Below are 227,208 nucleotides of genomic sequence, written 5' to 3'. Positions count from 1 at the left end.
CGTCGAAGAAGGCGTGGTACCTGGCGGTGGCGTTGCGCTGATCCGTGCTCTGGAAGCCCTGGCCAACCTGACCGGCGACAACGCTGACCAGAACGTCGGTATTGCCGTACTGCGTCGCGCTGTTGAAGCACCACTGCGCCAGATCGCTGCCAACTCCGGCGACGAGCCAAGCGTTGTGGTCAACGAAGTCAAGAACGGCAAAGGTAACTACGGTTACAACGCTGCGACTGGCGTCTACGGCGACATGATCGAAATGGGCATCCTGGACCCTACCAAGGTGACTCGTTCCGCGCTGCAAGCTGCAGCCTCCATCGGTGGCCTGATCCTGACCACCGAAGCTGCTATCGCTGACAAGCCTAAGCCTGAAGGCTCGGCTGGCGGCGGTATGCCAGACATGGGCGGCATGGGTGGCATGGGCGGCATGATGTAAGCCAGCCTTACCCCCGTACTGAAAAAGCCCCGCCGGCAGTGATGCCGGCGGGGCTTTTTTATGCCTGGGTTTCGCCAGGCGTGAGGGTGCATCATCCTGCCAGCCTTTCTGTGGGCTCCGAGTGAAGCGATAGTGAAAAACTCGTGAAGGGAACCAATGGGTTGAAAAAACTTATAGAGTCGTGCCGCTGCCCTAGTCGTAAGCCACACTTGGCCTTAAGCTGCGCGAGCCAACACGGCCGTTACCGCGTACGGAGACACTGCCCATGCGAATTCTATTGGTTGAAGACAACCGCGATATTCTGGCCAACCTGGCCGATTACCTGGGGCTAAAGGGCTATACCGTCGACTGTGCGCAGGACGGTTTATCAGGCCTGCACTTGGCCGCCACCGAGCATTACGACTTGATCGTGCTCGACATCATGCTGCCCGGCATCGACGGCTACACCCTGTGCAAACGCCTGCGCGAAGATGCACGCCGCGACACACCGGTGATCATGCTCACCGCCCGCGATCAACTGGATGACCGGTTGCAGGGCTTCAAGTCCGGCGCCGATGACTACCTGCTCAAACCGTTTGCCCTGTCGGAACTGGCCGCGCGCATCGAAGCCGTGCTGCGCCGAGCCCAGGGTGGCGGACGCCGCGCCCTGCAGGTGGGTGACCTGAGCTACGACCTCGACACCCTGGAAGTGACCCGCGAAGGGCGCCTGCTCAAGCTCAACCCGGTTGGCTTGAAACTGCTGGCGGTGCTGATGCAGAAGAGCCCGCACGTGCTGCGTCGCGAAATTCTCGAAGAAGCCCTGTGGGGCGATGACTGCCCGGACAGCGACAGCCTGCGCAGCCACGTTCACCAATTGCGCCAAGTGATCGATAAGCCGTTCGCCAAGCCGTTGCTGCAAACGGTGCACGGCGTTGGTTATCGCTTGGCCGAGGGTCGAGATGGAGTTTAAGCAAAGCCTTGCCCAACGGATCATCATCGCCTTTGCCTTGATGAGTGCGTTGGTGGCGGGCGCCTTTGCCATGGGCATCGTTGCGACCGTGCACCTAGTGGAAGAGAAGTTGATCTCGGCGGGCCTGGGCGGCGACTTGCAACGCCTGCTGCTGATGGACACCGTCGAGGACTGGCGGCACCGGCCCGAGCCGGATCAGCTGTTTTACTTCAGTGGCGGGCCTGGCGACTTCGAGTTGCCCAAGGATTTGCGACACCTTGAGCCCGGCTTCCATGAAGTCTTCCGCGAGTCGCTGTCGTACCACGCCATGGTCGAAGTGGTCGACGGTCGGCGCTATGTGCTGCTGCAGGATCAAAGCGATTTCGAAGAGCGCGAGCGCGTGCTGTTTGCCGTGGTGCTGGTGGGCTTCGTGCTGAGCCTGGCGCTGGCGGTGTTCCTCGGTTGGGTCCTGGCGCGCAAGGTGATGGCACCGGTTGTACGCCTGGCGCGCCAGGTCCGTCATCGTGACCAACTGCTGGGCCTGGCACCGCCGCTGGCGCCGGACTACGCGGCCGACGAAGTGGGTGAGCTGGCAGTGGCCTTCGATGCCACGCTGGGGCGCTTGCGTCAGGCGCTGTCTCGCGAGCAATTGTTTACCAGTGACGTAAGCCACGAATTGCGCACGCCGTTGATGGTGCTGGCCAGCTCCTGCGAATTGCTGCTGGAAAACCCGGCCATCGATCAGCGTGGGCGCAACCAGGTCGAGCGCATTGCCCGTGCTTGTGAAGAAATGCGCGAGCTGGTGCAGACCTTCCTGATGCTGGCCCGTGCCGAACATGACGAGAGCACCATGTCGCCCCAGGTCAGCCTGGAGCAAGTGGCTGACGACCTGCTCGGTATCTGGCGCGACCCTATCGAGCGCAAGGGCCTGGAGCTGATCTACCAGCCGGGCAGCCCGCTGGATACCCGCTATAACGCCACGTTCCTGCATGCGGTGATGGGCAACCTGTTGCGCAATGCGCTGCATTACACCGAGCAGGGCTTTATTCGCCTGACGTTGGAGCCGAGCGGTTTTGTGGTGGAAGACACTGGTGTGGGCATCCCCGAGGACAAGCGCGAAGCGATGTTCGAGCCGTTTGTGCGCGGCAACGAGAAGCGGGGCGAGGGCCTGGGCCTGGGGTTGTCGCTGGTCCAGCGCATCTGCGAAAACCAGGGCTGGAGCGTGAGCCTCAGCACCATGGACCCCAATGGCTGCCGCTTTCATGTGCAATTGAGTCAGGTCAACACCTGACTTCACCCCCTGCCGCTATCCTGCCAGAGATCACCGCTATTCGGCGAAGATGGCCCCATGCCATTGCTTGTCTCTGTAAAGTCTTGAAATGTATGGGATTGGACAGGACAAGTTTTTCACAACGGGTTGACCAGTTGATCACAGCGCGATGCCTAAGGTTGTAGGCATCAGCAACTGGAGATCCGTTGATGTCTACCCCGATCAAACTCGAATTTTCCGAAAAGTACGACGACGAACACGCCCACGAATATTTGCTCAAGCATCAGGACAATCTCGCTCGCCGGCTGTCCCACAAACGCGACGAGCAATTGGCCCGTGGCGCGTTGGCGATGGCCGGTGAGCCTGGCCTGGTGCTGGACTTGCCGTGTGGCGCCGGGCGTTTCTGGCCGTTGCTGGCCGAAAAGCCCAACCGCGTGATCATCGGTGCCGATAATTCGGCGTCGATGTTAAAGGTGGCAACCGTCGCCCAGCCCGCCGATGTGGTGAAACGGGTACGGCCTTTGCAGACATCTGCCTTTGATATCGATTTGCCAGATAACGCGGTCGACAGCATTTTCTGCATGCGCTTGTTGCACCACATTGGTGATCCGGCGCACCGGCTGGCGATATTGCGGGAGTTTCAGCGTGTTACTCGAGATAGCGTGATCGTTTCATTGTGGGTCGATGGCAACTTCAAAGCCTGGAAACGCAAGCGTCTCGAAGGTCAGCGTCGCAAGAAGGGTGAGCAGGAAGGTTACCAAAATAGATTTGTGTTACCGGCTGCTACTGTTGAAGCCGAGTTCGAGGAAGCCGGTTTTCGAGTTCAGGAGTCCCTGGACTTCATTCCGCTCTATGCCATGTGGCGAGTGTACGTATTACGCAAGAGGTAACAGGATGGCAGTTGAGTGCGTAGCAGGCAGTCATGTAGCGCCCGAAGAACGTTTTGATTATTTCTGGCGCCAGCAGGGCGAGTGGGTCGAAGAGCCTAACCGTCGGCGTGGTGGTGAAAGCGGTGTGCAGCGCGTGATGGGCACCAATGGACGCTTGCTCTACGCCAAGCGCCAGACCGGGCATATCTACCGCAGCTGGCTGCACCCGTTGGGCCGCCCCACTGTGCTGCGCGAGCGGGACGCGATCAAGGGCCTGCGCCTGTTGGATGTACGCGTGCCGGAGATGGTCTTCTGCGAGGCGCGCCGCGACTCCGAGCAGCGCTGGCAGGCACTGTTGGTGACCGCCGCCCTGGATGGCTTTGACGAAATCGAAAACTGGTACGCCGCCGGTGGCCGTGAGCAGTACGGCGAGCTTGTGCACGAGCGCGTGCTCAAGGAACTGGCCGGCACCCTGGCGCGCATGCACCGCGGGCGCTGGCAACACGGTTGCCTGTATATCAAGCATATTTTCGTGCGGGTGACGGGCGAAGGTGACGCCGCCAACGTTGAAGTGGCACTGCTGGATTTCGAGAAATGCCGCCAGCGCTTGACCGCTTATCGGGCCGCCTCCCATGACATGCTGCAACTGCGTCGCCATTCGTCGTGGAACGCTACCGACTGGGCGAAACTCAGCTACTTTTACGAGACGGCGTTTGGCAGCGCTATCAAGGGTTTAACCAGATGAAGCTAGAAATAGCACGAGGTCTGTTCCTGGTCGGGGCGTTGGGCGTTGCAGCCATGGCGCTGGCGGCCTGGGAACAGCCTCGCACACAGGTGCTCAGTGCAACGCAGGGTGGCGGGCAATGCCTGTTGCCGCGCGTTGCCAAGGCGAGCACTGCGGTCAAGCCTGATCATGAACTGTTGCTGTTCATGTTTGGCATGTCTCAAGGCATGAGGCCGCAGAGTTGAAACGATTCAAACCCCCGGAAAAGGGCCTTGCGATGCGAGGCCCTTTTTTTTGCCTGCGTGTCAGGCCTTGTCCGGCTTGGCCAGTAAGGTATAGACGCACGGCAACACAAACAACGGGAACAGCGTGCCGATCGACATCCCCGTCGCAATCACCATACCGATATCGAACCGACTGACCGCGCCAGCGCCCGTGGCGAAAATCAGCGGCACCATGCCGAACACCATCGCCGCAGTGGTCATCAGCACCGGCCTTAGGCGAATTGCGGCGGCTTCTTCGACTGCCTGGCGGGGCGTCAGGCCCTTGTCCTTGCGCAGTTGGTTGGTGAACTCCACGATCAGGATCCCGTGCTTGCTGATCAAGCCGATCAGCGTGACCAAACCGACCTGGGTGTAGATGTTCAGGCTCGACCAACCCAGAAACAGCGGAATCAGCGCCCCACAGATCGACAATGGCACCGTCACCAGGATTACCAGCGGGTCACGGAAGCTTTCGAACTGCGCCGCCAGCACCAAAAAGATGATCGCCAGGGCCAGGCCAAAGGTAACCCACAACGCCGTGCCTTCCTGGATGAATTGCCGGGACGCGCCGCTGTAGTCGAATGCATAGCCGGGCGGGGTTTCTTCAATGGCAATCTGGCGCACCGTGTCGATGGCTTCGCCCATGCTGACAATAGGGAAGCCCGAGATCAGCGCCGAGTTGAGTTGCTGGAACTGGTTCAACTGCCGAGGGCGGGCGCGGTCCGTGACGGTGATCAGCGTGGAGAGTGGCAACAGCTCAGCCTTGGCGTTTTTTACGTAGTAGTTGTTCAGCCATTCGGGGTTGTCGCGGTAAGCACGTTCGACCTGGGCGATCACCTTGTAACTGCGCCCGTCCAGGGTGAACCGGTTGATTTCCGCCTCCGCCAGCAAGGTGGCCAGGGTGCCGCCGAGGTCCTGCATCGACACACCCATCTGCGCCGCCTTGGCGCGGTCGATATCCACCACCACTTCAGGTTTGTCGAACGCCAGGTCGATGTCCACGAAGGCAAACTTGCCCGACTCCATCGCGCGTTTTTTCACGCGGTTGGCCACCTCGAGCAACGACTCATAATCGTTGGCCGTGTTGATGACGAAACCGAACGGCAAGCCTTCACCCGTGCCGGGCAAAGAGGGCAGGTTGAAGCCGAACACTTGCAGGCCGGGTATCTGCTCCAGGCGCTTTTGCACCTCGGGCAGGATTTGCATCTGCGTGCGGTCGCGCTCATTCCACGGCTTGAGCAGGAAACCGCCGATGCCCGACTGCACCCCGTTGAAGCCATTGATCTGGAACGACGAGTAGTACTCCGGAAACTCTTTGAAGATCTGGATGAATTCGTCGGTGTAGGTGTTGAGGTAATCGAGGTTGGTCGGCTGCGGCGCACTGGCCATCATGAAAATGATGCCCTGGTCTTCGTCCGGTGCCAGTTGCGACTGGGTGAACTTGAGGAACAGCGGGATCAGGCACAGCACAATCAACGCAAACACGATCACCACCGGCCGCGTGTTCAGGGTGCCGTGCAGCATGCGTTGGTAGCGGCGCTTGAGGCCGTCGAAAATCCGGTCGAGACGGTGAGACAGGCCCGAAGGGTTTTCATCGTGACGCAACAACAGCGCGCACATCATCGGCGACAGCGTCAGGGCGACGATCCCGGAGATGATCACCGCCCCGGCCAGTGTCAGCGCGAACTCCTTGAACAAGGCGCCGGTAAGCCCTTCGAGAAAACCAATCGGCGCATACACCGCCGCCAGGGTGATGGTCATCGACACCACCGGCAAGGCGATCTCCCGCGCGCCTTCCAGCGCTGCGTCCAGGGGCGTCTTGCCTTCCTCGATATGCCGGTGGATGTTTTCCACCACCACGATGGCGTCGTCCACCACCAGGCCAATGGCCAGGACCATCGCCAGCAGGGTCAGCAGGTTGATCGAGTAGCCCATCAACTGCATGAAGAACAGCACGCCGATCATCGACAGCGGGATAGTGATCACCGGGATCACCACCGAACGTAGGGCGCCGAGGAACAGGAACACCACGACGATCACGATCAGCACCGCTTCAAACAGGGTCTTGACCACCTCGTTGATGGAGGCCTGGATAAACAGCGTGGCGTCGTAGGCGATTTCTGCCTTGAGGTTGGGCGGCAGCTGGGATTCCAGCTCCGGCATGATCTTGCGCACTTCCTTGATTACATCCAGCGGGTTGGCGCTGGGCGTGGCCTTGATGCCGATGTACACCGACGGGGTGCCGCCAAACGAGCTGATCGCGTTGTAGTTTTCCGCGCCCATTTCCACCCGTGCCACGTCCCGCAGCAGCACACGGCTGTCGCCGTCGGTTTTCACGGTGATCGCGCCAAAGGCCTCGGCGGACTTGAGGTCGGTGTTGGCGTTGATGCTGGTGACCACGAACTCGCCCTTTACCTCGCCGGCGGCGGACAGGAAGTTGTAGCGGCGCACGGCGTCGGTGATGTCGCTGGCACTGAGGCCGAAGCCCGCGAGCTTGACCGGGTCTAGCCAGATACGCATGGCAAACACCTGGTTGCCGAGGATCTCCGCTTCGGCCATGCCGGGCAGGGTGGCGAGCTTGGGCTGGATCACGCGCGATAAATAGTCGGTGATCTGCGGGTTGCTCAGTTCCCCGCTGGAGAAGCTGATGTACATCAGTGCCGAGGCGTCGGCGGCCTCTTTGCTCAGCACCGGGTCTTCGGCGTCCTGCGGCAGTTTGTTCTTCACCTCGTTGGCCTTGGCCAGCAACTCGGTAAACAGCCGGTCACTGTTGGCGCCGATGCGCGCGTAGATCGAGATCACCGAGAAGTTCTGGCGGCTCACCGAGGTCATGTAGTCAATGCCTTCGGCACTGGCCAGGCTTTGCTGCAGGGGCTGGGTGATATAGCCCTGGATGGTCTCTGCGTTGGCACCAGGGTAGGCGGTGGTCACTGTGATCAGGGCGTTTTCCATACTCGGGTACTGGCGCAACGGCAGCTTGCTGTAGGCCTGGAAGCCCAGCAACACGATCAGCAGGCTGACCACCATGGCCAGCACGGGTCGGCGGATGAAGACGTCGGTGAACTTCATGACTCAGTGCCCTGCCGGCAGGTTTTTGTCCGGGCTGATGGCAATGGGCGTGCCGTTGTCCAGCTTTAACTGGCCGGCGCTGACCACCTGCTCGCCGGCTTTCAAGCCTTTGTTCACCCGTACCAGGCCGCCGCGTCGTTCACCGGTTTCGACAAAGCGTCGTTCGGCGATTAGCAGGGGCTTACCATCGGCATCCTTTTCCACCTCGCCGCTCTCGGTTTTTTTCTCGGCCACGGCGTACACCGAGTTGCCGTAGAGGGTGTAGGTAATTGCGCCTTCAGGCACCACGATCTGCGGGGCGGGGTTGGGCAGTAGCACGTCCAGGCTGGTGAACATGCCGGGCAGCAGCTTGCCCTCCGGGTTGACCAGCGTGGCGCGCACCAGCACGTTGCGCGTGCTGTTCTCCACCTTGGGGTTGATCGCGCTGACGCTGCCGCGAAATTGCTCGCCAGGGTAAGCCGAGACTTCCACCTGCACCGCCTGCCCGAGGGCGACCTTGGGCACGGAGTGTTCGGGGATATAGAAATCGACGTAGAGGCTGCTGATGTCCTGCAGGGTGGCGATCACGGTGCCGCTGGCCAGGTAGTCACCCACGTCCACCTGGCGAATGCCGATGGTGCCGCTGAACGGCGCGACGATGTGCTTTTTCGCCAGCGACGCCTTGAGCTGGTTGACTGTGGCCTTGTTCTTTTGCAGTTGCGCGGAAAGGCGATCGAACTCGCCTTTGGAGATGGCCTGGCTGCCCACCAGCTGGCTGCCGCGACCGTAATCCAGCTGGGCCAGGCCCAGATCCGCCTGGGCGGTTTCCAGCAGGGCGCTTTCCACTGCGCTGTCGAGTTGCACCAACGGTTGCCCGGCCTTGACCTTCTGCCCGGACTCGAACTGCACGTCCTTGACCGTGCCGGCCACCTCCAGGCTCAGGTTCACCCCTTGCAACGCCTTGAGCGTACCCACCGAAGGCAAGCGCAGTTGCCAGGGCTGCTCGGCCGCCGTCGCGACGGCCACACTGACCGGCGGCTTGGGTTTGGAAAAAACCTGAATCTGCTGATAGATGGAAAAGGCTTTATAGCCCGCCAACAGCAGCACGATTAACAGGACGACACCCAACATGATCAGCATGCGACGGCGCAGCATATTCCGATTCCTTGGAAAAACTGGGACAGACGAAGACAGACGATTGTCGGAACATTACTCCGAGTATTGGGGGTATTCCACTCGGTATTTTTGACAGGTAAACGGACCTGTAGGCGCCCGGCTTGCTGGCGATAGCGTACTTCGCATCGCCGCAAGGCTTGAGGCCCTCATCGCCGGTAAGCCGGGCTCCTACAGGGAATCGCGTCAGATCAAGTGAAGATGGTTGTCCCAGAGCCCTGCGGGCAATTCTAACGGTTTTGCTACCAGTTGTTTCTGGCGGCAATCGTAGAAGCGGCAACGACCCTGGCCGGAGGTGACGACAAAGCCGTCCTCGACGGCCCCCACACCGGCACAGTCAGGCAGCGGCCCATCCAGGCGCAGCGCGCCGCTGTCCATGTCCCAGATAAAGAAGCGATTGCCCCGCGGCGCGGTCAACGCCACCAGGCGCAGTTCGCTGTGCACCGCCACGCTGGCGGTGTAGTGCCCCATGGCCTGCAACTGCTCATCGGCCACCGGGAAGGCTACGAACGGCTGCCCTGGACGCTTGATCGCCAACAACTCGGAGCGCTCCTGGGACGGCCCCATGAACTGCTGCCCAGTGAGGATGGTGCCATCGCTGGCGATCCCCATGTGGCGCACGCTGTTCATCTGCTGGCCGAGGGTTTCCTTGCTGATCAAGGTGCCGTCGCGGTGCATCAGCACCAGGCTCGGTTCCATGGCGTTGAGGTTCATCTCCACGCGGCTTTCGGCTTCGGTGCGAATGCCGCCGTTGGCCACCACCAGGGTTTCGCCATCGGGCATCCACGACACCTGGTGCGGGCCGATACCGTGGGTGGAGAGCTCACCGCTGTGCACCAGCCGCTCGCCTTCGAACCTGTACACGCCGAGCAGGCCACGGCCAGGTTCTGAGGTGTCGTTTTCGGTGGCGTACAGCCAATCGCCGCTCTTGTGGATGACCGCGTGGCCATAGAAGTGGCGATTGGCATGGGAGGTGATGGTTTGCAGCAGCGCGCCATCACGCAGGTCGATCAGATAACTCTCGGTACCCGGGCGACGGGCGACAAACAGCGCGATCGGCAGCGTCGGGTGGTTGATGATGTCGTGGCAGCGCTGGCCGACCTGTGTGGCAAACACCGGCTTGCCGTCCAGGCGGTAGCCGACGGCGTAGTGCTTGCCGTCCGCATCATCGCGCGCCGACAGCAGCAGCGGGCCCTTGTCCTTGCTTTTGAACAGCGTCCAGCCACCCAGAGTGAGTGCACTGAGCAGCACGCTGCCAACGGCCAAAGCCTGTCGCCTGAGCATCATCAGTCACCGTCGTTGGCATTGAAGCCCAGTTGGATGCCCAGCGCCTTGGCCAGTTCGCCTTCGTGCAGGCGGTGGACGACGTTGAGGCTGTCATAGATATCGTTGAGCTGCTGGCGCCCGGCGTCATCGTTCAACAGTTCGTTGAGGGTGCGCTGGTTGCTGGCGAACAGTTTCAGGGACGCGGCATAGGCAGCGTCGATCTTGTCAGCCAATGGCTTCTGCTCGGCCGGCAGCAGGCCACGCAGGCCTTTGTTGTCCACACCCACCCACACGGTCTGGGCTGCCGCGAGGCTGGCTTCGAGGCTTTGCAGGGACGACTGGCTGCGCCATGCATCGGCCTGGAATGGCTGCGGGATGCCCTTGGTCTGGCGGCCCATCGGCGTGCCGAGCTTTTTCTTCAGGGTGTCCAGTGCGGTCACTTGGACGCGCAGCAGGTCGGCGATGGCTTCGTGAGAATCGGCGTAGCGCTGGTTAGGAAACTTGGTCATCTGCGCGAGCATGCCGTCGGTGCTGTTCCAGCTGGCCAGGATCTCTTCGGCCAGGGCCTTCTGGCGGTCGCCGATGGCCACCAGCAGCGGGCAGTAACGGGCCTTTTGCGCGTCGTCGGCAATGTCGGTCTTGGCGTCATAGAGGATGTATTCGTAGGCCGACAGGCCTTGTACCACCACGCTGGACTTGGCCAGGGCGGCACCGTCGATCTGCGGCTGGCTGGCGACCAGTTGCTCGACCTGGCGGCCGACCAGGTTCTTTTTGTCCGGCCAGAATTGCACCTGCCACGAACGGTTGCCTTCGGCCAACGGGCCGATCAGCAAGGGTTGCAGCTCGGCCCAGGCTTTTTGGGCGTGGAGGAAGTCGGCACGGGCGGTGTCCAGGCTCTCTTTGCCCTGGCAGTAGGCAAGGGCGCTCACGGCCAGTTGACGGTCGGCTTCAACCCAACGGCTGTAGGTCGGCAGGATCACTTGCTTGGCGATGGCCGCCGAGGTCACCGCTTGCGGGTCCTGGGGCGAGCAGGCGCCAAGGGCGAGGGCGGCCAGGCTGGTGAACAACAACTTGGGACGGAACATGTCGAGCTCCCTTCTGTAATTGGGGCGAAGCTTATAAAGAATTCAGGAACGCCAGCAACGCTGCGCGCTGCTCGGCATTAAAGGACAACACATGCTGCTGCGCCGCTTGTGCTTCGCCGCCGTGCCAAAGCACGGCTTCGAGCAGGTTGCGGGCGCGGCCGTCATGCAGGAACTGGGTGTGGCCACTCACGGTTTGCGTCAGGCCAATGCCCCACAACGGCGGGGTGCGCCAGTCGCGGCCACCGGCCTTGAATTCGCTGCGGTTGTCGGCCAGGCCCGGCCCCATGTCGTGCAACAGCAGGTCGCTGTAGGGGCGGATGACTTGGTTGGCCAGTTCAGGTTCAGCGGCATTCGCGGCCGTGGTGAACGCTGGTGTGTGGCAACCCTGGCAGCCGGCTTGATAGAACAGGTTTTTGCCGGCCAGCACCTGCGGCGTGTTGACGCCCCGGCGCGCCGGCACCGCCAGGTTGCGGGTGTAGAACAGCACCAGGCGCAGGATATTGTCGCTGACTTCCTGCTCGCCGTCGGCGCCATTGCCGTTGGGGGCCTGTTTGCAGGCGACTTGGGCATCGGTGCAGTCATCAAAGGGTCTCAGGGATGTGGTGAGGCCCATATCACCAGAGAACGCGTGAACATTTTGTTGATTGAGGTTGGGTTGCCCGGCCTTCCAGCCAAAACGCCCGAGCACGGTTTTTTGCTGGGCATCGTCCCAGACCCAATTGGCGCGGCCAATGATGGCTTCCTTGTCGGCAGTCTTCGGGTCGGTGTTGCGCAGGATATCGGCGTCGCTGATGGCTTCGAGCAGGCCCAGGCCGATCATCGGCGGGGCGATGCGGGCGGAGAAGCGTGTCTCTGGATGCATGGGGCCATAACCGAGCTGGGTAATCTGCAGGTCTGGCTTGCGCAACTCGACCACGGTGCCGTCCTTGAACGTCACGTTGACCGGTGTGTAATCCATGCGCACCTTGCCTTCAGGCGCTACGCCCGGCACGGCCATGTCTTGCAGTTGCCCGCCGTAGACGGGCTCGGGTACTACGCCGACCTGTTCGATGAGCTTGGCGTAGGCCGGGGTATCCGGAATGGACAGGCGCACCAGCATTGACACTGCATTGGGGGCGTCGGGCAGCGGCGGATGGCCGCGACCGTCCTTGATATGGCAGTTCTGGCAGGCATTGGTGTTGAACAACGGGCCGAGGCCATCACGTGCCGTGGTGGTGGACGGCGCGATCACCCAGGGGCTGCGGAAGAAGCTGTTGCCGACGCTGAAATCCAGGCGCCGGGTGGGTGACAGGTTGGCCGAAGGCAGGGAAAACGCGTTCTGGTCACGCTTGTTCACCGTCGCAGCGCCGCCCGCCCGTGATTCACCCGGCTCGGCCTTGGTAAACCTGGGCGCGTCATCGCAGGCGCTCAGGCTCAAGGCCAGCACGGCTGCGGACAGGCGAAAAAGCGAACGGAACATCGAGTTTCCCGGACGAAGACGAAAAATAAGGTCGCAAAGTCTAACAGGGCGGGGCGCAATGAATAAGAGCAATTATCGTTTGGTCGAATCCGATTCATTCCCGCTAGAATGACCGCACATTTTTCTCTGGAGGTGGCCAATGCAGGCTCTCGACGCTTTGCTCAACCGTGTTTCCGTGCCGCGTCTGCTGGAACCGGCGCCGACCCAGGAGCAGCGCGACCTGCTGTTCGCCGCCGCCATGCGCGCGCCTGACCACGGCCAACTGCGCCCTTGGCGTTTCCTCACGGTTGAAGGCGCTGCCCGTGAGCAAATGGGCACGCTGCTGGCCGAAGCCGCACGCCTGCAGGACGCCGATGCCCCGCAAGCCGCCATCGACAAGGCCCAGAACGGCCCGTTGCGCGCGCCGTTGGTGGTGGTGGTGATTGCCCGGTTGCAGGAACATTTCAAGGTGCCGAAGTCCGAGCAACTGCTGGCCGCCGCCTGCGCCGCCCACGGCATCCTGCTGGCGGCGTATGCCCAGGGGATTGGCGCGGTGTGGCGCACGGGCGAATTGTCCTACTCGGCCCATGTCGCCAAAGGCCTGGGGCTGACGGCGGATGAGGAAGTGATTGGCTTCCTTTACCTGGGCACGCCGCAGAACCCGCCGCGTACCGCGGCTAAAGAGGATGTGGCGGCGTTTGTCCAGGCTTGGACTGGTCTCTAATGGTAGGAGCCGGCTTGCCGGCGATGAGGCCCTTGAGAGTTGCATCAATTTCAAGGCTGCCATCGCCGGCAAGCCGGCTCCCACAGGGTTTTGTGCAAGCTGTCAGACCCTGAACTGATCCATCAACTTCATTTGCTGGCTGGCCAATGCATTGAGTTGGCTGCTGATGGCCGCCGACTCGGTGGCCTGGCCGGTGAGGGTCTCGGTCACGGTGCGGATCGCCGAAACGTTGCGGTTGACCTCTTCGGCCACGGCGCTCTGTTGTTCGGCGGCGCTGGCGATCTGCAGGTTCATGTCGCTGATCACGGTGACCGCGTCACTGATCTTGCCCAAGGCCTGCACGGCTTGATGGATCTGCCCCGCATTGCTCTGCGCCTGATGCTGGCTCGAGTGCATGGTGGCGACCACGCCACGGGTGCCACTCTGGATCCGTTCGATCACCAAGCGGATCTCTTCCACCGAATCCTGGGTGCGCTTGGCCAGGTTGCGCACCTCGTCGGCCACCACCGCAAACCCACGGCCACTTTCCCCGGCGCGCGCCGCTTCAATGGCGGCGTTGAGGGCCAGCAGGTTGGTCTGCTCGGCAATGCTGCGGATCACTTCCAGCACTGAACCGATCTGTTCGCTGTTGACCGCCAAGGCTTCGACTTCGCCCACGGCCTTGCTGACTTCCTCGGCCAGGGAGGTGATATCGCGAGTGCTCTGCTCAATGATCGACATGCCCTCACGCGCCGACTGATCGGCACCGCGTGCCGCGCTGGCGGCATTCGAGGCGCTGTTGGCCACGTCGTGGGCAGTGGCGCTCATTTCGTTCGACGCGGTGGCCACCTGGTCGATTTCGCGGAACTGCACCTGCATGCCTTCGCTGGTCTGGCGGGCGATGGCGGAGGACTGGTCAGCTGTGCCACGGGCTTCAGTGATGCTTTGCTTGATCTGCGCGATGGTCGGTTGCAGTTTGTCGAGGAAGCGGTTGAACCAGTTCACCAACTCGCCCAGTTCATCCTTCTTGGCATAGGCCAGGCGTTGGGTGAGGTCGCCGTCACCGCTGGCGATGTCCTTGAGCATGGCCGCCACGCTGTTGATTGGGCGGGTGACACCCGTGGCAGTCAGCCAGATCAGCAGCAAGCCCAGCAAGCCGGCGGCGGCGGCCACCAGCAGCGCCTTGAGGGTGCCGGCTGCCTGAGCGTCATCGAGTACCGCTTGCAGTTTGACGTTGTCGGCGAGCATCACCGCTTTTGGCAGCTTGATCACCACGCCCCAGGATTTGGCATCGGCGATCGGCTTCACCGGGTACACCGCGCGAATGGTGCCGTCCTGCTCGCGGATCATGCGGTTGTCGCTCGCCAGCAGTTGCACGATTTCCTTGCCTTCGGCACCGAGGGTGTCGATCAGGTTCTTGCCGACCTTGGCCGGCTCGCCACTGTAGGCGGCAATCAAACCGGTGCTGGAGAGTATTTCCAGGTGCGCGGCGCCATTGAACACGTCTTTCTGTGCCGCGTCGGTGCTGGCCTGTAAGGCGTTGAGGGCGATGTCGACGCCCACCACGCCAATGACCTTCGCGTCCACGATCAGCGGCAGGGAGATGGTGGTCATCAACACGGGTTTGCCGGCCACGGTGTCTTCGTATGGGTCCAGCAGGCAAGTGTTGCGGGTGTCGCGTGGGCAGGTGTACCAGATGTTGTAGGGCGTACCGCTGAGGTTGAGGGTGGTCTTGGTCAGGTCGTCCTCGACCATGATGGTGTTCAAGCCTTCGCCGCCTGCACGGCTCCAGTAGCTGGAGAACCGCCCCTTTTCGTTGGAGACGCGAGCCTTGTCGTCGATGAATTCGCTGTCCTTGCCGTCCAGGCCATTGGGCTCGAATGACAACCACATGCCCAGCACTTTGCTGTTGCGTTCGAAGGCAGTTTTCAGGCTCTGGTTAAGTGCTTCGCGCAGTGCGCCAGGCTCCAGTCCGCGCTGGGCGGCCAAGTTGCGCAGGTCCTTGATCTGATCGGCCAGGGCGGTCACAGCCAGCAGGCTGTCTCCAAAGGTTTTCTGCAAGTGCACCGCTTGCTCGGCGGCCTTGGCCTGCAGCAGTTGTTCCACGCTGGCGGTGAGCATGCGCGAGCTGGAATCGCTGACCAGTTGATCGTTTTGGGCGGTGTCGTAGAGGTTGATGCTGACAACCAGCGCAATCACCCCCAGCAGGCAAAGGCCGGACAACAGCACGATTTTCAAGCGGATGGAGAGGGTGTTGAACATAGACTCACTCGCGAATGGACTTGTTGGAAGGCACGCAGTGCAGGCCAAGTCCATTCAGCGCTATGTCCGAAACATCGGCGTAATAAACCATTTCATGAGAGGGAGGCGATGAGTGGTAGGGAAAACCCTACAAGCAGCGTTATACGGGCGCTGCAAGCCGTTCCGGGCGTGACCAGATCCACAGATTGCCCAGGCTCATCCCGGCAATCGCCAGGTAGATCGGCCAGCCATGATCGAGCATCACCAGCATCAACAGGGCGCACAGCAGCATGCTCACGGTGGCGCTGACCTTGGCACGACGGGCGATGATCTTGCCGTTGCGCCAATTGAACAGGATCGGCCCGAACAGCCGGTGGTTTTCCAGCCAGGCACTCAGGCGCGGAGAGCTTTTGGTGGCGGCCCACGCGGCGAGCAGGATGAATTCGGTGGTGGGCAAACCCGGCACGACAATCGCCACCAGCCCGATGCCCAGGCTGACGTAGGCCAGCAGGCCGAAGAGGATCCGGGCGATTTTCGAGGTGGATTGGGTTTTGCCGGTCATAGGTAGAGATATCACAGAGAATCAATATGAAATGAGATCTAAATGTGGGAGCGGGCTTGCTGTGGTGAGTGGGGCTTGTCCCTCGACGGGCTCACCGCCGACCCAAGGGGCTGCTTCGCAGCCCAGCGCAGGGCAAGCCTGCTCACCACAGCAAGCCCGCTTCCATATTTTTATCGCATTCCAGCCAAGGGTCAGGCCAGTTCAGGGGCGCTAGCGTACGCCTGTTCCAGCAGCACGGTGAAGCGCACAAACGCGTCGATCGCGCCTTTTTCCACTGCGGCTTCTTCTTCGGCGCTGAATTCCAGGGCGTCGAGGGTACGGGTGAAGCTTTTCCAGCCTTCGGCACGACCACCGGCCGGCTCACCCAGGTGACGGGCACCGAAGGTTTCGCTCAGGCCCAGGCCGACGGCGCGCTTGATCAGGAACGCGGCGCCCAGCTTGGAGCCTTCGGAGACAAACAGCCAGCCCAGGGCTTCGGCCTTGCTCGGGTTCTTCACGGCGCCGGCGACCGGTGCCGGTACCTCGGTGTCCAGGTCGCCCAGGTCCAGCTTGGCGGCTTCGGCTCGGCAGCGCTCGGCCAGGTCCGGCACGATCTTGATCAGCTCGGGGTCGTTGTACAGGGCTACCAGTTCCGACTGGAACAGATACTGCGCCACGACGAAGCGGGCGAAGTTGGCCTGGGTTTCAAACGGGGCGTGGGCCTTGACCAGTGCGTCGAGCTTGGTATGTGGCTCGTTGGTGATCTGGTTCAGGCGCTGGGAGCGCAGGCTTGCACGTTCTGCGGTTGGGGAAGCGGTCATGAAAAAAGTCCTTGAGAAGGGAAGCGCCTTGGTGCCCGAAAGAGAGCTGTTATCAACTAGACGAACAAGAAGACGCGGCACAGTAAAAAATCCTCACCCCGACGTTGAATAAAGGCGCCGGGGTGAAGCGGGTTTCATCAGATGTCCCAGATCACGTTGATCGCAAAGTTGCGACCCGGCTGGGTCAGGCGGTCGAGGTTGGCCGGGGAGGTCACACCGGCTTCGCCGACGCCGTCGTAGCTGCGCACGTCATCCCAGTTCCAGTACTTCTTGTCGGTGAGGTTGTAGAGGCCGCCATTGACGGTCACGTCGTTGGTGACCTTGTAGAAGGCGGTCAGGTCAAGCACGCCGAAGCCTGGGGTCTTGAACGGGCCGGTAGTGCTGCCGTCAGGCGCGTGGAAGGTGGTGCTGTCGACGCGGTTCTGCTTTTTCACCAGGGTCCAGCTCAGCAGGCCGCCGTAGTTGTCCTGGTCGTAGCCCAGGCCGAATACGCCCTTGAGCGGGTTGACGCTGTTGAGCGCCTCGCCATTGTCGTCGTTGCGGCCATAGGTGTAGCCGACCGAACCCTGGGTGTACAGGCCTTGCGGTGCGCCGAAGGCATCAAGGTTCAGGCGCCCTTTGGCTTCTATCCCTTTGATGGTGGCGTGCTTGATGTTATTGGCTTCGAATTGCTGTGAGGTGCCGCCGGCGACGGAGGCGTCCTCGTCGATGAAGTCGCGGTATTTGTTGTAGAACACAGCGATATCAAACGAACCGGAATCGAAGTTGCCGCGAATCCCGGTTTCCACGCCCTTGCTGCTTTCCGGCTTGAGGTCTGGGTTGGGCTCGACGGTGTAGCCCTGCTGCAGGTTTTCAAAGCGGCCGTACAAGGCCTTGGCCGACGGTGTGCGGAAGCCTTCAGCGTATTGGCCGAACCAGGTGTAGTGATCGGTCAGTGCGTAGGTCAGGCCGAATTTTGGCGTCACGCGGTGCCAGGTTTTTTCCTTGTCGCTGTGGGCGTAGATCCGCGTCGGGTCAACCGTGTTGAGGAACTCTTCAGTCAACTTGGGCTTGAGCTGGGTGTAGTCGTAGCGCACAGCGGGCAGGAAGGTCCACTTGTCCCAGGTGATCTGGTCTTGTGCGAACAGCGAGTAGGTGTTGATGGTCGGGTCCGGGAAGTCACTGGCCTTTTTCACGCTGTCGCTGGCAATCGGGCTGGGCGCGCCGATGGCCGTGCAACCGCTGCCGACCGCCAGGCAGGTAGCGCCGCCTTCGCGGGAGCCGGTGACTTTCTGTTGTTTCAGGGTGGTGCCGTAGGTGACTCGGTGATCGGTGTCGCCCACGCTGAACGCCTTGTCCAGCTGTGCGTCGAACACCCACTGTTTTTCCTCGTAGAGGGTTTCGCGGGTGCGCAGGACGCGGCGGGACGGCTGGTAGATTTCGGCGGTGGACTGGTCGGTCTTGGCGATCTGGTAGTTGAGGCTGGTCTTGATCTGGTCGGCAATCGGCGAGTCAAGGGCGAAGCGGTTTTCGATGCCGAAACGCTCGCGTGTGATGGTGTCGTTGCCCGACCGCGCACGGTAGAAGTTGAAGCCGCGCCCACCGGTGAACGGACCACCCACGGCATTCTTGAGATTGACGTCGCGATCATCCTTGAACTTCTCGTACGTCAGGCCCAGTCGATTGTCGTCACCGTAGTTCCAGCCCAGCTTGGCCAGCACGTTGGTGGTGCGTGCGTCCTCGGGGTTGGCGCCGGTGCGCGCCAGGCCCGTGGCGTTGTTGCCATCGTAGGATTCCATCTCATGGCCATTGCGCTGGCTCAAGTGCAGCAAACCGTCGAAGTCCTGCACGCGGCCGGCGACGGTGCCGGAGGTCAGCCAGCTTTCGTCGGCGGAGCTGTAGCCGGTCTTGAGGCGCGCGCCGAAGTCCTGGCCGGGCTTGATGATGTCATCCGGGTCGAGGGTGAAATAACTGACGGCGCCGCCGATGGCGCTGCTGCCGTACAGGGCCGAGGCCGGGCCGCGCAGGATTTCCACGCGCTTGACGATTTCCGGGTCGACGTAGTTGCGGCGGGTCTTGGCGTAGGGACCGTTGAAGAAGTTGTCCGGCACTTCCACACCATCCACCTGGGTGAGGATGCGGTCGCCGTCGATGCCGCGAATGTTGTAGCCCGAATTGCTTGAGCGCCCACCCGCACCGCCGACCGAGACGTTGGGTTCATAACGCACCAGTTCACGAATGGTATTCACGTTCTGGCGGTCCAGCTCCTCGCGTTCCTGCACGGTCACGGTGCTGGGCACGCTGCTGATGTTTTGCTCGTTACGGGTAGCGCTGATGGTCACCTGTTGCAGGTTGAGGGTGCCGCCCGTTGCGCGTTTCTCCAGCACGATGTTGTTGCTGCCCAGTTTGCGGTAGCTCAGGTTGGTCCCCACCAACAGCCGGTCCAGGGCTTTTTCCGGCGACAACGGCCCGCGTACGCCAGGGGACGACACACCCTGGCCCAGCTCGGCCGGCAAGCCGACCTGCCAGCCGGTCACGGCGGTAAAGGCATTGAGTGCCGAGACCAGCGACTGCTGCTCGATACTGAAGTTGTAGTTGCCGTGGCTGCGCGGGGCGGGTTCTGCGGCGGTGGCCGTCATCACTGGCGCACCGGCCAGCAGGATGGCTGCAGTCAGCAAGGACAGGACGGGCGAAGAGGACCGGCGGTTGAAACAAGAGGACATCGAGAGCGCTCCGGGGTACGAATCTTATAGTTGCGAACTGAAACAAATAGGAATCAGTTGCATTGGCTAAGACGAGACGTACCATCGTTGGCTATCGAGTAAAAATAATTCTCATTTAGTTCAGGATCACCAGCGCCGGGTATTCCGACAGCTTGGCCGAGGTGATGTGCGCCAGTGAACGCACCACGTCCAGCGGCTGGTCGAGGCGGTAATTGCCCGTGACGGCGACGCTGGCGAGTTGATCGTTGGTGTTGACGATCCAGCCAGGGTAATAGCGGCGCAGTTCGGCAAGCACTTCGCTCATGGGGCAGTTTTCGAAGATCAGCCGGCCCTGCACCCAGGCCAGGTCCTTGTTGGCGTCCAGCTTGGCGGGTTGGCCGAAGCCCTTGGGCCCGATGCGGATACTTTCACCGGCGCGCAGGCGCACGCGGGCATCATCGAAGGTGTTGCTCAGGTCGACATCGCCGCGCTGAACTTGCACCTGCGCTTCGCCATTGAGGTAGCGCACGGCGAACGCGGTATCACGCACGCTGGCGCGCACGGGGCCGGCGTCGATTTCCAGGGGCAGGCCATGGTTGGGCAGGATTTCGAAAAACGCCTCGCCCTGGTACAGGCGGGCGATACGCTGGTGGTCCTTGATGCTGCTGGAAAACGCCGAGTTGGTGTTGAGCAACACCTTGGAGCCGTCGTCCAATTGCAGGCGCTGGCGTTCGCCCACCACGGTAAGGTGGTCGGCTTGCAGGCGTACCGGCAAATTGCTGAAGCTGAACAGGCCGATCAACAACACGGCGGCGGTGGCCAGTGGCTTCCAGTGCGGCTTGATCCGGCGCCAGGCGCTGGGTTTGCGCGGCGCCGCCAGTGCGACGGCGGCGCTGTACACCGGCGCGCCACCCCAGGCAGCCTGGGCCTTGCCGAAGGCGTGGACGTGGGCGGGGTCGCTGGCCAGCCAGGCTTCGAATTCGGCCTGCTGCCCGGGCTGCGGGCACTGCAAGGCGATCAGCCAGTCGAGGGCTTGGTCCATAGCCGTGTCTTGCAACACCTCATGAGCCAGCTCATGGGGGCGCAGTTTATTCGGGTCCGTCACGGTGTTCCTCGGGTCTTCGCCACGTTCTATTCAACTTTCCTGCAGCTTGGGTCGACGATTCTGTCGAGTGAAGCTTAAGGCCGATCCAGCCGTTCGGCCACACCTACACAGATGGCCATGATCAATTTCAGTTCCTTTTGCACGGTGCTCAAGGACACTTGGAGCTGATCGGCGATCTCCTGGTAACTGCAACCATGCAGGCGGCTGAGAATGAAAATCTGCTGTTGGCGGGCGCTCAACTGGCCAAGGCTGACGCTGAGGGCTTCAAGCATCTGCTCGGCCTGGGTGGCATCTTCGGGCGTGCTGATCGGCGCGGCGACGCTTTGCAGGACGTCCAGCGGGACATCTTCCTGCAGCATGCGGGCCTGGATCCGACGTGCACGCAGATGATCCAGCGCGAGGTTGCGCGCGGTTTGATAGACGAAGGGTTCGAGGTGATCGATCGGCCGCTCACTGAGGGCCCGGGTGACGCGCAGGTAGGTTTCCTGCAACAGGTCTTCGGCGGTGCTGTGGTTATTCACCATCCGCTGCAAGGTGCGAAGCAGAATCACCCGTTGGGTGAGAAAGACGTGGTTGAAGCGAGATTGGCTCACAGTGGTACCAGACCGATTTACAGTTAATGATAATGCTTATCATCAACTCAAATGGCAAGTGGCACTTTGAGCGGTTTTGCACAGGACAAATGTGGGAGCGGGCTTGCTCGCGAATGCATCACCTCGGTATTCAGATGAACCGAGGCGTCTGTATTCGCGAGCAAGCCCGCTCCCACACAAGCCTACTCCCACTGGATTACTCGGCGTTGCACAGCGCCAGGCAGTTATCCAGCATACGGTTGGAGAAGCCCCACTCGTTGTCGTACCAGGCCAGCACTTTGAGCAACTTGCCGCTGACCTTGGTGTGATTGGCGTCGAAGATCGACGACAGCGGGTTGTGGTTGAAGTCACTGGAAACCAGCGGCAGGGTGTTGTAGCCGAGGATCTTCGAGTGCTGGCTGGCTTCTTTGAGCAGCGCGTTGACTTCTTCGGCAGTGGCTTCTTTCTTCAGTTGTACGGTGAGGTCAACCAGCGACACGTTGATCACCGGCACACGCACGGCCATGCCGGTCAGCTTGCCCGCCAATTCCGGCAGCACCAGGCCTACGGCTTCGGCGGCGCCGGTTTTGCTCGGGATCATGTTCTGGGTGGCCGAACGCGCGCGGTACGGGTCGGTGTGGTAGACGTCGGTCAGGTTCTGGTCGTTGGTGTAGGCGTGAATCGTGGTCATCAGGCCGCTTTCGATACCCAGCTCGCGGTGCAGCACCTGGGCGACTGGCGCCAGGCAGTTGGTGGTGCACGAGGCGTTGGAGATGATCTGGTGGGACTGACGCAAAATGTCATGGTTTACGCCATAAACCACAGTGGCGTCCGCGCCCTTGGCCGGGGCCGAGATGATCACCTTGCGCGCGCCAGCGGTAATATGGGCGGCAGCCTTGTCACGGTCGGTGAACAGGCCGGTGCATTCGAACACCACGTCGATCTTGTGTGCAGCCCACGGCAGGTCGGCGGGGTTGCGAATGGCACTGACGGCAATCCGGTCGCCATTGACGGTCAGGCTTTCCTGATCGTGAGCGACCTCTGCTTCGAAAGTGCCATGCACGGTGTCGTATTTGAGCAGGTGGGCGTTGATCGAACTGTCGCCCAGATCGTTGATGGCGACGATCTGCAAATCCTGGCGGTAGCCTTGGGTATACAGTGCGCGCAGGACATTACGGCCGATACGGCCAAAACCATTGATTGCGATACGAAGAGTCATTGGAAAGTGCCTGTCGTCGATTTGTTGTAAGAATTACAAGATTATTCGCATAAAAATAGAAAACAAGCCTTTTTAGTGGCAATATTTTGTTCAATCTACAACGAGTGACCTGAATCAACTGGTCCGATGATCCAAACGACTCCCTGCCATCCCATGCGCTGCGGGCGTTTGATCAGCATAGACACTCAGGTCGCCACATCCGTTAGCCTGGAGTTCTACACATGCATCCCCGCGTCCTTGAGGTCACCGAACGGCTTATCGCCCGCAGCCGCGCCACCCGCGAGGCTTACCTTGCGCTCATTCGCGGCGCAGCCAGCGACGGTCCGATGCGCGGCAAGCTGCAATGCGCCAACTTCGCCCATGGCGTGGCCGGTTGCGGCACCGAAGACAAAAACAGCCTGCGCATGATGAATGCGGCCAACGTGGCAATTGTTTCTTCATATAACGACATGCTCTCGGCGCATCAGCCGTACGAACACTTCCCCGAGCAGATCAAGAAAGCCCTGCGCGAAGTCGGCTCGGTCGGCCAGTTCGCCGGCGGCACCCCGGCCATGTGCGATGGCGTGACCCAGGGCGAGCCTGGCATGGAACTGAGCCTGCTCAGCCGTGAAGTGATTGCCATGTCCACAGCGGTAGCGCTGTCCCACAACATGTTCGACGCCGCGCTGATGCTGGGCATCTGCGACAAGATCGTCCCCGGCCTGATGATGGGCGCGCTGCGCTACGGCCACCTGCCGATGATCTTCGTACCGGGCGGCCCAATGCCGTCGGGTATCTCCAACAAACAGAAAGCCGACGTGCGCCAGCGCTACGCAGAAGGCAAGGCCACCCGCGAAGAGCTGCTGGAATCGGAGATGAAGTCCTACCACAGCCCTGGCACCTGCACCTTCTACGGCACCGCCAACACCAACCAACTGCTGATGGAAGTCATGGGCCTGCACTTGCCGGGCGCTTCGTTCGTCAACCCCTACACACCGCTGCGTGATGCCCTGACCCGCGAAGCCGCGCACCAGGTCACGCGCCTGACCAAGGCCAACGGCAACTTCACGCCGATCGGCGAGATCGTCGACGAGAAATCCATCGTCAACTCGATCATTGCACTCAACGCCACGGGCGGGTCCACCAACCACACCCTGCACATGCCGGCCATCGCCATGTCGGCGGGCATTATCCTCACCTGGGACGACATGGCCGACCTTTCCGAGGTGGTGCCGACCCTGTCCCACGTGTATCCAAACGGCAAGGCCGACATCAACCACTTCCAGGCGGCGGGCGGCATGTCGTTCCTGATCCGCGAGCTGCTCGAAGCCGGCCTGCTTCACGAGGACGTCAACACCGTGGCTGGCAAAGGCCTGAGCCGCTACACCCAGGAACCATTCCTGGTCGACGGCGAGCTGATCTGGCGCGACGGCCCGATCGAAAGCCTCGACGAAAGCATCCTGCGTCCCGTAGCCCGTGCGTTCTCGCCGGAAGGTGGCTTGCGCGTGATGGAAGGCAACCTCGGGCGTGGCGTGATGAAAGTGTCTGCCGTGGCTCCGGAACATCAAATTGTTGAAGCGCCGGCGGTGGTGTTCCAGGACCAGCAAGACCTGGCCGACGCGTTCAAGGCCGGTCAGTTGGAAAAAGACTTCGTGGCCGTCATGCGCTTCCAGGGCCCGCGCTCCAATGGCATGCCCGAACTGCACAAGATGACGCCGTTCCTTGGCGTGTTGCAGGACCGTGGCTTCAAGGTCGCACTGGTAACAGACGGGCGTATGTCCGGCGCGTCGGGTAAGATCCCCGCCGCGATCCACGTCAACCCCGAAGCCCAGAGCGGCGGGCCGCTGGCGCGGGTGCGCGATGGCGATATCATTCGCGTGGATGGCGTGAAGGGCACCTTGGAGCTTAAGGTGGACGCCGACGAATTCGCAGCGCGCGCGCCTGCCACGGGCCTGTTGGGCAATAACGTGGGGGCCGGTCGCGAGCTGTTTGCATTTATGCGCTTGGCCGCAAGCTCCGCAGAGCAGGGCGCCAGCGCCTTTACCTCTGCCTTGGAGACGCTTAAGTGAAGCTTGCGCTGGTCGGTGATATCGGGGGCACCAACGCCCGTTTTGCGTTGTGGCGCGATCAGGAACTGCATTCGATCCGCGTGCATGCCACGGCGGATCACTCCAGCCCTGAAGACGCGATTAAGGTTTACCTCAAGGAAGAAGGCCTGGAAATCGGGGACATCGGCGCGGTATGCCTGTCGGTCGCCGGGCCGGTGAGTGGGAATGAATTTAAATTCACCAACAATCATTGGCGCCTGAGCAAGACTGACTTTTGCAAAACCCTGCAGGTGGATGAACTGCTGCTGGTCAATGACTTCTCGGCCATGGCCTTGGGCATGACCCGCCTCAAGCCCGACGAATTTCGTGTGGTCTGCGCGGGCACGCCGGAGCCGTTGCGTCCGGCGGTGGTGATCGGCCCAGGCACTGGCCTGGGGGTTGGCACGTTGCTGGACTTGGGCGCTGGCCGCTTTGCGGCGCTGCCGGGGGAGGGCGGGCATGTCGACCTGCCCCTGAGCAGCCCGCGGGAAACCCAGCTGTGGCAGCACATTTACACGGAGATCGGCCATGTCAGCGCCGAGACCGCGCTGAGTGGCGGTGGGTTGCCCCGTTTGTACCGCGCCATTTGTGCGGTCGACGGGCACACCCCGGTACTGGACACGCCCGAAGCCATTACGGCTGCCGGCCTGGCCGGCGACCCGATCGCGATGGAAGTCCTGGACCAGTTCAGCATCTGGCTGGGTCGAGTGGCGGGCAACAACGTATTGACCACCGGTGGACGCGGCGGTGTGTATATCGTGGGCGGGGTGATACCGAGGTTTGCCGACTTCTTTATCAACAGCGGCTTTGCCAAGAGCTTCAGCGACAAAGGCTGCATGAGCGACTACTTCAAGGGCATTCCGGTGTGGTTGGTGACTGCGCCGTATTCCGGGTTGACCGGGGCTGGCGTCGCGCTCGAACAGGCCTTTGCGTAGTGAGTTATGGCCCCTTCGCGAGCAAGCCCGCTCCCACATTCGATCGCATTCCACTGTTGGAATGCAGGCAAATGTGGGAGCGGGCTTGCTCGCGAAGGGGGCCTCAAGGGCAACAAATGACTTAAGCTTGGCCATAACAACAAGGAGGACCCCGTGAGCGTAATCAGTAAATCGATTCTCCTCGTCGACGATGACCAGGAAATCCGCGAATTGCTGCAGACCTACCTCAGTCGCGCCGGTTTCCAGGTGCGTGGCGTGCCGGATGGCGCGGGGTTCCGCCAGGCGATGAACGAGGCGCCGTGCGACCTGGTCATCCTCGATGTGATGTTGCCGGACGAAGACGGGTTCAGCCTTTGCCGCTGGATCCGCCAACACCCGCGCCAGGCGCAGGTGCCGATCATCATGCTCACTGCCAGTTCCGACGAGGCCGACCGCGTGATCGGCCTGGAGCTGGGTGCCGACGACTACATCGGCAAGCCCTTCAGCCCTCGCGAGTTGCAAGCACGGATCAAAGCCCTGTTGCGCCGTTGCCAGTTCGGCCAGGAGCGCAGCGTAGGTGGGGACGTGCTGGTGTTTGATGAATGGCGCCTGGATATGATCAGCCACCGGCTGTTCCATGTGGACGGCGAAGAAGTGATCCTCTCCGGCGCCGACTTTGCCCTGCTCAAATTATTTCTCGACCACCCGCAACAGATCCTCGACCGTGACACCATCGGCAACGCTACCCGTGGCCGCGACCTGATGCCGCTGGACCGTATCGTCGACATGGCCGTCAGCCGCCTGCGCCAACGCCTGCGCGATACCGAAAAGCCTCCTCGGCTGATCCGCACGGTGCGCGGCAGTGGTTACCAACTGGCAGCCAGCGTGGTTGCCGGCAATGCCCACTGAACACCTGACCGAGCACCGCCGTCGCTTTCCGGTGCCGCGCTCGTTGCTGGGGCGCATGCTGATGCTGACGCTGCTGGCCGTGTTGTTTGCCCAGGCGCTGTCCAGCGTGATCTGGGTGTCGCAGTTGCGCGCCACCCAGCTCGAAGGCCTGGTCACCAGCGCCCGTAGCCTGGCGCATTCGATGACGGCCAGCGTCAGTTATTTCCGTTCGCTGCCGGTGGCTTATCGGCCGTTGGTCCTCGATCAATTGCGCAGCATGGGCGGCACCCGGTTTGTCGTGACCCTCAATGATCGCCCGCTGGACATGCAGGTATTACCGGAAACGCCACGCAAACAGGCGGTACTGGTCGCGGTGGACGAGGTGCTGCGCCAGACCCTGGGTGCCGACGTGGACATCTCGGTGGAGTTCGTCAGCGCTGAAGACCTGCGGATCTTCAATGCCGGGCTCAAACTCGATGAGCTGCCACGCTCTTGGGCCCATTATGCGTTGACCCTGGAACCGGTGAACCCACCGGTATTGGTCACCCAGATCCAGCTTGCCCCCGGCGAATGGCTGTACATCGCCTCGCTGTTGCCCGAGCCCTACACCAGCCTTGAAGAACAAGGCCTGCCGTCCCAGCAAGTGTGGTTTATCGTGCTGACCAGCGGCTTCCTGCTGTTGTTCATCGGCCTGCTGGTGCACTGGCAAAGCCGGCCACTCAAACGCCTGGCGCGGGCGGCGCGGGACATGTCCCTGGGCGCCGATGTAGAACCGGTGGCCGAAGGCGGTGGCAGCGAAGTGGTGGAAGTGGGCCGCGCCTTTAATGCGATGCGCGAACGCATCAGCCGTTACCTGACCGAACGCAGCCAGTTGTTCAGCGCGATTTCCCACGACTTGCGCACGCCCATCACCCGTCTGCGCCTGCGTGTGGAATTGCTTGAAGACGAGAACCTGCAAGCCAAATTCGGCCGTGACCTGGATGAGCTGGAGCTACTGGTGAAGGGCGCGCTGCAGTGCGTGAAAGACACGGATATCCACGAAAACATCGAGCCGGTCGACCTGAACCACGTGCTCGACTGCCTGGTGGAGCCGTACCTGGCGCCGAACGGCAATGGTCGGGTCACCCAACACGGCCGAGCGCTGAGCGCCTATCCGGGCAAGCCGCTGGCGCTCAAGCGTTGCATTGGCAACCTGATCGACAACGCGTTGAAGTACGGTCAGAACGCCCACCTGTACATCGAGGACGATGGCGCGGAGTTCATCCTGCACGTGGATGACGAAGGCCCCGGGGTGCCGGAGCAGCGTCTTGAGCAGGTGTTCGAACCGCACTTTCGCCTGGCCGGGCAGCAACAGGGCTACGGCCTGGGATTGGGGATTGCCCGCAACATTGCCCATAGCCATGGCGGTGAAGTGAGTTTGCAGAATCTGCGCGAGGGAGGGTTGCGGGTGACCTTGCAGCTACCCCGCGGTCTGGACTGAATAAACACAAAACCCATGTGGGAGCGTCGAACCGCCGCTCCCACATTTTGATCTCCGTTGAGTCAGATGCTTTGGCGCAATCGGGCCAGGTCTCTCAGCGGCGGCGCGCCGAACAATCGGCTGTACTCGCGGCTGAACTGTGACGGGCTTTCATACCCCACGCGATACCCGGCCGCCGACGCTTCCAGTCCTTCGGCAATCATCAATCGCCGCGCTTCCTGCAGGCGCAGTTGCTTCTGGTATTGCAGCGGGCTCATGGCGGTGATCGCCTTGAAACGGTGGTGCAGGGTCGAGACGCTGAGGTTGACTTCCTTGGCCAGGTCATCGATGCGCAGCGGTTGTTCGTAGTTGCCATTGAGCCACTTGATCGCCTGGCTGACGCGGTGGCTCTGACTGTTGGCCACGGCAATTTCATACAGCCGATAACCTTGCGGGCCGCGCAACAGGCGATAAAGAATTTCGCGGTTGATCAGGGGCGCGAGCATGGCGATGTCTTTGGGTGTATCGAGCAGGCGCGCCAGGCGCAGCACCGCGTCGAGCAATTGGTTGTCGATGCGGTCGACGTACATGCCACGTGACGTCGGTCGTGACGGCACGCCCATTGGGCCTGCCTCGGCGATCAAGGCCGTCAGTTGCGCCGGGTCGATATTGATGCGCACCGACAGGTTCGGGTCCTCCGGCGTGGCCTCGATGATCCGGCCGGCCACCGGCATGGCGACCGAGAACACCAAGTAGTTGAGCGGGTCGTAGGCGAATATTTCATCCGCCAGGCGCACTTCCTTGCTGCCGCTGGCAAGAATGCACAGGGCTGGCTCGACCAGCACCGGCATGAAATCGCGCGGTGTGTTGTGGCGGTTCAGGTACAAGGTCGTGATCGCCGTGCCATAGGAACCGTCTTCCCAGGTATGGCGATGCACGATACCGGCAAGCTCCGCGCGTTGCTTTTCCATTTCGGCATCGAGGGGAATGGACTTGGTTTCGGGCGACGGCATGGGGCGACCTCTACACACTTTTTTGATGGGCTCAGCTTAGCGGTGGCGGTTAGAGAGTGTTATGTCGATTCTGCACAATCCTTGCCTGATCCTGCGACACATCGTGAATCAGGCAAGCACCGGGCCTGTCATCTCCCTGAAACAAGGCGTTTGCCCGTGGAATAAAACCGGTGGCCGAACGTCCTGTCTACGCTATTCGCAGGATTGTGCAATAAGCCGGCAGGAATCGACTAACCGCGTCCATACCCGCGCCGTTATCTTTGATCCTGTGGCAACACGCCCTCACAGTGCTTGCCGAGCATCACTTCTCAACGGGAGAGTCGAACATGTCCACCCCCATTCCCGCGAGCCATATGGCCTTTATCCGCGCCCGCACCGGGTGCAGCACCGAACTCGGTGCACGCTTGAGCAGTTTGATCGAACCGGGCCGTCAGGCTCAGGGTTGCCTGCAATTCTCGTTGCAGCATTCCCAGGTCGATCCCGATGTCTGGTTGATCTCCGGCTTCTGGAGCAGCGAGCAGGCGATGAGCGCCTACTTCAACTCTCCAGCGCTGATGATCTTCACCGAGTTGTTGAACGATATGGTCGTGCGCAGCATGGACTTCCAGACCTTCACCGATGCATCCGCCGCCAATGCCTACGGCGAGTACCTGCAACTCGCCGGCTGATCAGGTTTAGAATGGCCGACTTTCCATTGGCCAGGACCTGCAACATGGCACGTAAACAATTTGCCCACCACGAAGCCGTTTCCGCGGTAGTACCGGGTGAGGGTGGCTACAGCGCCGCCGTCGCCGTCAAGGCACTGGATGGCATGGGCGCACCGCAGTTTCACAAGATCCTTGATGGACAAAAGTTCAAGACCGCCTCCGATGCCGACGATGCGGCGACCCTGCAGCTTGAATGCTTGGTCGATGTGGATGAAGACGGTCAACTGTCTTGGGCCACTGCTGCCAACTAAAGAACGCTGCTGATTCAACTGTGGGAGCGGGCTTGCTCGCGAATGCGGCGTGTCAGTCGATACGGCTGTGACTGATCCACCGCTTTCGCGAGCAAACCCGCTCCCACAGGTTTATTGCCTTGCAGTCAGCGTGGTGTTGCACCTGGGCGATACATCTTGAACAGGGCTTCGGGGCCCAGTTGGAAGTAATCCGCCGGGCCGCCACCGCGCAGGATCGGCTCGGCGGCGGCAGTGTCGTAGACCCCATCCTTGAGCAGCCACTTGGCAATGTGCACCGCGACCACCTCGCCCAACACCAGCCAGCTAGGCACCAATGCCTTGTCGGCGCGCTGAAGCTGGATGATCTGCGTGACCTTGCACTCGAACGACACCGGGCTCTCGCCCACCCGTGGTACGCCAACAATCTTCGACGCCACCGGCGTCAGGCCGGACAGCTCGAACTCGTTGACCTCGGGGGAAACGGCGGCGCAGCTCTGGTTCATCTGCTCGGCCAGCGGGCGGGTGGCCAGGTTCCAGACAAACTCGCCGGTCTGTTCGATGTTGTTCAGGCTGTCTTTGCGCCCGACACTGGAAAACCCAATGATCGGCGGAATGTAGTTGAACGCATTGAAGAAACTGTAGGGCGCCAGGTTCAGGCGGCCTTCGCTGTCGTGGGACGAAATCCAGCCGATCGGACGCGGCCCGACAATGGCATTGAACGGGTCATGCGGCAGGCCGTGGCCGTTGGCGGGTTCGTAGAAATGGATATCGTCGGACATGGCCTGTTCTGCTCTCGGTTTCGGGACCAGCATCATACCCAATGTGGGAGCGGGCTTGCCCGCGAATACGGTGGTTCAGTCTCTACAATCGTTGACTGACACACCGCTTTCGCGGGCAAGCCCGCTCCCACATTTTGAACGGCGTTCAACGGTTAGTCGGTGGTGATACGCGAGTGCTTACGCGTGTCCTTCATGGTCACGTAGACCACCAGCGACACCGCAATACACGCCGTCACATACCAGTAGTAGCCGGTTTCCATGCCGATGCTCTTGAACCACAGCGCGATGTATTCAGCAGTACCGCCAAAGATCGAGACGGTCAGGGCGTACGGCAGGCCCACACCCAGGGCGCGGATTTCGGTCGGGAACAGTTCGGCTTTCACCACGGCGTTGATCGAGGTGTAGCCGCTGACGATGATCAGCGCCGCCATGATCAGGAAGAACGCGCCCCACCAGCTCTGGATGGTGTGCAGGGTGGTGAGGATCGGCACGGTGAACAGGGTGCCGAGGATGCCGAAGGCGATCAGGATCGGCCGACGACCGACTTTATCCGACAGCCCACCGATGATCGGTTGCAGGCACATGAACAGGAACAGCGTCGCCGCCGAGATGGTGGTGGAGTCGGAAATGCTCATGCCGACAGTGTTCACCAGGTATTTCTGCATGTAGGTGGTGTAGGTGTAGAACGCCAGCGTACCGCCCATGGTCAGGCCGACCACGGTCAACAGTTCCTTGGGATGGCGCATCAAGGTGCGCATCGCGCTTTCCTTGGCTTTTTCCTTCTTGGTGAACGACTCGGTTTCTTCCATGCCGCGACGCAGGTACAGCGCAACCACCGCGCACAGGGCACCGATGGCAAACGGGATACGCCAGCCCCAGGCATACAGCTGCTCGGTGGTGAGCAATTGTTGCAGCACGATCAATACACCCAGGGCGATGAGCTGGCCAGAGATCAGGGTTACGTATTGGAAGCTGGAGTAGAAACCACGGCGTTCCTTGGTCGCCATCTCACTGAGGTAGGTGGCGGAGGTACCGTATTCACCGCCGACCGACAGGCCCTGCAGCAAACGGGCAAATACCAGCAAGACCGGTGCGCCGATACCAATGACTTCATAGCCAGGGCTCAGGGCGATCAGCAACGAGCCGAAGCACATCAGGTAGACCGAGGCCATCAAGGCCTTTTTACGCCCGACTTTGTCAGCGTACAGGCCCATCAGCCAGCCACCGATCGGGCGCATCAGGAAGCCGACGGCAAAGATCGCGGCGGTGTTGAGCAGCTGGGCGGTGGTGTCGCCTTTCGGGAAGAAGGTTTTTGCGAAGTACAACGAGAAGGCGGCGTAGACGTACCAGTCGTACCACTCGACCATGTTGCCGACGGAACCACTGAAAATCGATTTGATACGGCTGGAGGTGGTGCGTTCTTTCGCCGGCGCTGCCGCCGACCCCAGAGGCAAGGTGTTGGAGTTATCCATTGAAGGATCCTTCATCTAGTTGTTTTTATGGAGCGTGCTTGAGCACTGCCTGGCTGGGGCTATAGCAGGAGCTGTGCCAGGTGGATGAAGGCCCGGTCTAGAAGGGTTGCGGGTTTTTTGTGAGCGGAAAGTTGCTGACATTTATCGGGTGATGAGCGGAAATCCGCTTATGGCTGCCGACGCCATCACAGGCAAGCCCACCTCTAAAATGCATTCCTGAAGGAGCCAGCTTGCCGGCGATAGCGTCCTCAAACGCACCAGCGCCAGCAAGACGGGCCCTACAGGAAGGTCTCCCGCACGAGCCCATGACGCTGCATTTTTTCATTGAAGGTGCGCCGAGGCAGTTGCAGTTCAGCCAGCACCGCCTTGATATCGCCCTTGTGCCGGGTCAACGCCGCTTTCAGGCAGTGAGCCTCGAAGGCCTCCTGCTGCGCAGCCAGGGATTGCCCGGCCTCGATGCCTTCCGGTTCCGGTTCGCCAAGCCCCAGCACCTGGCGTTCGGCGACGTTGGCCAGTTCACGCACGTTGCCTGGCCAGTCATGGCTGAGCAGGCGCCCCAGTTGTGCGCCACTCAGGGGCTCAACGCTGCGGCCCAGGCGTTCGGCAGCACTCTGAGCAAAGTGGTCGAACAGCAGGGGGATATCTTCGCGACGGTCACGCAAGGGCGGCAGGCGCAGTTGCGCGACATTCAAGCGATAGGCCAGGTCTTCGCGAAAACGCCCGGCGCGGGCCTCTTCCAGCAGGTCCGGCTTGGTGGCGGCGATGATGCGCAGGTCCACGTGGATACTTTGGTTGGAGCCCAGCCGCTCCAGTTTCTGCTCCTGCAGTACGCGCAGCAATTTCACTTGCTGGGCCAGGGGCATGCTTTCGATTTCGTCCAGGAACAGCGTGCCACCGTGGGCGTATTCCAGTTTACCGATGCGCTTGCCCTGGGCGCCGGTGAACGCGCCGCTTTCGTGGCCGAACAGCTCGGCCTCAAACAGTTGCTCGGGGATCGCTGCACAGTTGAGCGCCACAAAGGGCTTCTTCGCCCGCGGGCCGAAATCATGCAGGCAGCGGGCGACGAGCTCCTTGCCGCTGCCGGTCTCTCCACGGATCAGTACGTTGACCGGCAGGCTCGCCAGGTCCAGCACCTGGCGGCGCAAGGTGTGCAAACCCCGGGACACGCCCAGCAGCGTCGATTCCAACTGCGCCCGATGGTCAGCCTGTTGATGCAGGCGGCGGTTTTCCAGGATCAAGCCACGCTTGTCCAGGGCACGGCGCAAGCTGTTGAGCAGGGCGTCGGGGCTGAAGGGTTTTTCCAGGAAGTCGTAGGCACCGTCGCGCATGGCTTCGACGGCCATCGGCACATCGCCATGGCCGGTGAGCAGGATCACCGGTAAATCAGCATCGCGGCGCTGAACTTCGGCCAACAGCTCCAGGCCGCTGAGACCCGGCATGCGCACATCGCTCAAGATGACCCCGGGAAAATCCTTGGGCAGTTGCGCCAGGCACGCCTCGGCGCGGCTGAACAACTGCACCTCAAACCCCGACAAGCTCAACCATTGTTCGACAGCCGTACGAATGCTGGCTTCGTCATCGACCACAATCACCGCGTTCAACATAGGTCGGGCGTCTCCAGGGCGATAGGCAGGGTCAGGCTAAACACCGCGCCGTCGCCACGGTTGCCGGCGATCAGGCGTCCGCCCAATTCGTGCACGATAGCGTAGGACACCGCCAGCCCCAAGCCGAGCCCGTCGCCCACGGGCTTGGTGGTGAAGAACGGGTCGAACACGCTGTTCAAATGCTCCTCGGCAATCCCGCCGCCACTGTCGCTGACGGTGAGCTGCCACAGCTGTTGATCGGCATGCAGGCGGATTTCCAGGCGCTTGCGCGGCTTGTCGGCCATGGCGTCCAGCGCATTGCGTAGCAGGTTGATCAACACCTGCTCCAGGCGGATTGCATCACCGCGCACCCAGGCAGGGCGGGTCAGGTCGAGCACCACGCCGATGGCTTCATCACGCAAGCGCGCGTCGAGCAGGTGCAAGGATTGATCAACCACCGTGGCCAGGTCCAGGCGTTCACGCAGGCCGCTCGGGCTTTTGCGCGCGAAGGTCTTGAGGTGGCCGGTGAGTGCGGCCATGCGCGTGAGCATGTCGTCCAGTGGCGTGAGTGCCTGGTAAGCGTCGTCGACCCGACCGTGATCCAGCAGCAGGCGCAAGGTGGCCAGCTGCATACGCTGCGCCGTCAGCGGTTGATTGATCTCGTGGGCGAGGGCCGCAGACATCTGCCCCAGCGCTGCCAGCTTGGCCGATTGCACCAGGCCATCCTGGGCGGTGCGCAGCGCCTGGGTGCGCTCTTCCACCAGTTGCTCAAGCTCTTCGCGACTGCGCTGACGCAAACGGGCCAGGCGCCAGCGCTGCGTCAGGAACAGCACCAGGAACACCAGCGCCAGCCAGGATCCGGCGGCGGCCAGGCCAGCGTTGCGCTGATCTTCAAAGGCGAACTGCGGCTTGCGCAGCAGGTGCAGGGTCCAGCCTTCGGCTTTGAGTGGCAGGGATTCCCAGATGTAATTGGCGTTGCCATCGGGGCCGTTGACGCGCATCAGGTGACTGTTTTCGTCAAAACGCCGCAGGGTCTGAGTCTCCAGCGGTTGCAGTTGTTTTTTGTCGTATTGGCGAGTGGCCTTCAATTCGGCGAGGTCGCTGGCCGACAACGGCCGCAGGTTGCGATAACGCCAGCCCGGTTGATTGGCGATAAACACGATGCCACGTGCGTCGCTGACCAGCAGCAGGTCATTGCCCTGGGCCCACTCGCGCTCAAGCTCGGGGAACTCCAGCTTGACGACCATGGCGCCGAGGAACTGTTCGTGTTCATCCAGCACCGCGCTGGAGAGGAAGTAACCGGGGATGCCGGTCGTCACGCCCACTGCATAAAACCGCCCGGTGCCCTGGCTCAAGGTCTGGCTGAAGTAGGGCCGGAACGCGTAGTTATGCCCCACATAACTGCTCGGCAGGTTCCAATTGCTGGCGGCCACGGCCAGGCCAGTGCGGTCCATCAGTTCCAGGGTGGAGGATTGCGCGGCGCCGTTGATGCGTTCCAGCTTGCGGTTGAGCAGGTCCTGGGTGGTTGCGTCCAGCGGGCCCTTCAAGGCATTGATCATCTCCGAGTCCAACGCCAGCACGGCGGGCAGGGCGCGGTAGCGTTCGATCAGGGTATGCAGGGAGTTGCCATACAGCGTGAGCTGCTGATTGGCGCGGGCAGCATCGTCTACCAGGGCCTGGCGTTCGGCATGGCGAGTGGCCAGGGTTGCGGCCAGTAGCGCGCCAGCGATGATCAGCAGGGAATAGAAGGTCAGGCGCAGTGGGCGAGGGATGACGATCATACGGTGATGGGCAGGCACGGTAAGGGAGTGCACCATACCATGTGCCATAAAAAAGGCGACTGGGCCATGGCCACAGTCGCCTTTATGTTTGCAGGGGAAGCGCTTACTGCACTTCTACCGCCAGGCTTTCACTGATCTTTTTCTGCCAGATGGCAGGACCGGTAATGTGCACGGATTCGCCCTTGCTATCGACCGCAACGGTCACCGGCATGTCTTTCACGTCGAACTCGTAGATCGCTTCCATGCCCAGTTCGGCGAAGGCAACAACGCGCGATTTCTTGATGGCTTGCGCTACCAGGTAAGCGGCGCCACCGACGGCCATCAGGTATACGGCTTTGTGGTCCTTGATCGCTTCGATGGCGGTCGGGCCGCGCTCGGATTTGCCGATCATGCCCAGCAGGCCGGTTTGCTCGAGGATCTGACGGGTGAACTTGTCCATCCGCGTCGCGGTGGTCGGGCCGGCCGGGCCAACCACTTCTTCGCGCACCGGATCAACCGGGCCGACGTAGTAGATGAAGCGGCCCTTGAGGTCCACCGGCAGGCTTTCGCCCTTGTTCAGCATTTCGACCATGCGCTTGTGCGCAGCGTCGCGACCGGTGAGCATCTTACCGTTGAGCAACACGGTTTCGCCCGGCTGCCAGCTCTGCACTTCTTCCGGCGTCAGGGTATCGAGATTGACGCGACGGGCCGATGGGCCGGCTTCCCAGACGATTTCCGGGTAGGCGTCCAGCGGTGGCGCTTCCAGCGAGGCCGGGCCCGAGCCGTCGAGCACAAAGTGCGCGTGACGGGTGGCGGCGCAGTTGGGGATCATGCACACCGGCAGGGAGGCGGCGTGGGTCGGGTAGTCCATGATCTTCACGTCGAGCACGGTGGTCAGGCCACCCAGGCCCTGGGCGCCGATGCCCAGTTGGTTGACCTTCTCGAACAGCTCCAGGCGCATCTCTTCGATACGGTTCTGCGGGCCGCGCTTCTTCAGCTCGTGGATGTCGATGGACTCCATCAACACTTCCTTGGCCATGACGGCGGCTTTCTCGGCGGTGCCGCCGATGCCGATGCCGAGCATGCCCGGTGGGCACCAGCCGGCGCCCATGGTCGGAACGGTCTTGAGCACCCAGTCGACGATCGAGTCGGACGGGTTGAGCATGGCCATTTTCGACTTGTTCTCGGAACCGCCGCCCTTGGCCGCTACGTCCACTTCCACGGTGTTACCCGGGACGATGGAGTAGTGGATCACCGCCGGGGTGTTGTCCTTGGTGTTCTTGCGCGCGCCTGCCGGGTCGGCCAGGATCGAGGCACGCAGGACGTTTTCCGGCAGGTTGTAGGCGCGACGCACGCCTTCGTTGATCATGTCGTCCAGGCCCATGGTGGCGCCATCCCAACGTACGTCCATGCCCACGCGCACGAACACGGTGACGATACCGGTGTCCTGGCAGATCGGGCGATGGCCGGTGGCGCACATGCGCGAGTTGATCAGAATCTGGGCGATGGAGTCACGGGCCGCTGGCGATTCTTCGCGCAGGTAGGCTTCGTGCATGGCCTGGATGAAATCAACGGGGTGGTAATAGGAAATGAATTGCAGGGCGTCGGCAACGCTCTGAATCAGGTCGTCTTGCTTGATCACGGTCATGAGTCGCGCTCCTCTATAAGGGAACATTCAATAAAGGTGGGCTCAGTGAAGTGCATCGGTCGGCTGAGCCCACCTTTCCAAGGCGCGTCGCCAAGAAGAGCAAGTATTGTTGGCGCGACGCTAAAAAGGCGCGGCAGTATAACCCGGCGCGGTGGCCGATACACCCGACTATGGTCAAACTGTCGCAGGCATGATTCCCTGTGCACGCCCCTTGTGATGAGTCCTTATATGCCTGAACTGTACGTCGGCGAGCGCCATTGGTCGGTACCGGCCGGCAGCAACCTGCTGGATGCCTTGAACCAGGCGGGTGTGGCCGTGCCCTACAGTTGCCGTGCCGGCAGTTGCCATGCGTGCCTGGTGCGTTGCGCGGGGGAGGTCGAGGACACGCAGCCCGATGCCCTGAGCCCGGCGCAGCGCCAGGAGGGCTGGCGATTGGCGTGCCAGTGCCAGGTGAGCGGGGACCTGCGCGTCGAAACCTTTGATCCTACGCGTGATGGGTTGCCGGCCCAGGTGGTGGGTATCGATTGGTTGAGCCCGAGTGTGCTGCGCTTGCGCCTGCAACCCGAACGAGGCCTGCGCTACCGGGCTGGGCAGCATCTGGTGTTGTGGGCGGGACAAGTGGCGCGGCCCTATTCCCTGGCGAGCTTGCCCCAGGATGACCCATTCCTGGAGTTTCACCTCGATTGCCGTCTGCCTGGCGAATTCAGTGATCTTGCCCGCCAGTTGCAGCTGGGCGACCGTTTGCGGCTGGGCGAACTGCGCGGCGGCGCGCTGCAATACGATCCCGACTGGCAAAGCCGACCGCTGTGGCTGCTGGCGTCCGGCACCGGCCTTGGCCCTCTTTGGGGCGTGTTGCGTGAGGCCTTGCGCCAGGATCATCAGGGCGACATCCGCGTGATTCACCTGGCCCATGATGCCGAGAGCCATTACCTGGCCGAACCCTTGGCGGCACTGGCTGCACAGCATTCCAACCTGACGGTGGAGCTGTGGACGGCGGCGCAGGCGACCCAGGCATTGGCGCAACTGCGGCTTGTTTCGCGGCAAACTCTGGCTTTACTCTGCGGGCACCCTGTCAGTGTCGAGGCGTTTTCCAAGCGTTTGTTCCTGGCGGGGCTGCCGCGTAATCAACTGCTGGCGGATGTGTTCCTGCCCCGTGGTTGAGCGCTGAATTTTCCAGCCGCGAGATTCGCCATGACCGACGCCATCCAACAGCTGCGCGAAGGCGGGCTGCTGACCCTGCAGCTCAATCGCCCCGAGAAGAAGAACGCGCTCACTCGAGCCATGTACACGCAACTGGCCGAGGCACTGGAGCAGGCCGACGCGGACGCAGACCTGCGCTGCGTACTGATCCAGGGCAGCAGTGACTGTTTTACCGCCGGCAACGACATCGGCGATTTTCTCGAACAACCGCCCAGCGATCTCGACAGCCCCCCGTTTTACTTCATGAAAAGCCTGCTCAACTGCCGCAAGCCGGTGATTGCTGCGGTGGCGGGCGCAGCGGTGGGCATTGGTACAACCCTGTTGCTGCATTGCGACCTGGTGTACATCAGCCGCGATGCGCGGTTGCGCATGCCGTTTGTCAACCTGGGGCTGTGCCCGGAGTTTGGGTCGAGCCTGATTCTGCCGAGGTTGTTGGGGCACGCAAAGGCTGCGGAATTATTGTTGCTGGGCGAGGGCTTTACCGGCGAACAGGCGGCAGCCTGGGGGATTGCCACGGAGGCGCTGGGTAGCGGCGAGGCGGCGTTGGCCAAGGCGCGGGAGATGGCCGAGCGCTTTGAAAGCCTGGCGCCGGGTGCGGTGCAGGTGACCAAGCAGCTCATGAAGAGCGTGGATCGTGAGCAACTGCGGCAGGTGATTGAGGAGGAGGGGGCGTTGTTTACCCAGCGGTTGAGGTCGCCAGAAGCGATTGCGGCGTTGTCGGGGTTCATCACCCGGCGCTGATCAACCTGTGGGAGCAAGCCCGCTCCCACACTTGACCGAGTTCGACACGAACTCTTGAAATGCAAAAAAGCCCCGCCATTCACAGGGCGGGGCTTTTGTTTTTCAGCGTGTCACTCAGACCTGCGGGTCGCCCACGTGCAGGATCTTCATGCCATTGGTGCCACCGGTGGTGTGGTAGCTGTCGCCCTTGGTCAGGATGACCCAGTCGCCTTTCTCTACGACGCCACGCTTGACCAGCTCGTCGATCGCCTTCTGGCTGACTTCGTTCGGTGCCAGCGAAGCCGGATCGAACGGAACGGTGTACACGCCACGGAACAGCGCGGTGCGCGCCTGGGCTTCACGGTGCGGGGTGAACGCGTAGATCGGCACCGAGGAACGGATGCGCGACATGATCAACGGCGTGTAGCCACTTTCGGTCAAGGCGATGATCGCCTTCACACCGGGGAAGTGGTTCGCGGTGTACATGGCGGCCAGTGCGATGCTCTGGTCGCAGCTTTCGAACTCTTTGCCGATGCGGTGGCTGGAGGTCTTGCTGGTCGGGTGCTTTTCAGCGCCGAGGCAGATACGCGCCATGGCTTGCACGGCTTCCAGCGGGTACGGGCCGGCGGCGCTTTCGGCCGAGAGCATCACGGCGTCGGTGTAGTCGAGCACGGCGTTGGCCACGTCGGACACTTCGGCACGGGTCGGCATAGGGTTCTGGATCATCGACTCCATCATCTGGGTCGCCACGATCACCGCTTTGTTGTGGCGGCGTGCGTGCAGGATGATCTTCTTCTGGATACCGATCAGCTCGGCGTCACCGATTTCTACGCCGAGATCGCCACGGGCAACCATGACCGCATCGGAAGCCTTGATCAGGCCGTCGAGGGTTTCGTCGTCGGCCACGGCTTCGGCACGTTCGATCTTCGCCACCAGCCAGGCGGTACCGCCAGCCTCGTCGCGCAGCTTACGGGCGTATTCCATGTCGGCGGCGTCACGTGGGAAGGACACGGCGAGGTAGTCCACTTCCATTTCGGCGGCGAGCTTGATGTCGGCCTTGTCTTTTTCTGTCAGGGCTGGAGCCGTCAGGCCACCACCACGGCGGTTGATGCCTTTGTGGTCGGACAGCGGGCCGCCGATCAGCACGACGCAGTGCAGTTCGGTAGGGGTCGCGGTTTCGACGCGCATTACTACGCGGCCATCGTCCAGCAGAAGCTCGTCACCGACGCCGCAGTCCTTGACCAGGTCCGGGTAGTCGATACCCACGACTTGCTGGTTGCCTTCGGTCAGCGGGTGGCTGGTGGAGAAGGTGAAGGTGTCACCAATCTTCAGCTCGATCCGCTTGTTGGTGAATTTGGCGATACGGATTTTCGGGCCTTGCAGGTCACCCAGCAGTGCCACGAAGCGGCCGTGCTTGGCGGCCAGGTCACGCACCAACTTGGCGCGAGCCTTGTGCTCGTCCGGGGTGCCGTGGGAGAAGTTCAGACGGGCAACGTCCAAACCAGCCAGAATCAGCTGTTCGAGGACTTCCGGCGAGTTGCTGGCCGGGCCAAGGGTGGCGACGATTTTGGTACGACGGACGGACATGCACAGACTCCTGAGTTCAAGCGCTGAGGAAGGCTACTATGCTCTTTCGTTGTAGTCATTGTTCGTTTGCACTACTTATCGATGATTGACTTGTTTTCGTTGCGGCTGAATACGAACATCCTTGAAGATTTTTGGCGAGGGGTCGATACACTGCACAAGACAGGAGAACCCTCATGCGAATTTTGCTCATTGCTGCCCTGGCCGTCAGTGTTGTCGGCTGCACCCGTTGGTCGATGGACCACCATTTGAACAACGCCTACCGCGCCTACAAGGTCGGTGACTGTGAGCGTGTCACGCTGGAGTTATCCCAGGTCGACCGTGAAAGCCGCACCCGACGTTATGTGCAACCAGAGGTGTCGATGTTGCGCGGGCAATGCCTGGAGCGGCAAAAGCTGTTCGTCGACGCCGTGCAGACCTATCAATTCATCATCAATCAATACCCGTCGAGCGAGTACGCCTACCGTGCTCGCGCACGGCTCGACACCTTGCAACAACTTGGGCATTACCCCGGTGCAAGTGTCGCTCAGCCGCGTCCAGCGTCTTTGTGATGATCTTCGTCATTTCATAACTGGCCCGTTGCCAGTCTTGGGCTATCCTTTGAATGTCCGTTTGTACAAGTTTCAATGCAAACGGATGTGGGTCCAGGACTCGGCGGCTGTCTGGCGGCAGACTGTTGCCTGTTGTCGCACCGAGATCCAGGGGGAACGAGCGTTTTCTGCTGGTTCCGCATCACTGACACGGCCTTATTCATGGCCACTGGATGGCGATCACACCATGTTTACCGACCGACGGATCGAGCGGCATCAGCTACCTTGTTTTCTGCAAGTATTTAACCGGCTCACCGATAGACCCATCGGCTATTTGGGCAATGTCTCGAGAGATGGGCTGATGTTGATCAGCCAATTGCCCATGATGGTCGACGTGGACTTCGAGCTGCGTCTGAAGATCCCCGCCGCTGACGGCACCTTTAATCCCATTGACCTTACGGCGATCTGCCTGTGGAGTCATGAGGATGTCAACCCGCAGCACTACGACTCCGGGTTCAGTGTGCTCCAGGCGCCTGAGGCCTATGGGCAACTCATCGACGTACTGTTGCATTACTTCAGTTTTGATCCTTTGCAGGCTTCGGCCTAGGCACGGCGCGCTGTCGACCCGACCCAGGGAGTTGCTGCCCAGGCCGTAATCGTGCGCCGTTTTTCAAAGCATGCCGGCTTTCTTCCAGCCCAGGTAGCGTGTCACCAGGGCTGGTCCCAGTTCAGATGGCAAGGAGTCCACGACCGACAGGCCTTGGGCGCTGAGGCGCTCATGCAGTTCGTCACGGGTATTCAAGTAGTCGATGGTGCCGCTGTACGCCAATGCTTCGGGCAGGGTTTGCACGGGGGCCTGGCGCAATTGATCGAGTACTTCCTCGCGCAAGCTGGCCACCAGCACCCTATGCTGGCGGCTGATACGCTTGACGGCGGTCAGCAGTTCTTCGTCGTCCTCATCCCGAAGGTTACTGACTACGATCACCAATGCGCGGCGCTTTTGCCGAGCCAGCAACTGGCTGGCCGCCGCCTGATAATCAGCAGCCTTTCGGGTGGTATCCAGGTCGTATACCGCGTTGAGCAGCACATTCAATTGGCTACTGCCTTTGACCGGCGCCAGGTAGCGGGGTTGGTCGCTGGCAAAGGTGCACAGCCCCACTGCATCTCCCTGGCGCAAGGCAACGTAGCTGAGCAACAGGCACGCATTGAGGGCGTGGTCGAAGTGAGACAGTTCGTCATCCTGGCTGCGCATACGCCGGCCGCAATCAAGCATGAAAACGATCTGTTGGTCGCGCTCATCCTGGTATTCACGGGCGATGGGCGTGCGTTGTCGGGCGGTGGCTTTCCAGTCGATCTGGCGCAGGCTGTCGCCGTCGCGAAATTCGCGTAGCTGATGAAACTCCAGCCCTAACCCACGCCGTTGACGTTGACGTACACCCAGTTGGCTCAGCCAGTTGTCCACGCCCAGTAGTTGTGCACCGTACAGCCGGGCGAAATCCGGGTAGACGCGGGTGGTGTCGCTCACCTCGATAGAACGGCGAGCTGACCACAGCCCCATTGGGCTGGGCAAGTGGATTTCGCAGCGGCTGAAGCTGAAGTGCCCGCGCCGCAGGGGACGCAGGCGATACCCCAGGTCACTGCGCTCACCGGGGCGCAGCTCAATGGCTTGGGGCATGCCTTCTACGGTCAACCCGTCGGGGACATGATCGAATACCCGCACAGTCAGTGGCTGCAGGAAGTCATGCTCCAAGGCCAGGCGTACTTCGCCCCAGCGGCCCAGTGCCAGGCTTCCGGGCATTTGCCGCTGCACACGGGGTGATGGGCGGCGTCGCAGGCGCATCGCATCCAGCATCGCCAACAACAACAGCGCCAGTAGCAAGCCCCACGCCACCGAGTGCAAGGTGTCGGGCACTTTGAACTGCAGCGCGGATGCCGCGCCCAGTAGGATGCCCAGTCCCAGCAATACGCCAAGCCAGTTCAACAGCAGACGGTTCGGTTTCATGGGCGAGTTATTGCCGGGGAGCCGGAATCTGATCAAGCAGTTGCTTGAGCACTTGGTCAACCTCCAGTCCGTCTATATCCAACTCTGGCGCGATACGCACCCGATGGCGCAGTACTGCCAGGGCGCACCCCTTGATATCGTCCGGAGTGACGAATTCACCACCACGCAACAAGGCGCGGGCGCGGGCGCCACGTACCAGGTCAATCGAGGCCCGCGGCCCGGCGCCAATGGCCAGCCCTGGCCAGCTGCGGGTGGCGCGTGCCAGGCGCACGGCATAGTCGAGTACTTGTTCGTCCAGGGCCAGATCACTGGCAACCTGCTGCAGTTGCAGCACATCCCCGGCCTGCAGCACCGTACGCAATGGGTGTACATCCAGCATGTCGGCCCGCGACGAGCGCGTGACTTCGCGCACCATGTCCAGTTCCTGCTGCGCATCGGGGTAATCCATGCGCACTTTGAGCATGAAGCGATCCAGTTCCGCCTCCGGCAGGGGATAGGTACCTTCCTGTTCGATGGGGTTCTGGGTCGCCAGCACCATGAACGGCAGGCCGATGGGCAGCGCCTCGCCTTCGAGGGTCACTTGCCGTTCCTGCATGGCCTCAAGCAAGGCTGCCTGGGTCTTGGCTGGAGCGCGGTTGATTTCGTCGGCCAACAACAAGTGGGTGAACACCGGCCCCTTGCGCAGCTTGAACTGTTCGGTATGCAGGTCATACACGGCGTGGCCGGTGACATCGCTGGGCATCAGGTCCGGAGTGAACTGGATCCGTGCGAAGTCACCCTCGAAGCAGCGCGCCAAGGCACGTACCAACAGGGTTTTGCCCAGCCCCGGCACACCTTCAAGCAGCACATGGCCACCGGCGATCAAGGCGGTCAGGACGTCGTCGATCACGGCGTCCTGGCCAATTACCGCTTTGCGCAGTTCAGTGCGCAGGGCCTGGGCTTGCCCACTGGCGTGTTGCAGGGATTCGCTGGTCAAGGCAGTGGCGCTTGGGAAATCACTCATAAGGCATTCCTGAGAGTTTGCAGGCACGCCACCTGACGGCTGAAATCGGCGCTGGAAAGCCGTTTTGCCGGGAGTGGGCCAAGGGCCTGGTTGATGATGTGAGGGGGCTGGCGCGTCAGGCGTTCAAGCACCCGCCGTTGTTCTGCGTTGTCGAGGTGTTCGAAGCCGGTGTGACGCCGCCGGGCCGTACGCAAGATATCGCGCTGCAGGGCTTGCAGCAGGGTGCCCTGGCCGCTGCGGCGCAGCAGGAAGTCGGCACTGGCTTTCAGGTGTTCCTGCAATTGGCGGCGGGCGTTGGGCGCGGGCGGTTGGATGGGGCCTTGACGCATACCCGCCCGCCAGAATGCCAGGGCGACAAGGGCAATGAGTGCCACCAAGGCCTGGGGGAAGTAGCGCAGTAGCAAGGTAAACAGGTCATCGACGTCGCTGTTGAACAGCATCGTCACGGCGGTGCCCTGGTTCAGGTACCACAGCAGCCAGGCATTATCGTGCTGGCCTATGTTGGGGGTTTTCCACAGGTCACTGTCTGTGATCACCGTGACGCTGCCTTCCCCGAGGTCGAGTTGCATCAGGTGGCTCGACCGTGCGCTATTGGCCGAAAACTGTGCCAGGTGCTTGGGGTCGGTAAGGTTGAAGTCTGTGTCGAAACTGAAATACGCCGATGGGGTTTCATTGTCGACGTAGAGTTTGGTCAGGTCCGGAGCTGTCTTTTTGCGCGGCGGTTTAGCGGAAGCGGCAGGCTCTTCAGGTTCGTCACTCAAGGTTTGATGGATATGCAGACGGTCGAGCAACAGGTCACCGCTTTTGCCAGTTTCCTCATCCCAAAGCGCCTCGGCCACCAGCAACATATGGCCACCGGACTTGGCCCAGGCCAGCAGTTGCTCGACTTGGCGTGGCGTCATATTACTGCGCTCACCGAGCAGCAACAGGCTGTTGCCCTTGGACGGCAAGGTGGTCAGCCGCTCCAGGCTATTGGCGTGTTCAACTGTCAGGCCTTGTTCGCGCAGGAAGTGTTCGGCCGCCAGGTAGGGGTTGGCCAAGGCTTCTGGTGAGGGGCCGCGATCCACCACTTCATCGTAGGGAATCGCCTTGCTCCACGCGTAGTAACCGCCCGCTCCAAGCAAGCACGCCAGTAGAAGCCCCACCCACAGCAATAGCCGGTTCATTGATTGCTCCCCGAGCGGAACAGGGTGCGCCAATCACTGCACAGTTTTTGCTGAGCAGAGAGGGGAGGAAGGCGGTGACCGTAGGCGAGGTTTTGCCAGTGCCGGGTCAATTCATCACTGAAAGCCAGCAGTTGTGGTTGCTGCAACTGGTGAACCCGTGCCAGGACCTGGCCTTCAGTGTCAGCATTTTTCAGCGGTAGGTTGAAGTCATGCAGCAGTCGGCTGAGCAGCCCTCGATACAACAGGCCGAGTGCTTCCCGGGGCTGCGTTGCCCACAGGTGCTCGGCGGCACTGGCAACATCGTCGGGCAGGGTATCAGTGCCCAGTTCAAGGCCGAATAGTTGCGTGGGCACGGGTTTGATGGCTTGGGTTTTGCGAGGCTCGCGCCGACTGACGAAGGTGCGCAGCCATTCGCGATATCGCCACGCAAGCATGATCAGGCCACCGATCAGAAGGCCCCACAACAGCACCTCAACCCCTTGTGCGATGTGCTTGAAGGTATTGCTGTTGAGGTTATCCAGCAGCGCTTTCAGCCAGGCGGGAAGCTTGGCGTCGCCGTGGGCCTTGTCTTTGACGGCAGGCTTTTCTTCGCCGAAGCGATAGCGGGTAACGGTCTCCGGGTTTTTGAAAGGTGGTTTTTCCAGCAGTGATTTAATCGACTGATTCGCGCCCTGGGTGCTCAGGGGCTTTGGGGGCGGGGACGCATCAGCCATGACGGGTGGGCTGAACGGCAGCAATGTCAGTCCGATCACCAGTAATAACATCGGCGCCACACCGCTCAGGCGCTCACGAAGGCGGCGAAAGACCAGTTCCAGGTCCCAGGCCTCCAGCACGGTTCGGCGATTAAGGTAGAGGCTGAATCCGCAGGCGACATAGATAGGCTCCCAAAACACCAGGATCAAGGCATAGAACGCGTTGCCCAGGTGTTCCAGCCACAAGCCTTCCGAGCTGGTTGCCAGTACCAGGCGTTGCCAGTCCCAATCCATCTCGACGTTCTGCGGAATAAATAGATAGAACAGCGCCATGCAACCGAACCACAGCCCTATCTCCAGGTGCACGCCGACGGTAGTCAACCAACGCGCGGCGCCGGCATTGCGTTGCTGCAACACGCCCAGACGTTTCTGGCGTGCCGGGCCATCCAGGCCTTCGAGCTGGCTCACCGGCATCACAAAGCTGCGGCTCAGGCTGAGTCGCCGCCACGTCAGGCTGGCCACCAGCTGGCCCTTGAGCAGACGCGGCCATTGGCGCACGGCCTGTTTGATGCTGGGTGTTTCGCCAAACAAGGCTTTGGACAGGATGTACAGCGGCAAGCGGTCAAACGCGGGCTTGAGCCACCAGAACAGAAACATCGCCGTGGACGGAGACTTCCACAGCAGTGCAGTGAGCAACGCGAACACTGGCAGGGTCACCAGCGCCCAACTGCTCATCAACAGCACGCGGTTTTGCCGGGCCATCAACACGCCAAGATCCATGGCTTCCCAGGCAGTACGTGGGCGGATGACCACGCTGGCATCACTGAGGCGCATGGTGGGTCCGTCCTGCAAGGCTCAGGTAAGCAGCCACTAGCATCCATAAGATTGCGCCGACCAGGTATTTGACCCAGGGAGCGATCAGGGTGGTCGATGACCAGTAGGCTTCGATAAAGGCTGCGATCAGCAAGAAGATCATCACACCGCACAACAGCTGCACGCTCTTGCGGGCTGCCCGCCGCAATGATTCTCCACGGGTCAACTGACCGGGAGCGATCAGTGCCCAGCCCAGCTGCAAGCCAGCGGCACCGGCGAGGGCGATCGCCGTCAGTTCGAATGCACCGTGGCCGATGACGAATGACCAGAAGGTTTGCCCATAGCCGATTTCGGTCAGGTGCCCGGAGACGGCCCCGATGACCAGGCCATTGAAAATCAGGAAGAACACACTGCCCAGCCCGAACAACAACCCGGCGGCAAATGTCTGGAACGCGATACCGATGTTATGCATGACGTAATAGCCGAACATCATCCAGTCTTCGCTCGAGGCACGCTCGGCGGCGCGGCCCAGGCGGCTTGCATCGGGGTCATACATGCCCTGCATCTCGGCCACTTGTTGCGGGCTGACGATGCTGTAGATCAGGTCGGGAAACAGGTACACCAGCAGCGCGATACCTACCAGGCTGCCAAAGAACAGCAGGCTGGCTATCAGTACGAAACGCCACTGTTCCCGCACCAGGCGAGGAAAATCGGCGAGTACGAAACCCATCACAGTTGCCGCCAATTGGCTGCGATGACGGTAAAGCTGTTGATGGCCGCGCAGGGCCAGTTGTTGCAAGGGGTCTACCAGGTAGCTGCTATAGCCGCGCTCCTGTGCCAAGGCCAGGTGCTGGCACAGGCGCCGGTACTGATGGGGAAAGTCAGCCACGTCACTGGCCTTGGCCTTGCCCTGTTCCAACTGTTGCAGGCACTCGGCAAAGGCGTGCCATTGGGGCTGGTGACGGGTTTCAAAGAGGCTCTGTTTCATGTCGGCCCCAACAGGCCACGGGCCACGCCATTGAGTTGTTCCGCGGCTCGGGCCGGGGATACCTGCAACGGAGTGGCGAGAATCGAGGCCAACTCGTGAACGCGCTCCGTGGACAGCTCACCCTGGCGCTCCGCGAAGCCAAGGATGGCCCGTTGCTCGCTCAGGTCCAGGGCAAAGGGTAGGCGCAAGGCCGCAGCCTGAGGAATCTGGGGGCGCACCAGTGGCTGTTCCCGATAGATCACCAGTGTACCGGCGGCCAGGTCGCCGAGGCGTTTGAAATGAGGATGCTGCAGGCAACTGATAGCGCCGAGAAAATAGCCGAACGGTAACATGTCGACAAACCGCAGCAGGTTGCGGATCAGTGACGCGGACCAGCCAATCGGGGTGCCGTCATCTTGTACGACACGCAACCCCATGACCTGTTTACCTGGCGAGCAACCCTGGTTGAGCACCTCGAACAGCACCATGTACCACCAACTGATCAGGAACAGCAGCAGCGAGCCCAGGCCGATCCCGACGTTGCCCAGCAAGGCCAATGGCACCAGCAGAACGCCCATGACCACCCCACGCAGGCACAGGTCAAAGGTAAAGGCCAACACGCGTGGCACCAGGCCGGCCGGGCGCAAGGGCAGGTCGATGCCCTCCGGGGTCTCGATCTGGTAGCGGGTGTCCAATGGGGTTGACGGCATCGCGATCCTTGGCAGTGCTGAATGGCTGGAAGACACGGATGCTAGCAGTGTCGGTGATGGAAGCAACCATTCAACGTTTTACTGTATGTTTGTACAGTGTATTTGCTGCTGGTCGCGGATACCGTTCAGCGCCTAGACTTTGTCGATCTTCAGTACAGGATCAGCCCGTGACCTCGATTTTCTGGTACGACTATGAAACCACCGGCATCAACCCGCGCAGCGATCGGCCCCTCCAGGTAGCCGGCATACGCACGGACCACGAGCTCAATGAGATCGGCGCGCCGGTCAATCTTTATTGTCTGCCCAGCGACGATATCCTGCCTCACCCGGTGGCCTGCGCGATTACCGGTATCACCCCGGCGACACTCGCGGAAAAAGGCCTGGCCGAGGCTGATTTCATGACCCGTGTGCACACTGAACTCGCCGCGCCGGGCACTTGTGGCGCCGGTTACAACACTTTGCGTTTCGATGATGAGATGACACGCTACAGTCTGTATCGCAATTTTTTCGATCCTTATGCGCGTGAGTGGCAGGGTGGTAACAGTCGCTGGGATTTGATCGATGTGGTTCGAACCGCCTATGCGCTGCGCCCGGAAGGCATTGAATGGCCGCAGCAGGATGGGCGCGTCACGCTCAAGTTGGAGCGCCTGACCGAAGCCAACGGTATCGACCATGGGCAGGCGCACGACGCACTGTCCGACGTGCGCGCCACCATCGCTCTGGCCCGACTGGTGCGTGAGAAACAACCCAAGCTGTATGACTGGCTGTTTCAGTTGCGCAGTAAACAGCGGGTGATGGACCAGGTGCGCTTGCTGCAACCGATGGTGCATATCTCCGGGCGGTTTTCCGCCGAGCGTCATTACCTGGGGGTTGTGTTGCCGCTGGCGTGGCACCCGCGCAATCGCAACGCCTTGATCGTCTGCGACCTGGGGCTCGATCCGCAAGGGCTGCTGGACCTTGATGCGGATGCCTTGCGCCAGCGTCTTTACACACGCCGTGACGAATTGGTCGAGGGCGAACTGCCGGTACCGCTCAAATTGGTGCATATCAATCGCTGTCCCGTGGTTGCTCCCTTGAATGTGCTGCGGGCAGAAGACCGTGAACGTCTGCACTTGGACATGAATGTTTATCAGGAACGGGCACTGCGACTAACTGACGCACAGGAACTTTGGCGCGATAAGTTAGCGGCCATTTACGCCGAAGAAGATTTCGCGGCGACTGCAGACCCGGAGCAACAGCTGTACGACGGTTTTATCGGAGACCGTGATCGGCGTTTATGCGAACAAGTCCGGGCGGCTGAGCCCGAGCAATTAGCACGCCAGCAGTGGCCATTTGATGACCATCGTTTGCCCGAATTATTGTTTCGCTACCGCGCGCGTAACTTCCCCGATACGTTGAACGACGAGGAGCGACAACGCTGGACACTTTTTTGTCAGCAGCGTTTGTCGAACCCGGAGTGGGGCGCGCCGAATACCCTTGAGGCATTTAAGCAAGCCCGGCAGGAGTTTATTGTTAGTGCAACGCCGTTTCAGCAAGGGGTGCTGGAGCAGTGGCAGGAATATGCGGACTCTCTGGCCGCGCGAATGTATCTTTAGTCGTTTTTCACAGAATAGGCAGGCAATAAAAAAACGCCAGCAGGCTGGCGTTTTTTAATGTGTCGCTTATCAGGCGCGAGCCTGGCGAGGCTTAGCCCAGCAGGGTAGCCCAGCCTTCAACCACGTCACCGCCCCACTTGGCTTTCCACTCTTTCAGCGTTTTGTGGTTGCCACCTTTGGTTTCAATCACTTCGCCGTTGTGTGGGTTTTTGTATTGTTTAACCTTGCGAGCACGCTTGGTGCCGGTAGTTTTCACAGCGCCGCGTGGTGCTTTAACTTTCGACTCTGGATCCAGCAGCGCGATGATGTCACGCAGGGATTTGGAGTATTCACCCATCAGGGTGCGCAATTTGCCTTCGAATTCCAGCTCGGTTTGCAGTTTGTCGTCTTGGGACAGGTTCTTCAAACGGGCTTGCAGCTCTTTGATAGCTTCTTCGGTGGCACGGTATTCGTTGATCAGAGACATGTGGACTACCTTATGTAGAGCGCTGATTGACAGGGATAGTGGCCCAATAATAGTCAGGCGGTTTCCCCAAGTAAACATTTAAGGTCGAATTTATGTGAATTACTTTGAATGTTTGTAGCCTGGCTATGCATTCGAGTTAATTACTAGGGCGTAGACCTAAAGATAATCTCCTTGAAATGCATGGAACAGCCTTAGGCTAACCCAATGGATTCCATATAAAGGTGGTAAAACCTTAGGCTATTAAGGGGTAAGGCTGTGGCCGGTGATCAGAATAAGCATCAAGGAATACTGCAGTTTTGCTGCGCAATCGCTAGAATGGCGGCCTTTGCGAAGTTCTGGAGTTTCCCCCTAATGCGCACTTTTCGGCTGGTGATTGCTTGCCCGGACCGGGTTGGTATCGTTGCCAAAGTCAGTAACTTTCTGGCGTCCCACAACGGTTGGATCACCGAGGCGAGTCATCACTCGGACAATTTGAGCGGTTGGTTCTTCATGCGTCATGAGATCCGTGCCGATACGCTGCCCTTTGGCCTCGAAGCCTTCCGCGAAGCCTTTGCGCCGATCGCCGAAGAGTTTTCGATGAGCTGGCACATCACCGACACCGAGCAGAAAAAACGCGTGGTGTTGATGGCCAGCCGCGAGTCCCACTGCCTGGCGGATTTGCTGCACCGCTGGCACAGCGACGAACTGGACTGTGAGATTGCTTGCGTGATCTCCAACCACGATGACCTGCGCAGCATGGTCGAGTGGCATGGCATCCCGTATTACCACGTGCCGGTCAACCCGCAGGACAAGGAGCCGGCTTTCGCCGAGGTCTCCCGCCTGGTCAAGCAGCATGAAGCCGACGTTGTAGTGCTTGCACGCTACATGCAAATCCTGCCGCCGGAGTTGTGCCGTGAATACGCTGGCAAAGTGATCAATATTCACCACAGCTTCTTGCCTTCATTCGTAGGTGCCAAGCCGTACCACCAGGCTTCCCTACGTGGTGTGAAATTGATCGGCGCGACTTGCCACTACGTCACTGAAGAGCTGGACGCCGGCCCGATCATCGAGCAGGACGTGGTGCGTGTCAGTCACAGCGACAGCATCGAAGACATGGTGCGTTTCGGTCGCGACGTCGAGAAGATGGTGCTGGCCCGTGGCCTGCGTTACCACCTGGAAGACCGCGTGCTGGTGCACGGCAACAAGACGGTGGTGTTCTAACCGACGCGTTGTGATTGAACAAAGAAGGGCCTGGGCGTTAAATCGTTCCAGGCCCTTTTTTTGCGCCCCGTTGAGGATTGAGCAATGAGCGATCCGTTGGACAAAGCCACGTCAAAAGCCCCGGCAACATTAGGGGAGGGCTGCTTGAGTCGATTTGACCCGGATGACCTGGACAGTGAAGACGGCACCGATTTCCCCGGTGCCGCCGAGTTGTGGGAACGTGAGCAGGGCCGATCCCAGCCCGAGACCGAGTGATTGCCCGCCAGGATCAGATCCGGAAACTGCCCACCAGTTGCTTCAGTCGCGCGGCTTGCTGCTCCAGGTCGGCACAGGCGCGTAGCGTGGAATGCAGGTTTTCCACGCCTTCTTGATTGAGGGTGTTGATCTCGGTGATGTCCATGTTGATCGACTCCACCACCGAGGTTTGTTCCTCCGTAGCAGTGGCGACGGACTGGTTCATACCATCAATCTCGCCGATGCGTTGGGTCACGCTGTTCAGGCGTTCGCCGGCCAGGTTGGCGATGTCTACGCTGTCGAGGCTGTGGCGCTGGCTTTCACTCATGGTGCTGACCGAGTCCCGGGCGCCGACTTGCAGCTCTTCGATCATCTTCTGCACTTGTTGCGCCGACTCCTGAGTGCGATGCGCCAGGTTGCGCACTTCATCCGCGACCACTGCAAACCCGCGTCCGGCCTCACCCGCACGGGCCGCTTCAATGGCGGCGTTCAGTGCGAGCAGGTTGGTTTGCTGGGAAATACTGGTGATCACCTCGAGAATCTGCCCGATGTTCACCGTCTTGCTGTTGAGCGCTTCGATATTGCTGCTGGAAGCACTGATCATCGCTGACAGCTGGTTCATCGCCTTGATGTTGCGCTCCACCACTTGCTGGCCGTCTTCGGCCAGGTGGCGTGCGTCGCTGGCCTGGTGGGAGGCTTGCGCGGCATTGCGCGCGATTTCCTGGGCGGCGGCGCCCAGCTCATTGATGGCGGCGGCAACGCTGTTGGTACGGTTGGCCTGCTCGTCGGAGTTGACCATCGACGAGTTGGACGCACTGACCACACGCAGTGCCACTTCGTTGACCTGTTCGGTGGCCGAGGACACTTCGCGGATCGACGTATGAATCCGCTCCACGAAGCGGTTGAAGGCGTTACCCAGCGTGCCGAATTCATCATGATTCTGGATTGTAAGGCGGCGCGTCAGGTCGCCCTCGCCGTCGGCGATGTCCTGCATGGCGCGGGTCATCACATGCAGCGGTTGGAGCAGGATGCGGATCAGCATGCCGAGCAGGGCGATGATGATGACCACGGCAATGATCGTGGCGACAACCGCTGAGGTGCGGAATTCGCTGAGCATGGCGAAGGACTTGTCTTTATCTACTGTAATACCGAGGTACCAATTCACCGAGGGCAGACCCTTGATCGGTGTGAAGGTCACGATGTTGTCCTTCCCGTTGGCCTCGACTTCGCTGAAATCGGTGCTGATCTTCGGGGTGTTTTTCGGATACACATCGGCCAGGGTCTTCATCACCAGGTTTTTGTCCGGGTGTACCAACACTTTGCCGTCAGCGCTGACCAGGAACGCATAGCCCATGCCACCGAAGTTCAGCGCGCCGATGTTATCCACCAGGGTTTGCAGGCTCAGGTCGCCGCCGACCACGCCGATGCTCTGGGTGCCCTGCGTGCTCGGAGTGGCAACGGAAATAATCAGCTTGCCAGTGGCGGCATCGATATAGGGTTCGGTCAGGGTTGAGCCGTTGCTGCTCTGGGCGCCGGTGTACCAAGGCCGTACACGCGGGTCGAAGCCGTCCGGCATCTTGGTATCAGGACGGATGGTGAAAGCGCCCTTACTGTCGCCGACGTAAGTTGCCATGAATGAAGACGTCAGGGATTTCTGTTCCAGCAGACGGGCAACCGCGGAAGGCTCGGGGTTGATGGCAATGTTTTGCGCGGCGTTTTCCACCAGGGCAATGCGCCCGGTGAGCCAGGTTTGTATGCTGCTGGCGGTGACATCACCCATTTCATGCAAGTAGTTGTTGAGATCGTCGCGAATGGCGTTGCGTTGCAGGTAGTCGTTATAGAGGGTAAACAGCGCGAAAGCGGCGATGACGATAAGGGAGGCTGCAAGCAGGATTTTGTGGCTGAAGCGCAGATTTTTATTCATGGCTTGTAGGGTCCGCTAAGGTCTTAATATCCGAAGCGCGTCCTTATGGGAGGCGCAAAATGGCAGTGTCAAAAAAGGTGTGATACTTCTTGTGATAGCTCTGGGGGTCCCTGTAGGAACTATCTGACCTATTTTTAGACTTTGTGGGTCTCACATGAGCCTGTATCGACCTGGCGACACTAAAGATTAACCATAGGTGACGAAATGCCTGACTCCTCGCAACTGCTTATCGGGGCCGACCTTTCCGGCCAGCCTATTGCCCAGGCCATGCGCCTGGCCAACCGTCACGGGTTGATCGCCGGCGCGACCGGCACGGGCAAGACCGTCACGTTGCAGCGCCTGGCCGAAGCGTTCAGTGAGGCTGGCGTTGCGGTGTTTGCCGCCGACATCAAGGGTGACTTGTGCGGGCTGGGAGCGGCGGCCAACCCCCAGGGCAAGGTCGCCGAGCGTATCGCTGGCATGCCCTTCCTCAATTACACGGCCAAGGCTTATCCGGTCACGCTGTGGGATATCCACGGGCAGTCCGGTCATCCATTGCGCACCACCATCAGCGAAATGGGCCCGTTGTTGCTCGGCAGCTTGCTGGAACTCACCGACAGCCAGCAGTCAGCGCTTTACGCCGCCTTCAAGGTAGCGGATCGCGAAGGCCTGTTGCTGCTGGACCTCAAGGACCTCAAGGCGCTCCTCAACCACCTGCGCTACCACCCGGAGTTGTTGGGCGAAGACGCCGCGCTGATGACCACCGGCTCCAGCCAGGCGCTGTTGCGCCGCCTGGCGGTGCTGGAGCAGCAGGGCGCCGAAGCCCTGTTTGGCGAGCCGGCCCTGCAGTTGGAAGACATCCTGCAGCCCACCTCTGACGGGCGCGGGCGCATCCACCTGCTGGACGCCAGCCGCCTGGTTCACGAGGCGCCGAAGGTGTACGCGACCTTCCTGCTGTGGTTGTTGGCAGAGCTGTTCGAGCAACTGCCCGAGCGCGGTGATGCCGACAAACCGCTGCTGGCGCTGTTTTTTGACGAGGCGCATTTGCTGTTTGCCGACACGCCCAAAGCGTTGCAGGAGCGTCTGGAACAGGTGGTGCGGCTGATCCGTTCCAAAGGCGTTGGCGTTTATTTTGTGACTCAATCTCCTGGCGACCTGCCGGATAGCGTGCTGGCCCAACTCGGCCTGCGCATCCAGCATGGCCTGCGGGCGTTCACCACCAAGGAACAGAAATCCCTGCGCGCCGTCGCGGACGGTTTCCGGCCAAACCCGGCGTTTGATGCCTTGTCGGTCTTGACCGAACTGGGCACGGGTGAGGCTTTGGTGGGCACCTTGCAGGAAAAGGGCACGCCGGAAGTGGTCCAGCGCGTGCTGGTTGCACCGCCGCAATCGCGGATCGGGCCGCTCAGCGACGCCGAACGCACAGCATTGGTGGCCAGTTCACCGCTGCAGGGGCGTTATGACAAGCCGATTGACCGTGAATCCGCTTATGAAGTGCTGATGTCTCGCAAGGAACTGGGGCCGACCGAGGAAGCCAAACCTGCCAGCGACGAGCCGAGTTTCACCGACAAGGCCGGGGCGTTTCTGGGCACCACGGCGGGCAAGGCGCTGAAGTCTGCGATGCAGCAGGCTGCCAATCAGATGGGGCGGCAATTGGTGCGCGGCTTGTTGGGGTCGCTGTTGGGCGGCAGCAAGCGCAAATAGCGAGTCAGGGCTTGGGCTTGGCGTGGGCGGCCAGCCGTTCAAGCGCCGCGCGCAAGCCTGGGTTGCTGATCCCGTCGGCCGTTGCCTGGATGGTTTCGGCCGCATTCGCCGAGAGGTCGTGGGTATGCTCCGGCACGCCAGGCAGGGTGGTGGGCGGTTGCACTTTGAACTGGATGCGCGTCAAACCGGCAAATTCATCGAAGACCATCAATTGACGCTGCAGGCGTTTTTGTTGGTAGCGCAAACGCGTGGCCCAATGGCCATCCGTGACAATCAGTAGCAGGTTCCCTTCACGCCAGGACGCCACGCGACAGTGTTCGCGTGCGGCCGGTTGCAACTGGCTTTCGAGCAGGCGTTGCAGGAGGCCCAGGCGTTGCGCATGGCCAAAGATGGCTTTCAGCGGCTTGGCATCGCGAAGCAACACGCCGGGCGCGCGGGCTGTCAGGGGGCGAAATGCCATTATTGAGACACCTTAAGTAACAGAGCCGCCATCTTAGCAGAAAGCACCTGTACGCCCCCAGGCCATGCCTCCACCGGGCTTTTGGTGTGAAATCAATAGGTAACTTCTGCGTTCCATGGGTTGAAGTTCCGGCAAAAGCCCTTATTTTAAACAAGCCCTCTCACAGCCCCATGCCAGCATCGGGGAACAACGCCACTTTCCTCACCCACGAATCCGGGTAGAATGCGCGTTCGCATGCGGCCGTGAGGGCTGCTCGGGCCACTGACGGTGCGCCCTCCATCCCTATGTGTGGAAGAACCTGCCGATATGTTTGCGCCTTTGTTAAAGAAACTTTTTGGAAGCAAGAATGAGCGCGAAGTCAAACGCATGCTCAAGACGGTGCAGCTGGTCAATGCCTTCGAAGAGCAGATGGTTGCCCTTTCGGACGAGCAATTGCGCGCCAAGACCCAAGAGTTCAAGGCCCGCATAGCCAAAGGTGAAACCCTCGACAAGCTGCTGCCCGAAGCCTTTGCGGTCGCCCGTGAAGCCGGTAAGCGTGTCATGGGCATGCGCCACTTCGACGTCCAGTTGATCGGCGGCATGACCTTGCACGAAGGCATGATTGCCGAAATGCGCACCGGTGAAGGCAAGACCCTGGTGGCAACCCTCGGTGTTTACCTCAACGCACTGTCCGGCAAGGGCGTGCACGTTGTGACGGTGAACGACTACCTGGCTCGCCGGGACGCCAACTGGATGCGCCCGCTGTATGAATTCCTCGGCCTGACCGTCGGCGTGGTAACGCCGTTCCAGCCGCCGGAAGAGAAGCGCGCGGCCTACGCTGCCGACATCACCTACGGCACCAACAACGAATTCGGTTTCGACTACCTGCGCGACAACATGGCGTTCAGCATGGAAGAAAAATTCCAGCGCGAACTCAACTTTGCCGTGATCGACGAAGTCGACTCCATCCTCATCGACGAAGCCCGTACCCCGCTCATCATCTCCGGCCAGGCCGAAGACAGCTCGCGCCTGTACACCGAGATCAACAAATTGATCCCGCGCCTGGAGCAGCACATCGAGGAAGTGGAAGGTGTGGTGACCAAAGAAGGTCACTTCAGCATCGACGAGAAGACCCGCCAGGTCGAACTCAACGAAGCCGGTCACCAGTTCGTCGAAGAAATGCTGACCCAGATCGGCGAGTTGGCCGAGGGTGAAAGCCTGTACTCGGCACACAACCTGGGCCTGTTGACCCACGTGTATGCCGGCCTGCGTGCCCACAAGCTGTTCCATCGCAACGTCGAATACATCGTGCAGGACGGTCAGGTCGTACTGGTCGACGAGCACACCGGCCGTACCATGCCGGGTCGCCGCCTGTCCGAAGGCCTGCACCAGGCCATCGAAGCCAAGGAACACCTCAACATCCAGGCTGAAAGCCAGACGTTGGCGTCCACTACCTTCCAGAACTACTTCCGTCTGTACAACAAACTGTCCGGGATGACCGGTACGGCCGACACCGAAGCGTTCGAGTTCCACCAGATCTACAACCTGGCCGTGATGGTCATTCCGCCGAACAAGCCGTTGGCGCGTAAAGACTTCAACGACCTGGTGTTCCTGACGGCCGAAGAGAAATACGCGGCAATCATCAACGACATCAAGGACGGCATGGCCCAGGGTCGTCCGATCCTGGTGGGTACTGCCACCATCGAGACTTCCGAGCACGTGTCCAACCTGCTCAACAAGGAAGGCATCGAGCACAAGGTCCTCAACGCCAAGTTCCACGAAAAAGAAGCCGAGATCATCGCCCAGGCCGGTCGCCCAGGCGCACTGACCATCGCCACCAACATGGCCGGTCGTGGTACCGACATCCTGTTGGGCGGTAACTGGGAAGTGGAAGTCGCGGCACTGGAAAACCCGAGCCCTGAGCAGATCGCCCAGATCAAGGCCGATTGGCAGAAGCGTCACCAGGCCGTGCTGGAATCCGGTGGCCTGCAGGTGATCGCTTCCGAGCGTCACGAATCGCGCCGTATCGACAACCAGCTGCGTGGTCGTGCCGGCCGTCAGGGTGACGCCGGTTCCAGCCGCTTCTACCTGTCCCTGGAAGACAGCCTGATGCGCATCTTCGCCTCGGACCGCGTGAAGAACTTCATGAAGGCCCTGGGCATGCAGTCCGGTGAAGCGATCGAGCACCGCATGGTGACCAACGCCATCGAGAAAGCCCAGCGCAAGGTGGAAGGCCGCAACTTCGATATTCGTAAGCAACTGCTCGAGTTCGATGACGTCAACAACGAACAGCGTAAAGTGATCTATCACATGCGTAACACGTTGCTGGCCGCCGACAACATTGGCGAGACCATCGCAGATTTCCGTCAGGACGTACTCAACGCCACCGTCAGCGCACATATCCCGCCACAGTCCCTGCCAGAGCAGTGGGATGTTGCCGGCCTGGAAGCCGCGTTGAAGAGTGACTTCGGTGTCGACTTGCCGGTTCAGCAATGGCTGGACGAAGACGATCACCTGTACGAAGAAACCCTGCGCGAAAAACTGATGGCCGAACTGCTCGCCGCGTACAACGAGAAAGAAGAGCAGGCGAGTGCCGAGGCTCTGCGCACGTTCGAGAAGCAGATCGTTCTGCGCGTGCTGGACGACCTGTGGAAAGATCACCTGTCGACCATGGATCACCTGCGTCACGGTATCCACCTACGTGGCTACGCCCAGAAGAACCCGAAGCAGGAGTACAAGCGCGAGTCGTTCACGCTGTTCTCCGAGCTGCTGGATTCGATCAAGCGCGACTCTATTCGCGTGCTGTCCCACGTTCAGGTGCGTCGTGAAGACCCGATCGAGGAAGAAGCTCGCCTGCGCCAGGAAGCCGAGGCACTGGCTGCGCGCATGCAGTTCCAGCACGACGAAGCGCCGGGCCTGGAAGCCCCTGAGGTATTGGGCGAAGAGGTCGATGTGGCCCTGGCTCAAACCCCGGTACGCAATGATCAGAAGCTGGGCCGTAACGAGCTGTGCTGGTGCGGTTCGGGCAAGAAGTTCAAACACTGCCACGGCGAAATCAACTAAGATTTTTGCCTGACGCTGCAACACCCTGCGCCGCGACCGGCCTCTGCCGTCGCGGCGTTTTGCCATTAATTTCACCGTCGATCACGACGGCACAGACATCACCTATTTTTAAGGAGCGCATTCATGGCTGTTGGTCTTGGTCCTTTGCCCACATTGCACCCGGTTGCCGGTTTTGAACTCGGTATCGCTTCGGCCGGCATCAAGCGCCCAGGGCGCAAGGATGTGGTGGTGATGCGCTGTGCCGAAGGCTCGACCGTCGCCGGAGTGTTCACCCTCAACGCGTTCTGCGCGGCGCCGGTGATCCTGGCCAAGCAGCGCGTGGCCGGCACGATCCGTTACCTGCTGACCAACACCGGCAATGCCAACGCCGGCACCGGCGAGCCCGGCCTGGTGGCGGCCGCGCGCACCTGCGCCAAGCTGGCCCAGTTGACTGGCGTGGATGCCAGCCAAGTGCTGCCATACTCCACCGGCGTCATCGGTGAGCCGCTGCCCGTAGAAAAAATCGAAGGCGCGCTGCAAGCCGCGCTGGACGACCTGTCTGTGGATAACTGGGCGGCAGCCGCCACCGGCATCATGACCACCGACACCCTGCCAAAAGGCGCGAGCCGTCAGTTCGTGCACGACGGCGTGACCGTCACCGTGACCGGTATCAGCAAAGGTGCGGGCATGATTCGCCCGAACATGGCGACCATGCTCGGTTACATTGCCACCGACGCCAAAGTCTCCCGCGATGTGCTGCACAGCCTGATCCTGGACGGCGCCAACAAGTCGTTCAACCGCATCACCATCGATGGCGACACCTCGACCAACGACTGCTGCATGCTGATCGCCACCGGCCAGGCCAACCTGCCGGAGATCACCGAGGCCAGCGGCCCGCTGTTCGCGGCGTTGAAGCAGGCCGTGTTCGACGTGTGCATGGAAGTCGCCCAGGCCATCGTGCGTGACGGCGAGGGTGCGACCAAGTTCGTGACCGTGGAAGTCAACGGCGGCGGCAATCATCAGGAATGCCTTGATGTGGGCTACACCGTGGCTCACTCGCCACTGATCAAGACCGCATTGTTCGCTTCGGACCCGAACTGGGGCCGTATCCTGGCGGCCGTCGGCCGTGCCGGCGTGCCGGACCTGGACGTGAGCAAGATCGACGTGTTCCTCGGTGATGTGTGCATCGCCAGCCGTGGCGCGCGTGCCGAGACCTACACCGAAGCCCAGGGCTCGGCGGTGATGCAGCAGGAAGAAATCACCATCCGCATCGAGCTGGGTCGCGGCGAGTGCAGCGAAACCATCTGGACCACCGACCTGTCCCACGAATACGTGAAGATCAACGCGGAATACCGCACCTGATAGCCAAGAGGAAAAGCGCGGTGAAACGAGTGCATGTAGCAGCCGCGGTGATCCGCGGTGTCGACGGCAGGATCCTGTTGGCGCGCCGCGCCGATACCCAGCACCAGGGCGGCCTCTGGGAGTTTCCCGGTGGCAAGGTGGAGGCCGATGAGTCGGTCGCCGGCGCACTGTCCCGCGAATTGCAGGAAGAGTTGGGCATCCAGGTCACTGCCGCGCGTCCGCTGATCAAGGTGCAGCATGACTACCCGGACAAGCAGGTGTTGCTGGATGTCTGGGAAGTGTCGGCGTTTACCGGCGAGCCGCATGGTGCCGAGGGGCAGCCATTGGAGTGGGTTGCCCCGCGTGATTTACTCAACTATGAGTTCCCGGCGGCCAACGCACCGATTGTTGCCGCTGCGCGCTTGCCTGCTGAATACCTGATCACCCCTGGCGAGCTGGAAACCCCGGTGTTACTGCGCGGTATCCAGAAAGCCATCGCTGGCGGCATCAAGCTGGTGCAACTGCGCGCGCCCAACGGCTACGACCCCAAATACCGCGACCTCGCGGTGGATGCGGTGGGCCTGTGCGCGGGCAAGGCGCAGTTGATGCTTAAGGGGCCGTTTGAATGGTTGGGGGATTTTCCTGCAGCCGGCTGGCACATGACGGCGGCGCAACTGCGTAAATACGCCAGCAAGGGCCGACCACTGCCCAAGGACCGCTGGCTGGCGGCGTCGTGTCACAACGCGGAAGAGCTGGCCTTGGCGGAAATGATGGACGTGGATTTTGTCACGCTGTCGCCGGTGCAGCCGACCCAGACTCACCCCGATGCCCAGCCGTTGGGTTGGGAGCAGGCGGCGGAGTTGATCCGTGGGTTCAGCAAGCCGGTGTTTCTGTTGGGCGGGGTAGGGCCTGCCGAGCGGGAGCAGGCTTGGGACGCCGGGGCTCAGGGTGTGGCAGGGATTCGGGCGTTCTGGCCTGAAGTTTGATGCCGTTCTGACGGGCCCCATCGCAGGCAAGCCAGCTCCCACATTTGATTTGTGAATACATACAAGTGTGGGAGCTGGCTTGCCTGCGATGGGCCAAATCAGTCACCACACAATTATCAATGTGGCTTAGCGGCCGCCTGCCACAAAATCTCCGCAATCCCCTGGCGCTTGGCAATTATCCTGGCCGCCACAAACAGCAAATCCGACAGCCGATTGATATACGCCAAACCCACACCCTCCAGCGGCTCAATCGCATTCAACTGCTGACACCGCCGCTCCGCACTGCGCGCCACGCTGCGGCACACGTGGGCCTGGGCGATCAATGCTGAACCACCGGGCAGGATGAAGTTCTCCAGCGGCCCGACCTCTTCATTCCAGCGATCAATCGCCGCTTCCAGCCGATCCACCTCGGCCGCATTCAACGCCTTGTACTCCGGCATTGCCAACTCGCCGCCCAGATCGAACAACCGATGCTGGCAGGGGGTCAGCACCTCAATCACTTCCTGCAAGCCGGGATGCTGTCCGCCGAGTGCTTCGAGATAGGCCAACAGCAAGCCGAGCTGGCTGTTCAGCGTATCGACTTCGCCAATCGCCTCCACCCGTGGATGATCCTTGGGCACACGGCGGCCATCACCGAGGCCGGTTTCGCCCTTGTCGCCGGTGCGGGTGTAGATCTTCGATAGGCGAAAGCCCATGGTCATTGCTCCAGTTGGGTGAGGTCGTAAGGCGGCAGTTGGCTGCCGGCCAGTGGCAGGCGCAAGGTGAAACACGTGCCTTGGCCAAGGGTGGAGTGCACTTCCATCTGGCCCTTGTGGTTGTTGGTGATGATGAAATACGACACCGACAGCCCGAGCCCGGTGCCCTGGCCGATTTCCTTGGTGGTGAAAAACGGCTCGAAGGTGCGTTTGCGCACGTTCTCGCTCATGCCGATGCCATTGTCCTCCACCTGTATTTCTGCCCACGGCGGGTTGAGGCGCGTGCGCAGGATGATGCGCCCCGGCTCGCTGTCATCTTCACGCAGGTGAATGGCCTGGGCGGCGTTTTTCAGCAGGTTGAGCAGGACCTGTTCCAGTTCGTTGGCGGTGCCGGGTACCGGGCCCAACTGCGGGTCGAACTGGCGGATGATCGCTTGGCCCTTGAAGTCAAAGCCGATGGTGAGGTCGAAGTCGTTACCGGCGATTTCCACCGCTTGGTCGATCAGCGCCGGTAAGTCGCACGGTGCCATCTGCCGGTTGCTGCGGCGACTGAAGCTGAGCATATGGGTGACGATCTTCGCCGCCCGCGCCCCGGCTTGCTGAATGCCATCGAGCAGTTGCGGCACTTCGCGGCTTTGCAGGTAGTGGTCGACCGTTTCCAGCTCGATGCCGGCCTGCTCGGCGTGCTCCAGGTTCTTGGGCAGGTCGGGAGACAGGCGGCGGCGGATGTTCTGCACGTTATGCAGGATCGCGCCCAGCGGGTTGTTGATCTCGTGGGCCATGCCGGCGGCCAGGCCACCTACCGACAGCATTTTCTCGGACTGCACCATCATCTCTTCCAGGGACAGTCGCTGGGTGATGTCATCGATACGAATCACCACGCCACGCCCGGCGCCACCCATCAGTGGGTAGAAGGTCAGGGCGTAATGCTTGGGTTCGTCGTCCTTGAACCAGGTGACCCGCTCGATGCGCTCCACGGTGTGTTGTTCGACCGCTGCCCTGATCTGCGGCAAGTAGGGTTTGAGCGGCTGGAAGGCCAAGTAGATCGGCTGGTTCAGCGCTTCATCCAAGCGGGTACCGGAAAGCGCGCTGGCCTCCTGGTTCCACTGCGTCACGTAGAGCTGTTCATCCAGGGCGATCAGTGCCGAGGGCATCGAGTCGATGATGCTGTTCAGGTAATTCTGGAAGCCGGTGAGTTTTTTCTCGATCTTGCTGCGAACCTGGACTTCCAGTTCCAGCTTGCGGTTGGTGTGGCGCGTTTCTTCGGCCAGGCCTTGGGCTTGGTCGTAGGCCGCCTGGGAGTCGTCCCGTGCGCGCTTGAGTTGCTGTTCGCGGGCTTCGATCCGCGACAGCATGGTGTTGAAGGCTTCGGCCAGGCTGCCGATTTCATCGTGGTTGCCACGGCCAGCGCGTAGGGCGTAGTTCTCTTCGCGGGTGACCTGGCGCGACAACTCTTCGAGTTCGTGGATCGGCCGGGTGATCAGGCGTTTGATCTGGCGGGCGATGATCAACCACAGCAGCACGCTGAAAATCAGGATGCCCAGGCTGGCCGTCAGCGTGCCCGTGTAGAACGCCACCGGTAGCTCACTGCTGGCCACCAGCAGCAGGTGCCCGGACGCTTGGCCAGCACGGGGCAGGGTGATGATCTGGTTGCTGCGAAACTCGGTGACCCGCCACGCTTCGATATGCCGGTAGTTGTCGGGCAGGTGCAGGCGGTCGCCGTGTTGCATCTGCGCCAGGCGGTTGCCTTCACCGTCGTACAGGGCGGCGGCGCGCAAGGGGGAATAGCTGGTCAGCTCGTTGAGCAGGGCGTCCGCCTTGGCGGGTGATTCGAGGGCTTCGGCGGCGAGCGCGGGGTTGGACACCAGGCGACCAATCGCCTGCAAGGCTTGGGGGGCCATGCTTTCCTGGGAGATCCAGTAGGCGGCGCTGATAAAGGTCAGGTTGGCCACCAGCAATACGGTGGTCAACAGCACCAGCAGGGCGGCCAGCAGTTTCTGCCCGACCGGTAGGTTTTCAAGACGCTGGCGCAGCGGCATCAGGGTTTTCCCAGGTGATAGACAGGCGGGCAGAGTAGCGCGTGGCTCAGTCGCGGGGCAATCCGCGTGCAAGTAACTGCTCGACCAGGCGCACCTGCAACTGCTGCAAATGCGGCAGGTTCAGTTGGTGACGGGCGGCCGCCTGGCAAGCATAGCCCAATAGATAGCTGATTTCGGTGCGACGGCCGGCGGCCACGTCCTGGTACATGGAAGAGTAATTGGCGGCGGTGGCCTGGATCACCCGTTCCACTTCGTGTTGCAGGTCCAGCGCGGCAGCAGGCTGGCCGCAGCATTCCAGCAGTTCAGCCAGCTCTGCGCACAGGGTGGCGACTTCGCAGTGATGGGCCTGCAATTCGCCGTTACGACATTGATACAGCACGGTCAGCGGGTTGATGGCGCAATTGAGGGCCAGCTTGCGCCATAGCCGCGTAAGGATATCGGTACTCCAATCGTGGGGGATGCCAGCGGCGTGCAGGTCATCCAGCCACAGGGGCGGGTTAGGGTGGCTCGCGTCGCCCAGCCAGGTGTAGCCATGGCCGGCAAACACGACACGCCAGTCGCCATCGCGAAAGGCGCCTTCCGTGCTGGAGGCAAAGATGCAGCGCGCCTGGGGCAACTGCGCGGCGACCGCATCCTGGCTGCCAAGGCCGTTCTGCAGCAGGATCAGCTCGGCATCTGGAGCTAGCCGCTGTTGCAACTGTGCGACGGCGCCTTGGGCGTCGTAGGCTTTACACGCCACCAGCAGGCGATGAATCGGCCCAGGGCTGTCAGGCGTTTCGCCTGTCACGGGGTAAGTCTGCTCAATGCCTTGTTCCACCAGGGTCAGTCCCTTGCCCGCCTGATAACTGGCCAGGCGCGCCTCATCACGCAGGATCAACCTGACGGGCACGCCTGCGCGCGCCAGGCGGGTGGCCCAGAGTGTGCCTAGGCTGCCGGCGCCGAGAATATGCCAGGTGGTCGACATCTGTTTGTGCTCCATGGGGTCGCTCACAGTGAATGCGGCGAAAGAACCGCTATAATGCCCCGGCATTTTAGCTTGGGCGCGCTCCATCTCTACTGAGCCCGCCCCTTATATTGGAGAAATGACATGCCTTCGTTCGACGTGGTATCCGAACTGGACAAACACGAAGTCACCAACGCCGTCGAGAACGCCGTCAAGGAACTGGACCGTCGCTATGACTTGAAAGGCAAGGGCAGCTTCGAATTCAAGGAAAAAGAGCTGACCGTCAACCTGACCGCTGAAGCCGATTTCCAGCTGGAAGCGATGATCGAGATCCTCAAGCTGTCGCTGGTCAAGCGCAAGATCGACGCGCAGTGCCTTGAAATCAAGGATGCCTACGCCTCCGGCAAGCTGATGAAGCAAGAAGCCATCCTCAAGGAAGGCATCGATAAGGAGCTGGCGAAGAAAATCGTCGCCCACATCAAGGACGCCAAGCTGAAAGTCCAGGCCGCGATCCAGGGTGAACAGGTTCGTGTCACTGGCAAGAAACGTGACGACCTGCAAGAGGCCATTGCGGCCCTGCGCGCCAAGACCTTCGACATGCCGCTGCAGTTCAACAACTTCCGCGACTGATGGCACATTGGGGAACCTGTCGGCGTTTTTGACGTCCCACGCCCCAGAACCTGCGCCTACTATTGAGCCCTACGGGGCTCAATTGCATTTATGGCCACTCATTACGCCGAACATCCGGTAACCAGGAGAATGTAGATGGATTTGAACGCTGAAATGGATCACCTGATCAAGACCTCGGAATCTTGGCTGCCGATGATCATGGAATACGGCAGCCGGTTCTTGCTGGCTTTGGTCACCTTGGTCATCGGTTGGTGGCTGATTAACGTGTTGACCCATCGCGTGGGGCGCCTGCTGGCCCTGCGCAATGCTGACATGGCCCTGCAACATTTCATTACCCGACTTGCGAACGTCGCGCTCAAAATCATGCTGGTGGTCAACGTGGCCTCGATGATCGGCGTGGCAACCACCTCGTTCATTGCGGCGATCGGTGCCGCTACCCTGGCCATCGGCATGGCATTGCAAGGCAGCCTGGCGAACTTCGCCGGTGGCGTGCTGATTCTGTTGTTCCGCCCGTTCCGCATTGGTGACTGGATCGAAGCCCAAGGCACTTCGGGTACCGTCGATAGCATCCAGATCTTCCACACCGTACTGCGTACCGGCGACAACAAGACCGTGATCGTGCCGAACGGCATCCTGTCCAATGGCCTTATCACCAACACCAACCGTCAGCCGACCCGCAAGGTGGTGTTCGATGTGGGTGTGGACTATGAAGCCGACTTGCAAAAAGCCCGTGACGTGTTGCTGGAACTGGCGAAAGACCCTCGGGTATTGGCAGACCCTGCTGCTGTCGCAGTGGTGTCGACCTTAGGTGACAGTTCGATCACCGTGTCCCTGCGTTGCTGGACCAAGACGGCCGATTACTGGGACGTGGTGTTCATGTTGAACGAACTTGCACGGGACCGCTTGAAAGCGGCGGGGATTGATATTCCGTTTCCACAGCGGGTTATTCGTGTGATGCAGGAAACAGTTGCCAAGTAACTGGGGTCATTCTTGAACTTGGCCGTTAGGTCAGGTTCAAGGTGCAAGCGCTAATCTCGTTAGTTAGCTTGCTAGTTATTCCAGTGCTGAAATATTACAGCCAAAAAAAAGCCGCTCCCTTGCTAAATAAGGGAGCGGCTTTTTGTTTAAGGCCTAGGCCTTAAGTCATCGTTGTAATTAAAGCGTCAATTACAAGATGTTCAGCGGGTATTGGGCGATCAGACGCAGTTCGTCGATGGACGAAGAACCGTAGTACACGCCATCAGACGAACGATAGGTCGCTTGACGTACACGCAGGCTCAGGTCTTTGGCCGGGCCGCTCTGGATCACGTATTTGGCTTCGATGTCGCGTTCCCACTCTTTGCCGTTCGAGGTGGTGGCGGTGTTCGCGCCGCTACCGGTTACGTAACGAGTCATGAAGCTCAGGCCAGGAATGCCGAAGGTAGCCATGTTGATGTCGTAACGCGCCTGGTAGGACTTCTCGCCTTCGGCGTTGAAGTCGGAACGGGCGATGGAGTTGGCCAGGAACACAGTGCCGCCGCCGTCTACGCCGTAGCCGTAGTCGCCGTCGCCAGTGACTTTCTGGGCTGCCAGGGTGAAGGTGTGTGCACCGATGGTGTACGCACCCTGCAAGCTGAACGCGCGGTTGTCGAGCTTGGTGCGTTCTTCGAACGGCAGGGCGCTGTCCTTGGAAGCACGTTGCAGGCCTTCACCGTCGCTTTTCGTGTCGTAGATGTTGAAGTCCAAGGCGAACGACTGGTCGTCGCTCAGCGCGTGGGTCCAGTTCAGGTTGCTGTACCACTTGCGGAAGTAGTCTTCGGTTTTAGCGTAGTACAGGCTACCGGTGAACTCTGGGGTGAAGGAGTAGACTGCGCCGGCAAAGTCGGTTTTGGTCAGGCCCAGGCTGTCATGGTAGGTCTGGTTCTGCGCGATGCTGGAAGTGAAGTGACCACCTTCCAGCTTCAGGCCCTTGATTTCGTTGCTGGTGATCGAGATACCTTGTGGCAGCTCTGGCAGCAAGCGGCTGTCGTCAGACGCGAAGACAGGGGCTGTGGTGTACTGGTCACCGATTTTCAGGACAGTATCGGAGATACGGAATTTAACCGCGCCGCCGCCTTTGGAGTAGTCGTCTTGCGAGCGACCATCGGAACCGGTTGGGAACAGACCAGTGCCAGCACGGCCTTTGCCGCTGTCGAGCTTGACGCCCAGCAGGCCAATCACGTCAACACCGACACCGATGGTGCCTTGGGTGAAGCCCGAGGAGTACAGGGCGTTGAAGCCCAGGCCGGATTCTTCGGCACGGCTCTGAGAGTCCGGGCCCGACGGGTTGTTGCGGAAGTCGCGGCTGAAGTACAGGGCGCGAGTATTAATGCTGAAAGTGCTGTCTTCAACAAAGCCTTTGGAATCGCTTTGGGCGGACGCCATTGCGAACTGCGTAGTGCCTGCTGAAACAGCCAGGGCGATCATGCTCCACTTCATCACGCGCATCGTGATTTGCTCCTTTGGTTTTAGGAAGAGTACTGCCGTCCCACCTGTATTTTTGTCTGGGCGGCTCTTTCTTTTTGTGTCGGCGCAAAGTTATATCACGCTGACAATATTGGCGATACTTGCCCAACTTTCCTTTCAGCTTCTTTACGAGCTTGTCGTAGATTGCTATATCCATGTCGCAAATTCACAGCCCCACTGTAACGAGGCTGACAACTTCAATACTGTTTCTAAACCGTTAAAAGAACGCAAAAAAACGTTACTTTCGAAGTTTGAAATCATCCTTGGCGCGCATTGAACCGCTGCTGTTTTTCATCGCGAAACACCCGCTTCCCTACCGGTGCCGTTGCCGACGATAAAGGGATGAATGCAGCAAGCGTGCCCAAAGTGAAATTCGAATGTCATTTTTTCGTGAAAAACGTCGTGGCTTCGTGAAAACCGCATAAGCACGGGGTTTTTACGCCGATTGGTTTGGGCTTGACGCACGCTTCCTTTCCTTGGTGTGGGGTGCATAAATCCTGAACCTGGGTAAAACGTTACCGGTTCACCCCGCCCAGTGGGTAATCGGCGGATCTCTTTGAGGCATAAATGGGTCATTTTGGTGCAGGCCCCCCGATGACGCTCGACTGCAGTGATGGCTTAATGCCTTGACTTGCGAAGCCTCTGTGTCGCGGGTTTCGTCGTAATCGTTTGCTCAGTGTTTATCTATTTACGGCTGGATTGGTCATTGAGCGTAGTCGAATTATTCGTTTGTCTCGAAATGGTGCGCTTTTTTTCATCGCACTTGGCCCGGCGCGCAGGGGCTGGCGTGAAGCGTGCGCGATTCGCAGGTATGCTGGTGGCCTTGAACCTGACCTGCCGAACGGAGTGCCTGCGGTGTTCGCTTTAGATCAACGCCTTCAACAAGACACGCTGACCCTGGGGGACTTCCCCCTGTGCCGACTGCTGCTGTCCAATGACTCGAACTACCCCTGGTTCATCCTGGTGCCGCGTATCAACGGTATCAGCGAAGTGTTTCAACTGGATGTCGCCGATCAGCAACAGTTGTGGCAAGAGACGACGGCCCTGGCGCAAGTGCTGAATGACGGGCTGGCGGCGGACAAGATGAACATCGGCGCGCTGGGCAATGTGGTCAGCCAGTTGCACGTCCATGTGATCGTGCGCAAGCGCGATGATGCCGCCTGGCCGGCGCCGGTATGGGGCAAGCATCCGGCGCAGCCTTACACCGATGCGCAAGTGGCAGCCATTCGCGCCCGTCTGCGCGAGCTGTTGCCTGCTGACTTTGTCTTTACCCAGGGTTGAATCATGGATCTGCAAGACCGCGTCACTGACCTGGAGAGCCGCCTGGCCTTCCAGGACGACACCATCGAAACCCTCAACGATATCCTCGTCACCCAGCAGCGGGCCGTCGAGCGCCTGCAATTGCAGATGACCGCACTGCTAAAGCGCCAGGAAGAAATGGGCGGCCAATTCGAAACGTCCGAAGAAGAAGCGCCGCCGCCTCACTATTGATAGCGGCTAATGGCTGCGCATAAAAAAACCGCGAACCAGCCAGGCTGGATCGCGGTTTTTTTTGCTGCGAGCGCGGGTATCAGCGACGCGGCAGTGCAGCAATCACGTCTTCGGCCTGCAGGCCTTTGTCGCGATTCATGACGGAGAACTCCACGCGCTGGCCTTCCACCAGTACGCGATGGCCTTCGCCGCGGATGGCCCGGAAATGGACGAAGATATCGTCGCCCGAATCACGGGAAATAAAGCCGAAGCCTTTGGACGTGTTGAACCACTTGACGGTACCGGTATCCCGATTGGTCATGTCGTAGGTTTGCGACGAGGCCGCAGGGGACGAACGGTAGAAGCTGATGGCCAGGTGAAGAACGATGGCGACCACAGCAATCACCAGGCTGAGCAGGATGGCCGGGTGGCCGCCGACTTCAGGCATGGGTGCCAGGAGGGTGAGGGTTTGTACGACAACGGTCAGTACCAACAGCGCGCTGACCAGGTTTTGCAGTTGATGACGTGTGCCTTTGTTCCAGTAAGGGATCACCGGTGCCAGCGTCAGGTTAAGAAGGCCGAACAAGGCCAGGTACAGAGCGTCGTGTTGTTCCAGGTAGGGAGGGCTTCCCTGTTGCAAGCTCGGTATAAAGGACAGCAGCAAAGCTGCAACGCCCGTTAGCAGGTGGACGATTTTCAACATTTTGATTAACTCACGTTAAGACGGATCACAAGGAAGAGCTGACTGGCACGGTTCGCTTCTGAACAATGGGAGGCGTTGGGCACGTGCGCGGGGTATCAGCCTATGCCGCTGCCGCAGAAAGTAACGGCGACGACACGCCGCCTATTTAACAGCAAAGGCTGTGCCTACTCAAATCAAGCATTTCAGGGTGTTGCAAGGGACATGGCATTTCTGCGTCAAACGCTTGTCCTAGACACGTGCAGGTGTTTCAAGCGGGGTTGCAGGGATATTTCCTACTCTGGCCAAAGGCTTGGGACCCACCGTTTGACCGGCCACGCCGGGGCGAATTGCCGCGCCGGGCTGCGCATCGCTGCCACTCTTGCTAGAGTGGTCCTGCACCGGATCAATGAATGCTTGTCAATTGAAGGGGATAAACATGGCAATCGATATCGGTATCAGTGAAGAAGATCGTAAATCCATCGTCGACGGGCTTTCACGGCTGCTTTCCGATACCTATGTTTTGTATCTGAAGACCCACAATTTCCATTGGAACGTCACGGGCCCCATGTTCCGCACGCTGCACTTGATGTTTGAAGAGCAGTACAACGAGCTGGCGCTGGCCGTGGACTCCATTGCCGAGCGTATCCGTGCCCTGGGTTTCCCGGCGCCGGGTGCCTACTCCATCTACGCCCGACTTTCGTCCATCAAGGAAGAGGAAGGCGTGCCCAGCGCAGAAGAGATGATCAAGCAGTTGGTCGCCGGCCAGGAGGCGGTCACTCGTACCGCGCGCGGCATCTTCCCACTGCTCGACAAGGTCAGCGACGAGCCGACCGCCGACCTGCTGACCCAGCGCATGCAGGTTCACGAGAAAACCGCGTGGATGCTGCGCTCGCTGCTCGAAAATCAGTAAACGCCGACCCTGAGTGGCGCCGTCCTGGCGCCGCTCGCTTGTTTCCGCGCATTTCCTGGCGTTGTCCTACGTCTATCGACGCCGCGTCTTCTGGCTGCCTGCCTCTGCCTGCTGTTTTATAGGGCGACTGCCCAATGGGACAACCCATGGGCTGCTGTTTGGCAATGGAGTGTCAGGTGTATGTCACGCGGAGTGGGTAATGGAGTGATGGAAACCGGTGGTTTCCATAAGATAAAGATCGACCCCTTTGCAAAAGGGTTCGATATGGGACTGGCCAAGCCATTGTCCCGGTCAGTGAGGCTCAACGGGTTTTCCACTTGCCTGCGGCTGGAGCAGATCTATTGGAATATCCTCACGGAGATAGCCAGGATCAATGCCTGTTCAGTCAGTGCGTTGCTGTCTTACGTCGATCGGGAAGTGCACCTGCGTTACGGCGGTGTGAAGAACTTCAGTGGGTTGGTCAGGGTGGTGTGCGTGGTTCATGCCTTGAAAGGGTGTATTGAACCGACCTGTTTACCGGGGCAGTCCCTGGTATAGCCACCGGGCTTCGGGGCCGGCCTTCCTTCGTGGCGGGCAGGGCTCCGGGCAGAAAGCCGGCTGCGCTGCCTCGATTTACCAGATATAATCCCGCGCTTTGCTACGCATGCCGCCCACCCGTAGGCCAGGCGTGGCGCAGTAACGATCTGATCGCCGAGACATCTCCATGCCCATGTACGACTATCAATGTGCTTCCTGTGGTCATCAGTTGGAAGCCATTCAGAAGATCAGCGCAGCGCCGCTGGTCGATTGCCCAGCCTGCCAGGCGCCGGAGCTCAAGAAGATGTTGTCCATGCCAGGCTTCCGCCTGAGCGGCAGCGGCTGGTACGAGACCGACTTCAAGACCGGCTCGAAGAAGAACCTGGCGGGCGGCGACAAAGCAGACTGAGTTGAACTCTACGCGCAGGCTCCTGCATTATCCGTCCCCTGCTTTAATGTACGGTGACGAGGCAGGCCTCCACCGAATTTCGAATTACGAGAAGTGAAACCACTACCATGATGCGCAGCCACTATTGCGGCCAACTGAACGAGACCCTGGAAGGTCAGGAAATCACCCTTTGCGGATGGGTTCACCGTCGCCGCGACCACGGCGGGGTGATCTTCCTCGATATCCGTGATCGTGATGGTCTGGCCCAGGTGGTGTTCGACCCGGATCGCGCCGAGAGCTTCGCCGCCGCCGACCGCGTGCGCAGCGAATACGTCGTGAAGATCACCGGCAAGGTTCGCCTGCGTCCGGCCGGTGCCGTGAACAAGAACATGGCGTCCGGCGGCATTGAAGTGCTGGGCTATGAACTGGAAGTGCTGAACGAATCGGAAACCCCGCCGTTTCCGCTCAACGAATACTCCGACGTCGGCGAAGAAACCCGCCTGCGTTATCGCTTCCTGGACCTGCGTCGTCCGGAGATGGCCGAGAAGCTGCGCCTGCGTTCGCGCATGACCACCAGTATCCGCCGCTTCCTCGACGAAAACGGCTTCCTGGACGTCGAGACCCCGATCCTGACCCGCGCCACCCCGGAAGGCGCGCGTGACTACCTGGTGCCTAGCCGTACCCACGCCGGTTCGTTCTTCGCCCTGCCGCAATCGCCACAACTGTTCAAGCAGTTGCTGATGGTGGCTGGCTTCGACCGCTACTACCAGATCGCCAAGTGCTTCCGTGACGAAGACCTGCGCGCCGACCGCCAGCCGGAATTCACCCAGATCGACATCGAGACCAGCTTCCTCGATGAAAAAGAGATCATGGGCCTGACCGAGCAGATGATCCGCAACCTGTTCAAGGAAGTGCTGGGCCTGGAATTCGGCGACTTCCCGCACATGACCTTCGAAGAAGCCATGCGCCGCTACGGTTCCGACAAGCCAGACCTGCGTAACCCGCTGGAACTGGTGGACGTGGCCGACCAGCTCAAGGAAGTCGACTTCAAGGTGTTCAGCGGCCCGGCCAACGACCCGAAATGCCGCATTGCCGCCCTGCGCGTGCCTGGCGGCGCAAGCATGCCGCGCAAGCAGATCGACGACTACACCAAGTTCGTCGGCATCTACGGTGCCAAGGGCCTGGCGTATATCAAGGTCAACGAGCGCGCCAACGGTATTGACGGCCTGCAATCGCCGATCGTGAAGAACATTCCGCTGGACAACCTGAACGCGATCCTCGACCGCGTCGGTGCAGTCGACGGCGATATCGTGTTCTTCGGCGCCGACAAGGCCAAGATCGTCAGCGAAGCCCTGGGCGCGCTGCGCATCAAGCTGGGTCACGACCTGAACCTGCTGACCTGCGAATGGGCCCCGATGTGGGTCGTTGACTTCCCGATGTTCGAAGAGAACGACGACGGCAGCTTCAGCGCCTTGCACCACCCGTTCACTGCACCGAAGTGTTCGCCGGCCGAGCTGGAAGCCAACCCGGCAGGCGCCCTGTCCCGCGCTTACGACATGGTACTCAACGGCACCGAGCTGGGTGGCGGTTCGATCCGTATCCACCGCAAAGAGATGCAGCAAGCGGTTTTCCGTCTGTTGGGCATCAACGAAGCGGAACAGGAAGAGAAATTCGGCTTCCTGCTCGACGCCCTGAAATACGGTGCGCCGCCGCACGGTGGCCTGGCATTCGGCCTGGACCGCCTGGTGATGCTGATGACCGGCGCCCAGTCGATCCGTGAAGTGATCGCCTTCCCGAAAACCCAGAGTGCTGCGGACGTCATGACCCAGGCTCCAGGTGTGGTGGATGCCAAGGCATTGCGCGAGTTGCACATCCGCCTGCGCGAGACGCCGAAGGCTGAGTAAGGCTGCTGCGTGAAAGCGCACTGAGGTTTACGCAGTCTAAAAAGGCGCATCTTCGGATGCGCCTTTGCGTTACAAGGGCTGTGATTTAAAGAGAGAAGTCCTGCCCAGCGGGATTGACAAGGTTTCTACAGAATTTCGGAGTTGTGTTATGGCTGGCCATTCCAAGTGGGCGAACATCAAGCACCGCAAAGAGCGTCAGGATGCCAAGAAAGGCAAGATTTTCACCAAGTGGATCCGCGAGCTGACCGTCGCTGCCCGCCAGGGCGGTGGCGACCCGGGCTCTAACCCGCGCCTGCGCCTTGCGCTGGACAAGGCCCTTGGCGCCAACATGAGCCGTGACATCATCGACCGCGCCGTGGCCCGTGGTGCCGGCGCCGCCGATACCGACGACATGGTCGAGCTGAGCTACGAAGGCTACGGCCCGGGCGGCGTTGCAGTGATGGTCGAGTGCATGACCGACAACCGCAACCGCACCGCGGCAGCCGTGCGCCATGCCTTCAGCAAGTGCGGCGGCAACCTGGGTACCGATGGTTCGGTGGCCTACCTGTTCGAGCGCAAGGGGCAGATCTCCTTCGCGCCGGGCACTGATGAAGACGCGCTGATGGAAGCGGCGATGGAGGCAGATGCCGACGACGTGGTGACCAACGAAGATGGCTCCATCGATGTGTTCACTTCGTTTGCCAGTTTCTACGCCGTGCGCAACGCGCTGGAAGCCGCCGGCTTCAAGGGCACCGACGCAGAAATCGTGATGCTGCCGACCACCAGTGCCGAACTGGACCTGGACGGAGCGCAGAAAGTGTTGAAGATGCTGGACATGCTCGAAGACCTGGATGATGTGCAGAACGTGTATTCCAACGCCGACATCCCTGAGTCTGTAGCCGAACAGCTAGGCTGAAGGGCGATGTAGTTTTAAATGTGGGAGGGGGCTTGCCCCCGATAGCGGTGGTTCAGTCGATTGCGAGATAACTGACACACTGTCATCGGGGGCAAGCCCCCTCCCACATTGAACCTCCCGGTATCAAAAAATGTGTTTACCCAACCCGCAGGCGTTATGACTTTAATCCTAGGTATCGACCCCGGTTCGCGCATCACCGGTTTTGGCGTGGTGCAACAGACCCCGCGCGGCTGTGTCTATGTCGCGTCGGGCTGCATCCGCACCGGTGCGGGCGAGTTGGCCGAGCGCCTGCAGATCGTCTATCGCGGCGTGCGTGAAGTGATCCAGACCTACGGGCCGGTCACCATGGGCATCGAAAAAGTGTTCATGGCCAAGAACGCCGACTCAGCCCTCAAGCTCGGCCAGGCCCGTGGCGCCGCCATCGTTGCCGGCGCCGAGGAAGGCATGGAAATCGCCGAATACACCGCCACCCAGGTCAAACAGGCCGTGGTCGGCACCGGCGCGGCGAACAAAGAGCAGGTGCAGATGATGGTCATGCACATGCTCAAGCTCACGTCAAAACCGCAGATCGACGCCTCCGACGCCCTGGCTATCGCCATTTGCCATGCGCACACTCGCTCAAGCTTGCTGCCTCATGGCCTGGGCACGGCACGCAGTCGTGGCGGGCGCCTGCGTCTCTGATAGCATCAGCGCAATCGTTTTCCGGTCGGGCCGTGCTCTGACCCCAAGCTTTAAGGATCTGAACCGTGATTGGACGCTTGCGCGGCACCCTGGCTGAGAAACAGCCGCCGCACCTGATTCTGGATGTAAATGGGTTGGGGTATGAGCTGGAAGTGCCCATGACCACCCTGTATCGCTTGCCGTCGGTCGGTGAGCCGATAACGCTGCACACACATTTGGTGGTGCGCGAAGACGCGCAACTACTCTATGGTTTCATTGGCAAGCGCGACCGCGACTTCTTCCGCGAGCTGATCCGCCTCAATGGGGTCGGGCCGAAACTGGCCCTGGCCCTGATGTCGAGCCTGGAAGTGGATGAGCTGGTGCGTGCCGTCTCGGCCCAGGATACCTCGGCGCTGACCAAGGTGCCGGGCGTCGGCAAGAAGACCGCCGAGCGCCTGTTGGTGGAGCTCAAGGACCGCTTCAAGGCCTGGGAAGTCGTACCGAGCATGTTTGCCCTGGTGCCGAACCAGCCGGACATGCCGGCCGGCCAGGTCGCCAGTGCCGAAAGCGATGCGGTCAGCGCGCTGATTTCCCTGGGCTACAAGCCGCAGGAAGCCAGCAAGGCCGTATCGGCCATCAAGGACAAGAACCTGAGCAGTGAAGACATGATCCGCCGCGCCCTGAAGGGAATGATTTAAGTGATTGAAGCTGATCGTCTGATTGCAGCCACCGGCCCACGCGACCGTGAAGAGGTCCAGGACCGCGCCATCCGCCCCCTGAGCCTCGCCGAATACATCGGCCAGCCCACCGTGCGCGAGCAGATGGAGTTGTTCATCCAGGCTGCGCGCGGGCGCAGTGAGTCTTTGGATCACACACTGATCTTCGGCCCGCCGGGCCTGGGCAAGACCACCCTGGCCAACATCATTGCCCAGGAAATGGGCGTGTCGATCAAGTCCACCTCCGGCCCGGTGCTGGAGCGTCCGGGGGATCTGGCGGCGTTGCTGACCAACCTCGAGCCCCATGACGTGCTGTTTATCGACGAGATCCACAGGCTCTCGCCGATCGTCGAGGAAGTGCTGTACCCGGCCATGGAAGACTTCCAGCTCGACATCATGATCGGCGAAGGCCCGGCGGCCCGCTCGATCAAGCTCGATCTGCCGCCATTCACGCTGGTCGGCGCCACGACCCGTGCAGGCATGCTGACCAACCCGCTGCGAGACCGTTTCGGCATTGTTCAACGTCTAGAGTTCTATAGCACGGCCGACCTGGCGACCATTGTCAGCCGTTCGGCAAGCATCCTCGGCTTGCCCCTGGACCCGGAAGGCGCGTTTGAAATTGCCCGTCGGGCCCGTGGCACGCCACGGATTGCCAACCGCTTGCTGCGCCGTGTGCGCGATTTTGCCGAAGTGCGGGCCAAGGGGCATATCACCAAGGCCGTGGCCGACCTGGCATTGAACCTGCTGGACGTGGACGAGCACGGCTTCGATCACCAGGATCGACGTCTACTCTTGACCATGATCGAGAAGTTCGACGGTGGCCCGGTGGGTGTCGATAGCCTGGCGGCGGCCATCAGTGAGGAGCGCCACACCATTGAGGATGTGCTGGAGCCGTACCTGATCCAGCAGGGCTACATCATGCGCACGCCACGGGGGCGGGTGGTGACGCGCCACGCCTATCTGCACTTCGGGTTAAACATTCCGTCACGATTGGGCGAGATGCCCGTGGTAGACGAATTCCTCGATGCAGTGGACGATTAAAAGCTTCACGCAAGTCGATTTATTCGATGTTTGTGCTGTCCTAGTGGCTGGTGTCGTCATTCAGTCACTGGAAATGTTTCAGCGTATGAAAAAACAGTTGCGAGCCGGATTGGCAACCTGAGGAGTAAGCACTAGAGTATGCGCGCGCAAAACGGGGATCAGTCGTTCGCACATCGCTGTCGCGTTTATTACGAGGACACCGATGCCGGCGGCATCGTGTATTACGTCAACTACCTCAAGTTCATGGAGCGGGCTCGAACCGAGCGGCTACGGGAGCTGGGCTTTGCCCAATCCGAGCTGGCAGGGGAGGACCTGTTATTCGTCGTGCATTCCAGCGAGGCGCGGTATCACGCGCCGGCGCGATTGGACGACGAATTGTTGGTAAGCGCTGAAGTAATCGAATTGAACCGTGTCAGCCTGCGTTTCAAGCAGCAGGTCAGGCGGGCAACGGATGCAACGCTGCTCTGTGAGGGGCAGTTCCTGGTGGCCTGTGTGCGCACCAATAGTTTGAAACCCCGGGCCATTCCCGAAGCTCTACGTGCGGCCTTTGCCGATGTAAGCGGCGCGGGTAAACAATCAAAGCAGGAGATTTAGCGTGGAACCTACCGTCGTCGACCATTCCTCCATGTGGAGCCTGGTCAGCAATGCCAGTGTTGTGGTTCAACTGGTCATGCTGACCCTGGTAGCCGCATCGGTTACCTCTTGGGTCATGATTTTTCAGCGCAGCAACCTGCTGCGTGCCGGTCGACGTGCCTTGGAGAGCTTTGAAGAGCGCTTCTGGTCAGGTATCGACCTGTCCAAGCTGTACCGCCAGGCCGGCAGCAATCCGGACCCGGATTCGGGCGTCGAGCAGATCTTCCGCGCCGGTTTCAAGGAATTCTCCCGTCTGCGCCAGCAGCCAGGCGTTGACCCGGAAGCGGTCATGGAAGGCGTGGCCCGTGCCATGCGCGTGGCCATTTCCCGCGAAGAAGAAAAGCTTGAGCAAAGCTTGCCGTTCCTCGCCACCGTTGGTTCCGTGAGCCCGTACATCGGTCTGTTCGGTACTGTGTGGGGGATCATGAACTCCTTCCGTGGCCTGGCCCAGGCGCAGCAAGCGACCCTGGCCACCGTAGCCCCGGGTATCGCCGAAGCCCTGATCGCCACCGCGATTGGCCTGTTCGCTGCTATCCCCGCAGTAATTGCCTACAACCGTTTTGCCGCCCGCGGCGAAAACCTGATTGGCCGTTACTACACCTTCGCCGATGAATTCCAGGCGATCCTGCACCGTAAAGTGCACACCAGCGAAGAATAAGCAGGTACCTCCCGATGGCTTTAATCACTCGAGCTCGAACCAAGCGTAAGCCGGTCGCCGAGATGAACGTAGTGCCTTACATCGACGTGATGCTGGTGCTGCTGGTTATCTTCATGGTGACCGCGCCGATGCTCAACCAGGGTGTGAAGGTTGATCTGCCCAAGGTTTCCAGCGAAGCCTTGCCCCAGGACAACAACACCCAGGTGCTGACCATTTCGATCAAGTCCGACAAGACCTATTACTGGAACCTTGGCAGCGAAGTCGACACTCAGAAGCAGCAGGACAAGGCCCTGACCTTGCCGGCGATGACCGACGCGGTGACCAAGATCATTCGTTCCGGCAACGAAGGCGGCAAGCACACCCAGGTGTTCATCCGCGGTGACAAGGCGGTCGACTACGGCTCCGTCATGGGTGCCATGGGCGGGCTGCAGAAGGCCGGCGTGGGTAACGTTGGCTTGATTACCGAGGCGCCCTGATGCAGCAACAGCGAGAGCCGTCCGCCTCGGAAAGCTACTTCTGGCCTAGCGTCTGGGCAATTGCCCTGCACGTCCTGGTGTTTGGCATGCTGTTCGTCAGCTTTGCCATGACCCCGGACCTGCCGCCAGCCAAGCCGATCGTGCAGGCGACCCTGTATCAGCTGAAATCGAAAAGTCAGGCCACCACCCAGACCAATCAGAAGATTGCGGGTGAGGCCCAGAAGTCGGCTGCGCGCCAGACTGAAGTCGAGCAGATGGAACAGAAGAAGGTCGAGCAGGAAGCGGTGAAGGCTGCTGCGGAACAAAAGAAAGAAGAGGCGGCTCAAAAGGCCGAGGAATCGAAAAAGGCTGACGAAGCCAAGAAGGCTGACGAGGCGAAAAAGGCTGATGAAGCCAAGAAAGCCGAGAAAGCTGCCGAAGCGAAAAAGGCCGAAGAGAAACAATTGGCTGATATAGCCAAGAAGAAGTCTGAAGAAGAAGCCAAAAAAGCGGCTGAAGAAGAGGCCAAGAAAAAGGCTGCTGAAGACGCCAAGAAGAAAATAGTCGAAGACGCGAAGAAAAAAGCCGCCGAAGACGCCAAGAAAAAAGCTGAAGCAGACGAGGCGAAGAAAAAAGTCGCCGACGACGCGAAGAAGAAAGCTGCCGCCGACGCCCAGAAGAAAAAGGCCCAGGAAGCAGCGCGCAAATCCGCCGAAGAGAAAAAGGCCCAGGCCTTGGCAGATTTGCTCTCCGACACGCCGCAGCGTCAGCAAGCCTTGGCCGATGAGCGTGGTGATGAAGTCGCGGGCAGTTTCGACGACCTGATTCGAGCGCGGGCAGCAGAAGGCTGGACACGTCCACCTTCGGCGCGCAAAGGCATGACAGTAGTGCTGCAGATCGGCATGTTGCCGGACGGTACGGTGACTTCGGTCAGCGTGTCCAAGTCCAGTGGTGACGGTTCGTTCGACAGTTCGGCGGTTGCCGCGGTCAAGAACATTGGCCGGTTGACCGAGATGCAGGGAATGAAACCAAGCGACTTCGCTCCCTATCGTTCATTCAAGATGACATTCACACCTGAGGATCTAGCCTTGTGAGAAACCTTCTTCGAGGAATGCTTGTCGTTATTTGCTGTATGGCAGGGATAGCGGCGGCGGATGAAAAGAACATCCTGGTTACCAGCGGTAGCGATCGGGCCACCCCGATCGCCGTAGTACCGTTCGGTTGGCAGGGCGGCAGCGTGCTGCCGGACGACATGGCCCAGATCGTCAGCGACGACCTGCGCAACTCCGGTTACTACGCACCGATTCCGAAAGGCAATATGATCAGCCAGCCAAACCAGGCCAGCGAAGTCGTGTTCCGTGACTGGAAAGCCGTTGGTGCGCAGTACCTGATGGTCGGCAACATCACGCCGGCCGGCGGTCGCCTGCAAATCACCTACACCTTGTTCAACGTGGCAACCGAGCAGCAGGTCTTGACCGGCAGCGTCTCGGGCACTGCTGAGCAGATCCGCGACATGGCCCACTACATCTCGGACCAGTCGTTTGAAAAGCTCACCGGTATCAAGGGTGCGTTCTCGACGCGTCTGCTTTACGTAACGGCTGAGCGTTTCTCTGTAGACAACACTCGTTACACTTTGCAGCGCTCGGACTACGACGGTGCACGGGCTGTGACCTTGCTCCAATCCCGTGAGCCAATCCTGTCGCCGCGCTTCGCGCCGGACGGCAAGCGTATTGCCTACGTGTCCTTCGAGCAGAAGCGTCCGCGTATCTTCGTCCAGCACATCGATACTGGCCGTCGTGAGCAGATCACCAACTTCGAAGGCCTCAATGGCGCACCGGCCTGGTCGCCGGATGGTTCGCGCCTGGCGTTCGTGCTCTCGAAGGATGGCAACCCGGACATCTACGTGATGAACATGGCTTCGCGCCAGATCACTCGCGCAACCAGCGGCCCGGGTATCAATACCGAACCGTTCTGGGGCAAGGACGGTTCGACCATCTACTTCACCTCTGACCGCGGCGGCAAGCCACAGGTCTACAAGGCGAACGTGAATGGTGGTGGGGCAGAGCGTGTTACTTTTATCGGTAACTACAACGCCAACCCTAAGCTTTCGGCCGATGAAAAGACGTTGGTGATGATTCACCGTCAGGATGGTTTCACTAATTTCCGGGTTGCGGCCCAGGATTTGCAGCGCGGAACCGTAAAAATCCTCACAGATACCAACCTTGATGAGTCAGCCACTGTTGCGCCCAACGGCACCATGGTAATCTACGCCACCCGCCAGCAGGGCCGGGGAGTCTTGATGCTCGTGTCCATAAATGGACGCGTAAGGCTCCCACTTCCTACCGCACAAGGCGAAGTCAGAGAACCATCCTGGTCCCCTTACCTGAACTGACGCGGCGCTACAAAAAGAAGTACTTAACACACTGGGGTTCATTAGGAGTTTCACGATGGAAATGCTGAAGTTTGGTAAGTTTGCTGCTCTGGCTCTGGCTCTGTCCGTAGCCGTTGGTTGCTCGTCTAAAGGCGGCGACAATGCCGGTGAAGGCGCAGCTGTTGATCCAAACGCTGGTTACGGCGCTAACACTGGTGCGGTTGACGGCTCCCTGAGCGAAGAAGCTGCTCTGCGCGCTATCACCACTTTCTACTTCGAATACGACAGTTCGGACCTGAAACCAGAAGCCATGCGCGCTCTGGACGTTCACGCGAAGGACCTGAAAGCTAACGGCGCTCGCGTTGTTCTGGAAGGTAACACCGACGAACGTGGTACTCGTGAGTACAACATGGCACTGGGCGAGCGTCGTGCGAAAGCCGTTCAGCGCTACCTGGTACTGCAAGGTGTTGCTCCAGGCCAACTGGAACTGGTTTCCTACGGTAAAGAGCGTCCAGTTGCTACTGGCCACGACGAGCAGTCCTGGGCTCAAAACCGTCGCGTCGAACTGCGTAAGTAATTCGTCATGCGAACGTGCCGTCGTGCTCTAACTGTATTGGCTCTCAGCCTCGCACCGCTTGCGGTGTGGGCTGCGGTTCCTGTGGAAGATAGCAACTCTGGCTATAACAATAGCGGGAGCAGTTATCCGCCAGCGGGTTATGGCACGAACGGCGCCTATGCGGGGGGAGCGGCTACGTCCGCTCCCTCGGCACAGGGCGAACTGTTCAACCAGCTGCAACGCATGCAGGATCAATTGGCGCAGCAACAAGGCACCATTGAAGTACTGCAGAACCAAGTGAACCAACTGAAGCAAGAAGGCCTGGAACGTTACCAGGATCTTGATCGACGCATTGGAGCCGGCGTTCAACCTGCCGCAACTCCTGATAATTCTTCTGCCGGTGGCGCGCCAAGCGCTGCTGCCGGTGGTGCAGCAGCAGGGGCGGCTGCCAGCCAAGCCCCTGCCGCGAGCAGCGAACCGGGTGATCCGGCGAAGGAAAAGCTGTATTACGATGCAGCCTTCGACCTGATCAAAGCCAAGGATTTCGATAAGGCCAGCCAGGCATTTACCGCTTTCCTGCGTAAATACCCGAACAGCCAGTACGCGGGCAACGCCCAATACTGGTTGGGTGAAGTCAACCTGGCCAAGGGTGATCTACAGGGCGCGGGCCAGGCATTTGCCAAGGTCAGCCAGCTGTACCCCAAGCACGCCAAGGTGCCGGATTCGCTGTATAAACTCGCTGACGTAGAACGCCGCCTGGGTCATACCGACAAGGTCAAAGGCATTCTGCAGCAGGTGGTGGCCCAGTATCCTGGGACTTCCGCTGCCCAGTTGGCCCAGCGGGACCTGCAACGCTTGTAGGCAATGCAGCCCGTTTAGAAGAAACCCGCGCCTGGCGCGGGTTTTTTCGTTAGAATCCACGCCCTTTTATGAAACACGCTTTTTGGGGTCTACGCGTTGGCGGGGTCCCTCAAAGTGCCTGACGGAGGCGGACAGCCTGTTTAGCTGTTACGCCCGTGGCGACTATGCAAGACACATTACGTATTACCGAAGTTTTTTACTCGTTGCAGGGTGAAACGCGGACGGCTGGCCTGCCCACAGTATTTGTGCGCCTGACCGGTTGCCCTTTGCGTTGCCAATACTGTGACAGCGCCTACGCCTTCAGTGGCGGCACGGTGCGCACTCTTGATGACATCCTGGAGCAGGTTGCCGGCTACAAGCCGCGCTACGTCTGCGTGACCGGCGGTGAGCCGCTCGCCCAGCCCAATGCCATCCCATTGCTCAAACAACTGTGTGACGCCGGCTATGAGGTTTCCCTGGAGACCAGTGGCGCCCTGGACATCTCAGCGGTCGATCCCCGTGTAAGCCGTGTGGTCGACCTCAAGACCCCAGGCTCCAAGGAAGCGCACCGTAATCGCTACGAGAACATCGAGCTGCTGACGGCCAATGACCAGGTCAAGTTTGTTATCTGTTCGCGCGATGACTACGACTGGGCGAATTCCAAGTTGATTCAATACGGGTTGGACCGTCGCGCAGGTGAAGTACTGTTTTCACCCAGCCATCATGACCTGAATGCCCGTGACCTCGCCGATTGGGTGGTCGCGGACAACCTACCGGTGCGCCTGCAATTGCAGCTGCATAAATACCTTTGGAACGACGAGCCAGGACGCTGATATGACTGAGCACACCATGGATCAAAAACGCGCGGTAATCCTGCTGTCTGGCGGTCTCGACTCCGCCACGGTGGTTGCCATGGCGCAGGCGCAAGGCTATAGCTGCTACACCATGAGCTTCGACTACGGCCAGCGTCATCGCGCCGAACTGAACGCGGCTGCCCGCGTCGCCCGTGACATGGGGGTGGTCGAACACAAGGTGATCGGCCTGAACCTCAATGGTATTGGCGGCTCTGCCCTGACCGACAGCAGCATCGACGTGCCAGAAACCCCCGGCGAAGGCATCCCGGTGACTTACGTGCCAGCGCGTAACACGGTGTTCCTGTCCCTCGCCCTTGGCTGGGCAGAAGTGCTCAACGCCCGCGATATCTTTATCGGCGTCAACGCGGTGGATTATTCCGGCTACCCGGACTGCCGCCCAGAGTTCGTCGAGTCGTTCGAGCGCATGGCCAACCTGGCGACCAAGGCCGGTGTAGAAGGGCAGGGCTTCCGTATCCTGGCGCCGCTGCAAAACCTCAGCAAGGCCGACATCGTCAAGGCGGGCGTAGGACTTGGCGTCGATTATTCGCTGACTGTTTCCTGCTATCAGGCAGACGATGACGGCCGTGCTTGTGGGAAATGCGACAGCTGCCGACTGCGTGCAGAAGGCTTTCAAGCCGCCGAAATTACTGACCCAACGCGTTATTTCTGATTTATTTCAAATAAGGTGTTGAATAATCCTTAGAAATCAGTATTATACGCGCCACCACACAGCGGGTCGTTAGCTCAGTTGGTAGAGCAGTTGGCTTTTAACCAATTGGTCGTAGGTTCGAATCCCACACGACCCACCATTTTTGGCGGTTTAGAAAATCCGGAAGGCCCACGCAAGTGAGGATTTCCGGGTTTTTTTTTGCCTGCCTGAAAACACATCGAGCCCCAGGTGAATGAAAAGCCTGGGGCTTTCTTGTATCTGTGCCAGGGTGAAGCGTTCGCCAAAACCAATGGGTCACAATCGGGTTTAAAGGTCATTACGTGAAACGAAAAAACAGCCAAAGTCTTTGAAATACATATAATTGTCCGACAATTCCACACATGAAAAACTCTTCATAAACCCCCCGCTCGAACGTTGGTAGCTTCCTCGTCGCTGCCCCACAATTCGAGTCCTAATAATGAATAACAAAACTCTTAAAGGCGCCTTGGCGCTCGCCGTTTCCCTTGCCTCAACCCAACTGCTTGCCGGTGGTTTCGCGCTCAATGAACAAAGCATCAGTTCAATGGGCACGGGCTACGCGGGTCGCTCCTCCTCGGCCGAAGACGCCAGTACAGTGTTCGGCAACCCCGCCGGCATGTCGCGCCTGAAGCAGAATGAAGTCAGCCTCGGCGCGACTTACCTCGACGCCAAAACCAACATCAAGGACGCCAGTTCCTCGCAGTTCGGTGCCAACAACCCAGGCACTAACAAGGGCGACATGGTGCCCGGCATTGCCGTGCCGATGGGCTACCTGGTCACGTCCATCGATGAGCACTGGGCGTTCGGCCTGGGCATCTACGCGCCGTTCGGCTTGGTGACCGACTATGAGCACAGCTTCCAGGGCAATGGCTTTGGCAACAAGAGCAAGGTGTCGGTCATCACCGTGCAGCCCACCGTCAGCTACGCGTTCAACGACAAGATTTCGGTAGGCTTTGGCCCGACCTTTAACCGCATCAGCGGCGAGCTGGATTCCAATGTGCCACTGGGTGGTGGCGCTGGCGAAAGCGTGAAAGTCAAAGGTGATGACAACGCCACCGGGTTCAACGCCGGTATTCTCGTGCAACCCCTCGACAGCACGCGCATTGGCGTGACCTACCACTCGCAGGTGGTGTACCACCTCAGCGGCAAGACCCATGCGTCCGGCTTGATTTCCGATGCATTCGACGGCGGGCCGCAGAAGTATGACGCCAGCCTGGACGTGACCACGCCTTCGTCCGTGGATTTCTCGGTCACCCATCAATTGAATGACGATTGGACCCTCTACCTTGGCAGCACCTACACGCGTTGGAGCCAGTTGAAGAAGATCACCATCAACAACGACGGTGTCTCCGACCTCACCGCTCAATTCGGCGGCTTGGGCTCGATCACCGAGCAACAGCACTGGCATGACACATGGTCCCACGCCATCGGCGCGGCGTACCGGGTCAACAAAGAGCTGGTGCTGCGCACCGGTTTCTCGGTGGACCAGACGCCGACCAACAACACCGACCGCTCCGTGCGGATTCCTACGGGTGACCGCACGGTGTTCAGCCTGGGCGCCGGCTGGACGCCCGTCGACAACCTGACCTTCGACGTGGCGTATTCCTACCTCAAGGAAGAACCGATCAAGGTGCGGCAGAACCTTTCCCAGGTTGGCCTGACCTACGATGCCAAATATGAAAACAGCGCCAATGGCTTTGGTGGGTCGGTGACTTACCGCTTCTGATCTCTGCGAAACAGCAAAGAGCCTGTGGTAAAAAAGGGAGACTCCAACCCTGGCGTTTCCCTTTTTTTTGCCCGACAGATACGCCGGCGAATTCCAGATTTGGCTTTTGAAACCCTTGGATATTCTGTAGCCTTGCGCAGCTTCATCCCTAACCGTGCTTGATGAACACAATCACTTCGTCCGGCGGCGCCCGAAGGGCTCCAGAGCCGGTGGTACACTCGACTTTCGCGCAACTGCGCCTGCAGGTCTTGCGAACATGACGCAAATTTCCGAACGCCTTCTGGTACAAGCCCACCTCGACGCCAAGCAGCCCAAGGCTCTCAGTGCTGACGAAGAGGCGAGCCTGCGTACCGCCATCGCCGCCGAGCTCAAGGCTCAGGACGCGGTGCTGGTTGCCCACTTCTATTGTGACCCGGTAATCCAGGCCCTGGCCGAAGAAACCGGTGGCTGTGTCTCCGATTCCCTGGAAATGGCCCGCTTCGGCGCCGCCCACCCAGCCAAGACCGTGCTGGTCGCAGGCGTGCGTTTCATGGGCGAGACCGCCAAGATCCTCACCCCCGAAAAACGCATCCTAATGCCGACCCTGGAAGCCACGTGCTCCCTGGACCTGGGTTGCCCGGTCGATGAGTTTTCGGCGTTCTGCGACCAGCATCCCGAGCGCACCGTGGTGGTCTACGCCAACACGTCCGCGGCGGTCAAGGCACGGGCGGATTGGGTGGTCACCTCCAGCTGCGCGCTGGAAATCGTCGAAAGCCTGATGGACAACGGTGAGACGATCATCTGGGGCCCGGACAAGCACTTGGGCACCTACATCCAGCGCCAGACCGGTGCCGATATGCTGCTTTGGGACGGTGCCTGCATCGTCCACGAAGAGTTCAAGTCCAAGCAGTTGGAAGACATGAAGGCGCTGTACCCGGATGCGGCCATCCTGGTGCACCCTGAGTCGCCGACGGCGGTCATCGAACTGGCGGACGCCGTGGGTTCGACCAGCCAGCTGATTGCCGCTGCCCAGCGCCTGCCGAACAAGACCTTCATCGTCGCCACCGACCGTGGCATCTTCTACAAGATGCAGCAGCTGTGCCCGGACAAGGTCTTCGTCGAGGCGCCTACTGCCGGCAACGGCGCCGCGTGCCGCAGTTGCGCACATTGCCCGTGGATGGCGATGAACACCCTGGAGCGCACGCTGCAGTGCCTGCGTGAGGGCAGCAACGAAATCTTCGTCGAGCCTTCCGTGATCCCCCACGCGGTGCGCCCGCTCAAGCGCATGCTGGATTTCACCCAGGCTGCCCGCCTCAAGCTCGCCGGCAACGCCTGACTCAAGGCGGGCTCAGTAAAAAATGTGGGAGGGGGCTTGCTCCCGATAACGGAGTGTCAGTCAGCTCATCTGCAACTGATACCCTGCTATCGGGAGCAAGCCCCCTCCCACATGTTGATTTCCTCTCGTCAGGGCGTTATTTCTTCTGCTTCGGAATCCGCACCAACTGCGTATCCGAATAGATGTCATGCCAGCTGCGTTTGCGCTTATCCACCAGCGACCAGATAAACCCCAGCCCCACGCACAACCACGACGCAATCGACACCACAAAGCGCAACAGCGCCTGCCACAGGCTGATGCGCGAGCCGTCAGCGTTCTGTACGCGCACGCCCCACACCTGCATGCCCAGGGTCTGCCCGGAATGGGTCCAGAACTTGGCAAAGAAGCCGAACAGCACGAACAATAGAATCGTCGACAACAACGGGTCGCCGTCCAGCGCGCCGGATTCGGTGAGGGTGCGCATCTTCGCCTCGCCGACAAACGCGATCCAGATCAGCTTGTAGATAAACGCCGTGACGATCAGCAGGGCAGTGCACAACAGGAAGTCATAGAACATCGCTGCCAGGCGACGGCCCAGGCCAACGGCGGGGAACTCGCCTTGGGGGCTCAGCAGGGGTTTTGACATGGCAGGGCTCTCTGGTTAAAAAAGCCATTTTACGAGCATACGCATATAAAAAAGCCCCTGATGTCACCATCAGGGGCTTTTTGTCGCAGCAAGGATCAGCCTTCTGCTTGTACTTCGTCAGCCTGCATGCCTTTCTGGCCTTGCACGGCTTTGAAAGTGACCTTTTGGCCTTCTTTCAGGCTCTTGAAGCCGTTGCCCTGAATAGCGCGGAAATGCACGAACAGATCCGGACCGCTTTCTGGAGTGATAAAACCAAACCCTTTTTCGTCGTTAAACCACTTGACGGTACCGCTCTGACGATCAGACATTTTCTTCTTTCCTTTGACGCTAAAAATTAATGACAGCCCCTTTCGCATGAAAGAGTACTGGGCTGGGTTGCAGGAAAGTAAGAGACGTCGAACGGGTTGTAGCGCAACTACTTCAGCTACTGCCCAGGTCCAGGTTCCAAGCGACCCATGCAAACACAGTGGATAAACTCTACGCCAACTAATAGAGAAAAAACAAGCCCTGCCAAAAGCCCAGCGTTTGCTGGGGCATATGACACTTGGGTGACTGTTGTGGATCCCGACTTATTCGATAGAGTTGATCACTTGTTATAGGTTGAACCTTATAAGAAAGACTATCGGCAGTGCACTGTTTTATGGCGGTTGCGTTACAGATTAGTGCACGTTAACGCAACCGCGTTACTTATAGAAACATCCAATCAGCCGCGGAAGTAACGTTGCGGTACAAATGGCATTTTACTTACACGAAGTGGCACCTTTTTCCCACGCACCAGCGCAGACACTTCAGTGTCCAGTGCGATAAATGCACTGTCCAGGTAACCCATTGCCAGCGGGCCACCCAATGTCGGGCCGAAACCACCGCTGCACACACTGCCGATCACGGTGCCGTCTGCGTCGACGATCTCTGCGCCTTCACGCACCGGCGTGCGCTCCTGTGGCAACAGGCCTACGCGTTTGCGGCTCACACCGGCTTGCTGCTGGGTGAAGATCTTGTCTGCACCTGGGAAGCCGCCAGCGCGCGCACCCTCGGCACGGCGGGCCTTGGAGATTGCCCACAGCAGGCTGGCTTCGATCGGTGTGGTGTCGGTGTTCATGTCGTGGCCGTACAGGCACAGGCCGGCTTCCAGGCGCAGCGAATCGCGGGCGCCCAAGCCGATGGCCTGCACTTCGGTCTCGGCCAGCAGGCTGCGGGCCAGGCTTTCGGCGTTGGCGGCGGGCACGGAGATTTCAAAGCCGTCCTCACCGGTGTAGCCCGAACGGCTGACGTAGCAGTCCACGCCCAGCAAGCGCAGGGAAGCGAACTGCATAAAGGTCATCTTGGTGACTTCCGGCGCCAGTCGCGCCAGCACCTTGACCGCCGCCGGACCCTGCAGGGCCAGCAGGGCGCGCTCTTCGAACAACGGCTCGATGGTGCATTGGTCGCCGATATGCTGACGCAGGTGCGCCAGGTCCTGGTCCTTGCAAGCGGCGTTGACCACCAGGAACAGCTCGTCGTTGCCCAGGTTCGCCACCATCAGGTCGTCGAGAATGCCGCCCTGGTCATTGGTGAACATCGCATAGCGCTGCATGCCGACCGGCAGGTCGATGATGTCGACCGGTACCAAGGTCTCCAGGGCCTTGGCGGCGTTCGCGCCCGTCAGGCGGATCTGGCCCATGTGGGAAACGTCGAACAGCCCGGCCTGATCACGGGTATGCAGGTGTTCTTTCATCACGCCCAGTGGGTATTGCACCGGCATGTCGTAGCCGGCGAAGGGCACCATGCGCGCGCCCAATTCGATGTGCAGGGCATGCAGAGGGGTTTTCAACAGGGTTTCGGTGGACATATTCAGCTCCTGAAAAACGTGCCGGCGCGACTTTGGGCGTCAGCACTCGATAATGTTGACCGCCAAACCGCCACGGGCGGTTTCCTTGTATTTGCTTTTCATGTCGGCGCCGGTCTGGCGCATGGTGCGGATGACCTTGTCCAGCGAGACGAAGTGTTGCCCGTCGCCACGCAGCGCCATGCGCACCGCATTGATCGCCTTGACCGAGCCCATGGCGTTGCGCTCGATGCAGGGCACCTGCACCAGGCCGCCAATCGGGTCGCAGGTGAGGCCGAGGTTGTGTTCCATGCCGATTTCGGCGGCGTTTTCCACCTGGGAAACGCTGCCGCCCAAGACTTCGCACAGCGCGCCGGCGGCCATGGAGCAGGCCACGCCGACTTCACCCTGGCAGCCGACTTCGGCACCGGAGATCGACGCGTTTTCCTTGTACAAAATGCCGATGGCGGCGGCGGTGAGCAGGAAGCGCACCACGCCGTCTTCATTCGCGCCCGGGATAAAGCGCATGTAGTAATGCAGCACCGCCGGCACGATCCCGGCGGCCCCGTTGGTCGGCGCCGTGACCACGCGCCCGCCGTTGGCGTTTTCCTCGTTGACCGCCAGGGCGTAGAGGTTGACCCAATCCAGCACCGACAGCGGATCGCGCAGCGCCGATTCCGGGTGCTTGCACAACTGGCGATGCAAGGCCGCGGCACGACGCTTGACCTTCAGGCCGCCAGGCAGGATCCCTTCGTTGCGACAGCCTGCGTCCACGCAGTCCTGCATCACCTGCCAGATCTTCAGCAGGCCGGCACGGGTTTCCGCTTCCGGGCGCCAGGCACTTTCATTGGTCAGCATCACTTGGCTGATGGACAACCCATAGGTGGTGCAATGGCCCAGCAGGTCCTTGGCGTGCTTGAAGGGGAAGGTCAATGGCGTGGCGTCTTCGACAATCCGGTCTGCGCCGGCGGCGTCTTCATCCACCACAAAACCGCCGCCCACCGAGTAGTACTCGCGGCTGCGGATCTGGATATTGGCGGCGTCGAAGGCACGGAAAATCATGCCGTTGGGATGATAGGCGAGGGGTTTGCGAATCATCGCCAGGTGTTCTTTCTCGTTGAACGCGATGCTGTGTTCGCCGAGCAGATTCAGGCGGCCGTCCTTGCGCATCTGCGCCAGGCGCGTTGCCACGGTTTCGGTATTCACGGTGTCCGGGTGTTCGCCTTCCAGCCCAAGCAGCACGGCCTTGTCGCTGCCGTGGCCTTTGCCGGTGGCGCCGAGCGAGCCATAGAGTTCCACCTTGATGCTGGTGGTGGTGCCCAGCAGGTTGTCGCGCTTGAGGCCCTCGACGAATCGGGCGGCGGCGCGCATCGGGCCGACGGTGTGGGAACTGGAGGGGCCGATGCCAATCTTGAACAGGTCGAACACGCTTAAAGACATGAGTTGTTCTCCGGTTTCTTATTATTTATCGAGTGCACTCGGTCCAATTGTGGGAGCGGGCTTGCTCGCGAATGCGGTGGTTCAGTCACCAGATGCATCAACTGACACTCCGCATTCGCGAGCAAGCCCGCTCCCACATTTTTGACCGTATTCACCCAGTCAGATCAGGCGTAACTCTCGATCGACGGGCATGCGCACACGAGGTTGCGATCGCCAAACACGTTGTCGACCCGGCCAACCGGCGGCCAGTACTTGCCTTCGATCAGCGAAGCAACCGGGTATACCGCCTGTTCACGGCTGTACGGGTGCGACCACTCACCGACCACTTCAGCGGCGGTGTGCGGCGCGTTTTTGAGCGGGTTGTCGTCCTTGTCCAGGGTGCCGTTTTCCACCGCGCGGATTTCTTCACGGATGGCGATCATGGCGTCACAGAAACGATCCAGTTCTTCCCGGGATTCGCTTTCGGTCGGCTCAATCATCAAGGTGCCGGCCACCGGGAACGACATGGTCGGCGCGTGGAAGCCGAAGTCGATCAGGCGCTTGGCCACGTCATCCACGCTGATGCCGCTGCTGTCCTTCAGTGGGCGCAGGTCGAGGATGCATTCGTGCGCCACCAGGCCGTTGCTGCCGGTGTAGAGCACTGGGTAGTGTTCTTCCAGGCGACGGGAAATGTAGTTGGCATTCAGGATCGCCAGTTGCGAAGCGCGCTTGAGGCCTGCGCCGCCCATCATGCTGATGTACATCCAGGTGATCGGCAGAATGCTCGCGCTGCCGAACGGGGCTGCACATACCGCGCCTTCCTTGCGTTCCATGGCGGCGTGGCCAGGCAGGAACGGCGCGAGGTGCGACTTGACGCCAATCGGGCCAACGCCCGGGCCGCCACCGCCGTGAGGGATGCAGAAGGTCTTGTGCAGGTTCAGGTGGGACACGTCGCCGCCGAACTTGCCCGGTGCGCACAGGCCGACCATTGCGTTCATGTTGGCGCCGTCGATGTACACCTGGCCGCCGTTGTCGTGGATGATGCCGCAGATTTCGCGGATGCCTTCCTCGAACACACCGTGGGTGGACGGGTAGGTGATCATCAATGCCGCGAGGTGGTCGCGGTGCTCGATGGCCTTGGCGCGCAGGTCTTCAATGTCCACGTTGCCACGGGCGTCACAGGCAGTCACGACGACGCGCATGCCCGCCATGTTGGCGGTGGCCGGGTTGGTGCCGTGGGCCGACGAGGGGATCAGGCAGATGTCGCGGCGCTCATCGCCACGGCTCTGGTGATAGGCGCGGATGGCCAGCAAACCAGCGTATTCACCTTGGGAGCCGGCGTTCGGTTGCAGCGAGATCGCGTCGTAACCGGTGGCCGCGCAGAGCATGGCTTCGAGGTCCGAGGTCAGTTGCAGGTAGCCGGCGCTTTGCTCGGCCGGGGCGAACGGGTGCAGGGCGCCGAATTCGGCCCAGGTCACGGGGATCATTTCGCTGGCGGCGTTGAGCTTCATGGTGCACGAGCCCAGCGGGATCATGGTGCGGTCCAGCGCCAGGTCCTTGTCGGCCAGCTTGCGCAGGTAGCGCATCAGCTCGGTTTCGGAGTGATAGCGGTTGAACACCGGGTGGCTGAGGACTGGCGACTGGCGCAGCAGCGCGGCCGGCAGGGTGCTGTCCACGTTGGCAGCGAAGTCCGGCAGGGCCTTGCCGTCGGCGAAGATCGCCCACAGGGTTTCAATGTCGGCCTGGGTGGTGGTTTCGTCCACCGACACACCCAGACGCTCGGCGTCTACCACACGCAGGTTGATGCGCTGGGCGCGGGCCTTGTCGTGCAGGGCGGCGGTGTTGGCGCCGGTGTTGAGGGTAATCGTGTCGAAGAAGTGTTGCTGCTCGACCTTCAAGCCCAGGGTGGTCAGGCCCTTGGCCAGGATCGCGGTCAGCTGGTGTACCCGTTGGGCGATCTGGGTCAGGCCTTTGGGACCGTGGTACACGGCGTACATGCTGGCAATGTTGGCCAGCAGTACCTGGGCGGTGCAGATGTTGCTGGTGGCTTTCTCGCGGCGGATATGTTGCTCGCGGGTCTGCATGGCCAGGCGCAGGGCCGGCTTGCCAAAACGGTCGACGGACACACCGACCAGACGGCCCGGCATGTCGCGCTTGAACGCATCCTTGGTGGAGAAATACGCCGCGTGCGGGCCACCAAAGCCCAGCGGCACGCCAAAGCGTTGCGCGCTGCCGATGGCCACGTCGGCGCCGAATTCACCTGGCGGGGTCAGCAGGGTCAGCGCCAGCAGGTCGGCAGCCACGGCTACCAGGGCGTTGGCGGCGTGGAAACGCTCGGCCAGCTCGCGGTAGTCGAATACATCACCGTTGCTGGCCGGGTATTGCAGCAGGGCGCCGAAGAACGCGCTGACGTCGGTCAGTTCGCGCTCATCGCCCACCACCACGTCGATGCCCAAGGGCTCGGCACGGGTACGCAATACATCGAGGGTCTGCGGGTGGCTGTGGACCGAAGCGAAGAAGGCGTTGCTGCCCTTGTTCTTGCTCAGGCGCTTGCAGAAAGTCATGGCTTCGGCGGCGGCGGTGGCTTCGTCCAGCAGGGAGGCGTTGGCGATCGGCAGGCCGGTGAGGTCGCTGATCAGGGTCTGGAAGTTCAGCAGCGCTTCGAGGCGGCCTTGGGAGATTTCTGGCTGGTACGGGGTGTAGGCGGTGTACCAGGCCGGGTTTTCCAGCAGGTTGCGCAGGATCGGCGACGGCGTGTGGCAGTTGTAGTAGCCCTGGCCGATGTAGGTCTTGAACAGTTGGTTTTTGCCGGCGATGGCCTTGATCTTGGCCAGGGCCTCGGCCTCGCTCAGGCCGTCTTCCAGGCCGAGCACGCTGGTGCCCTTGATGCTTTCCGGGATCACGCTGGCGCTCAAGGCCTCCAGGGAGTCGAAGCCCAGGCTGGCGAGCATGTGCTGCTCGTCTTGCTGGCGCGGGCCGATGTGGCGGGCGATGAATTCGTTGGCGGTAGTCAGATTAACGGTCATGGCGCGCTCCTCAAGCTTCAGCGTTGGCTTTGATCAGGCGGTCGTACGCATCCTGATCCAACAGCTTAGCCACTGCACTGGCATCAGCGGGTTTAAAGCGGAAGAACCAACCTTCGCCCATCGGGTCTTCGTTGACCAGTTCCGGGCTGCCGTCGAGTTTGTCGTTCACTTCGAGCACTTCACCGTCCAAGGGCATGTACACGCCGCTGGCGGCCTTGACCGATTCCACGGTGGACGCTTCAGCGCCCTTGTCGTAGGCCTGCAACTCCGGCAGTTGCACGAAAACCACATCACCCAGCGCGTTCTGCGCGAAAGCGGTGATACCCACGGTGACGCTGCCATCGGCTTCGGCGCGCAGCCATTCGTGATCTTCAGTGAAACGCAACTCGCTCATGGAAACTCCTCGGGGCCAGATTCGTCTGGTGGACGGGATTGGAATAATGGGGAGTTGCTTAGCAATATCGCGGCCAAGGTTGTTAAGTCGTTATAAATCAACGATTTAAATAAAACGGTTATGACGATATGCCAGTTCGCTGTAGCGATTTCGCTACACTCGGGCGCCTGAAAAAAAGCCTATGTGGATCAAAGCCTTGCATGGCGCGCAAAAAACAGGGTTGTAGCGATATCGTTCCACTGTAGCGCTTTCAGTACACTGGATGTCGTTCCTGGACCAAAACTTAACGCTCGAATTGCAATTCCTGTGGGAGCTGGCTTGCCTGCGATAGCGGTGGGCCTGGCCCACCGCTATCGCAGGCAAGCCAGCTCCCACATTTTGATCGGTACTCGGCTTCAGGGCTTATTTGGAATGCCGTATTTGCGCAGGCGATGGGCGATGGCCGTGTGCGAGGTCTGCAAGCGGCTAGCCAGTTGGCGGGTGGAGGGGTAGTGGGCGTAGAGCTTTTCCAGCAGGCTGCGTTCGAAATCTTCCATGGCCTGTTCCAGGCTGTCGACTTCGCCGTCGCCCTGGCGCGCCATCGAGGTGCCGGCAATGTCCAGGTCGCCGATGTCCACCAGGCTGCTTTCGCAAATGGCGGCGGCGCGGAAGATCACGTTCTGCAGTTGACGCACGTTGCCCGGCCAGCGGTTGCCCAGCAGCGCAGGGTAAGTGCCGGGTGCCAGGCGGCACACCGGGCGCTGGATCTGGGCGCAGGCCTGCTGCATGAAGTAACGCGCCAGTAAGAGGATGTCCTGGCCGCGTTCGCGCAGCGGCGGCACTTCGACATTCAGCACGTTGAGGCGGTAGAACAGGTCCTCGCGGAAGGTGCCCTCGCTGACCATTTTTTCCAGGTCGCGGTGGGTGGCGCTGAGGATGCGCACATTGACCTTCACTTCACGGTCGCCGCCGACGCGCCGGAAGCTGCCGTCATTGAGAAAACGCAGCAGCTTGGCCTGCAGGTACGGCGACATCTCGCCGATTTCATCGAGGAACACCGTGCCCTGGTTGGCCAGCTCCATCAGCCCCGGCTTGCCACCGCGTTGCGCGCCGGTAAAGGCGCCCGGTGCGTAGCCGAACAGCTCGCTCTCGGCGAGGTTCTCCGGCAGCGCCGCGCAGTTTAAGGCCAGGAACGGCGCACTGTGGCGCGCACTGATGGCGTGGCAGGCACGGGCGACCAGTTCCTTGCCGGTGCCGGTTTCGCCCTGGATCAGCAAGGGGGCATCCAACGCCGCCACACGTTGCGCACGGGCCTTGAGGGTGCGGATCACCGGGGACTCGCCCAGCAGCGCGTCAAAGCCTTCGGCATGGTCATGGTGCAGCGCCGACAGTTGTTCGCCGATGCGGTTGGGTTGGTAAAGGGTGAGCAGGGCGCCGGCGTCGGTGATCGGCGTGGCGTCCAGCAGCAGGGTCTGGCCGTTGACGCTGATCTCGCGCAGCGGCAAGCGAAAGCCGTGTTCCAGCAGGGTGTCCAGCAGCGCCGGGTCATTGAACAGCTCGCTGATGCTTTCCCCGGCCGGTTCACGACCGTACAGCGTGATCAGCGCCGGGTTGGCCAGCAGGATCTTGCCCGCACTGTCCAGCGCCAGTACCGGGTCGGTCATGGCGGCCAGCAGGGCGTCGAGTTGCAGATGGCGGCGTTGGCCGGGGAGGATGTCCACCACCGTGACCGCCTGCACGCCGTGCACGCTGAACAACGCACCGCGCAGTTCTTCCAATACGTCGGCGCTCAGGGTCGGGGCGTCGATGTAGACATTGGGCGGCACCATCTCCACCGCATCCAGGTTGAGATTGCGCCCACCGAGCAGGGCCAGGACTTCCTGGGTAATGCCGACGCGGTCGATGAAGCTGACGTGGATACGCATGGGACGGTTGTTGGTTCTGGCGTACTGAGGGTGGCCAGTATGCCTGACAGGTGATGGAGATCAAAAATGTGGGAGCGGGCTTGCTCGCGAATACGGTGGGTCAGTGAAAAAATTGCTGACTGACACACTGCATACGCGAGCAAGCCCGCTCCCACATTTGATTGTTGGTGCCTGGGAAATCGGGTTATTCGAGGTGTTCGGGCTTGACCGGATCGCCTGCCTTCACATCCAACTGATGCCGCACATCCTCGAACATCAGGTCGTACTGCTTGTGCATCGAGCCGTTCAACACAGCAATTTTCGGCATGCCGTATTTCTGCGCGATGTTCATCGCATGCCGGGCAAAGTCGAACGCCTGGTCCTTGGGCAGGAAAAACTCCTCCTTCAGGTCCTTGCCCTGCACCGAGCCATGCAGCTTGAACAGCATCCCCTTGCCTTCCTTGGGATCCTGGCTGACTTCGTAGTCGATGCACAGGTTGTAGCTGTAGTCATCCTTGTTCAGCGCGTGACGTTCAACGTGCAGGTGACCCGGTTCAAAGGTGGCCATAGGCGTATCTCCTCTACTTCACAGATAGGTGATGCCAGGTGTTGCCGTGCTGATGCGTGTGCCGGCGCTGCCCTGGACGATGGCTTCGATGTCCGAGAGTGAACCGATGACGGCGGTTTTGCCAGTCTGGCGGGCGAACTCGCAGGCGGCCTGGACCTTGGGACCCATGGAACCGGCGGCGAAGCCGAGTCTTTCGATGTCGTCGGGGTGGGCCTGGCCGATGGCTTTCTGGGTGGGTTTACCGTAGTCGATAAACGCCGCGTTGACGTCGGTGGCGATCACCAGCAAATCGGCTTTCAATTGTGATGCCAGCAGCGACGAACACAGGTCTTTGTCGATCACCGCTTCAATGCCGCGCAGCTTGCCGTCCTCGCCGTACATCGTCGGAATGCCGCCGCCGCCGGCACAAATCACGATACTGCCTTTGTCCAGCAGCCACGTGATCGGGCGAATTTCAAAGATGCGTTTGGGCCGTGGGCTGGCGACCACGCGGCGGTACTTGTCGCCATCCGGGGCAATCGCCCAGCCTTTTTCGGCGGCGAGTTTTTCGGCTTCGGCTTTGGAGTACACCGGGCCGATGGGCTTGGTCGGGTTCTGGAAGGCCGGGTCCTTGGCGTCCACTTCGACTTGGGTGAGCAGGGTGGCGAACGGCACTTCGAAGTCCAGCAGGTTGCCCAGTTCCTGTTCGATGATGTAGCCGATCATGCCTTCGGTCTCGGCGCCGAGCACGTCCAGCGGGTACGGCGACACCTGGGTGTAGGCCGCCGCCTGCAACGACAGCAGGCCGACTTGCGGACCATTACCGTGAGCGATCACCAGCTCGTTGCCGGCATGGATCTTGGCGATCTGTTCGGTGGCGATACGGATATTGGCGCGTTGGTTGTCCGCCGTCATGGGTTCACCACGGCGGAGCAGGGCGTTGCCGCCCAGGGCTACGACGATGCGCATACAGAATGTCCTTCTGAAAGTTCTGATGAAGGAACGCGGTTAATGTGGGAGCTGGCTTGCCTGCGATAGCATCACTGCAGCCTTCTTGAAAGACCGAGGTGCCTGCATCGCGGGCAAGCCCGGCTCCCACATTTGTCCTCATTGCCAACTAGAGGTTTAGATATCTGCGAGTGCCGACACCAGAATCGCCTTGATGGTATGCATGCGGTTCTCCGCCTGCTCAAACGCAATGTTGGCCGGCGACTCGAAGACGTCCTCGGTCACTTCCACGCCGTTTGCCAGGTTCGGATAACGCGCGGCGATGTCCTTGCCCACCTTGGTTTCGCTGTTGTGAAACGCCGGCAGGCAGTGCATGAACTTCACGCGCGGGTTGCCCGAGGCTTTCATCATCTTGGCGTTGACTTGGTACGGCAGCAGTTGCTCGATGCGCTCGTCCCACGCTTCCACCGGCTCGCCCATGGACACCCAGATATCGGTGTGGATGAAGTCCACGCCTTTCACCGCTTCCTTCGGGTCTTCGGTGATGGTGATACGCGCGCCGCTTTCTTCGGCAAATGCCTGGCATTGCTTGATGAAATCTTCGTGCGGCCATAGGGCTTTCGGCGCGCCGATGCGCACGTCCATGCCCAGCTTGGCGCCGATCATCAGCAGCGAGTTGCCCATGTTGTAGCGCGCGTCACCCAGGTAGGCGTAGCTGATGTCATGCAGCGGTTTGTCGCTGTGCTCGCGCATGGTCAGGGTGTCGGCGATCATTTGGGTCGGGTGGAATTCGGCGGTGAGGCCGTTGAACACCGGCACGCCGGCGAACTTGGCCAGCTCTTCGACGATCTCCTGCTCGAAGCCACGGTACTCGATGGCGTCGAACATCCGGCCCAATACGCGGGCGGTGTCTTTCATGCTTTCCTTGTGGCCGATCTGCGACGACACCGGGTCGATGTAGGTGACGTGGGCACCCTGGTCATGGGCCGCGACTTCGAACGCGCAGCGGGTGCGAGTCGAGGTTTTTTCGAAGATCAGTGCGATGTTCTTGCCCTTCAGGTGCGGACGCTCGGTGCCGGTGTACTTGGCGCGCTTGAGGTCGCGGGACAGGTCCAGCAGGTAGTGCAGCTCGCGGGTGGTGTGGTGCATCAGCGACAGCAGGCTGCGGTTGCGCATGTTGAAAGCCATGATGGATCTCCTTCTGTTTAGGTTATCCCCCTGGCCGACGCTTTATGGGCGACGGCCAAGGCCTGGAAATTAATAGTCGATAGGGTCGCGGATGATCGGGCAGGTCATGCAGTGGCCGCCGCCACGGCCCCGGCCGAGTTCGCCGGCGCTGATGGTGATGACTTCCACCCCGGCCTTGCGCAGCAGGGTGTTGGTGTAGGTGTTGCGGTCGTAACCGATCACCACGCCAGGCTCCACCGCCACCACGTTGTTGCCGTCGTCCCACTGCTCGCGCTCGGCGGCGAAGCTGTTGCCGCCGGTCTCGACCACACGCAGCGCCTTGAGGTTGAGGGCCGCGGCGACGGTTTCGAGAAAGTTGGTTTTCTCGCGCTGGATGTCGATGCCGTGTGGCTTGCTCTCATCCGGACGCAGGGTGAACGGTACGATTTGGTTGACCACTTCGGGGAAGATGGTGACCAGGTCGCGGTCGCAGAAGCTGAATACGGTGTCCAGGTGCATCGCCGCGCGTGACTTAGGCAGGCCGGCAACGATCACGCGTTCCACGGCTTTATTCTTGAACAGGTTGCGCGCCAGTTGGCCGATGGCCTGGTGCGACGAGCGCTCACCCATGCCGATCAACACCACACCGTTACCGATTGGCATGACGTCGCCGCCTTCCAGTGTGGAAGCGCCGTGTTCCTGATCCGGGTCGCCGTACCAGATCTGGAAGTCGGCGTTGGTGAACTCGGGGTGGAATTTGTAGATGGCCGAGGCCAGCAGGGTTTCCTGGCGTCGCGCCGGCCAGTACATCGGGTTGAGCGTCACGCCGCCGTAGATCCAGCAGGTGGTGTCGCGGGTGAACTGGGTGTTGGGCAGCGGCGGCAGGATGAAACTGGCGTGGCCGAGGAAGTCGCGGAACATCTCGATGGTCTTGCCACCGAAGCTGCTCGGCAGGTCATCGGCCGACACGCCACCGATCAGGAATTCGCTGATTTTGCGCGGCTCCAGGCTGCGCAACCACGAGCTCACTTCATCGACCAGGCCCAGGCCCACGGTGTTGGAGGTGATCTTGCGTTCCAGGATCCAGTCCAGCGCTTCGGGGATGGCAACGATGTCGGTCAGCAGGTTGTGCATTTCCAGCACATCAATGTCCCGCTCGCGCATCTTGGTCACAAAGTCGAAATGGTCGCGCTTGGCCTGGGCCACCCACAGCACGTCATCGAACAGCAGTTCATCGCAGTTGTTGGGGGTCAGCCGCTGGTGGGCCAAGCCTGGGGAGCACACCATGACTTTGCGCAGTTTGCCGGCTTCGGAATGTACGCCGTACTTCACTTTTTCCGTGGTCATTACAGATCCTCCAGTGAACAAAAGATTCAGGTGTTACAGGGTCAGGAAGCCGTCGTAGAGCCCATAGGCCGCCACCAGGGCGCCAATGACCACTGCGGCGAAAATCAGCTTCTCGACGTGGGTGAAAATCGGTTTGCCCAACTCATGCTTGGCCTTGGCGAACAGGATTACGCCGGGGGCATACAGCAGGGCGGACAACAGCAGGTATTTGACGCCGCCGGCGTAGAGCAGCCAGACCGCGTAGATCAGCGCGATAGCGCCGATGAACAGGTCTTTCTTGCGCTCGCGCAGGGCGTTTTCGTAGGTCTCGCCGCGCACGGCCAGCAGTAATGCGTAAGCCGCCGACCACAGGTAGGGCACCAGGATCATCGAGGTGGCGAGGTAGATCAGCGACAGGTAGGTGCTGGCGGAAAACAGCGTGATCACCAGGAATATCTGCACCATGGCGTTGGTCAGCCACAGGGCGTTGGCCGGCACATGGTTGGCGTTCTCCTTGCGCAGGAACTCCGGCATGGTGTGGTCCTTGGCGGCGGCGAACATGATCTCCGCACACAGCAGCACCCACGACAGCAGCGCCCCCAGCAGCGAGATGATCAAGCCGACGCTGATCAGCACCGCACCCCAGTGGCCCACCACATGTTCCAGCACGGCGGCCATCGATGGGTTTTGCAGCTTGGCCAGTTCCGGTTGGGTCATGATGCCCAGGGACAGCACGTTCACCAGCATCAGGAACAACAGCACGGTGATAAAGCCGATTACCGTGGCCTTGCCCACGTCGGAGCGTTTTTCTGCGCGGGAGGAGAAGATGCTCGCGCCTTCGATGCCGATGAACACCCACACGGTGACCAGCATCATGTTGCGCACCTGGTTCATCACGCTGCCCAGGTCGGGGTTTTTCACGCCCCAGATGTCAGCGGTGAAGATGTCCAGCTTGAACGCGAACAGGGCGATCAACACAAACAGCACCAGCGGCACCACTTTGGCGACGGTGGTCACCAGGTTGATGAATGCCGCTTCCTTGATGCCGCGCAGCACCAGGAAATGCACGGCCCACAGCAGCACCGACGCACCGATCACCGCAGCAGGGGTATTGCCTTCGCCAAAGATCGGGAAAAAGTAACCGAGGGTGCTGAACAGCAACACGAAATAACCGACGTTGCCCAACCAGGCGCTGATCCAGTAGCCCCAGGCTGAAGAGAAGCCCATGTAGTCACCGAAGCCGGCCTTGGCGTAGGCATACACGCCGCCGTCGAGGTCGGGCTTGCGGTTGGCGAGGGTCTGGAACACAAACGCGAGGGTCAACATGCCAATGGCGGTAATCACCCAACCAATCAGCACGGCGCCGACATCGGCACTGGCGGCCATATTTTGCGGCAGTGAGAAGATCCCGCCGCCAATCATTGAGCCGACGACAAGTGCAACCAGTGCGCCCAGTCGTAGTTTTCCGGGAGATTCAGACATCGCATAACTCCAATGCAGGAGAAGAGAGACCACAGAATAAATCCGTGCGCTAATCAAACAGCTGACTCAGATCACTTCATTGGCACATTCCATTGTGAATTAATGACATAGGGTGCAAAGCCGTGGGCAATAGTTTTCCGCGCAAAGGGGCTTTCCAGAGCGATCCCTGCGGTATTGGTTATTCATTTAGTGCTACGTGTGGACATTTTAAGCTAGTCCGTTTTCCCGAATGTGCAAACTTTTCATACAGGCGACAATAAGTAGCCAATACACGACAAAGTAGTCGCCGTATTTAAATTCTAAATAAGCCTCAACCCTATAAACTGTCATGCCCTTGGGTTATTAGCGCCGTGTTTTATTGCGGTCTCTAATAAACGCTACACTCGCTGGGTTAATTAGTTGAGTGCACAGTTGTCAGCTAAAACGATTTATTCATTCAGGAGTGTTCATGTCCCAACCCGCCCAGAAACTTCGGCTCAGTGCCCTGATCGCCCTGGTAGTGGGGTCGATGATCGGCGGGGGGATTTTCTCGTTGCCGCAGAATATGGCCGCACGCGCCGAGGTGGGCGCCGTGCTGATCGGCTGGGCGATCACCGCCGTGGGTATGTTGACCCTGGCCTTCGTGTTCCAGACCCTGGCCAACCGCAAGCCTGAATTGGACTCGGGCGTGTACGCCTATGCCAAGGCAGGCTTCGGCGACTACATGGGCTTCTCGTCGGCCTGGGGTTACTGGATCAGCGCCTGGATGGGCAACGTGGGTTACTTCGTGTTGCTGTTCAGCACCCTCGGTTATTTTTTTCCGATATTCGGTCAGGGCAACACGCCGGTGGCCATCGGCTGCGCGTCCTTGCTGCTGTGGGCCGTGCATTTTCTGGTGTTGCGTGGGATCAAGGAGGCCGCGTTTATCAATCAGATCACCACCGTGGCCAAGATCGTGCCGCTGCTGATGTTTATCGTAATTGCCAGCGTGGCATTCAAGGCCGAAATCTTCACCCGTGATATCTGGGGCGCGGGCAACCCGACTATCGGCAGCGTGGTGGACCAGGTGCGCAACATGATGCTCGTCACCGTGTTTGTGTTTATCGGCATCGAGGGCGCCAGCGTGTACTCGGCGCGCGCCGAGAAACGCTCGGACGTGGGCCGCGCCACGGTCATCGGTTTTTTGGGCGTGCTGGCACTGCTGGTGCTGGTGAACGTGTTGTCCCTGGGGATCATGAGCCAGCCGGAACTCGCGCACTTGCAGAACCCGTCCCTGGCAGGTGTGCTTGAACACATCGTCGGCCCCTGGGGCGCGATGGCGATCAGCATCGGCCTGGCGGTCTCGCTGCTCGGCGCCTTGCTGTCCTGGGCGTTGCTCTGCGCGGAAATCCTCTACGCCACGGCCCAGGACAAGACCATGCCGGCGTTTTTGAAAAAGGAAAACGCCAACCAGGTGCCGGTTAACGCGTTATGGCTGACCAATGTAATGATCCAGGTCTTCCTGGTGATCACTCTGTTTTCCCACAGCACCTACACCACCCTGATATACCTCGCCTCCTCGATGATCCTGGTGCCGTACCTGTGGTCGGCGGCCTATGCGGTGTTGTTGAGCGGGCGCGGCGAAACCTACCAGGGCGCCCACGGCCAGCGCATGAAGGACTTGCTGGTGGGCCTGATTGCCCTCGGCTATGCGGTGTGGCTGCTCTACGCTGGCGGCTTGAAGTACCTGCTGCTGTCGGCGCTGCTGTATGCACCTGGCGTGATCCTGTTTGCCTTGGCCAAGCGCGAGCAGGACCAGCCCTTGTTTACCCACATGGAAAAAGGCATTTTCAGCTGCGTGATCGCCGGCGCGGGGCTGGCGGCGTATGGGTTGTACAGCGGGGTGTTGTCGTTGTGAGACTGGCGTATCAGCCGCCCTACGACTGGGCGGCAATGGTGGGGTTTCTGTCGGCGCGGGCGATCGGCGGGATGGAGACGGTCGAGGCGGGGGTGTACCGGCGCAGTATCAGTCTCCGCGGGCAGCACGGCTGGATCAGCGTGGCAATGGGGGATGGCGATTGGCTAGACGTGGAGGTGGGTTTTCCAGACCCGGCGGCATTGCCTGAGATCGAACGGCGCCTGCGCACGATGTTCGATCTGGATGCCCAGCCCCAGTCGATCAACCCGCAACTGGCGACGGACCCATTGATGGCGCAACTGGTCGCAGCGCGTCCGGGCTTGCGTGTGCCGGGCACCTGGGATGGCCTGGAGCTGGCGATTCGCGCGGTGCTCGGCCAGCAAATCACCGTGGTGGCCGCGATTCGTCTGGCGGGTAAGTTGGTGGCGCAATACGGTCAGCCGTTGGCAACGCCGCATGCCGGTATCACCCATGTGTTCCCCTCCGCCGAGGTGTTGGCAGCGGCGGACCTGGCGACGCTGGGCATGCCCAAGGCGCGTGGGCGGACCTTGTCGGGGGTGGCCCAGGCGTTGCTGGATGATCCCCGATTGTTCGAACCCCAGGCCAGCCTAAAGGCCGGTGTGGCGCGGTTGGTGGCGTTGCCCGGCATTGGCGACTGGACCGCGCAGTACATCGCCATGCGTCAGATGCGCGAGGTGGATGCGTTTGCGTCGGGGGATATCGGTTTGATCAATGCACTGGCGGCGTTGGAAGGTGGGCCGGTTTCGGCGCGGCAGTTGTTGGCGCGGGCTGAGGCTTGGCGCCCGCTCCGGGCGTATGCGGCGCAGCATTTGTGGACGTCGTTGCAGCGGGCGGATTGATAGTGCCTGTACTGGCCTCTTCGCGAGCAAGCCCGCTCCCACATTCGACCGCATTCCATGGAGGTACTCGGTCAAAATGTGGGAGCGGGCTTGCTCGCGAATGCGGACTCAAGGTCACCACTGAGGCCGGTGTGAACCCAATTCCCCAGCCGGCAAATCCCACTGCAACGGCGTGCCGCTGATAGCGACCGGTGGCAACAATCGATGTGCCTGGCCCCAGGCTGTCTGCTCCGCCAACAGGCCTTGATCTGCTGGCTCTTCGGCGCGCAACGCTGGCTGCTCCGGCACTTGTCCCGCCTCTACCAGCAACTTCGCCGTGCGCGCCAGCGACAACCGTGCCGAACCGCCGCGCCCCGACTTCAAGCGTTCGCTCAAGGCCTGAATCGCACTGGCCGCCATCAAATACCCGGTCGCGTGATCCAGCGCCTGCAACGGCAGGGGCACCGGTTTGTCCGTCTGTTTCCAGGCCATGCCAGCGGCGGCGATTCCGCTGCTCATCTGCACCAAACTGTCGAAACCCCGGCGATTACGCCATGGGCCGCTCCAGCCGTAGGCGTTGAGGCTCACATCGATCAGGCCGGGGGCAATGGCTTGCAGGGCGCTGGCGGTGTAGCCCAATTGCTCCAGGGCGTCGGCGCGGTAGCCGTGGAACAGGATGTCGGCTTCCTTGAGCAGGCCTTCGAAAACCTGCCGGCCTTCCGGGCTTTTCAAATCCAGGCGGGCGCAGCGTTTGCCCAGGGTCATTTCTGGCACTACGCCCGGTTCGTTCCAGTTGGGGGAGTCGATGCGCAGCACGTCGGCGCCCAGGCCCGCGAGAAAGCGACTGGCCACGGGACCGGCCAGCACGCGGGTCAGGTCCAGTACCTTGATGCCCGCCAGCGGCCGCGCCACCGAGCCGAGCCAGGGTTTAACGGAGGTGGTTTCATTGGTCTGACGCTGCACCAGCGCCTCGGCATTCACTGCCAGCCCTTGGGGATGCGACTGCCATGCCTGCCACGAACGCATCTGCGCCGCGCAACCACCCTCGTCGACAATCGCTTGCTCCAACTCGGCAGCTTTCCATTTGGCCACATTGGCGGCCATCTCGCTGCGGTCGGCGGCTTTGCCCAGCACCCGCTCGGCAGCGGCGCGGTGATGGGGCGCGTTGGTGTGCAGGCGAATCCAGCCATCGGCGCTGGCGTAGTCGCCTGCCACCGGGTCCCACAGCGGTGGAACGTCCCAGCCTACCGGACGAATCGAGGAGGAGAACCAGAAGGACGCGAGCCGCCGGTCCACGCTGACGCCAGGCAGGCGCCCGGTCTGTTGCTGGATCAACTGGGCCACGGCCTGGCCGGCGGCACCGATGCTGGCGGCGGCCAGGTCGGTGACAGCGAAGGTCGAGGGCAGGGCGCCGGCTTCGGTATAGGTCAGTGGCGTGTGCGGTAGATCGAGTGCGGCTTGGATGGGGGTCAGCAGGTCAGTCATCAAAGGCCCTCCGTAAGAGAAGGGCCACTATAGAAGATCCTCAGGCCGGTGTGGCAACCCCAGGTTCCAACGGCAGGTCGATGCTGGCGACAAAGCCGCCGTCGGAATGGTTGGCGAGGATCAGGCTGCCGCCATGGCGTTCGGCGGCGCGACGCGCAATCGCCAGCCCTAGCCCATGGCCTTGTGCGGTCTGGCCGGGCGCGCGGTAGAAGGGTTCGCCCAACTGGCTCAAGTGCTCGGCGTCAACGCCTGGGCCGTGGTCGCGCACGCTGATGAGAATGCGCTCGCCCTGGCGCTGGGCCTGTAGCTCAATTGCCCGACCCTGTGGGTTGAAACGCTGGGCGTTGCGCAGCAGGTTATCCACAGCGCGCTCGATCATGGTCGGCCAGCCCTTGAGGTGCAGGTCGCCTTCGGCGCTCAGTTGCACCACCTGGTCCGGCGCGCTGAGTTGGGCGTCCTTTTGCAAGGTTTTGAGCAGTGGGTAGAGGTCGATCTCTTCGGCGCTGGCATTGTCGGCATCGACGCGGGCCAGTACCAGGATCTCGCTGATCAACGCCTCCAGGCGATCGCACTCACGGGTCAGGCGCGGCCAGAGTTTTTCCCGTTCTTCGGGGCTGGCGCGTTCGGCCAGGGCCAGGGCGATCCGCAGGCGTGCCAGGGGCGAGCGCAGTTCGTGGGAGACATCGCGCAGCAACTGGCGCTGGCTGCCGATCAGGCTTTGCAGGCGGGCGCCCATGCGGTTGAAGTCGGTAGCCAGCACGCCGAATTCATCGCGGCGGTTGGCCAGGCGCGCCAGGCTGTTTTGCTGATAGGTGGCCTGACCAAGGTCATGCACCGCACCACGCAAACGGCTGAGGGGTCGGGTGATGGACAGTGTCACCAGCAGGCTGAACAGGGTCAGCACCACCAGCGCAATCGCCAACGCGCTCAACGGCCACAAAAGGCTGCTGCGGTGCCAGGCGTCGAGTTCCGGGTGCGGGATGCGGTAGATCAGCAGGTAGGTGTCGCCGGTCTTTTCGCTGGTGTACTCGGCGGTCAGGCGACGCCAGGGCAGATGGCCGTCCTGGCTGTCGTTCTGGCGCGCCTCGAAGGCGGCGGCGCGGCGCGGGAAGGTGCCGCGAACCACCGGATCGCCGCTTTCATTCAGCACTTGCACGTCGATGTGGTACTGGCGTTTGCGCTGTTGCAGCAAGTCCTGGGCAGCATCCTCACCCTGGGCTTCGTAGAGTTGGGTCCACTCTTCGGCCAGGTTATTAAGGCCGGGGTGGCGGCTGAGAATCCAGGCATCTTGATTGAGCATGTGCCCAAGCAGAATCGACAACCCGGCAACCAAGGCGATGGCCAGCCAGAAGCTGGCCAGGATGCGCCAGAACAATGAACGCACAGGAAACCCTCAAACAGGAAAAGCCCAGCGGCGCGAGCCACTGGGCTGGGAGTGTTAACGCGTGGGCATTATTGCGCTTTTTGCGGCTGTTGCGCTTTCCAGGCCTGGAATTCCTTCCATTCGGCGCGGCGCTGTTCTTGCTTCTTGACGATCTCGTCGAATTTCTTCTGTTGATCGGGTTTCAGCACGGCGCGGATGTCCGCCTGGGTTTTCTGCTTGCCGGCGGCGATTTCGTCCTGCATGGCTTTCTGGTCAGCGGCTGGCAGTTTGTCCAGGTACTTTTTGACCAAGTCCTTGCGAGCATGCCATTGGTCGCCCATCAGTTTGCCGATCTGCTCACGCTGTTCCTTGCTCAGGTCCAGTTGGCTGAACGGGCCACCTTTGCCACGCGGACCGTGTTCACCGCCGTGGCCCGGGCCACCCATCATGTGGCCTTCGGGGCCGCCCATCGGGCCTGGGCCTTCAGGCATTGCCGCCATGGCAACGGTTGGCAGGGCAGCGGCGAACATCAAAGCGATAAGGGTCTTGCGCATGGTGATTCTCCTGTCTCTATTCCGGTGAGTCCGGATGTGAGTAGATTACGGAGATCAAGGTCAGCCGCCGTCAGGAGAGGGTAAAGGTTTGGTAAGGGGGAGGGCGGCAGCGTCAAGTGGCGAGCGGCAAGCTGCAAGTGAAGAGCTTTTGACTTGCCGCTTGGAGCTGAAAACTTATAGCTGCCTCAAAGGCTGTAGTAGTAGCCCCGGCTGCGCAGCGCCACGATCCGTGGCCGGCCATCCGGGTGCGGGCCGATCTTTTTGCGCAGGTTGCTCACATGCATGTCCAGGCTGCGATCGTAAAGGGTCAGCTTGCGGCCCAGGGCAATCTGCGCCAGTTCCTGTTTGTCCAGCGGTTCGCCGGGCTGGCGCAGCAAGGCTTCGAGCAGGCGGCTTTCAGAGACGGTGAGGGCGAACTCCTGCTCGTCGATGCTGACCACGCCGCGCACCGGGCTGAAGCACAGGTCGCCCAGTTCCAACTGGGTAGACACGGCGGCCGGGTGGCTGCGGCGCAGCACGGCGCGCAGGCGGGCGGTGAGTTCGCGTGGGTCGCAGGGCTTGGCCAGGTAGTCGTCGGCGCCCAGTTCCAGGCCGAGGATGCGGTCCAGCGGTTCGCCACGGGCCGAGAGCATCAGCACCGGCAGTTCCGGGTGCTCATTGCGCAATTGCTTGAGCAACTCAAGGCCACTGCCGTCGGGCAGCATCACGTCGAGCACCACCGCGGCTGGGGCGCTGTCAGCCAAGGCTTTGCGGGCGCTCAAGCCGTCATGGCAGGCGCGCACCTGGAAACCTTCCTGGCTCAACCAGCTGGTCAGTAGCTCGCAGAGCTCCTGGTCATCATCTATCAGTAACAGCTCGCTCATGACTCACTCAATTTAGCCATTGTCGACGGCGACGGTGCCCACCGCTGGCGAAGATCCCGCACAGCAGGGCGATCAGTGCGACGGCCCCGCCGGTGACGAACCACTGTTGTTGCTCGGTCAGCCATCGGGTCAAGGCACCGCCTTGTGTCTCTTTGAGTTGCTGTGCCAGGCGTTGGTTCTCTTGGCGAAGGCGACTCAATTGGGCGCTTTCGCGGGCAGCATCCGCACTTTGCAGTTGCTTGCTCAGTTCTTCACGCTGGCGTTCGCTTTCTTTCAAACGTTGCTGCAACTCGGTGATCTGGGCGCCGGCACTCAAGGACAGGGGCGTGGAACTGCCGGTGTTCGAGGTTTCTTCAGCGTGGGCCGTAGCCCCGATCATTACCACTGCCAACAGACACAACTGACGTAAGCGCATCGGAACTCCTGATTCCACACGAATATTCAGAACGTTGTCGGCAGGTTACCGAGAATAATGAGCAATTAGCAGTACGCCGAACCGATTAGGTTCGGCGCGGCCGGAATCAAGGCAGGACTTGCTTGAACGGCTTGATCACGACGTCGGCGTAAACGCCCGCCGCAACATAAGGATCAGCCTTGGCCCAGGCCTGGGCGTCGGCCAGGGAGGCGAACTCGGCAACGATCAGGCTACCGGTGAAACCGGCATCGCCCGGATCATTGCTGTCCACGGCCGGGTGCGGGCCGGCCAGCACGATGCGGCCTTCGGCTTGCAACTGCTTGAGGCGCTCGACATGGGCCGGGCGCACGCTCAGGCGTTTTTCCAGCGAGTTGGCAACGTCGGTGGCAATGATGGCGTAGAGCATGTCAGTCCTCGGTTTTAGGCGTGGTAGGGGCGGCGTCATGCAGGTGGCGCGACAGGTAGATACCTTGGCCGACCAGGAATAACACGGTCATGGCCAGGCTGCCGAACACTTTGAAGTCGACCCAGTAGTCCTGGAAGGTAAAGGCCACGAACAGGTTGGCCGCGCCGCAGAACAGGAAGAACACGATCCAGGCTACGTTCAAGCGTGTCCACACCGGGTCCGGCAGGGTCAGCGCATGGCCCATGATCCGCTTGATCAGCAGGCGGTCACCGATGAAGTGGCTGCCGATAAAGACCAGGGCGAACAGCCAGTTCACTACTGGCGCTTTCCATTTGAGGAAGGTTTCGCTATGGAAGGCCAGGGTCAGGCCGCCGAATACCAGGCAGGCGACCAGGGTCAGCCATTGGCTTTTTTCCAGCTTGCGCTGGGAGATGAAGATGGCGCCGTAGACGACGATGGAGCTGATGATCAGTACGGCGGTGGCGCTGTAGATGCCTCCGAACGACAGCTCGTGACCGGCGATTTCGATGACCCTGGGGTCGAGTTTGGTAACGATGAAAAACAGCAACAGCGGGATGAAGTCGATGAATTGTTTCACAGTAAGAGCCAGAAGCTGGATGTGGCGGCATAATAACAAACATCCTTGGTAGCGAAAGCGCCAGCTGACTTGAGGTTACACATCCCCGTGAATGTTGATTTGCACTGCCACAGCACGGCCTCCGACGGCGCCTTGGCGCCTGCGGTACTGGTTGCGCGTGCGTTTGAAAAAGGCGTGCGAGTCTTGTCGTTGACCGACCACGACACCCTCGAAGGTCTCGACGAGGCCCGGGTCGCGGCCCACAGTCTAGGCATGCACCTGGTCAACGGCGTGGAATTGTCCTGCACCTGGGGCGGCGCCACCATTCATGTGCTCGGCTATGGTTTCGATCAGCAAGCCGCGCCTTTGGTCGCGGCCATCGCCCAATTGCACGATGGCCGCTGGCTGCGGTCCGAAGAAATAAGCCGCAAGCTCAGCCTTAAAGGCATGCCTGGCGCCCTCGAAGGCGCTCGCGCCATCCAGCAGGAACTGGGCGACAGTGGTAATGCGCCGGCTCGGCCGCACTTTGCCGACTGGATGGTGCGCGAAGGTTTCGTCAAAGACCGCGCCGAGGCTTTCCGCAAATGGCTGGGCGCCGGCAAGTTGGGGGATGTGAAGCAACACTGGCCGACCCTGGAAGACACCGTCGAGACCTTGCGAGCCTCCGGCGCCTGGGTGAGCCTGGCCCACCCCTGGCATTATGATTTCACCCGCAGCAAGCGCCGCAAGCTGATTGCCGACTATATTGGAGCGGGCGGCCACGCAATTGAAGTGGTCAACGGGCATCAACCCGCCGAACAGGTCGGCAGCCTGGCGATTCTTGCTCGCGAATTTGGTCTGCTGGTCAGCGCCGGCAGTGATTTTCATGGCCCAGGCGGCTGGTCCGAGATCGGCGAATACCGCGCGGTCCCGGAAGATTTGCCGCTCTTGTGGGGGCGATTCAAGCATGACCCCATTATTGCCACCGTCTGAACAGGTAGAGCACGTGAGTCAATTCTTCCAGATTCATCCGGAAAACCCCCAGGCGCGCCTGATCAAACAGGCCGTCGAGATCATTCGCGCCGGCGGCGTGGTCATCTACCCAACGGATTCGTCCTACGCCATTGGTTGCCAGATTGGTGACAAGGGCGCGGTCGAGCGTGTGCGACGCCTGCGCCAGTTGGACGACAAGCACAACTTTGCGCTGATCTGCAGCGACCTGTCCCAACTCGGGCTGTTCGCCAAGGTCGACACCGGCACCTTCCGCCTGCTCAAGGCCCACACGCCAGGGCCCTACACCTTTATTCTCAACGCCACCCGCGAAGTGCCGCGCCTGCTGCTGCACCCCAAGAAGCGCACCATCGGCCTGCGAGTCCCGGAGCATCCTATTGCTCTGGCGCTGCTCGAAGAGCTGGGTGAGCCGTTGATGAGCGTGTCGCTGATCATGCCGGGTGAGGATGAGCCTCTGTATGACCCCTACGAAATGCGCCGCCTGCTGGAAAAGCACGTCGACCTGATCATCGACGGTGGCTACGGCGGCAACAAAGCCTCCACCGTGATCAACCTGGCCGACGGCGAACCCGAAGTGATCCGCGTGGGTTGCGGCGACCCGGCGCCGTTCATGGTCGAGGCCTGAATGTCGGCCGTGGAAACCGTCGACAGCCAAGCGGGCGCCCAGCAGGAACTGCCGTTTGCCATGGTGTATGGCCAGGCGGTCATGGAAATGCCCTTGGACCTGTACATCCCGCCGGACGCCCTCGAAGTCTTCCTTGAAGCCTTCGAAGGCCCGCTGGACTTGCTGCTCTACCTGATTCGCAAGCAGAACATCAACATCCTCGACATCCCGGTGGCGGAAATCACCCGCCAGTACATGGGCTATGTCGAGCTGATGCAGTCGGTGCGCCTGGAACTGGCCGCCGAGTACCTGGTGATGGCCGCCATGCTCGCCGAGATCAAGTCGCGCATGCTGCTGCCGCGCTCGGAGACAGTGGAAGCCGAAGAAGACGACCCGCGCGCCGAACTGATCCGCCGCCTGCAAGAGTACGAACGCTTCAAGGCCGCCGCCGAAGGCATCGACGGCTTGAGCCGCGTGGGCCGCGATGTGGTGGTGCCCAAGCTCGACGCCCCCGAGGCCCGTGCGCGCAAACTGTTGCCGGACGTGAGCCTGGAAGAATTGCTGATGTCCATGGCCGAGGTGCTGCGCCGGGGCGATATGTTTGAAAGCCACCAGGTCAGCCGTGAAGCACTGTCCACCCGCGAGCGCATGAGCGACGTGCTGGAACGCCTCAAGGGCGGTGGGTTCGTGCCGTTCGTCGAGCTGTTCACCGCCGAAGAAGGGCGCCTGGGGGTGGTGGTGACCTTTATGGCAGTCCTTGAGCTGGTCAAGGAATCGTTGGTCGAGCTGGTCCAGAATGAGCCTTTTGCGGCTATCCACGTGCGGGCGCGAGCCGAATAAAGAGCTGAATCGATGAATCTGACTGAACCCCGCGAACTGGCGCCGCTGCTCGAAGCCTTCCTACTGGCCTCGGGTAAACCGCAATCCCTGGAGCGCCTGTTCGAACTCTTTGAGGAGGCCGAGCGGCCCGAGCCGCCGGTGTTCAAGAAGGCGCTGGAGATCCTGCGCAAATCCTGCGAGGGCCGCGCCTTTGAACTGCGCGAAGTGGCGTCGGGTTATCGCCTGCAGATCCGTGAGAAATTTTCCCCGTGGGTTGGCCGCTTGTGGGAAGAGCGCCCGCAGCGGTATTCGCGGGCGATGCTGGAGACCATGGCGCTGATCGCCTATCGCCAGCCGATCACCCGGGGCGAGATCGAAGACGTACGGGGCGTGGCGGTCAACAGCCACATCGTCAAGACCCTGCTGGAGCGCGAGTGGATCCGTATCGTCGGCTACCGCGACGTGCCCGGCAAACCGGCGATGTTCGCCACCACCAAGGTGTTCCTCGACCACTTCAACCTGAAGAACCTCGACGACCTGCCGCCGCTGGCCGAACTGCGCGAGATGGAGGCCGAGCCGGTGCTCGACTTCGACGACGCCCCGGTGCCCGCGAGCCTGCAGGAATTGGCCGACGCCAGCGCCGAGCCGGAAGAGCCGAAGGACGAGACCAGTTTTCATACGTTGTTGCTGGAATTGGACGACATGGAGCAGGGCATCAAGACTGACTTCGACGACCTGCTGCGTGACGGCGTCGCCGAACCTGAAACTCAACCGAACGTTGAGGCTGAGCCTGAAGTCGAAGCAGAACCTGAGCCAGAGGAAGACATCCTTGGCGTTGCTGAGGCCCGCGAAAAACTCCTCGCCGCCGTCGCCGCTCTCGAACAACCGCCTTTGAGCGACGAAGAAGACGAAGCCCGGGCCCTGGCCGAAGCCATCGAAGCCGAGCGCCGCCAGTTCGAAGACTGACGCAATACACCTGTGGGAGCGGGCTTGCTCGCGAATGCGGTGAGTCAGCTTGCAGATGCATTGACTGAGCCACTGCATTCGCGAGCAAGCCCGCTCCCACATTTGATCTCCATTGTCTGGGAGAAACCATGAGCTCTACCAAAGACCCGTGCATCAGCATCTGCAAATTCAGCGATGACATCTGCGTCGGCTGTGGCCGCAGCAAGCGTGAGATCCGCGCCTGGAAGAAACTCGACAAAGCCGACAAGCGCAGCGTCCTGGCCGAAGCCGAGCTGCGATTGCTGGCCCTGGGCGCCACCGGTCGGCGGAAAAGCAAATGACTTGGCGCTTATCGACTAGTCTGTGATGCGCAACGCGCGTCATGCGCGTATGATTCGCGACCCTTTGCCGAGCTATTCGGCCAAAGCCCCGCTTTCAACACTCTTCAGGCCACGCCTGAATCGACCCACCGGGAGGTGCTTAAGATGAACGACAAAGACCAGAACGACAGCCAGGAAATCGGCCCAGCAGGCGAAAAACTGCAAAAGGTGCTGGCGCGTATCGGCGTGGGCTCGCGCCGCGACGTCGAAGCCTGGATCACCCAGAAGCGTATCAAGGTCAACGGCGTCGAGGCCACCCTCGGCCAGCGCGTCGACCTGCACGACGCAATCACCATCGATGGCAAGGTCATCAAGCGTGAAGAGGCCGCCGAATCGGTGCGCCGCGTGATCATGTACAACAAGCCCGATGGCGAGATCTGCACCCGTGACGACCCGGAAGGCCGTCCGACCGTGTTCGACAAGATGCCTAAGCCGAAGGAAGGCCGCTGGATCAACATCGGCCGGCTCGACATCAACACCACCGGCCTGCTGATGTTCACCACCGACGGTGAGCTGGCCAACCGCCTGATGCACCCGTCCTACGAGATGGACCGCGAGTACGCCGTGCGTGTACGTGGTGAAGTCGATGATGAGATGATCGAGCGCCTGAAGGCTGGCGTGGTGCTGGAAGACGGCCCGGCCAAGTTCACCGACATCAAGCAAGCGCCTGGTGGTGAAGGTTTCAACCACTGGTACCACTGCGTGGTAATGGAAGGCCGTAACCGTGAAGTACGTCGCCTGTGGGAATCCCAGGGCCTGGTGGTCAGCCGCCTGAAGCGCGTGCGTTTCGGTCCGGTGTTCCTCAACTCCGACCTGCCGATGGGCCGCTGGCGCGAAATGAGCCAGTACGAAGTCGACATTCTCAGCGCCGAAGTCGGCCTGACGCCCGTCGCTATGCCGCAGATGAACGCCAAGAGCAAAGACAAGCTTGAGCGTATGCAGCGTAAATCGTCGCGCCCTGTGGCTCGCACCGAACGGGTTGCCCGCACCCTGCGCCCTGCGCTGAATGCACCGGCGACCGGCGGTCGTATTTCCCGTGAACCGCAGATTGAAGGTGAGCGTCGCCCAACCGCGCCGTCGCGCCAGGAAGGCGAGCGCGCGCCACGTGCGCCGCGTCCTGCTCCGTCGGGTGGTCGCAGCAATCGGGGTGAAGCCGATCGCCCAGCGGACAACGCCAGCACCAAGCGTCCAGCCAAGCCAGCAGCGAACAAACGCCCTGGCCCGAAATTGGTCGCGGACGAGCCGTCGGGCAAGCGCCGTGGCGCCCCGGCCGGTTCGGGTCAGCGTCCGGGTTTTGGTCGCAAGAAGCCGCAGTGATGCGCTAAACGCTGCACAAAAACGCCAACCCTCGGGTTGGCGTTTTTTTTGCCTTGGCACACGTGTCGGGATCTCGTTTGCTGAGTGATCAGTGCCCTGTATTGGGTAACCCGCTACCACCGGCTTTCAAGAAGGGCGCACTAGATTGTGGGCTCCTTTCACGTGTGGCCCGAGGTTACAGACATGGACATCCGCATCAATCACCGCTTTATGACCCGCGAACAGAAAGATACGTTGGTCGAGGCCATCCTGGTGTTGAAAAACGACGTCGACAGCGTACTGCGTCCTGGACGTCAAAACCGCTATGACGATTATGTGCAAGTGCACCACAGCGCTATGGGCGGTCCCGGGGCTTTCATGCCAATGCCGCATCGCTCTCCACTATTTTTCCCTTGGCACCGCGTATTTTTGCGCCAATTTGAGCAGGACTTGCAACGCGCCGTTGGCGACATGACGCTTACCCTACCGTTTTGGGACTGGTCGATGGATGGCCCAAGCAATCCGTTCACGCCTAGCTTTTTGGGCGGTAACGGTGACAGCGCTCAAAATCAGCGCGTTACTTCAGGTCCATTCGCCTTTAAGGGCGAGCGTTTTAAGATTCGCCTGTGGGATATGGAATTGGGTGATGCGGGGCTGCGCCGCGAGTTGGGCACAGAACCTGGCGCGCACTTGCCAGACTCCGACCAGGTGCTGATGGCCTTGTCCAAGACCCCGTATGGACCAGGTCCGGACACTTGGTCAAATTTTTGTGAAGGCGTGCTGCATGATCCCGTGCACCGGTGGGTGGGCGGGAACATGTCCATGCCAACTTCGCCCAACGATCCGGTATTTTTCCTGCACCATTGTTATCTTGACCTGCTGTGGGAGCGCTGGAAACGCCAGCACCCTACGTCTAAACCGTATCTGCCGGTATCGGGTGTGCCCGATTTAGACCTACGGGCTACGCTGGTTTTCCACGCGCAGTCCGATATTGCGCCTTGGCCAGGTAATTGGACTGTGGAACAGGTGATCAATTCTGAAGATCTGGACTACACCTATGGTCTATTTACCTCGAAAACCATACTTCCCTGTGCGCCAGCACCGGTCTGCCAGACCCCCCTGCCAGATGCCTGATCCTATTTGAGATCAGCCTGCGCACGCAAACGAGCGGGCCAGCGATAGCGGTGCCGTAGCCGGCTGGGGCATCGCTATCTGCAGCAGCCCAAGCGTTGGACCTGCATCATTTTCACGCCACTGATCAGAACGCAAAAGTCCCATCAAACACCGGCTTGTCGTCGAGCGCCAACACCCCGCTGGCAAAGATCAAATCCAGGTGATGGCTGCCTTTCTGCCCGCCCCCCAGGCCCAGGTGCAACCCACAGTGGCGCTCCTCAAACCCGGCATTGCGCGCATACAGGTCCTTCACGCCTTCATTGGTGCCAATCCCCAGTTCTTCCACACGCCGGTTCGACGGGTTGGCGTTCAGGTACTTATTGAAGTCGTCCGCCAGCCCCGGCACGTCGCTGGCCACGCTGCAGACGGTCGAGTTCTCGATCCACAGTTCCAGCGGTGACGCCAGCACGCCATATTTACGCGCGAACGGGATGGTGCTGAGAAAGGTGCCGACAAACCTCACCTGGCCATTGATGGCTTCGCTGTGGGTGGCGATCTCGCCTGGGGCCAGGTCGTGGTTGCCGATGCCGTTGATGTTGGTCCACTTCTTGATGCTGCTCATCGGCGCTTCCAGGCGTGAGCCATGCTTGTCGGTAAAGCTCAACACCTGGGCCTGGGACATGCGCCGGATCAGCGTGGCATTGAGGTCGGCAATGCGCTGGGGTTCGACGCTGAAGGTGTCGTAGAAGTAGTCACCGTAATCTTTGAACAGCAGGGATTTTTTCCAGTGCTCAGCCATCACGCCTTGCAGGGCGCGGATAAAGTCCGGGCCTTCGGCGCGTGGGTTGGGCAAGGTCGAGAAATCGTAGAGAAACAGGTACAGGTCACAGGCCTCGATGGCCTCGGCCAGGGTGTCGCTGGCAGCCAGGTCCAGGCGCTGTAGCTGGAAGTTGAAACGGGCGGCGCTGCTGTGGGTGATCGCCTGCGCGATGGCGTCGTAGCGCTCGGTATGGCCCAGCAGCACGGTGGGGCGGCTCAGACCGTTGAGGGCCGGGTGGTGCGCGAGGTAGTAGAGAAAGTGTTCGACGGCGCGGGCCTTGTCCATGACGTACTTCCTTCTGTGCCTTGGGAAAGGGGGCAGGTGCCGTGCACGGCACCTGCCGAATGCCTGCCGGTTATTAGAATGGCCACATCGCGGTGCCGAATGGCACAACGGCATCGGCTTGCATCATTTCAACGGCGGCCTCATGGGTCGGCGCTTCAAACCAATCGTCGAGTTGCAGTTCGGTTTCCAGGTCGTTTTCCAGTGCTTGCATGGTGTATCTCCTAGAGGACGTTGTTTGAGAACGGCTTGCCAACGGGCTTCGCTGGCAAGTGGGAAGAACCTAGGAGAGAGTGTTTGAAAATGCAAAATTTTTATTGACACGGTTTCATTTGGATATTTTGTTCTGTTTTTTGGCGTTGGCCGTTTCTTGAATAAATTCAGGGAGCTGGCGCGACTAATCTTTCGGAAATTTCCTACCGCCAATTTTTATCGAGATCACGGCTGTAACGTTAATTTTCCGTGCTGTAACGATTAATTTACGAGTAAATGGCGACTTTATTGGTCGATCAGGCCCTGTAAGGATTACCTGACAGATCGTCGCACACGTCTTTCTAGGGCGCCCCCAAGCTGTCGAGCGGTGTACAATCCGCCGCGTTTTACTGTGACCCCCTTGCGTAACCACGCAAAAGGCCAAGACCTCGGGGTTTACCCACCCTGATCACTCCGCCTGGCCACGAGCCGGACGGGTTCGATTTCGTCACAGATAAAAACAAACAGGTGACGCATGACCGTAAGAAAGACGCTGTACTCCTGGTGCCTGCGCTGGGGTTTGAGCAGCGCTGCTTGAGTCGGTAATTCAAGGCAGCAACCTGCAGTCAACATCCTCAAACCTTGCGTGAGACCCTTTTCATGAGTGGACCCCATTCCTCTTCAGGCGAGCTGAAACGCGGCCTGAAAAATCGGCATATCCAGTTGATCGCCCTCGGTGGCGCCATCGGCACCGGCCTGTTCCTCGGCTCCGCCGGGGTGCTCAAGTCCGCCGGCCCGTCAATGATCCTGGGCTATGCCATCTGCGGCTTCATTGCCTTCATGATCATGCGCCAGCTCGGCGAAATGATCGTCGAAGAGCCGGTCGCCGGTTCCTTCAGCCACTTTGCCCACAAGTACTGGGGCGGTTTCGCCGGCTTCCTGTCGGGCTGGAACTGCTGGATCCTGTACATCCTGGTGGGCATGTCGGAGCTGACCGCTGTCGGCAAATACGTGCACTACTGGTGGCCGGAGATCCCGACCTGGGTCTCGGCAGCGGCGTTCTTCGTGCTGATCAACCTGATCAACCTGGCCAACGTCAAAGTTTTCGGTGAGGCCGAGTTCTGGTTTGCCATCATCAAGGTGGTGGCCATCGTCGGCATGATTGCCCTGGGCAGCTACCTGCTGGTCAGCGGCAGCGGCGGGCCGCAGGCGTCGGTGAGCAACCTGTGGGACCACGGTGGTTTCTTCCCCCACGGCGTCGGCGGATTGGTGATGGCCATGGCGATCATCATGTTCTCCTTCGGCGGCCTGGAGATGCTCGGCTTCACCGCAGCCGAAGCCGACCAGCCACGCACCGTGATCCCGAAAGCGATCAACCAGGTGATCTACCGCATCCTGATCTTCTACATCGGCGCGCTCGTCGTGCTGCTGTCGTTGACGCCGTGGGACAGCCTGCTGGCAACCCTCAACGCTTCCGGCGACGCCTACAGCGGCAGCCCGTTTGTGCAGGTGTTCTCGATGCTCGGCAGCAACACCGCCGCGCACATCCTCAACTTTGTGGTGCTGACGGCGGCGCTGTCGGTGTACAACAGCGGTACCTACTGCAACAGCCGCATGCTGCTGGGCATGGCCGAGCAGGGCGATGCGCCCAAGGCCCTGGCGAAGATCGACAAGCGTGGCGTGCCCGTGCGTTCCATCCTCGCCTCGGCGGCCATCACCCTGGTTGCCGTGCTGATGAACTACCTGATCCCGCAACACGCGCTGGAACTGCTGATGTCCCTGGTCGTGGCCACGCTGGTGATCAACTGGGCGATGATCAGCTTCTCTCACTTCAAGTTCCGCCAGCACATGAACCGCACGGGCCAGGTGCCGTTGTTCAAGGCGCTGTGGTACCCGTACGGCAACTACGTGTGCCTGGCGTTCGTGGTGTTTATCCTGGTGATCATGCTGATGATCCCGGGAATCCAGGTGTCGGTGTATGCGATCCCGGTGTGGGTGGCGTTCATGTGGGTGTGTTACGGCATCAAGAACAAGCGCGGTGCGCAGCGAGCCTTGGAGGTGGCTGCTCCAGCAGGGAAGTGAGGCGTGCCTGAGATAAACCAAACCCGGCCTTGCGCCGGGTTTGTTGTTTCAGGAATGGGCGCGCGCATTCGCGTATCCTTGGTTGCCCCTACAGAGGATCCCGCTGCCCATGCTGGTGATTTCCAACAACGTCCACCTGCCCGATGCCGAGATCGAGCTCACCGCCATTCGCGCCCAGGGTGCGGGTGGGCAGAACGTCAATAAGGTGTCGAGTGCGGTGCACCTGCGCTTTGATATCCCGGCGTCGTCGCTGCCCGAGTTTTATAAGGAGCGGTTGCTGGCGCTGCGTGACAGTCGTATCACCAGCGAGGGCGTGCTGGTGCTCAAGGCCCAGCAATATCGGACCCAGGAGCAGAACCGCGCGGATGCGCTGGAGCGACTGGTGGAGTTGATCCTCAGCGCCACCAAGGTGGAGAAGAAGCGCCGCCCGACCAAGCCGACCCTGGGCTCGAAAAAGCGTCGCCTCGAATCCAAGACCAAACGCGGCAGTATCAAGGCCGGGCGCGGCAAGGTCGACTTCTAGTCGCCGCGTGCTTCGCGGGCCTTGGGGGCCTGGCGGTACAGGTACAGGCTCAGCAGCAACCCACCGAGTGCGGCGAGGGCGGCGAACAGGAAGATCGAGGCAAAGCCGAAGCCTGCCGCCACGGCCCCGGCGAGTGGGCCGGTGATGCCCAGCGAAAGGTCGATGAACAGCGAGTAGGCCCCCACCGCCGAGCCGCGGCTGGAGGCTGGCACCAGGTTGACGGCTTCGACGCCCAGGGCCGGAAACACCAGGGAAAAGCCGAACCCGCTCAACGCCGCACCGGCCAGGGCCAAGTTTGCGTCCGGTGCCAGCCACAGCAACAGCAGGCCGAGGATCTCCACCGACAGGCAGGCAATCGCCACGCGAAACCCGCCGATACGGTTGATCAGATTACCGAACAGCAGCCGCGCACCGATAAAACTGGCGCCGAACAGGCTTAGGGCCCACACCGCGTTGTCCCAATGCTGGGTGGTGTAATACAGGGTTATGAACGTGGCGATGGTGCCAAAGCCAATGGACCCCAGCGCCAGTGCGCAACCGTGGGGCAGTACCCGGCCCAGCACATTCATGAAGGGCAGGCGTACACCGGCAACAATCGGCGCGGCGACCTTGTTCCACGCCAGCAGCAGGCCGACGACCGCCAGCAGGATGATGCTGACGCCCATGCTCCACAGCCCGAAATTTCTCACCAGCAATACGCCCAACGGCGCGCCGACGGCCAGCGCGCCATAGCTGGCGATGCCGTTCCAGGAGATGACCTTGGCGGTATTCGCCGCACCGACCCGGCCAATGCCCCAACCGATGGCGCCCGAGCCCACCAGGCTTTCGGCGCTGCCCAGCACCAGGCGGCCGATCAGCAGGCTACCCAAGCTCAACGCGGGCAGGCTCGAGAACCACGCCGCGAGCAGCATGAACACACCGCTCAGGCCGCACCCGACCAAACCGATCAGCACGGCGCGCTTACTGCCCAGGTTATCGATGATTTTGCCCGCATAGGGGCGGCTCAGCAGGGTGGCCAGGTATTGCACGCTGATCACCAGGCCGGCAATGACCGCGCCGTAGCCCAGCTCACTGTGGACATAGCCCGGCAACACGGCCAGGGGAATGCCGATATTCAGGTAGCCGATGAAGGTGAACAACACGATGGAAACAACTTGCAGCGTGACCGCCATGGGGCGCTGGGTATCTGGCATGGGGAGAGGTCCACTGTCGCAGCAGGTAAAGATAGGCTGCTAATGATACCGGCGCTTTGGCCGGGCCGTGCGGCTAAAACTAAAAAAACGGTCGATCAACAGCGCATCAGGGCTGTGTGGGGGCGAGCAATCGGGTGGTCACCAGGGCGGCCAAGGCATTTTCCTGGGTGCCGAAGCGCTTGAGCAGAGCGGCTTGTTTGTCTGGGCCAAGGCGGTTCCACACCTCGACCATCTGCAGGGCAGCGTCGAGTACGGCAGCGTCCGGGTTGTCGGGGAGGGTATCGGTCATGGTGGGCGTCTCGATGGATTCAGGCAGTGTGGAAAGCGCTCAAAGTTGCGCTTTCCACACGGTCTGGTACGGCGTCAGTCCTGGCTTTCGCTGTCGACTGGTTTGGCTTCTTTGGCCTCAGGCTGTTTGTCGCTGGCCTGCTGCGGTGTTGGCTGCTCTGTAGGGTGCAGGCTTGGGAAGGGGAGATTAGGTATCTCGTGCATCGTCGTCGCTCCTCGCAAGGTCTGTTTTTTCAATCGCAGGTGATTCCGCGCTCTCAAAAAGCCTTGGCAGGATACAGCACTGCAAATGACAAAAAGATTTTTATGTCGGCAGATGGATGAACTTTCATCGTTTAAACGGTCGTTTGGCTAGAAGGGTACCTTGCCCAGGATCATGTCGCGGTACATCACGAAATCCCCCAACAGGCTGTAGAACGGGTGTTGAAAGGTCGCTGGGCGGTTCTTTTCGAAGAAGAAGTGGCCGATCCAGGCAAAGCTGTAACCGGCAATCGGCAAGGCGATCAACAGGAGAAGCGAACCTCTGCCGATGGCATAGGCCAAAATGCCGATCACCAGCGTGGTGCCGATAAAATGCAGGCGCCGGCAAGTGCTGTTGGCGTGCTCGGCCAGGTAATAGGGGTAGAACTCAGCAAAGCTATTGAATCGCTTGACGTTTTCCACGGTGAACGGCCCTTTGATTGTTATGCCGCCCAACAGATGTTCGGCGGGGAGCTTATTTGAGTCTAGAGTGATCAGTGGTAACAGCCAGTGACAATAGATGCCACTTTAGTATCCTTGGCTTCCTGGCTGCCGTTTGAGCCTGCTTTTTTAAGAAGACGCCATGAGCGAACGAACAACTTCTGCAAGCTGGGCGATGGGGATAGTCAAGGCATTGGAAATGGACGGCCTGGATTGCCGCGCCTTGTTCAAGCAACTCGGCCTCGACTACGCCGCCCTGAATGACCCTGATGCGCGGTTCCCGCAAGACTCCATGACCCGGCTATGGCAACGGGCGGTGGAGGTGTCGGGCAACCCGGCGATCGGCCTGAACATGGGCAAAGTGGTGCGCCCGGCGTCGTTCCATGTGGCCGGCTACGCGCTGATGTCCAGCAATACCCTCGCCGAGGGCTTTATGCGCCTGGTGCGCTACCAGCGGATCATCGCCGAAAGTGCCGACCTGAGTTTCCGATTGGTCCCTGAAGGTTATGCGCTGATTCTGACGGTGCACGGTGATCATCTGCCCCCCACCCGCCAAAGTGCCGAAGCCTCGCTGGCCAGCGCCCTGGCCCTGTGTGGCTGGCTGACCGGCCGTACCCTGCAGCCGCGCAAGGTGGTGTTGCAAGGTGAGCAACCGGCGGACCTGGCGCCCTATAAACAAGCCTTCCATGCGCCGCTGGAATTCAACGCGCCCTATGACGCGCTGATTTTCGAACAGGCGGACATGGACGCGCCATTGCCCACGGCCAATGAGGCCATGGCCCTGCTGCATGATCGGTTTGCCGGTGAATACCTGGCGCGTTTCTCGGAAAGCCGCGTGACCCACAAGGCGCGCCAAGTGTTGTGTCGCCTGCTGCCCCAGGGCGAGCCCAAGCGTGAGGTGGTGGCCCAGACGTTGCACCTGTCCCAGCGCACCTTGCAACGGCGTCTGCAGGAAGAGGGCACTAGCTTCCAGACCTTGCTCGACGACACCCGCCGTGAACTGGCCGAGCAGTACCTGGCGCAGCCGAGCATGACGCTGCTGGAGATCGCCTACCTGCTGGGCTTTGCCGACCCGAGTAACTTCTTTCGCGCGTTTCGTCGTTGGTTCGATGCCACGCCCGGCGAATACCGGGCGCGGTTGCTGGAAGCGCCGGCTGTCAGTGACGCCAAAACGCCGGAATGCACAGCACAAAGACTGTGATGATCTCCAGTCGGCCCAGCAGCATGCCGAGCGACAGAATCCATTTGGCCGCATCCGGCAGGCTGGCGAAGTTGCCCGCCGGGCCGATGGTTTCCCCCAATCCGGGGCCGACACCGGACACGGTGCTGGCGGCGCCGGTCAAGGCGGTCATCCAGTCCAGGCCCAGCAGCGACAGGGCCAGGGCGATGGCGCAAATGGTGATGGCGAAGAAAAACGAAAACGTCAGGATCGAACGCACGATTTCTTCATCGAGACGGTGACCGTTGTACTTCTGCTTGATCACCGCGCGCGGGTGGATCAGCTGGTTCAAGTTGGCCTTGAGCAGGATATAGGCGACCTGGAACCGGAAGATCTTGATGCCGCCCGCCGTAGAACCCGAACAGCCACCGATAAAGCCCAGGTAGAAGAACAGCATCAGTGAGAAGTTGCCCCACAGGCTGTAGTCGCCCAATGCGAAACCTGTGGTGGTCACCACCGATGTGACGTTCAGCGCCACATGGCGCAGGGCGTCCAGCCAGTGCAGGTTGGTGGTCCACCAGTACCAGGTGCCGAGTACCAGCCAGGTCACCAGCAACAGACCGAGCAGGCCTTGCACCTGCTGATCCTTGATCAGCGCCCGACGATTGCCGCGCAACGTGGCCACATACAGGGTGAACGGCAGGCTGCCGAGAATCATCACCACCACCGCCACCCAGTGCACGGCGGGCTGTTTCCAGTGCGCCAGGGATTCATCCGAAGTAGAGAACCCGCCGGTGGAGATCGCCGACATCGCGTGGTTGATCGCATCAAACAGGCCCATGCCGGCCCACCAGAACGCCAGGCTGCCGAGGATGGTAATCCCCACGTAGGCCGCCACGATCAGCCGCGCCACCATGTGGGAGCGGGGCATGACCTTTTCCGAGCGGTCGGAGGACTCGGTCTGGAACAGGCGCATGCCACCGATACGCAGCAGTGGCAGGATCGCCACCGCCATGCCGATAAAGCCAATGCCCCCCAGCCAGTGCAGCAGCGAACGCCACATCAGGATGCCCGGCGACATGGTGTCCAGGCCACTCAACACCGTGGAACCGGTGGCGGTGATGCCGGACATGCTTTCGAAGAACGAGTCGGTGTAGCTGATGTGCTGGGTCAGCAGGAATGGCAGCGCGGCGAAGATGCACACCACCACCCAGCTTGTCACGGTCAGCAGGTACATGTCCCGCGGGCGCAGGTGCACATGCTCGGGACGGCCGGGAATCACCAGGGCCAGGCCCGCGAGGAAGGTGATCATGCTGGCCCACAGGAACGAGGGCAGGTCGCTGGTGCGTTCGAAGATCACCAGGGTTGCCATAGGCACGACCATGGCGATCGCGAGAGTGATCAGGAAGATGCCGATGATGAAACCGATGATACGTAAGGTCGGCAACGCCATGAAGTGAGCTCGGGTGTTGAGGGTGGCGCCATTCTACCTGCGGTGCAGGTCTTGTAAACCGGGGCGTCCGCGGCGGCACGGTTCAAATGTGGGAGCAGGCTTGCCTGCAAAGGCGGCCTGACAGCCGACCACTCTCTAACTGCTGCCCCGCGATCCAAATGTGGGAGCAGGCTTGCCTGCGAAGGCGGCCTGACAACCGACCACTCTCCAACTGTTGCCCCGCGATCCAAATGTGGGAGCTGGCTTGCCTGCGAAAGCGGCCTGACAGCCGACCAGGATATTGGATCAGACCAGGTACATATCCGTTATTTAGGTAACGGCTGCTAATGGTTCCGCCCTTACGGCGGCTCACTTTTGAAAAGCGCAAAAGTAAGCAAAACGCTCTTGCCCCAACACTCGGCACCTCGCCTAGGCTCGGTGTGCCCGTAATCCGCCAGGTATTTGGGGGGCCGCCGCCACGCGCCATCCATGGCGCGGGGCGGCTAAACCGGCATCCCTGCCGGTTTACCCCCCAAATCCCTGTCGAATTCCGGCCAGCGTGTTTGACGGGGCGCCTAAGATCAAAAGCAAAGCGCGGCGGCCTTAAAGCCGACCGGGTTTTTGCTGTCGATCCCGTTCCCATGTGGCTGGCTTGCCAGCTCCCACAGGGGAGCGGTGTGGCCAGATACGCGGTATAAAAAAAGGCGACCCGAAGGCCGCCTTTTTCAACACCGTACTGATCAGAACTCGTGATCAGCGTTATCCGGGTTCAGGTCGCTGATGCCCAGCTTGCCTGCGGCCGCTTCGATCGAACCGGTCTGCTTGACGAGTGCGGCGATGGCGTCGCGTACGATCTGGTTGCCCGCATCGTTGCCGGCAGCGATCAGTTGGTCGTAGTGCTCACCCTTGTTGGCGTGGTCAACCATGACTTGGATCTTCGCTTCAGTCGCTGCCAGGTCCTCTTTCAATGCGGTATCGGCAGCCGGGTCGGCCTTGGCCACCAGGGACGACAGGCTGGCGCCGGTCAGCTTGGTGCCATCGACGCGGGTGTACTCGCCCAGGTAGACGTTGCGGATGCCCTTGGCGTCGTAGAAGTGCGAGTAGTGGGTGTTGTCGCTGAAGCAGTCTTGTTCGTCTTCCGGCGAGTTGGCTTCCAGGGAAACCTTCATGCGTTCACCGGCCAGCTCGCCCAGGGACAGGCTGCCCATGCCGAACAGCATTTTGCGCAGGCCGTCGGTGGCAGGTTCTGCCTCGAGGGTGGCGCGGTAGTTGTCTTCGACGTTGGGTTTCCAGTTGCCGACCATTTCTTCCAGGTCGCTGACCAACAGTTGGGTCACGGCGCTCAGGTACGCACGGCGACGCTCGTTGTGGCCGCCCGTGGCGCCGTCGCCGGTCAGGTAGTCCGACGCAGGACGGTTGCCGGCGCCCGGGCCGGTGCCGTTCAGGTCCTGGCCCCACAGCAGGAATTCGATGGCGTGGTAACCGGTGGCGACGTTGGCCTCGGAACCGCCCAGCTCATTGAGGCTGGCGAGTTTTTCCGGGGTGATGTCCTTGACGTCGACCTTGTCTTCGCCGACCTGGATCTCGGTGTTGGCGATGATGTTGGCGGTGGCGCCTGGGTTACCCAGGGCGTGTTCGTAGGACTTGTCGACGTAGTCGATCAGGCCTTCGTCCAGCGGCCATGCGTTCACCTGGCCTTCCCAGTCGTCGATGATGGTGTTGCCGAAGCGGAACACTTCGCTCTGCAGGTACGGGACGCGGGCAGCGATCCAGGCAGTGCGCGCGGCTTTCAGGGTTTCGTCGTTCGGCTTGGCGAGGAACGCGTCGATCGCGGTTTGCAGGGTTTTCGCGGTGGACTCGGCATCGCTGTAGACCGCAAACACCATGTCCGCGTAATGCGCGACCACGGCCTTGGCGGCCGCTTCGTCGACCTGGCCGGCAGGGGTGGCAGCCGCTGGAGCGGTAGTGCTGGCGGCCGGGGTCGGCGCCTGGGGTGCTGCGGCCTTGTCTTTACCTTCGCCGCAACCGGCGAGAGAAATGGCAATGGCCAGCAGACTGGCGGTGGCCAGGGGCATACGAATCATGGCGAACATCCTGCTTCGGTTGTTGATAGGGCGCGCGGGGGAGCGCAAAAACTGCGACATAATGCGAAAGATTTGCATTTTGTGTAAAGGGTTATACGCGGGAAATATTCAGTATCGGTTTGCGGTGTCAGAGAATCGCTGCGTTATTCCGCTCGGACTGCTTCAAAAACGCCGCCAGCTCCCGTGCCGGCAAGGGTTTGCTGTAGTGATAGCCCTGACCTTCATGGCAGCCTTCGGAGATGATGTAGGCCTCCTGTTCAGCGGTTTCCACACCTTCGGCGATCACCTGCATGCCCAGGCTTTTGCCCAGTTGGATGATCGCGCGCACGATGGTGGCATCGTCGTCATCGTCCAGCAGGTCCTGGACGAAACTCTTGTCGATCTTGATCTTGTCCAGGGGCAGGCTTTTCAGGTAACTGAGGGACGAGTAGCCGGTGCCGAAGTCATCGATGGCAATCAACGCACCGGAACGGCGCAGGCTCAGCAAGTGCTGGGCGGCGGTGCTGATGTCTTCCATCAGGCCGGTCTCGGTGACTTCCAGTTCCAGGCTGCGCGGCGGCAGGCGGTAGATCTGCATCAGGTTGTTGACCACCCGTGGCAACTCGGTGTGATGCAACTGCACGGTGGACAGGTTGACGGCCATGCGCAACTCGGTGAAGCCCAAGTCGTGCCATTCGCGCAGTTGCCGGCAAGCCTGGTCCAGCACCCATTCGCCAATCGCAATGATGGTGCCATTCTGCTCGGCCAGCGGGATAAACAGGTCCGGCGGCACCAAGCCATGTTCCGGGTGCTGCCAACGGATGAGCGCTTCCACGCCGACCACGTGGTGGTCGCGGTAGCTGATCTGCGGTTGGTACACCAGGTGGAATTGATCGCGGGCGAGGGCGTCGCGCAGGTCTTTCTCCAGCTCGCGGCGGCGGCGCATTTCGCTGTCGACGCTGGCGATATAGAACTGATAGCGGTTGCGCGACCGGGTCTTGGCCAGGGTCATGGTCTGTTCGGCTTTTTGCAGCAGCTTTTCGGTGCTGTCGCCGTCTTCCGGGAACAGGGTGATGCCGATGGTGGCGCGCAGGCGGATGCCTTCATGGTCGAGGGGGAACTCCGCCTCCAGGTCATCGAGGATACTTTGTGCCAGCTCGGCGGCCTCGTAGGGCTGCTCGATATCGGCCTGTACCAAGGCGAACTGGTCGCCGCCCAGCCGGGCCAGTGCGCCAAGGCGGCCGCTGTGGGCGCGCAGGCGGTCGGCCAGGGCCAGCAGCAGTTTGTCGCCAGCCTGGTAGGTGAACTGCTCGTTGACGCTTTTGAAGTCATCCAGCCCCACGCACAGCACGGCCACGCGTCGCTGCCGACGGCCGGCGTCGATGAGGATCTTGTCCAGTTGCTCCTGCAGTTTCTGGCGGTTCGGCAATCCGGTCAGGAAGTCATACTGGGCCATGCGCAGCAGGCTGCTTTCTGCCTCGTGGCGCAGGTGGGTATTACGTTCGATGGATTCAAGCAATTGGTTGGCGGTATTGATCCACAGCCCCAACTCGTTGCGTTCGTGACCCTTGATCTGAGGGATCTTGTGCTCGCTGGGCCTGTCGGGGTTGATCGAGGTAAGGTGCTCGATAATCCGTGACAGCGGCTTGGTCAGCAGCCAGTGATAGACCAGGTACAGCACCAGGCCCATGGCCAGGGCGCGCAGCACCCCGGAAATAAAGATGATCACTGAATTGACGATAAAACCCTGGCCGTACGTGGCGGTGTCGAGGGTGATGCTCAGGTCGCCGTAGTACTCGCTGTAAGGGCCTTTACCCACCAAGGCAGTAGTGAAGGTGCGTTCCTGGCCAAGAATCAGGTCGGTCAACCAGCGGCTGGGGGCTTGCTGCAAGGCACGGCTTTTCTCCGCCAGCATGGTCTCGTTGGGGTGGCCGATGGACGCCATGCGCACGGCGTCGTCCTGGAACAGGCCCTCAATGACTTGCATGCCCATCTCGCGGTCGAGGCTATAGACGGCCTGGGTCGAGGGGTCGCGAAACATATCGAGGATGCGCTGCGCATCGCCGGCCACAGCCTGTCGCGTCTTATAGGCATCGAAAACGATCTGCGCCACGCTCAGCGCCACGCCCACGATCAATGCCGACAGCAACACAACCCGTAGCAACTTCACCGACAAGCTGTTCTTGAGTTCCAGCTTCAAAGGGGCATTCCTTGTCTCATGCGGGTGGCCTTCAATATGCCATGAGTATTGGCAATCTGGGCATGGCAGTCAAAGGAACATTGGGGCGGGGGCAGGTTTGATGCGGACAGGGGCGGTCTAAAAGGAGCAGGCCCTGCGATAGGCAGGGCGGATTGGCATCCGCCTGCCCAAAAAACAACAGGTACTTAGGTTACATGAGGGGGCAGACGGTTATGCCGACTTAGACAGCTCATAGGAAATCTTTGTATCGATGGACTTTGCGAACTCGATTTTCTTCTGCTCGCTCTGATCGTTGCTGTCTTCTTCGGCAAATAGCTTCTTCGCGGCGGCATCCGCGAAGGGCTGGATGAGCGGGGTGATCGCTTTGGTGATCTCTCCAGCGGCCTTGGCGAGGTCGCCAACGATGGGCAGTGCTGCGAGTGCTCCAATAGTCATGGTTATTTCTCCGACAGGGGTGAGTGGCGAATTCCTCTCCCTATCTGGGTGGCAACGTCACGTGGCTCGGTTCCATCACCCACAAAAAAGCCCGGCGAATGCCGGGCTCTTTTTACTGCAAGCAGTGCTTAGGCAGTGAAGGTCTTGCCTTCGAACTGCTCAGCCACGAACTTCCAGTTGACCAGGTTCCAGAACGCTTCCACATACTTTGGACGCACGTTGCGGTAGTCGATGTAGTAGGCGTGTTCCCACACGTCGCAGGTCAGCAGCGGGGTGTCGCCGCTGGTCAGCGGGTTGCCGGCGCCGATGGTGCTGGCCAGGGCCAGGGAGCCGTCAGCCTTTTTCACCAGCCAGCCCCAACCGGAACCGAAGGTGCCGACGGACGTCTTGGTGAACTCTTCCTTGAACTTGTCGAACGAACCGAACGAAGCGTTGATGGCTTCAGCCAGTGCGCCGGTCGGTTGGCCGCCGGCGTTTGGCGCCAGGCAGTTCCAGTAGAAGGTGTGGTTCCAGACCTGAGCGGCGTTGTTGAAGATACCGCCCGAAGAGGATTTGACGATCTCTTCCAGGGTCTTGCCTTCGAACTCGGTGCCTGGCACCAGGTTGTTCAGGTTCACGACATAGGTGTTGTGGTGCTTGTCGTGGTGGTATTCCAAGGTTTCCTTGGAAATGTGCGGCTGCAGGGCATCGTGTGCGTAGGGCAGCGGCGGCAATTCGAAAGCCATGATGATTCTCCTAATCAGGTCAGTTGCGGTGAGCGCAAGGCCGATCACGGGCGGCCAAACAAGCGCCGGGGAGTTTGTACTCTTTGCGGCGCAGGGTCCGGATCATAGCACCGGGGGTGCGGCAAAACCACGCAACAACTGTGTGGGATAGAGGTTCCAGAGCGTTTTGGAATATTCCTCAGGCACTGATCAATTGATAGGCCACGCTGAACATCATCACTGCCACCAATAGGTCCAGCAGGCGCCACGTGGCGGGGCGTGCCAGCCAGGGTGCCAGCCACGCCGCACCGAGTGCCAGGGTGGAGAACCACAGCAATGAAGCGCTGGCCGCACCGGCCACATAGGCGCCCGGCTCGGTCTGCTGGGTACCGAGGGAGCCAATCAGCAGCACGGTGTCCAGATAAACGTGGGGGTTGAGCAATGTGACGGCCAACGCGCTCAGCAAGACCGCGCGCAGCGAGCGCACCTTTAGATGGTCTGCCTGGTCCAGGCTCTGTTTCGAACAGGCCCGGCGCAGCGCACAAGCGCCGTACCAGATCAGGAACGCCGCACCGCCCCAGCGCGCAACCGCCAGCAGTATCGGGCTTTGCGCCAGCACCGTCGCCAGGCCAAACACCCCGGCGGCCACCAGCAGGGCATCACACACCACGCACAGCGCCGCCACGGGTAAATGATGTTCACGGCGCAGGCTTTGCGCGAGGACAAAGGCATTCTGGGTGCCGATGGCCATGATCAAGCCCAGGGCGACCAGCAGCCCGTTCACATAACTCTGCCACATAGGGGTTACTCCGCGTTCGCTGCCAGTTGTTGCAACACCTGCATGGCCCGCTCGGCATCGGCACGGCCGACGAACAGGTGATCGTGGTAGTAGCCGGCAATCACGTTGCAACTGATGCCGGCCTTGCCCAGCGCGCTGGCGAAGGCGGCGGTCAGGCCCACGGCTTCCAGGGCCGAGTGCACATTCAAAGTGATCCACGCGGCGACGTAGTCAAAGGCCAGCCCGGCCTGTTGCGCCTGCTGGCGTTCGACGATCAAGGTCAGGCCTTCCTGCTCGCGGAAGCTGCCGATCACCTCGCACCCGGCCGGGATCTGGTGATCGGGCAGGGTGCAGAACACGTAGTCACCTTCATTAAGGTGGGGGCTCATGCTGCGCAGCAGGGTTGCCAGGGCGGTTTCGCCAGCCATTGGGAGGTTCCTTTAATAAAGAGAGAAGCGATGCTGGCTATTCTCAGGGTGCAGGCTGTATAAGAAAAACCAATATTGCTGATCGCTCATTAGAGAAACTGATGTTCGACTATAAATTGCTCTCGGCCCTGGCGGCGGTGGTGGAACAGGCGGGCTTCGAGCGCGCCGCTCAAGTGCTGGGGTTGTCGCAGTCGGCGATCTCCCAGCGCATCAAGCTGTTGGAAGCGCGCATCGGCCAACCGGTATTGGTGCGGGCCACGCCGCCGACGCCCACCGATATTGGCCGTCGTCTGCTCAACCATGTGCAGCAGGTGCGCTTGCTGGAACGTGACCTGCAAAGCCAGGTGCCCGCGCTGGACGAGGAGGGCATGCCCGAACGCCTGCGCATCGCGTTGAACGCCGACAGCCTCGCCACCTGGTGGGCCGAGGCCGTCAGCGACTTTTGCGCCGAGCAGCATCTGCTGCTGGATCTGGTCGTCGAGGACCAGACCGTGGGCCTCAAACGCATGCGTGCCGGCGAGGTAGCCGCCTGTATCTGCGCCAGCGAGCGCCCGGTGGCGGGCGCGCGCAGCCTGTTGCTGGGTGCCATGCGCTATCGCGCGCTGGCCAGCCCGGCCTTTACCGCCCGGCACTTTCCGGACGGCGTGCGCGCCGATCAACTGGCGCGCACGCCGGCTTTGGTGTTCGGCCCGGACGATTTCCTGCAACACCGCTACCTGGCTTCACTCGGGGTGGACGGCGGTTTCGAGCACCATTTATGCCCATCGTCCGAAGGCTTTATCCGCCTGACCGAAGCCGGCCTTGGCTGGGGGCTAGTGCCGGAATTGCAGGTACGCGACCAACTGGAAAAGGGCATATTGGTCGAGTTATTGCCAGATAAGCCCATCGATGTACCGTTGTACTGGCATCATTGGCGCAGTGGCGGGCAACTGCTGGGCTTGTTGACCGACCACCTGGCCCAGGCGTGTGGCCAATGGTTGGTGCCGTTGGAGTGATGGCGTGCGTCAAGGCAACAGCGATGAAAAACGAAAGAACACGGGGTAATACATGAAGATTCTGGTCACCGGCGCAAGCGGCTTCATTGGTGGACGCTTTGCGCGTTTCGCCTTGGAGCAGGGCCTGGACGTGCGGGTCAACGGGCGACGTGCCGAAGGTGTGGAGCATCTGGTCAGGCGCGGCGCCGAGTTTATCCAGGGTGATTTGAATGACGCTGACCTGGTGCGCGACCTGTGCCGCGATGTCGAGGCCGTGGTGCATTGCGCCGGCGCCGTCGGGCTATGGGGCAAGTACCAGGACTTTCATCAAGGCAACGTGCTGGTGACCGAGAACGTTGTGGAAGCCTGCCTCAAGGAGCGTGTCGGCCGGTTGGTGCACCTGTCTTCGCCGTCGATCTATTTTGATGGCCGCGACCACCTGGGCCTGACCGAAGAACAAGTACCCAAGCGATTCAAGCATCCCTATGCCGCCACCAAGTACCTGGCCGAGCAGAAGGTGTTTGGTGCCCAGGAGTTCGGCCTCGAAGTGCTGGCCCTGCGCCCGCGCTTCGTGACTGGCGCCGGCGACATGAGCATCTTCCCGCGCCTGCTGAAAATGCAACGCAAGAACCGCCTGGCCATTGTTGGCGACGGCCTGAACAAAGTCGATTTCACCAGCGTGCACAACCTCAACGAAGCGCTGCTCAGCAGCCTGCTCGCCACGGGCTCGGCGCTGGGCAAGGCCTACAACATCAGCAACGGTACGCCTGTGCCGGTGTGGGACGTGGTCAACTACGTGATGCGCCAGATGGAGCTGCCGCAGGTGACGCGGTATCGGTCCTACGGTTTGTCCTACAGCGTGGCGGCGGTCAACGAAGCCTTTTGCGCGATGTGGCCCGGCCGCCCGGAACCGGCGTTGTCGCGCCTGGGCATGCAGGTGATGAACAAAGATTTCACCCTCGACATCAGCCGTGCCAGGCATTATCTGGACTACGAGCCTAAAGTCAGCCTGTGGACCGCCCTCGACGAGTTCTGCAGTTGGTGGAAAGCCCAGGATCCGGGGTTCAAGTAAGCACACAAGAGGCAACACTTCGGTAACCGAATTTGGCATTCCAGGTCGATCAGTGCGCCGGGAACGCGGTTTATACTCCCGTCGCTCGCCCCTTCACCGATTCAGGGTTGATTCATGCGTAATGATGCTAAAGACGACTTCGACAACGTTCCCAGCCTGCGGGCGGATGTCGGGGATGACGATGATTTCGAACCTTCTCCCGCCACCTCGGTGCGTTCGCGCACAACCAAGGTGGTCAAGGTCAAGAGCGCCAGCACCGGCCCATTGTGGGCCTTGATCGGCGCGCTGCTGATCGCCTTTGCGGGCCTGGCCTGGTGGAGCTTCCAGCAGATTTCCCTGATGGGCCAGCAGTTGGTTGCCACCCAGGAAAGCTTTGCGCGCATCAGCGAAGAAGCGGCGGGGCGCCTGCAGGATATTTCCGGCAAGGTGGTGGCCAGTGAAGCCAGCGTCAACAATGGCAGCGAAGCGTTGAAGTTGCAGATCAAGCAACTCGAAAGCCAATTGCTGGAGCAGGGCAAGCAGCAAATCGGCGTGGCCGGCCAGGCCACCGAGCTGGACAAGCGCCTGGCCCAGATGACCGCCAGTACCACTGAGCTGTCCAGCGCCAACAGCAAATTGCAAGGCCAGGTCCAGGCGTTGACCGATGCCGTGGCGACCCTCAAGGCGGCGCAAGGTGATGCCGGCAAGCGCGATACCGAGATCAAGGAACTGACCGCTGACGTGGCCGCCTTGAAGAAACAGGGCAACCCGAGCGCGGCCATTGCCCGTATCGAGCAGGACCTTTTGGTACTCAAGAGCGCCCAGGACAACCAGCCGGCCAACAGTGATGCGCCTACCAACAAAGAGTTCGACGTGTTCCGCATCCAGACCACGCGCAACATCACCACGTTGCAGAGCCAGGTGCAGACCCTCAACCAACAGCTCAACGCGCCGGCGAAGATCACCCCTCTCGGCCAATAAGCGCGCTGACAGAAATGTCACCATCTGGTGACATTTCCCATCCCCTTCGTTACTTGCCCCCACCTCGCCCTTGTTTAGACTCCGGTCATCCCATAAAAAATAATAAGGGCCACCCATGACCACGCAACCACTGCCTGCCAGCAGTTGGCTGAACGCGCCTGCCCATCACGCCTGGCTCGCCGCCGAAGGCCAGCGCCTGCTGGCATTTGCCAAGGCTTCTCGACTGCCCGATGGCTTTGGCAACCTGGACGATAAAGGCCAGTTGCCCGCCGACGCCCACGCCGAAACCATGAACACCGCCCGCATGACCCACAGCTTCGCCATGGCGCACGCCTTGGGCTTGCCGGGGTATGCCGACATGGTGGCGCACGGTGTGGCCGCCCTGAGTGGCCCATTGCGTGACAGTGAGCACGGTGGCTGGTTCGCCGCACCCCACGCCCTCGATGGCAACCGTGGCAAAGCTGCCTACCTGCACGCCTTCGTTGCCTTGGCCGCCAGCTCTGCGGTGGTAGCCGGCGCTTCTGGTGCGCAAAACCTGCTCAATGACGCCATCCATATCATCGACCAGTTTTTCTGGAGCGAAGAGGAGGGCGTGATGCTCGAGTCCTTTGCCCAGGACTGGAGCGGCGTCGAGGCTTATCGCGGCGCCAACAGCAACATGCATGCCACCGAAGCCTTTCTTGCCCTGGCCGATGTAACGGGTGACACCCGCTGGCTGGACCGCGCGCTGCGTATCGTCGAGCGTGTGATCCACACCCATGCCGCCGGCAACCAGTTCATGGTGATCGAGCATTTCGACGTTCATTGGCAACCCTTGCTCGGCTACAACGAAGACAACCCCGCCGACGGCTTTCGCCCGTACGGCATCACTCCCGGCCACGGCTTCGAATGGGCGCGACTGCTGCTGCACCTGGAAGCTGCGCGCCTGCAAGCCGGGCTGGCGACGCCCGAGTGGCTGGTGGGCGACGCCAAGGGCTTGTTCGCCAGCGCTTGTGAATACGCCTGGTCCGTGGATGGTGCCCCCGGCATCGTCTACACCCTGGACTGGAACCACCGCCCGGTCGTGCGCGAGCGCCTGCACTGGACCCATGCCGAAGCCAGCGCCGCTGCCCAGGCCTTGCTCAAGCGCACCGGCGAGTTGCACTACGAGACCTGGTACCGGCGGTTCTGGGAGTTTTGCGAAACCCACTTTATCGACCGCACCCACGGCAGTTGGCACCACGAACTCAGCCCGCACAATCAACCGAGCAGCAACATCTGGGGCGGCAAGCCGGACCTGTACCATGCCTGGCAAGCGGTGGTGCTGCCTGCACTGCCCTTGGCACCCAGCATGTGCAGTGCCATCGGGGTTGGGCGTTATGTCACCAGCTGGTGACATTTGTGCATCCCTTTGTTACCTGCGCCTCAAAAATCCATGTTTAAACTCCGTGCAGCGCAAGCCTTAGACTTGCATGCATAACAACAAGAAAAGGTACTCAGATGAACGCGATTAATCGCCTCGCCGTTGCTATTTCCATTGCCTCGTTGTTTCCCCTCAGTGCATTTGCCGCCGACTCGAAAGGGACGGTTGAAGTTGTGCATTGGTGGACCTCGGGTGGTGAGAAGGCGGCTGTAGATGTCCTGAAGGCCCAAGTTGAGAAAGACGGCTTCACCTGGAAAGACGGTGCCGTCGCAGGTGGCGGTGGCGCCACGGCCATGACCGTGCTGAAAAGCCGCGCGGTCGCAGGTAACCCGCCAGGCGTTGCCCAGATCAAAGGCCCCGACATCCAGGAATGGGCGTCCACTGGCCTGCTCGACACCGACGTGCTCAAAGACGTCGCCAAAGAAGAAAAGTGGGACTCCCTGCTCGACAAGAAAGTCTCCGATACCGTGAAGTACGACGGTGACTACGTCGCCGTACCGGTCAACATCCACCGCGTGAACTGGCTGTGGATCAACCCGGAAGTCTTCAAGAAAGCCGGTATCACCAAGAACCCGACCACCCTCGAAGAATTCTACGCAGCCGGCGACAAGCTGAAAGCCGCAGGCTTCATTCCGCTCGCCCACGGTGGCCAGCCTTGGCAGGACAGCACTGTGTTTGAAGCGGTGGTGTTGTCGGTGATGGGTGCCGACGGCTACAAGAAAGCCCTGGTCGACCTGGATAACGGCGCACTGACCGGTCCGGAAATGGTCAAGGCTCTGACCGAGCTGAAGAAAGTCGCGACCTACATGGACGTCGACGGCAAAGGCCAGGACTGGAACCTCGAAGCAGGCAAGGTCATCAATGGCAAGGCCGGCATGCAGATCATGGGTGACTGGGCCAAGTCCGAATGGACCGCTGCCAAGAAAGTCGCCGGCAAAGACTACGAGTGTGTAGCTTTCCCGGGCACCGACAAAGCCTTCACCTACAACATCGACTCCCTGGCGGTGTTCAAGCAGAAAGACAAAGGCACTGCTGCGGGTCAGCAGGACATCGCCAAAGTCGTGCTGGGTGAAAACTTCCAGAAAGTGTTCAGCATCAACAAGGGTTCGATCCCTGTTCGCAACGACATGCTGAACAAAATGGATTCCTACGGCTTCGACTCCTGCGCCCAGACCGCTGCCAAGGACTTCCTGGCAGACGCCAAGACCGGCGGCCTGCAGCCAAGCATGGCGCACAACATGGCCACTACCCTGGCAGTGCAAGGTGCGTTCTTTGATGTCGTGACCAACTACATCAACGACCCGAAAGCCGACCCGGCCGACACCGCCAAGAAACTTGGCGCTGCGATCAAATCGGCCAAGTAACGTCTGGTAACGGCTTTTTGTAGGAGCCGGGCTTGTGTGGGAGCGGGCTTGCTCGCGAAGGCATCACCGCGGTGTAACGGTTACACCGCGCCGCCCGCTTCGCGAGCAAGCCCGCTCCCACACAAAGCCAGCGTCACAAGGTTTATTGGCTGGTCCTTTTTCCCTGTATTGGATTTTCCCATGAGTTCTGTTGCTGTGTTCAGCAAAGCCTCGCCGTTCGATGCACTGCAGCGCTGGCTACCCAAACTGGTGCTGGCGCCCAGCATGTTCATCGTGTTGGTGGGCTTCTACGGCTACATCCTGTGGACGTTTGTACTCTCGTTCACCAATTCCACGTTCCTGCCAAGCTACAAATGGGCGGGCCTTGCGCAATACGCGCGGTTGTTCGACAACGACCGCTGGTGGGTAGCGAGCAAGAACCTGGCCGTGTTTGGCGGGATGTTCATCGGCATCACGCTAGTGATTGGCGTGACCCTGGCGATCTTCCTCGACCAGAAGATCCGCCGCGAAGGCTTTATCCGCACCATTTACCTGTACCCGATGGCGCTCTCGATGATCGTCACCGGTACCGCCTGGAAATGGCTGCTCAACCCGGGCATGGGCCTGGATAAACTCCTGCGTGATTGGGGCTGGGAAGGCTTCCGTCTCGACTGGCTGATCGACCCGGACCGCGTGGTCTACTGCCTGGTGATCGCCGCTGTCTGGCAAGCCTCCGGCTTCATCATGGCGATGTTTCTCGCGGGCCTGCGCGGTGTCGATCAATCGATCGTGCGTGCCGCGCAGATCGACGGTGCGAGCCTGCCGCGCATTTACTGGAGCGTGGTGCTGCCAAGCCTGCGTCCGGTGTTCTTCAGTGCGGTGATGATCCTGGCGCACATTGCGATCAAGAGCTTCGACCTGGTGGCGGCGATGACGGCTGGCGGCCCCGGCTACTCGTCCGACCTGCCGGCGATGTTCATGTACTCGTTCACCTTCAGCCGTGGCCAGATGGGCATGGGTTCGGCCAGTGCCATCCTGATGCTCGGTGCGATCCTCGCGATCATCGTGCCTTACCTCTACTCCGAGCTGAGGACCAAACGTAATGACTAGTCTCGCCTCCAAATCACCTATCAGCCTGAGTCGCATCGCGATCTACGCGGTGCTGATCCTTGCCGTGCTGCTGTACCTGGTGCCGCTGGTGGTGATGCTGCTGACCAGCTTCAAGACCCCGGAAGACATCAGCACCGGCAACCTGCTGAGCTGGCCGACCGTGGTCTCCGGCATCGGCTGGGTCAAGGCCTGGGCCACCGTCGATGGCTACTTCTGGAACTCGATCAAGATCACCGTTCCCGCCGTACTGATCTCCACCGCCATCGGTGCATTGAACGGTTATGTGCTGTCGTTCTGGCGCTTCAAAGGCTCGCAGCTGTTTTTCGGCCTGCTGTTGTTTGGCTGCTTCCTGCCGTTCCAGACCGTGCTGCTGCCGGCGTCTTTCACCCTTGGCAAGATGGGCCTGGCCAGCACCACCACCGGCCTGGTGTTTGTGCACGTGGTCTACGGGCTGGCGTTTACCACGCTGTTCTTCCGTAACTACTACGTGAGCATTCCGGATGCGCTGATCAAGGCCGCGCGTTTGGACGGTGCGGGATTCTTCACCATCTTCCGTCAGATCATTCTGCCGATGTCGACCCCGATCATCATGGTCTGCCTGATCTGGCAGTTCACCCAGATCTGGAACGACTTCCTGTTCGGTGTGGTGTTCTCCAGTGGCGACTCCCAGCCCATCACGGTGGCGCTGAACAACCTGGTCAACACCAGCACCGGGGCCAAGGAATATAACGTGGATATGGCGGCGGCGATGATCGCCGGGCTGCCGACCCTGCTGGTCTATGTGATCGCAGGCAAGTATTTCGTGCGCGGCCTCACGGCCGGCGCGGTCAAGGGGTAATCATGGCTACGCTTGAACTTCGCAATGTAAACAAGACCTATGGCGCCGGCCTGCCCGACACCTTGAAGAACATCGAACTGTCGATCAAGGAAGGCGAATTCCTGATCCTGGTCGGCCCTTCGGGGTGCGGTAAATCCACGCTGATGAACTGCATCGCCGGGCTTGAGACCATCACTGGCGGCGCGATCATGATCGGCGACCAGGACGTGAGTGGCATGAGCCCCAAGGACCGTGACATCGCCATGGTGTTCCAGTCCTACGCGTTGTACCCGACCATGAGCGTGCGCGAGAACATCGAGTTCGGCCTCAAGATCCGCAAGATGCCCCAGGCGGATATCGACGCCGAAGTGGCACGCGTGGCCAAGCTGCTGCAGATCGAACACCTGCTCAACCGCAAGCCGGGCCAGCTCTCCGGCGGCCAGCAACAGCGCGTGGCCATGGGCCGTGCCCTGGCGCGTCGGCCGAAGATCTACCTGTTCGACGAACCGCTGTCCAACCTCGACGCCAAGCTGCGCGTCGAGATGCGCACCGAAATGAAACTGATGCACCAGCGCCTCAAGACCACCACGGTCTACGTGACCCACGACCAGATCGAAGCGATGACCCTGGGCGACAAGGTAGCGGTGATGAAGGACGGCATCATCCAGCAGTTCGGCACCCCAAAAGAGATCTACAACAACCCGGCCAACCAGTTCGTGGCGAGCTTCATTGGTTCGCCACCGATGAACTTCGTGCCCTTGCGCCTGCAACGCAAGGACGGTCGCCTGGTGGCCCTGCTCGACAGCGGCCAAGCCCGTTGCGAGCTGGCGCTGAACACCACAGACGCCGGCCTGGAAGACCGCGACGTGATCCTCGGCTTGCGTCCGGAGCAAATCATGCTGGCGGTGGGCGAGGCCAACAGTGCCTCAAGCATTCGTGCCGAAGTCCAGGTGACCGAGCCGACTGGCCCGGACACCCTGGTGTTTGTGCAGCTCAATGACACCAAGGTCTGCTGCCGCCTGGCACCCGACGTGGCTCCGCAGGTGGGCGAGACCCTGACCCTGCAATTCGATCCTTCCAAGGTACTGCTGTTCGACGCCAACACGGGCGAGCGACTGGGCACTGTGCAGTCACAGCCTGTCCCTGTGGGAGCCGGGCTTGCCCGCGATGGCATCACTGCGTTGTAACTGAAGGACCGAGTTGCCTGCATCGCGGGCAAGCCCGGCTCCCACAGAAGCAGATAAGTTGTTGTTTTAGATAAAAAAAGTAAACCGCGTTAGATAAAAACAGTTTAATAACAATAAAGACGAGGATGTAGGGATGAAAAAGCAACACAACAACACTCGGCTGATCTGCCAACTGTCAGCTGCAGCAGCCCTGGTATTGTCCGCCAATGCGATGGCAGACGATGCATTCAGCTCCAGTTCCAAGTGGATGACGGGCGATTGGGGTGGTGAGCGTACCAAGCTGATCGAGCAAGGTATCGACATCAAGGCTGACTACGTTGGGGAGATGGGCTACAACGCCCATGGCGGCTACAACGACGACAAGACCGGTCGCTACTCTGACCAGTTCGGTCTCGGTGTGGCACTGGACCTGCAAAAGCTGTGGGGCTGGGATAACACCCAGGCCAAGATCCAGTTGACCAACCGTAATGGCCAAAACATCTCCAACGACCGTATCGGCGACCCGCGTGCCGGTACCTTGAGCTCGTCTCAAGAGGTCTACGGTCGTGGCCATATGGTGCGTCTGACCCAGTTCTGGATTCAGCACCAGATGTTCGACAACAAGCTGGACGTGAAACTCGGTTACTTCGGCGAAGGCGAAGACTTCAACACCTTCCCATGCGACTTCCAGAACCTGTCGTTCTGCGGCTCGCAAGTGGGTAACTACGTCAACACCTGGTACAACTGGCCCGTTAGCCAGGCCGCGATCCGCGTGAAGTACAACATCACGCCAGAGCTGTACGCGCAGATCGGTGCGTACAACCAGAACCCATCGCAACTGGAGCACGGCAACGGCTTCAAACTCAGCGGCAGCGGCACCAAGGGCACCGTGATTCCGGTGGAATTGGTCTGGTCGCCGAAGGTCAACAGCCTGCCGGGCGAATACCGTGTGGGTTACTACAAGAGCGCGGCTGATGCCTCTGACGTCCGTGAAGACATCAACGGCAACGATGCGGCTACCACTGGCGCGGCTTACCGTACCCGCAGCAGCAAGAAAGGCTACTGGTTCGTTGCCCAACAGCAACTCACCACGCATAACGGCGACGCTTCCCGCGGCCTGAACATCGCAGCCAACGCCACCTTCCACGACAAGGAAACCAACCTGGTCGACAACTACCAGTCGATCATGCTGGTGTACAAAGGCCCATTCGACGCGCGTCCAAAAGACGACATCGGTATTGGCGTGGCTCGCCTGCACGTGAATGATGACGTGAAGAAAAACTCTGAACTGCTCAACGCCGCCAATGGCGTGAGCGACTATGACAACCCGCTGTACACGCCGATTCGCGAGACCGAGTACAACGTCGAACTCAACTACGGCATCAAGGTGACCAACTGGCTGACCGTGCGTCCTAACCTGCAATACGTCGTCCAGCCTGGCGGCGTGGACAAAGTCGACAACGCGTTGGTAGCCGGCCTGAAAATCCAGTCTACGTTCTAACGCTGTTGCGATAAGCTCCTCCTCTCTGTGCGCATTTTGCGGGTAGCCATGGCTACCCGCTTTTTTTGTGTGGGAGCTGGCTTGACTGCGATGGCATCACTTTGGTTTATCTGAAGCACCGAGTTGCCTGCATCGCAGGCAAGCCAGCGCCTACAAAGAATTTCAGGACCGGGCACATGCATGAGCAACCGCTGCAACGCTTTTTCAAATCCCTGCGCGAGCGACCGGTGTTCGCCTGGGAGCGCTTTCAGATGCGCGATGTGTTGGTGATCGACCATCCGCTGTGCCAGGCGGTGTTCAGTCGCCAGGGCGCGCAATTGCTGCACTTTCAGCCTACCGGTCAAAAGCCTTGGTTGTGGTGTGCGGCCAAGTGGCCGCAAGTCGGCGCCATCCGAGGTGGCGTGCCGGTGTGCTGGCCGTGGTATGGCCGTCACCCGAGCGAAAACGCCTGGCCGTCCCATGGCTGGGCGCGGCTGATTGACTGGAAACTGCTCGACAGCAGCACCGACGACGACGGCGTCCGCCTGCACTGGCAATTGCAACTGTGTGACTGGCAGGTCGACCTGCACGCGCACCTGGGCGAAACCCTGGAACTGCGCCTGAGCACCGAGCATCAGGATGAGCTGCCGTGCCAGTTGAGCCACGCTTTGCATGCTTACTGGCGTATTGGTCACGTCGATGAGATAGCGCTGTCTGGACTTGACGGTGCCCAGGGTTACGACCAGCTCAATCGCCAGGTTTGCCAGCAGGAAGGCGAGCTACGCGTGGAGGGCGGGTGCCAGCGGGTGTTCCAGCACGAGGGTGAATTACAGCTCAAGGACCACGCCTGGCAGCGTGAACTGTGCATCGACACCGGCGACAGCGCCGACACAGTGGTGTGGCACCCAGGCAGCCGGCCGCTGTTGGGCGTGAGCTTCAACGAGGCGTCGGGGTTTGTGTGTGTGGAGTCGGCGATGGCGGGGGCGAGCCTGGCGCCGGGGGAGAGGGCGCATCTCAGTCTGCAGGCAAGAGCGGGGGTTTAGCGTGGCATTGCGGTTGTTGTGGGCGGGCTTGTTGTGGTGAGCGGGCTTGCCCCGCGCTGGGCTGCGAAGCAGCCCCATTACAGGCGCTGTGTATGTACCTGATGTACCGAGGTGCCCGTTTTTCAGGGCGGCTTCGCCACCCAGCGCGGGGCAAGCCCGCTCACCACATACAAACTCCCTCTCACCGGCAGCGGTGTTGCAGGCTTAGTTGAACTCATCCCCCACCGGATACCGGCTGTCATTCAAGCTCTCTTTGATCTTGCGCAGATGCGGCTGGAAATCCACCCCGCGCCGCAGGGTCATGCCGGTTGCCAGCACATCCAGCACCGTCAGTTGGATGATCCGCGAGGTCATCGGCATGTAGATATCGGTGTCTTCCGGCAGCGGAATATTCAGGCTCACGGTACTGGCCTTGGCCAGCGGCGAGTTCTCGGCAGTCACGCCCAGCACTGAAGCGCCGTTCTCCCGCGCGATACGCGCCACTTCCACCAATTCACGGGTACGCCCGGTGTAGGAAATAATCACGAACAGTTCACCGGTGTGCGCCACCGAGGCGATCATGCGTTGCATCAGCACGTCCGCGTGCGCGGTCACCGCCAGGTTGAAGCGGAAGAATTTGTGCAGCGCATCCATGGCCACCGGGGCCGAAGCACCGAGGCCGAAGAAGTGGATCTGCCGCGCCTGGATCAACAGGTCCACGGCCTTGCTGATCAAGTTCGGGTCCAGGGCCTGGCAGGCGCTGTCGAGGGACGCGATGGCACTGCCAAAGATCTTCTGGGTGTAGGCCTCAGGGTTATCATCGGCCTCCACGGCGCGGCTGACATACGCCGCGCCACTGGCCAGGCTTTGCGCCAGCTGCAATTTCAGTTCAGGGTAACCGCTGACACCGAACGAACGGCAAAAACGGTTGACCGTCGGTTCACTGACCGAGGCGGCCTGGGCCAGGGCGGCGATAGAGAAGCGGGTCGCCTGCTGCGGGTTGAGCAGGATGACCTCGGCGACTTTTTTCTCGGCCTTGTTCAATTCTTCGAGGCGGTTCCGGATCTGTTCCAGAAGATTTCGCACGCGGTCCATTCAGTCTTTCCTTCGGGCGACGATGCAAATAAAAGGTGGCAACCAATCGATGAGTGGTCTTTTGCGGTGGCCTATCCTACTGAGGGTAGCTGAACACCACCACTCGGAATGCGTATTTCGGGAAAATGTTGTGGTTATTACTACATTTTTCCTTGAGTGATGCCTTGAAAAAAGGTATTTGTAGCTTAACTTGATAAAAGAACAAACATCATGCCTTCGATAACCGTAGAACCCTGCACCTTTGCCCTGTTTGGCGCCTTGGGTGATCTGGCGCTGCGCAAGTTATTTCCTGCCCTCTATCAACTCGATGGCGCCGCGCTCCTGCACGACGACACGCGCATCCTGGCCCTGGCCCGTGAAGCCGGTTCCGAGCAACAGCACCTGGCGCACATTGAAAAAGAATTGCGTAAATACGTCGGCAAGGAACTGGACGAAACCATCGCCCAGCGTTTCCTGGCGCGGCTGACCTATGTTCACGTCGACTTCATGAAAGCCGATGACTACGTGGCCCTGGCGGAAATCGCCGGCACCGAACAACGCTTGATCGCCTACTTCGCCACCCCGGCGGCGGTGTACGGCGCGATTTGCGAGAACCTGTCCAAGGTCGGCCTGGCGGAAAATACCCGCGTGGTGCTGGAAAAGCCCATCGGTTCGGACCTGGAGTCCTCGCGCAAGGTCAACGACGCCGTGGCGCAGTTCTTCCCGGAGAACCGCACCTACCGCATCGACCACTACCTGGGCAAAGAGACCGTCCAGAACCTGATCGCCCTGCGTTTCGCCAACAGCCTGTTCGAAACCCAGTGGAACCAGAACTACATCTCCCACGTGGAAATCACCGTGGCCGAGCAGGTCGGTATCGAAGGCCGTTGGGGCTATTTCGACAAGGCTGGCCAGCTGCGCGACATGATCCAGAACCACTTGCTGCAGCTGCTGTGCCTGATCGCCATGGACCCGCCGGCCGACCTGTCCGCCGACAGCATCCGCGACGAGAAGGTCAAGGTGCTCAAGGCCCTCGCGCCGATCAGCCCGGACGGCCTGACCACCCAGGTGGTGCGCGGCCAGTACATCGCTGGCTACAGCGCCGGCAAGCCTGTGCCGGGGTACCTGGAGGAAGAGAATTCCAACACCCAGAGCGACACCGAGACCTTCGTCGCCCTGCGTGCCGATATCCGTAACTGGCGTTGGGCCGGGGTGCCGTTCTACCTGCGCACCGGCAAGCGCATGCCGCAGAAGCTGTCGCAGATCGTCATTCACTTCAAGGAACCGTCCCACTACATCTTCGCTCCCGAGCAGCGCCTGCAGATCAGCAACAAACTGATCATCCGCCTGCAGCCGGACGAAGGTATTTCCTTGCGCGTGATGACCAAGGAGCAGGGCCTTGACAAGGGCATGCAACTGCGCAGCGGTCCGCTGCAACTGAATTTTTCCGACACCTATCGCAGCGCCCGGATCCCGGATGCCTACGAGCGCTTGTTGTTGGAAGTAATGCGCGGCAATCAGAACCTGTTTGTTCGCAAAGATGAAATCGAAGCCGCGTGGAAGTGGTGTGACCAGTTGATCGCCGGATGGAAAAAATCCGGTGATGCGCCCAAGCCGTACGCGGCGGGTTCCTGGGGGCCGATGAGCTCGATTGCACTGATCACGCGGGATGGGAGGTCGTGGTATGGCGATATCTGAATTGAAACTGCCCCAGGGCGTCACTCCCCATGAGTACCGCACCCCGGTGCTATTGGCGGAAGGGCTGGCCAATGACGTGGCCGAGCAGTTGCGCACGGCCATCAGTGCCCGTGGCGAAGCGACCCTGGTGGTGTCCGGTGGCCGTAGCCCAGTGGCGTTTTTCCAGCACCTGGCCAAGCAGGGCCTGGATTGGTCCAAGGTCACCATCACCCTGGCCGACGAGCGTTGGGTGCCGGTGGAACACGCCGACAGCAATGCAGGCCTGTTGAAGCAGCACCTGCTGCAAGGCCCGGCGGCCAAGGCCAGGTTCTTGAGCCTGTACAGCGCTGCCGCCAACCTCGAAGACGCTGCCGAGCAGGCTGACCGCCTGCTGGCCGAATTGCCAGCCATTGATGTGCTGGTCCTGGGCATGGGGGATGACGGCCACACTGCATCGCTGTTTCCCAACAGTCCGAACCTGAGCCAGGCCCTGCAGGCCGACGGTACCCGCCGTTGCTGGCCGATGCTGGCGCCGACCGTGCCCCACCAGCGCCTGACCATGAGTCGCGCATTGCTGGCCACGGCGAACTACACCGTGCTGTCGATTTCCGGCAGTTCGAAATTGACCACCTTGAGCGCCGTGCTGGCCAGTGACGATGTTGCTGCCATGCCGATCCGCGCGTTTTTGCAACCTACTTTAGAGATTTACTGGTGCCCATGAGCCAAGGATCAGCCGCTATGAAAAGCCCTCAACCGACCGTGTCCATGGCGGATAAAGTTGCCCTGATCGACAGTCTCTGCGCCAAGGCGCGGATCCTGCCGGTGATCACCATCGCCCGCGAACAGGACATCCTGCCGCTGGCCGATGCCCTGGCAGCCGGTGGTTTGACCGCATTGGAAGTGACCCTGCGTTCCGAGTTCGGCCTCAAGGCCATTCAGGTACTGCGCGAGCAACGGCCTGAACTGTGCACCGGTGCCGGCACCGTGCTCGACCGCCACATGCTTGAAGCGGCCGAAGTGGCCGGCTCGCAATTTATCGTCACCCCTGGCATTACCCGCGACCTGCTGGAAGCCTCGGTGCACAGCCCCATCCCACTGCTGCCAGGCATCAGCAATGCCTCGGGCATCATGGAAGGCTATGGCCTGGGCTACCGTCGCTTCAAGCTGTTCCCGGCCGAAGTCAGCGGTGGCGTGGCTGCAATCAAGGCCCTCGGCGGCCCGTTCGGCGAGGTGAAGTTCTGCCCGACCGGCGGCGTGGGCCCGGCCAACATCAAAAACTACATGGCGTTGAAAAACGTGATGTGCGTAGGCGGTAGCTGGATGCTCGACCCGGAATGGGTCAAGAACGGTGACTGGGCCCGCATCCAGGAAGTCACTGCGCAGGCGCTGGCACTGCTGGATTGATCTACTTTTACTGAATCGTTGTTGCTGTGCTTAACGGCATTTTTGCGGTGCACTTGGTCGGTGTACCGCTTTTTTTTGCCCGCTGAAAAGTGCACTACAACCTGTAGGAGCCCGGCTTGCCGGCGATGGCGCCATCGAGGTAGGTGCAAGTCTTGCGGGCCTCATCGCCGGCAAGCCGGGCTCCTACAAGGTATGGGTGTTCAGTTCGGTAATGGCTTTAACCAAGGCATTGATATCCGTTGCTGACGTCACCAACCCCGGCGTCACCCGGATACAGGTACCAAACGACGCTCCTACACGCGTCGTGGTGAACAAGTTGTAGTCTTTGAGCAAACGCTCCGTCATCACCTGCTGATCGCGCCCTATAAACTTGAACGCCGTAATTCCGCAATAAAGGCGCGGATCGTCCGGCGTCAGCACTTCGATCCCAGGCAGGGCCCGTACCTGGCTGACCCACAAGTCCCGCAAGTAATTCACTCGCGCGCCCTTGGCCGCCGCGCCGCCCAGTTGCAGATGTTCTTCAAGCACTAGCGGCAAGGTCATCAGTGCCGGAAAGTTCGGCGTGCTGTAGGGCGTACGTGCGCGAACGTCGGTGGCGGGGTAGTGGAACTCTCCCATGTCCGGATCAATGTCTGCCAGACGTTCCGGGGCGATGTACAGAAAGCCCAACGTCAGCGGGGCGCCAATCCATTTATGCAGGTTGAAACCGGCAAACTGGATCCCCAATTCGGCCAGGTTGAATTCGATCTGGCCCAGGGCATGGGCGCCGTCGAGGATTATGTCGATGCCCTGCTCGCGCGCAGCCTGGGCAATCGCGGCCACCGGCATGACCAGCCCGGTGCGGTGGGTGACGTGGGTCAGTGCCATCAGTTTCAAGCGTGGGTACTGCACGAATGCATCGCGATACGTCTGCACCAGGCTGTCGAAACTCGCCGGGTGCGTGTGGGACAGTTCGATGACTTCCACGCCGCGATAGCCCGCCAGCCAGCGCATGGCGCCTTTAACGGTGTCGTACTCCAGGTCGCTGATCAGCACCTGATCGCCCGGTTGCAGGCGGTTGTAGTTGCGGATCAGCGATTGCAGGGCTTCGGTGGCATTGCGGGTGAAGGCCACTGCGGCGGGGTCGGCGTCGATCAGCCCGGCCAGTTGGCAGCGGATCGCGTCGTTTTCGCCACGCTCGAATTGCTGGCGCACATGCAACGAATTGCTACGGTTGATAAACGCAACGTGTTCCAGGTACTGCGCCTGTACTGCTTGGCTCATGCGACCGAAGTAACCGTTTTCCAGGTTGATCGGGCCGGGCTCCAGCGCGTAACGCTGGGCGACGGTGTACCAGTGAAGCTCGTTGTCTGCATTCCGTGGCATGGGCTGGGCTCTTAATGACGAGGGGCGGGTTTGCCGTGTTTTGCGCGTAGCGGTTCTAACAATTCAGACAAGCCGTTGCTGTCGATTTCCTGCATCAGGGCCAGCAGACCACCGAGCTCGCCATGGGGGAAACCTTCGCGGGCAAACCAGTTCAGGTAGGGGCCGGGCAGGTCGGCGATGATCCTTCCCTTGTATTTGCCGAAGGGCATTTCGCGGGTGATCAGCAATTCGAGTTTTTCGGGATTCATGAAGGCTCAGGTGCTTGTATCGAGAGCTTGGAAAATACAGGCATTCTGCATGAAGGCCAAATGACAGATCATGCAAATAACGTACATACAGATGGTTCAATTTATCGTAAGTTATTGAAATATAAGATTAATTATATTTTTGAAAACCTGGCACGGGCGCTGCAAACACTAAGACAACCTTCTAACCCGTACAAGGAATTGAAAAATGACTGACATCAATAAAGAATCGATCTCCGTACTGAACGACCTGATCGAGACCAGCATCGACGGCCAAAAGGGTTTCAAGGAGTGCGCTGAAGACATCAAGCATCCAGAACTCAAAGCCCTGTTTGCCAAGCGTTCCGCTGACTGCGCCACCGCCGCCGCTGAACTGAAAACTGCCGTACGTGCCTTGGGCGGTGATCCGGAACATTCCGGCAGCGTTGCTGGTGCCCTGCACCGTGGTTGGGTCGACGTGAAGTCGATGCTCACCGGCAAGGATGAAGAGGCTGTGCTGAACGAAGCCGAGCGCGGTGAAGACCATGCCCTGAAGGCTTACAAGGAAGCGATCGAGAAGATCAATAAACACAACCTGCAGGGCATTCGTGACCTGGTTGAACGTCAGTTCAGTGGCGTTCAACGCAACCACGACCAGGTGAAAGCCCTGCGTAACCAGGCTCGCGCTCAGTCTTGAGTCGTAGCTGAATAGAAAAAGCCCCGCAGATGCGGGGCTTTTTTATGCGCGACGATCAACCAATGCTGATCGGCGGCAGCTCGGTCAAGGTTACGACCTGCTGCTTACGTGGCGCGAGGATCTCTGCTTCGCCGTCCACAACCAGCTCATCGCGCTGGTTGAACACACGGGTGGCGATGCGCACGCGGAATTTCGGCAGCTTTTCGAGGATTTCCAGGCGCACGGTCAGGGTGTCGCCAATCTTGACCGGCTTCTGGAAGCTCATCTGCTGGCCGATATAGATCGTGCCCGGCCCAGGGAGCTCGCAGGCCACTGCCGCACTGATCAGGGCGCCGCTGAACATGCCATGGGCGATACGCTCCTTGAACATGGTCGCCTTGGCGTACTCGGCATCCAGGTGCACCGGGTTGTGGTCACCGGACATCGCGGCGAACAGCTGGATATCGCGCTCTTCCACCAGCTTGCTGTAGCTGGCGGTCTGGCCGACTTCGAGGGCTTCGTACGGGGTGTTGGTTACCTGGGTCATCTAAAGGTGCATCCTGTGGCTAAACGGTCATTATCGGCCGATTTTAACTGGCTGATTTTAAAAGAAAAGTTATTCGCAGCGGGCCGGCCGGCGCAAGGTCAGGGCCTGATCCAGCCACGCCAGCACATCCCCTGTGATCTCGTCACGGTTGGTCTCGTTGAACACTTCGTGGCGCGCCTGCGGGTAAATCGTCAATTGCACGTGCTGGCATCCGGCTTCACGCAGCGCGTGGGCCAAGCTTTTGAGACGCTTGCCCTCACTGACCGGATCACATTCACCGCCCATGACCAGGATCGGCAGGCCTGGGTCGATCTGCGCGAGATTGGACGCTTTGCTGATTTGCTGCAAGCCGCCGAGCATGTCGATCCACAGTTGGTTGGTGCAACGGAACCCGCACAGCGGGTCGTTGATGTACTTGTCGACTTCCACTGGATCGCGGCTGAGCCAGTCAAAAGCAGTGCGATTGGGTTTAAACGCTTTGTTGAACGATCCAAACGACAAGAATTCGATCAGCGCACTGCGGCCACGCAAGCCCTGGCGCAGGCGCTCGGCCCGGGCGATCACTCGTGCGGCGCGGTAAAGGGCCGCCGGCTGGAAATTCGAACCGCTGAGCATCGCGCCATTGAGGCTGGCGCTGTGGTGCAGCAAGTACGCCTGGGCGATATAGCTGCCCATGCTATGGCCCAGCAGAATGATCGGCAGCCCCGGCTGTTGCTGGCCGATATGCTGGTTGAGGCTCGCCAGGTCGCCCACCACCTTATTCCAACCGTCCTTCTCGGCGTACAGGCCCAGGGTGCCTTCGTCGGCGGTACGGCCGTGGCCACGCTGGTCCGGGGCGTACAGGCCGTAGCCGGCGCCGCACAAGGCTTCGGCCAGGCGTGCATAACGCCCGCTGTGCTCGGCCATGCCATGGGACAGCATCACCAGGGCCTTGGGCGGGCCGTCGGGCATCCATTGATTGACGTACAGGCGGCTGCGGTCATTCGCGGTCAGCCAGAAGGTGCTGTGGTTCATGGCGCTTCCTTTGCTCAGGGTCGTTGCAGTGTATAGCTCATCCCACGGGAAGCGCCTGATCAGCGCAAGGCCTTGTAGGAAGATTCACGCAATTAATGACGCTCTTTCCCGTATTTGCCTGTTTGGCCATAGCTGCTAACGTCCCCAAAGCTCCGCTTTTTATCGGTGTAGAGGTTTTACACCTGCAGCGGCCGGACACACTCAGGTAAGAGGACAAGAATAATGCAACCTGATTTCTGGAATGACAAACGCGCGGCGGGCGTTCCCAATGACATCGACCTCTCTGCCTACAAGTCGGTGATCGAAGTCTTCGAACGTTCCTGCAAGGCCTTTGCCGACCGTCCGGCATTCAGCAACATGGGCATCACCCTCACCTATGCCGAGCTGGAGCGCCAAAGCGCGGCCTTCGCCGGCTACCTGCAACAGCACACCGACCTCAAGCCCGGCGACCGCATCGCCGTGCAGATGCCCAACGTGCTGCATTACCCGATTGCCGTGTTCGGTGCCTTGCGCGCCGGGTTGATCGTGGTCAACACCAACCCGCTGTACACCCCGCGCGAAATGCGCCACCAGTTCAAGGACGCCGGCGTGCGTGCGCTGGTCTACCTCAACCTGTTTGGTTCGCGGGTGCAGGAGGTGTGCAGCGACACCGAGATCGACTACCTGATCGAAGCCAAGATGGGTGACTTCATGCCTGCCGCCAAAGGCTGGCTGGTCAACACCCTGGTCGACAAAGTCAAAAAGATGGTCCCGGCCTACAGCCTGCCGCGCGCCGTGTCGTTCAAGCGTGCCTTGCACATGGGCGCGGGCCTGGGCGTCACGCGTCACCCGGTGACCTTGGACGATATTGCCGTGCTGCAATACACCGGCGGCACCACCGGCTTGGCCAAGGGTGCGATGCTCACCCACGGCAACCTGGTGGCGAACATGCAGCAGGTGCGTGCATGCATGTCCCAGACCGGCGATGACGGCCACCCGCTGATCAAGGAAGGGCAGGAGGTGATGATCGCGCCACTGCCGCTGTACCACATCTATGCCTTCACCGCGAATTGCATGTGCATGATGGTGTCCGGCAACCACAACGTGCTGATCACCAACCCACGGGACATCGGCGGCTTTATCAAGGAGCTGAAAAAGTGGCGCTTCACCGGGCTGCTGGGGCTCAACACGCTGTTCGTGGCGTTGATGGACCATCCTGACTTCAAGTCCCTCGACTTCTCCCACCTCAAGCTCACCAACTCCGGCGGCACTGCACTGATCAAGGCCACTGCCGAGCGCTGGCAGCAGATCACCGGTTGCGCCATCGGCGAAGGCTACGGCCTCACGGAAACCTCGCCAGTGGCCAGCACCAACCCCTACGGCAATAAATCCCGCCTGGGCACCGTGGGCATTCCCGTACCGGCGACGGCGATGAAGGTGATTGATGACCATGGCGCCGAGCTGCCGTTGGGCGAGCGCGGCGAGCTGTGTATCAAGGGCCCGCAGGTGATGAAGGGCTACTGGCAGCAACCGGCCGCCACGGCCGAAGCGCTGGACGCCGAGGGCTGGCTCAAGACAGGCGACATCGCCGTGATCGATGACGATGGTTTTGTGCGCATTGTCGACCGTAAGAAAGACCTGATCATTGTTTCGGGCTTCAACGTGTACCCCAACGAGATCGAAGACGTGGTGATGGCGCACCCGGCCGTGGCCAATTGCGCGGTGATCGGCGTGCCGGATGATCGCACCGGGGAGGCGGTGAAGCTGTTCGTGGTGGCGCGTGCGCAAGGGGTGAGCCTTGAGGAGCTGAAGGCGTACTGCAAGACCAACTTCACCGGGTACAAGGTGCCCAAACATATCGTGTTGCGCGAGTCGTTGCCGATGACGCCCGTGGGCAAGATCTTGCGCCGGGAGCTGCGCGACATCGCCTGACCGTGAATTGAAATGCAATCAAAAATGTGGGAGCGGGCTTGCTCGCGAATGCGGTGTATCAGCCAGCCTATCTGTTGACTGACACTCTGCATTCGCGAGCAAGCCCGCTCCCACATTTGTCTTGTGTTGGCCTGAATACCCCATTCCAGAGCCTTTCCAGGGCATATTTCAGCAATGTTTAAAGCGTGACCAATTATTGTAGGACAGTCGTGATTATGACCGCAGGGCCCTCCTTTGGCTCTAGGCGGCCCTTGGCAAAGCTGCTACTCTCGGCGCGCTTTGTGACGTCTCGGCCTGCTTGAAAGCGCCAGATTCACCTAAAAAAACATACACCAATAATAATCGCATCAAATGCGATGATGAATTCGCGTCGCTGACGTCGCTGAGGAGTGGGCTTCCATGAACGAAGACTTTTGGAAGGATAAGTACCCCGCCGGGATTGCTGCAGAAATCAATCCAGACGAGTATCCAAATATTCAGGCGGTACTGAAGCAGTCCTGCCAGCGCTTCGCCAACAAACCGGCTTTCAGCAACCTGGGCAAGACCATCACCTACGGTGAGCTGTACGAATTGTCCGGCGCCTTCGCCGCCTACCTGCAACAACATACCGACCTGCAGCCTGGCGATCGCATCGCCGTGCAACTGCCCAACGTCCTCCAGTACCCGGTCGCTGTGTTCGGTGCCATCCGTGCCGGCCTGATCGTGGTCAATACCAACCCGCTGTACACCGCGCGGGAAATGGAACACCAATTCAACGACTCCGGCGCCAAGGCGCTGGTGTGCCTGGCCAACATGGCGCACCTGGCGGAAAAGGTCGTGCCCAAGACCGCCGTCAAGCACGTGATCGTCACCGAAGTCGCCGACCTGTTGCCGCCGCTCAAGCGTCTGCTGATCAACAGCGTCATCAAGTACGTGAAGAAAATGGTCCCGGCGTATCACTTGCCCAAGGCGATCAAGTTCAACGACGTGCTGGCCAAGGGGCATGGTCAACCGGTCAGCGACGCGAGCCCGGCCAGCAATGATGTGGCGGTGCTGCAATACACCGGCGGCACCACTGGCGTGGCGAAGGGCGCCATGCTCACCCACCGCAACCTGGTCGCCAACATGTTGCAGTGCAAGGCGCTGATGGGCTCCAACCTCAATGAAGGTTGCGAGATCCTGATCACCCCGCTGCCGCTGTACCACATTTATGCGTTCACCTTTCATTGCATGGCGATGATGCTGATCGGCAACCACAACATCCTGATCAGCAACCCGCGCGACCTGCCGGCGATGGTCAAGGAACTGTCGAAGTGGAAGTTCAGTGGATTTGTCGGCTTGAACACGCTGTTCGTGGCGCTGTGCAACAACGAGGCATTCCGCAAGCTGGACTTCTCCGCGCTGAAAGTCACCCTGTCCGGCGGCATGGCCCTGCAACTGGCCGCCGCTGAGCGGTGGAAGGCCGTGACCGGTTGCGGCATCTGCGAAGGCTACGGCATGACCGAGACCAGCCCGGTGGCCACTGTGAACCCGATCCAGCATATCCAGATCGGTACCATCGGCATCCCGGTACCGTCCACCGTGTGCAAAGTCATTGCCGACGACGGCACTGAACTTGCCCTGGGTGAAACCGGCGAGCTGTGCGTCAAGGGCCCGCAGGTGATGAAAGGCTATTGGCAGCGCCAGGACGCCACCGACGAAATGCTCGACAGCGAAGGCTGGCTCAAGACCGGTGACATCGCGATCATCCAGCCCGACGGCTACATGCGCATTGTCGACCGCAAGAAAGACATGATCCTGGTCTCGGGCTTCAACGTGTACCCCAACGAGCTGGAAGACGTGCTGGCAGGCCTGCCGGGCGTGCTGCAGTGCGCGGCCATCGGTGTGCCGGACGAGAAGTCCGGGGAACACATCAAGCTGTTTATCGTGGTCAAGCCGGGCGCGACCCTGACCAAGGACCAGGTGATGGAGCACATGCGCGCCAACGTCACCGCCTACAAAGTGCCCAAGGCCGTGGAGTTCCGTGATGCATTGCCGACCACCAACGTGGGCAAGATCCTGCGCCGTGAGTTGCGCGACGAAGAGTTGAAGAAGCTCGGTCTTAAAAAGTAACGCTATACCAATGTGGGAGGGGGCTTGCCCCCGATGGCGGTGTATCAGTCAGCAATCTGTAGCTGACACACCGTCATCGGGGCCAAGCCCCCTCGCACATTTTGAACCGCGTTTTTTATAGGGCGAACTGCGCGAATCCCACGCCAGCACCCGCCGGACGCACATCCTTCAAGAACGAATCCTTGTCCGCACTCAGCTCCAGCGTAATCTCCGGCTTGCGCTTGCCCGCATTGCGCACCACCAGGCCTTCGAGCTTCTCGCGCAGGAACACGGTTGGCACCTTCAAATGCAGCAACTGGTCAGTCTCGGCGTTGTGCATCAACAGGTGGATCCACTCGTACTGGCCCACGGCAATCCGGCCCACCGGCAGGTCGAACCACCAGATGTTGCGTTTGCGGTCCAGGTCGGTGAAGTGGCAGTTGTTGACGCCGAGTACGGCACCGCCCAGTTCGGTGTTTCGGCGGGCGATGGCCTGTGCTTTATTGAGTTTCATAACCTTCCTACGGGATCTGTTATTCAGCGTGTGAGCCTGAATGTGCCGGGCATTCTCAGGGGTTGGCGGCAAAACATAAAGCCAAACCTGCGGCCGGCGATGAAATGCGTGGGCAAAAATAATTGAAACTCTGCTGAACGGCCTCGGGTCAATCTTTAGGTAATGACCCAAAACCCTTGATTGTTCTTTCGGAGAAATACCATGAGCAGCACATCTGACAAGGTTAAAGGCGTGGCAAACGAGGCGGTCGGTAATATCAAGCAAGGTGTCGGTAAAGTCACCGGCAACGACAAACTGCGCGCTGAAGGTGTGGTCCAGGAAAAGAAAGGCGAAGTGCAGAAAGCAGTTGGCGACACCAAGGACGCGGTAAAAAAAGCGACCAAGTAAGACTGCCAGTGCGCAACCAAGCGGCCATCCACGGATGGCCGTTTTTGTGTCACCTGATGCGGTTAAAGTTTCGAAATTGTTTCAAGGTCGCCAAATAGGCTACCTTGATGTAGAAAACGGCCCCTGAGTCGCCCACGAACTCAACCTTTTTGCGGCGAAAGGAGACGCTATGATTTTCCCGGTTCTCGATGGTCTCAAGCTGCACAAAGTGCTGGTGCGCACCGTCAAGGAATTCGTCGATGACGAAATGCCTACCTATGCTTCGGCACTGGCCTACCAGATGCTGTTCTCGCTGTTCCCCTTCCTGCTGTTCCTGATTGCCCTGATCGGTTTCCTGCACCTGCCGGACTTCTTCACGTGGCTGCGCATGCAATCGGAACTGGTGTTGCCGCCCCAGGCCCTGGAGCAGGTCAACCCGGTGATCGACCAGTTGCAGCAATCCAAGGGTGGCCTGCTGTCGGTGGGTATCGTGATCGCGCTGTGGACAGCCTCGGCCGGTGTGCGCTTGATGATGAGCGCGATGAACGCGGCCTACGACGTGGTTGAAGGGCGTCCCATCTGGAAGCGCTTCCCACTGTCGATTTTCTACACCGTTGGCATCGCCGGCATGCTGCTGGCCGCCGCCGCGCTGATGGTGCTCGGGCCGCAGGTGATGGAATGGCTGGCCGGGCAGATCGGCATGCAGGAATTCGTGGTCACCTTGTGGACCATCTTGCGCTGGCCGTTGATCGTAATTTTGCTGATGTTCGCCGTGGCCCTCATGTACTACGTGATGCCGGACGTCGAGCAGAAATTCCGCTTTATCACCCCTGGCTCGGTGCTGGCGGTGGTGGTGTGGATCGTTGCCTCCCTGGGCTTTGGCTACTACGTCAAAACCTTTGCCGACTACAACGCCATGTATGGCAGTATCGGCGCGATCATCGTGCTGCTCTTGTATTTCTATATTTCCGCTGCCGTGCTGTTGCTTGGGGCGGAGATGAACGCGGTGATCGAACACATGTCCGCCGAGGGCAAGGACCCGGGCGAAAAAGAGTTCGAAGAGCCTGGCCATACCGATGAAAAACAGCATGTCTCAGGCCTTGGCCGGGACCACTCCAAGCCCACTACTGATGAAGTCTGATCGATGATCCGTGAAATCCTGAAAATGGGCGACGAGCGCCTGCTGCGTATCGCGCCTCCGGTCCCGCCGGAAATGTTCGACAGCCCCGAACTGTGGCAATTGATCGATGACATGTTCCAGACCATGGAACACGTGGGCGGAGTCGGTCTGGCCGCGCCGCAAATCGGTGTCGACCTGCAATTGGTGATCTTCGGTTTCGAAGCCAGCGAACGCTACCCGGACGCGCCGCCCGTGCCGCAGACGATCCTGATCAACCCGCTGATCACTCCGCTGAGCCCGGTGCTGGAAGAGGGCTACGAAGGCTGCCTGTCCGTACCCGGCCTGCGTGGCGCGGTGGACCGTTACCAGCAGATTCGCTACGAAGGCTTTGATCCCAAGGGTGAGCCCATCGTGCGCTTTGCCGATGGTTTCCATGCGCGGGTGGTGCAGCATGAATGCGATCACCTGATCGGCCGGTTGTACCCGTCGCGGATCACCGACTTCAGCAAGTTCGGCTTTATCGAAGTGATGTTCCCGGACTTGGATCCCACTGCCGACGATTGATCCTGCATCTGAATGTGAGGCTGCTCGTTGTGGTGATCGGGCTTGCCCCGCGCTGGGCTGCGAAGCGGCCCTATCCAAGCCACCGCGGCGCGTCAGGCGCACTGCGGTGAAAGGTTTGGGTCTGCTTCGCAGCCCAGCGCGGGACAAGCCCGCTCACCACAGGAAAGCGATACTTCAATAATTGTTATCGGGTCGGTTTAACGAACCGCAACGTCATCCGGTCCGACTCCCCGATCGCCACATACTTCGCCTTATCCTGCTCGCCCAATCTCAGCGTCGGCGGCAACGTCCACACGCCAGCCGGATAGTCCTTGGTGTCCTTCGGGTTGGCGTTCACCTCGCTCTGTCCCGCCAGCTTGAACCCGGCATCGGACGCCAGCTTCACCACCTGCGCGGTGGTCAGGTAACCGCTGTCCTTGATCGCCTGCAGATCCGCGCCATCCTTGGCCCGGTGATCTTCCACGCCCAGCACGCCGCCCGGTTTCAGTACCTTGTAGAACGCGCTGAACGTGGCCGGCGCAGTACCTGCCTCAACCCAGTTATGCACATTGCGGAACGTCAGCACTGCATCCGCCGACGCGGGTTTGCCGAACACCGGGGCCTTGGGGTCGAACTCGACGACTTCAGCCTTACCGTACCGAGCCGGATCAGCCACGAATTTCTTTTTCAGGTTCTCTTCGGACGTGCGCGCATAGGCGCTGCTGCTCGCCGCCTGCACCGCGGCGATGTAGTGCCCATGATCCTTGAGCAGCGGCGCCAGCACTTCGCTATACCAGCCGCCACCGGGGGTGATCTCGATCACCGTCTGCTTGGCGCCCAGGCCAAAGAATTCCAGCGTCTGTTGCGGATGGCGATAACCGTCGCGGGCGCTGTTGGCAGGGTCGCGCCAACTACCGGCGAGTACGCTCTGGTACTGCTCGGCGGTGATGGCTGCGTCGGCTGCCTGGCTCAAGACCGGGACGAGCAGGGCGGTGAGGGAGAGAGCTGCAAGCGTCGTTTTCATGATCATCCTGTAAAGGGCCACTGTGCCGCTGAGGCTAGCATGGGCCCTGCAGGCGCTGATCACACATTATCTGCGGTCGACCTCACCAAACGATCTAAGCCCATCGCGATCATGGGTTTGTTGCGCTTGTAGCGTACCAAGCGTTCGCTGAGGGATTGCGGCAGCACGGTGTCCTGAGTGAAGCCCATGCGTTCATACAACCCTTCCAGGTCCGGGTGACACAACAACCACAGGGTGCCGTCGGCATCGGCCACCGCCGCCTCGATCACCCGCGCCGCCAACCCCTGGCCGCGATAGGCGGGGTCAACGAACAGCCCGGTCAGGAACTGCCCGCCAACCACCGGCGTCAGGCACAACCCGGCGACGATCTCAGCGTCGCGCGCCACCCACAAACGCCCGCCCTTGAGCGCCTTCATCGGGGAATTGTGGCTGCGGTAAAACTTGTTCAGCAGCGGCCACAGCGGCTCTGCCAAGGGTTCGATGTGCAATTCGGGCATGGTGTTCAGGCAAGCGTTATCAAGGACCGGGGATTATAAGCGCCTTCTGCCGGGCAATAGGTGGTATACCCAGTGCTACATCCCCTGTAAGTGGAGCATGCATCATGGCCAAAGGTATGGATTCAAAGAAAGCCGCGAAGAAAAAACCGGCAAAGACCGCGGATGAAAAACGCGCCGACAAGAAAGCCAAGAAAACCGAGACAGGCCTGTTCGGTCACTGAGTTACAAGCTTAGAACCAAACGATCTGCAAGATTTTCGCGCCTCATTGCACAGAGCAGGAAACACCTGCTCTGAGCTGCCGATGGCCAACTACCTTGATCCGACCCAACGCCGGGAAATCGAAGCCCTGGCCACCACCTTCACCGCCAGAACCGAATGGCCGACCTGGCTGTTGTTGATCGGCGTGTACACCGGCTGGTTCGCCGTGATCCTCGCCAGCCACTGGCTGGGCCCGTGGTTGAGCAGCCTGTTGCTGATCCCGCTCGTGACGCTGTGGCTGTCGGTGCAACATGAGCTGCTGCATGGCCATCCCACCCGTTCGCCGCTGCTGAATAAAATCCTCGGCTACGCCCCCTTCGCCGTGTGGTACCCCTACACGCTGTACCGCGACAGCCACCTGCTGCACCACAACGACGAAGACTTGACGCTGCCGGGCATCGACCCGGAAAGCCGCTACCTCAACCAGCAGCAATGGGACACCAGCTCGCTGTTCGAGCGTGGCGTGCATTGGCTGACCAAGACCGTGCTCGGCCGCTTCCTGCTGGCGGCGCCCTTGGCCATTGGCCGTTTGGCCCGCCATGAGTTGCAACGCCTGCCCCAGGTGTGGCCGATGTGGCTGGTCCACGGCGCCGTCACTGTGTTGATGCTGGGTTTCATCGCCCACTACAGTGCGCTGTCGGTGTGGCATTACCTGCTGCTGGTCAGCGTGCCGGCCTTGTCCCTGGCCTCGATCCGTTCCTACTATGAACACCGCCCGCACCCGCAGCCGGAGCAACGCACCGTGCTCAACGAAGCGTCCTGGCCGTGGACCTGGCTGTTCCTCAACAACAATCTGCACCTGGTGCACCACGACCTGCCGAAACTGCCCTGGTACTTGCTGCCGACGGTCTACCGCGCCCGACGTGAGCAATGGGTGGCGCGCAGCGGTGGCTTCCTGGTGCAAGGCTACGGCCAGTTGATCAGCCGCCACGGTCTCAAGGCCATCGACAGCCCCCGGCACCCTTTTGCGTGAGAGATGACCATGAGTGACCACTACGCCGAGCTGCTGATGTATGTCGCGCCCGAGCCGATCCAGCAGGCCAACCAGCAATGGCTGACGCGCATCCTTGAACACCTTGGGCTGCGCCGCCTCAACGCCGATCACCTCGACCTGCACGCCCTGTGGCGCGCACCTGAGTTACTGCTGACTCAAACCTGCGGCTATCCGCTGATAACCCAATTGCGCGGCCAGGTCCGCGTGATCGGTCGCCCGCGCTATGAGCTGCCCCACAGCAGCGATGGAGAACATTGCAGCGTGCTGCTGACCCGCGACGACAACCCGCATCAAACCCTGGCGGACTTCTACAACAGCCGAGGGGTGATCAACGGCCACGACTCCAACAGCGGCATGAACCTGCTGCGCGAGCGCCTGGCCCCTTTGCAGCGCGACGGGCGTTTCTTCGCCAGCGTCGGCATCAGCGGCGCCCACCGCGAGAGCCTGCGCTGGCTGCGCGAAAATCGCGCCGACCTTGCCGCCATCGACAGCGTCACCTACGCCTACCTGGCCCGTTTCGCGCCGCAGGAAGTGGCGGGGCTGCGCATCGTCAGCCTTAGCGCACCGAGCCCGACCTTGCCCTATATCGGCCCATTGGGCTTGAGCGATGAACAGGTCATTCAACTCCGCCAAGCCATGAATCAGGCGTTGCAGGACTTGCCGCAAGTCGCCGAGACGCTGGGCCTGCAGGCCGTGCTACCCGCCAGCGAAGACGACTACGAAGTGCTCCTGGACTACCAACGACAGGCCATCAACGCCGGCTTCCCGATACTTCAATAAGGTTATATAAAAATACCTTTTAAATATTATTAAAGAATAAGCAGCCTTGCTAGGATCGCTCCACCGGAACACCGGACATAACGCGCAACCTACTCAGATGGAGCCACTATGTCCGGCGCCGACACTTCTCACAGCGATTACGTGGGCGGATTGTTCCGCAGTCATTACGACTGGCTGTGCAGCCGTTTGCACCGCCATCTCGATTCCCGCGCGCACGCCGAAGACATCGCTGCCGATACCTTTGTCCAGCTCCTGAGTGCGCCGGGTGTCGTGCCCATCCGCCAGCCCCGTGCGCTGCTCACCACGATTGCCCAGCGCCTGATGTATCAACTGTGGCGCCGCCGTGATCTGGAGCGCGCCTACCTTGATGCGCTCGACAACGACGAGACCAGCAGCGCACCGTCGCCGGAAGAACTGGCGCAAATGCTGGAGGCGCTGCAAGCCATCGACCAGCTGCTCGACGGTTTGCCAGCCAAGGTCAAGGCGACCTTTTTGCTGTCCCAGCTCAATGGCCTGACCTACCCGCAAATCGCTGCCGAGCTGGGGATTTCCCAGCGTTCGGTCAGCGACTACATGACCCGCGCCTTCAACCGTTGCCTGCGGCTGTGCCTGGAATGAACGACGAACTGATCGACAGCGCCACGCGCTGGTACGTGCTGTTGCGTTCCGGCCAGGCCACGGCGGGCGACTGGCAGCAGTATGAACAGTGGCGCGCCGCCGACCCACGGCATGACGCCCTGTGCCGACAGTTGGAAACCCGCCTGGGTGTGTTCCAGGTACCCCAGGCGCAAGGCGTGAGTGGCCAGGTGTTGCAGCAGGCGCTGGAGGCGCCGTCCAGTCGACGCCAGGTGTTGCAGGTCGCGTTGGCCGGTGCCGGTGTGGCCGTCGGCGCAGCCTTGCTGGCCAAACCGCTGGGCTTGCCATTGACGGAACTCACGGCAGATATCCGCACTGGCACCGGGGAGCGCCGCACGGTGACGCTGGACGATGGCAGCGAGTTGTTGCTCAACGCGCAAAGCGCGGCCGATATTCAGTTCGACCCGCAACGGCGCCTGGTGCGCCTGCGCGAAGGCGAGTTACTGGCCAAGGTCGCCAGCGACCGCATCCGGCCATTCCTGATCCAGACCGAGCAGGCCCGCCTGCGCGCCTACGGCAACCGTTTCCTGGTGCGCGAGCGGGAAGGGCAGGGCCAGGTCGTCGCCCTCAACGGCGCGGTGGACATCGATGGCCAGAACGGCGAGCGCCTGCAACTCGCCGCCGGCCATGAGGTGCATTACGACCGTGCCGGGTTCGGCCCGGTACAGGCCAGTGCCTCCGGTGCCACGGCCTGGGTCGATGGCTTCCTGCAAGTGCGCGACCGGCCGCTGGCTGAAGTCATCGACGCGCTGCGGCCCTACCACAACGGCGTGCTGCGCCTGGACCCGTCCGTGGCCGGCCTGCGCGTCAGCGGCCTCTACCGCCTGGACAACCCCCGGCAAATCCTCGACACCCTGGCGCGCACCTTGCCGATCCACATCACCCGTCGCACCGGTTTGTGGGTGACTGTCAGTGCGGCATAGCCGATTCACTCGGTCCCTGTGGGAGCTGGCTTGCCTGCGATGCGGGCGGCTCGGTCTGTCAGTCCAACCGAGCCGACGTCATCGCAGGCAAGCCAGCTCCCACATAAAGCGAGGAGGCTATGCCTATGTGGGTTCTAAGGACATAACCAAACGATCTGCAAGTTTTCCCCCCGCTGGCCCACATCACTCCCGTAAGCGCTGCGGGGAGCAGCGTTCTCGTGTTTCCTTGGGGGGAGCCAAAGTGAATCAGTTCAACCGTGTGCCGCTTCGAACCTTTGCCCTGGTGCCGTTGGCCAGTCTATTTTTCTCGTTTGCCGCCGGTGCCGAAGAAGCACGCCAGGTCTATCACATCGCCCCTGGGCCGCTGGATGAAGTGCTGCTCAACATCAGTCGGCAAAGTGGCCAGGTGATCTCGTTCACCCCGCAACTGGGTAACTATTCCTCGGCCAGCGTGGACGGTTCGCTGTCGGCGCAACAGGCAGTGGACGCCGCGCTCAAGGGCACCGGCCTGCAGGTCCAGGTCAGTCCGGACGGTGCGTTAATCATCAAGGAAGGCGCGAGCAAAAACGCGACCAGCAACGTCAAGGCACAAACCAGCGCAGCGCAAGCGCCGACCCTGGACCGCGTGGTCGCCATCGGCACCCGGCGCAGTGACGCCACGGCCCTGACCAGTGCGGCCCCGGTAGACGTCATCAACGCTGAAGAACTCAAGCAAACCGGCGCCACCAGCCTCAACCAGGCGCTGTTCCAACTGCTGCCGTCGTTCAACTTTCCGCAGAACCAGAGCGCCACCCGTGGCCAAAACCCCAAGGGCGCGTCCCTGCGTGGCCTGGCGCCGGACCAGACGTTGGTGCTGATCAACGGCAAGCGCCGCCATGCCTCGGCGGTGGTGAACATCTCCGGTGGCGTGCCGTTCATTGGCGCGCAGCCGGTGGACCTGGACATGATCCCCATCAGCAGCATCGACCACGTCGAAGTGCTGCGCGACGGTGCCTCGGCGCAATACGGCTCGGATGCGGTGGCGGGCGTGGTCAACATCGTGCTCAAGGAGCGTGACAGCGGCGGACAGGTCAACACTCAACTGGGCAAATATGCCCAGGGCGACGGCTTCAGCAAAACCACCGACGGCTGGTACGGCCTGGGTTTGCCGGGGGATGGCTTTCTCACCCTGAGCTTCAACACCCTCAACAACAAACCCACCGACATTGGCGATAAATACGTCGCCGACGGCCAGTTGCAAGACCCACGTTGGGGCGGTGCAGGGCGCGATAAATTCAACCTGGCGGCCAACGCCGAAATCGGCCTGAGCGACCAGTGGCGCCTCTACAGTTTCGCCACCTTCGGCCAGGACAAGTCGGTGAACAACACGCCACCGCTGTTGGCGAATAACCCGAACAACGTGCAGGGCATCTACCCCAACGGCACCATTCCCAAATATCGCTACCGCTATGAGGATGGCGCGCTCACCGTCGGCACCCGCTATGAAGACGACACCCTCGGGCGCTTCGACCTCAGTGCCACCTACGGTCGCGACAAGCACGATGAGCTGGCCTTCAACACGGTCAACCCGAGCTACGGCCTGAACAGCCCGACCAAATTCGACGTGGCCACCCTGATCAACGACCAGACCAACATCGGCCTGGATTACGCCAAGGATTTGGACGTCAACTGGTCAAGCCATCCGCTGACCGTCTCGGCGGGCATTGCCTACCGGCATGAGCAGTATCGGCTGGAGGAGGGCGACTACGAGTCCTACTCCTTTGGTGGCATCAATGGTGTACAGGTCGGCGCGGTGCAAGCCTCCGGTCTCACGCCAGACGACGCCGGCACCTACAAGCGTGATGTCGGTGGCGTTTACGTCGGTCTTGAGCACCAGCTCACTGACAAATTCCAGGTCGGCCTGGCCGGGCGTACCGAGCACTATTCGGACTTTGGATCGGCCACCACCGGCAAGCTGTCGGCGCGCTATGACTTCACGCCGCAGGTGGGCTTGCGCGCCACGGTGAACAATTCCTTCCGTGCGCCGACCCTGGGCCAGATCGGCACGTCGTGGACCACCACCACCAACGTCGACATCAACGGCAACCCGGTGCTGACGCGCATGCTGCCCGCCGACAACCCGGCCGCCCGCGCCCTGGGCGCCGAGCCGCTCAAACCGGAAAAATCCACCAACTACTCCCTGGGCCTGGTGCTGCGCCCGATTGAAAACGCCTCGCTGACCATCGACGCCTACCAGATCTCGATCCGTGATCGCCTGCTCTACAGCGGCGGCATTTCCGGGCCGCGCGCCGAGCAGATCCTGCAGCAAGCCGGGTTTGGCCAGTACACCTGGGCGCAGTTCATGACCAACGCTGCCAACACCCGCACCCGTGGCGTCGACATCGTCGGCAAGTACAACCTGGACCTGGCGCAGTACGGCGCGTTGAGCCTGTCGGCCGGCTACACCAAGGCACGCACCACGATCGAGAAGGTCCACGAAAACCCCAACGGCTTCGACATTCTCACCCGCGAAGCCCGTGGTTTCCTCGAGCACGGCTACCCCGAAGACAAGCTGGTACTGGGCGCCACCCACCGCATTGGTGCCTGGACCATTGCCCTCAGCGAAACCCGCTATGGCGAATACCGCAAATACGCCGCCAGCGAAGCCAACGCGCAGTACGACCAGACCTTCGCGGCGCAATGGAACACCGACCTGGACGTGAACTACGCGTTCACCAAGCAACTGCGGTTGTCGGTCGGCGCCAACAACCTGTTCGACAGCAAACCCGATGACTTCAACACCCGCCTGCGCCAGACCCCAGGCCAGCAATACAGCTACCTGTCGCCGTCAGCGCCGGAGGGGGCGTTTTACTACACGCGGCTCAGTTATGACTTTTAACCGATCTTGAATACCGCAGAGATCGAATGTGGGAGCGGGCTTGCCCGCGAATGCGGTGGGTCAGCCAGCTCATGCATCGCTGACCCACCGCATTCGCGAGCAAGCCCGCTCCCACACTGAATCTTCTGTGTTCTAGAAAATGATTCACCACGAGGTTCTGCATGAAAAGACTTAAAACACTGCTCGGTGGCTCACTGCTGGCACTGGCCGTTTTAGCGCAACCCACAACCGCCGCCGAAACCGTCAAGCCCATCCACTTCGGTGACATCACCTGGGAAAGCGGCAGCTTGATCACCGAGGTACTGCGCCTGATTGTCGAGAAAGGCTACGGCCTGCCCACCGACACCTTGCCCGGCAGCACCGTGAGCCTGGAAGCCGCCCTGGCCAAGGACGATATCCAGGTGATCGGTGAAGAGTGGGCTGGGCGCAGTCCGGCATGGGTCAAGGCGGAAAACGAAGGCAAAGTATTTGGCCTGGGCGACACGGTCAAAGGCGCCACCGAAGGCTGGTGGGTGCCGGAGTTCGTGATCAAGGGCGATGCCGCGCGCGGTATCAAACCCCTGGCGCCGGACTTGAAGTCGGTGGCCGACCTGCCGCGCTACAAGGACGTGTTCCGCGACCCCGAAGACCCGAGCCGTGGACGCTTCCTCAACAGCCCAACGGGCTGGACGTCGGAGATCGTCAACAGCCAGAAGCTAAAGGCGTACAAACTCACCGACAGCTTCGTCAACTTCCGCACCGGCTCCGGCGCGGCGTTGGATGCCGAAGTGGCGTCGTCGATCCGTCGTGGCAAGCCGGTGCTGTTCTACTATTGGTCGCCGACGCCGCTGCTGGGCCGGTTCAAGCTGGTCAAGCTGGAAGAACCGCCCTTCAACGCCGAAGCCTGGAAGACCCTGTCGGACGCGAAAAACCCCAACCCCATCGGCACCCGCTCGATGCCGGCGCGGCTGGCGATTGGTGTGTCGGCACCGTTCAAGGCGCAGTACCCGCAACTGGTCAGCGTGTTTGAAAAGGTCGACCTGCCGATTGATCTGCTCAATGGCATCCTCGGCGAAATGAGCGAGAAACGTACACCGCCGCGCCAGGTCGCTGAAGCGTTCCTCAAGGACCACCCAGACGTCTGGGAGCAATGGGTGCCGGTCGATGTGGCGGCCAAGGTCAAGGGAGCGCTCTGATGCTTAAAATCTTCGCTGCTGCGGTACTTTCGCTGGTCGCCGGTCAGGTGCTGGCGGCCGAACCTGCCACGTTACGCATCGGTTACCAGAAAAGCTCGGTGAGCATGGTATTGGCCCGTGAGCACAAACTCTTCGAGGAAGCGTTGCCCGGCACCCAGGTGCAGTGGATCGAATTCCTCGGCGGCCCGCCGCTGATCGAAGCGCTGAACGGCGGCAGCCTGGACATCGGCAATATCGGTGATATCCCGCCGATCTTCGCCCAGGCCGCTGGCATCGACTTGCAGTATTTCGCCGTAGAACCCAACGAGGGCAAGACCGAAGCGGTGTTGGTGCCAAAAGCCAGCCGCGTACAGAGCGTGGCGGAACTCAAGGGCAAGCGCGTGGCGCTGCTCAAGGGCTCCAGCGCCCACAACCTGTTCCTTAAAAGCCTGCTGCGCGCCGGTTTGCAATGGAAAGACGTGAATGTGGTGTACCTGTCGCCATCCGACGGGCGTGCCGCTTTTGAGCAAGGCAAAGTCGACGCGTGGGTGGTGTGGGACCCGTACTACTCCGCGGCCGTGGTCGACGGTTCCGCCCGCGTGCTGGGCGATGGCCAGGGCCTCAATCCGGCGGGCAGTTTCTTCGTGGTCAGCAGCCCGTTTGCCAAGCAGTATCCGCAGTCCATTGGCGCGATCATCCAGACATTGGCCAAGGCGCAGCGTCTGTCCCTGGACCAACCTGACGAGAGCATCGCGCTGATGGCCAAGACCCTGGGCCTGCCACCGGCGGTGGTCAAAAGCTACTTCGAACACCGTTCCTCCACGCCGATTCGTCCGCTGCAAGCCGCCGACATCGCCACCCAGCAACACACCGCCGACCTGTTCTTTGCCAACGGCCTGATCCCGAAAAAGGTCGATGTACAGCAAGCTGTCTTCAAGGCGCCATGACCATGCAACCGATCTACATCGATTTTCTCAACGACCTCGATATCGACGAACTGGGGCTTACCAATGACGAAATCCTCAGCGCCATCGAAGCGAGCCTGGCGATCCAGGGGCGTGGCGAGGCGGTGATCGAGCCGCGTACCCACCTGATTCCCGGCGGCGGGATCAACGGTCACTTCAACGTATTGCGCGGTGTGTTGGGTGGCGATATCGGTTACGCCGGGGTCAAGGTGGTGGGGGATTTTGTCGACAACTACCGCAAGGGCCTGCCCTCGGAACTGGCGATCCTCAACCTGCTGGACCCGGCCACCGGCATTCCCAAGGCCATCCTCGACGCCTCGGCGATCACTGATATGCGCACCGGCGCCATCACTGCCATCGGCGCCAAATACCTGGCCCGGCCCGACAGCAAAGTGCTGGCGCACATCGGCGCGCGTGGCACGGCGTACTGGAACGTGCGCCTGCTCGACCACCTGTTCGACTTCGACGAAATCCGCGTGCACTCACGTCGCAGTGAAAGCCGCGAAGCCTTCGCCGAACGCTTGCGCCAGGACCTGGGCAAACCGGTGATCGTCACCGAGGATTGGGAGTCCGCCGTGCGTGGCGCCGACATCGTGGTCGAAGCCTCGCGCCTGGATCAGCCCGAGCCCTTGCTGCGCACTGAGTGGATCAAGCCCGGTGCCTTTGTGGTGCCCTACGGCACCATGAGCGCGGTAGAACTGTCGCTCACCGACATCATGAGCAAGCGGGTGGTGGACGATTGGGGCCAGTGCAAGGGCGGCCTGTTCGGTTCGCTGCGCGCGCATGTCGACGCCGGCAAACTCAGCGCCGAGACCCTGCACGCCGAGTTGGGCCAGATCGTTGCCGGCTTGAAAAGCGGCCGTGAAACCCCCGAGGAAACCATCCTGTTCTGGCACCGCGGCCTGAGCCTCAGTGATATCGCGTTGGGCCATGCGCTGCTGGAAAAAGCCGGGCGCCTGGGGATTGGCCAGCGGCTGCGCTGGGCATGATTCACTTCGATCCCGAAGGTTTGAGCCTCGCCGATTTGCTGGCGATTGCCCGCCAGGACGTACCGGCGGATTTCTCTGCGCAGGCCCGTCAGCGTATTGAAGAAGGCCACCAGTTGTTGGTGAAGCTGGCGGTTGAAGGCACGCCAATTTATGGGGTAAATACCGGCCTCGGTGCAGCGGTGGATACGGCGGTGGCGCCCGTGCAGGCGAGTATTCCGTTGGGTCGTGCGGTGGGGGTCGGGCGCCTTGCCAATCGCCAGGAGCTGCGCGCGATCACGGCTGCGCGGCTGGCCGGATTGGCTCAGGGGCGTTCGGGTATTTCTCCGGGGGCGGCGGATGCACTGCTAGCGTTGCTCAATTCCGGCGTCGAGCCCGATGTACCGTTGCTCGGCTCGTTGGGCGAGAGCGACCTGGCGCCACTGGCGCACCTGAGTCTCGCGTTGTCAGTGCCGCTGACCGGCAAAGATGGCTTGGCGCTGGTCTCTGCGAATGCCGCCAGTGTTGGGCTGGGCGCGTTGCTGGTGGCTGAGGCGCAGCGGGCCTTGGAGGTTTTGCTGGCGGCGCTGGCGTTGTCGTGCGAAGGCTACCGGGCCAACCTCAGTCCGTTCCAGCCATGGGCTTCACGCCTGCGGCCGGCACCTGGGCAAACCGAACAGTCGGCGGCATTGTTGCAGTTGCTGGCGGGCGGCGAGCTGGCCGACAGCCCGCGTCGCCTGCAAGACCCCTTGAGCTTTCGCTGTGCCACGGTGGTCCAGGGTGCGGCGCAGCAGGCGCTGCACGCCCTGCATGAATTGGTTGAATTGGAACTGCGCAGCGGTGCGGATAACCCGGCGTTGATCAGCGAAGCGTCGCTTGTATTGGCCACGGCGAATTTCGACAGCACCCACTTGGCGCTGGCCACTGAAGGGTTGGGCCTGGCGCTTACCCGTGTCGCCGCGTGCAGCGCTGAACGCATTGCCAAGCTACTGTCGCCGGCTTCCAGCGATCTGCCGCGCTTCCTGATCACTCAACCCGGTCATGTCGGCATGGCCGCCTTGCAGCGCACCAGTTCGGCGTTGGTCGCGGAAATCGGGCACCTGGCCAATCCGCTGCCGGCGGTCAGCGTGCCGGTGGCGGACCGTGTTGAAGACTATGCGGGCCAGGCCATGGCGGTGGTCGACAAGACTCGTCGCTTGACCGAGCGGGTGCTGTGGCTGGCCAGTATTGAACTGATCGTCGCCGCGCAGGCGGTGGATTTAAGGGGGGCGCTGCGGCTGGGGCAAGGTGTGCGGCTGGTCCATCAAGCCGTGCGCAGCCAGGTGGCTCATCTTGATGAAGACCGCTCAGGCTCGGTGGATGTACTGGCACTGGCCACCTTCCTCGAATCCACCCCATTCCCTCTGTAGGAGCCGGCTTGCCGGCGATAGGGCCCGTGAGGACGCCATTGCCGGCAAGCCGGCTCCTACAGGGGCTGCGTTTGCCTTATGGATTCTCGGCGGCCAATGCCGCAATCACCGCCTGCCGCTCACCCACCCGCTGCTGAAACGCCGCCAGCGCCGGCCACTTATCCAAATCAATCGCGTGAAACGCCGCCCAGCGCAGCACCACAAACAGGTAGGCATCTGCCACCGAGTACTGCGCACCCAACAGGTAATCCTGGCGCTCCAGCGTCTGCACCAGCACCGTGAAACGCTTGAACAGCGTGGCCTGGAATGCCGCTTTCACCTCGCCCTGGATCGCGCCGTTGAAGAACACCGCCAAGCCGCCATGAATCTCGGTGGCAACGAAGTTCAGCCACTCCTGCAGGCGCACGCGTTCCCAGCTGCCATTAGCCGGTGCCAGGCCTGCGGCGGGTTTCAGGTCGGCCAGGTATTGCAGGATCGCGCTGGCTTCGGTCAGCACCTGGCCGTTGTCCAGTTTCAGCGCCGCGACGTAGCCCTTGGGGTTGATCTGCAGGAAGTCTTCGCCGTCGGCGGTGGTCTTGGCTTGGTTATCCACCAAGACCAGGTCGAACGGCAGCGCCAATTCGCGCAGCACGATATGCGGTGCGAGAGAACAGGCGTGGGGGAAGAAATACAGTTTCATCTGGGGCAGCTCCGTTGAATTTGCGCCAGTCTCGCGGGCGTGGCACCGTGCGTAAAATTAAACGTTCAGACCCCTGCCATAAGGACAGCTACTGCCATGATGAACCTGATGCACTGGCGCTTGCTGGTGGCCGTGGCCGATCACGGCAGTATCACCGCCGCCGCCGAGCGCGTGGGCATGACCCAATCCGCCGCCAGCCAGGCGATGGCCGGTATGGAAGCGACCCTGGGCGCGCAGCTGTTTACCCGCGAACCGCGCAAGACCTTGCCCACCGCCCTGGGCTTGAGTGTGATCGAGCAGGCGCGAGTCATGCTTGGGGCGTTGCAGGCGATTCGTAGCACCGTGGACGAAGCCAGGCCCATGTTGCGTGGGACGATTCGCATCGCCAGTTTCCCCATGGTGCTGGCGACATTTCTGACACCCGCATTGCAGCGTTTTGCGCAGCTCTATCCCGGTATCGACGTCACCACCTTGGATGTCACTGACAACGAAGTGCTCACCCTGCTCAACACCGGCCTTATCGACTTGGGCGTGGTGCTCAACCCCACGCCCGAGCGCAATGCGACGGTGTTGGGCCGTGACTTGTGGATGGCCGTGCTGCCAGTGGAGCACGCGCTGGCGCAACGCCCCGCCGATGCCACGGTGTCGCTTGAGGAATTGCTTGAGCAGCCTTTCGTGCTGGCTACCGGTGGCTGTACCGCTAATGCCCGCAGCCTGGGCGCCGCCGCCGGGCTGACCCTGCGCGATGTACGCGTTGAGGTGCGTGAATGGAACAGTGCCTTCAGCCTGGTGCGTGAGGGCGTCGGCGTCACACTGGTGCCGGAAATGGCCTTGCCGTCCCAGCGCAAGGGCCTGCGCGTGATGGCGTTGGATGTGCCGCTGCACCGCGAATTTGCCTTGGTCGGCTCGCCGGATCGCCCGCTGTCAGCCGCGGCCCTCGCATTGTTAAAAATGCTGGCTGACTAGTGGCCTTGCATAGCGCCAAGCCCTGTCTATGCTCACCCGGAACCGTTGATGACGCTTGGCATATAAAGCGATTCGGATGGTTATTTCCCCATGAAGGTGTGCCAGCAATAGCCAACAAAAGAATGGAATGCGCCTTACGGGCGCCGGGAATCAAGGGTGATCTGACAATGTTCAACCGCCATCACAAATCCGACCTGCAACAAATCGAACGTTTTTCCTGCGCACTCACCGAATCCAACGCCAAACTCGCCGCTATCAGCCGTTCCATGGCCATGATCGAGTTCGACCCCAGTGGCGTGATCCTCGACGCCAACGACAACTTCTGCAAAACCATGGGCTATAGCGTCGAGGAAATACGCGGTAAACATCACCGCCTCTTTTGCGACGAGCCCTACACCCACACCGATGCCTACGCCAAGCTATGGCGCGACCTGGCGCGGGGCGAGGCCCTCAGTGGCACCTTCATGCGCCTGAACAAGCACGGCCAGGAAGTCTGGCTGGAAGCCAGCTACATGCCGGTGCTGGACAAGGACAATTACGTTCAGAGCGTAATCAAAGTCGCGTCGGACATTACTGCGCGAGTCCATCACGAGCATGAAAACCAGAGCCTGATCGATGCCATTGGCCGCTCCATGGCGGTGATCGAGTTCACCCCGCAGGGCCAGATCATCAACGCCAACGAAAACTTCCTGAAGACCGTGCAGTATTCCTTGGATGAAATCGTCGGCCAGCACCACAGCATGTTCTGCCACCGCAATGAAGTGGAATCGCCGGCCTACAAGGCGTTCTGGGCGTCGCTCAATCGTGGCGAATACCACTCGCACCGCTTCGAGCGCAAAAACAAATACGGCAAGACCCTGTTCCTGGAAGCCTCCTACAACCCGATCTTCGACACCAATGGCCGCCTGTACAAAGTGGTGAAGTTCGCCAGCGACATCACCGACCAGGTCACCACCCTGCGTAACGCCGCCGACTCGGCCCATGCCACCTCTGTACAAAACGACGCCTGCGCCCGCAAGGGGTCGGAGGTGGTGCAGCAAACCGTGCAGATCATCGAAGAAATTTCCCACGATTTGAACCAGGCCGCCGTGAGTATCGACGCAGTCAGCAAGCAATCGGACATCATTGGCGCCATCGTGCAGACCATCCGTAGCATTGCCGAGCAGACCAACATGCTCGCGCTCAACGCCGCGATTGAAGCGGCGCGGGCCGGCGAACACGGGCGCGGCTTTGCAGTGGTGGCTGACGAGGTGCGCAGCCTGGCCGCACGGACGAGCCAGGCGACGGTGGAAATTGTCGATGTGGTGCGCAAAAACCACGACCTGTCGCTGAGCGCGGTGTCGAGCATGCAGTCGAGCCTAAGCCGCACGGGGCTGGGGGTGGAATTGGCGAATGAAGCGGGGCAGGTGATCCTGGAAATTCAGGAGGGGTCACGGCATGTGGTGGATGCGATCGGTCAGTTCAACTCGACGTTACAACTGCAATAACCCAAACCCTGTAGGAACCGGCTTGCCGGCGATGGCGATCTTGAGAACGCTATCGCCGGCAAGCCGGCTCCTACAGTGACTTGGGGGGCTGTTAGATTGCGGCCAGGGTTTCTTTGACTGTCTGGGCCTGCGGGTCAGCAGTTTTGGCGGCTACCTGCTGTTCTTGCTGTTGCTTCAAGCGCTCGGCCACTTGCTTGGAGAAGGCATCCTGCTTTTCCTTCGACATGTTCTGCAAATCCGCCTCGGTCAAACCCTGCTCCTTGAGCAGTTGGTCACGGACGCGCTCGGCCGGGGATTTGCTCATATAGTCGGTGAACTCCGAGCGTGCACCGGAAGCGGCGCTGGTCGCCGGCACATCGCTGGTCGACGCGCTGGTCTGCAGCTGCACGCGGGTCTTGGCAAAGGCTTCGTCGATGCGGTCGGCGGCCTTGTCCAGTTCCTTCTGCGCGGCGGGCACGGTCACGCTTTGCTGCGCGGCTTGCAGGGCACCGCTGTACAGCGCGCTGGCGGCGGCGTTGGCGGGATCCATGTCGGGTCGCTTGATCTGTTGAACAGTCGAAACGGCTTGGGTGTTGTTGTTAACCAGCATGATCGGTCACCTGGGGAAATGTTCGGTGCCACAGGTGGAGCAAATAGTGTGCCGGCCAGTTGATCCAGCATTTACGTGGGCACGCGCGGTTAAAGCGGCAAAAACTGACCTCACTAAGGCCAACTCTTGCCGCTGGTGTTATCAGGTTTTGCCTGCGCCGTCCCAACGAATGGAAAATGATCCATCGAATGAGTGGTCTGTGCCATCCACAGCGGCTGTGAAACGGAATTTTCCCTCCGCATGCGCATTAGGATCATCCCATTTAGTCAGGAAGAGCTCGCCGCTTTTCGCATCGAACCGTGTTCGGTGGTGACCGCTTTGGCGAAAATACGCGACGTATATCGTTCTGCTAGGTAGCTCATGTAGGCCAGTTCGTATGTTGACGGGGAAATTGATTTGGATACCTATAAAGTTGTCGCTGTCTGTCTGCTGTATACCATACAACGTCAAATCATCAGGTGATTGGCGATAGTTGACATCTTTGGTGTTGATATCACCTTCGAAACTTGAAGATACCAACCACCCCACTGACGCCCGTTCCTGGCGGTGGTCCGCCTTTCTCTCTTTCATGTCTAGCTCCTTGCTATTCACAAAATGGCGGCCCTGGGTGGACGCGCCTACACCTTAGTAGAGCGAGACCAGTAGGGGATGTCTACTGTCAGAAATAACAGGTAAGCGCCTGAGTGAAAGGGGCAAGGCACAGGAGATGACACGCTATCTACCTTTTGGTCAGCCATCTCTTGCGGCTGGAAGGTCAGGTCAGGATGAAGCCCTTCTCTGTGATTTGTCACAGTATCTCTGCAGGTGGATAGTGCCAGCTTTTAGAGATGGTCAACGTTCACCGTCAGTGAGCGATATTCTCCAACGCCAGGTTTCGCGTACGCGGCCCGAACCAACTGATGGTGATCATCACGATCAGCATGCTGCTGGCAATGAACGCCAACACGCCCGGCGTGCCCAGGTGTTCGAGGATAAAGCCGATCAGCAGGCTGCTGAACACCGTGGACAAGCGGCTGAACGAGTAGCAGAAGCCCACCGCCCGCGCCCGGATGTTGGTGGGGAACAGTTCGCTCTGGTACGAGTGATAGCTGAAGCTCAGCCAGGCATTGCAGAAGGTGATCATCACGCCGCAAAACACCAGCCCCACCGCCGTGGTTTGCAGGGCGAACAGGCTGCCGAAGATCATCGCGCCCAGGGCCGAACCGACGATCTGCCATTTGTTTTCAAAGCGGTTGGCCACCTTCACGAACAGCAGCGGCCCCAAGGGGTAGGCGAGGGTGATGATAAAGGCGTAGAGCAAACTGTGGGTCACGCTCACGCCTTGGCCTGACAGCAACGCGGGCAACCAGTTGCCGAAGCCGAAGAAGCCGATGGCCTGGAACACATGGAACACGATGAGCATCAACGCGCGGCGGCGGTACGGCGGTTGCCAGATATCGGCAAAGCGGCCGCTGCCCTGCACGCTGACGGCTTCGGGCTCGGGCTCATCCAGCGGTTTGCCGTGATCTTTCTGGCAGCGCGCCTCCAGGTTGTCCATGATCGTGCCGGCTTCCTCAAAGCGGCCTTTCTGCGCCAGCCAGCGCGGGGATTCCGGCAGGCGCTTGCGCAGTTGCCAGATAAACAGTGCAAATACCGCACTGCTCAGCACTACCCAGCGCCAGCCTGACACGCCGAACGGCGCCTGGGGCACCAGCCACCACGACATCAATGCCACCGCCGGCACCGACAAAAACTGGATAAAAAATGCGAAGGCAAACGCCGAACTGCGCATGCGCTTGGGCACCAGTTCCGAGAGGTAGGCGTCGATGGTTACCAGTTCGATACCCAGCCCGATGCCCACCAAAAAGCGCATGCAAATGATGCCCAGCGCCGAGGTCTGGATGCCCATTAACACGGTGGCGACGGTGTACCAGATCAACGCAAAGGTGAAGATCGCCCGCCGTCCGAAGCGGTCGGCGATGGGGCTGAGCAGGCTGGCGCCGAGGAACAGTCCCAGGAAGGTCGCCGAGGCAAAGGCGGCCTGGTCCGAGAAGCCAAACACGCCCTGGCTGCCGGTGTGGAAAATCCCGTCGCTGATCAGGCCGGGGCTGATGTAGGCGGTTTGGAACAGGTCATACAGCTCGAAAAAACCGCCAATCGACAGCAGCGCCACCAGACGCCACACAGTGGCGACGGCTGGCAGGCGGTCGATGCGCGCGCTGATGTGGGCGGCGCGGAGGGGGTCGATGCCGTCGGTGGCGCGGGCGTTGAGTGTGGACATGGGCATATTCCAGGGGCAGTGACCTGGAATCTTAGCGTGCTAACGGAAATCTGCGCGTGTGAAGTTGCGCCCGTTGACACGCCGATTCGCTGATTTATTGCGCGCCGGCGTTATGTTTCAGGGTTTTATGGCGCGCGCTCAGAAGGTGATGGGTATGTCGAACGTCTGGAATGCGTCGTCCACCGGTTGGTAGCCCAGCACCCGCGTGGTTTCGCTGAGGTCCAGGCGTTTGAAGCGGTTGTTGGAAATGCCATGGGCGATCAGGTGCTTGACGCCCTCGGCTTCTACCGAGCGTTGCAGCAACTGCACCGCATCACGCGGGCTGAGCCAGGCGCTGAGGTCGCGGGTGTTGTTGAGGTCGTGGGTTTCGCGGAATTCGAAGGCGCCGATACGCAGGGCAATGGTCGACAACAGCGTTTTTGCCGCGTAGTAGCCGCACAGCGCCTCGCCGTAGCATTTGCTCACGCCATACAGGTTGGCGGGCATCACGGGCATGCCAGGCGTGATTTGGCGGTCCACCGGGTACCCTTCGATAGTTTGCGCGCTGCTGGCGAACACCAGGCGTTTCACGCCAGCGGCCACGGCAGCTTCGAACAGGTAGGTGGTGGCGAGGATGTTGTTGGGCAGCAGTTCTTCGAATGACGCGCTGGCGTGGGGGATGCCCGACAGGTGCACGATCACGTCGATGCCTTCGAGCAATGCCGCCAGGCTGGATCGATCGCTGAGGTCGGCGTGGACGAAGCGGTGCTCGCCCAGGTCGAAGTCCGGCGTGACGCGGTCGGTGAGGGTGAAGCGGTAGCGGTCTTGCGAGGCCTCGAAAAACGTCTTGCCGATTCTGCCGCAGGCGCCGGTGAGCAGTACGTTGAGTCCTTTCACGTGTAGTCCTTGTGGTTAGTGATGGCCGTCGAGGGCGAAGGTCTTGAACCCGGCGTGTTGGCCGAGGCGTTGATAGTACGCCGCAATGGCGGGGTAGGGCGGGCGCTCCATGGGCGTCATCTGCCAGCGGTGCACCGAGAGGCCGATAAGGATATCGGCGAGGGTGAATTCGTCGCCGGCCACGTAGGCCCCTGTCTTTGCCAGCTGTTGTTCGAGAATGCCCATGCTGTCATTCCAGCGCTGCACGGCGGCGGCAATCTGCGTTGCGTCCAGGCCGTCCGGGTTGTTGCGCACAAGGGCGGTGAAGGCGTCGCCCCAGGCGCGGTTGAGTTCGATGGCTTGCCAGTCAATCCATTGCTCGACCCGGGCACGGGGTGCCGGCTCGGCGGGCAGCAGGTCATGACGCTGGTACAGGTTTACGAGGTAGCGACAAATGGTGTTGGACTCCCACAGCACGCCGTGGTCGTCAATCAGCACGGGGATCTGGGCGTTGGGGTTCAAGGCCAGGAATTCGGCGGACTGGGTGGGCTTGAAGCCGATGCCCCAGTCTTCGCGCTGGTAGTCGATGCCCAGTGCCTGGCAGGTCCAGAGTACTTTGCGCACGTTGATAGAGGACGTGCGGCCCAAGATTTTCAGTGAGTGTCCCATGGTGCTTCCCTGGCGGTGGAGAGCAGCCAATCTAGCAGGGGCAGGCGGCTACGGCGATATTTCCAAGTGGGCACTGTAAAAACTGTGGGAGCGGGCTTGCTCGCGAATGCGGTAGACCAGCCAGCTTATTTGGTGCTGACAGACCTCATTCGCGAGCAAGCCCGCTCCCACATTTTGACCGAGTAGGGCCTTAACAGCGTGGCGTGTGCTGGTCCATCGCCTTGCCCACCAACAGCACGCTCAGCTCACTGAGTTGGTGAATGGCCAGCGCGACATCGCGTTGCTTGCCGGTGAGGTCGTCGGACAGGTCGAGCAACAGGGTGCTGACGGAACACACGGTTTCGTAGCTATTGATCAGCAGGGTTTCGATCGGGATATCGGGGATGACGGTGAACAGCGTGCTTGGCGGATTTTCGATTTGTTTGATCAAAGCAGTGCTCCTGGTTTAGGAGGTCCAAAAGTGGGCTACTAAACCCGATCACCGAGACATTCAGCGACCGGCAAACCTTAGAGCCCCCCACCCAGGCGCACAAGCCGGCGGATTCTGACGTAAGCGTAGGCAAACGGGCAAGGCGCTTACCGCAATGTCAGTCGCGTCCTACAGGCGTCCTACGTGCTCTCCCGCACCTGCAACTCAAACCCATATCCACCACCGGATTTACGGTTTGCGAGAGTTTTATGCCCATTGTGTCAATAGGGGGGGTATGAACAAACTTATGGTTTAGCAGCTAACTTTACCTTCAGCTGATTCGACGATACTGAAACTGTTCTTGGTTCGCGAGATCCTGAGGTTGCTGGGCGAGGGCTAACGCCTCTCTGAAGAGGGTCCGGCTCTAACTTTCTAATATAGAGCCGGAAAGCAGTGAGTTGTAAAAGGGAGTGAATTAGGGGGAGGGATTTATAAGCCCTTGTACGTTGAAATCGCCTTCACACTCATATTCTGTACCGCTGATACTTATGATAAAACTAAATTTGCCAGTTACATGTTTAGGCTTGTCGAGGTAGGTGTGTGTTGTTTTTCCGCGCCGAGCAGAGTGCGACCAGTTGCCTATATTGTGGTAACCCCATGGTGTTTCAACAGGGTCGCCAAAGTTGCCCGTGAATGTTCCTTCCATATCACGAAATAATATACTTACTCCTGTGCATTCACCACTGTCAAGTATTTTGTTCCCTTTGACAAAGAGATATCCGCTGTCTTTATACATTCTCACTTGGTCGGCGATAAATGGACCGTTTGGCGATTTTGTTATGTTGAAACTCCCAACTGAAAAGGGGTCGTCTTTTTTGTCTGTATAAAAAATCATGAGTGAAGCTCCTTTGTTTGTTTAAAGTGCTCACAGTTTTATAGTTTAACTAATACTATCGTCCTCCTTATTAGGCGTCGTAAGTGAGGCATTGTCTACTGTCATAGTTGACAGTATTTTTATTGTGGGGTAATGGCTAGGCTAAAAGCTTTTTTGAAGCGTTAAACAGAAGAATTTGCACCTCAGAGGGCACGCCTTTCCAGGTGCAATCTTTGTGTCAGTGGCGCGGGATGTGTTGTCCACGGCCTTGCCTATCAGAGCACGTTCAACTCTTCAAAATTATGGTCGGCTAGAAGCTCACGTGCTCTCCCGCACCTGCAACTCAAACCCCATATCCACCACCGGCTTGGCGATCTTGTTGCCCGCCATGATCGTCAACAAATGCTCCGCGGCACGCCGGCCAATCGCTTCGCGCGGGGTGCTGATGCTGCTCAGGCGCGGCACCATGAACGACGACGCCGGCAAGTCGTTGAAGCCCAGCACCGCCACACGCTCCGGCACTTTGATGCCATGGCGCAGGGCTTCTAGCAGCGCGCCCTGGGCCAAGTCGTCGTTGCCGAAGAAGATCGCGTCCACGTCCGGATGCGCCGCCAGCAGCTGCAAGAACAACTCGCCACCCAGGCCCACGGAGGAGGGGCGCGGTGTCAGCAGTTCCAGCGCCGGGTCATACATACCGGCCTGTTGCAGTGCGCGGCGGAAACCTTCACCCCGCAGCAGCGTGCGTTGGTCCAACTGCGCGCCAATGTACGCCAGGCGCTTGCGCCCACGGGACAGCAGGTGCGCCGCCGCCGTCTCGCCCGCCGCCAATTGCGAGAACCCTACGCAGTTCACGCCGGCGTTCGGGTCCAAATCCATCATGTACACGCAAGGCACATGGCTGGCCTCGACCATCCGTCGGGCGCTTTCGGTGCGATCAAACCCGGTCAGCAACAACCCCCGTGGCTGGTAGGCCATGTAGTTGCGCAGCAGGTTTTCTTCTTCGTCACGGGAATAGTGGGAGTTGCCGATCAGCACTTCGAAGCCCTTGGGCCGCAGCACCTGGTGGATGGCTTCGAGGGTTTCGATAAACAGCAGGTTGGACAGCGACGGTACCAACACCACGACCGAATGGCTCTGGGCCGAGGCCAGGGCGCGGGCGGCGGGGTTGACCACGTAGTTCAGTTCGGCGGCGGCCTGCTGCACTTTTTCCACCAGTTCGGTGGCGACGGTGCTGATACCGCGCAGGGCCCGGGAGGCGGTAATCGGGCTGACGCCCGCCAGGCGGGCGACTTCGTTGAGGGTCGGGCGACCCGTGGTGCGCAATTTTTTATCGTTCTTGGAGGTCATCAGGCAGCTTGCCAAACAAAAATCGAGGCACTAAGGTAGCGCTGTCTCCAGAGGGCTGCAAATTCTTGAATAACGGGTTGCCTGATCCGGTCTGAATTTGAGTAAGCCGCTTGGAGAGGATGCACGCGTCACTCCCAAAAAAAGACAAGACGGCGCGGGAAAAGCCTGTTTTTGCACTAGCCTTACAGCGTGCAAAGGTAGCGCTATCTGCGTCCTGAGGTGTTTCATGAGTCAACCTGTTACCGCCCTGGTCATCATGGGTGTTTCCGGCTGTGGCAAGTCCAGCGTCAGCGAGGCCCTGTGCCGCCTGAACGGTGCGACTGCCATCGAAGGCGACAGCTTTCACCCCGCCGCCAACATCGAAAAGATGAGCGCTGGACACCCCCTCAACGACGACGACCGCGCCGGCTGGCTCGACATCCTGTGCGATGAACTGCGCCGTTCGCTCAAAGCGGGCGAGCACCCCGTACTTACCTGTTCAGCCCTCAAGAAAAAATACCGCGACCACCTGCGCGAAGCTGCGCCGGGCCTGGGTTTCGTGTTTCTGGAGCTGACCCGCGCCGTGGCTGCCGACCGGGTGTCCCATCGCCCCGGCCATTTCATGCCGGCAAGTCTCATAGACAGCCAGTTCGCCACCCTTGAATCGCCCAAGGGCGAGCCGCTGACCCTGGCCCTCAATGCCAGTGAAGACAGCGTCGAGGAACTGGCCGAGCAGACCAACGCCTGGTGGCTGCAACACGGTTTTGAACCATCCAAATAATTTTTTGCCGGAAAAGATAGCGCTATCCCCGGCAGGAAATTCAACACCCGCTTTAATAACAACAACAAACAGGAGAGACCCCCCATGTTTGGCATGTCCCACGAGTCCTACCTACTGCTTGACGCAGTCGTTACCATCATCGGGTTGATCGTTCTGATCACCAAGTTCAAGGTGCACCCGTTCATTGCGCTGATCATCGCGGCCGGCTTCCTCGGCCTGACTTCGGGCATGCCCGTGGACAAGATTATCAAGGCGTTCCAGGACGGTTTCGGCGGGGTGCTCGGCTTTGTCGGCATTATCCTTGCGCTGGGCACGATGCTCGGCAAGATGATGGCCGAATCCGGCGGTGCCGACCAGATCGCCCAGACCCTGATCCGCGCCTTTGGCAAAGAGAAGGTCCAGTGGGCCATGATGTTCGCCGCGTTCCTGGTGGGCATCCCGCTGTTCTTCGAGATCGGCTTTGTGCTGTTGATCCCGCTGGTGTTCATCGTCGCGCGCCGTACGGGTGTGTCGCTGATCAAGATCGGCATCCCGCTGCTGGCCGGCCTGTCGGCGGTACACGGCCTGGTGCCACCGCACCCCGGCCCGTTGCTGGCCATCGGCGTGTTTGGCGCCGATATCGGCAAGACCATCCTGTACGGCCTGATCGTTGCTTTGCCGACCGCCATCATCGCCGGCCCGATCTTCGGTACGTTCATCGCCAAGTACATCCCGGGCAACCCGTCCCAGGAACTGGTCGATCAACTGGCCCGCGAACCTGAGAACAAAGACCTGCCGAGCTTTGGCATCACCCTGGTCACCGTGCTGCTGCCGGTGTTCCTGATGCTGCTGAAAACCTTCGCCGACATCGCGTTTGCCGAAGGCAATGTGGTGCGCAACTGGATGGACATGATCGGTCACCCGATCACCGCGCTGTTGCTGGCGTTGCTGCTGTCGCTGTACACCTTTGGCCATCGCCAGGGCATCCATTCCAAGCAGATCCTCAAGCTGCTCGACGCCAGCCTGGCGCCGACCGCTGCAATCATCCTGATCATCGGTGCCGGTGGTGGCTTCAAGCAGATGCTGGTGACCAGCGGCGTGGGTGATGTGATCGGCCACATGGCGGTGAATGCACAGATCAACCCGATCCTGCTGGCGTGGCTGGTGGCGGCGGTGATTCGTGTGGCAACCGGTTCGGCCACTGTGGCCACCATTACTGGCGCGGGTATCGTGGTGCCGGTGGTGGGGATGATTCCGGGGGTTAACCGTGAGCTGTTGGTGTTGGCGACGGGGGCGGGTTCGTTGATCCTGTCTCACGTCAACGATGCCGGGTTCTGGCTGGTGAAGCAGTACTTCAACATGACCGTGGCCGAGACGTTCAAGACCTGGACGGCGATGGAAACCATCCTGTCTATCGTGGCCCTGATCTTCATTATGTTGTTGTCGTTGGTGGTCTAAGCCGCACCACCGTTACCCATGTGGTAACCCGATCAAATGTGGGAGCTGGCTTGCCTGCGATGCAGACACCTCGGTGTAGCAGATACACCGAGGTGATGCTATCGCAGGCAAGCCAGCTCCCACATTTTTGATCACCTTTCTACAGGTGGATTGCGTCAGGCTTTGGTGACCAGCCCATCCGCCCGGAACATCCCGCGAATCCCGCGCACCGCCTGGCGAATCCGGTCCTGGTTCTCGATCAGCGCAAAGCGCACGTGATCATCGCCATACTCGCCAAAGCCGATGCCCGGCGACACACACACCTTCGCCTCCAGCAGCAACTTCTTGGCAAACTCCAGCGAACCCAGGGCGGCATACTGCTCGGGAATCTTCGCCCAGACGTACATCGACGCCTTCGGATTTTCCACCATCCAGCCCAGTTCATGCAGGCCCTTGACCAGCACATTGCGGCGTTGGCGGTACTGCTCGGCGATGTCTTTCACGCATTGCTGGTCGCCTTCGAGTGCCGCAATGGCTGCCACCTGCAGCGGGGTGAAGGTGCCGTAGTCGTGGTAACTCTTGATCCGCGCCAGGGCGTTGACCAGTTCCGGGTTGCCGACCATGAAGCCGATGCGCCAGCCGGCCATGTTGTAGCTCTTGGACAGGGTGAAAAACTCCACCGCGATGTCCTTGGCACCGGGCACCTGCATGATCGACGGGGCCTTCCAGCCGTCGTAGACGATGTCGGCATAGGCCAGGTCATGCACCACCAGCACGTCGTACTGCTTGGCCAGCGCAATCACGCGCTCGAAGAAGTCCAGTTCCACGCACTGCGCGGTCGGGTTGGACGGGAAACCGAGGATCATCATCTTCGGCTTGGGGATCGAGCCGCGAATCGCGCGTTCCAGTTCGGCGAAGAAATCCACGCCCGGAATCAGCGGCACCGAGCGCACCTGGGCGCCGGCAATCACGGCACCGTAGATATGAATCGGGTAGCTGGGGTTGGGCACCAGTACGGTGTCGCCCTGGTCCAGGGTGGCCAGCATCAAGTGCGCCAGGCCTTCCTTGGAACCGATGGTGACGATGGCTTCCGACTCGGGGTCGATGTCCACTTCATAGCGGTCCTTGTACCAGCGCGAAATAGCCCGGCGCAGACGCGGAATGCCTTTGGAGGTGGAGTAGCCGTGGGTGTCTTCGCGCTGGGCGACGGTGACCATTTTCTCCACGATGTGGGGAGGCGTGGCGCCGTCTGGGTTACCCATGCTCAAGTCGATGATGTCTTCGCCGCGCCGACGCGCAGCCATCTTCAGCTCGGCAGTGATATTGAAAACATACGGGGGGAGTCGATCTATGCGCGCAAAGCGGCGCGGCGAACCTTGGTCGGCCATTGTTGCCTCGAGAGTACGTAAGCGCCCGGAACCGTCCGAGCGACGTCGGCCACTGCGGTGGCCTGCGGGGCAGACAATACGGTCGATGATGGCCAGTTGTCCAGATGCGCAGGAAAATTTTCTACATGGAGTACAGCGTGGATATGCCCCTATACTCGATGCGGGTTTGTTCCCTCATAAGAAGGAGACTGTTCGTATGGATCAGCAGACAAAACAACCGTTAGAGCCACGCATGGAAGCCGGTAAAGCCCTGGTGATCGCCGGGGTGCAAGGGCGTTATTCGAAGGCCACCGTGGGCGATATCCCCAAGCTGTGGGAGTTGTTCGACACCTGCATCAAGGACATCAAAAAGCGCGTGGGGGGTGTGACCTATGGTGTTTGCCATAACCCCAAGCATGGCGAATTCGACTACATGGCCGGGGTCGAAGTCCCCACCAAAGGCGACGTACCAAGCAACTTCGAGTCCATCGAGATTCCGCCGCTCAACTATGCCGTGTTCGCGCATTACGGGCCGGTGCAGGCACTGGAGCAAACGTACGAGCGCATCATGTTCGAATGGCTGCCGCATTCAGGCTACAAGGTGATGGGCGCGGATTTCGAGCGCTACAGCGCCGACTTTGACGCGCGCAAAGGCACCGGTACGGTAGAGATCTGGCTGCCCGTGGGCGAACGAGGCTGACCACGACCGCGTAGGAGCCGGCAAGCCGGCTCCTGCAGTGGTATCAATACAGCGTGCTTCTGACTCGCTCGGGCATCTCCCGGTCATAGGCTTCGGCGTCAAACTGCCCATCGTTGAGCCGCTTGTGAAACGCCCCCGCCGACGGCAATGCCGAGCGGTCCAGATGCTTCTCGGGGTTCCAGCAGTCCGAGCGCACAAACGCCTTGGAGCAGTGGAAATATGCGGCCTCCACCTGCACCAGAATCACCGAGCGCGCCGGTTTGCCGTTCACTGCAAAACTCTCCAGCAGCTGCGGCTCGATGGAAATCTGCGCCCGGCCGTTCACACGCAAGGTCTCGCCGACCCCCGGGATGATGAACAGCAACGCAATGCGCGGGTCCTGCACCAGGTTGCGCAGGGTATCCAGGCGATTGTTCCCCGGCCGGTCCGGGATCGCCAAGGTGCGCTCATCCACAATCCGCACAAACCCCGGCACATCACCGCGCGGCGAACCGTCGATACCCTCCGGCCCGGACGAACTCACCACCACCAACGGCGAGGCCCGCACCATGGCCTGGTAGTCCTCGTTGAGAAACGGAATTTCCTTGCGCACGGCGCGCTCGTGGGGAAGGCCGTAGAGGGTTTCGAGTTGTTCGAGGGTTGTCAGCATGCTTACCACCTCCTTATCGTTCAAAATACTAACGCCAGCCGGCGTTCATACCCAATACGCCCCTTATACGCCTCCCCGCTGTCCACCCACCCAGCTCTCAGATACAACCCCGTCGCCGCCACATTGTCGGCGTCCACCGACAATTCCAGGCCCTTGATCTGCGGCCACGCTTCCAGTGCTGCCGCCGGTAGGGCTTGCAAGCAGGCCTTGCCGAATCCGCGCCCTTGTTGATGCCTATCCACCTGCAACGCGTGCAAGGTCGCGCTGTGTTCATCGGCCCAGTGGGGCAGGCAGGGTGGGCGTTTGAGCAGCAGGAAGGCCACGGGCAGGTCGTCGGCGAGCAGGGCGAAGCCTTTGATGGCGCCGGGGTTGGGGTTGACCAGCAGGCTGTTCAGCGCACAGTAGATATCACCGGAGTACGCCAGTTGCTCGGGATGCACTTGCAGGGTGTCGAGTTGCTGTTTCTGCACAAGGCTCAGCGTCTCATAGGGGACGAGGTGGGTTTCCATCGGTGGCGCATCCGAAATCCTACAAAGAGGCGTGGATTCTAGCGGGTTTGCCGGGGGCGAAATTATTTTTCAGTGGCTTGTCGATTTGCCGCTGGCTTGTTCGATTAAGGGTGTATTCCGCGCTTTTCCACCCGAAGGAGTCTCACCATGAGCACCGCCATCAGCACCCTGATCGAGCAATGGAAACACGCCGTCACCGCAAAGGACGTCGACAAAATTGTCAGCTTCTACGCCGACGATATCGTCGCGTTCGACGCCGTTAGCGCCCTGCAATTCAAGGGCAAGGCCGCCTACCAGGCGCATTGGAAGGCGTGCATGGAGTTCTGCCCTGGCCCCGGCGTGTTTGACTTTCATGAGCTGCAGATCGTCGCCGCAGACGACAGCGCCTTTGCCCACTGGCTTGCCCACTGCGGTGGCACCGGTCCGGATGGCGTGCTCAAGACCTGCTGGATGCGTGTGACGGCCGGCTACCAGCGCATCAATGGCCAGTGGAAGGTGGTGCATGAGCATTGGTCTGCGCCGTTCGACATGGCAACCGGCGCCGGTCTGTTTGACCTGAAACCTTGACCACCGCGATCTATAGTCAGTAGTCCGAAAACGGAGAACGCCATGAAATACCTGTGCCTGGTCTACAGCGACGAAGCGTTGCTGCACAGCCTGCCCGACAGCCCCAAGGACCCGGAATGCCATGCTTACGCCGAAGCCGTTCACGGCAGTGGGCGCATGCTGGCCGCCGAAGCGCTGGAGTCGGTCGCCACCGCCACCACCGTGCGCATGCGCAATGGCAAGCTGTCGATCACCGACGGGCCGTTTGCCGAAACCAAGGAGCAGCTCGCCGGCTTCTACCTGATCGAGGCGCGGGATTTGAACGAAGCGATCCAGGTGGCCGGCGGTATTCCGGCTGCCCGGGTTGGCAGTGTGGAAGTGCGCCCCGTGCGCGAATTGAATCTCTGAACAACAACCATAAGACTCAAGAGGTTTACCCCATGTCTACGCAACCTGCCGAGTTTGAACTGACCATCAGCCGCGTCATCGATGCACCGCGCAGCCGCGTGTTCCGTGCCTGGACCGAGCCCAGCTTGCTCCAGCAATGGTGGGGGCCCCACGGCATGACCACCCCCGAGTGCGAAATGAACCTGTGGGTCGGTGGCCTGTTCCGCACCCTGATGCGCGCGCCCGACGGCGCCGAATACCCGACCCAAGGCGTGTTCCTGGAAATCGTCGCGCCACGGCGGCTGGTGTTCACGGACGCCTTCGCGCCGGGCTGGATTCCGTCGGGCAAGCCGTTCATGACCGCCGAAGTGACCCTGCAGGAAGTCGAAGGCAACAAGACCCTCTACACCGCCCGCGCCATGCACTGGAGCGCCGAAGACAAACAGGCGCACGAAGCCATGGGCTTTCACGATGGCTGGGGCCAGAGCCTGGACCGCCTGGTGACGCTGGTGACCCAGGGCATGGGCGATTGACCCTCGCGATCGATGCTCTCTACCGCAGCGAATCGCGCCGGGTACTGGCGACGCTGATTCGCTTGCTGGGCGACTTCGAATTGGCCGAGGAGGCCCTGCACGAGGCCTTTCTGGTCGCGGTGCAACGGTGGCCGCTGGACGGTGTGCCGGACAATCCACGGGCGTGGCTGGTGTCCACCGGGCGCTTCAAGGCCATCGACCGGCTGCGCCGCCAGGCCCGTTTTACCCCGCTGTTGCAGGAGCAGGCCGACGCACTGGAGGCGGCTGACTGGAGTGACGAAGACGTGGAAGACGACCGCCTGCGCCTGATCTTCACCTGCTGCCACCCGGCGCTGGCGGCGGATGCCCAGGCCGCGCTGACCTTGCGTGAGATCTGCGACCTCACCACCGAGGAAATCGCCCGGGCATTCCTGGCCACGCCCACCACCATTGCCCAGCGCATCGTGCGGGCCAAGGGCAAGATCCGCGAGGCGAAAATCCCTTATCAGGTGCCATCCCGTGATGAATTGCCCGAGCGACTGGACAGCGTGTTACGGGTGATTTACCTGGTGTTCAACGAAGGGTATTCGGCGTCCATGGGCGCTGACCTGACCCGTGAAGAGTTGACGCGCGAAGCCATTCGACTGGGGCGTTTGCTCATGGAGTTGCTGCCCGAGCCGGAAGTGATGGGGCTGCTGGCGCTGATGCTGTTGCATGAATCCCGCCGCTCGGCGCGCACCTCGGCCAACGGAGAGTTGGTGCTGCTGAATGAGCAGGACCGCTCGCTGTGGGACGCAGCCCTGATTGCCGAAGGCTGCGCGTTGGCAGAGCAGGCGCTGGGCACTCGGCGCTTTGGCCCGTATGGCTTGCAGGCGGCCATCGCGGCAGTGCATGCCGAAGCCACGCGTGCAGATGAAACGGACTGGCCGCAAATCGTCGGGCTCTACGATGTGTTGCTCAGGGCCGTGCCCTCACCGGTGATCGAACTGAACCGCGCCGTGGCGCTGGCCATGCGGGACGGTCCGTTGGCAGGGTTGCAGCAGGTGGAGGGGATTCTGGCGCGGGGCGAGTTGCTGGAGTACCACTTGGCGCATTCGGCGCAGGGCGAGTTTTGTCGGCAATTGGGGCGCGTCGAGGAGGCGCGCGCAGCCTACGAAAAAGCCCTGTCACTGACCCAGCAAGCCCCGGAAAAACACTTCCTCGAAAAGCGCCTGGCCGAGCTGCAATCCCGTCAACACTGATGATCCACATGTAGGCGCTGGCAAGCCAGCTCCCACATTGAACCGCGTTGTTTGCAATATCCGGGTTACGGCTGCTGACGCGTCGCCGCCAACACGATCTCGCGAATGCACACATGCTGCGGTTGCTGGTAGGCATAGGCAATCGCCGAGGCCACGTCATCGGCGCTGAGCACGGTGCCGCCCATGTCCTGTTTCCAGGCTTGGTAGCCGCTCTTGATCGCCTCGTCGGTGGTGTGGCTGAGCAGTTCGGTTTCCACTGCACCCGGGGCGATGGTGATCACGCGCACGTTGCTTGGCGACAATTCTTCGCGCAGGTTTTCCGAAATCCCATGCACGGCGAACTTGGTGCCTACATACGCCACGTGATTCGGGAAGGTCTTGCGCCCGGCCACCGAGCTGACGTTGATGATCGTGCCGCCCTTGCGCGCAACCATGCTGCCCGCCACGGCGTGAATGCCGTTGAGCAGGCCCTTCACGTTGACGTCGAGCATCTGCGCCCATTGCGCCGGGTCTTGCTCGCTGACCGCGCCCAACAGCATCACGCCGGCATTGTTGATCAGTGCGTCGGCGGGGCCGAACTGGGCTTCGGCTTCTTGCACCGCGGCGACCAGGGCGGCGCGGTCGGTGATGTCGACGCCACGGTTCAAGGTGTTTGGCAGGCCCAGATCGTTGAGGCGATCAATGCGACGCGCCAGCAACAACAGCGGGTGGCCGGCGGCTGACAATAGGCGGGCGGTGGCTTCGCCAATACCGGAACTGGCGCCGGTAATGATGACCAATGGCTTGCTCATGGGTGGACTCCTGCAATAAGAAAAATCGATAACTGGATCGTGGGCGCAGTATATTTAGCGCCGCCAGGGCTGAAAAATGCCTTATTCCTCTGTCAGCCATCGGATTCAGCTATGGATGTTCGTCACCTCAAGGCATTTCTCGCGGTCTTTGAAGAACGCAATATCACCGCCGCAGCCCAGCGCTTGTTTATCAGCCAGCCGACCCTGTCGGTGACCATCAAGCAACTGGAAGAGGAGTTGGGCGTGGCGCTGTTCCTGCGCCAGCCGCGTGGTGTGGAGGTCAGCGCCGAAGCGCGAGTGTTGTACCCCCAGGCGCGGCGCATGGTGGCGGAAGCCGAGGGGTTGAGCCGTCTGTTTCGCGGAGGCGAAAATCGCATCGCCCTGGAGCTGGGGGTGGAGGGCGATATTGCCGACAGCCAGATCGAAACCTTCCTGCGCATGGCGCACCAAGGCCTGCCCGGATTACTGCTGACCTTGCAGGAGGGCTGCCAAGGCGAAGGACGCCTGGCCGTGGAGGAAATGTGCTGCGAGGACGAATTGTTCCTGCCGCTATGGGAAGAGTCCTACGTGATGGCCTTGCCTGCCGCGCACCCGATGGCGCAGGCGGGAGCGGAACAGGCGTGGGCGCCGATTGAAGACTGGATCACCTGCCCGCAACACGATTCCCATCAACGCTTGATGGCCCTGTACGGTCGCTCGCCGCAATCAGTGGCCGGGCATGCCGGCTCGCTGACCCAGGCCTTGCACATGGTGGCGGCCGGTGTGGGCGTGGCAATGTTGCCGCAGTCATTGGCGGCGGAGCGCGCAGGCGTGGTGATTCGCGAATGGCACCTGCCGGCCCCCACGCGCCGAGTCGGATTGTGCTTCGCCGCGCAAGCACTGGCGTTACCCGCACTACGTGCCCTGCACGAATACTTCCAGACCCACCGCCCGCCGCAACGCGTCGCGGCCTGACCCTATCGAGGGTGCAACGCCGCTCCCACAGTTTGATCTTTTTTGTTTATCAGTAAGTGTTGGTTATTCGATCATCTGGCTCAACATCCAACTGCACGCCGGCCCCGGTGGGTATTGCCGCGACCACAGCGCATCCACGGCCACCGAACGTGGCCAGCCGCGGACATTGAGTTCAACCAGCCCCGCATTGCCGAAACGTTCCACCAGCCAGCGTGGCAATTCCGCCCAGCCAAAGCCGAGTTGCGCCATCTCCATCAGCATCAGAAAACTCGGCGCCGACCACACACGGCCGCAGGGACGCGTTTCGTTGGGGCTGATGATGCTTGCCAGACGCAATTCACGGTGTTGCTGCAGGGTTTGCGGGTCGATGTTTTCTGCGCGGGTCAAGGCGTGGGCGGGCGCGACGAACAGCGCGATTTCCGTGCGTTCGGCCACGGGCGAGCGCGTCAGGTCGGGCGGGTAAACCGCTTGGGCCTCGATAAAGGCAATCTGTGCGCGACCGCTTTGCACCAGGGCGATCAAGTCTTCGCATTCGGCGATCAGCCATTCCAATTCAAGGTCTGGGTAGCGCTGTTCGAAGGCCTTGAGGGCGAGCTCAAAGCGTTCCGACTGGTACGTATCGGACATGGCGATCGTGACCTTCGGCTCCAACCCCTGGGACAACTGACTCGCCGCCAACTCAAGGCGACTGCTGGCCTCCAGCACCTGTTCGGCCCGTTGCAGCAACACATGGCCGGCCGGTGTCAGTGTTGGCTTGCGGCTGCTGCGATCGAACAGCACCACATCCAGGTCAATCTCCAGGCTTGCCACCGCCGCGCTGACGGTTGACTGGCTCTTGCCCAGCTTGCGCGCCGCCGCGGAAAACGAACCCTGGGTCGCCGCCTGGACAAACGCTTGCAACACTTCGTGGGAGGCCATGACTATCGCCTTGATCGATGGTTATTAGTTATGAAGTATCGATTCAAAGGGTAATCATGGCAACCATCACCACTCACGGAGACGGGTTATGCACCCCACCAAGTCGATGACTGAACGTGTTTGCCAAGCCTTGGGTTTCGAAGGCCTGGCCTTGTTGATCTGCACGCCGCTGCTGGTCTGGATCACCGGCAGGCCGGCCCTGGAAATGGGCGCGGTGACCTTGGGCCTGAGCCTGCTGGCGCTGACCTGGAACATCATTTTCAACAGCCTGTTTGATCGCCTCAAGGTGCGCCTGCGACTCTCCGGCGGGGGCTGGACGCGGGTGCTGCACGCGCTGATGTTCGAAGGCGGGCTGATCATCGTCGCCGTGCCGTTGATCGCCGCTTGGCTGAATATCAGCCTGATGCAGGCGTTCATGCTGGATATCGGGGTGCTGCTGTTCTTCCTGCCGTACACCTATGTGTATCACTGGGGGTATGACGTACTGCGGGAAAAATTCATGCAACGCCGCGCACTGGCCCTGTAGGAGCCGGCAAGGGCGTGAGCGAGGCCACGAAGTCGAGGAACGCCCGCACTTTGGCGGCGGGCAAATGCCGCGACGGGTAGTAGGCGTACAACGGAAAGCGCTCGTCCGGCCAGTCGGGGAATAAGTCCACCAGGGCGCCGCTGTTCAGCGCCGGCGCCAGGCCGAGGTCGAGCATCTGCGCCACCGCATGGCCGTGCTCGCACACGCTGTACAAGGTGCTGGCATCGTTGACCACCAGGCGGCCGTCAGTGCGCACGGTCATCTGTTCGCCGGGCCGGTGGAATTCCCAGGCAAACGGGCGACCGGTCTGAGAGTCGCGAAAGTCCAGGCACATGTGCCCGGTTTCCAGCGCTTGCGGCGTATTCGGCCGGCCGTATTGCGCAAGGTAAGCGGGGGAGGCCAGGGTGAGCACGCGCACTTCCATCAGCTTGCGTGCGATCAACGAAGACGATTGCGGGATACCAAAGCGGATCGCCAGGTCGAAGCCGTCGGCCACCAGGTCGCCGAGTTGGTCGCGGGTGTGCAGGTCCAGTTGCAGGTGTGGGTACTGGCGCATGAAGTCGCCCAGCACCGGGCCCAAGACCAGTCGCGAAAAATAGGGGTCGATATTCACCCGCAGGCGCCCGCGCACGGTCAGTGCACTGTCGGCGGCGGCGTTGGCGGCCTCTTCAAGGCCGGCCAGCAGCGGGGCGATTTCCTGATAGAAACGTCGCCCCTCATCGGTCAATTGCACCGAGCGGGTGGTGCGGTCGAACAGGCGGATGCCCAGGCGTTTTTCCAGGCGTGAAATCGCCCGGCTGACCCCCGAGGGGGTCATGTCCAGGCTGTCGGCGGCGCGGGCGAAACTGCCGCTGTCGACCACCGCTGCCAACACGCCCATGCCACCGGCCAAGCCTGGATCAAAACTCATCGATGATTGCCCGTCAGTGATCTGAAGGCATTGATGCTAGCGCAGAATGGTTAAAGAAACATGCCGCCCGAGGCCTCGATGCGCTGCCCGGTGATCCAGTTGCTGCCATCGGCCAGCAAGGTGGAAATCGCGCCGCCAATGTCGTCTGGCAAACCGGCGCGACCCAGGGCGGTGTTGTTGGCGACCATCGTATTGAGCGCCGCATTGTCGCGCACGGCGCCGCCGCCGAAGTCGGTTTCGATGGCGCCGGGCGCGAGGATGTTCACGGTGATCCCACGGCCGCCCAACTCCTTGGCCTGATAGCGGGTCAGCACTTCCATCGCACCTTTCATCGACGCATACGCCGCATACCCCGGCAGGCTGAATCGCGCCAGACCGCTGGAAATATTGATGATACGCCCGCCATCGCTAATCAGCGGCAGCAGTTTTTGCGTGAGGAAAAACGGCGCCTTGAAGTGAATCGCCACCAGTTGGTCGAACTGCGCTTCGGTGGTCTCGGCAAAGCTGGCGTAGGCGCCGATGCCGGCGTTGTTGATCAGAAAGTTGAAGTGATCTTGTGCAAATACATCCTTGAGCAAGCGGCCGACTTCACCGACAAAGCCATCGAAGCTGCCACTCTGCCTCACATCCAGTTGCAACATGGCGGCGCGGCCACCCATTGCTTGAACCTGTTCGACCACCGCTTGGGCTTCAACCGCCGCGCTGTGGTAAGTGCCGATAATGTCAACGCCCTGCGCCGCCAGGTGCAACGCGGCGCTTTTGCCCAGGCCACGGCTGGCGCCGGTGATGAGTGCGATTTTACGGGTCATGGTGCGGTCCTCTCAGGTGATCAGTGGGGCCCAGTGTATTTATTCGCCCATAACGTGATAAACAGCGCTATACCGGAATCACTGGTCGGATAAGGCGAACAATCCCATGAACAAACTTGAGCTGCTGCGCACCTTCGTGCGCGTCACCGAACTGTCGAGTTTTACCCAGGCCGGCGAGAGCTTGGGCCTGCCGCGCTCTACCGTGTCGGAACATGTGCAAGCGCTGGAAGAGTTGCTCGGCGCGCGTTTGCTGCAACGCACCACGCGCAAGGTGCAGGCGACCCAGGATGGGCGTGTGCTGTATGAGCGCAGCAAGGACTTGCTGGCGCACATGGAAGAGTTGGAAGGGTTGTTTCGCCAGGATGAGGCGCAACTGACCGGGCGGATTCGCGTGGACATGCCCAACGTGATGGCGCGCGGCATGATTCTGCCGCACCTGCCGCTGTTCATGGAACGCCATCCGCTGATCCAGATGGAAATCAGCAGCTCGGACCGCCAGGTCGACCTGATCGCCGAAGGCTTCGACTGCGTGTTGCGCGTAGGCGCCCAGCCCGATCAAACCGTGGTGGCGCGCCGGGTGTGCAGCATGCCGATGGTCAACTGCGCGAGCCCGGCCTACCTGCAGCGCTACGGTGTGCCGCAGACCCTGGCGGACTTGGCGGATCATCAATTGGTGCATTACGTACGGCCGTTGGGCGCTCGCTCATCCGGCTTCGAATACCTGTCGGGCGGCAAAGTGCTGCGGGTGCCGATGGCCGGGCGTGTCACCGTCAACAGCACCGATGCTTATCAAGCGGCGTGCCTGGGCGGCTTTGGTATCACCCAAGTGCCGCTGCTGGGTGTGCGCGATCTACTGGCCCGGGGCGAATTGGTCAGCGTCTTGCCGGACTACTTGGCGCCACCGCTGGAGGTGTCGCTGCTCTATGCCGGCCAACGCCATTTGCCGCAACGGGTGCGGGTGTTTATGGATTGGTTGGCATGCATTTTGAGGGAGCACATTTCGTCGACTTGAGTAATGGCTATTAGCTATTGCTGACGGTATGTATAAAATCTCAGCGCGCATTGCGCGATTATTATTTTTAACACCAGGGAAGGGATAGTACGTGTCGTATGACGTAGAAAAAATGAACGGTACCGCGTCGTTGCTGTTCAAGGGCACGCTGAGTGTTGGCGTTCTGGTTGTACTTATTTATTGCGTGAGGATCGGTTTTTTTCCAGTGGGCCTGACCCTGAGCGATAGCCTGTTATTCATTTTTCTGGCGGTCGGTTTTGGCGTGTTTTATGTGTTGTGGATTGGTATGGGCTTCATTTGTGTTTATGGGTCAAGTCTGGCCTATGACGAATGTCTAAAGACCCGGTCGAGGAGCATCATAAAACAGCAAAACCGAGCATTCACGCCTGAAGAAGAGGTACAGCTCAAATACGATCTTTCCGCCTGGATAATGTTCACCGCCGCTGTGCTCATGTTTATCTCACTGGTGGCCATCGCCTGGACGCTAAGGGATGTGTTTGTCCTATTAATTCCACTGATGAGCGGCTGGATATTTTTGTATGCCACGGTCAAGTGGAAACCCATGGACCCAGGTACTGACCCTACTGAAGTCGAGCAGCGGGAAAAACTGAGGAAATGGATGGTGGTGGTGGCTGTTGCCGTGGTGCCGATCCTGGCCATGTCGTTCATCAATGTGCTGGTGAATATCAACATGAAAAAACTGGGCTTTCGGCATGAAAACGTATCTTTGATACTGGATGACAAAAACTACAAGACATTAACCGTGGCGACTCGCTCCATTGGGCTTCAGATATTGGGCTGCCCCGGTGATAGCGCAGGCAACAACATTGTGCATAACGTCGATTTGCTCTGGTACGGATTTGGAGAGCGTGCTCTGGTTCAGTTGGGGGGGCCGGGAAAATCAGTGGAGCCAGCGGCTCGGCTGGAATTGGATCGTCAAGGGGTGAGTGTGTTATCCCTCACGGATATGAAGGCGCGTCGCTCTCTGTCCTACAAGGCCTGTTTGAACTTGGAGGTTGGGTCGTTATTTGAGAGTAACGGGTCGCAGCCCAATGCCCAGGGGCAGCGCAAAATCAATGAGTTCCGCCGGCAATTGCGGCAGTTTTCAAAAGCGTCTGGCTTGTCGGTGGTCGAGGTTTCTATCGCTGGTTACGCCGACCGGCAGCCGCTGAAAGCCAAGGGCGATTCCAATCGTGAGCTGTCCCGGCGCCGCGCAGTCAATGTCAGCAACTACTTGGGCTCTCTACTGGTGCCGCTGGGGGATGACCACAAGTCCATCGCCGGCCTCGGAGTGACCCGATCACGGGCTGAATGCCCAGACGGCTTGGCTGCGACGGACTTGGCCAGTTGCTTGTCGTCCGATCGACGGGTAGAGGTCGTGGTGGAGTTTGGGCTGTCTCAATAGAGGGGCTGGCGGAGGGAGCTTCAACCGCTTAAGCATCCTCCGGCAACACCCGCTGTGTCAGAACAGTTGGGTGAACAGCCAGTACAGGCTGCCCGAAAGCAGGATGGCCGCCGGCAACGTCAGCACCCACGCCATCGCCAGGTTGCGGATCGTGCGCATCTGCAACCCGCCTCCGTTCGCGACCATAGTCCCCGCCACACCCGACGACAACACGTGGGTGGTCGACACCGGCAACCCATACATGTCCGCCGCGCCGATGGTCAGCATTGCCACCATTTCTGCCGAGGCGCCCTGGGCGTAGGTCAGGTGTGTCTTGCCGATCTTCTCGCCGACGGTCACCACGATGCGCTTCCAGCCCACCATGGTGCCCAGGCCCAACGCGATGGCCACGGCGATCTTCACCCATAGCGGAATGAAGCGCGTGGAACTGTCGATCTGCTGCTTGAACAGTTGCAGCTTGCCCTGGGTGTCGGCATCGAAGTTGCCGACCTTGCCCTTGTCCATCAGGCGAATGGTTTCGCTGGTCAGGTACATGTCGTTACGCACGTTGCCGACGGCCTCGGCGGGCACTTTGGCCAAGGAACCGTAGCCTTTGACTTCATCACCGATCTGCCCGGCCAGGGCGGCGAGGGCGGGGACCAGTTCCGGGGTAGCTTCCTTGGTGCGCACGTAGGTCGAGAGGATCGGGCGCGGGTCGCCGGTCAGTGCCTGCGGCGCGCTTTTCACCAGCGCCACTTGGGTAACTTCGGCCACGGCCGCGAACTGCAACGACTGCTCGGCCGGCATGGTGCGGTTCAGCGCGTAGGCCATCGGCAGGGTGCCTACCAGGATCAGCATGATCAGGCCCATGCCTTTTTGCCCATCGTTGGAACCGTGGGCAAAAGACACGCCGGTGCAGGTGGCAATCAGCATGCCGCGTATCCACCACGGCGGCGGGGTGTCGCCTTTTGGCGCCTTGTACAGCGCGCGGTTCTTGACGAAGGCACGCAGGGCCAGCAACAGCATCGCCGCAAACGCAAAGCCGATCAGCGGCGACAGCAACAAGGCGTAGCCGATCTTGATCGCCTGGCTCCAGTCCACACCGCTGGTGCCGTCACGCCCGTGCATCAAGGCATTTGCCACGCCCACGCCGATGATCGAGCCGATCAGGGTATGGGACGAGGACGCCGGCAAACCCAACCACCAGGTGCCGAGGTTCCACAGGATTGCCGCGATCAACAGGGCGAAGATCATCGCGAAACCGGCCGACGAGCCCACCTGCAAAATCAGCTCGACCGGCAACAGCGCAATGATCCCGAAGGCCACCGCGCCACTGGAAAGCAATACGCCGAGGAAGTTGAAAAAGCCCGACCACACCACCGCAAAATGCGGCGGCAGCGAGTTGGTGTAGATCACCGTCGCCACGGCGTTGGCGGTGTCGTGGAAGCCGTTGACGAATTCGAAACCCAGGGCGATCAACAGCGCCACACCCAGCAGCAAGAACGGTGTCCAGGTGGTGAGTTGGGCGCCCATTTCATGCATGTCGTGCATCAGGCTGTAGGCGGTGAACAGCAGGCCCATGGCGAGCACGGCGAAGAAGATGATCACTGTCACCAGGCTGGGCTTCTTGTCCAGCCTGGGTTTGGGGGCAGCAGATGAGGCGTGGGGGGAGGCAGTCAGGGAAGGGGTGGCCATGCCGGGGCATCCAGTGTGGGGAGGATGTCGTTCATAGTCATTGCAGAATGTTACAGAGATGCTGCCATACATCAGTGTTTAGGTGATTGAGTTGGCCGCTGGTCAGTAATCCTTGCGCTTTCTGAAGGCCCAGCGCCCGGCGATCAATGTGAAGGTCGCGACGAGCGCCACCAGAATCCAGAAGCCTTCCGGGTCCTGGGAAAGCGGCACACCGCCCACGTTCATGCCAAAAAAGCCGGCGATGATGTTGATGGGCAACGCCAGCACTGTCACCACGGTAAGGGTGAACAGCGTGCGGTTGCTTTGCTCGTTAAGGTTGGCGGCAATTTCTTCCTGCAACAGCTTGATGCGTTCGCCCAGGGCCATCAAGTCGTTGATGATCAGCGCAAACTCCTCGGTGGATTTGCGCAGCTCCTTCACGTCTTCCTTCTGCAGCCACTGTGGCGGCCGGTTGAGCAGGCGCAGCAGCGAGCCCGGCTCCAGCGCCAGCAGGCGTTGCAGGCGCACCAGCACCCGGCGCGCCGCACCGAGTTCGGCGCGGTTGGTAGACAGGCGCGAAGACAGCAACTGGTCTTCGATATGGTCGACGCTGATGCTGGTCTTGCGCACGATCTGGGTCAGCACCTCACCCTGGTCGCGCAGCAGGTGCACCAGCAGGGCCAGCGGCGAGCGAAAGCTTTCACCGGCTTTTACCGACGAGCGCAGTTTATCCACCGAGTGCAGCGGTTGCAGGCGCGCACTGATCAACAAGCGGCTGCGGGCGCAGACCCATAGCGTGGAAATATCCGACGAGACCATGCTGCTGAAGTTGAACACCACGTCGTTGACCACCGCCAGCAAGGCCGAGTCGACGTGCTCGATGCGCGTGGAACGCGAGCCTTCATGCAGGGCTTCGAAGAACTCTTCCGGCAGGTCCAGGTTTGCCTGCATCCAGCGCTCGCACGCCGCGTGGGCGAGGTTCAGGTGCAGCCACAAAAATTCTTCCGGGTCGTCTGGTTGCCGCAGCGCCTGGAGCGCGGTGGCTGAATCGATCTGCTCGCCCTTTTCACCGGGGCGAAAACGGAAACCGTAAAGCAAGCCAAACAGGTCGGAGTCCTGGTGGCTGTGGTCAATGCTGTGGTTCATGAGGGCTCGCAGAGAAAAGGCCTGTAGGACGTTTCACAGGTCGCGTAGCGAATCATTGCAAGGGGATTTGACAGTTTTGTGACGGTTTGCGAAATATTTCTCTGAGGTGACATTTATTTGACCGTCTGTCAGGAACCGTTCAAGAAGCCTCTAGCACGGCCGATCCAAGCCATTAAGCACCGCTGCGGATGGGCGGTGCTTTTGATGACAAGGAAGTTACGGCGTGCATGCACCCCTTCCTTGTATCGAGGCTTTTCCCCGATGAATGTTTTGCGAACCTCCTTGAGAGCACAAATCCTCTCGCTGCTCGGCGGCAGTCTGTTGGCGATGCTGTTGATCGCGCTGGCCTGTTTCAATTTCCTGTCCAACGGGGTTCAGAGTTATCGCAGTTTGATCGAGGGGCCACTGCTGACCTCACAGTTGATCGACGAGGCCAACCTGCAATTCAAGGTTCAGGTGCAGGAATGGAAAAACGTCTTGCTGCGCGGCAAACAACCCCAGGACATGGAGAAATACTGGGGCCAGTTCCAGGACCGTCAGCGCGATGTGCAAAGAATCCTCACGCGACTGGTCACCCAGACCCACAGTGACCCGGCTCTGAGCCGACGCATCGAAACCCTGCGCCAGGAACACCAGCAACTGGGTGCGGCCTACCAGAAGGGCCGCGATGCCTATGTGGCAGCGGGTGGCGACGCAACCGCCGGCGACGCGGCGGTCAAGGGCGTGGACCGCGCCGCCAGTGAGCAGATGAGTGCGCTGGTCAGTGACTTGCGCGAACAAGGCAGCCAGCAATCCAAGGCCATCAGTGCCTACGCCGAGCGCACCGTGCTGGTGGGCCTGGCGATCATGTTGCTGTCCGGTGTGTTGATCGGCTTGTTCAGCTTGTGGCTGATCAACCGCAACCTGATCCTGCCGATCCGCAGCCTGATCGACTACGTGACGCAACTGAGCCACGGCCGCTTCGCCGAGCGCGTTGCCAGCCGGCGCCAGGATGAACTCGGTCATCTGGCCGCTGCTGCGAATACCTTGCGCGACTTCCTCGCCGAAACCTTCAGCCGCTTGCAGCGCAGCGCCAGCGACCTGGTCGGCGCCAGCGGCGAGTTGAATGCCATCGCCGGGCAGATGGCGACGGGGACCAACGATCAGTTCAACCGCACCGACCAAGTGGCTACGGCCATGACCGAAATGTCGGCCACCGCCCAGGAGGTCGCGCGTCACGCCGCCAGTGCGTCCCGTGCGGCGGATGAGGCCGATCACTCGGCCCGCGAAGGCGGTGAAGTGATGAAAGTCACCATTGCCACCATCGGCCAGATGCGCAACGAGATCCTCAACACCGGCACCATCATTCGTCGTTTGGAAACCGACAGCGTGCGCATCGGCAAGGTGCTGGAAGTGATTCGCGGCATTGCCGAGCAGACCAACCTGCTGGCGCTCAATGCCGCGATTGAAGCTGCGCGCGCAGGCGAAGCCGGCCGTGGTTTTGCCGTCGTGGCCGATGAAGTGCGCAGCCTGGCGCAACGCACGGCGGCGTCGATCATCGAGATCAACGGGATTATCGAGGCGGTGCAAACCGGCGCGGTGGATGCAGCCGAAGCGATTGTGAGCGGGCAGTCGTGCAGCGATGACAGTGTGGAGAAGGTCACCCAGGCCGGCGCCATGCTGGCTCACATCACTCAGGCGGTCGAGGCGATCCGTGACATGAACCGCCAGATTGCCACGGCGGCGGAGGAGCAGACCTCGGTGGCCGAAGACATCTCGCGCAACATCACGCAGATCACCACGGTGGCGACGACCAACCTCGACAACGTCAAGCGCACCGAAGCGGCAAGCCACAACTTGCGTGGATTATCGACCGAGTTGAATGAAGTGACGGCCCGCCTGGGCGCTTGATCAGGCCGTTGGCAGGCGGAACGTAAATACAGTGCCGTGCTCGGCGCTGGTGGAGACGCTCAATTCACCGCCATGGGCGTCGGCAATCTGCTTGACGATATACAACCCCAGCCCCAGGCCGGCCTGGGGTGTGTCCTTGGCGGGGCGTGAGTAGGGCTCGAACAGGCGGGGCAAGGCCAATGCGTCGATTTGCCCGGGGTTCTTGACCGTCAGGTTGAAATGGCCTTGCTCGATCTTTGCCGTGACTTCCACCGGCCCCTCGTGACGGCCATGGTGGATGGCATTCGCGACCAGGTTGGAGAGCAACTGCGCCAGGCGGTCGCGGTCGCCACTTACGCCCTGCAGGTCGCCGATGTCCGCGTGGATCAGCCGTTGCGGGTGCACGCTTTGCACTTCCGAGACCACATGCAGCAAGGCCTCCTGCAAACCCAGGCAATCGCTGATGTTCAGCGGGATGCCGCTGCCCAGGCGGCCACGGGCAAAGTCCAGCAAGTCTTCGACCAACTGCGCGGCGCGGCGACCGCTGGCGAGGATATGGCGTACGAGGGTGTCGGTGGCAGGGTCGGGGAATTTGCGCAGCAGCCGCTCGGCACCGAAGTTGATCGCGAACAGCGGGTTGCGCAGGTCGTGGCCGAGCACGGCAATGAACTGCTCGCGCAGTTCGGCGGTGCCGCGCTCTTCCTGCAATTGCGCTTGGGTGTGAAGCGCGGCTTCCTCGGCTTCGATCTGCAGGGACAGCACCCGGGCGAATGACTCCATGGTCGACTGGATGCTGCTGCTGCTGCGCAGGTCGGCCGGGTTGGGGTCGAGGGCGCAGATAGTGCCGAAGAACCTGCCGTCGGTGCGGAACACGGGAACCGAAATGTAGCTTTCGAATTGGTAGAGGCGCGGGGTGTGGTGGTCTTGGTAGAGCGAGTCTTCGCTGGCCTTGTCGATTACCACGGACACATGGGAGCCGCGAATTTCGTGGCAGATCGTGGTGGTGAGGTCCAGTTCACCGCCCACACCGAGGCCGAAGTCCAGTTGGTCGAGCACGGCGCAGGCGGTCCAGGTGTCGTCGGTCACCCGCGCTACGGCGGCAAAGCGCAGGCCGGTCATGTCGCTGATGACCTTGAGCATCGCGGGGACGGCACTGATGCGGCCAATGGTGGCGATGTCGGCGGCTTTTTGCCCCATGCAGCACTCTCGATCCGGAAGGTGGTGAGCGTTATGCCCCGGCCAATGAGTGGGATTTTAGCGACCTTGTGGGTTGTAGGTGTAATTTCATTCGTTAAGTGGGGATTTTTCCTATGTGCGGGCACAAAAAAGCCGCGCTACCCGAAGGCGCGCGGCGTTGAATGAAGCGGTGACTCAGCTGTCGATCTTGTCTTCCAGCACAGCACCGGTCTTGGCATCGAGCTTCACTTCAAACTTCTTGCCGGCGGTGTCGGTCAGGTCAACTTCGTAGACCAGTACGCCGCTGTTGTTATGGTCCAACTCGGTGTCAGTGATGGTGGCACCCGCGTGTTTGGCCACGGCGGCAGCATTGAGTTTTTCGAAAGGCATCACTGCGCCGGACTTGAGCAGGCCTTCAATCTGGTCTGGGCGAATATCTGCCTGGGCCAGGCCGGCGGTCAGGGTCAGGGCGGTAGCGGCGAACAAAGCGGTCAGGGTTTTCATGGTGTGTGTCCTTCTCTGGTGAGCTGTTTAAGTGGGGCCAGATTAACCAGCGCAACTTAATTCACCCTTAATTAATTCAAACAGTTGCGCAGTTTGTTCAATCCGCCAGGCGCGGGGGATTTCATGCTGGAGGCTCACTTGAAGGGAGACTCGGCATGAAACGGTTAGTGAGTTGGATCTATGCGCCGGCATTTCTGTTCGGCTTTATTGGCTGCGGACTGTGGCAGCCAGACACGCTGATTTTGCTGTTCATTGCAGCGGTTGGGGTGTCGTTCCTGGTGGAGCAGTGGTTGCCTTATGAACCGCAGTGGAATCGCAACCTGGGCGATCGTCGGCGCGACACGTTGCACGCCCTGGTCAATGAAAGCCTGAATGCTGTCGGCTTGTTGATCTTGCCGGGGCTCACCGCGCTGTTGGCGATTGAAGGCCTATGGCCGCGCGGTTGGCCGCTGTGGGAGCAACTGCTGATGGCGATTGTGCTGGCCGATGCCGGTATCACCTTGATGCATTACGCCAGCCACCGCATTGCCGCACTGTGGCGCCTGCATGCGGTGCATCACAGCGTGCAGCGGCTCTACGGCTTCAACGGCTTGATGAAGCACCCCCTGCACCAGATGCTCGAGGCCACGGCAGGTCTGTTGCCGTTGATCCTGCTGGGTATTCCCTTGGACGTGGCGCAACTGCTGGCGCTGGCCATTGCCCTGCAATTGCTGTTGCAGCATTCCAACGTGGACATGCGCCTGGGGCCGTTGCGTTGGGTGTTCGCCTGGGCGCCGGTGCACCGGTTTCACCACATGAAGTACGGTCGCGCCGGGGATGTGAATTTCGGGCTGTTCTTCAACCTGTGGGACTGGCTGCTGGGCACGGCGTTTTATCGCGAGGGCTATCGGATGGGGCCGGGGGACTTGGGGATTGGCAGCCGGCCGGATTTTCCGCGGGCATATGGGGCGCAGCTGTGTGATCCGTTCAGGCCGGTTGGCCTGAGCAAGGAACCACCACTGCCGGACGATTTACGTTAACAGCTGAACATCCAGCTGGCGCAATGAGGCCGCCGCTGTCACACCAAACAACTGCTTCATGGTCCGCGAGAAATGTGCTGAATCAGCAAAGCCCGCGCCGTGGGCGGCCTCGGTCAATGTGCCGCCAGCCAGCGCCAGTTGCAGGGCGATGCGCAACCGTCGCCACAGCACCAGCCGGCGCACGGGCAAGCCGAGTTGATCGCAGAACAGCCGCTCCAGTTGGCTTAATGACAGGTGCGCGGCCTGGGCCAGGGCCTGGGCTGACACTTTGCCGGTGAGTTGTTGATCCAGTGCGGCGAGCGCACGCTCCAGGCGTGGATCATCCAGGCTGCGCCGGGGGAGTTGGCGCAAGGCCTCAAGCGACAGGTCCTGGTGCAGCAGAGGGGCGATATCAAACACGGCAGGTTCGGCATACAGCACCGTGACCTCACCTTGAGTTTCAAGAATGGCGTGAGCCTGTCGCGAAGGGATAAACAGGCGATGGGCCGAAGTGACCTGCCCCTGAAGGCTGACCGTGATCGGCGCGCCGGGGCAGACCATCAACTGGTGGGCGTAGTGCGCATGGGGCGCGGTGCGCCCCAGCTCGCCGACGATCAGGCCGTAGTCACGCCCCAACCACAGGCGGCCTGACCATTCGGCCTTCACTCAGTACTTATAGTCGTTCAGCAGGTCCTGCACGCTGGACGACGGCCAGCGCTTGTAGAACTTCAGCAGTTCGGCGGCACGGTTGGTGAAGATGCCATCGACGCCGGCCTTCATCACTTTCTCGAAGTCCACCGGCTCATCGACGGTGTAGACGTGCACCAGCAAGCCTTTGTCGTGGGTCAGCTTGTTCATTTCCGGTTTGACCAGGTCCGAATAGCTCTGGTCGCCGTGGTCTGTCAGCTCAGCCGAGGGACCGGTGCCGATGGCGCCGAGGCTCTTGGCTTCGTCGACCCACTTTTCGAACTCGGCCGCGTCTTTCGGCTCTTGCTTGGCGTAGTAGGCGGCCTTGGTGGTTTCGCCGGATTCAGCAAATGTCTGCTTGTTCTTCGGCTCGATGCTGCCTTCACCCACCCACAGCAACAGGATCTTCGGGGTGTTGGGCATTTCTTTCTGCAGCTCTTTCAGGCTCGCCACTTCGAAAGTTTGCAGCACCACGCGGCCCTTGCCCTGGCCAACGCCGGTGTTGCTCTTGCCCAGCTTGGAGCCGGCGGAGCTCAGCCAGCCTTTGTCCAGGAGCTTGTTCTTGAGGTCGGCTTCGATGCCCGGGAATTGCTTGGGCTCCTTGGTTTCGATGTACAGGCCGGGTTTGTGCTGCGGGTTGCCTTCGGCGATCTTGATGATGTCGTCCAGGCTCTGGATTTTCAGGCCGACGAAACCTGGGCGCGCGCGGTCCGGGTAGGCGGCGTTGAACCAGCTGCCGGCGTCGAGGGTTTGCAGTTCTTTCCACGTGAACTCGTTGGCCGGGGCGTCCTTGCGGTCGGGGAACTTGGTGGCCACGTCGGTGGTGCGCTGCAGGTTGTTGTCATGCAGGGCGAACAGCACGCCGTCCTTGCTGCGCTGCAGGTCCATTTCCAGGTAATCGGCACCCAGGTCGCGGGCGACCTTGTAGGCGGCGGCGGTGGACTCGGGGGCATCAAAGGACGCGCCACGGTGGGCGATCACGGCCGGGTACGGAATGCCTTCGTTTGTCGCCAATTCAGCCGGGCTGATCGGGTCTTGCGCATGTGCCTGGCCAAGGCCGAGCATCAGGGCGAGCAGCAGGGCGCTCTTGGTAAACGTGACAGGCATATGCGAAGTCCTTTCGTGGAGGTAGCTTTGAGAAGGCCTCCTTTTTAACAATTGATTGCGAAAGGCGCTATCACCAAACCGACATTAACGTGCGCACGGGCAAAATTTTCGGGTTTTTAAAGGAGGCATTGCAGTATTCTTGGCCGCAGCTGCCCCGTCAGAGGGCGGTACTTCCCGCCACGCGTGTAAACCATCTTTCCAGTCCCAGTGGGACTTTTCAGTGAGGTTTACCATGCGCATCACTTCCGAGCTTATCTGCCAGGCCGCCGACCAACTCCACGGTTTTGTTGGCCTCAACCGCAAGACGGGCCAGTACATCGTGCGTTTCAGCGAAGATTCCTTCGGCATGGACGTGGCCGATGACGGCATCATCCCCACCGCCGAATTCGTCTGGCTACCGGCCCCGGAGCAGACCATGACGCTGTCCCGCGAACGCATCCAGTTGCTGCTGGACCAGAACATCGACGACCGCATCAATATCACCGAGCCGCTGCGGGTGTATATGCGGCGCGTGGAGATCCCGCAGATCAGTGCGTTGCGCAGTCTGGTGAGCTAGCCCTGTGGCGCTCGGCTTTTTTTGGCAGGCGTACTTGTTGTGGTGAGCGGGCTTGTCGAATCGTCGCAGGGGGTTACTTGCTTTCGAATGCGTAGGCCCGTTCGACTTTGCATACCCGGGTCTGGAAGGCCGAGTACCAAGTGGCGCGCCCCTGTTCGCGCACCGCCTGGTGCTCGGCCTGCTGCTTCCAGGCCAGGATCGCCGCTTCACTCTCCCAGTACGACACGGTGATGCCCAGGCCGTCTTCCCGTGCGGACTCCACGCCGATGAACCCCGGTTGTTCACGCGCCAGTTCCAGCATGCGGCTGGCCGCCTGGCCGTAGCCTTGATCGCCTTCGGTGCGCAGTGAGCTGAAGATCACCGCGTAATAGGGCGGCGAAGGTGTGCGGGCGATCATTCGGACGTCGCCTGACAAGCTTTGAGCAGGGCCACCGCCAAGGGCGGGGTAATACCTTGCAGCGCGGCGCGTTCGGGTTGGAAGAGGGTGGCGACGAAGAACGGGTGGTCGAGCAGTTCCACCGCGCGCAGGTCGCCAGCCGAATCATGGCCGCTGGGGATCAGGTCGCCTTCGAGCAGGGCATCGAGGAACTCGGGGTTCACGCCGTAACGGCAGCGATAACCTTCCTGCACATCCAGGGGGCCATAGGCCTCGGCGATCCGGGTGTAGGGTGCCAGGCGCACGGTGTCGGTGGCCTCCACCAGGGCACAGCTCAGTGGCGCGATCACGGCGCGCTTGGCCTGCGGCGCGAGTTCGCCATGCTCGGCATCCTTCCAGCCCAGGACATTGCGCGCGTATTCCAGCACGGCATGCTGAAAACCGCCGCACGTGCCGAGGAACGGTCGGCGTTGCTCGCGGGCAAACCGGATCGCTCGCATTGCGCCGTCAGTGTCGCGGTAAGGGCTGGCGGGGACGCACCAGAAACCGTCGAAGTCATGCAGTGATTGGGGCAGGTTATCGGTGTCGAGCCACCGCACGTGCACCCCCACGCCGAGGCTCTCGGCCGCCTGTTGCAGCGCCACGGGGATGGCCTGGTGGGCGATGACATCGGGGTTGTAATCGCCGATCAGGGCGAGGTGCAGAGGCGTGGTTTTCATCGTGTACATCCCATGGCTTGTGGTGTCCTGAGGCGCACTATAGATTGGCGCTCACGCAATCAATATTGGCGTTTTAGCACATGCTCAATGCAGTCACGCACTATTCAATTGACTACCCCGACCTGTCGCTGATCCTCGCCCTGGTGCGCGGCGGCACCCTCGCACGGGCAGCAGCATTGCTGCGGGTGGATGTGTCCACGGTGTTCCGCGCCGTGCGGCGCCTGGAGGCGGCACTGGGCCAGACGCTGTTTGAAAAAAGCCGCGCCGGTTACTTGCCCACCAGCCTGGCGAGCAATTTGGCGCAGCAGGCGGAACGCGCCGAACAGGCGTTGGAAGCGGCGCGCATCGGCGTGGAGCAGGGCGGTGAAGTGATCAGCGGCACGGTGCGCCTGACCTGTACCGACTCGGTGCTGCAAGGGTTGCTGCTGCCCGCCCTGGCGCAGTTCATGCCGCAGTACCCGGCGCTGACCCTGGAACTGAGTACGTCGAATGATTTTGCCAACCTCAGCCGCCGCGACGCGGATATCGCCCTGCGCTTGACCAAGGCACCGCCGGAGCACCTTGTCGGACGGTGCCTGGGCAGCGTGTCATACCAAGTCTGCGCCAGTGTCGACTATGCCCGCCGTCACGAAGGCGGCGAGTTGGCTGAGCTGGCCTGGATCGCCCCGGATGACTTCCTGCCCGATCACCCCACGGTCGCTTGGCGCCGCGAGCATCTGCCCGGTGTGCGCCCCAGTTATCGCTGCAACAGCATGCTGTCGGTTACCGAGTTGGTCCGCGCGGGGTTGGGGGTGGCGGCGTTGCCGGATTTTCTGCAGGGTGAAGGCCTGCAACCGCTGGGCCCCGCATTGGCAGGGCACGATACCGCGTTGTGGTTGCTCACGCGTCCTGACTGCCGGGCGTTGCGCTCAGTGGTGACCCTGTTTGATGAGCTGGGCCGGCACCTGCGCTTGCCTTAGGTTTTGCGCACAAAGTGCTCATGCATTTCGCACGTCAGGCTTTCGATATGTTCGGTCAGTTGTTTGGTCATTTCCGTGAGCCGGGTGTTTTGCTCCAGCAGCTCCAGTAGCTGCTTGGTGGTCTGCGCGGCCTGGGCCTGGCGTTCGGTGTTGGCGATTGCCAGGGCTTCACGGTGCTGGGCGTCGGCATCGGACTGGGCTTTGTCGCGGGCCGCCTGGCGCGTCTGGGCCAGCAGGATCAGCGGCGCGGCGTACGCCGATTGCAGGCTGAACGCCAGGTTGAGCAGGATGAACGGGTACACGTCGAAGTGCGTGACACCGGTCATGTTCAACACCACCCACAGCACCACGATTGCGGTTTGCGCGCCCAGGAAGGTCGGTGTGCCGAAGAAGCGCGCGAAGGCTTCGGCCTTGAGGGCAAAGGTGTCATTGCCGAAGGTCGGTGCCAGGTGGGCGTGGGCGCGGTGGAAACGAAGGTGGTCGACGGGGGCGGCTGCAGGCTTTTCTGGGGTCATGGCGGGCTCGGGTCATCAACAAATAGTCAGTGAAGCACTATAGACCGAGCCCCCGGCCGCCCGCATGAAGATCGGGTCAGTTGGCCCCACGCTCATTGGCAAACACACTCACCGCTTGCACGGCCTCGCTGGTGCCTTCGCGAATCTGCAGGATCACCGTGCCGGCGCGGTTGGCCAGGTCGACGCCTTGCGCGGCACGGTCGCGGGTGCCGTCCATGCTGTGGATGGCCTGGCGGGTTTCATTCTGGATCATCGCGATCATGCTGGAGATTTCCGCCGTGGAACCACTGGTGCGCGCCGCCAGTTGCCGTACCTCATCGGCCACCACGGCAAAGCCGCGACCTTGTTCGCCTGCCCGCGCGGCCTCGATGGCGGCATTGAGGGCCAGCAGGTTGGTCTGGTCGGCGATGCCGCGAATGGTGTTGACGATGGTGGTGATCTGCTGCGAACGCTCGCCCAGCCTGGCGATCTTCTGCGAAGAGCCATCAATGTCGGCAGCGATTTCGCGCATGCCGCTGGCCGTTTGCTGGATCACCTCGGCGCCTTTCTCGGCGATGTCCCGGGTGTTCAGCGAGATGTGGTACGCCTGGGCGGCACTGGCGGCGTCGGCGGCATGTTGCTGCACCCTGGCAGTGACGTCCGAGGCAAACTTGACCACTTTGCACAGGCGCCCGCTGGCGTCGTACACCGGGTTGTAATTGGCTTCGAGCCACACCGTCTGGCCTTTTTTGTCCACCCGCTCGAACTGGCCGCTGAACAGTTCCCCCTGGTTCAAGCGCCGCCAGAAATCGCTGTAGGCCGAACTGTTGGCCAGCTCGGTGGTGCAGAACAGGCGGTGATGCTGGCCCTGGACCTGTGCCAGGGTGTAACCCATGCGCTGCAGGAAGTTCGCGTTGGCGGTGATGATGGTGCCGTCGAGGTTGAACTCGATCACCGCCATGGCCCGGCCGATGGCTTCGAGCTTGGCGTTGGCTTCGCTTTCGGCCTGCAGGCGCGGGGTGACGTCCATGGCGTACTTCACCACTTTGATCACCTGGCCGGTGCTGTCTTGCACCGGGTTGTAGCTGGCTTCGAGCCACACCGACTGGCCATCGCCGGCCACCCGTTCAAAGGTGCCGGACTGGAACAGGCCGTTGCGCAGGTTCGACCACAGCTGGCTGTACTCGGCACTGCGGGCGAACGCCGGGGTACAGAACATGCGATGGGACTGGCCTTCAATCTGTTCGGCGCGGTAGCCCATGGTCTGGAGGAAGTTGGCATTGGCCCGCAGCACGTTGCCGTGCAGGTCGAATTCGATCACCGCCATGGAGCGCTCGATGGCGTCCAGCAGGCTGGTGTGCTGGGCAAGGGTGTGTTGCAGGGACTCTATGGTTTTCTTGTGCGCGTTGAATAGCATGTTCGGGTGCTCGGACAAGCAGGCTGCTGGAGTTTCCTTGGTATGCGCCTGCCCCCGTAAGGCGTGCGCCATACGGTTGACTTGCTCATTGTCAGCTTCCTTGTGCTGACAGAGGGGGTGGAACAACGGGTTAAGAGTGATCAGCCTGACAAGAAGTTCGCCCCAAGGGCAGGACCTTTTTTGGGTAGGCGACCAGTGGTGGCATTATGCTTTCTTGTGGTGTGTCGGCAGGAAGATTCAGACGAGCTGTCGTGCCACCGTTTCAGGCGGAGTGGGCGACCTTCTCGTCGCTCACGTTGACCCGGTTACGCCCGGTGTCCTTCGCCGCATACAGGGCGCGGTCCGCTGCATCGAGCCACATGGCGGCATTGGTAAACGACGGCTGGAACCCCGCCAGGCCGATGCTCAGGCTTACGCGCAATTCAGGGATCTGCGGGTTGCGGTAATTGCTGAAGGTTTCGCGCATGCGTTCCATCACTTGGGCCGCTTGTTCCAGGGGCATTCGCGGAAGAATCACACAGAACTCATCGCCGCCGTATCGCCCGGCCAAGTCGTTTTCCCGCAGGTTGCGCCGCAGCTCCAGGCTCAATTGCCGCAGTACCGCGTCGCCGACGATATGGCCGTGGGTGTCATTGATCTGCTTGAAGTGATCGATATCGATCAAGGCGATGGTGGCGTGGCTTTGCTGTTGCTGGCACTTGTGAAACTTGAGGTGCAGCAGGTCCTTCCAGGAACCGTGATTGAGCAGGCCCGTGAGGCTGTCGATGCGGCTCAATGCACTGAGGGCGCGTTTGTGTTCCGACAGTTTGATCGCCAGTTGATAGCAGACCATGCCAATGGCCATGGGGTAGAGCGTGAGCATGGGCAGGCAGGCGTAGACCTGAACCAGGCTGACCGAAGGGTTGAACTGCAGGCCGAACAGCAGGGCGCCGATACCCGCGCCGAGCACCTGGGCGTAGGCACCGCGTATCAACAGGCGCTTGCCACCGGCGGCCACGTTGTTCATGGCAACCATCGACAGCAGGGTCACGGTGGTCAGCGGGGTGAACTGCAGGGTGGCAGCCCAGAAACCGCTGAACAGCGCGTCATACACCAGGTTGCGTTGCTCGGCGTCGTAGGGAAATTTAGAGCGGGTCGCCCATTGATACGCCAGATGCGGCCAAACGAAACCATTGACCAGCAACAACGCCCAGATCCAGCCCGGCTTGGCCAATGGATACAGCGCCGCTATTACGCTGATGCAGCACATGGCTGTGCCGATGATCCTTGGCTTGTAGATGCGCCGGGCAAAGGAAAGCCCTTTGCCTTGTCTGTTTTCCATAAATTCCAGGGTGAGCTCTTTTGTGCAATACGACAACACGCGTTCGCAGGCTTAACCGTTGATCGGATAACACCCATGAATATTGTCAGTTATTCGCGTGGGAATAATCAGTGTCCTTCCAGGCCATTTGCGCAAAACAGAGGGCGAATGCGTCAAAAACGACCTGGGATGTCGTTTGCACAACAGCGTTACAGCGGGTGCGGCGGGGTGACTTCGTAGCCAGCCAGGAACAGGTCGATGGCAGACTCGATGACACTGGCCTGGCAGGCGGCATCGAGGGTGGGCTGGCCGAGGGTGATCTGTGGCCAGAAGGCGAAGGCCTTGAGCAGGCTTTGGATCTGGTGCGCGGCAAACGCCGGGTCGCTGCAATTGAGCCGGCCGTCTTCCTGCGCGGCGCGCACCCACTGGGTAAAGCCTTCTTCACGCTTGCTCAGGCGCGTCACCATGTCTTGCGCACGTTCCGGCGAATGGATGGTGGCAGCGATGGCAACCCGGGCCAGGTCAAGGAAGTTGGCGTCCGACATCATCTTCATCTTCGCCTCCAGCAGCCCGCGCAATTGGTCACGCAGCGGGCGGTCGCTGGCGTAGCTGACGTCGAGTTGGGCGACGCTGCTGGCCCAGAGTTGATGGAGAATTTCAGCGAACAATTCTTCCTTGCTGGGGAAGTGGTTGTACACCGTGCGCTTGGATACGCCGGCGGTGGCGGCGATCTTGTCCATGCTGGTCACCTCGAAACCGTTCGCGCGAAACTCGGCGATGGCCGCGGCCACGATGGCTTCGCGTTTGCGGTCGGTGAGGCGTTGAGGGGCAGTCATGGGTGGCGCTCGGCTCTTCAGGTCAGGGAAACTTACACTCGGTAGTTTACTTGCTCCGAATTTTGTTGCAATCTTGAAACTACACTGTGCAGTGTAATTTATGAGCGAGCCGTAGGAGTCACCCGGTCATGGCCACCCTCTCATCCCGTGTCGATTCATCGCCAGCCACGCGCAAGCCTGCCGAGCAGGACCAGAAGCACTTCAGCAATGAGGCGCCTGTGCAGCACGGGGGCTTCGGCAAAACCTTGCGTATTTTCTGGAACATGCTGTTCAACAAACCGCGCACCACGCGGCCGGTAGGGCAGATCCCGGTGCAACCACTGACCCGCGAACAGCTGCTGGCAGCCCCGGATCACAGCGTGTTCCGCCTCGGGCATTCCACCGTATTGCTTAAGATGCGCGGCAAATTCTGGGTCACCGACCCGGTATTCGCCGAGCGCGCCTCGCCGTTCAGCTGGGCCGGTCCCAAGCGTTTCCACCAGCCGCCCATCAGTCTTGAAGCGCTGCCGCCGCTGGAAGCGGTGATTCTTTCCCACAACCACTACGACCATCTCGACCGCAAGGCTGTCGTGCAACTGGCCGACAAGGCCCGCTATTTTCTGGCGCCGCTGGGCGTGGGTGACCTTTTGGTCAAGTGGGGCGTAGACGCCAGCAAAGTGCGCCAGTTGGATTGGTGGCAGGGTACCGAGGTGGAGGGCATTCGATTCGTCGCCACGCCTGCACAGCATTTTTCCGGGCGCGGTCTGTTTGATGCCAACCAGACCCTGTGGTGTTCCTGGGTGATGATCGATGACGCGCGACGGATCTTCTTCAGTGGCGACACCGGCTATTTCGACGGCTTTAAACGCATCGGCGAACAATACGGCCCGTTTGACCTGACGCTGATGGAAACAGGTGCTTACAACGTCGATTGGCCCCATGTGCACATGCAACCGGAGCAAACCCTGCAAGCACATATCGATCTCAAGGGGCGCTGGCTGCTGCCGATTCACAACGGCACCTTCGACTTGGCCTTCCATGCCTGGCACGAACCCTTCGACCGCATCATGGCCCTGGCTTGGGAGCGCAATGTGTCGATCACCACGCCGCAGATGGGGCAGGTGTTCAGCTTGAATCAACCTGAGCGCGGGGTGGCCTGGTGGCTGGAAGTCGAAACCCAAGGCGCGCAAGAGCACCTCGCCGGCTGAAGGCAGGCGCGTGGGAAAAAAGGAGTTTTCAAACTGTTTCAGTGCTGCGACAGGCGCCAGGCAACGGTGCGATGATCCCCGGCAAGTCATTTGTCGGGTGCGGGTTTCATGGAGCGCAAGTGTAAGAAATATTGGCAGCTGGGCTTGCCCTGTTCGACGGGGCTACCGGTGCCTGGGCCTGCTGAGTCGTCGGGTCTGGCAACGCCAACCCACGAGCCTGCAAGCCCGGGTGGTATCGCTTTCGGCGTCGATCCCCAGGCTCATGTCAGCTTGAGAGGCGGCGTCCCGATCCCGGGGTATGACGTCCCCGGATTACCCCTCAAACTCCAGCGCGACCCGTCGCTGTCATTGATTGCGCTGAGTGGCATTGACCCCTCCGGGCCGGTAATGGTGGAAGTGCCCCTGGTACAGAACAACACCACCTTTACGGCTGACAGTGCGTTGGAGGGCAGGCGCCTGGGGTTCGCCGAGCGATGGGTGGACGCTCAGGAACATCAGTTGATTGAGCACACCCCGTCCTTCCTGAGAGCGCTGGATATCCTGCGCCGCTCCGGAGTGGTGCTGGTTCCGGTGCATGCACACCGGACCAAGACCCTGCATGCCCGCAATGAAATCGATGAGCGTGTGCACGAATTCCGCTTGGACGCCTTGATATCCGACAGTCGCAGCGCCGCATTCCATGGGGCCTGCTGGAGTGGTTACCCGGGGGTTGGCGAGCCGCTCGATGATGGCGCGACGCTGTGGTTCTACGGTGCGCGATGGGCAAAAGAAAGGTTGGCGGCCCTGATACGGGAGTATCGAAGCATCCTTCGCTTGATGGCCCCATAGGAAAGGCTACCCGCTGCGCTGAACTGTCCCACACCGTAAATGGCCCACATCCCGCTGCCGGGCAGAAGAAGAGTTTTTAGACTGGCCCACGGATCAACGTTGATCCTTCGTCATGTCTTACTCTTCGAGAGGTCTTATGTTCGGTATTGCATATGGAATGGGCTCCGTCGTCCGGCAAGTTGTACAGTCGTTTGCAGGAGACTACTCAGCGGTTGCTTCAAACCCCGTTCCCCCTGGGACCGAGTACCTCAGTGTCAAAGAGCTTGGCGAGCACATGGCCCGGCCAGGCGGGCTCAGCTCGGCCGACCTGGTCACGTACCTGCAGGCGCGCATTCGCAGCGTCGACCCGCAACTGAACGCCGTCATCGAACTCAACCCCGGGGCACTGGAGGCCGCGCGCGAGCTGGATCGCGAGCGCGCCAGCGGCAAGGTACGCGGGCCGCTGCATGGCATTCCCATTTTGCTCAAGGACACCATCGAAACTGAAGGCATGCAGACCAGTGCAGGTGCTTTCGGGCTGGTGGGTGAAGCGGCCGGCAAGAACGCCCCATTGGTCGACTACCTGATCAGGCAGGGCGCGGTGATCCTCGGTAAAACCAACATGACCGAACTGGCTGGGTTTCGTGGTGGTCCCGATGGCTGGAGCAGCCGGGGCGGACAAACCCGTAACCCGCACCATGCGGATGCCGACGTCGGAGGTTCCAGCTCCGGGTCTGCCGCCGCAGTCGCGGCAGGGTTGGCCCCCTTGGCGGTGGGGGCTGAAACCAATGGTTCGATTATTGTCCCGGCCGCGCGTAATGGGGTCGTCGGGCTCAAGCCCAGCGTTGGCCTGCTGGACCGCAACGGGTTGATTCCCGCGAGTCAGAACCAGGACACACCGGGCCCGATGGCGCGTTCGGTGTTTGATGCTGCGTTGATGCTCAATGCCATGTCGGGCAGCGATCCACAGGATCCGGCGAGCGTGGGCGCACCCCAAGGCATTGATTACACGCAGTTGTTGGTTCCAGGCGCGTTGAAAGGCAAGCGTATCGGTTATCCCGCGACGTTTTCCAAAGATGGCGAAACCCTGTCAGTCGATAACAGCGAGCAATTCAATCGGACGTTGGACGTGCTACGCGAACAAGGCGCGGTATTGGTGCCGGTCAACCTGCGGCTGGCCGATGCATCACGTTACGACGAGTTGCTGCTCTCTGATGTTAAGGATGAGCTGAACAGTTACCTCGGCAAGCGTCCGGGCCTACCGGTCAAGTCGCTGACCGAACTGATCAAGTTCAACGACGAGCGCGATGGGGCTGACGCGGATCACCAGCCCATCCTCAAGGAAATCAATGCCCAGACCCTGACGCCGGAGCAGCGTAAACCCCTTTGGGACGCGCTCATTCAGGACTTCCGCAGCACCATGGATGACCCGATCAAAGCGGAAAACCTGGACGCCATGGTGTCGGATTTCGAGACTTACAGTTATTTCGGTGTGGCAGTGGCCGGTTACCCTGGAATCACCGTCCCCTCCGGTAAGGATGAGGATGGGCTACCGACCAGTGCCTATTTTTTCGGGACCCGATGGTCCGAACCGACCTTGCTGGCCGTGGCCCATGGATACGAGCAGGCAGCCCAGGCTGATTTCAAGCCGGCACTTTGACGCCGTAACGGGCGGCGGGTGTGCGATGTGACAGCGTTGGCCCCAAGGCCGGGCGCTACGCACCATTCGGTTGAGGGGTGGGTGAGTCAAGTGATGCGGACGTTGTGCCGATCAAACGAGAGATGATCCCTTGCGCTACGGGTTCGGCTGCGGCGGTGTCAAAGCGGCGCACACTCATGCCCCACCCCGGCGCAAACCCAGGGAAAAACACCAGCCCTTCAGCCTCCAAACGAAACGCCAGGGCCAGGCGGGTTTCGTCACCCACGTCGCATTGGCTTTCAAACTGTTGAACCGCTTCAACCGTCACGCCTGCCTGAAGCGCCAGGTGTTCCCGGCTCCAGCCCAGCATCGCACGGGCCTGTGCGCTGTGCTTGGCGGTGAATTGATGCAGGACGATCTGCTGTTCTACAAAAGAGCTCATTGCCAGGGAGGACATGGGGTTTCTCCAGGGTTCGACGGGGGAGGACAAACTATACTGTGTTTTTGTACAGTTGTTTTGACCGCTCATCAACTGGATTATCAACGACCCCCTATTCCAGCCCTGGCGCCTCGCGAATGATCAGGTGATCCAGGTTCTCGATATTTGCGCTGAACACCCCGAACGTCTGCTCGGGGTTCTTCTTGCTGGGCACCTGTTGGAGTGCTGGCGTCACCCCATAGAAGAAGCAGTACAACGCCCGCTCACTGTCCACCGCCGCCTTGATCTGCTCCAGGAATGCCTTGCGCTTGCGGTAGTTGTCGATGAGTTTTTTGCTCAGGTAGACATTCACCGAGTAAGGCTTTTTGTCGAGCCACACTTTCTTTTCGAAGTCGATGCGAAAGCTGCTGGTGTAGTCCTTGATCGCCTTGATTTTGCCCCAGTAGATCAAGCCCTTGTTGTCCTGCAGGTATTCGATCTTTTTGAAGTACGTCCAGTAGGTCGCGGTGTGCTCGCCGATCTTCAACGGCATGGACTTGAGTTTGTCCTTGTCATCGATGTTGGACACAAAGCATTCCACCGGGTGGGCGAACACGCTGGTTTTGTCCGGGGTGCTGTCGTGGTTGCCGGGGAATGCAGTGGCACGGACAGAAGGTGCTTTTGCGGGGGCTTGAGGGCTATTTCCTTCGGTGCCAGCCAAGGGCGGCTTGCGTTCGTACTGTCTACGAGTCAGTACAAATTCCGAGGGGAAATTGTCCTCACGCTCGTCGTCACCTTCACCGCTCGCGGTCTTGTGGGTGCTGGCATAACGACAACCGTCAATGTGTCGGGTACTGGTTTTGTTCTTGAAGTGCGGCGTGCGCAGGTAGTTGACGTTCTTGGCGTTGAACGTGCTCAGCGCGTTGCTCGCATCAAACGCTGCACGGCACTGATCGTTGGGGCAGAGGAAGCTGTCGTGGTCGGAATCGAAATCAGTGGTTTCGTCGAAATTCAGGTCTCGTACGTCGTAGATCGACAGCTTGTCGTCGAGACTCAGGCTGTAGGCCGTGTCGAATTTCATGGGGCTCGGGTCCGTGAGAAGTTTCGCTATTAATAGCGGGATCCGGCGCAAATATCAGCAAGAACCTGCAACCCTTCGCCCGCTCAAGAAGCACAGCGTTCCACCGACCGCAGTCAGCGCCCCCAATGCATAGAACATGCTGGCCGGCGCCGCATTGATCAGCAGATAGCCGCAAATCACCGGGCTCATCGCCCCTCCAAACGCGGCCAGGTTCTGCGCGCCGTAGTAACTGCCGCGCAGTGCATCCGGCGCGATGGTATCGATAAACAGGAACTCGGAGGGGTAGATGATCATCTCGCCGAGGGTGAATACGAACATCGCCAGGCACCAGGTAAGCAGGCTGTCCGCGAGGCTGAAACCGATCAGTCCGGCAATGAACAGCAGCGTGCCGAGCACGATCCAGTAGCGCAGTTGTTCACGCTTGAGAAAGCGGCCGATCTGGTACTGCATCAGAATTACGGTGATGGCATTGCACGCCAGCACCGCAGACAGAATCTTCAGCGCCTCGGCGGGCTTGTAGGCCACCAGCAAGAATTGCGACAGATACAAGGTGTAGCGCCCATGGACAATGGTGCTCAGCAAGCTGCCGCTGGTGAACAGGATGAGCGTGCGGTCGCTGCGCAACGTGCGCAGGGTGGTGAGAAAACTCAAGGGCTTGTTGCTGTCATCCCGTTGGGTGGGCGGGATGCCGATCATCAGGAACACGCTGCCAAAGGCGATCGCACTGGCAATCAGGAACGGGGCCAGTTGCAGGTGGCCGGCGATCACCACGCCGACCATCGGGCCTGTGGCGTAGCCGACGTTGGTCAGGGTGTAGCGCAGGGAAAACACCTTGGCACGGTCACCCACCGGCAGGTTCTCGCTGATGATGGCTTTTGAGCCAATCAGGAACAGCGCCGACGCTGCTTCGGTGATGACCAGGGTCAGGGTGGTGAGGTAGAGGTTGCTGGCAAAAGTCAGCAACAGAAAACCGATGGAGCTGGAGAGCATGGCCAGGATCAGCAGCTTGCGCTTTTCCAGGCGGTCGATGATGTAGCCGCCGTACAGGCCCAGCAAGGTCGCAATAAAGACGGCAATGCCCATCAGCAGGCCGATGTCCTGCTGGTTCAGGCCCAGGCGAGTACTCAGCAACAGGGCCAGCAACGGGCTGGTCATGGCGCGGCTGACCACGATGGTCACCGAGCAGATCATCAGGCGGCGGATTACCAGGGAGTAGGTGGCCACGGTGGGGGCAAGTGTCCTTGTTATGTTCTCAAGACAACACACATCAAATGTGGGCGCTGGCTTGCCTGCGATAGCGGTGGTTCAGGCAATGATGATGCAAGCTGACCTGCCGCCATCGCAGGCAAGCCAGCTCCCACACTTGGATCGACTTACTGACCGGAGTTGATGGTGATCTTCTCGACTGCGCCTTGCTCCAAGTCCCACTTTTTCAGGATCTTGCCGTAGGTGCCGTCATCAATCATGCCCTGCAACGCTTCACTGATCGCCGTGACCAGTTCCGTGTTGCTCTTCTCAATCCCAAGCCCCGTGAATTGCTTGGCAATCGCCAGGCCCACCGGCTTGTACTTGCCCTTGTCCAGCGACATCAAGTAGGGAATGGTCTCGCTGCCCTGCATCGCGGCATCCAGGCGATTCTGCTGCAACTGCGCCCGCGCATCCGCCGAACCTTCGGTGCCGATCACCACGATCGCCGGCTTACCCGCCGCCTCGCAGTTTTCCTTGCTCCATGCGGCAATTTCCGACGGCCAGGTGGTACGGCGGCTGGTGCCGACTTTTTTACCGCACAGGTCTGTCAATTCCTTGAGGTCTTCACGCTTGGCCAGGGTGTAGAACTGCGGGCCGCTGGTGAAGTAGTCGATGAAGGTCACGGCCTTCTGGCGTTCGGCGGTGTCGGACATGCCCGACAGCACGATGTCCACGCGCTTGGTGGTCAAGCCGCTGAGCATCTGCTCGAAGCCGGTTTCCTGCCACTTGATCTTCACGCCCAGGCGCTCGGCCAGGGCGTTGCCCAGGTCAAAGTCCAGGCCGGTGATCTTGTTGGTGGCCGGGTCCTTGAAATCCATCGGCGGATAGTTCGGCACGATGGCCGCGCTGATCTCGCCCTTGTCCTTGATTGCCGCCGGCAATGCCGCGAAAACAGCGGAGGAGGCCATCAGGCCTGCAAGCAACGTTGGGATAAACAATTTTTTCATGGGGGCGTTCTCGTTTGTTTTTTAGTTAAGTGCGAACGGCAGAAATAAAGCTTTGGGTACGCGGGTTTTGTGGGCTTATTAGAATTTCTTCCGGGCTGCCGGCTTCCACAATCTGGCCGGCATCCATAAACACCATGCGGTTGGAGACTTCGCGGGCAAAGCCCAACTCATGGGTGACCACGATCATGGTCATGCCGGTGGTGGCCAGGTCGCGCATCACCGACAGCACTTCGCCTACCAGCTCCGGGTCGAGGGCTGACGTGGGTTCGTCAAACAGCATCAATTTGGGTCGCATCGCCAACGCACGGGCAATCGCTACCCGCTGTTGCTGGCCGCCGGACAATTCCACCGGGTACGCATTGCGCTTGTCCGCCAGACCGACGCGGGCCAGCAGCTCCAGCGCGTCTTCGATGGCTTCCTTGGGCGAGCGCTTGAGCACCTGGCAGGGGCCTTCGATGATGTTCTGCAACACGGTCATGTGCGGGAACAAATTGAAGCGCTGGAACACCATGCCGGTGGCCAGACGCTGGCGGGCGATCTGCGATTCATTCATCTCATGCAGCTTGTTGCCGACGACGCGGTAACCCACCAGTTCGCCGTCGACCCACAGGCCGCCCTTGTCGATTTTTTCCAGTTGATTGACGCAACGCAGCAGGGTGCTTTTACCGGACCCCGACGGGCCGATGATGCACATCACTTCGCCTTGCTCGACCTCGATATTGATGTCGCGCAGCGCGTGATACTGGTCGTAATACTTGTTCAGGTTGACGGCCTTGACGATGCTTCTCATGGGGCAAATCTCCTCAACCCAGACTTACGAACGCTTGCCGGCGCCGCGGGCAAAACGACGCTCGAGGCGGCTTTGACCAAATGAAAGAACAGTCACCACCGCCAGGTACCAGATGCCGGCCACGATCAGCAGCTCCATGACCCGCGCGTTGGCGTAGTAGATGTTTTGCGCGTTGTGCAGCAGCTCCGAGTACTGGATCACACTGGCCAGGCTGGTCATTTTCACCATGCTGATGAACTCGTTGCCTACAGGCGGAATGATCACTCGCATCGCCTGCGGGAGAATGATCCTACGCAACGCCTGCAGGCTCGGCATGCCGATGGACTTGGCGGCTTCGTACTGGCCGGTATCGACCGACAACAGGCCGGCGCGCACCACCTCGGCGGTGTAGGCGCCCTGGTTGATGCTGAGGCCGAGCAGGGCGGCCACGAATGGCGTCATCAGGTCGACGGTGTCGATGCTGAACAGGCCGGGAATCGCGATCACCGGGAAAATCAGCGCCAGGTTGAACCACAGCAGCAGCTGCAGGATCAACGGTGTACCGCGAAACAGCCAGGTGTAAGTGATGGCCACGTAGCGCAGGATCGGGTTGGCCGACATGCGCATGATGGCTGTGATCACCCCGATCACCACACCCAGTGCCATCGCCAAAATCGACATGACAATGGTGTTCACCAGACCCCAGAGGATGGCCTCAGACGTGAGGAACTGACCGATGTAGGACCATTCGATCTGGCCATTGGCGAATGCGCGCAACAGCGCGGCCAACACGATCACGATCAAGGTGGCAAAAAACATCCGCCCGTAATAACGACGCGGCACGTGTTCGTACTGCGTGATATCGAACTGGTTCTCGGACAACTTGCGCTCGGCTTCCAAGCGCTCTGCCGGGGTTTGGTTCATGGTGATTCTCCAAAAAAGCGATTACCGCTGTACTCGGTGCAACTGTTGAAACCCGATTCAATGTGGGAGCTGGCTTGCCTGCGATGGCGATCTTGTGGACGCTATCGCCGGCAAGCCGGGCTCCTACAGGTGTGGGTTAAATTCTAAAACCGGTGTAGCTGTCGGCCCATTGCTGTTGGGTCGCCAACGCCACTTTCAACCGCCCAATCTGCTCCCGAACCCGCTCCGGCGCCGTCCCACCCCACCCACTGCGCGCGGCAATCGCCGCTTCCAGTGTCAGGCAGTCGCGCACTTCGGGTGCGAGTCGTGCATCCACCTCCGCCAACATCGCCGGCGAGGCTTCCCACAACTCAATCTCATGCTTCTCACAGGCCTGTACCAGCGCGCCGGTGATTTCATGGGCTTCTTTGAACGGCACACCACGGGTCGCCAACCAATCCGCCACCTCAGTCGCCAAGGTAAAGCCCATCGGCGCCTGACGCCGCAGCTCTTCCACCTGCACCTTCATGGTCGCGACCATTCCCGCCATCGCCGGCAACACCAGCAGCAACGTATCCACACTGTCCAGCACGCTGTGCTTGTCTTCACTCAAATCGCGGTTGTACGACAGCGGCAGCGACTTGAGCGTCGACATCAACCCGGTCAGGTTGCCAATCAAGCGCCCAGCCTTGCCCCGCGCCAATTCGGCAATGTCTGGGTTCTTTTTCTGCGGCATGATCGAGCTACCCGTGGCGTAGGCATCATCCAGCACCACCCAACGAAACTGCCGTGACGACCATAGGCAAAACTCTTCGGACAGGCGCGAAATATTCACCCCGAGCATGCCCGCCACAAACAGGAACTCCGCCACATGGTCACGGCTGGCGACGGCATCAATGGAGTTTTCGCACGGCCCGGTGTAGCCCATTTCCTTGGCCGAATGCTCAGGCTGGCGCGCAATCGCAGAACCTGCCATCGCGGCAGCGCCCAAAGGCGACAAGGCCGTGCGCGCATCCCAATCCACCAGACGTTGCACATCCCTCAACATCGACTGCGCGTGAGCCAGCAAGTGGTGAGCGAACACAATCGGCTGCGCTTGCTGCAAGTGGGTAAAGCCGGGGCAGATGCTCTCGATATGCTGCTCGGCCTGCTCCACCAACGCCTGCTGCAAACCCAGCACCTCGGTGGTGATGGTGCGCGCATGGTCACGTAGGAAAAGACGTAGATCGTTGGCGGTCTGGTCATTACGCGAACGCCCGGCGCGCAACTTGCCGCCCAAGGCGCCCAGGCGCTCGGTCAATACGCGTTCGATAAAGGTGTGTACGTCCTCGTCATCCAGGGTCGGGTGCAAGCGGCCGGCGGCGAAGTCGTGGCCGATCTGGTCCAGGGCTTCGAGGGTGCGCAGGGTCTCCGACTCATCGAGCAACCCGGCGCGCTGCAACTCACGGGCATGGGCACGGGAGCCGGCCAGGTCGTAGGGCGTCAGGCGGAAATAGCGCTCGGGGCAACGCGACAACGCGGCCAATGCAGCAGACGGGCCGGTCTTGAAACGAGCGCCCCAAAGGCGGTCGGTGGGCTGGGACATGGGTATTCCTCACGCTTGTTTTTAGAAGAGTCGGAGGCAGTAAAAATAAGGTTTCAACTAGACTGAATCAGCGTCTGACGCGCTGTATTCAAGGTTGCCAAGGGCGGATGTTTATGTTCATTATCGCCGCCTGGCTATGTTCAAGGACTGGGTTGAAGCCTGTTGAATATGGCACTTGAGGTCAACGCGTATTATGGAAACTCCACTTTCCACTTCTGGAAACCTGCCGCCAAAACCCGGCACAAGACCGCCCCTGCAGTTGAGCGGGCTGGACTTCAAATTGCTGCGCGTGTTCATGGCCGTGGTCGAAGCGGGCGGCTTCAGTGCCGCGCAAAACGAGCTGAACGTGGGGCTCGCGGCCATCAGCAAACAAATCTCCGACCTCGAGATTCGCATCGGCATGCGCCTGTGCACACGGGGCAGGGAAGGGTTCGGGCTGACCGAAGAAGGCAAGTTGGTGTATCAGGCGTCCATAGAGTTATTTACCTCGGTGGACAGTTTTCGCGACAAGCTTAGTTCGGCGCAAAACGAGCTTATTGGCGATCTTAGTGTGGGCGTTATTGATAACACCGTGTCCGATGTTAATTCCCCGCTAATTGCCGCGTTGGGGAAATTACATAGCGAATCGCCAAAGATTAGATTGCGCCTACACGCCTCGCAACTGGACGAAGTTGAGCGCGGCGTGGTGGAGGGACGCTTGATCGTCGGCATCGTGCCGGTGTACCAGCGCCGCGAAGAATTCGATTATTTCCCGCTGTATGAAGAAAAGGCCCACGCCTACTGTGCCGTAGGACACCCACTCTTCGACGCGAACGACATCACGCCCGAGGTCTTGCGCCAATACGAAGTGGTGAACCATCGGTATGCGATCCACCGCGACAAGGCCAACTTCGTCAACTATGACAGCCAGTCCGCCTCGGCCTCACAAGTCGAAGCCGTCGCGATCCTGATCCTTACTGGCCGTTTCCTCGGCTTCTTGCCCGAACACTACGCCATGCCCTTGGTAAGAGAAGGGCGCCTGCGCGTACTGTGCCCGGAGCACGTTCACCTGAGCACCGCCTTCAACCTCATCCTGCGCCACAACGCCCCGCGCAGCCCGATGGTAAAAGCCTTCGCCACAGCCCTGGGCGTAAACCTCAAAGCCACGACATAAACGCCCGTTGAACACCGATTAACGGGCTGACAAAGATCAAATGTGGGAGTTGTCGAGCCCTAGCGAGGCTACGAAGGGATCACATCGGGCTACCTATCGAGCCCACCCACCCGCATCACCGCTGCAACCGAGCCCGCTTCTTCTTCGCATGAAAATGCCGAAAATGCGCATCCTGCGCCGCCGCCAATAACTCCCGATCCCCACGCGTATCGCCCCAGGCCCGCAGCCGATATTCGCCCAAATCCCCATACACCGCTTCAAGTCGCAGCACCTTGTTCTCACAGCGGCAGTTGTTCCCAGTGAGCTTACCGGTCAACACTCCATCCACCACCTCAAGCTCAGTCCCGATCAACTTGATCCCGAGCCGATTCGCAAACGGCTGCAACACCAACGCCGGTGACGCCGAACACAGCGTGACCTCCGCTCCGGAGCCCAACTCCTGCTCCACCGAAAGCACCCCCGCCGGCCGCATCAACCGCGCCCAGTTGCGCTGGCAATACTCCTCGGCCTTCTGCTGCACCCACGTCTTCTGCACCCCAGTCATAAAGGTGCGGATCAGCTGCGCCTTCAACTCATCCCGGCTGATCTGCCGCACCAAAAAGCGCAGCCCCGGCACCGCCAGCTTGACCATCCGGCCATAAAACTCACCGGTGCCAAAGGCAAACTTGAGGAAGGGCACGAAACTGTCGTGGTGGGTCAGGGTGCCGTCGAAGTCAAAGACGGAGAGTACTTTGGCGTCAGCGGGGCCGGCTTCGAGCATGTCTGGGTTCACGGGTTGGCCTCGGTCCTATCTGGTATTTTTTGAGTGTGCATCAGGTGTGACAGCGGGAGATGACTCCCGTGCCAATCTTCCGACGTTGCGGTAAAGCGCTGCAGTGAAAGCGTTCCGATCACTCGACCGGTGACAACGCTGATGACAATTGGGGCACAAGGCTACAGCATTGGTGATGCGATCCGAACCCTTCTGGGCGAGGTGGCCGGCCTGATGTGCTTCAAGAAGTGGCCATTCATCGTGCATAAAAAAGCCCTGAACGTGTCAGGGCTTTATGGGGCTGCTTGGTTCAGGAATCAATCCCAGCTCAACGCGCCGCCAGTTTGGTACTCGATTACACGGGTTTCGAAGAAGTTTTTCTCTTTCTTCAAGTCCATGATCTCGCTCATCCACGGGAACGGGTTAGTCGTCCCTGGATACTCTTCTTTCAGACCAATCTGCGACAGACGACGGTTGGCGATGAACTTGAGGTAGTCCTCCATCATCGCCGCGTTCATGCCCAGCACACCGCGTGGCATGGTATCGCGCGCGTATTCGATCTCCAGTTGAGTCCCTTGCAGGATCATTTGGGTCGCTTCTTCCTTCATCTCGGCATCCCACAGGTGTGGGTTTTCGATTTTGATCTGGTTGATCACGTCGATACCGAAGTTCAGGTGCATCGACTCGTCACGCAGGATGTACTGGAACTGCTCGGCCACGCCGGTCATTTTGTTGCGACGGCCCATGGACAGGATCTGGGTGAAGCCGCAGTAGAAGAAGATGCCTTCCAGGACGCAGTAGTAGGCGACCAGGTTGCGCAGCAGCTCTTTGTCGGTCTCGACGGTGCCGGTTTCGAACTTCGGATCGGAGATCGAACGGGTGTACTTCAGGCCCCAGGCGGCCTTTTTGGCGACCGATGGGATCTCGTGGTACATGTTGAAGATCTCGCCTTCATCCATGGCCAACGATTCGATGCAGTACTGGTAGGCGTGGGTGTGGATCGCTTCTTCGAAGGCCTGGCGCAGGATGTACTGGCGGCACTCCGGGTTGGTGATCAGGCGGTACACGGCCAGCACGAGGTTGTTGGCCACCAGGGAGTCGGCGGTGGAGAAGAAGCCGAGGTTGCGCATGACGATGCGACGTTCGTCGTCGGTCAGGCCTTCAGGGTTTTTCCACAGGGCGATGTCGGCGGTCATGTTGACCTCTTGCGGCATCCAGTGGTTGGCGCAGCCGTCGAGGTACTTTTGCCAGGCCCAGTCGTACTTGAAGGGTACGAGCTGGTTGAGGTCGGCGCGGCAGTTGATCATGCGCTTTTCGTCAACGGCGACGCGGGCGGCGGAACCTTCCAGCTCGGCGAGGCCTTCGGCGACGTCGAGTTTGTCGAGGGCGGCCTTGGCGCGCACGATGGCGGCGGAGTCACTGGCGGTGACGGCGCGGGCTTCGATGGCGGCGGCAGCGCCGGCGCCGTCGAGGCGGTCCATGTTGGCTTCGGTGGCGTGGCCGGCGTTGGCGCCTTTGGTGGCTACTTCGCCTTCTTCTTCTTTGTCGAATTCGTCCCAGCTCAGCATGACGTGTCGTCTCCTGCGTGAGGGCTCAAAGGTGCCCGTGTGAAACCGGATGGTTGGGTGTTCACACGGCCCTGAGGCCGCGGTGGATCTTAAGGAATCGTTTGTTGCAGCTAGCGCACGCATTAAACGGAATAGGGTTACGGGTGCTCTGCGTGAGGCTTGAGGTGCGGAGCGGTAGGTGCTTGCTCCAGCGGGATGCCTCAGGTCTGGCTCTTCATCCCAGTGTAAAGGGATATTGCAGGCCCGATTTACCCGCGCATTATAGGGAAAAAATCGGCTTTGTGTTGCGGCGGATGCTCACGGATCGCAGACAAAAAGCCTACTTTTCAGGCCAAGACGCGGGTTTGCTGGGGTTGGTCGGAGGGACGAGCGGCAGGATTTTTTTCGAGGGGGCGCAGCGAGGGGCGGAGGGGGCCGGTTCTTTGCCGCAAGAACGATTTCTTGCGGCGAATAAGATCAGGTTCAGATCGAACGCATCAAGTTATTACCCGTTAGAGCAACCGTTGCCCATCACATGATAATTAAGAATATGCCGCTGACCTTGCGAATCTTCATATTCCATCTTCACCGGTACAACTTCGCATACTTCCGGGATGTTGCTCATGGACAATACTTTGGCGACGTCCAAGTGGGTGCTGTAAGTGTAATCCTCAACGATCGGGGTGTTCCGGCCAGCTACGTCAGTCGGGGCTTCGTCGGCCAGGGCGGCGGTTGCGCACAAGCTGCTGAGGGCCATAACTACTAAAGCTTTCATTTCTCTATTTACCTTATTCAGGGCGAGTGGGGTCACGGGGCCCTTGTGAGGCCGCGTGTGTAACTTAAGAGTTGGGAAGTTCGGATTAACGTTGCCTTCGTGGGGGCTGTTGCGTTGTTAATCACTGTGTCGTGTTGACGGAAGTGATTTTAGGCTGCCAGGTTATATTCATATACCCGTACTTTTGATAAACACTATTGGCGGTTTTTGTAACAATCCTGTGGTAAAGCTTTTTTCACAAAGGCGCAAAGCACCACGGCCCGCGGGCTAGAGCCGTGCAGGGGCATATCAGGGCAATTTGTAGGGGCTTGTTACTACCATCGTCGAATGGTTCTATAGGTCAGCCCCGGCTACAACAGGGCCATACAACAACAACTATGTCACCGAGGTAAGAAAGATGAGTGCGGCTTCCCTGTACCCCGTTCGCCCCGAAGTAGCAGCCAACACGCTGACCGACGAGGCGACCTACAAGGCCATGTACCAGCAGTCGGTGGTCAACCCCGATGGCTTCTGGCGCGAGCAAGCCAAGCGCCTCGACTGGATCAAGCCTTTCACCACGGTGAAGCAGACCTCGTTCGACGATCACCATGTCGACATCAAGTGGTTCGCCGATGGCACCCTGAACGTTTCCTACAACTGCCTGGACCGTCACCTCGCCGAGCGCGGCGACCAGATCGCGATCATCTGGGAGGGCGATGACCCTGCCGAGAGCCGCAACATCACTTACCGCGAGCTGCATGAAGAAGTCTGCAAGTTCGCCAACGCCCTGCGCGGCCAGGATGTGCACCGCGGCGACGTGGTGACTATCTATATGCCGATGATCCCCGAAGCCGTGGTCGCCATGCTGGCCTGTACCCGTATCGGTGCGATCCACTCCGTGGTGTTTGGCGGTTTCTCGCCGGAAGCCCTGGCTGGTCGTATCATCGACTGTAAGTCGAAGGTGGTGATCACTGCCGATGAAGGCATTCGCGCCGGTAAGAAAATTCCGTTGAAGGCCAACGTCGACGACGCCCTGACCAACCCGGAAACCAGCAGCATCCAGAAGGTCATC

General features: G+C 60.6%; 220 protein-coding genes, 1 tRNA gene and 4 pseudogenes (2 of these 225 only partly in view). 111 read left to right on the top strand and 114 right to left on the bottom strand.

Annotated elements, in window-relative coordinates:
* The 6 genes from groL to KHP07_RS14875 form a co-directional block, all read left to right on the top strand.
* Positions 1-430, top strand: partial view of a chaperonin GroEL gene (groL, locus tag KHP07_RS14900; RefSeq protein WP_078050058.1) — the final stretch only. 1,217 nt of this gene lie to the left of the window's left edge; 430 of the gene's 1,647 nt are visible here — the last part of the coding sequence; the start codon falls outside the window, past its left edge; it ends in the stop codon at positions 428-430.
* A 265-nt stretch (positions 431-695) separates the two neighbouring features.
* A complete protein-coding gene (colR, locus tag KHP07_RS14895; RefSeq protein WP_003175870.1) occupies positions 696-1,379 on the top strand; it encodes a two-component system response regulator ColR in 684 nt (227 codons plus the stop codon).
* A complete protein-coding gene (locus KHP07_RS14890) occupies positions 1,369-2,649 on the top strand; it encodes a sensor histidine kinase (RefSeq protein WP_214497422.1) in 1,281 nt (426 codons plus the stop codon). The genes colR and KHP07_RS14890 overlap by 11 nt, the downstream gene beginning before the upstream one ends.
* A 188-nt stretch (positions 2,650-2,837) precedes the next feature.
* A complete protein-coding gene (locus KHP07_RS14885; RefSeq protein ID WP_078050056.1) occupies positions 2,838-3,518 on the top strand; it encodes a class I SAM-dependent methyltransferase in 681 nt (226 codons plus the stop codon).
* A 4-nt stretch (positions 3,519-3,522) separates the two neighbouring features.
* Entirely contained in the window at positions 3,523-4,242 is a 720-nt protein-coding gene (locus KHP07_RS14880) for a lipopolysaccharide kinase InaA family protein (RefSeq protein ID WP_078050055.1), read from the top strand.
* Entirely contained in the window at positions 4,239-4,466 is a 228-nt protein-coding gene (locus KHP07_RS14875; RefSeq protein WP_078050054.1) for a hypothetical protein, read from the top strand. The genes KHP07_RS14880 and KHP07_RS14875 overlap by 4 nt, the downstream gene beginning before the upstream one ends.
* A gap of 60 nt (positions 4,467-4,526) precedes the next feature.
* Here the strand turns inward: KHP07_RS14875 and KHP07_RS14870 are convergent, their stop codons facing one another.
* The 5 genes from KHP07_RS14870 to KHP07_RS14850 all read right to left on the bottom strand — a co-directional run bounded on the left by KHP07_RS14870 (position 4,527) and on the right by KHP07_RS14850 (position 12,515).
* Entirely contained in the window at positions 4,527-7,553 is a 3,027-nt protein-coding gene (locus KHP07_RS14870) for a multidrug efflux RND transporter permease subunit (protein ID WP_214497421.1), read from the bottom strand.
* Between the two features lie 3 nt (positions 7,554-7,556).
* Positions 7,557-8,687, bottom strand: coding sequence for an efflux RND transporter periplasmic adaptor subunit (locus KHP07_RS14865; RefSeq protein ID WP_214497420.1), 1,131 nt, complete (start codon positions 8,685-8,687; stop codon positions 7,557-7,559).
* A gap of 204 nt (positions 8,688-8,891) precedes the next feature.
* Positions 8,892-9,989: a DUF1513 domain-containing protein gene (locus KHP07_RS14860; protein ID WP_214497478.1), complete on the bottom strand. Its 1,098-nt coding sequence runs from the start codon at positions 9,987-9,989 to the stop codon at positions 8,892-8,894.
* Positions 9,990-9,991: 2 nt separating this feature from the next.
* Entirely contained in the window at positions 9,992-11,056 is a 1,065-nt protein-coding gene (locus KHP07_RS14855) for an imelysin family protein (protein ID WP_078050050.1), read from the bottom strand.
* A 31-nt stretch (positions 11,057-11,087) separates the two neighbouring features.
* Positions 11,088-12,515 carry a di-heme oxidoreductase family protein gene (locus KHP07_RS14850; protein ID WP_214497419.1) on the bottom strand — a complete coding sequence of 476 codons (1,428 nt, stop codon included), beginning with the start codon at positions 12,513-12,515 and terminating at the stop codon, positions 11,088-11,090.
* A 139-nt stretch (positions 12,516-12,654) separates the two neighbouring features.
* Here KHP07_RS14850 and KHP07_RS14845 point away from each other — a divergent pair, with 139 nt between their 5' ends.
* A complete protein-coding gene (locus KHP07_RS14845; RefSeq protein ID WP_214497418.1) occupies positions 12,655-13,218 on the top strand; it encodes an NAD(P)H nitroreductase in 564 nt (187 codons plus the stop codon).
* Positions 13,219-13,320: 102 nt separating this feature from the next.
* Here the strand turns inward: KHP07_RS14845 and KHP07_RS29925 are convergent, their stop codons facing one another.
* The 8 genes and pseudogenes from KHP07_RS29925 to gap form a co-directional block, all read right to left on the bottom strand.
* Positions 13,321-14,076: a methyl-accepting chemotaxis protein gene (locus tag KHP07_RS29925; RefSeq protein WP_410896887.1), complete on the bottom strand. Its 756-nt coding sequence runs from the start codon at positions 14,074-14,076 to the stop codon at positions 13,321-13,323.
* Positions 14,077-14,178: 102 nt separating this feature from the next.
* Positions 14,179-15,318: pseudogene (locus tag KHP07_RS29920) on the bottom strand (methyl-accepting chemotaxis protein); the annotation flags it as partial.
* 280 nt (positions 15,319-15,598) lie between these two features.
* Positions 15,599-16,000, bottom strand: coding sequence for a YbaN family protein (locus tag KHP07_RS14835; protein ID WP_099494261.1), 402 nt, complete (start codon positions 15,998-16,000; stop codon positions 15,599-15,601).
* 191 nt (positions 16,001-16,191) lie between these two features.
* Positions 16,192-16,800, bottom strand: coding sequence for a biliverdin-producing heme oxygenase (locus KHP07_RS14830; RefSeq protein ID WP_078050046.1), 609 nt, complete (start codon positions 16,798-16,800; stop codon positions 16,192-16,194).
* 137 nt (positions 16,801-16,937) lie between these two features.
* On the bottom strand, positions 16,938-19,502 hold the full coding sequence (locus tag KHP07_RS14825; protein ID WP_100492207.1) for a TonB-dependent receptor: 2,565 nt from the start codon (positions 19,500-19,502) through the stop codon (positions 16,938-16,940).
* 115 nt (positions 19,503-19,617) lie between these two features.
* A complete protein-coding gene (locus KHP07_RS14820) occupies positions 19,618-20,586 on the bottom strand; it encodes a FecR family protein (RefSeq protein WP_214497416.1) in 969 nt (322 codons plus the stop codon).
* Between the two features lie 74 nt (positions 20,587-20,660).
* The gene (locus KHP07_RS14815; RefSeq protein ID WP_099494264.1) at positions 20,661-21,179 is read right to left on the bottom strand and encodes an RNA polymerase sigma factor; all 519 of its coding nucleotides are present in this window, start codon (positions 21,177-21,179) and stop codon (positions 20,661-20,663) included.
* A 196-nt stretch (positions 21,180-21,375) separates the two neighbouring features.
* Complete coding sequence (gene gap, locus KHP07_RS14810) at positions 21,376-22,377, bottom strand: type I glyceraldehyde-3-phosphate dehydrogenase (RefSeq protein ID WP_015885658.1); 1,002 nt, start codon at positions 22,375-22,377, stop codon at positions 21,376-21,378.
* A 221-nt stretch (positions 22,378-22,598) separates the two neighbouring features.
* Between gap and edd the strand changes: the two genes are divergently transcribed.
* The 4 genes from edd to KHP07_RS14790 all read left to right on the top strand — a co-directional run bounded on the left by edd (position 22,599) and on the right by KHP07_RS14790 (position 27,725).
* Positions 22,599-24,425 (top strand): phosphogluconate dehydratase, encoded by a 1,827-nt coding sequence (edd, locus tag KHP07_RS14805; RefSeq protein WP_099494265.1) that lies wholly within the window; start codon positions 22,599-22,601, stop codon positions 24,423-24,425.
* A complete protein-coding gene (locus KHP07_RS14800; RefSeq protein WP_078050040.1) occupies positions 24,422-25,378 on the top strand; it encodes a glucokinase in 957 nt (318 codons plus the stop codon). Before edd ends, KHP07_RS14800 begins: the two co-directional genes overlap by 4 nt.
* A 153-nt stretch (positions 25,379-25,531) precedes the next feature.
* Entirely contained in the window at positions 25,532-26,266 is a 735-nt protein-coding gene (locus tag KHP07_RS14795; RefSeq protein WP_025854798.1) for a response regulator, read from the top strand.
* A 31-nt stretch (positions 26,267-26,297) separates the two neighbouring features.
* Entirely contained in the window at positions 26,298-27,725 is a 1,428-nt protein-coding gene (locus KHP07_RS14790; RefSeq protein ID WP_214497477.1) for an ATP-binding protein, read from the top strand.
* A gap of 62 nt (positions 27,726-27,787) precedes the next feature.
* Here KHP07_RS14790 and KHP07_RS14785 read toward each other — a convergent pair whose 3' ends face one another.
* A complete protein-coding gene (locus KHP07_RS14785; protein ID WP_078050038.1) occupies positions 27,788-28,717 on the bottom strand; it encodes an AraC family transcriptional regulator in 930 nt (309 codons plus the stop codon).
* A gap of 326 nt (positions 28,718-29,043) precedes the next feature.
* Between KHP07_RS14785 and KHP07_RS14780 the strand changes: the two genes are divergently transcribed.
* Together KHP07_RS14780 and KHP07_RS14775 are read left to right on the top strand one after the other, a co-directional pair.
* Positions 29,044-29,385 (top strand): antibiotic biosynthesis monooxygenase family protein, encoded by a 342-nt coding sequence (locus KHP07_RS14780; RefSeq protein WP_065925866.1) that lies wholly within the window; start codon positions 29,044-29,046, stop codon positions 29,383-29,385.
* Positions 29,386-29,396: 11 nt separating this feature from the next.
* The gene (locus tag KHP07_RS14775; RefSeq protein WP_078050037.1) at positions 29,397-29,675 is read left to right on the top strand and encodes a hypothetical protein; all 279 of its coding nucleotides are present in this window, start codon (positions 29,397-29,399) and stop codon (positions 29,673-29,675) included.
* A 125-nt stretch (positions 29,676-29,800) separates the two neighbouring features.
* Here the strand turns inward: KHP07_RS14775 and KHP07_RS14770 are convergent, their stop codons facing one another.
* The 5 genes from KHP07_RS14770 to KHP07_RS14750 all read right to left on the bottom strand — a co-directional run bounded on the left by KHP07_RS14770 (position 29,801) and on the right by KHP07_RS14750 (position 36,896).
* Positions 29,801-30,433, bottom strand: coding sequence for a flavin reductase family protein (locus tag KHP07_RS14770; protein WP_078050036.1), 633 nt, complete (start codon positions 30,431-30,433; stop codon positions 29,801-29,803).
* Positions 30,434-30,585: 152 nt separating this feature from the next.
* The gene (locus KHP07_RS14765) at positions 30,586-31,905 is read right to left on the bottom strand and encodes an MFS transporter (RefSeq protein ID WP_099494267.1); all 1,320 of its coding nucleotides are present in this window, start codon (positions 31,903-31,905) and stop codon (positions 30,586-30,588) included.
* 278 nt (positions 31,906-32,183) lie between these two features.
* The gene (gene mifR / locus KHP07_RS14760; protein ID WP_100492209.1) at positions 32,184-33,509 is read right to left on the bottom strand and encodes a two-component system response regulator MifR; all 1,326 of its coding nucleotides are present in this window, start codon (positions 33,507-33,509) and stop codon (positions 32,184-32,186) included.
* A complete protein-coding gene (locus KHP07_RS14755; protein ID WP_214497476.1) occupies positions 33,503-35,269 on the bottom strand; it encodes a sensor histidine kinase in 1,767 nt (588 codons plus the stop codon). Before KHP07_RS14755 ends, mifR begins: the two co-directional genes overlap by 7 nt.
* Positions 35,270-35,372: 103 nt before the next feature.
* The gene (locus tag KHP07_RS14750) at positions 35,373-36,896 is read right to left on the bottom strand and encodes a fumarate hydratase (protein WP_214497415.1); all 1,524 of its coding nucleotides are present in this window, start codon (positions 36,894-36,896) and stop codon (positions 35,373-35,375) included.
* A gap of 228 nt (positions 36,897-37,124) precedes the next feature.
* On the opposite strand from KHP07_RS14750, the gene KHP07_RS14745 reads away from it, so the two are divergent.
* Together KHP07_RS14745 and KHP07_RS14740 are read left to right on the top strand one after the other, a co-directional pair.
* Entirely contained in the window at positions 37,125-38,057 is a 933-nt protein-coding gene (locus KHP07_RS14745; RefSeq protein ID WP_214497414.1) for an iron-sulfur-binding ferredoxin reductase, read from the top strand.
* A gap of 30 nt (positions 38,058-38,087) precedes the next feature.
* Positions 38,088-38,837 carry an enoyl-CoA hydratase-related protein gene (locus tag KHP07_RS14740; RefSeq protein ID WP_214497413.1) on the top strand — a complete coding sequence of 250 codons (750 nt, stop codon included), beginning with the start codon at positions 38,088-38,090 and terminating at the stop codon, positions 38,835-38,837.
* Positions 38,838-38,951: 114 nt separating this feature from the next.
* Here KHP07_RS14740 and pyk read toward each other — a convergent pair whose 3' ends face one another.
* Positions 38,952-40,403: a pyruvate kinase gene (gene pyk / locus KHP07_RS14735; protein WP_078050031.1), complete on the bottom strand. Its 1,452-nt coding sequence runs from the start codon at positions 40,401-40,403 to the stop codon at positions 38,952-38,954.
* 173 nt (positions 40,404-40,576) lie between these two features.
* Here pyk and KHP07_RS14730 point away from each other — a divergent pair, with 173 nt between their 5' ends.
* Both KHP07_RS14730 and KHP07_RS14725 read left to right on the top strand, forming a co-directional pair.
* A complete protein-coding gene (locus KHP07_RS14730; protein ID WP_025854787.1) occupies positions 40,577-40,951 on the top strand; it encodes a tol-pal system YbgF family protein in 375 nt (124 codons plus the stop codon).
* A gap of 226 nt (positions 40,952-41,177) precedes the next feature.
* Complete coding sequence (locus KHP07_RS14725) at positions 41,178-41,537, top strand: PilZ domain-containing protein (RefSeq protein WP_078050030.1); 360 nt, start codon at positions 41,178-41,180, stop codon at positions 41,535-41,537.
* Between the two features lie 63 nt (positions 41,538-41,600).
* On the opposite strand, the gene KHP07_RS14720 is transcribed toward KHP07_RS14725, so the two are convergent.
* Genes KHP07_RS14720 through KHP07_RS14695 form a run of 6 tightly spaced genes read right to left on the bottom strand, consistent with a single transcriptional unit; the run spans position 41,601 to position 48,283 of the window.
* Complete coding sequence (locus tag KHP07_RS14720; protein WP_078050029.1) at positions 41,601-42,932, bottom strand: DUF58 domain-containing protein; 1,332 nt, start codon at positions 42,930-42,932, stop codon at positions 41,601-41,603.
* A 7-nt stretch (positions 42,933-42,939) separates the two neighbouring features.
* Positions 42,940-43,935, bottom strand: a complete 996-nt coding sequence (locus KHP07_RS14715; protein ID WP_214497412.1) for an AAA family ATPase — start codon at positions 43,933-43,935, stop codon at positions 42,940-42,942.
* Positions 43,932-45,101 (bottom strand): DUF4350 domain-containing protein, encoded by a 1,170-nt coding sequence (locus KHP07_RS14710; protein ID WP_214497411.1) that lies wholly within the window; start codon positions 45,099-45,101, stop codon positions 43,932-43,934. The genes KHP07_RS14715 and KHP07_RS14710 overlap by 4 nt, the downstream gene beginning before the upstream one ends.
* The gene (locus KHP07_RS14705; protein ID WP_099494273.1) at positions 45,098-46,627 is read right to left on the bottom strand and encodes a DUF4129 domain-containing protein; all 1,530 of its coding nucleotides are present in this window, start codon (positions 46,625-46,627) and stop codon (positions 45,098-45,100) included. Before KHP07_RS14705 ends, KHP07_RS14710 begins: the two co-directional genes overlap by 4 nt.
* Entirely contained in the window at positions 46,614-47,594 is a 981-nt protein-coding gene (locus KHP07_RS14700; protein WP_078050025.1) for a stage II sporulation protein M, read from the bottom strand. The genes KHP07_RS14705 and KHP07_RS14700 overlap by 14 nt, the downstream gene beginning before the upstream one ends.
* Entirely contained in the window at positions 47,591-48,283 is a 693-nt protein-coding gene (locus KHP07_RS14695) for an RDD family protein (protein ID WP_100492218.1), read from the bottom strand. The genes KHP07_RS14700 and KHP07_RS14695 overlap by 4 nt, the downstream gene beginning before the upstream one ends.
* 167 nt (positions 48,284-48,450) lie before the next feature.
* Here KHP07_RS14695 and sbcB point away from each other — a divergent pair, with 167 nt between their 5' ends.
* Positions 48,451-49,878 carry an exodeoxyribonuclease I gene (gene sbcB, locus KHP07_RS14690; RefSeq protein WP_214497410.1) on the top strand — a complete coding sequence of 476 codons (1,428 nt, stop codon included), beginning with the start codon at positions 48,451-48,453 and terminating at the stop codon, positions 49,876-49,878.
* A gap of 91 nt (positions 49,879-49,969) precedes the next feature.
* Here sbcB and mvaT read toward each other — a convergent pair whose 3' ends face one another.
* A complete protein-coding gene (gene mvaT, locus KHP07_RS14685) occupies positions 49,970-50,344 on the bottom strand; it encodes a histone-like nucleoid-structuring protein MvaT (protein ID WP_005790963.1) in 375 nt (124 codons plus the stop codon).
* A gap of 351 nt (positions 50,345-50,695) precedes the next feature.
* Here mvaT and purU point away from each other — a divergent pair, with 351 nt between their 5' ends.
* Together purU and KHP07_RS14675 are read left to right on the top strand one after the other, a co-directional pair.
* Positions 50,696-51,544, top strand: a complete 849-nt coding sequence (purU, locus tag KHP07_RS14680; protein ID WP_078050022.1) for a formyltetrahydrofolate deformylase — start codon at positions 50,696-50,698, stop codon at positions 51,542-51,544.
* Between the two features lie 84 nt (positions 51,545-51,628).
* Entirely contained in the window at positions 51,629-51,799 is a 171-nt protein-coding gene (locus KHP07_RS14675; RefSeq protein WP_214497409.1) for a hypothetical protein, read from the top strand.
* A gap of 13 nt (positions 51,800-51,812) precedes the next feature.
* On the opposite strand, the gene KHP07_RS29915 is transcribed toward KHP07_RS14675, so the two are convergent.
* Positions 51,813-52,577 carry a methyl-accepting chemotaxis protein gene (locus KHP07_RS29915; RefSeq protein WP_438811854.1) on the bottom strand — a complete coding sequence of 255 codons (765 nt, stop codon included), beginning with the start codon at positions 52,575-52,577 and terminating at the stop codon, positions 51,813-51,815.
* A gap of 93 nt (positions 52,578-52,670) precedes the next feature.
* A pseudogene (locus KHP07_RS29910) lies at positions 52,671-53,702 on the bottom strand (HAMP domain-containing protein); the annotation flags it as partial.
* A 204-nt stretch (positions 53,703-53,906) separates the two neighbouring features.
* Here KHP07_RS29910 and KHP07_RS14665 point away from each other — a divergent pair.
* Complete coding sequence (locus KHP07_RS14665; protein WP_078050020.1) at positions 53,907-55,385, top strand: helicase HerA-like domain-containing protein; 1,479 nt, start codon at positions 53,907-53,909, stop codon at positions 55,383-55,385.
* A gap of 4 nt (positions 55,386-55,389) precedes the next feature.
* Here KHP07_RS14665 and KHP07_RS14660 read toward each other — a convergent pair whose 3' ends face one another.
* The gene (locus KHP07_RS14660) at positions 55,390-55,845 is read right to left on the bottom strand and encodes a DUF721 domain-containing protein (protein WP_078050019.1); all 456 of its coding nucleotides are present in this window, start codon (positions 55,843-55,845) and stop codon (positions 55,390-55,392) included.
* Between the two features lie 306 nt (positions 55,846-56,151).
* On the opposite strand from KHP07_RS14660, the gene secA reads away from it, so the two are divergent.
* The 3 genes from secA to KHP07_RS14645 all read left to right on the top strand — a co-directional run bounded on the left by secA (position 56,152) and on the right by KHP07_RS14645 (position 61,193).
* Positions 56,152-58,887, top strand: a complete 2,736-nt coding sequence (gene secA, locus KHP07_RS14655) for a preprotein translocase subunit SecA (RefSeq protein WP_078050018.1) — start codon at positions 56,152-56,154, stop codon at positions 58,885-58,887.
* A 123-nt stretch (positions 58,888-59,010) separates the two neighbouring features.
* Entirely contained in the window at positions 59,011-60,228 is a 1,218-nt protein-coding gene (gene argJ, locus KHP07_RS14650) for a bifunctional glutamate N-acetyltransferase/amino-acid acetyltransferase ArgJ (protein WP_078050017.1), read from the top strand.
* A gap of 20 nt (positions 60,229-60,248) precedes the next feature.
* Positions 60,249-61,193 carry a Nudix family hydrolase gene (locus tag KHP07_RS14645; RefSeq protein WP_099494278.1) on the top strand — a complete coding sequence of 315 codons (945 nt, stop codon included), beginning with the start codon at positions 60,249-60,251 and terminating at the stop codon, positions 61,191-61,193.
* Between the two features lie 116 nt (positions 61,194-61,309).
* Here KHP07_RS14645 and KHP07_RS14640 read toward each other — a convergent pair whose 3' ends face one another.
* Genes KHP07_RS14640 through KHP07_RS14630 form a run of 3 tightly spaced genes read right to left on the bottom strand, consistent with a single transcriptional unit; the run spans position 61,310 to position 64,891 of the window.
* On the bottom strand, positions 61,310-61,888 hold the full coding sequence (locus KHP07_RS14640; RefSeq protein WP_099494279.1) for a cob(I)yrinic acid a,c-diamide adenosyltransferase: 579 nt from the start codon (positions 61,886-61,888) through the stop codon (positions 61,310-61,312).
* 2 nt (positions 61,889-61,890) lie between these two features.
* Positions 61,891-63,927 carry a sensor histidine kinase gene (locus tag KHP07_RS14635; protein ID WP_214497407.1) on the bottom strand — a complete coding sequence of 679 codons (2,037 nt, stop codon included), beginning with the start codon at positions 63,925-63,927 and terminating at the stop codon, positions 61,891-61,893.
* A 46-nt stretch (positions 63,928-63,973) separates the two neighbouring features.
* Positions 63,974-64,891: a putative 2-dehydropantoate 2-reductase gene (locus KHP07_RS14630; RefSeq protein WP_214497406.1), complete on the bottom strand. Its 918-nt coding sequence runs from the start codon at positions 64,889-64,891 to the stop codon at positions 63,974-63,976.
* Positions 64,892-65,014: 123 nt separating this feature from the next.
* Between KHP07_RS14630 and KHP07_RS14625 the strand changes: the two genes are divergently transcribed.
* Positions 65,015-65,500: a YajQ family cyclic di-GMP-binding protein gene (locus KHP07_RS14625; RefSeq protein WP_010208088.1), complete on the top strand. Its 486-nt coding sequence runs from the start codon at positions 65,015-65,017 to the stop codon at positions 65,498-65,500.
* A 135-nt stretch (positions 65,501-65,635) separates the two neighbouring features.
* Positions 65,636-66,478, top strand: a complete 843-nt coding sequence (locus tag KHP07_RS14620) for a mechanosensitive ion channel family protein (RefSeq protein ID WP_214497405.1) — start codon at positions 65,636-65,638, stop codon at positions 66,476-66,478.
* Positions 66,479-66,667: 189 nt separating this feature from the next.
* Here the strand turns inward: KHP07_RS14620 and KHP07_RS14615 are convergent, their stop codons facing one another.
* The gene (locus KHP07_RS14615; protein ID WP_214497404.1) at positions 66,668-67,966 is read right to left on the bottom strand and encodes an OprD family porin; all 1,299 of its coding nucleotides are present in this window, start codon (positions 67,964-67,966) and stop codon (positions 66,668-66,670) included.
* Between the two features lie 873 nt (positions 67,967-68,839).
* On the opposite strand from KHP07_RS14615, the gene KHP07_RS14610 reads away from it, so the two are divergent.
* Positions 68,840-69,265 carry an HIT domain-containing protein gene (locus KHP07_RS14610; protein ID WP_078050993.1) on the top strand — a complete coding sequence of 142 codons (426 nt, stop codon included), beginning with the start codon at positions 68,840-68,842 and terminating at the stop codon, positions 69,263-69,265.
* Positions 69,266-69,268: 3 nt separating this feature from the next.
* The gene (locus KHP07_RS14605) at positions 69,269-69,475 is read left to right on the top strand and encodes a SlyX family protein (protein ID WP_015885618.1); all 207 of its coding nucleotides are present in this window, start codon (positions 69,269-69,271) and stop codon (positions 69,473-69,475) included.
* A gap of 79 nt (positions 69,476-69,554) precedes the next feature.
* Here the strand turns inward: KHP07_RS14605 and KHP07_RS29705 are convergent, their stop codons facing one another.
* Positions 69,555-70,157 (bottom strand): cold-shock protein, encoded by a 603-nt coding sequence (locus KHP07_RS29705; protein ID WP_025854767.1) that lies wholly within the window; start codon positions 70,155-70,157, stop codon positions 69,555-69,557.
* A gap of 415 nt (positions 70,158-70,572) precedes the next feature.
* On the opposite strand from KHP07_RS29705, the gene KHP07_RS14595 reads away from it, so the two are divergent.
* The 20 genes from KHP07_RS14595 to nadA all read left to right on the top strand — a co-directional run bounded on the left by KHP07_RS14595 (position 70,573) and on the right by nadA (position 87,262).
* Positions 70,573-71,046 (top strand): Dps family protein, encoded by a 474-nt coding sequence (locus KHP07_RS14595; protein ID WP_003193874.1) that lies wholly within the window; start codon positions 70,573-70,575, stop codon positions 71,044-71,046.
* A gap of 180 nt (positions 71,047-71,226) precedes the next feature.
* Positions 71,227-71,583 carry a ribbon-helix-helix domain-containing protein gene (locus tag KHP07_RS14590; RefSeq protein ID WP_078050010.1) on the top strand — a complete coding sequence of 119 codons (357 nt, stop codon included), beginning with the start codon at positions 71,227-71,229 and terminating at the stop codon, positions 71,581-71,583.
* Between the two features lie 166 nt (positions 71,584-71,749).
* On the top strand, positions 71,750-71,971 hold the full coding sequence (locus tag KHP07_RS14585) for an FmdB family zinc ribbon protein (protein ID WP_010208103.1): 222 nt from the start codon (positions 71,750-71,752) through the stop codon (positions 71,969-71,971).
* Between the two features lie 107 nt (positions 71,972-72,078).
* Positions 72,079-73,854: an aspartate--tRNA ligase gene (gene aspS, locus KHP07_RS14580; RefSeq protein WP_078050009.1), complete on the top strand. Its 1,776-nt coding sequence runs from the start codon at positions 72,079-72,081 to the stop codon at positions 73,852-73,854.
* A gap of 148 nt (positions 73,855-74,002) precedes the next feature.
* Entirely contained in the window at positions 74,003-74,749 is a 747-nt protein-coding gene (locus tag KHP07_RS14575) for a YebC/PmpR family DNA-binding transcriptional regulator (RefSeq protein WP_058423270.1), read from the top strand.
* Between the two features lie 156 nt (positions 74,750-74,905).
* The gene (gene ruvC, locus KHP07_RS14570) at positions 74,906-75,430 is read left to right on the top strand and encodes a crossover junction endodeoxyribonuclease RuvC (RefSeq protein ID WP_016975450.1); all 525 of its coding nucleotides are present in this window, start codon (positions 74,906-74,908) and stop codon (positions 75,428-75,430) included.
* Positions 75,431-75,495: 65 nt separating this feature from the next.
* Positions 75,496-76,107, top strand: coding sequence for a Holliday junction branch migration protein RuvA (gene ruvA / locus KHP07_RS14565; RefSeq protein WP_003175802.1), 612 nt, complete (start codon positions 75,496-75,498; stop codon positions 76,105-76,107).
* On the top strand, positions 76,108-77,166 hold the full coding sequence (ruvB, locus tag KHP07_RS14560; RefSeq protein ID WP_003193867.1) for a Holliday junction branch migration DNA helicase RuvB: 1,059 nt from the start codon (positions 76,108-76,110) through the stop codon (positions 77,164-77,166).
* Positions 77,167-77,304: 138 nt separating this feature from the next.
* Positions 77,305-77,760, top strand: coding sequence for a tol-pal system-associated acyl-CoA thioesterase (gene ybgC / locus KHP07_RS14555; RefSeq protein ID WP_025854760.1), 456 nt, complete (start codon positions 77,305-77,307; stop codon positions 77,758-77,760).
* Between the two features lies 1 nt (position 77,761).
* Positions 77,762-78,457: a protein TolQ gene (gene tolQ / locus KHP07_RS14550; RefSeq protein ID WP_010208111.1), complete on the top strand. Its 696-nt coding sequence runs from the start codon at positions 77,762-77,764 to the stop codon at positions 78,455-78,457.
* Positions 78,458-78,480: 23 nt separating this feature from the next.
* A complete protein-coding gene (gene tolR, locus KHP07_RS14545) occupies positions 78,481-78,933 on the top strand; it encodes a protein TolR (RefSeq protein ID WP_161634127.1) in 453 nt (150 codons plus the stop codon).
* On the top strand, positions 78,933-80,006 hold the full coding sequence (gene tolA / locus KHP07_RS14540; protein ID WP_016975448.1) for a cell envelope integrity protein TolA: 1,074 nt from the start codon (positions 78,933-78,935) through the stop codon (positions 80,004-80,006). The genes tolR and tolA overlap by 1 nt, the downstream gene beginning before the upstream one ends.
* Before the next feature lie 17 nt (positions 80,007-80,023).
* Entirely contained in the window at positions 80,024-81,304 is a 1,281-nt protein-coding gene (gene tolB / locus KHP07_RS14535) for a Tol-Pal system beta propeller repeat protein TolB (RefSeq protein ID WP_033898484.1), read from the top strand.
* 55 nt (positions 81,305-81,359) lie between these two features.
* Positions 81,360-81,860, top strand: a complete 501-nt coding sequence (pal, locus tag KHP07_RS14530) for a peptidoglycan-associated lipoprotein Pal (RefSeq protein WP_003209827.1) — start codon at positions 81,360-81,362, stop codon at positions 81,858-81,860.
* Positions 81,861-81,866: 6 nt separating this feature from the next.
* Entirely contained in the window at positions 81,867-82,700 is an 834-nt protein-coding gene (ybgF, locus tag KHP07_RS14525; protein ID WP_016975447.1) for a tol-pal system protein YbgF, read from the top strand.
* A 164-nt stretch (positions 82,701-82,864) separates the two neighbouring features.
* Positions 82,865-83,512 (top strand): 7-carboxy-7-deazaguanine synthase QueE, encoded by a 648-nt coding sequence (gene queE, locus KHP07_RS14520; protein WP_025854757.1) that lies wholly within the window; start codon positions 82,865-82,867, stop codon positions 83,510-83,512.
* 16 nt (positions 83,513-83,528) lie between these two features.
* Positions 83,529-84,203 (top strand): 7-cyano-7-deazaguanine synthase QueC, encoded by a 675-nt coding sequence (gene queC / locus KHP07_RS14515; protein WP_099494368.1) that lies wholly within the window; start codon positions 83,529-83,531, stop codon positions 84,201-84,203.
* A gap of 63 nt (positions 84,204-84,266) precedes the next feature.
* Positions 84,267-84,342 (top strand) — tRNA-Lys (locus KHP07_RS14510).
* A 318-nt stretch (positions 84,343-84,660) separates the two neighbouring features.
* Complete coding sequence (locus tag KHP07_RS14505) at positions 84,661-85,947, top strand: OmpP1/FadL family transporter (RefSeq protein WP_214497403.1); 1,287 nt, start codon at positions 84,661-84,663, stop codon at positions 85,945-85,947.
* 256 nt (positions 85,948-86,203) lie between these two features.
* Positions 86,204-87,262 carry a quinolinate synthase NadA gene (gene nadA, locus KHP07_RS14500; protein WP_100492226.1) on the top strand — a complete coding sequence of 353 codons (1,059 nt, stop codon included), beginning with the start codon at positions 86,204-86,206 and terminating at the stop codon, positions 87,260-87,262.
* Positions 87,263-87,398: 136 nt separating this feature from the next.
* On the opposite strand, the gene KHP07_RS14495 is transcribed toward nadA, so the two are convergent.
* The 12 genes from KHP07_RS14495 to arcD (KHP07_RS14440) all read right to left on the bottom strand — a co-directional run bounded on the left by KHP07_RS14495 (position 87,399) and on the right by arcD (KHP07_RS14440) (position 101,883).
* The gene (locus tag KHP07_RS14495) at positions 87,399-87,887 is read right to left on the bottom strand and encodes an RDD family protein (protein ID WP_010208122.1); all 489 of its coding nucleotides are present in this window, start codon (positions 87,885-87,887) and stop codon (positions 87,399-87,401) included.
* A gap of 95 nt (positions 87,888-87,982) precedes the next feature.
* Positions 87,983-88,195: a cold-shock protein gene (locus tag KHP07_RS14490; RefSeq protein WP_034109143.1), complete on the bottom strand. Its 213-nt coding sequence runs from the start codon at positions 88,193-88,195 to the stop codon at positions 87,983-87,985.
* Positions 88,196-88,590: 395 nt separating this feature from the next.
* A complete protein-coding gene (gcvT, locus tag KHP07_RS14485; RefSeq protein WP_078050005.1) occupies positions 88,591-89,715 on the bottom strand; it encodes a glycine cleavage system aminomethyltransferase GcvT in 1,125 nt (374 codons plus the stop codon).
* Positions 89,716-89,754: 39 nt separating this feature from the next.
* On the bottom strand, positions 89,755-91,131 hold the full coding sequence (locus tag KHP07_RS14480; protein ID WP_099494287.1) for an L-serine ammonia-lyase: 1,377 nt from the start codon (positions 91,129-91,131) through the stop codon (positions 89,755-89,757).
* 164 nt (positions 91,132-91,295) lie between these two features.
* Positions 91,296-94,136, bottom strand: a complete 2,841-nt coding sequence (gene gcvP, locus KHP07_RS14475; protein ID WP_214497402.1) for an aminomethyl-transferring glycine dehydrogenase — start codon at positions 94,134-94,136, stop codon at positions 91,296-91,298.
* Between the two features lie 10 nt (positions 94,137-94,146).
* Positions 94,147-94,530, bottom strand: a complete 384-nt coding sequence (gcvH, locus tag KHP07_RS14470) for a glycine cleavage system protein GcvH (protein WP_015885597.1) — start codon at positions 94,528-94,530, stop codon at positions 94,147-94,149.
* A gap of 395 nt (positions 94,531-94,925) precedes the next feature.
* The gene (gene gcsR / locus KHP07_RS14465; protein ID WP_078050002.1) at positions 94,926-96,434 is read right to left on the bottom strand and encodes a transcriptional regulator GcsR; all 1,509 of its coding nucleotides are present in this window, start codon (positions 96,432-96,434) and stop codon (positions 94,926-94,928) included.
* A gap of 184 nt (positions 96,435-96,618) precedes the next feature.
* Positions 96,619-96,981 carry a DUF5064 family protein gene (locus KHP07_RS14460; protein ID WP_078050001.1) on the bottom strand — a complete coding sequence of 121 codons (363 nt, stop codon included), beginning with the start codon at positions 96,979-96,981 and terminating at the stop codon, positions 96,619-96,621.
* Positions 96,982-96,999: 18 nt separating this feature from the next.
* A complete protein-coding gene (gene arcC / locus KHP07_RS14455; protein WP_078050000.1) occupies positions 97,000-97,929 on the bottom strand; it encodes a carbamate kinase in 930 nt (309 codons plus the stop codon).
* 156 nt (positions 97,930-98,085) lie between these two features.
* Positions 98,086-99,096, bottom strand: a complete 1,011-nt coding sequence (locus tag KHP07_RS14450; protein ID WP_016973242.1) for an ornithine carbamoyltransferase — start codon at positions 99,094-99,096, stop codon at positions 98,086-98,088.
* 69 nt (positions 99,097-99,165) lie between these two features.
* Positions 99,166-100,422: an arginine deiminase gene (gene arcA / locus KHP07_RS14445; protein WP_099494289.1), complete on the bottom strand. Its 1,257-nt coding sequence runs from the start codon at positions 100,420-100,422 to the stop codon at positions 99,166-99,168.
* A gap of 33 nt (positions 100,423-100,455) precedes the next feature.
* The gene (gene arcD / locus KHP07_RS14440) at positions 100,456-101,883 is read right to left on the bottom strand and encodes an arginine-ornithine antiporter (protein WP_078049998.1); all 1,428 of its coding nucleotides are present in this window, start codon (positions 101,881-101,883) and stop codon (positions 100,456-100,458) included.
* A 448-nt stretch (positions 101,884-102,331) separates the two neighbouring features.
* Here arcD (KHP07_RS14440) and arcD (KHP07_RS14435) point away from each other — a divergent pair, with 448 nt between their 5' ends.
* Positions 102,332-103,759, top strand: a complete 1,428-nt coding sequence (gene arcD / locus KHP07_RS14435) for an arginine-ornithine antiporter (RefSeq protein ID WP_078049997.1) — start codon at positions 102,332-102,334, stop codon at positions 103,757-103,759.
* On the top strand, positions 103,756-104,619 hold the full coding sequence (locus KHP07_RS14430; protein WP_214497401.1) for a DNA-3-methyladenine glycosylase family protein: 864 nt from the start codon (positions 103,756-103,758) through the stop codon (positions 104,617-104,619). Before arcD (KHP07_RS14435) ends, KHP07_RS14430 begins: the two co-directional genes overlap by 4 nt.
* Positions 104,620-104,733: 114 nt before the next feature.
* Here KHP07_RS14430 and KHP07_RS14425 read toward each other — a convergent pair whose 3' ends face one another.
* The 7 genes from KHP07_RS14425 to KHP07_RS14395 form a co-directional block, all read right to left on the bottom strand.
* The gene (locus tag KHP07_RS14425) at positions 104,734-106,083 is read right to left on the bottom strand and encodes a CoA transferase (protein ID WP_214497400.1); all 1,350 of its coding nucleotides are present in this window, start codon (positions 106,081-106,083) and stop codon (positions 104,734-104,736) included.
* 40 nt (positions 106,084-106,123) lie between these two features.
* Positions 106,124-107,467 (bottom strand): sensor histidine kinase, encoded by a 1,344-nt coding sequence (locus KHP07_RS14420; protein WP_099494294.1) that lies wholly within the window; start codon positions 107,465-107,467, stop codon positions 106,124-106,126.
* Positions 107,468-107,535: 68 nt separating this feature from the next.
* Positions 107,536-108,000, bottom strand: a complete 465-nt coding sequence (locus KHP07_RS14415; RefSeq protein WP_034109057.1) for an LTXXQ domain protein — start codon at positions 107,998-108,000, stop codon at positions 107,536-107,538.
* Between the two features lie 185 nt (positions 108,001-108,185).
* Positions 108,186-108,863 carry a response regulator transcription factor gene (locus KHP07_RS14410; RefSeq protein ID WP_078049993.1) on the bottom strand — a complete coding sequence of 226 codons (678 nt, stop codon included), beginning with the start codon at positions 108,861-108,863 and terminating at the stop codon, positions 108,186-108,188.
* A gap of 7 nt (positions 108,864-108,870) precedes the next feature.
* On the bottom strand, positions 108,871-109,278 hold the full coding sequence (locus tag KHP07_RS14405) for an SH3 domain-containing protein (protein WP_099494295.1): 408 nt from the start codon (positions 109,276-109,278) through the stop codon (positions 108,871-108,873).
* Between the two features lie 106 nt (positions 109,279-109,384).
* Complete coding sequence (locus KHP07_RS14400) at positions 109,385-109,684, bottom strand: YciI family protein (protein WP_015885584.1); 300 nt, start codon at positions 109,682-109,684, stop codon at positions 109,385-109,387.
* A gap of 1 nt (position 109,685) precedes the next feature.
* A complete protein-coding gene (locus KHP07_RS14395) occupies positions 109,686-110,282 on the bottom strand; it encodes a septation protein A (protein WP_078049991.1) in 597 nt (198 codons plus the stop codon).
* 87 nt (positions 110,283-110,369) lie between these two features.
* Between KHP07_RS14395 and KHP07_RS14390 the strand changes: the two genes are divergently transcribed.
* The 7 genes from KHP07_RS14390 (at position 110,370) to KHP07_RS14360 (ending at position 116,429) form a co-directional block, all read left to right on the top strand.
* Positions 110,370-111,233, top strand: a complete 864-nt coding sequence (locus KHP07_RS14390) for a PHP domain-containing protein (protein ID WP_078049990.1) — start codon at positions 110,370-110,372, stop codon at positions 111,231-111,233.
* A 13-nt stretch (positions 111,234-111,246) separates the two neighbouring features.
* Entirely contained in the window at positions 111,247-111,876 is a 630-nt protein-coding gene (locus KHP07_RS14385) for an L-threonylcarbamoyladenylate synthase (protein WP_016975422.1), read from the top strand.
* On the top strand, positions 111,877-112,695 hold the full coding sequence (locus KHP07_RS14380; RefSeq protein ID WP_038442795.1) for a segregation and condensation protein A: 819 nt from the start codon (positions 111,877-111,879) through the stop codon (positions 112,693-112,695).
* A 12-nt stretch (positions 112,696-112,707) separates the two neighbouring features.
* Positions 112,708-113,640: an SMC-Scp complex subunit ScpB gene (gene scpB, locus KHP07_RS14375; protein WP_099494296.1), complete on the top strand. Its 933-nt coding sequence runs from the start codon at positions 112,708-112,710 to the stop codon at positions 113,638-113,640.
* A 128-nt stretch (positions 113,641-113,768) separates the two neighbouring features.
* Positions 113,769-113,960 (top strand): DUF1289 domain-containing protein, encoded by a 192-nt coding sequence (locus KHP07_RS14370; RefSeq protein ID WP_028617718.1) that lies wholly within the window; start codon positions 113,769-113,771, stop codon positions 113,958-113,960.
* Positions 113,961-114,104: 144 nt separating this feature from the next.
* Positions 114,105-115,316 carry a 23S rRNA pseudouridine(2605) synthase RluB gene (rluB, locus tag KHP07_RS14365; RefSeq protein WP_025858414.1) on the top strand — a complete coding sequence of 404 codons (1,212 nt, stop codon included), beginning with the start codon at positions 114,105-114,107 and terminating at the stop codon, positions 115,314-115,316.
* Between the two features lie 183 nt (positions 115,317-115,499).
* Positions 115,500-116,429: a tyrosinase family protein gene (locus KHP07_RS14360; protein WP_214497399.1), complete on the top strand. Its 930-nt coding sequence runs from the start codon at positions 115,500-115,502 to the stop codon at positions 116,427-116,429.
* A gap of 124 nt (positions 116,430-116,553) precedes the next feature.
* Here the strand turns inward: KHP07_RS14360 and KHP07_RS14355 are convergent, their stop codons facing one another.
* Both KHP07_RS14355 and KHP07_RS14350 read right to left on the bottom strand, forming a co-directional pair.
* The gene (locus KHP07_RS14355) at positions 116,554-117,513 is read right to left on the bottom strand and encodes a CgnE/CgnB domain-containing protein (RefSeq protein ID WP_214497398.1); all 960 of its coding nucleotides are present in this window, start codon (positions 117,511-117,513) and stop codon (positions 116,554-116,556) included.
* Positions 117,514-117,586: 73 nt separating this feature from the next.
* Positions 117,587-117,724 (bottom strand): hypothetical protein, encoded by a 138-nt coding sequence (locus tag KHP07_RS14350; RefSeq protein WP_003175756.1) that lies wholly within the window; start codon positions 117,722-117,724, stop codon positions 117,587-117,589.
* A gap of 638 nt (positions 117,725-118,362) precedes the next feature.
* On the opposite strand from KHP07_RS14350, the gene KHP07_RS14345 reads away from it, so the two are divergent.
* Entirely contained in the window at positions 118,363-119,784 is a 1,422-nt protein-coding gene (locus KHP07_RS14345) for an amino acid permease (protein ID WP_214497397.1), read from the top strand.
* A 109-nt stretch (positions 119,785-119,893) separates the two neighbouring features.
* A complete protein-coding gene (arfB, locus tag KHP07_RS14340) occupies positions 119,894-120,307 on the top strand; it encodes an alternative ribosome rescue aminoacyl-tRNA hydrolase ArfB (RefSeq protein WP_016975416.1) in 414 nt (137 codons plus the stop codon).
* On the opposite strand, the gene KHP07_RS14335 is transcribed toward arfB, so the two are convergent.
* From KHP07_RS14335 to KHP07_RS14325, 4 genes are all read right to left on the bottom strand, one after another.
* A complete protein-coding gene (locus tag KHP07_RS14335; RefSeq protein WP_078049985.1) occupies positions 120,304-121,500 on the bottom strand; it encodes an MFS transporter in 1,197 nt (398 codons plus the stop codon). The two genes, arfB and KHP07_RS14335, sit on opposite strands and share 4 nt — an antisense overlap.
* A gap of 106 nt (positions 121,501-121,606) precedes the next feature.
* Entirely contained in the window at positions 121,607-121,789 is a 183-nt protein-coding gene (locus tag KHP07_RS14330; RefSeq protein WP_078049984.1) for a hypothetical protein, read from the bottom strand.
* A 74-nt stretch (positions 121,790-121,863) separates the two neighbouring features.
* The gene (locus KHP07_RS29700; RefSeq protein WP_256581662.1) at positions 121,864-121,992 is read right to left on the bottom strand and encodes a hypothetical protein; all 129 of its coding nucleotides are present in this window, start codon (positions 121,990-121,992) and stop codon (positions 121,864-121,866) included.
* Positions 121,993-122,139: 147 nt separating this feature from the next.
* On the bottom strand, positions 122,140-122,451 hold the full coding sequence (locus tag KHP07_RS14325; protein ID WP_038851615.1) for an Mpo1-like protein: 312 nt from the start codon (positions 122,449-122,451) through the stop codon (positions 122,140-122,142).
* Between the two features lie 160 nt (positions 122,452-122,611).
* Here KHP07_RS14325 and KHP07_RS14320 point away from each other — a divergent pair, with 160 nt between their 5' ends.
* Entirely contained in the window at positions 122,612-123,670 is a 1,059-nt protein-coding gene (locus KHP07_RS14320; RefSeq protein WP_078049983.1) for an AraC family transcriptional regulator, read from the top strand.
* Here KHP07_RS14320 and KHP07_RS14315 read toward each other — a convergent pair.
* From KHP07_RS14315 to KHP07_RS14285, 7 genes are all read right to left on the bottom strand, one after another.
* Positions 123,627-125,081 carry a TrkH family potassium uptake protein gene (locus KHP07_RS14315; RefSeq protein WP_078049982.1) on the bottom strand — a complete coding sequence of 485 codons (1,455 nt, stop codon included), beginning with the start codon at positions 125,079-125,081 and terminating at the stop codon, positions 123,627-123,629. The two genes, KHP07_RS14320 and KHP07_RS14315, sit on opposite strands and share 44 nt — an antisense overlap.
* A 719-nt stretch (positions 125,082-125,800) precedes the next feature.
* A complete protein-coding gene (locus KHP07_RS14310; RefSeq protein ID WP_214497396.1) occupies positions 125,801-127,144 on the bottom strand; it encodes an imelysin family protein in 1,344 nt (447 codons plus the stop codon).
* A gap of 127 nt (positions 127,145-127,271) precedes the next feature.
* Entirely contained in the window at positions 127,272-129,323 is a 2,052-nt protein-coding gene (locus KHP07_RS14305) for a putative bifunctional diguanylate cyclase/phosphodiesterase (protein ID WP_078049980.1), read from the bottom strand.
* 210 nt (positions 129,324-129,533) lie between these two features.
* Positions 129,534-129,758: a hypothetical protein gene (locus tag KHP07_RS14300; RefSeq protein ID WP_078049979.1), complete on the bottom strand. Its 225-nt coding sequence runs from the start codon at positions 129,756-129,758 to the stop codon at positions 129,534-129,536.
* Positions 129,759-129,886: 128 nt separating this feature from the next.
* Complete coding sequence (locus KHP07_RS14295; RefSeq protein ID WP_078049978.1) at positions 129,887-130,483, bottom strand: superoxide dismutase; 597 nt, start codon at positions 130,481-130,483, stop codon at positions 129,887-129,889.
* Positions 130,484-130,661: 178 nt separating this feature from the next.
* On the bottom strand, positions 130,662-131,261 hold the full coding sequence (locus KHP07_RS14290) for a LysE/ArgO family amino acid transporter (protein ID WP_214497395.1): 600 nt from the start codon (positions 131,259-131,261) through the stop codon (positions 130,662-130,664).
* A gap of 5 nt (positions 131,262-131,266) precedes the next feature.
* Complete coding sequence (locus tag KHP07_RS14285) at positions 131,267-131,668, bottom strand: ACT domain-containing protein (protein ID WP_078049976.1); 402 nt, start codon at positions 131,666-131,668, stop codon at positions 131,267-131,269.
* Between the two features lie 101 nt (positions 131,669-131,769).
* Between KHP07_RS14285 and KHP07_RS14280 the strand changes: the two genes are divergently transcribed.
* The 10 genes from KHP07_RS14280 (at position 131,770) to KHP07_RS14235 (ending at position 143,035) form a co-directional block, all read left to right on the top strand.
* A complete protein-coding gene (locus tag KHP07_RS14280) occupies positions 131,770-132,663 on the top strand; it encodes a LysR family transcriptional regulator ArgP (protein WP_214497394.1) in 894 nt (297 codons plus the stop codon).
* Between the two features lie 52 nt (positions 132,664-132,715).
* Entirely contained in the window at positions 132,716-133,714 is a 999-nt protein-coding gene (locus tag KHP07_RS14275) for an NAD-dependent epimerase/dehydratase family protein (protein ID WP_099494303.1), read from the top strand.
* 114 nt (positions 133,715-133,828) lie between these two features.
* On the top strand, positions 133,829-134,674 hold the full coding sequence (locus KHP07_RS14270) for an ATPase (protein WP_214497393.1): 846 nt from the start codon (positions 133,829-133,831) through the stop codon (positions 134,672-134,674).
* A 115-nt stretch (positions 134,675-134,789) separates the two neighbouring features.
* Positions 134,790-136,049 carry a D-mannose isomerase gene (locus KHP07_RS14265; protein ID WP_214497392.1) on the top strand — a complete coding sequence of 420 codons (1,260 nt, stop codon included), beginning with the start codon at positions 134,790-134,792 and terminating at the stop codon, positions 136,047-136,049.
* A gap of 104 nt (positions 136,050-136,153) precedes the next feature.
* On the top strand, positions 136,154-137,440 hold the full coding sequence (locus tag KHP07_RS14260) for an ABC transporter substrate-binding protein (RefSeq protein WP_078049971.1): 1,287 nt from the start codon (positions 136,154-136,156) through the stop codon (positions 137,438-137,440).
* 180 nt (positions 137,441-137,620) lie between these two features.
* Positions 137,621-138,529: a carbohydrate ABC transporter permease gene (locus KHP07_RS14255; RefSeq protein ID WP_028617701.1), complete on the top strand. Its 909-nt coding sequence runs from the start codon at positions 137,621-137,623 to the stop codon at positions 138,527-138,529.
* Complete coding sequence (locus tag KHP07_RS14250; RefSeq protein ID WP_078049970.1) at positions 138,522-139,367, top strand: carbohydrate ABC transporter permease; 846 nt, start codon at positions 138,522-138,524, stop codon at positions 139,365-139,367. Before KHP07_RS14255 ends, KHP07_RS14250 begins: the two co-directional genes overlap by 8 nt.
* Positions 139,368-139,369: 2 nt before the next feature.
* The gene (locus tag KHP07_RS14245) at positions 139,370-140,533 is read left to right on the top strand and encodes an ABC transporter ATP-binding protein (protein WP_078049969.1); all 1,164 of its coding nucleotides are present in this window, start codon (positions 139,370-139,372) and stop codon (positions 140,531-140,533) included.
* A 133-nt stretch (positions 140,534-140,666) separates the two neighbouring features.
* The gene (locus tag KHP07_RS14240; RefSeq protein WP_078049968.1) at positions 140,667-142,013 is read left to right on the top strand and encodes a carbohydrate porin; all 1,347 of its coding nucleotides are present in this window, start codon (positions 140,667-140,669) and stop codon (positions 142,011-142,013) included.
* Between the two features lie 176 nt (positions 142,014-142,189).
* Entirely contained in the window at positions 142,190-143,035 is an 846-nt protein-coding gene (locus KHP07_RS14235; protein WP_071489446.1) for a D-hexose-6-phosphate mutarotase, read from the top strand.
* 204 nt (positions 143,036-143,239) lie between these two features.
* Here KHP07_RS14235 and KHP07_RS14230 read toward each other — a convergent pair whose 3' ends face one another.
* Complete coding sequence (locus KHP07_RS14230; RefSeq protein ID WP_174555598.1) at positions 143,240-144,100, bottom strand: MurR/RpiR family transcriptional regulator; 861 nt, start codon at positions 144,098-144,100, stop codon at positions 143,240-143,242.
* A 219-nt stretch (positions 144,101-144,319) separates the two neighbouring features.
* Here KHP07_RS14230 and zwf point away from each other — a divergent pair, with 219 nt between their 5' ends.
* Genes zwf through KHP07_RS14215 form a run of 3 tightly spaced genes read left to right on the top strand, consistent with a single transcriptional unit; the run spans position 144,320 to position 147,169 of the window.
* A complete protein-coding gene (gene zwf, locus KHP07_RS14225; RefSeq protein ID WP_025858439.1) occupies positions 144,320-145,786 on the top strand; it encodes a glucose-6-phosphate dehydrogenase in 1,467 nt (488 codons plus the stop codon).
* On the top strand, positions 145,773-146,486 hold the full coding sequence (gene pgl / locus KHP07_RS14220; RefSeq protein WP_214497391.1) for a 6-phosphogluconolactonase: 714 nt from the start codon (positions 145,773-145,775) through the stop codon (positions 146,484-146,486). The genes zwf and pgl overlap by 14 nt, the downstream gene beginning before the upstream one ends.
* Before the next feature lie 17 nt (positions 146,487-146,503).
* The gene (locus KHP07_RS14215; protein WP_026013852.1) at positions 146,504-147,169 is read left to right on the top strand and encodes a bifunctional 4-hydroxy-2-oxoglutarate aldolase/2-dehydro-3-deoxy-phosphogluconate aldolase; all 666 of its coding nucleotides are present in this window, start codon (positions 146,504-146,506) and stop codon (positions 147,167-147,169) included.
* Between the two features lie 183 nt (positions 147,170-147,352).
* Here KHP07_RS14215 and KHP07_RS14210 read toward each other — a convergent pair whose 3' ends face one another.
* Both KHP07_RS14210 and KHP07_RS14205 read right to left on the bottom strand, forming a co-directional pair.
* A complete protein-coding gene (locus KHP07_RS14210) occupies positions 147,353-148,534 on the bottom strand; it encodes an aminotransferase class V-fold PLP-dependent enzyme (RefSeq protein WP_214497390.1) in 1,182 nt (393 codons plus the stop codon).
* Between the two features lie 11 nt (positions 148,535-148,545).
* Positions 148,546-148,782 carry a DUF3820 family protein gene (locus KHP07_RS14205; protein ID WP_010208204.1) on the bottom strand — a complete coding sequence of 79 codons (237 nt, stop codon included), beginning with the start codon at positions 148,780-148,782 and terminating at the stop codon, positions 148,546-148,548.
* Between the two features lie 205 nt (positions 148,783-148,987).
* Here KHP07_RS14205 and KHP07_RS14200 point away from each other — a divergent pair, with 205 nt between their 5' ends.
* Positions 148,988-149,455 carry a ferritin-like domain-containing protein gene (locus KHP07_RS14200; RefSeq protein WP_214497389.1) on the top strand — a complete coding sequence of 156 codons (468 nt, stop codon included), beginning with the start codon at positions 148,988-148,990 and terminating at the stop codon, positions 149,453-149,455.
* A 55-nt stretch (positions 149,456-149,510) separates the two neighbouring features.
* Here the strand turns inward: KHP07_RS14200 and KHP07_RS14195 are convergent, their stop codons facing one another.
* A complete protein-coding gene (locus KHP07_RS14195; protein ID WP_010208208.1) occupies positions 149,511-149,981 on the bottom strand; it encodes a MaoC family dehydratase in 471 nt (156 codons plus the stop codon).
* A 69-nt stretch (positions 149,982-150,050) separates the two neighbouring features.
* On the bottom strand, positions 150,051-150,995 hold the full coding sequence (locus KHP07_RS14190; protein WP_214497388.1) for an alpha/beta hydrolase: 945 nt from the start codon (positions 150,993-150,995) through the stop codon (positions 150,051-150,053).
* A 222-nt stretch (positions 150,996-151,217) separates the two neighbouring features.
* On the opposite strand from KHP07_RS14190, the gene fadD2 reads away from it, so the two are divergent.
* Positions 151,218-152,906, top strand: coding sequence for a long-chain-fatty-acid--CoA ligase (fadD2, locus tag KHP07_RS14185; RefSeq protein ID WP_214497387.1), 1,689 nt, complete (start codon positions 151,218-151,220; stop codon positions 152,904-152,906).
* Between the two features lie 399 nt (positions 152,907-153,305).
* Positions 153,306-154,997: a long-chain fatty acid--CoA ligase gene (fadD1, locus tag KHP07_RS14180; RefSeq protein WP_214497386.1), complete on the top strand. Its 1,692-nt coding sequence runs from the start codon at positions 153,306-153,308 to the stop codon at positions 154,995-154,997.
* 115 nt (positions 154,998-155,112) lie between these two features.
* Here the strand turns inward: fadD1 and KHP07_RS14175 are convergent, their stop codons facing one another.
* Positions 155,113-155,490: a hypothetical protein gene (locus KHP07_RS14175; RefSeq protein WP_078049960.1), complete on the bottom strand. Its 378-nt coding sequence runs from the start codon at positions 155,488-155,490 to the stop codon at positions 155,113-155,115.
* Positions 155,491-155,691: 201 nt separating this feature from the next.
* Between KHP07_RS14175 and KHP07_RS14170 the strand changes: the two genes are divergently transcribed.
* The 3 genes from KHP07_RS14170 (at position 155,692) to def (ending at position 157,540) form a co-directional block, all read left to right on the top strand.
* Positions 155,692-155,877, top strand: coding sequence for a CsbD family protein (locus KHP07_RS14170; RefSeq protein WP_028617689.1), 186 nt, complete (start codon positions 155,692-155,694; stop codon positions 155,875-155,877).
* A 169-nt stretch (positions 155,878-156,046) separates the two neighbouring features.
* Positions 156,047-156,997 (top strand): YihY/virulence factor BrkB family protein, encoded by a 951-nt coding sequence (locus tag KHP07_RS14165; protein WP_034108996.1) that lies wholly within the window; start codon positions 156,047-156,049, stop codon positions 156,995-156,997.
* A 3-nt stretch (positions 156,998-157,000) separates the two neighbouring features.
* Positions 157,001-157,540 (top strand): peptide deformylase, encoded by a 540-nt coding sequence (def, locus tag KHP07_RS14160; RefSeq protein WP_028617688.1) that lies wholly within the window; start codon positions 157,001-157,003, stop codon positions 157,538-157,540.
* A gap of 184 nt (positions 157,541-157,724) precedes the next feature.
* On the opposite strand, the gene KHP07_RS14155 is transcribed toward def, so the two are convergent.
* Both KHP07_RS14155 and KHP07_RS14150 read right to left on the bottom strand, forming a co-directional pair.
* Positions 157,725-158,543 carry a class I SAM-dependent methyltransferase gene (locus KHP07_RS14155; RefSeq protein WP_214497385.1) on the bottom strand — a complete coding sequence of 273 codons (819 nt, stop codon included), beginning with the start codon at positions 158,541-158,543 and terminating at the stop codon, positions 157,725-157,727.
* Positions 158,544-158,602: 59 nt separating this feature from the next.
* Positions 158,603-159,040 (bottom strand): GNAT family N-acetyltransferase, encoded by a 438-nt coding sequence (locus KHP07_RS14150; RefSeq protein WP_214497384.1) that lies wholly within the window; start codon positions 159,038-159,040, stop codon positions 158,603-158,605.
* A 302-nt stretch (positions 159,041-159,342) separates the two neighbouring features.
* On the opposite strand from KHP07_RS14150, the gene KHP07_RS14145 reads away from it, so the two are divergent.
* The 9 genes from KHP07_RS14145 to KHP07_RS14105 all read left to right on the top strand — a co-directional run bounded on the left by KHP07_RS14145 (position 159,343) and on the right by KHP07_RS14105 (position 170,003).
* Positions 159,343-160,272 carry a fatty acid desaturase gene (locus tag KHP07_RS14145; RefSeq protein WP_078049957.1) on the top strand — a complete coding sequence of 310 codons (930 nt, stop codon included), beginning with the start codon at positions 159,343-159,345 and terminating at the stop codon, positions 160,270-160,272.
* Positions 160,273-160,281: 9 nt separating this feature from the next.
* Positions 160,282-161,073 carry a phosphate/phosphite/phosphonate ABC transporter substrate-binding protein gene (locus tag KHP07_RS14140; protein ID WP_214497383.1) on the top strand — a complete coding sequence of 264 codons (792 nt, stop codon included), beginning with the start codon at positions 160,282-160,284 and terminating at the stop codon, positions 161,071-161,073.
* Positions 161,074-161,181: 108 nt separating this feature from the next.
* The gene (locus tag KHP07_RS14135; protein WP_078049955.1) at positions 161,182-161,691 is read left to right on the top strand and encodes a sigma-70 family RNA polymerase sigma factor; all 510 of its coding nucleotides are present in this window, start codon (positions 161,182-161,184) and stop codon (positions 161,689-161,691) included.
* Entirely contained in the window at positions 161,688-162,632 is a 945-nt protein-coding gene (locus KHP07_RS14130) for a FecR domain-containing protein (RefSeq protein WP_214497382.1), read from the top strand. Before KHP07_RS14135 ends, KHP07_RS14130 begins: the two co-directional genes overlap by 4 nt.
* A 241-nt stretch (positions 162,633-162,873) precedes the next feature.
* The gene (locus KHP07_RS14125; protein ID WP_214497381.1) at positions 162,874-165,510 is read left to right on the top strand and encodes a TonB-dependent receptor domain-containing protein; all 2,637 of its coding nucleotides are present in this window, start codon (positions 162,874-162,876) and stop codon (positions 165,508-165,510) included.
* Between the two features lie 161 nt (positions 165,511-165,671).
* Positions 165,672-166,685 (top strand): ABC transporter substrate-binding protein, encoded by a 1,014-nt coding sequence (locus KHP07_RS14120; protein WP_214497380.1) that lies wholly within the window; start codon positions 165,672-165,674, stop codon positions 166,683-166,685.
* Positions 166,685-167,611 carry an aliphatic sulfonate ABC transporter substrate-binding protein gene (locus KHP07_RS14115; protein ID WP_078049951.1) on the top strand — a complete coding sequence of 309 codons (927 nt, stop codon included), beginning with the start codon at positions 166,685-166,687 and terminating at the stop codon, positions 167,609-167,611. Before KHP07_RS14120 ends, KHP07_RS14115 begins: the two co-directional genes overlap by 1 nt.
* 2 nt (positions 167,612-167,613) lie before the next feature.
* Entirely contained in the window at positions 167,614-168,618 is a 1,005-nt protein-coding gene (locus KHP07_RS14110; RefSeq protein WP_214497379.1) for an ornithine cyclodeaminase family protein, read from the top strand.
* On the top strand, positions 168,615-170,003 hold the full coding sequence (locus KHP07_RS14105) for an aromatic amino acid lyase (RefSeq protein ID WP_214497378.1): 1,389 nt from the start codon (positions 168,615-168,617) through the stop codon (positions 170,001-170,003). The genes KHP07_RS14110 and KHP07_RS14105 overlap by 4 nt, the downstream gene beginning before the upstream one ends.
* Positions 170,004-170,079: 76 nt before the next feature.
* Here KHP07_RS14105 and gstA read toward each other — a convergent pair whose 3' ends face one another.
* On the bottom strand, positions 170,080-170,682 hold the full coding sequence (gstA, locus tag KHP07_RS14100) for a glutathione transferase GstA (protein ID WP_214497377.1): 603 nt from the start codon (positions 170,680-170,682) through the stop codon (positions 170,080-170,082).
* Between the two features lie 96 nt (positions 170,683-170,778).
* Between gstA and KHP07_RS14095 the strand changes: the two genes are divergently transcribed.
* The 3 genes and pseudogenes from KHP07_RS14095 to KHP07_RS29900 all read left to right on the top strand — a co-directional run bounded on the left by KHP07_RS14095 (position 170,779) and on the right by KHP07_RS29900 (position 173,135).
* Positions 170,779-171,648: a LysR family transcriptional regulator gene (locus KHP07_RS14095; RefSeq protein WP_078049947.1), complete on the top strand. Its 870-nt coding sequence runs from the start codon at positions 170,779-170,781 to the stop codon at positions 171,646-171,648.
* A gap of 122 nt (positions 171,649-171,770) precedes the next feature.
* Positions 171,771-172,592: pseudogene (locus tag KHP07_RS29905) on the top strand (PAS domain-containing protein); the annotation flags it as partial.
* Complete coding sequence (locus KHP07_RS29900) at positions 172,566-173,135, top strand: methyl-accepting chemotaxis protein (RefSeq protein ID WP_371858026.1); 570 nt, start codon at positions 172,566-172,568, stop codon at positions 173,133-173,135. The pseudogene KHP07_RS29905 and the gene KHP07_RS29900, both read left to right, overlap by 27 nt.
* Before the next feature lie 91 nt (positions 173,136-173,226).
* On the opposite strand, the gene KHP07_RS14085 is transcribed toward KHP07_RS29900, so the two are convergent.
* The 8 genes from KHP07_RS14085 to gntR form a co-directional block, all read right to left on the bottom strand.
* Positions 173,227-173,724, bottom strand: coding sequence for a hypothetical protein (locus KHP07_RS14085; RefSeq protein ID WP_214497375.1), 498 nt, complete (start codon positions 173,722-173,724; stop codon positions 173,227-173,229).
* Positions 173,725-173,865: 141 nt separating this feature from the next.
* Positions 173,866-174,294 (bottom strand): hypothetical protein, encoded by a 429-nt coding sequence (locus KHP07_RS14080; protein ID WP_214497374.1) that lies wholly within the window; start codon positions 174,292-174,294, stop codon positions 173,866-173,868.
* Between the two features lie 274 nt (positions 174,295-174,568).
* Positions 174,569-175,984, bottom strand: coding sequence for an MFS transporter (locus KHP07_RS14075; RefSeq protein ID WP_214497373.1), 1,416 nt, complete (start codon positions 175,982-175,984; stop codon positions 174,569-174,571).
* A 138-nt stretch (positions 175,985-176,122) separates the two neighbouring features.
* Positions 176,123-176,860 (bottom strand): NAD-dependent epimerase/dehydratase family protein, encoded by a 738-nt coding sequence (locus tag KHP07_RS14070; RefSeq protein WP_214497372.1) that lies wholly within the window; start codon positions 176,858-176,860, stop codon positions 176,123-176,125.
* 15 nt (positions 176,861-176,875) lie between these two features.
* Positions 176,876-177,508, bottom strand: a complete 633-nt coding sequence (locus tag KHP07_RS14065) for a glutathione S-transferase family protein (RefSeq protein WP_214497371.1) — start codon at positions 177,506-177,508, stop codon at positions 176,876-176,878.
* A gap of 190 nt (positions 177,509-177,698) precedes the next feature.
* A complete protein-coding gene (locus KHP07_RS14060; RefSeq protein ID WP_099494327.1) occupies positions 177,699-177,938 on the bottom strand; it encodes a DUF6124 family protein in 240 nt (79 codons plus the stop codon).
* 454 nt (positions 177,939-178,392) lie between these two features.
* The gene (locus tag KHP07_RS14055) at positions 178,393-178,812 is read right to left on the bottom strand and encodes a hypothetical protein (protein ID WP_214497370.1); all 420 of its coding nucleotides are present in this window, start codon (positions 178,810-178,812) and stop codon (positions 178,393-178,395) included.
* Positions 178,813-179,109: 297 nt separating this feature from the next.
* On the bottom strand, positions 179,110-180,141 hold the full coding sequence (gene gntR, locus KHP07_RS14050; RefSeq protein WP_177409545.1) for an HTH-type transcriptional regulator GntR: 1,032 nt from the start codon (positions 180,139-180,141) through the stop codon (positions 179,110-179,112).
* Positions 180,142-180,364: 223 nt separating this feature from the next.
* Between gntR and KHP07_RS14045 the strand changes: the two genes are divergently transcribed.
* Both KHP07_RS14045 and KHP07_RS14040 read left to right on the top strand, forming a co-directional pair.
* Positions 180,365-180,898: a gluconokinase gene (locus tag KHP07_RS14045; protein ID WP_034108975.1), complete on the top strand. Its 534-nt coding sequence runs from the start codon at positions 180,365-180,367 to the stop codon at positions 180,896-180,898.
* An 84-nt stretch (positions 180,899-180,982) separates the two neighbouring features.
* Complete coding sequence (locus KHP07_RS14040) at positions 180,983-182,335, top strand: GntP family permease (protein ID WP_069078116.1); 1,353 nt, start codon at positions 180,983-180,985, stop codon at positions 182,333-182,335.
* Between the two features lie 155 nt (positions 182,336-182,490).
* On the opposite strand, the gene alaC is transcribed toward KHP07_RS14040, so the two are convergent.
* Positions 182,491-183,702: an alanine transaminase gene (alaC, locus tag KHP07_RS14035; RefSeq protein ID WP_078049940.1), complete on the bottom strand. Its 1,212-nt coding sequence runs from the start codon at positions 183,700-183,702 to the stop codon at positions 182,491-182,493.
* A 196-nt stretch (positions 183,703-183,898) separates the two neighbouring features.
* On the opposite strand from alaC, the gene KHP07_RS14030 reads away from it, so the two are divergent.
* The gene (locus tag KHP07_RS14030; RefSeq protein ID WP_100492250.1) at positions 183,899-184,381 is read left to right on the top strand and encodes a GyrI-like domain-containing protein; all 483 of its coding nucleotides are present in this window, start codon (positions 183,899-183,901) and stop codon (positions 184,379-184,381) included.
* Positions 184,382-184,424: 43 nt separating this feature from the next.
* Here the strand turns inward: KHP07_RS14030 and KHP07_RS14025 are convergent, their stop codons facing one another.
* Together KHP07_RS14025 and KHP07_RS14020 are read right to left on the bottom strand one after the other, a co-directional pair.
* The gene (locus KHP07_RS14025; protein WP_099494331.1) at positions 184,425-185,030 is read right to left on the bottom strand and encodes a pyridoxamine 5'-phosphate oxidase family protein; all 606 of its coding nucleotides are present in this window, start codon (positions 185,028-185,030) and stop codon (positions 184,425-184,427) included.
* A gap of 20 nt (positions 185,031-185,050) precedes the next feature.
* Positions 185,051-185,539: a GNAT family N-acetyltransferase gene (locus KHP07_RS14020; RefSeq protein ID WP_214497369.1), complete on the bottom strand. Its 489-nt coding sequence runs from the start codon at positions 185,537-185,539 to the stop codon at positions 185,051-185,053.
* A gap of 147 nt (positions 185,540-185,686) precedes the next feature.
* Here KHP07_RS14020 and KHP07_RS14015 point away from each other — a divergent pair, with 147 nt between their 5' ends.
* Genes KHP07_RS14015 through KHP07_RS14000 form a run of 4 tightly spaced genes read left to right on the top strand, consistent with a single transcriptional unit; the run spans position 185,687 to position 188,225 of the window.
* Positions 185,687-186,106, top strand: coding sequence for a YybH family protein (locus KHP07_RS14015; RefSeq protein WP_099494333.1), 420 nt, complete (start codon positions 185,687-185,689; stop codon positions 186,104-186,106).
* Between the two features lie 42 nt (positions 186,107-186,148).
* A complete protein-coding gene (locus KHP07_RS14010; RefSeq protein WP_078049935.1) occupies positions 186,149-186,493 on the top strand; it encodes a YciI family protein in 345 nt (114 codons plus the stop codon).
* A gap of 32 nt (positions 186,494-186,525) precedes the next feature.
* On the top strand, positions 186,526-187,005 hold the full coding sequence (locus KHP07_RS14005) for an SRPBCC family protein (protein ID WP_214497368.1): 480 nt from the start codon (positions 186,526-186,528) through the stop codon (positions 187,003-187,005).
* Complete coding sequence (locus KHP07_RS14000; protein WP_214497367.1) at positions 187,002-188,225, top strand: RNA polymerase sigma factor; 1,224 nt, start codon at positions 187,002-187,004, stop codon at positions 188,223-188,225. Before KHP07_RS14005 ends, KHP07_RS14000 begins: the two co-directional genes overlap by 4 nt.
* Positions 188,226-188,290: 65 nt before the next feature.
* Here the strand turns inward: KHP07_RS14000 and KHP07_RS13995 are convergent, their stop codons facing one another.
* The gene (locus KHP07_RS13995; RefSeq protein WP_214497366.1) at positions 188,291-189,016 is read right to left on the bottom strand and encodes an SDR family oxidoreductase; all 726 of its coding nucleotides are present in this window, start codon (positions 189,014-189,016) and stop codon (positions 188,291-188,293) included.
* A gap of 111 nt (positions 189,017-189,127) precedes the next feature.
* Here KHP07_RS13995 and KHP07_RS13990 point away from each other — a divergent pair, with 111 nt between their 5' ends.
* Positions 189,128-189,970, top strand: a complete 843-nt coding sequence (locus tag KHP07_RS13990; RefSeq protein ID WP_214497365.1) for a LysR family transcriptional regulator — start codon at positions 189,128-189,130, stop codon at positions 189,968-189,970.
* 63 nt (positions 189,971-190,033) lie between these two features.
* On the opposite strand, the gene KHP07_RS13985 is transcribed toward KHP07_RS13990, so the two are convergent.
* A complete protein-coding gene (locus KHP07_RS13985; protein WP_214497364.1) occupies positions 190,034-190,888 on the bottom strand; it encodes a LysR family transcriptional regulator in 855 nt (284 codons plus the stop codon).
* Between the two features lie 88 nt (positions 190,889-190,976).
* Between KHP07_RS13985 and KHP07_RS13980 the strand changes: the two genes are divergently transcribed.
* On the top strand, positions 190,977-191,414 hold the full coding sequence (locus KHP07_RS13980; protein ID WP_078049929.1) for a multidrug/biocide efflux PACE transporter: 438 nt from the start codon (positions 190,977-190,979) through the stop codon (positions 191,412-191,414).
* Here KHP07_RS13980 and KHP07_RS13975 read toward each other — a convergent pair.
* On the bottom strand, positions 191,386-192,324 hold the full coding sequence (locus tag KHP07_RS13975) for a LysR family transcriptional regulator (protein WP_100492257.1): 939 nt from the start codon (positions 192,322-192,324) through the stop codon (positions 191,386-191,388). The two genes, KHP07_RS13980 and KHP07_RS13975, sit on opposite strands and share 29 nt — an antisense overlap.
* Positions 192,325-192,374: 50 nt before the next feature.
* A complete protein-coding gene (locus tag KHP07_RS13970; RefSeq protein WP_214497363.1) occupies positions 192,375-193,133 on the bottom strand; it encodes an SDR family NAD(P)-dependent oxidoreductase in 759 nt (252 codons plus the stop codon).
* A gap of 106 nt (positions 193,134-193,239) precedes the next feature.
* Here KHP07_RS13970 and KHP07_RS13965 point away from each other — a divergent pair, with 106 nt between their 5' ends.
* Positions 193,240-194,145 (top strand): LysR family transcriptional regulator, encoded by a 906-nt coding sequence (locus KHP07_RS13965; RefSeq protein WP_214497362.1) that lies wholly within the window; start codon positions 193,240-193,242, stop codon positions 194,143-194,145.
* 91 nt (positions 194,146-194,236) lie between these two features.
* Positions 194,237-195,550, top strand: coding sequence for an OmpA family protein (locus KHP07_RS13960; RefSeq protein ID WP_214497361.1), 1,314 nt, complete (start codon positions 194,237-194,239; stop codon positions 195,548-195,550).
* 57 nt (positions 195,551-195,607) lie between these two features.
* Here KHP07_RS13960 and KHP07_RS13955 read toward each other — a convergent pair whose 3' ends face one another.
* Both KHP07_RS13955 and KHP07_RS13950 read right to left on the bottom strand, forming a co-directional pair.
* On the bottom strand, positions 195,608-197,224 hold the full coding sequence (locus tag KHP07_RS13955) for an inorganic phosphate transporter (RefSeq protein ID WP_214497360.1): 1,617 nt from the start codon (positions 197,222-197,224) through the stop codon (positions 195,608-195,610).
* Between the two features lie 102 nt (positions 197,225-197,326).
* Positions 197,327-198,349 carry a transporter gene (locus KHP07_RS13950; RefSeq protein WP_078049920.1) on the bottom strand — a complete coding sequence of 341 codons (1,023 nt, stop codon included), beginning with the start codon at positions 198,347-198,349 and terminating at the stop codon, positions 197,327-197,329.
* A gap of 261 nt (positions 198,350-198,610) precedes the next feature.
* On the opposite strand from KHP07_RS13950, the gene KHP07_RS13945 reads away from it, so the two are divergent.
* Complete coding sequence (locus KHP07_RS13945; protein ID WP_214497359.1) at positions 198,611-200,239, top strand: methyl-accepting chemotaxis protein; 1,629 nt, start codon at positions 198,611-198,613, stop codon at positions 200,237-200,239.
* Here the strand turns inward: KHP07_RS13945 and KHP07_RS13940 are convergent, their stop codons facing one another.
* Entirely contained in the window at positions 200,240-201,415 is a 1,176-nt protein-coding gene (locus tag KHP07_RS13940) for a sensor histidine kinase (protein ID WP_214497358.1), read from the bottom strand.
* 174 nt (positions 201,416-201,589) lie between these two features.
* Positions 201,590-201,898, bottom strand: coding sequence for a PepSY domain-containing protein (locus tag KHP07_RS13935; protein WP_214497357.1), 309 nt, complete (start codon positions 201,896-201,898; stop codon positions 201,590-201,592).
* A gap of 155 nt (positions 201,899-202,053) precedes the next feature.
* On the opposite strand from KHP07_RS13935, the gene KHP07_RS13930 reads away from it, so the two are divergent.
* On the top strand, positions 202,054-202,917 hold the full coding sequence (locus tag KHP07_RS13930) for a sterol desaturase family protein (RefSeq protein ID WP_214497356.1): 864 nt from the start codon (positions 202,054-202,056) through the stop codon (positions 202,915-202,917).
* On the opposite strand, the gene KHP07_RS13925 is transcribed toward KHP07_RS13930, so the two are convergent.
* Positions 202,909-203,562, bottom strand: coding sequence for a helix-turn-helix domain-containing protein (locus KHP07_RS13925; protein WP_214497355.1), 654 nt, complete (start codon positions 203,560-203,562; stop codon positions 202,909-202,911). The genes KHP07_RS13930 and KHP07_RS13925 overlap by 9 nt on opposite strands.
* A complete protein-coding gene (locus KHP07_RS13920; RefSeq protein ID WP_078049915.1) occupies positions 203,563-204,690 on the bottom strand; it encodes a glycerophosphodiester phosphodiesterase family protein in 1,128 nt (375 codons plus the stop codon).
* 232 nt (positions 204,691-204,922) lie between these two features.
* Here KHP07_RS13920 and KHP07_RS13915 point away from each other — a divergent pair, with 232 nt between their 5' ends.
* Complete coding sequence (locus KHP07_RS13915) at positions 204,923-205,246, top strand: DUF2025 family protein (protein ID WP_032891062.1); 324 nt, start codon at positions 204,923-204,925, stop codon at positions 205,244-205,246.
* A 73-nt stretch (positions 205,247-205,319) separates the two neighbouring features.
* Here the strand turns inward: KHP07_RS13915 and KHP07_RS13910 are convergent, their stop codons facing one another.
* Positions 205,320-205,643 (bottom strand): antibiotic biosynthesis monooxygenase family protein, encoded by a 324-nt coding sequence (locus KHP07_RS13910; protein ID WP_099494350.1) that lies wholly within the window; start codon positions 205,641-205,643, stop codon positions 205,320-205,322.
* Positions 205,640-206,341, bottom strand: coding sequence for a CTP synthase C-terminal region-related (seleno)protein (locus KHP07_RS13905; RefSeq protein WP_214497354.1), 702 nt, complete (start codon positions 206,339-206,341; stop codon positions 205,640-205,642). The genes KHP07_RS13910 and KHP07_RS13905 overlap by 4 nt, the downstream gene beginning before the upstream one ends.
* Positions 206,342-206,421: 80 nt before the next feature.
* Here KHP07_RS13905 and KHP07_RS13900 point away from each other — a divergent pair, with 80 nt between their 5' ends.
* The gene (locus KHP07_RS13900) at positions 206,422-207,300 is read left to right on the top strand and encodes a LysR family transcriptional regulator (RefSeq protein WP_214497353.1); all 879 of its coding nucleotides are present in this window, start codon (positions 206,422-206,424) and stop codon (positions 207,298-207,300) included.
* On the opposite strand, the gene KHP07_RS13895 is transcribed toward KHP07_RS13900, so the two are convergent.
* The 4 genes from KHP07_RS13895 to KHP07_RS13880 form a co-directional block, all read right to left on the bottom strand.
* A complete protein-coding gene (locus tag KHP07_RS13895; protein WP_078049911.1) occupies positions 207,297-207,815 on the bottom strand; it encodes a DUF1003 domain-containing protein in 519 nt (172 codons plus the stop codon). The two genes, KHP07_RS13900 and KHP07_RS13895, sit on opposite strands and share 4 nt — an antisense overlap.
* 76 nt (positions 207,816-207,891) lie before the next feature.
* A complete protein-coding gene (locus tag KHP07_RS13890; RefSeq protein WP_214497352.1) occupies positions 207,892-209,211 on the bottom strand; it encodes a methyl-accepting chemotaxis protein in 1,320 nt (439 codons plus the stop codon).
* Between the two features lie 262 nt (positions 209,212-209,473).
* Complete coding sequence (locus KHP07_RS13885) at positions 209,474-210,532, bottom strand: diguanylate cyclase (protein WP_078049909.1); 1,059 nt, start codon at positions 210,530-210,532, stop codon at positions 209,474-209,476.
* A gap of 188 nt (positions 210,533-210,720) precedes the next feature.
* Positions 210,721-211,347: a TetR/AcrR family transcriptional regulator gene (locus KHP07_RS13880; protein ID WP_078049908.1), complete on the bottom strand. Its 627-nt coding sequence runs from the start codon at positions 211,345-211,347 to the stop codon at positions 210,721-210,723.
* A gap of 128 nt (positions 211,348-211,475) precedes the next feature.
* Between KHP07_RS13880 and KHP07_RS13875 the strand changes: the two genes are divergently transcribed.
* The 3 genes from KHP07_RS13875 to KHP07_RS13865 all read left to right on the top strand — a co-directional run bounded on the left by KHP07_RS13875 (position 211,476) and on the right by KHP07_RS13865 (position 215,001).
* Entirely contained in the window at positions 211,476-212,534 is a 1,059-nt protein-coding gene (locus KHP07_RS13875; protein WP_214497351.1) for an MBL fold metallo-hydrolase, read from the top strand.
* A 108-nt stretch (positions 212,535-212,642) separates the two neighbouring features.
* Positions 212,643-213,362 carry a hypothetical protein gene (locus KHP07_RS29560; RefSeq protein ID WP_250883562.1) on the top strand — a complete coding sequence of 240 codons (720 nt, stop codon included), beginning with the start codon at positions 212,643-212,645 and terminating at the stop codon, positions 213,360-213,362.
* Positions 213,363-213,498: 136 nt separating this feature from the next.
* Positions 213,499-215,001 carry an amidase family protein gene (locus KHP07_RS13865; protein WP_214497350.1) on the top strand — a complete coding sequence of 501 codons (1,503 nt, stop codon included), beginning with the start codon at positions 213,499-213,501 and terminating at the stop codon, positions 214,999-215,001.
* A gap of 55 nt (positions 215,002-215,056) precedes the next feature.
* Here KHP07_RS13865 and KHP07_RS13860 read toward each other — a convergent pair whose 3' ends face one another.
* From KHP07_RS13860 to argH, 7 genes are all read right to left on the bottom strand, one after another.
* Complete coding sequence (locus KHP07_RS13860) at positions 215,057-215,437, bottom strand: helix-turn-helix domain-containing protein (RefSeq protein WP_078049905.1); 381 nt, start codon at positions 215,435-215,437, stop codon at positions 215,057-215,059.
* 94 nt (positions 215,438-215,531) lie between these two features.
* The gene (locus KHP07_RS13855) at positions 215,532-216,479 is read right to left on the bottom strand and encodes a hypothetical protein (protein ID WP_214497349.1); all 948 of its coding nucleotides are present in this window, start codon (positions 216,477-216,479) and stop codon (positions 215,532-215,534) included.
* A gap of 54 nt (positions 216,480-216,533) precedes the next feature.
* A complete protein-coding gene (locus tag KHP07_RS13850) occupies positions 216,534-217,703 on the bottom strand; it encodes an MFS transporter (protein WP_078049903.1) in 1,170 nt (389 codons plus the stop codon).
* Positions 217,704-217,852: 149 nt separating this feature from the next.
* Positions 217,853-218,674 (bottom strand): ABC transporter substrate-binding protein, encoded by an 822-nt coding sequence (locus tag KHP07_RS13845; protein WP_078049902.1) that lies wholly within the window; start codon positions 218,672-218,674, stop codon positions 217,853-217,855.
* Between the two features lie 25 nt (positions 218,675-218,699).
* Positions 218,700-219,464 carry an amino acid ABC transporter ATP-binding protein gene (locus KHP07_RS13840; RefSeq protein ID WP_010208290.1) on the bottom strand — a complete coding sequence of 255 codons (765 nt, stop codon included), beginning with the start codon at positions 219,462-219,464 and terminating at the stop codon, positions 218,700-218,702.
* 24 nt (positions 219,465-219,488) lie between these two features.
* Positions 219,489-220,367, bottom strand: a complete 879-nt coding sequence (locus KHP07_RS13835) for an amino acid ABC transporter permease (RefSeq protein ID WP_016979819.1) — start codon at positions 220,365-220,367, stop codon at positions 219,489-219,491.
* A gap of 136 nt (positions 220,368-220,503) precedes the next feature.
* The gene (gene argH, locus KHP07_RS13830; RefSeq protein WP_214497348.1) at positions 220,504-221,931 is read right to left on the bottom strand and encodes an argininosuccinate lyase; all 1,428 of its coding nucleotides are present in this window, start codon (positions 221,929-221,931) and stop codon (positions 220,504-220,506) included.
* A gap of 193 nt (positions 221,932-222,124) precedes the next feature.
* On the opposite strand from argH, the gene KHP07_RS13825 reads away from it, so the two are divergent.
* Entirely contained in the window at positions 222,125-223,084 is a 960-nt protein-coding gene (locus KHP07_RS13825; protein WP_214497347.1) for a LysR family transcriptional regulator, read from the top strand.
* A gap of 115 nt (positions 223,085-223,199) precedes the next feature.
* Here the strand turns inward: KHP07_RS13825 and KHP07_RS13820 are convergent, their stop codons facing one another.
* From KHP07_RS13820 to KHP07_RS13805, 4 genes and pseudogenes are all read right to left on the bottom strand, one after another.
* On the bottom strand, positions 223,200-223,844 hold the full coding sequence (locus KHP07_RS13820; protein WP_068932303.1) for an HAD-IB family hydrolase: 645 nt from the start codon (positions 223,842-223,844) through the stop codon (positions 223,200-223,202).
* Between the two features lie 27 nt (positions 223,845-223,871).
* Positions 223,872-224,105, bottom strand: a pseudogene (locus KHP07_RS13815) (HNH endonuclease); the annotation flags it as partial.
* 47 nt (positions 224,106-224,152) lie between these two features.
* Positions 224,153-225,403: a ribonucleotide-diphosphate reductase subunit beta gene (locus KHP07_RS13810; protein WP_005790649.1), complete on the bottom strand. Its 1,251-nt coding sequence runs from the start codon at positions 225,401-225,403 to the stop codon at positions 224,153-224,155.
* A 484-nt stretch (positions 225,404-225,887) separates the two neighbouring features.
* Positions 225,888-226,157 carry a DUF2790 domain-containing protein gene (locus KHP07_RS13805; RefSeq protein WP_015885484.1) on the bottom strand — a complete coding sequence of 90 codons (270 nt, stop codon included), beginning with the start codon at positions 226,155-226,157 and terminating at the stop codon, positions 225,888-225,890.
* Between the two features lie 397 nt (positions 226,158-226,554).
* On the opposite strand from KHP07_RS13805, the gene acs reads away from it, so the two are divergent.
* Positions 226,555-227,208 carry the 5' end (the start) of an acetate--CoA ligase gene (gene acs, locus KHP07_RS13800; RefSeq protein ID WP_078049889.1) on the top strand. 1,302 nt of this gene lie beyond the right edge of the window, so only the first 654 of its 1,956 coding nucleotides appear in the window; it begins with the start codon at positions 226,555-226,557; its stop codon lies off the right edge, out of view.

Origin of the sequence: Pseudomonas sp. VS40 (assembly GCF_018587885.1) — a bacterium.
GTDB lineage: Bacteria > Pseudomonadota > Gammaproteobacteria > Pseudomonadales > Pseudomonadaceae > Aquipseudomonas > Aquipseudomonas pergaminensis.
Note: the sequence above shows the minus strand (reverse complement) of the source record. Positions and strands in the feature narration are given on the sequence as shown.

Bases quoted from the DNA above. Each gene is read 5' to 3' on its own strand.
- colR (WP_003175870.1), top strand. From the start codon at position 696: ATGCGAATTCTATTGGTTGAAGACAACCGCGATATTCTGGCCAACCTG.
- KHP07_RS14890 (WP_214497422.1), top strand. From the start codon at position 1,369: ATGGAGTTTAAGCAAAGCCTTGCCCAACGGATCATCATCGCCTTTGCC.
- KHP07_RS14885 (WP_078050056.1), top strand. From the start codon at position 2,838: ATGTCTACCCCGATCAAACTCGAATTTTCCGAAAAGTACGACGACGAA.
- KHP07_RS14880 (WP_078050055.1), top strand. From the start codon at position 3,523: ATGGCAGTTGAGTGCGTAGCAGGCAGTCATGTAGCGCCCGAAGAACGT.
- KHP07_RS14875 (WP_078050054.1), top strand. From the start codon at position 4,239: ATGAAGCTAGAAATAGCACGAGGTCTGTTCCTGGTCGGGGCGTTGGGC.
- KHP07_RS14870 (WP_214497421.1), bottom strand. From the start codon at position 7,553: ATGAAGTTCACCGACGTCTTCATCCGCCGACCCGTGCTGGCCATGGTG.
- KHP07_RS14865 (WP_214497420.1), bottom strand. From the start codon at position 8,687: ATGCTGCGCCGTCGCATGCTGATCATGTTGGGTGTCGTCCTGTTAATC.
- KHP07_RS14860 (WP_214497478.1), bottom strand. From the start codon at position 9,989: ATGCTCAGGCGACAGGCTTTGGCCGTTGGCAGCGTGCTGCTCAGTGCA.
- KHP07_RS14855 (WP_078050050.1), bottom strand. From the start codon at position 11,056: ATGTTCCGTCCCAAGTTGTTGTTCACCAGCCTGGCCGCCCTCGCCCTT.
- KHP07_RS14850 (WP_214497419.1), bottom strand. From the start codon at position 12,515: ATGTTCCGTTCGCTTTTTCGCCTGTCCGCAGCCGTGCTGGCCTTGAGC.
- KHP07_RS14845 (WP_214497418.1), top strand. From the start codon at position 12,655: ATGCAGGCTCTCGACGCTTTGCTCAACCGTGTTTCCGTGCCGCGTCTG.
- KHP07_RS29925 (WP_410896887.1), bottom strand. From the start codon at position 14,076: ATGCAGGTGCAGTTCCGCGAAATCGACCAGGTGGCCACCGCGTCGAAC.
- KHP07_RS14835 (WP_099494261.1), bottom strand. From the start codon at position 16,000: ATGACCGGCAAAACCCAATCCACCTCGAAAATCGCCCGGATCCTCTTC.
- KHP07_RS14830 (WP_078050046.1), bottom strand. From the start codon at position 16,800: ATGACCGCTTCCCCAACCGCAGAACGTGCAAGCCTGCGCTCCCAGCGC.
- KHP07_RS14825 (WP_100492207.1), bottom strand. From the start codon at position 19,502: ATGTCCTCTTGTTTCAACCGCCGGTCCTCTTCGCCCGTCCTGTCCTTG.
- gap (WP_015885658.1), bottom strand. From the start codon at position 22,377: ATGACTCTTCGTATCGCAATCAATGGTTTTGGCCGTATCGGCCGTAAT.
- edd (WP_099494265.1), top strand. From the start codon at position 22,599: ATGCATCCCCGCGTCCTTGAGGTCACCGAACGGCTTATCGCCCGCAGC.
- KHP07_RS14785 (WP_078050038.1), bottom strand. From the start codon at position 28,717: ATGCCGTCGCCCGAAACCAAGTCCATTCCCCTCGATGCCGAAATGGAA.
- KHP07_RS14780 (WP_065925866.1), top strand. From the start codon at position 29,044: ATGTCCACCCCCATTCCCGCGAGCCATATGGCCTTTATCCGCGCCCGC.
- KHP07_RS14775 (WP_078050037.1), top strand. From the start codon at position 29,397: ATGGCCGACTTTCCATTGGCCAGGACCTGCAACATGGCACGTAAACAA.
- KHP07_RS14770 (WP_078050036.1), bottom strand. From the start codon at position 30,433: ATGTCCGACGATATCCATTTCTACGAACCCGCCAACGGCCACGGCCTG.
- KHP07_RS14765 (WP_099494267.1), bottom strand. From the start codon at position 31,905: ATGGATAACTCCAACACCTTGCCTCTGGGGTCGGCGGCAGCGCCGGCG.
- mifR (WP_100492209.1), bottom strand. From the start codon at position 33,509: ATGTTGAACGCGGTGATTGTGGTCGATGACGAAGCCAGCATTCGTACG.
- KHP07_RS14755 (WP_214497476.1), bottom strand. From the start codon at position 35,269: ATGATCGTCATCCCTCGCCCACTGCGCCTGACCTTCTATTCCCTGCTG.
- KHP07_RS14750 (WP_214497415.1), bottom strand. From the start codon at position 36,896: ATGACCGTGATCAAGCAAGACGACCTGATTCAGAGCGTTGCCGACGCC.
- KHP07_RS14745 (WP_214497414.1), top strand. From the start codon at position 37,125: ATGCCTGAACTGTACGTCGGCGAGCGCCATTGGTCGGTACCGGCCGGC.
- KHP07_RS14740 (WP_214497413.1), top strand. From the start codon at position 38,088: ATGACCGACGCCATCCAACAGCTGCGCGAAGGCGGGCTGCTGACCCTG.
- pyk (WP_078050031.1), bottom strand. From the start codon at position 40,403: ATGTCCGTCCGTCGTACCAAAATCGTCGCCACCCTTGGCCCGGCCAGC.
- KHP07_RS14730 (WP_025854787.1), top strand. From the start codon at position 40,577: ATGCGAATTTTGCTCATTGCTGCCCTGGCCGTCAGTGTTGTCGGCTGC.
- KHP07_RS14725 (WP_078050030.1), top strand. From the start codon at position 41,178: ATGTTTACCGACCGACGGATCGAGCGGCATCAGCTACCTTGTTTTCTG.
- KHP07_RS14720 (WP_078050029.1), bottom strand. From the start codon at position 42,932: ATGAAACCGAACCGTCTGCTGTTGAACTGGCTTGGCGTATTGCTGGGA.
- KHP07_RS14715 (WP_214497412.1), bottom strand. From the start codon at position 43,935: ATGAGTGATTTCCCAAGCGCCACTGCCTTGACCAGCGAATCCCTGCAA.
- KHP07_RS14710 (WP_214497411.1), bottom strand. From the start codon at position 45,101: ATGAACCGGCTATTGCTGTGGGTGGGGCTTCTACTGGCGTGCTTGCTT.
- KHP07_RS14705 (WP_099494273.1), bottom strand. From the start codon at position 46,627: ATGCGCCTCAGTGATGCCAGCGTGGTCATCCGCCCACGTACTGCCTGG.
- KHP07_RS14700 (WP_078050025.1), bottom strand. From the start codon at position 47,594: ATGAAACAGAGCCTCTTTGAAACCCGTCACCAGCCCCAATGGCACGCC.
- KHP07_RS14695 (WP_100492218.1), bottom strand. From the start codon at position 48,283: ATGCCGTCAACCCCATTGGACACCCGCTACCAGATCGAGACCCCGGAG.
- mvaT (WP_005790963.1), bottom strand. From the start codon at position 50,344: ATGTCTCTGATCAACGAATACCGTGCCACCGAAGAAGCTATCAAAGAG.
- purU (WP_078050022.1), top strand. From the start codon at position 50,696: ATGCGCACTTTTCGGCTGGTGATTGCTTGCCCGGACCGGGTTGGTATC.
- KHP07_RS14675 (WP_214497409.1), top strand. From the start codon at position 51,629: ATGAGCGATCCGTTGGACAAAGCCACGTCAAAAGCCCCGGCAACATTA.
- KHP07_RS29915 (WP_438811854.1), bottom strand. From the start codon at position 52,577: ATGGTCAACTCCGACGAGCAGGCCAACCGTACCAACAGCGTTGCCGCC.
- KHP07_RS14665 (WP_078050020.1), top strand. From the start codon at position 53,907: ATGCCTGACTCCTCGCAACTGCTTATCGGGGCCGACCTTTCCGGCCAG.
- KHP07_RS14660 (WP_078050019.1), bottom strand. From the start codon at position 55,845: ATGGCATTTCGCCCCCTGACAGCCCGCGCGCCCGGCGTGTTGCTTCGC.
- secA (WP_078050018.1), top strand. From the start codon at position 56,152: ATGTTTGCGCCTTTGTTAAAGAAACTTTTTGGAAGCAAGAATGAGCGC.
- argJ (WP_078050017.1), top strand. From the start codon at position 59,011: ATGGCTGTTGGTCTTGGTCCTTTGCCCACATTGCACCCGGTTGCCGGT.
- KHP07_RS14640 (WP_099494279.1), bottom strand. From the start codon at position 61,888: ATGGGCTTTCGCCTATCGAAGATCTACACCCGCACCGGCGACAAGGGC.
- KHP07_RS14635 (WP_214497407.1), bottom strand. From the start codon at position 63,927: ATGCCGCTGCGCCAGCGTCTTGAAAACCTACCGGTCGGGCAGAAACTG.
- KHP07_RS14630 (WP_214497406.1), bottom strand. From the start codon at position 64,891: ATGTCGACCACCTGGCATATTCTCGGCGCCGGCAGCCTAGGCACACTC.
- KHP07_RS14625 (WP_010208088.1), top strand. From the start codon at position 65,015: ATGCCTTCGTTCGACGTGGTATCCGAACTGGACAAACACGAAGTCACC.
- KHP07_RS14620 (WP_214497405.1), top strand. From the start codon at position 65,636: ATGGATTTGAACGCTGAAATGGATCACCTGATCAAGACCTCGGAATCT.
- KHP07_RS14615 (WP_214497404.1), bottom strand. From the start codon at position 67,966: ATGCGCGTGATGAAGTGGAGCATGATCGCCCTGGCTGTTTCAGCAGGC.
- KHP07_RS14605 (WP_015885618.1), top strand. From the start codon at position 69,269: ATGGATCTGCAAGACCGCGTCACTGACCTGGAGAGCCGCCTGGCCTTC.
- KHP07_RS29705 (WP_025854767.1), bottom strand. From the start codon at position 70,157: ATGTTGAAAATCGTCCACCTGCTAACGGGCGTTGCAGCTTTGCTGCTG.
- KHP07_RS14595 (WP_003193874.1), top strand. From the start codon at position 70,573: ATGGCAATCGATATCGGTATCAGTGAAGAAGATCGTAAATCCATCGTC.
- KHP07_RS14590 (WP_078050010.1), top strand. From the start codon at position 71,227: ATGTCACGCGGAGTGGGTAATGGAGTGATGGAAACCGGTGGTTTCCAT.
- KHP07_RS14585 (WP_010208103.1), top strand. From the start codon at position 71,750: ATGCCCATGTACGACTATCAATGTGCTTCCTGTGGTCATCAGTTGGAA.
- aspS (WP_078050009.1), top strand. From the start codon at position 72,079: ATGATGCGCAGCCACTATTGCGGCCAACTGAACGAGACCCTGGAAGGT.
- KHP07_RS14575 (WP_058423270.1), top strand. From the start codon at position 74,003: ATGGCTGGCCATTCCAAGTGGGCGAACATCAAGCACCGCAAAGAGCGT.
- ruvC (WP_016975450.1), top strand. From the start codon at position 74,906: ATGACTTTAATCCTAGGTATCGACCCCGGTTCGCGCATCACCGGTTTT.
- ybgC (WP_025854760.1), top strand. From the start codon at position 77,305: ATGCGCGCGCAAAACGGGGATCAGTCGTTCGCACATCGCTGTCGCGTT.
- tolA (WP_016975448.1), top strand. From the start codon at position 78,933: ATGCAGCAACAGCGAGAGCCGTCCGCCTCGGAAAGCTACTTCTGGCCT.
- tolB (WP_033898484.1), top strand. From the start codon at position 80,024: ATGCTTGTCGTTATTTGCTGTATGGCAGGGATAGCGGCGGCGGATGAA.
- pal (WP_003209827.1), top strand. From the start codon at position 81,360: ATGGAAATGCTGAAGTTTGGTAAGTTTGCTGCTCTGGCTCTGGCTCTG.
- ybgF (WP_016975447.1), top strand. From the start codon at position 81,867: ATGCGAACGTGCCGTCGTGCTCTAACTGTATTGGCTCTCAGCCTCGCA.
- queE (WP_025854757.1), top strand. From the start codon at position 82,865: ATGCAAGACACATTACGTATTACCGAAGTTTTTTACTCGTTGCAGGGT.
- queC (WP_099494368.1), top strand. From the start codon at position 83,529: ATGGATCAAAAACGCGCGGTAATCCTGCTGTCTGGCGGTCTCGACTCC.
- KHP07_RS14505 (WP_214497403.1), top strand. From the start codon at position 84,661: ATGAATAACAAAACTCTTAAAGGCGCCTTGGCGCTCGCCGTTTCCCTT.
- nadA (WP_100492226.1), top strand. From the start codon at position 86,204: ATGACGCAAATTTCCGAACGCCTTCTGGTACAAGCCCACCTCGACGCC.
- KHP07_RS14495 (WP_010208122.1), bottom strand. From the start codon at position 87,887: ATGTCAAAACCCCTGCTGAGCCCCCAAGGCGAGTTCCCCGCCGTTGGC.
- KHP07_RS14490 (WP_034109143.1), bottom strand. From the start codon at position 88,195: ATGTCTGATCGTCAGAGCGGTACCGTCAAGTGGTTTAACGACGAAAAA.
- gcvT (WP_078050005.1), bottom strand. From the start codon at position 89,715: ATGTCCACCGAAACCCTGTTGAAAACCCCTCTGCATGCCCTGCACATC.
- KHP07_RS14480 (WP_099494287.1), bottom strand. From the start codon at position 91,131: ATGTCTTTAAGCGTGTTCGACCTGTTCAAGATTGGCATCGGCCCCTCC.
- gcvP (WP_214497402.1), bottom strand. From the start codon at position 94,136: ATGACCGTTAATCTGACTACCGCCAACGAATTCATCGCCCGCCACATC.
- gcvH (WP_015885597.1), bottom strand. From the start codon at position 94,530: ATGAGCGAGTTGCGTTTCACTGAAGATCACGAATGGCTGCGCGCCGAA.
- gcsR (WP_078050002.1), bottom strand. From the start codon at position 96,434: ATGCGTATCCACGTCAGCTTCATCGACCGCGTCGGCATTACCCAGGAA.
- KHP07_RS14460 (WP_078050001.1), bottom strand. From the start codon at position 96,981: ATGGCCACCTTTGAACCGGGTCACCTGCACGTTGAACGTCACGCGCTG.
- arcC (WP_078050000.1), bottom strand. From the start codon at position 97,929: ATGCGCATCGTCGTAGCCCTGGGCGGCAACGCCCTGCTCCGCCGTGGT.
- KHP07_RS14450 (WP_016973242.1), bottom strand. From the start codon at position 99,096: ATGGCTTTCAACATGCGCAACCGCAGCCTGCTGTCGCTGATGCACCAC.
- arcA (WP_099494289.1), bottom strand. From the start codon at position 100,422: ATGACCACGGAAAAAGTGAAGTACGGCGTACATTCCGAAGCCGGCAAA.
- arcD (WP_078049998.1), bottom strand. From the start codon at position 101,883: ATGTCTGAATCTCCCGGAAAACTACGACTGGGCGCACTGGTTGCACTT.
- arcD (WP_078049997.1), top strand. From the start codon at position 102,332: ATGTCCCAACCCGCCCAGAAACTTCGGCTCAGTGCCCTGATCGCCCTG.
- KHP07_RS14425 (WP_214497400.1), bottom strand. From the start codon at position 106,083: ATGACTGACCTGCTGACCCCCATCCAAGCCGCACTCGATCTACCGCAC.
- KHP07_RS14415 (WP_034109057.1), bottom strand. From the start codon at position 108,000: ATGCGCAAGACCCTTATCGCTTTGATGTTCGCCGCTGCCCTGCCAACC.
- KHP07_RS14410 (WP_078049993.1), bottom strand. From the start codon at position 108,863: ATGAGCGAGCTGTTACTGATAGATGATGACCAGGAGCTCTGCGAGCTA.
- KHP07_RS14405 (WP_099494295.1), bottom strand. From the start codon at position 109,278: ATGCGCTTACGTCAGTTGTGTCTGTTGGCAGTGGTAATGATCGGGGCT.
- KHP07_RS14400 (WP_015885584.1), bottom strand. From the start codon at position 109,684: ATGCTCTACGCCATCATTGCCACCGACGTTGCCAACTCGCTGGAAAAA.
- KHP07_RS14380 (WP_038442795.1), top strand. From the start codon at position 111,877: ATGTCGGCCGTGGAAACCGTCGACAGCCAAGCGGGCGCCCAGCAGGAA.
- scpB (WP_099494296.1), top strand. From the start codon at position 112,708: ATGAATCTGACTGAACCCCGCGAACTGGCGCCGCTGCTCGAAGCCTTC.
- KHP07_RS14370 (WP_028617718.1), top strand. From the start codon at position 113,769: ATGAGCTCTACCAAAGACCCGTGCATCAGCATCTGCAAATTCAGCGAT.
- rluB (WP_025858414.1), top strand. From the start codon at position 114,105: ATGAACGACAAAGACCAGAACGACAGCCAGGAAATCGGCCCAGCAGGC.
- KHP07_RS14360 (WP_214497399.1), top strand. From the start codon at position 115,500: ATGGACATCCGCATCAATCACCGCTTTATGACCCGCGAACAGAAAGAT.
- KHP07_RS14355 (WP_214497398.1), bottom strand. From the start codon at position 117,513: ATGGACAAGGCCCGCGCCGTCGAACACTTTCTCTACTACCTCGCGCAC.
- KHP07_RS14350 (WP_003175756.1), bottom strand. From the start codon at position 117,724: ATGCAAGCACTGGAAAACGACCTGGAAACCGAACTGCAACTCGACGAT.
- KHP07_RS14345 (WP_214497397.1), top strand. From the start codon at position 118,363: ATGAGTGGACCCCATTCCTCTTCAGGCGAGCTGAAACGCGGCCTGAAA.
- arfB (WP_016975416.1), top strand. From the start codon at position 119,894: ATGCTGGTGATTTCCAACAACGTCCACCTGCCCGATGCCGAGATCGAG.
- KHP07_RS14335 (WP_078049985.1), bottom strand. From the start codon at position 121,500: ATGCCAGATACCCAGCGCCCCATGGCGGTCACGCTGCAAGTTGTTTCC.
- KHP07_RS14330 (WP_078049984.1), bottom strand. From the start codon at position 121,789: ATGACCGATACCCTCCCCGACAACCCGGACGCTGCCGTACTCGACGCT.
- KHP07_RS29700 (WP_256581662.1), bottom strand. From the start codon at position 121,992: ATGCACGAGATACCTAATCTCCCCTTCCCAAGCCTGCACCCTACAGAG.
- KHP07_RS14320 (WP_078049983.1), top strand. From the start codon at position 122,612: ATGAGCGAACGAACAACTTCTGCAAGCTGGGCGATGGGGATAGTCAAG.
- KHP07_RS14315 (WP_078049982.1), bottom strand. From the start codon at position 125,081: ATGGCGTTGCCGACCTTACGTATCATCGGTTTCATCATCGGCATCTTC.
- KHP07_RS14310 (WP_214497396.1), bottom strand. From the start codon at position 127,144: ATGATTCGTATGCCCCTGGCCACCGCCAGTCTGCTGGCCATTGCCATT.
- KHP07_RS14300 (WP_078049979.1), bottom strand. From the start codon at position 129,758: ATGACTATTGGAGCACTCGCAGCACTGCCCATCGTTGGCGACCTCGCC.
- KHP07_RS14295 (WP_078049978.1), bottom strand. From the start codon at position 130,483: ATGGCTTTCGAATTGCCGCCGCTGCCCTACGCACACGATGCCCTGCAG.
- KHP07_RS14290 (WP_214497395.1), bottom strand. From the start codon at position 131,261: ATGTGGCAGAGTTATGTGAACGGGCTGCTGGTCGCCCTGGGCTTGATC.
- KHP07_RS14285 (WP_078049976.1), bottom strand. From the start codon at position 131,668: ATGGCTGGCGAAACCGCCCTGGCAACCCTGCTGCGCAGCATGAGCCCC.
- KHP07_RS14280 (WP_214497394.1), top strand. From the start codon at position 131,770: ATGTTCGACTATAAATTGCTCTCGGCCCTGGCGGCGGTGGTGGAACAG.
- KHP07_RS14275 (WP_099494303.1), top strand. From the start codon at position 132,716: ATGAAGATTCTGGTCACCGGCGCAAGCGGCTTCATTGGTGGACGCTTT.
- KHP07_RS14270 (WP_214497393.1), top strand. From the start codon at position 133,829: ATGCGTAATGATGCTAAAGACGACTTCGACAACGTTCCCAGCCTGCGG.
- KHP07_RS14265 (WP_214497392.1), top strand. From the start codon at position 134,790: ATGACCACGCAACCACTGCCTGCCAGCAGTTGGCTGAACGCGCCTGCC.
- KHP07_RS14260 (WP_078049971.1), top strand. From the start codon at position 136,154: ATGAACGCGATTAATCGCCTCGCCGTTGCTATTTCCATTGCCTCGTTG.
- KHP07_RS14255 (WP_028617701.1), top strand. From the start codon at position 137,621: ATGAGTTCTGTTGCTGTGTTCAGCAAAGCCTCGCCGTTCGATGCACTG.
- KHP07_RS14250 (WP_078049970.1), top strand. From the start codon at position 138,522: ATGACTAGTCTCGCCTCCAAATCACCTATCAGCCTGAGTCGCATCGCG.
- KHP07_RS14245 (WP_078049969.1), top strand. From the start codon at position 139,370: ATGGCTACGCTTGAACTTCGCAATGTAAACAAGACCTATGGCGCCGGC.
- KHP07_RS14240 (WP_078049968.1), top strand. From the start codon at position 140,667: ATGAAAAAGCAACACAACAACACTCGGCTGATCTGCCAACTGTCAGCT.
- KHP07_RS14235 (WP_071489446.1), top strand. From the start codon at position 142,190: ATGCATGAGCAACCGCTGCAACGCTTTTTCAAATCCCTGCGCGAGCGA.
- zwf (WP_025858439.1), top strand. From the start codon at position 144,320: ATGCCTTCGATAACCGTAGAACCCTGCACCTTTGCCCTGTTTGGCGCC.
- pgl (WP_214497391.1), top strand. From the start codon at position 145,773: ATGGCGATATCTGAATTGAAACTGCCCCAGGGCGTCACTCCCCATGAG.
- KHP07_RS14215 (WP_026013852.1), top strand. From the start codon at position 146,504: ATGAAAAGCCCTCAACCGACCGTGTCCATGGCGGATAAAGTTGCCCTG.
- KHP07_RS14210 (WP_214497390.1), bottom strand. From the start codon at position 148,534: ATGCCACGGAATGCAGACAACGAGCTTCACTGGTACACCGTCGCCCAG.
- KHP07_RS14205 (WP_010208204.1), bottom strand. From the start codon at position 148,782: ATGAATCCCGAAAAACTCGAATTGCTGATCACCCGCGAAATGCCCTTC.
- KHP07_RS14200 (WP_214497389.1), top strand. From the start codon at position 148,988: ATGACTGACATCAATAAAGAATCGATCTCCGTACTGAACGACCTGATC.
- KHP07_RS14195 (WP_010208208.1), bottom strand. From the start codon at position 149,981: ATGACCCAGGTAACCAACACCCCGTACGAAGCCCTCGAAGTCGGCCAG.
- KHP07_RS14190 (WP_214497388.1), bottom strand. From the start codon at position 150,995: ATGAACCACAGCACCTTCTGGCTGACCGCGAATGACCGCAGCCGCCTG.
- fadD2 (WP_214497387.1), top strand. From the start codon at position 151,218: ATGCAACCTGATTTCTGGAATGACAAACGCGCGGCGGGCGTTCCCAAT.
- fadD1 (WP_214497386.1), top strand. From the start codon at position 153,306: ATGAACGAAGACTTTTGGAAGGATAAGTACCCCGCCGGGATTGCTGCA.
- KHP07_RS14175 (WP_078049960.1), bottom strand. From the start codon at position 155,490: ATGAAACTCAATAAAGCACAGGCCATCGCCCGCCGAAACACCGAACTG.
- KHP07_RS14170 (WP_028617689.1), top strand. From the start codon at position 155,692: ATGAGCAGCACATCTGACAAGGTTAAAGGCGTGGCAAACGAGGCGGTC.
- KHP07_RS14165 (WP_034108996.1), top strand. From the start codon at position 156,047: ATGATTTTCCCGGTTCTCGATGGTCTCAAGCTGCACAAAGTGCTGGTG.
- def (WP_028617688.1), top strand. From the start codon at position 157,001: ATGATCCGTGAAATCCTGAAAATGGGCGACGAGCGCCTGCTGCGTATC.
- KHP07_RS14155 (WP_214497385.1), bottom strand. From the start codon at position 158,543: ATGAAAACGACGCTTGCAGCTCTCTCCCTCACCGCCCTGCTCGTCCCG.
- KHP07_RS14150 (WP_214497384.1), bottom strand. From the start codon at position 159,040: ATGCCCGAATTGCACATCGAACCCTTGGCAGAGCCGCTGTGGCCGCTG.
- KHP07_RS14145 (WP_078049957.1), top strand. From the start codon at position 159,343: ATGGCCAACTACCTTGATCCGACCCAACGCCGGGAAATCGAAGCCCTG.
- KHP07_RS14140 (WP_214497383.1), top strand. From the start codon at position 160,282: ATGAGTGACCACTACGCCGAGCTGCTGATGTATGTCGCGCCCGAGCCG.
- KHP07_RS14135 (WP_078049955.1), top strand. From the start codon at position 161,182: ATGTCCGGCGCCGACACTTCTCACAGCGATTACGTGGGCGGATTGTTC.
- KHP07_RS14130 (WP_214497382.1), top strand. From the start codon at position 161,688: ATGAACGACGAACTGATCGACAGCGCCACGCGCTGGTACGTGCTGTTG.
- KHP07_RS14120 (WP_214497380.1), top strand. From the start codon at position 165,672: ATGAAAAGACTTAAAACACTGCTCGGTGGCTCACTGCTGGCACTGGCC.
- KHP07_RS14115 (WP_078049951.1), top strand. From the start codon at position 166,685: ATGCTTAAAATCTTCGCTGCTGCGGTACTTTCGCTGGTCGCCGGTCAG.
- KHP07_RS14110 (WP_214497379.1), top strand. From the start codon at position 167,614: ATGCAACCGATCTACATCGATTTTCTCAACGACCTCGATATCGACGAA.
- KHP07_RS14105 (WP_214497378.1), top strand. From the start codon at position 168,615: ATGATTCACTTCGATCCCGAAGGTTTGAGCCTCGCCGATTTGCTGGCG.
- gstA (WP_214497377.1), bottom strand. From the start codon at position 170,682: ATGAAACTGTATTTCTTCCCCCACGCCTGTTCTCTCGCACCGCATATC.
- KHP07_RS14095 (WP_078049947.1), top strand. From the start codon at position 170,779: ATGATGAACCTGATGCACTGGCGCTTGCTGGTGGCCGTGGCCGATCAC.
- KHP07_RS14085 (WP_214497375.1), bottom strand. From the start codon at position 173,724: ATGCTGGTTAACAACAACACCCAAGCCGTTTCGACTGTTCAACAGATC.
- KHP07_RS14080 (WP_214497374.1), bottom strand. From the start codon at position 174,294: ATGAAAGAGAGAAAGGCGGACCACCGCCAGGAACGGGCGTCAGTGGGG.
- KHP07_RS14075 (WP_214497373.1), bottom strand. From the start codon at position 175,984: ATGTCCACACTCAACGCCCGCGCCACCGACGGCATCGACCCCCTCCGC.
- KHP07_RS14065 (WP_214497371.1), bottom strand. From the start codon at position 177,508: ATGGGACACTCACTGAAAATCTTGGGCCGCACGTCCTCTATCAACGTG.
- KHP07_RS14055 (WP_214497370.1), bottom strand. From the start codon at position 178,812: ATGATTTTTTATACAGACAAAAAAGACGACCCCTTTTCAGTTGGGAGT.
- KHP07_RS14045 (WP_034108975.1), top strand. From the start codon at position 180,365: ATGAGTCAACCTGTTACCGCCCTGGTCATCATGGGTGTTTCCGGCTGT.
- KHP07_RS14040 (WP_069078116.1), top strand. From the start codon at position 180,983: ATGTTTGGCATGTCCCACGAGTCCTACCTACTGCTTGACGCAGTCGTT.
- alaC (WP_078049940.1), bottom strand. From the start codon at position 183,702: ATGGCCGACCAAGGTTCGCCGCGCCGCTTTGCGCGCATAGATCGACTC.
- KHP07_RS14030 (WP_100492250.1), top strand. From the start codon at position 183,899: ATGGATCAGCAGACAAAACAACCGTTAGAGCCACGCATGGAAGCCGGT.
- KHP07_RS14025 (WP_099494331.1), bottom strand. From the start codon at position 185,030: ATGCTGACAACCCTCGAACAACTCGAAACCCTCTACGGCCTTCCCCAC.
- KHP07_RS14020 (WP_214497369.1), bottom strand. From the start codon at position 185,539: ATGGAAACCCACCTCGTCCCCTATGAGACGCTGAGCCTTGTGCAGAAA.
- KHP07_RS14015 (WP_099494333.1), top strand. From the start codon at position 185,687: ATGAGCACCGCCATCAGCACCCTGATCGAGCAATGGAAACACGCCGTC.
- KHP07_RS14010 (WP_078049935.1), top strand. From the start codon at position 186,149: ATGAAATACCTGTGCCTGGTCTACAGCGACGAAGCGTTGCTGCACAGC.
- KHP07_RS14005 (WP_214497368.1), top strand. From the start codon at position 186,526: ATGTCTACGCAACCTGCCGAGTTTGAACTGACCATCAGCCGCGTCATC.
- KHP07_RS13995 (WP_214497366.1), bottom strand. From the start codon at position 189,016: ATGAGCAAGCCATTGGTCATCATTACCGGCGCCAGTTCCGGTATTGGC.
- KHP07_RS13990 (WP_214497365.1), top strand. From the start codon at position 189,128: ATGGATGTTCGTCACCTCAAGGCATTTCTCGCGGTCTTTGAAGAACGC.
- KHP07_RS13985 (WP_214497364.1), bottom strand. From the start codon at position 190,888: ATGGCCTCCCACGAAGTGTTGCAAGCGTTTGTCCAGGCGGCGACCCAG.
- KHP07_RS13980 (WP_078049929.1), top strand. From the start codon at position 190,977: ATGCACCCCACCAAGTCGATGACTGAACGTGTTTGCCAAGCCTTGGGT.
- KHP07_RS13975 (WP_100492257.1), bottom strand. From the start codon at position 192,324: ATGAGTTTTGATCCAGGCTTGGCCGGTGGCATGGGCGTGTTGGCAGCG.
- KHP07_RS13970 (WP_214497363.1), bottom strand. From the start codon at position 193,133: ATGACCCGTAAAATCGCACTCATCACCGGCGCCAGCCGTGGCCTGGGC.
- KHP07_RS13965 (WP_214497362.1), top strand. From the start codon at position 193,240: ATGAACAAACTTGAGCTGCTGCGCACCTTCGTGCGCGTCACCGAACTG.
- KHP07_RS13955 (WP_214497360.1), bottom strand. From the start codon at position 197,224: ATGGCCACCCCTTCCCTGACTGCCTCCCCCCACGCCTCATCTGCTGCC.
- KHP07_RS13950 (WP_078049920.1), bottom strand. From the start codon at position 198,349: ATGAACCACAGCATTGACCACAGCCACCAGGACTCCGACCTGTTTGGC.
- KHP07_RS13945 (WP_214497359.1), top strand. From the start codon at position 198,611: ATGAATGTTTTGCGAACCTCCTTGAGAGCACAAATCCTCTCGCTGCTC.
- KHP07_RS13940 (WP_214497358.1), bottom strand. From the start codon at position 201,415: ATGGGGCAAAAAGCCGCCGACATCGCCACCATTGGCCGCATCAGTGCC.
- KHP07_RS13935 (WP_214497357.1), bottom strand. From the start codon at position 201,898: ATGAAAACCCTGACCGCTTTGTTCGCCGCTACCGCCCTGACCCTGACC.
- KHP07_RS13930 (WP_214497356.1), top strand. From the start codon at position 202,054: ATGAAACGGTTAGTGAGTTGGATCTATGCGCCGGCATTTCTGTTCGGC.
- KHP07_RS13920 (WP_078049915.1), bottom strand. From the start codon at position 204,690: ATGCCTGTCACGTTTACCAAGAGCGCCCTGCTGCTCGCCCTGATGCTC.
- KHP07_RS13915 (WP_032891062.1), top strand. From the start codon at position 204,923: ATGCGCATCACTTCCGAGCTTATCTGCCAGGCCGCCGACCAACTCCAC.
- KHP07_RS13910 (WP_099494350.1), bottom strand. From the start codon at position 205,643: ATGATCGCCCGCACACCTTCGCCGCCCTATTACGCGGTGATCTTCAGC.
- KHP07_RS13905 (WP_214497354.1), bottom strand. From the start codon at position 206,341: ATGAAAACCACGCCTCTGCACCTCGCCCTGATCGGCGATTACAACCCC.
- KHP07_RS13900 (WP_214497353.1), top strand. From the start codon at position 206,422: ATGCTCAATGCAGTCACGCACTATTCAATTGACTACCCCGACCTGTCG.
- KHP07_RS13895 (WP_078049911.1), bottom strand. From the start codon at position 207,815: ATGACCCCAGAAAAGCCTGCAGCCGCCCCCGTCGACCACCTTCGTTTC.
- KHP07_RS13890 (WP_214497352.1), bottom strand. From the start codon at position 209,211: ATGCTATTCAACGCGCACAAGAAAACCATAGAGTCCCTGCAACACACC.
- KHP07_RS13885 (WP_078049909.1), bottom strand. From the start codon at position 210,532: ATGGAAAACAGACAAGGCAAAGGGCTTTCCTTTGCCCGGCGCATCTAC.
- KHP07_RS13880 (WP_078049908.1), bottom strand. From the start codon at position 211,347: ATGACTGCCCCTCAACGCCTCACCGACCGCAAACGCGAAGCCATCGTG.
- KHP07_RS13875 (WP_214497351.1), top strand. From the start codon at position 211,476: ATGGCCACCCTCTCATCCCGTGTCGATTCATCGCCAGCCACGCGCAAG.
- KHP07_RS29560 (WP_250883562.1), top strand. From the start codon at position 212,643: ATGGAGCGCAAGTGTAAGAAATATTGGCAGCTGGGCTTGCCCTGTTCG.
- KHP07_RS13865 (WP_214497350.1), top strand. From the start codon at position 213,499: ATGTTCGGTATTGCATATGGAATGGGCTCCGTCGTCCGGCAAGTTGTA.
- KHP07_RS13860 (WP_078049905.1), bottom strand. From the start codon at position 215,437: ATGTCCTCCCTGGCAATGAGCTCTTTTGTAGAACAGCAGATCGTCCTG.
- KHP07_RS13855 (WP_214497349.1), bottom strand. From the start codon at position 216,479: ATGAAATTCGACACGGCCTACAGCCTGAGTCTCGACGACAAGCTGTCG.
- KHP07_RS13845 (WP_078049902.1), bottom strand. From the start codon at position 218,674: ATGAAAAAATTGTTTATCCCAACGTTGCTTGCAGGCCTGATGGCCTCC.
- KHP07_RS13840 (WP_010208290.1), bottom strand. From the start codon at position 219,464: ATGAGAAGCATCGTCAAGGCCGTCAACCTGAACAAGTATTACGACCAG.
- KHP07_RS13835 (WP_016979819.1), bottom strand. From the start codon at position 220,367: ATGAACCAAACCCCGGCAGAGCGCTTGGAAGCCGAGCGCAAGTTGTCC.
- argH (WP_214497348.1), bottom strand. From the start codon at position 221,931: ATGTCCCAGCCCACCGACCGCCTTTGGGGCGCTCGTTTCAAGACCGGC.
- KHP07_RS13825 (WP_214497347.1), top strand. From the start codon at position 222,125: ATGGAAACTCCACTTTCCACTTCTGGAAACCTGCCGCCAAAACCCGGC.
- KHP07_RS13820 (WP_068932303.1), bottom strand. From the start codon at position 223,844: ATGCTCGAAGCCGGCCCCGCTGACGCCAAAGTACTCTCCGTCTTTGAC.
- KHP07_RS13810 (WP_005790649.1), bottom strand. From the start codon at position 225,403: ATGCTGAGCTGGGACGAATTCGACAAAGAAGAAGAAGGCGAAGTAGCC.
- KHP07_RS13805 (WP_015885484.1), bottom strand. From the start codon at position 226,157: ATGAAAGCTTTAGTAGTTATGGCCCTCAGCAGCTTGTGCGCAACCGCC.